Source organism: Candidatus Aalborgicola defluviihabitans, assembly GCF_016705985.1.
In the GTDB taxonomy this organism is placed as follows: domain Bacteria; phylum Pseudomonadota; class Gammaproteobacteria; order Burkholderiales; family Burkholderiaceae_C; genus Allorhodoferax; species Allorhodoferax defluviihabitans.
Genome location: NZ_JADJKN010000023.1, coordinates 111,708 through 338,889, shown reverse-complemented (window position 1 = coordinate 338,889; position 227,182 = coordinate 111,708). Strand labels below are relative to the sequence as shown.

212 protein-coding genes, 1 tRNA gene, 12 pseudogenes and 2 riboswitches (2 of these 227 only partly in view) are annotated in these 227,182 nt (G+C 59.3%); of the genes and pseudogenes, 97 read left to right on the top strand and 128 right to left on the bottom strand.

Annotation, left to right across the window (positions count from 1 at the left end; all coding sequences use genetic code 11):
• Positions 1-280 carry the 3' portion of a protocatechuate 4,5-dioxygenase subunit alpha gene (locus tag IPI80_RS17570; RefSeq protein WP_413862414.1) on the top strand. Its footprint begins 68 nt before the window's first position, so the window shows 280 of its 348 coding nt (coding positions 69-348); the start codon falls outside the window, past its left edge; it ends in the stop codon at positions 278-280.
• 13 nt (positions 281-293) lie between these two features.
• Positions 294-1,142, top strand: coding sequence for a class III extradiol dioxygenase family protein (locus tag IPI80_RS17565; RefSeq protein ID WP_413862413.1), 849 nt, complete (start codon positions 294-296; stop codon positions 1,140-1,142).
• Here the strand turns inward: IPI80_RS17565 and IPI80_RS17560 are convergent.
• From IPI80_RS17560 to ccmA, 13 genes and pseudogenes are all read right to left on the bottom strand, one after another.
• Positions 1,139-1,873: a hypothetical protein gene (locus IPI80_RS17560; RefSeq protein ID WP_413862412.1), complete on the bottom strand. Its 735-nt coding sequence runs from the start codon at positions 1,871-1,873 to the stop codon at positions 1,139-1,141. The genes IPI80_RS17565 and IPI80_RS17560 overlap by 4 nt on opposite strands.
• The gene (locus IPI80_RS17555; protein WP_413862411.1) at positions 1,870-2,565 is read right to left on the bottom strand and encodes a hypothetical protein; all 696 of its coding nucleotides are present in this window, start codon (positions 2,563-2,565) and stop codon (positions 1,870-1,872) included. Before IPI80_RS17555 ends, IPI80_RS17560 begins: the two co-directional genes overlap by 4 nt.
• A gap of 293 nt (positions 2,566-2,858) precedes the next feature.
• Positions 2,859-3,035: pseudogene (locus IPI80_RS17550) on the bottom strand (CreA family protein); the annotation flags it as partial.
• Positions 3,036-3,131: 96 nt separating this feature from the next.
• Positions 3,132-3,206: transfer RNA gene (locus IPI80_RS17545), tRNA-Arg, on the bottom strand.
• Between the two features lie 185 nt (positions 3,207-3,391).
• Positions 3,392-4,609 (bottom strand): c-type cytochrome biogenesis protein CcmI, encoded by a 1,218-nt coding sequence (gene ccmI, locus IPI80_RS17540; RefSeq protein WP_413862409.1) that lies wholly within the window; start codon positions 4,607-4,609, stop codon positions 3,392-3,394.
• Entirely contained in the window at positions 4,606-5,067 is a 462-nt protein-coding gene (locus tag IPI80_RS17535; protein WP_413862407.1) for a cytochrome c-type biogenesis protein, read from the bottom strand. Before IPI80_RS17535 ends, ccmI begins: the two co-directional genes overlap by 4 nt.
• Positions 5,064-5,594 (bottom strand): DsbE family thiol:disulfide interchange protein, encoded by a 531-nt coding sequence (locus tag IPI80_RS17530; RefSeq protein ID WP_413862405.1) that lies wholly within the window; start codon positions 5,592-5,594, stop codon positions 5,064-5,066. Before IPI80_RS17530 ends, IPI80_RS17535 begins: the two co-directional genes overlap by 4 nt.
• Positions 5,591-7,555, bottom strand: coding sequence for a heme lyase CcmF/NrfE family subunit (locus IPI80_RS17525; protein ID WP_413862403.1), 1,965 nt, complete (start codon positions 7,553-7,555; stop codon positions 5,591-5,593). The genes IPI80_RS17530 and IPI80_RS17525 overlap by 4 nt, the downstream gene beginning before the upstream one ends.
• On the bottom strand, positions 7,552-7,992 hold the full coding sequence (gene ccmE / locus IPI80_RS17520) for a cytochrome c maturation protein CcmE (RefSeq protein WP_413862401.1): 441 nt from the start codon (positions 7,990-7,992) through the stop codon (positions 7,552-7,554). Before ccmE ends, IPI80_RS17525 begins: the two co-directional genes overlap by 4 nt.
• Positions 7,989-8,177 (bottom strand): heme exporter protein CcmD, encoded by a 189-nt coding sequence (gene ccmD / locus IPI80_RS17515; protein WP_413862399.1) that lies wholly within the window; start codon positions 8,175-8,177, stop codon positions 7,989-7,991. Before ccmD ends, ccmE begins: the two co-directional genes overlap by 4 nt.
• Positions 8,174-8,908, bottom strand: a complete 735-nt coding sequence (gene ccmC, locus IPI80_RS17510) for a heme ABC transporter permease CcmC (RefSeq protein ID WP_413862397.1) — start codon at positions 8,906-8,908, stop codon at positions 8,174-8,176. The genes ccmD and ccmC overlap by 4 nt, the downstream gene beginning before the upstream one ends.
• 11 nt (positions 8,909-8,919) lie before the next feature.
• A complete protein-coding gene (gene ccmB, locus IPI80_RS17505; protein WP_413862395.1) occupies positions 8,920-9,585 on the bottom strand; it encodes a heme exporter protein CcmB in 666 nt (221 codons plus the stop codon).
• 61 nt (positions 9,586-9,646) lie between these two features.
• Positions 9,647-10,252: a cytochrome c biogenesis heme-transporting ATPase CcmA gene (gene ccmA, locus IPI80_RS17500; RefSeq protein ID WP_413862393.1), complete on the bottom strand. Its 606-nt coding sequence runs from the start codon at positions 10,250-10,252 to the stop codon at positions 9,647-9,649.
• A 202-nt stretch (positions 10,253-10,454) separates the two neighbouring features.
• On the opposite strand from ccmA, the gene IPI80_RS17495 reads away from it, so the two are divergent.
• Complete coding sequence (locus IPI80_RS17495) at positions 10,455-10,973, top strand: c-type cytochrome (RefSeq protein ID WP_413862392.1); 519 nt, start codon at positions 10,455-10,457, stop codon at positions 10,971-10,973.
• Between the two features lie 104 nt (positions 10,974-11,077).
• Here IPI80_RS17495 and IPI80_RS17490 read toward each other — a convergent pair whose 3' ends face one another.
• Genes IPI80_RS17490 through IPI80_RS17480 form a run of 3 tightly spaced genes read right to left on the bottom strand, consistent with a single transcriptional unit; the run spans position 11,078 to position 13,113 of the window.
• Positions 11,078-11,629, bottom strand: a complete 552-nt coding sequence (locus tag IPI80_RS17490) for a DUF2946 family protein (RefSeq protein ID WP_413862390.1) — start codon at positions 11,627-11,629, stop codon at positions 11,078-11,080.
• Complete coding sequence (locus IPI80_RS17485; protein ID WP_413862388.1) at positions 11,622-12,617, bottom strand: YheT family hydrolase; 996 nt, start codon at positions 12,615-12,617, stop codon at positions 11,622-11,624. The genes IPI80_RS17490 and IPI80_RS17485 overlap by 8 nt, the downstream gene beginning before the upstream one ends.
• A gap of 43 nt (positions 12,618-12,660) precedes the next feature.
• Positions 12,661-13,113 carry a YybH family protein gene (locus IPI80_RS17480; RefSeq protein WP_413862386.1) on the bottom strand — a complete coding sequence of 151 codons (453 nt, stop codon included), beginning with the start codon at positions 13,111-13,113 and terminating at the stop codon, positions 12,661-12,663.
• Positions 13,114-13,231: 118 nt separating this feature from the next.
• On the opposite strand from IPI80_RS17480, the gene IPI80_RS17475 reads away from it, so the two are divergent.
• Genes IPI80_RS17475 through IPI80_RS17465 form a run of 3 tightly spaced genes read left to right on the top strand, consistent with a single transcriptional unit; the run spans position 13,232 to position 15,249 of the window.
• Entirely contained in the window at positions 13,232-13,825 is a 594-nt protein-coding gene (locus IPI80_RS17475; protein WP_413862384.1) for a LemA family protein, read from the top strand.
• Between the two features lie 15 nt (positions 13,826-13,840).
• Positions 13,841-14,734 (top strand): TPM domain-containing protein, encoded by an 894-nt coding sequence (locus IPI80_RS17470; RefSeq protein WP_413862382.1) that lies wholly within the window; start codon positions 13,841-13,843, stop codon positions 14,732-14,734.
• On the top strand, positions 14,734-15,249 hold the full coding sequence (locus tag IPI80_RS17465) for a TPM domain-containing protein (protein WP_413862380.1): 516 nt from the start codon (positions 14,734-14,736) through the stop codon (positions 15,247-15,249). Before IPI80_RS17470 ends, IPI80_RS17465 begins: the two co-directional genes overlap by 1 nt.
• Positions 15,250-15,321: 72 nt before the next feature.
• Here IPI80_RS17465 and IPI80_RS17460 read toward each other — a convergent pair whose 3' ends face one another.
• From IPI80_RS17460 to IPI80_RS17420, 9 genes are read right to left on the bottom strand one after another with little or no spacing between them, the layout of a single operon-like run.
• Positions 15,322-15,738 (bottom strand): F0F1 ATP synthase subunit epsilon, encoded by a 417-nt coding sequence (locus IPI80_RS17460; protein ID WP_413862378.1) that lies wholly within the window; start codon positions 15,736-15,738, stop codon positions 15,322-15,324.
• Between the two features lie 51 nt (positions 15,739-15,789).
• On the bottom strand, positions 15,790-17,211 hold the full coding sequence (gene atpD, locus IPI80_RS17455; protein WP_413862376.1) for a F0F1 ATP synthase subunit beta: 1,422 nt from the start codon (positions 17,209-17,211) through the stop codon (positions 15,790-15,792).
• A gap of 51 nt (positions 17,212-17,262) precedes the next feature.
• Positions 17,263-18,141: a F0F1 ATP synthase subunit gamma gene (gene atpG, locus IPI80_RS17450; protein WP_413862374.1), complete on the bottom strand. Its 879-nt coding sequence runs from the start codon at positions 18,139-18,141 to the stop codon at positions 17,263-17,265.
• A gap of 56 nt (positions 18,142-18,197) precedes the next feature.
• A complete protein-coding gene (atpA, locus tag IPI80_RS17445) occupies positions 18,198-19,751 on the bottom strand; it encodes a F0F1 ATP synthase subunit alpha (RefSeq protein WP_413862372.1) in 1,554 nt (517 codons plus the stop codon).
• 50 nt (positions 19,752-19,801) lie between these two features.
• Positions 19,802-20,332 (bottom strand): F0F1 ATP synthase subunit delta, encoded by a 531-nt coding sequence (locus IPI80_RS17440; protein WP_413862370.1) that lies wholly within the window; start codon positions 20,330-20,332, stop codon positions 19,802-19,804.
• A gap of 9 nt (positions 20,333-20,341) precedes the next feature.
• Positions 20,342-20,812, bottom strand: a complete 471-nt coding sequence (locus tag IPI80_RS17435) for a F0F1 ATP synthase subunit B (protein ID WP_413862368.1) — start codon at positions 20,810-20,812, stop codon at positions 20,342-20,344.
• A gap of 35 nt (positions 20,813-20,847) precedes the next feature.
• Complete coding sequence (atpE, locus tag IPI80_RS17430; protein ID WP_413862366.1) at positions 20,848-21,126, bottom strand: F0F1 ATP synthase subunit C; 279 nt, start codon at positions 21,124-21,126, stop codon at positions 20,848-20,850.
• A 53-nt stretch (positions 21,127-21,179) separates the two neighbouring features.
• Positions 21,180-22,067: a F0F1 ATP synthase subunit A gene (gene atpB / locus IPI80_RS17425; protein WP_413862365.1), complete on the bottom strand. Its 888-nt coding sequence runs from the start codon at positions 22,065-22,067 to the stop codon at positions 21,180-21,182.
• A 21-nt stretch (positions 22,068-22,088) separates the two neighbouring features.
• The gene (locus IPI80_RS17420; RefSeq protein WP_413862363.1) at positions 22,089-22,571 is read right to left on the bottom strand and encodes an ATP synthase subunit I; all 483 of its coding nucleotides are present in this window, start codon (positions 22,569-22,571) and stop codon (positions 22,089-22,091) included.
• A 181-nt stretch (positions 22,572-22,752) separates the two neighbouring features.
• Here IPI80_RS17420 and IPI80_RS17415 point away from each other — a divergent pair, with 181 nt between their 5' ends.
• The 3 genes from IPI80_RS17415 to lipA all read left to right on the top strand — a co-directional run bounded on the left by IPI80_RS17415 (position 22,753) and on the right by lipA (position 24,806).
• On the top strand, positions 22,753-23,043 hold the full coding sequence (locus tag IPI80_RS17415; protein ID WP_413862361.1) for a YbeD family protein: 291 nt from the start codon (positions 22,753-22,755) through the stop codon (positions 23,041-23,043).
• Positions 23,044-23,115: 72 nt separating this feature from the next.
• Positions 23,116-23,757, top strand: coding sequence for a lipoyl(octanoyl) transferase LipB (gene lipB / locus IPI80_RS17410; protein WP_413862623.1), 642 nt, complete (start codon positions 23,116-23,118; stop codon positions 23,755-23,757).
• Positions 23,758-23,783: 26 nt separating this feature from the next.
• Complete coding sequence (gene lipA / locus IPI80_RS17405; RefSeq protein ID WP_413862359.1) at positions 23,784-24,806, top strand: lipoyl synthase; 1,023 nt, start codon at positions 23,784-23,786, stop codon at positions 24,804-24,806.
• A gap of 122 nt (positions 24,807-24,928) precedes the next feature.
• Here the strand turns inward: lipA and ptsP are convergent, their stop codons facing one another.
• The 5 genes from ptsP to IPI80_RS17380 form a co-directional block, all read right to left on the bottom strand.
• A complete protein-coding gene (gene ptsP / locus IPI80_RS17400; RefSeq protein WP_413862357.1) occupies positions 24,929-26,704 on the bottom strand; it encodes a phosphoenolpyruvate--protein phosphotransferase in 1,776 nt (591 codons plus the stop codon).
• A 9-nt stretch (positions 26,705-26,713) separates the two neighbouring features.
• Positions 26,714-26,983 carry an HPr family phosphocarrier protein gene (locus IPI80_RS17395; protein WP_413862355.1) on the bottom strand — a complete coding sequence of 90 codons (270 nt, stop codon included), beginning with the start codon at positions 26,981-26,983 and terminating at the stop codon, positions 26,714-26,716.
• Positions 26,952-27,398, bottom strand: a complete 447-nt coding sequence (locus IPI80_RS17390; RefSeq protein WP_413862353.1) for a PTS sugar transporter subunit IIA — start codon at positions 27,396-27,398, stop codon at positions 26,952-26,954. Before IPI80_RS17390 ends, IPI80_RS17395 begins: the two co-directional genes overlap by 32 nt.
• A gap of 26 nt (positions 27,399-27,424) precedes the next feature.
• The gene (locus tag IPI80_RS17385) at positions 27,425-27,808 is read right to left on the bottom strand and encodes a hypothetical protein (protein ID WP_413862351.1); all 384 of its coding nucleotides are present in this window, start codon (positions 27,806-27,808) and stop codon (positions 27,425-27,427) included.
• A gap of 170 nt (positions 27,809-27,978) precedes the next feature.
• Complete coding sequence (locus tag IPI80_RS17380) at positions 27,979-28,680, bottom strand: DUF4197 domain-containing protein (protein WP_413862349.1); 702 nt, start codon at positions 28,678-28,680, stop codon at positions 27,979-27,981.
• A gap of 175 nt (positions 28,681-28,855) precedes the next feature.
• Here IPI80_RS17380 and IPI80_RS17375 point away from each other — a divergent pair, with 175 nt between their 5' ends.
• Positions 28,856-29,344: a GNAT family N-acetyltransferase gene (locus IPI80_RS17375; protein ID WP_413862622.1), complete on the top strand. Its 489-nt coding sequence runs from the start codon at positions 28,856-28,858 to the stop codon at positions 29,342-29,344.
• 27 nt (positions 29,345-29,371) lie between these two features.
• Here the strand turns inward: IPI80_RS17375 and IPI80_RS17370 are convergent, their stop codons facing one another.
• The 21 genes and pseudogenes from IPI80_RS17370 to IPI80_RS17270 form a co-directional block, all read right to left on the bottom strand.
• Entirely contained in the window at positions 29,372-29,878 is a 507-nt protein-coding gene (locus IPI80_RS17370; RefSeq protein WP_413862347.1) for a peroxiredoxin, read from the bottom strand.
• 90 nt (positions 29,879-29,968) lie between these two features.
• On the bottom strand, positions 29,969-30,238 hold the full coding sequence (gene rpsQ, locus IPI80_RS17365; RefSeq protein ID WP_413862345.1) for a 30S ribosomal protein S17: 270 nt from the start codon (positions 30,236-30,238) through the stop codon (positions 29,969-29,971).
• Between the two features lie 10 nt (positions 30,239-30,248).
• Positions 30,249-30,455 (bottom strand): 50S ribosomal protein L29, encoded by a 207-nt coding sequence (gene rpmC / locus IPI80_RS17360; RefSeq protein WP_413862343.1) that lies wholly within the window; start codon positions 30,453-30,455, stop codon positions 30,249-30,251.
• Between the two features lie 15 nt (positions 30,456-30,470).
• The gene (gene rplP / locus IPI80_RS17355) at positions 30,471-30,887 is read right to left on the bottom strand and encodes a 50S ribosomal protein L16 (RefSeq protein ID WP_029708121.1); all 417 of its coding nucleotides are present in this window, start codon (positions 30,885-30,887) and stop codon (positions 30,471-30,473) included.
• Positions 30,888-30,889: 2 nt separating this feature from the next.
• Positions 30,890-31,790, bottom strand: a pseudogene (gene rpsC, locus IPI80_RS17350) (30S ribosomal protein S3).
• Between the two features lie 16 nt (positions 31,791-31,806).
• Positions 31,807-32,136: a 50S ribosomal protein L22 gene (gene rplV, locus IPI80_RS17345; protein WP_075585605.1), complete on the bottom strand. Its 330-nt coding sequence runs from the start codon at positions 32,134-32,136 to the stop codon at positions 31,807-31,809.
• An 8-nt stretch (positions 32,137-32,144) separates the two neighbouring features.
• Positions 32,145-32,423, bottom strand: a complete 279-nt coding sequence (gene rpsS, locus IPI80_RS17340; RefSeq protein WP_094476242.1) for a 30S ribosomal protein S19 — start codon at positions 32,421-32,423, stop codon at positions 32,145-32,147.
• Positions 32,424-32,435: 12 nt separating this feature from the next.
• Complete coding sequence (rplB, locus tag IPI80_RS17335) at positions 32,436-33,260, bottom strand: 50S ribosomal protein L2 (RefSeq protein ID WP_413862340.1); 825 nt, start codon at positions 33,258-33,260, stop codon at positions 32,436-32,438.
• Positions 33,261-33,262: 2 nt separating this feature from the next.
• Positions 33,263-33,586 (bottom strand): 50S ribosomal protein L23, encoded by a 324-nt coding sequence (rplW, locus tag IPI80_RS17330; RefSeq protein ID WP_152528836.1) that lies wholly within the window; start codon positions 33,584-33,586, stop codon positions 33,263-33,265.
• Positions 33,587-33,594: 8 nt separating this feature from the next.
• Positions 33,595-34,215, bottom strand: coding sequence for a 50S ribosomal protein L4 (gene rplD / locus IPI80_RS17325; RefSeq protein ID WP_413862338.1), 621 nt, complete (start codon positions 34,213-34,215; stop codon positions 33,595-33,597).
• Positions 34,215-34,895: a 50S ribosomal protein L3 gene (gene rplC / locus IPI80_RS17320; RefSeq protein ID WP_413862621.1), complete on the bottom strand. Its 681-nt coding sequence runs from the start codon at positions 34,893-34,895 to the stop codon at positions 34,215-34,217. The genes rplD and rplC overlap by 1 nt, the downstream gene beginning before the upstream one ends.
• A gap of 196 nt (positions 34,896-35,091) precedes the next feature.
• Complete coding sequence (rpsJ, locus tag IPI80_RS17315; protein ID WP_028250951.1) at positions 35,092-35,406, bottom strand: 30S ribosomal protein S10; 315 nt, start codon at positions 35,404-35,406, stop codon at positions 35,092-35,094.
• Between the two features lie 9 nt (positions 35,407-35,415).
• Positions 35,416-36,608: pseudogene (gene tuf, locus IPI80_RS17310) on the bottom strand (elongation factor Tu).
• Between the two features lie 152 nt (positions 36,609-36,760).
• On the bottom strand, positions 36,761-38,863 hold the full coding sequence (gene fusA / locus IPI80_RS17305) for an elongation factor G (protein WP_413862335.1): 2,103 nt from the start codon (positions 38,861-38,863) through the stop codon (positions 36,761-36,763).
• A gap of 171 nt (positions 38,864-39,034) precedes the next feature.
• A complete protein-coding gene (gene rpsG / locus IPI80_RS17300) occupies positions 39,035-39,508 on the bottom strand; it encodes a 30S ribosomal protein S7 (protein WP_209393191.1) in 474 nt (157 codons plus the stop codon).
• A gap of 176 nt (positions 39,509-39,684) precedes the next feature.
• Positions 39,685-40,062, bottom strand: a complete 378-nt coding sequence (gene rpsL, locus IPI80_RS17295) for a 30S ribosomal protein S12 (protein WP_117179888.1) — start codon at positions 40,060-40,062, stop codon at positions 39,685-39,687.
• Positions 40,063-40,218: 156 nt separating this feature from the next.
• The gene (locus IPI80_RS17290; RefSeq protein WP_413862332.1) at positions 40,219-41,403 is read right to left on the bottom strand and encodes a D-alanyl-D-alanine carboxypeptidase family protein; all 1,185 of its coding nucleotides are present in this window, start codon (positions 41,401-41,403) and stop codon (positions 40,219-40,221) included.
• Positions 41,400-42,062 (bottom strand): alpha/beta hydrolase, encoded by a 663-nt coding sequence (locus IPI80_RS17285; RefSeq protein ID WP_413862330.1) that lies wholly within the window; start codon positions 42,060-42,062, stop codon positions 41,400-41,402. The genes IPI80_RS17290 and IPI80_RS17285 overlap by 4 nt, the downstream gene beginning before the upstream one ends.
• A 3-nt stretch (positions 42,063-42,065) precedes the next feature.
• Positions 42,066-42,416, bottom strand: coding sequence for a (2Fe-2S) ferredoxin domain-containing protein (locus tag IPI80_RS17280; RefSeq protein WP_413862328.1), 351 nt, complete (start codon positions 42,414-42,416; stop codon positions 42,066-42,068).
• A gap of 9 nt (positions 42,417-42,425) precedes the next feature.
• Positions 42,426-43,520, bottom strand: a complete 1,095-nt coding sequence (locus IPI80_RS17275; protein ID WP_413862326.1) for a VanZ family protein — start codon at positions 43,518-43,520, stop codon at positions 42,426-42,428.
• Between the two features lie 8 nt (positions 43,521-43,528).
• Positions 43,529-43,963: a CopD family protein gene (locus IPI80_RS17270; protein ID WP_413862324.1), complete on the bottom strand. Its 435-nt coding sequence runs from the start codon at positions 43,961-43,963 to the stop codon at positions 43,529-43,531.
• A 356-nt stretch (positions 43,964-44,319) separates the two neighbouring features.
• Between IPI80_RS17270 and hemB the strand changes: the two genes are divergently transcribed.
• From hemB to IPI80_RS17240, 6 genes are all read left to right on the top strand, one after another.
• Positions 44,320-45,336 (top strand): porphobilinogen synthase, encoded by a 1,017-nt coding sequence (gene hemB, locus IPI80_RS17265; RefSeq protein WP_413862322.1) that lies wholly within the window; start codon positions 44,320-44,322, stop codon positions 45,334-45,336.
• A 64-nt stretch (positions 45,337-45,400) separates the two neighbouring features.
• Positions 45,401-46,522 carry a magnesium transporter CorA family protein gene (locus tag IPI80_RS17260; protein WP_413862320.1) on the top strand — a complete coding sequence of 374 codons (1,122 nt, stop codon included), beginning with the start codon at positions 45,401-45,403 and terminating at the stop codon, positions 46,520-46,522.
• 63 nt (positions 46,523-46,585) lie between these two features.
• A complete protein-coding gene (locus IPI80_RS17255) occupies positions 46,586-47,656 on the top strand; it encodes an acyltransferase family protein (RefSeq protein WP_413862319.1) in 1,071 nt (356 codons plus the stop codon).
• A gap of 145 nt (positions 47,657-47,801) precedes the next feature.
• Positions 47,802-48,383 carry a hypothetical protein gene (locus IPI80_RS17250; RefSeq protein ID WP_413862317.1) on the top strand — a complete coding sequence of 194 codons (582 nt, stop codon included), beginning with the start codon at positions 47,802-47,804 and terminating at the stop codon, positions 48,381-48,383.
• A 9-nt stretch (positions 48,384-48,392) separates the two neighbouring features.
• Positions 48,393-49,139: an SDR family oxidoreductase gene (locus IPI80_RS17245; RefSeq protein ID WP_413862315.1), complete on the top strand. Its 747-nt coding sequence runs from the start codon at positions 48,393-48,395 to the stop codon at positions 49,137-49,139.
• Between the two features lie 30 nt (positions 49,140-49,169).
• Positions 49,170-49,802, top strand: coding sequence for a MarC family protein (locus IPI80_RS17240; protein ID WP_413862313.1), 633 nt, complete (start codon positions 49,170-49,172; stop codon positions 49,800-49,802).
• A gap of 6 nt (positions 49,803-49,808) precedes the next feature.
• On the opposite strand, the gene IPI80_RS17235 is transcribed toward IPI80_RS17240, so the two are convergent.
• Genes IPI80_RS17235 through IPI80_RS17220 form a run of 4 tightly spaced genes read right to left on the bottom strand, consistent with a single transcriptional unit; the run spans position 49,809 to position 53,475 of the window.
• Entirely contained in the window at positions 49,809-50,471 is a 663-nt protein-coding gene (locus IPI80_RS17235) for an ABC-type transport auxiliary lipoprotein family protein (protein WP_413862311.1), read from the bottom strand.
• A gap of 44 nt (positions 50,472-50,515) precedes the next feature.
• On the bottom strand, positions 50,516-51,481 hold the full coding sequence (locus IPI80_RS17230; RefSeq protein WP_413862309.1) for an MlaD family protein: 966 nt from the start codon (positions 51,479-51,481) through the stop codon (positions 50,516-50,518).
• A 12-nt stretch (positions 51,482-51,493) separates the two neighbouring features.
• Positions 51,494-52,351 carry an ABC transporter ATP-binding protein gene (locus tag IPI80_RS17225; protein WP_413862307.1) on the bottom strand — a complete coding sequence of 286 codons (858 nt, stop codon included), beginning with the start codon at positions 52,349-52,351 and terminating at the stop codon, positions 51,494-51,496.
• Positions 52,348-53,475, bottom strand: coding sequence for an MlaE family ABC transporter permease (locus IPI80_RS17220; RefSeq protein WP_413862305.1), 1,128 nt, complete (start codon positions 53,473-53,475; stop codon positions 52,348-52,350). Before IPI80_RS17220 ends, IPI80_RS17225 begins: the two co-directional genes overlap by 4 nt.
• Before the next feature lie 149 nt (positions 53,476-53,624).
• Here IPI80_RS17220 and IPI80_RS17215 point away from each other — a divergent pair, with 149 nt between their 5' ends.
• The 4 genes from IPI80_RS17215 to IPI80_RS17200 all read left to right on the top strand — a co-directional run bounded on the left by IPI80_RS17215 (position 53,625) and on the right by IPI80_RS17200 (position 57,693).
• The gene (locus IPI80_RS17215; RefSeq protein ID WP_413862303.1) at positions 53,625-54,419 is read left to right on the top strand and encodes an enoyl-CoA hydratase/isomerase family protein; all 795 of its coding nucleotides are present in this window, start codon (positions 53,625-53,627) and stop codon (positions 54,417-54,419) included.
• A 54-nt stretch (positions 54,420-54,473) separates the two neighbouring features.
• Positions 54,474-56,195 (top strand): GMC family oxidoreductase, encoded by a 1,722-nt coding sequence (locus IPI80_RS17210; protein ID WP_413862301.1) that lies wholly within the window; start codon positions 54,474-54,476, stop codon positions 56,193-56,195.
• Positions 56,196-56,393: 198 nt separating this feature from the next.
• Positions 56,394-56,876 (top strand): hypothetical protein, encoded by a 483-nt coding sequence (locus IPI80_RS17205; RefSeq protein WP_413862299.1) that lies wholly within the window; start codon positions 56,394-56,396, stop codon positions 56,874-56,876.
• 58 nt (positions 56,877-56,934) lie between these two features.
• The gene (locus tag IPI80_RS17200) at positions 56,935-57,693 is read left to right on the top strand and encodes a TSUP family transporter (RefSeq protein ID WP_413862297.1); all 759 of its coding nucleotides are present in this window, start codon (positions 56,935-56,937) and stop codon (positions 57,691-57,693) included.
• A gap of 15 nt (positions 57,694-57,708) precedes the next feature.
• On the opposite strand, the gene mrdA is transcribed toward IPI80_RS17200, so the two are convergent.
• The 4 genes from mrdA to IPI80_RS17180 are packed head-to-tail and all read right to left on the bottom strand — an operon-like array spanning position 57,709 to position 62,280.
• A complete protein-coding gene (gene mrdA, locus IPI80_RS17195; protein WP_413862295.1) occupies positions 57,709-59,748 on the bottom strand; it encodes a penicillin-binding protein 2 in 2,040 nt (679 codons plus the stop codon).
• A 25-nt stretch (positions 59,749-59,773) separates the two neighbouring features.
• Positions 59,774-60,304 carry a rod shape-determining protein MreD gene (gene mreD / locus IPI80_RS17190; RefSeq protein ID WP_413862293.1) on the bottom strand — a complete coding sequence of 177 codons (531 nt, stop codon included), beginning with the start codon at positions 60,302-60,304 and terminating at the stop codon, positions 59,774-59,776.
• A complete protein-coding gene (mreC, locus tag IPI80_RS17185) occupies positions 60,301-61,221 on the bottom strand; it encodes a rod shape-determining protein MreC (RefSeq protein ID WP_413862291.1) in 921 nt (306 codons plus the stop codon). The genes mreD and mreC overlap by 4 nt, the downstream gene beginning before the upstream one ends.
• A gap of 15 nt (positions 61,222-61,236) precedes the next feature.
• The gene (locus tag IPI80_RS17180; protein ID WP_413862289.1) at positions 61,237-62,280 is read right to left on the bottom strand and encodes a rod shape-determining protein; all 1,044 of its coding nucleotides are present in this window, start codon (positions 62,278-62,280) and stop codon (positions 61,237-61,239) included.
• Between the two features lie 201 nt (positions 62,281-62,481).
• Between IPI80_RS17180 and gatC the strand changes: the two genes are divergently transcribed.
• The 3 genes from gatC to gatB are packed head-to-tail and all read left to right on the top strand — an operon-like array spanning position 62,482 to position 65,854.
• Positions 62,482-62,781 carry an Asp-tRNA(Asn)/Glu-tRNA(Gln) amidotransferase subunit GatC gene (gene gatC / locus IPI80_RS17175; protein ID WP_413862287.1) on the top strand — a complete coding sequence of 100 codons (300 nt, stop codon included), beginning with the start codon at positions 62,482-62,484 and terminating at the stop codon, positions 62,779-62,781.
• Between the two features lie 57 nt (positions 62,782-62,838).
• A complete protein-coding gene (gene gatA, locus IPI80_RS17170) occupies positions 62,839-64,344 on the top strand; it encodes an Asp-tRNA(Asn)/Glu-tRNA(Gln) amidotransferase subunit GatA (RefSeq protein ID WP_413862285.1) in 1,506 nt (501 codons plus the stop codon).
• 13 nt (positions 64,345-64,357) lie between these two features.
• Positions 64,358-65,854, top strand: a complete 1,497-nt coding sequence (gene gatB, locus IPI80_RS17165) for an Asp-tRNA(Asn)/Glu-tRNA(Gln) amidotransferase subunit GatB (protein ID WP_413862283.1) — start codon at positions 64,358-64,360, stop codon at positions 65,852-65,854.
• A 6-nt stretch (positions 65,855-65,860) separates the two neighbouring features.
• On the opposite strand, the gene IPI80_RS17160 is transcribed toward gatB, so the two are convergent.
• Together IPI80_RS17160 and pyrE are read right to left on the bottom strand one after the other, a co-directional pair.
• Entirely contained in the window at positions 65,861-66,523 is a 663-nt protein-coding gene (locus IPI80_RS17160) for a DUF4124 domain-containing protein (protein ID WP_413862281.1), read from the bottom strand.
• A 2-nt stretch (positions 66,524-66,525) separates the two neighbouring features.
• Positions 66,526-67,203, bottom strand: a complete 678-nt coding sequence (gene pyrE / locus IPI80_RS17155) for an orotate phosphoribosyltransferase (RefSeq protein ID WP_413862279.1) — start codon at positions 67,201-67,203, stop codon at positions 66,526-66,528.
• A gap of 10 nt (positions 67,204-67,213) precedes the next feature.
• Here pyrE and IPI80_RS17150 point away from each other — a divergent pair, with 10 nt between their 5' ends.
• The 3 genes from IPI80_RS17150 (at position 67,214) to ycaO (ending at position 71,361) form a co-directional block, all read left to right on the top strand.
• Positions 67,214-68,005, top strand: a complete 792-nt coding sequence (locus tag IPI80_RS17150; RefSeq protein ID WP_413862277.1) for an exodeoxyribonuclease III — start codon at positions 67,214-67,216, stop codon at positions 68,003-68,005.
• A 9-nt stretch (positions 68,006-68,014) separates the two neighbouring features.
• Entirely contained in the window at positions 68,015-69,556 is a 1,542-nt protein-coding gene (locus IPI80_RS17145) for a class I adenylate-forming enzyme family protein (RefSeq protein ID WP_413862275.1), read from the top strand.
• A 68-nt stretch (positions 69,557-69,624) separates the two neighbouring features.
• Positions 69,625-71,361: a 30S ribosomal protein S12 methylthiotransferase accessory factor YcaO gene (ycaO, locus tag IPI80_RS17140; RefSeq protein WP_413862273.1), complete on the top strand. Its 1,737-nt coding sequence runs from the start codon at positions 69,625-69,627 to the stop codon at positions 71,359-71,361.
• Positions 71,362-71,375: 14 nt separating this feature from the next.
• Here ycaO and IPI80_RS17135 read toward each other — a convergent pair whose 3' ends face one another.
• On the bottom strand, positions 71,376-72,161 hold the full coding sequence (locus tag IPI80_RS17135; protein ID WP_413862271.1) for a M48 family metallopeptidase: 786 nt from the start codon (positions 72,159-72,161) through the stop codon (positions 71,376-71,378).
• Between the two features lie 101 nt (positions 72,162-72,262).
• Here IPI80_RS17135 and IPI80_RS17130 point away from each other — a divergent pair, with 101 nt between their 5' ends.
• The 3 genes from IPI80_RS17130 (at position 72,263) to IPI80_RS17120 (ending at position 75,833) form a co-directional block, all read left to right on the top strand.
• Positions 72,263-73,609 carry an AmpG family muropeptide MFS transporter gene (locus IPI80_RS17130; RefSeq protein WP_413862269.1) on the top strand — a complete coding sequence of 449 codons (1,347 nt, stop codon included), beginning with the start codon at positions 72,263-72,265 and terminating at the stop codon, positions 73,607-73,609.
• Positions 73,610-73,763: 154 nt separating this feature from the next.
• Positions 73,764-74,480 (top strand): response regulator, encoded by a 717-nt coding sequence (locus tag IPI80_RS17125; RefSeq protein WP_413862267.1) that lies wholly within the window; start codon positions 73,764-73,766, stop codon positions 74,478-74,480.
• Between the two features lie 36 nt (positions 74,481-74,516).
• On the top strand, positions 74,517-75,833 hold the full coding sequence (locus IPI80_RS17120) for a sensor histidine kinase (RefSeq protein ID WP_413862265.1): 1,317 nt from the start codon (positions 74,517-74,519) through the stop codon (positions 75,831-75,833).
• Positions 75,834-76,066: 233 nt separating this feature from the next.
• Here IPI80_RS17120 and waaF read toward each other — a convergent pair whose 3' ends face one another.
• The 5 genes from waaF to alr form a co-directional block, all read right to left on the bottom strand.
• Entirely contained in the window at positions 76,067-77,068 is a 1,002-nt protein-coding gene (gene waaF / locus IPI80_RS17115) for a lipopolysaccharide heptosyltransferase II (RefSeq protein ID WP_413862264.1), read from the bottom strand.
• A 24-nt stretch (positions 77,069-77,092) separates the two neighbouring features.
• Complete coding sequence (locus IPI80_RS17110; RefSeq protein ID WP_413862262.1) at positions 77,093-77,299, bottom strand: zinc-finger domain-containing protein; 207 nt, start codon at positions 77,297-77,299, stop codon at positions 77,093-77,095.
• A gap of 4 nt (positions 77,300-77,303) precedes the next feature.
• A complete protein-coding gene (locus IPI80_RS17105; protein ID WP_413862260.1) occupies positions 77,304-78,254 on the bottom strand; it encodes a branched-chain amino acid transaminase in 951 nt (316 codons plus the stop codon).
• A 90-nt stretch (positions 78,255-78,344) separates the two neighbouring features.
• Complete coding sequence (radA, locus tag IPI80_RS17100; protein WP_413862258.1) at positions 78,345-79,736, bottom strand: DNA repair protein RadA; 1,392 nt, start codon at positions 79,734-79,736, stop codon at positions 78,345-78,347.
• Positions 79,737-79,811: 75 nt separating this feature from the next.
• Entirely contained in the window at positions 79,812-80,936 is a 1,125-nt protein-coding gene (gene alr, locus IPI80_RS17095) for an alanine racemase (RefSeq protein WP_413862256.1), read from the bottom strand.
• Between the two features lie 122 nt (positions 80,937-81,058).
• Between alr and lplT the strand changes: the two genes are divergently transcribed.
• The 4 genes from lplT to IPI80_RS17075 all read left to right on the top strand — a co-directional run bounded on the left by lplT (position 81,059) and on the right by IPI80_RS17075 (position 86,836).
• Entirely contained in the window at positions 81,059-82,345 is a 1,287-nt protein-coding gene (gene lplT / locus IPI80_RS17090) for a lysophospholipid transporter LplT (RefSeq protein WP_413862254.1), read from the top strand.
• Complete coding sequence (locus tag IPI80_RS17085; RefSeq protein WP_413862252.1) at positions 82,335-83,246, top strand: EamA family transporter; 912 nt, start codon at positions 82,335-82,337, stop codon at positions 83,244-83,246. The genes lplT and IPI80_RS17085 overlap by 11 nt, the downstream gene beginning before the upstream one ends.
• Before the next feature lie 90 nt (positions 83,247-83,336).
• Positions 83,337-83,822 (top strand): glutathione peroxidase, encoded by a 486-nt coding sequence (locus IPI80_RS17080; RefSeq protein ID WP_413862250.1) that lies wholly within the window; start codon positions 83,337-83,339, stop codon positions 83,820-83,822.
• A gap of 86 nt (positions 83,823-83,908) precedes the next feature.
• Entirely contained in the window at positions 83,909-86,836 is a 2,928-nt protein-coding gene (locus IPI80_RS17075) for an EAL domain-containing protein (protein WP_413862248.1), read from the top strand.
• A gap of 2 nt (positions 86,837-86,838) precedes the next feature.
• Here IPI80_RS17075 and glcF read toward each other — a convergent pair whose 3' ends face one another.
• From glcF to IPI80_RS17045, 6 genes are all read right to left on the bottom strand, one after another.
• The gene (glcF, locus tag IPI80_RS17070; protein WP_413862246.1) at positions 86,839-88,089 is read right to left on the bottom strand and encodes a glycolate oxidase subunit GlcF; all 1,251 of its coding nucleotides are present in this window, start codon (positions 88,087-88,089) and stop codon (positions 86,839-86,841) included.
• A 4-nt stretch (positions 88,090-88,093) separates the two neighbouring features.
• A complete protein-coding gene (gene glcE / locus IPI80_RS17065) occupies positions 88,094-89,320 on the bottom strand; it encodes a glycolate oxidase subunit GlcE (RefSeq protein ID WP_413862620.1) in 1,227 nt (408 codons plus the stop codon).
• A 90-nt stretch (positions 89,321-89,410) separates the two neighbouring features.
• Positions 89,411-90,409, bottom strand: coding sequence for an SMP-30/gluconolactonase/LRE family protein (locus IPI80_RS17060; protein ID WP_413862244.1), 999 nt, complete (start codon positions 90,407-90,409; stop codon positions 89,411-89,413).
• A gap of 101 nt (positions 90,410-90,510) precedes the next feature.
• Positions 90,511-91,941, bottom strand: coding sequence for an ammonium transporter (amt, locus tag IPI80_RS17055; protein WP_413862242.1), 1,431 nt, complete (start codon positions 91,939-91,941; stop codon positions 90,511-90,513).
• Between the two features lie 12 nt (positions 91,942-91,953).
• Positions 91,954-92,292, bottom strand: coding sequence for a P-II family nitrogen regulator (gene glnK / locus IPI80_RS17050; RefSeq protein WP_413862240.1), 339 nt, complete (start codon positions 92,290-92,292; stop codon positions 91,954-91,956).
• Between the two features lie 29 nt (positions 92,293-92,321).
• Entirely contained in the window at positions 92,322-93,089 is a 768-nt protein-coding gene (locus tag IPI80_RS17045; RefSeq protein ID WP_413862238.1) for a TorF family putative porin, read from the bottom strand.
• 203 nt (positions 93,090-93,292) lie between these two features.
• Between IPI80_RS17045 and IPI80_RS17040 the strand changes: the two genes are divergently transcribed.
• The 3 genes from IPI80_RS17040 (at position 93,293) to IPI80_RS17030 (ending at position 97,121) form a co-directional block, all read left to right on the top strand.
• Entirely contained in the window at positions 93,293-94,840 is a 1,548-nt protein-coding gene (locus IPI80_RS17040) for a YifB family Mg chelatase-like AAA ATPase (RefSeq protein WP_413862236.1), read from the top strand.
• 115 nt (positions 94,841-94,955) lie between these two features.
• Positions 94,956-95,870, top strand: coding sequence for an amino acid ABC transporter substrate-binding protein (locus IPI80_RS17035; RefSeq protein WP_413862234.1), 915 nt, complete (start codon positions 94,956-94,958; stop codon positions 95,868-95,870).
• Positions 95,871-95,930: 60 nt separating this feature from the next.
• A complete protein-coding gene (locus IPI80_RS17030; protein ID WP_413862619.1) occupies positions 95,931-97,121 on the top strand; it encodes an MFS transporter in 1,191 nt (396 codons plus the stop codon).
• 166 nt (positions 97,122-97,287) lie between these two features.
• Here the strand turns inward: IPI80_RS17030 and IPI80_RS17025 are convergent, their stop codons facing one another.
• Positions 97,288-98,010, bottom strand: coding sequence for a glycine zipper 2TM domain-containing protein (locus IPI80_RS17025; protein ID WP_413862232.1), 723 nt, complete (start codon positions 98,008-98,010; stop codon positions 97,288-97,290).
• Between the two features lie 19 nt (positions 98,011-98,029).
• Entirely contained in the window at positions 98,030-100,774 is a 2,745-nt protein-coding gene (metH, locus tag IPI80_RS17020; protein ID WP_413862230.1) for a methionine synthase, read from the bottom strand.
• Between the two features lie 23 nt (positions 100,775-100,797).
• A riboswitch (S-adenosyl-L-homocysteine riboswitch) is annotated at positions 100,798-100,871 on the bottom strand.
• 104 nt (positions 100,872-100,975) lie between these two features.
• On the opposite strand from metH, the gene IPI80_RS17015 reads away from it, so the two are divergent.
• The 4 genes from IPI80_RS17015 to IPI80_RS17000 all read left to right on the top strand — a co-directional run bounded on the left by IPI80_RS17015 (position 100,976) and on the right by IPI80_RS17000 (position 104,085).
• A complete protein-coding gene (locus tag IPI80_RS17015) occupies positions 100,976-101,548 on the top strand; it encodes a cyclic nucleotide-binding domain-containing protein (protein WP_413862228.1) in 573 nt (190 codons plus the stop codon).
• A gap of 79 nt (positions 101,549-101,627) precedes the next feature.
• Positions 101,628-102,248 carry a flavin reductase family protein gene (locus IPI80_RS17010; protein WP_413862226.1) on the top strand — a complete coding sequence of 207 codons (621 nt, stop codon included), beginning with the start codon at positions 101,628-101,630 and terminating at the stop codon, positions 102,246-102,248.
• 263 nt (positions 102,249-102,511) lie between these two features.
• On the top strand, positions 102,512-103,390 hold the full coding sequence (yghU, locus tag IPI80_RS17005) for a glutathione-dependent disulfide-bond oxidoreductase (protein ID WP_413862224.1): 879 nt from the start codon (positions 102,512-102,514) through the stop codon (positions 103,388-103,390).
• Positions 103,391-103,422: 32 nt separating this feature from the next.
• The gene (locus tag IPI80_RS17000; protein ID WP_413862618.1) at positions 103,423-104,085 is read left to right on the top strand and encodes a cupin domain-containing protein; all 663 of its coding nucleotides are present in this window, start codon (positions 103,423-103,425) and stop codon (positions 104,083-104,085) included.
• A 137-nt stretch (positions 104,086-104,222) separates the two neighbouring features.
• Here IPI80_RS17000 and IPI80_RS16995 read toward each other — a convergent pair whose 3' ends face one another.
• The 4 genes from IPI80_RS16995 to IPI80_RS16980 all read right to left on the bottom strand — a co-directional run bounded on the left by IPI80_RS16995 (position 104,223) and on the right by IPI80_RS16980 (position 108,154).
• The gene (locus IPI80_RS16995; RefSeq protein ID WP_413862222.1) at positions 104,223-104,915 is read right to left on the bottom strand and encodes an RNA ligase family protein; all 693 of its coding nucleotides are present in this window, start codon (positions 104,913-104,915) and stop codon (positions 104,223-104,225) included.
• Positions 104,912-105,439, bottom strand: a complete 528-nt coding sequence (locus IPI80_RS16990; protein WP_413862220.1) for a hypothetical protein — start codon at positions 105,437-105,439, stop codon at positions 104,912-104,914. Before IPI80_RS16990 ends, IPI80_RS16995 begins: the two co-directional genes overlap by 4 nt.
• Positions 105,436-106,827 carry a DUF3696 domain-containing protein gene (locus IPI80_RS16985; RefSeq protein WP_413862218.1) on the bottom strand — a complete coding sequence of 464 codons (1,392 nt, stop codon included), beginning with the start codon at positions 106,825-106,827 and terminating at the stop codon, positions 105,436-105,438. The genes IPI80_RS16990 and IPI80_RS16985 overlap by 4 nt, the downstream gene beginning before the upstream one ends.
• 250 nt (positions 106,828-107,077) lie before the next feature.
• A complete protein-coding gene (locus tag IPI80_RS16980; protein ID WP_413862216.1) occupies positions 107,078-108,154 on the bottom strand; it encodes a homocysteine S-methyltransferase family protein in 1,077 nt (358 codons plus the stop codon).
• Between the two features lie 23 nt (positions 108,155-108,177).
• A riboswitch (S-adenosyl-L-homocysteine riboswitch) is annotated at positions 108,178-108,267 on the bottom strand.
• Between the two features lie 172 nt (positions 108,268-108,439).
• Here IPI80_RS16980 and recQ point away from each other — a divergent pair.
• Positions 108,440-110,304, top strand: a pseudogene (recQ, locus tag IPI80_RS16975) (DNA helicase RecQ).
• An 85-nt stretch (positions 110,305-110,389) separates the two neighbouring features.
• On the opposite strand, the gene IPI80_RS16970 reads toward recQ, so the two are convergent.
• Together IPI80_RS16970 and IPI80_RS16965 are read right to left on the bottom strand one after the other, a co-directional pair.
• Positions 110,390-110,689: a hypothetical protein gene (locus IPI80_RS16970; RefSeq protein WP_413862214.1), complete on the bottom strand. Its 300-nt coding sequence runs from the start codon at positions 110,687-110,689 to the stop codon at positions 110,390-110,392.
• Positions 110,690-110,805: 116 nt separating this feature from the next.
• Positions 110,806-113,127: an ATP-binding protein gene (locus IPI80_RS16965; protein ID WP_413862212.1), complete on the bottom strand. Its 2,322-nt coding sequence runs from the start codon at positions 113,125-113,127 to the stop codon at positions 110,806-110,808.
• 107 nt (positions 113,128-113,234) lie between these two features.
• On the opposite strand from IPI80_RS16965, the gene IPI80_RS16960 reads away from it, so the two are divergent.
• The 3 genes from IPI80_RS16960 (at position 113,235) to IPI80_RS16950 (ending at position 116,854) form a co-directional block, all read left to right on the top strand.
• A complete protein-coding gene (locus IPI80_RS16960; RefSeq protein ID WP_413862210.1) occupies positions 113,235-114,434 on the top strand; it encodes a threonine ammonia-lyase in 1,200 nt (399 codons plus the stop codon).
• Positions 114,435-114,514: 80 nt separating this feature from the next.
• On the top strand, positions 114,515-114,655 hold the full coding sequence (locus tag IPI80_RS16955) for a hypothetical protein (protein ID WP_413862208.1): 141 nt from the start codon (positions 114,515-114,517) through the stop codon (positions 114,653-114,655).
• A gap of 312 nt (positions 114,656-114,967) precedes the next feature.
• On the top strand, positions 114,968-116,854 hold the full coding sequence (locus IPI80_RS16950; RefSeq protein WP_413862206.1) for a phosphoenolpyruvate carboxykinase (GTP): 1,887 nt from the start codon (positions 114,968-114,970) through the stop codon (positions 116,852-116,854).
• Positions 116,855-116,920: 66 nt separating this feature from the next.
• On the opposite strand, the gene IPI80_RS16945 is transcribed toward IPI80_RS16950, so the two are convergent.
• Positions 116,921-117,334, bottom strand: coding sequence for a hypothetical protein (locus IPI80_RS16945; protein WP_413862204.1), 414 nt, complete (start codon positions 117,332-117,334; stop codon positions 116,921-116,923).
• Positions 117,335-117,463: 129 nt separating this feature from the next.
• On the opposite strand from IPI80_RS16945, the gene IPI80_RS16940 reads away from it, so the two are divergent.
• The 3 genes and pseudogenes from IPI80_RS16940 (at position 117,464) to IPI80_RS16930 (ending at position 119,735) form a co-directional block, all read left to right on the top strand.
• Positions 117,464-118,423, top strand: coding sequence for a LysR family transcriptional regulator (locus IPI80_RS16940; RefSeq protein ID WP_413862202.1), 960 nt, complete (start codon positions 117,464-117,466; stop codon positions 118,421-118,423).
• Positions 118,420-119,227: pseudogene (locus IPI80_RS16935) on the top strand (metallophosphoesterase). The gene IPI80_RS16940 and the pseudogene IPI80_RS16935 overlap by 4 nt, the downstream one beginning before the upstream one ends.
• Positions 119,228-119,312: 85 nt before the next feature.
• Complete coding sequence (locus IPI80_RS16930) at positions 119,313-119,735, top strand: universal stress protein (RefSeq protein WP_413862200.1); 423 nt, start codon at positions 119,313-119,315, stop codon at positions 119,733-119,735.
• Between the two features lie 27 nt (positions 119,736-119,762).
• Here IPI80_RS16930 and IPI80_RS16925 read toward each other — a convergent pair whose 3' ends face one another.
• Complete coding sequence (locus IPI80_RS16925; RefSeq protein WP_413862198.1) at positions 119,763-120,677, bottom strand: LysR family transcriptional regulator ArgP; 915 nt, start codon at positions 120,675-120,677, stop codon at positions 119,763-119,765.
• Between the two features lie 132 nt (positions 120,678-120,809).
• On the opposite strand from IPI80_RS16925, the gene IPI80_RS16920 reads away from it, so the two are divergent.
• Together IPI80_RS16920 and IPI80_RS16915 are read left to right on the top strand one after the other, a co-directional pair.
• Positions 120,810-122,159, top strand: a complete 1,350-nt coding sequence (locus tag IPI80_RS16920; protein WP_413862194.1) for an FAD-dependent oxidoreductase — start codon at positions 120,810-120,812, stop codon at positions 122,157-122,159.
• Positions 122,160-122,191: 32 nt separating this feature from the next.
• Positions 122,192-122,362 (top strand): hypothetical protein, encoded by a 171-nt coding sequence (locus tag IPI80_RS16915; RefSeq protein ID WP_413862192.1) that lies wholly within the window; start codon positions 122,192-122,194, stop codon positions 122,360-122,362.
• 5 nt (positions 122,363-122,367) lie between these two features.
• Here the strand turns inward: IPI80_RS16915 and IPI80_RS16910 are convergent, their stop codons facing one another.
• Positions 122,368-123,297, bottom strand: coding sequence for a LysR family transcriptional regulator (locus IPI80_RS16910; RefSeq protein WP_413862190.1), 930 nt, complete (start codon positions 123,295-123,297; stop codon positions 122,368-122,370).
• A gap of 106 nt (positions 123,298-123,403) precedes the next feature.
• On the opposite strand from IPI80_RS16910, the gene IPI80_RS16905 reads away from it, so the two are divergent.
• Together IPI80_RS16905 and IPI80_RS16900 are read left to right on the top strand one after the other, a co-directional pair.
• On the top strand, positions 123,404-124,783 hold the full coding sequence (locus tag IPI80_RS16905) for an aspartate aminotransferase family protein (RefSeq protein WP_413862188.1): 1,380 nt from the start codon (positions 123,404-123,406) through the stop codon (positions 124,781-124,783).
• A gap of 139 nt (positions 124,784-124,922) precedes the next feature.
• A pseudogene (locus IPI80_RS16900) lies at positions 124,923-126,399 on the top strand (CoA-acylating methylmalonate-semialdehyde dehydrogenase).
• 82 nt (positions 126,400-126,481) lie between these two features.
• On the opposite strand, the gene IPI80_RS16895 reads toward IPI80_RS16900, so the two are convergent.
• Positions 126,482-127,129, bottom strand: coding sequence for a TetR/AcrR family transcriptional regulator (locus IPI80_RS16895; protein ID WP_413862186.1), 648 nt, complete (start codon positions 127,127-127,129; stop codon positions 126,482-126,484).
• An 82-nt stretch (positions 127,130-127,211) separates the two neighbouring features.
• Between IPI80_RS16895 and IPI80_RS16890 the strand changes: the two genes are divergently transcribed.
• The gene (locus IPI80_RS16890; RefSeq protein ID WP_413862184.1) at positions 127,212-129,467 is read left to right on the top strand and encodes an FAD-dependent oxidoreductase; all 2,256 of its coding nucleotides are present in this window, start codon (positions 127,212-127,214) and stop codon (positions 129,465-129,467) included.
• Positions 129,468-129,621: 154 nt separating this feature from the next.
• On the opposite strand, the gene IPI80_RS16885 is transcribed toward IPI80_RS16890, so the two are convergent.
• Positions 129,622-130,515, bottom strand: a complete 894-nt coding sequence (locus tag IPI80_RS16885; RefSeq protein WP_413862182.1) for an MOSC domain-containing protein — start codon at positions 130,513-130,515, stop codon at positions 129,622-129,624.
• Positions 130,516-131,219: 704 nt separating this feature from the next.
• Here IPI80_RS16885 and bilR point away from each other — a divergent pair.
• Positions 131,220-133,139: a bilirubin reductase, long form gene (gene bilR, locus IPI80_RS16880; RefSeq protein WP_413862180.1), complete on the top strand. Its 1,920-nt coding sequence runs from the start codon at positions 131,220-131,222 to the stop codon at positions 133,137-133,139.
• A gap of 454 nt (positions 133,140-133,593) precedes the next feature.
• On the opposite strand, the gene IPI80_RS16875 is transcribed toward bilR, so the two are convergent.
• From IPI80_RS16875 to IPI80_RS16860, 4 genes are all read right to left on the bottom strand, one after another.
• Entirely contained in the window at positions 133,594-133,851 is a 258-nt protein-coding gene (locus tag IPI80_RS16875; protein WP_413862178.1) for a hypothetical protein, read from the bottom strand.
• Between the two features lie 273 nt (positions 133,852-134,124).
• Positions 134,125-134,559 (bottom strand): hypothetical protein, encoded by a 435-nt coding sequence (locus tag IPI80_RS16870; protein ID WP_413862176.1) that lies wholly within the window; start codon positions 134,557-134,559, stop codon positions 134,125-134,127.
• A gap of 17 nt (positions 134,560-134,576) precedes the next feature.
• The gene (locus IPI80_RS16865) at positions 134,577-136,373 is read right to left on the bottom strand and encodes a radical SAM protein (RefSeq protein ID WP_413862174.1); all 1,797 of its coding nucleotides are present in this window, start codon (positions 136,371-136,373) and stop codon (positions 134,577-134,579) included.
• A complete protein-coding gene (locus tag IPI80_RS16860; RefSeq protein ID WP_413862172.1) occupies positions 136,374-136,841 on the bottom strand; it encodes a hypothetical protein in 468 nt (155 codons plus the stop codon). It abuts the gene before it with no gap.
• A 106-nt stretch (positions 136,842-136,947) separates the two neighbouring features.
• Here IPI80_RS16860 and IPI80_RS16855 point away from each other — a divergent pair, with 106 nt between their 5' ends.
• Complete coding sequence (locus IPI80_RS16855) at positions 136,948-137,211, top strand: hypothetical protein (RefSeq protein WP_413862170.1); 264 nt, start codon at positions 136,948-136,950, stop codon at positions 137,209-137,211.
• 31 nt (positions 137,212-137,242) lie between these two features.
• On the opposite strand, the gene IPI80_RS16850 is transcribed toward IPI80_RS16855, so the two are convergent.
• Entirely contained in the window at positions 137,243-137,569 is a 327-nt protein-coding gene (locus tag IPI80_RS16850) for a type II toxin-antitoxin system RelE/ParE family toxin (RefSeq protein ID WP_413862168.1), read from the bottom strand.
• Positions 137,570-137,934: 365 nt separating this feature from the next.
• On the opposite strand from IPI80_RS16850, the gene IPI80_RS16845 reads away from it, so the two are divergent.
• Complete coding sequence (locus tag IPI80_RS16845) at positions 137,935-139,110, top strand: GGDEF domain-containing protein (protein ID WP_413862166.1); 1,176 nt, start codon at positions 137,935-137,937, stop codon at positions 139,108-139,110.
• A gap of 106 nt (positions 139,111-139,216) precedes the next feature.
• Here the strand turns inward: IPI80_RS16845 and IPI80_RS16840 are convergent, their stop codons facing one another.
• Positions 139,217-140,134 (bottom strand): LysR family transcriptional regulator, encoded by a 918-nt coding sequence (locus IPI80_RS16840; protein ID WP_413862164.1) that lies wholly within the window; start codon positions 140,132-140,134, stop codon positions 139,217-139,219.
• A gap of 164 nt (positions 140,135-140,298) precedes the next feature.
• Between IPI80_RS16840 and IPI80_RS16835 the strand changes: the two genes are divergently transcribed.
• From IPI80_RS16835 to IPI80_RS16805, 7 genes are all read left to right on the top strand, one after another.
• Positions 140,299-141,189: a sterol desaturase family protein gene (locus IPI80_RS16835; RefSeq protein ID WP_413862162.1), complete on the top strand. Its 891-nt coding sequence runs from the start codon at positions 140,299-140,301 to the stop codon at positions 141,187-141,189.
• Positions 141,186-141,659 carry an SDR family NAD(P)-dependent oxidoreductase gene (locus tag IPI80_RS16830; RefSeq protein WP_413862160.1) on the top strand — a complete coding sequence of 158 codons (474 nt, stop codon included), beginning with the start codon at positions 141,186-141,188 and terminating at the stop codon, positions 141,657-141,659. The genes IPI80_RS16835 and IPI80_RS16830 overlap by 4 nt, the downstream gene beginning before the upstream one ends.
• A gap of 233 nt (positions 141,660-141,892) precedes the next feature.
• Positions 141,893-143,497, top strand: a complete 1,605-nt coding sequence (locus IPI80_RS16825; RefSeq protein WP_413862158.1) for a GMC family oxidoreductase — start codon at positions 141,893-141,895, stop codon at positions 143,495-143,497.
• A 23-nt stretch (positions 143,498-143,520) separates the two neighbouring features.
• Positions 143,521-145,491: an alkyl/aryl-sulfatase gene (locus IPI80_RS16820; protein WP_413862156.1), complete on the top strand. Its 1,971-nt coding sequence runs from the start codon at positions 143,521-143,523 to the stop codon at positions 145,489-145,491.
• A 19-nt stretch (positions 145,492-145,510) separates the two neighbouring features.
• Positions 145,511-146,962, top strand: coding sequence for a coniferyl aldehyde dehydrogenase (locus tag IPI80_RS16815; RefSeq protein WP_413862154.1), 1,452 nt, complete (start codon positions 145,511-145,513; stop codon positions 146,960-146,962).
• Between the two features lie 186 nt (positions 146,963-147,148).
• Positions 147,149-148,258: a GGDEF domain-containing protein gene (locus IPI80_RS16810; protein WP_413862152.1), complete on the top strand. Its 1,110-nt coding sequence runs from the start codon at positions 147,149-147,151 to the stop codon at positions 148,256-148,258.
• Positions 148,259-148,424: 166 nt separating this feature from the next.
• Complete coding sequence (locus tag IPI80_RS16805) at positions 148,425-150,116, top strand: SulP family inorganic anion transporter (RefSeq protein WP_413862150.1); 1,692 nt, start codon at positions 148,425-148,427, stop codon at positions 150,114-150,116.
• A gap of 42 nt (positions 150,117-150,158) precedes the next feature.
• On the opposite strand, the gene IPI80_RS16800 is transcribed toward IPI80_RS16805, so the two are convergent.
• Genes IPI80_RS16800 through IPI80_RS16790 form a run of 3 tightly spaced genes read right to left on the bottom strand, consistent with a single transcriptional unit; the run spans position 150,159 to position 152,489 of the window.
• Positions 150,159-150,806 (bottom strand): DUF47 domain-containing protein, encoded by a 648-nt coding sequence (locus IPI80_RS16800; protein WP_413862148.1) that lies wholly within the window; start codon positions 150,804-150,806, stop codon positions 150,159-150,161.
• A gap of 19 nt (positions 150,807-150,825) precedes the next feature.
• Positions 150,826-151,839, bottom strand: coding sequence for an anion permease (locus IPI80_RS16795; protein ID WP_413862146.1), 1,014 nt, complete (start codon positions 151,837-151,839; stop codon positions 150,826-150,828).
• 11 nt (positions 151,840-151,850) lie between these two features.
• Complete coding sequence (locus IPI80_RS16790) at positions 151,851-152,489, bottom strand: DUF47 domain-containing protein (protein WP_413862144.1); 639 nt, start codon at positions 152,487-152,489, stop codon at positions 151,851-151,853.
• Positions 152,490-152,581: 92 nt separating this feature from the next.
• Between IPI80_RS16790 and IPI80_RS16785 the strand changes: the two genes are divergently transcribed.
• Positions 152,582-154,534: an ATP-binding cassette domain-containing protein gene (locus IPI80_RS16785; protein ID WP_413862142.1), complete on the top strand. Its 1,953-nt coding sequence runs from the start codon at positions 152,582-152,584 to the stop codon at positions 154,532-154,534.
• 33 nt (positions 154,535-154,567) lie between these two features.
• Here the strand turns inward: IPI80_RS16785 and IPI80_RS16780 are convergent, their stop codons facing one another.
• The 10 genes and pseudogenes from IPI80_RS16780 to IPI80_RS16735 form a co-directional block, all read right to left on the bottom strand.
• On the bottom strand, positions 154,568-155,830 hold the full coding sequence (locus IPI80_RS16780) for a CaiB/BaiF CoA transferase family protein (RefSeq protein WP_413862617.1): 1,263 nt from the start codon (positions 155,828-155,830) through the stop codon (positions 154,568-154,570).
• A 363-nt stretch (positions 155,831-156,193) separates the two neighbouring features.
• A pseudogene (locus IPI80_RS16775) lies at positions 156,194-157,385 on the bottom strand (acyl-CoA dehydrogenase).
• A gap of 132 nt (positions 157,386-157,517) precedes the next feature.
• A complete protein-coding gene (locus IPI80_RS16770) occupies positions 157,518-158,702 on the bottom strand; it encodes a spherulation-specific family 4 protein (RefSeq protein ID WP_413862140.1) in 1,185 nt (394 codons plus the stop codon).
• A gap of 71 nt (positions 158,703-158,773) precedes the next feature.
• Complete coding sequence (gene pelG, locus IPI80_RS16765; protein ID WP_413862138.1) at positions 158,774-160,147, bottom strand: exopolysaccharide Pel transporter PelG; 1,374 nt, start codon at positions 160,145-160,147, stop codon at positions 158,774-158,776.
• Positions 160,147-161,678: pseudogene (gene pelF, locus IPI80_RS16760) on the bottom strand (GT4 family glycosyltransferase PelF). The gene pelG and the pseudogene pelF overlap by 1 nt, the downstream one beginning before the upstream one ends.
• Positions 161,675-162,685, bottom strand: coding sequence for a hypothetical protein (locus IPI80_RS16755; protein WP_413862136.1), 1,011 nt, complete (start codon positions 162,683-162,685; stop codon positions 161,675-161,677). The pseudogene pelF and the gene IPI80_RS16755 overlap by 4 nt, the downstream one beginning before the upstream one ends.
• Positions 162,678-164,063 (bottom strand): PelD GGDEF domain-containing protein, encoded by a 1,386-nt coding sequence (locus tag IPI80_RS16750; RefSeq protein WP_413862134.1) that lies wholly within the window; start codon positions 164,061-164,063, stop codon positions 162,678-162,680. Before IPI80_RS16750 ends, IPI80_RS16755 begins: the two co-directional genes overlap by 8 nt.
• Positions 164,064-164,081: 18 nt before the next feature.
• Positions 164,082-164,633 (bottom strand): penicillin-binding protein activator LpoB, encoded by a 552-nt coding sequence (locus tag IPI80_RS16745; RefSeq protein WP_413862132.1) that lies wholly within the window; start codon positions 164,631-164,633, stop codon positions 164,082-164,084.
• Positions 164,634-164,650: 17 nt separating this feature from the next.
• Positions 164,651-168,529, bottom strand: a complete 3,879-nt coding sequence (locus tag IPI80_RS16740; protein WP_413862130.1) for a tetratricopeptide repeat protein — start codon at positions 168,527-168,529, stop codon at positions 164,651-164,653.
• Positions 168,495-171,221, bottom strand: a complete 2,727-nt coding sequence (locus IPI80_RS16735) for a bifunctional glycoside hydrolase 114/ polysaccharide deacetylase family protein (protein WP_413862128.1) — start codon at positions 171,219-171,221, stop codon at positions 168,495-168,497. The genes IPI80_RS16740 and IPI80_RS16735 overlap by 35 nt, the downstream gene beginning before the upstream one ends.
• A 286-nt stretch (positions 171,222-171,507) precedes the next feature.
• Between IPI80_RS16735 and galE the strand changes: the two genes are divergently transcribed.
• From galE to IPI80_RS16705, 6 genes are all read left to right on the top strand, one after another.
• Positions 171,508-172,524, top strand: coding sequence for a UDP-glucose 4-epimerase GalE (gene galE / locus IPI80_RS16730; RefSeq protein ID WP_413862126.1), 1,017 nt, complete (start codon positions 171,508-171,510; stop codon positions 172,522-172,524).
• A gap of 47 nt (positions 172,525-172,571) precedes the next feature.
• The gene (locus IPI80_RS16725; protein ID WP_413862124.1) at positions 172,572-173,480 is read left to right on the top strand and encodes a LysR family transcriptional regulator; all 909 of its coding nucleotides are present in this window, start codon (positions 172,572-172,574) and stop codon (positions 173,478-173,480) included.
• A gap of 88 nt (positions 173,481-173,568) precedes the next feature.
• Positions 173,569-174,915: an NAD(P)-dependent oxidoreductase gene (locus IPI80_RS16720; RefSeq protein ID WP_413862122.1), complete on the top strand. Its 1,347-nt coding sequence runs from the start codon at positions 173,569-173,571 to the stop codon at positions 174,913-174,915.
• Between the two features lie 29 nt (positions 174,916-174,944).
• Positions 174,945-176,258 carry an NAD-dependent dihydropyrimidine dehydrogenase subunit PreA gene (gene preA / locus IPI80_RS16715; RefSeq protein ID WP_413862121.1) on the top strand — a complete coding sequence of 438 codons (1,314 nt, stop codon included), beginning with the start codon at positions 174,945-174,947 and terminating at the stop codon, positions 176,256-176,258.
• A 70-nt stretch (positions 176,259-176,328) separates the two neighbouring features.
• Complete coding sequence (hydA, locus tag IPI80_RS16710) at positions 176,329-177,774, top strand: dihydropyrimidinase (RefSeq protein ID WP_413862119.1); 1,446 nt, start codon at positions 176,329-176,331, stop codon at positions 177,772-177,774.
• 109 nt (positions 177,775-177,883) lie between these two features.
• Complete coding sequence (locus IPI80_RS16705; RefSeq protein WP_413862117.1) at positions 177,884-179,137, top strand: Zn-dependent hydrolase; 1,254 nt, start codon at positions 177,884-177,886, stop codon at positions 179,135-179,137.
• 97 nt (positions 179,138-179,234) lie between these two features.
• Here the strand turns inward: IPI80_RS16705 and IPI80_RS16700 are convergent, their stop codons facing one another.
• The 3 genes from IPI80_RS16700 to IPI80_RS16690 are packed head-to-tail and all read right to left on the bottom strand — an operon-like array spanning position 179,235 to position 182,359.
• A complete protein-coding gene (locus IPI80_RS16700; RefSeq protein WP_413862616.1) occupies positions 179,235-180,092 on the bottom strand; it encodes a lysophospholipid acyltransferase family protein in 858 nt (285 codons plus the stop codon).
• A 26-nt stretch (positions 180,093-180,118) separates the two neighbouring features.
• Positions 180,119-180,952: a LytR/AlgR family response regulator transcription factor gene (locus tag IPI80_RS16695; RefSeq protein WP_413862115.1), complete on the bottom strand. Its 834-nt coding sequence runs from the start codon at positions 180,950-180,952 to the stop codon at positions 180,119-180,121.
• Between the two features lie 39 nt (positions 180,953-180,991).
• Positions 180,992-182,359: a sensor histidine kinase gene (locus tag IPI80_RS16690; protein ID WP_413862113.1), complete on the bottom strand. Its 1,368-nt coding sequence runs from the start codon at positions 182,357-182,359 to the stop codon at positions 180,992-180,994.
• A gap of 192 nt (positions 182,360-182,551) precedes the next feature.
• On the opposite strand from IPI80_RS16690, the gene IPI80_RS16685 reads away from it, so the two are divergent.
• From IPI80_RS16685 to IPI80_RS16650, 8 genes are all read left to right on the top strand, one after another.
• Positions 182,552-183,118, top strand: a complete 567-nt coding sequence (locus tag IPI80_RS16685; RefSeq protein WP_413862111.1) for a hypothetical protein — start codon at positions 182,552-182,554, stop codon at positions 183,116-183,118.
• 215 nt (positions 183,119-183,333) lie between these two features.
• A complete protein-coding gene (locus tag IPI80_RS16680) occupies positions 183,334-183,597 on the top strand; it encodes a hypothetical protein (RefSeq protein WP_413862109.1) in 264 nt (87 codons plus the stop codon).
• Positions 183,598-183,676: 79 nt separating this feature from the next.
• Positions 183,677-185,479: a M24 family metallopeptidase gene (locus tag IPI80_RS16675; protein WP_413862107.1), complete on the top strand. Its 1,803-nt coding sequence runs from the start codon at positions 183,677-183,679 to the stop codon at positions 185,477-185,479.
• 117 nt (positions 185,480-185,596) lie between these two features.
• Entirely contained in the window at positions 185,597-186,418 is an 822-nt protein-coding gene (locus IPI80_RS16670; protein WP_413862105.1) for an ABC transporter ATP-binding protein, read from the top strand.
• Entirely contained in the window at positions 186,402-187,310 is a 909-nt protein-coding gene (locus tag IPI80_RS16665; RefSeq protein ID WP_413862103.1) for an ABC transporter permease, read from the top strand. The genes IPI80_RS16670 and IPI80_RS16665 overlap by 17 nt, the downstream gene beginning before the upstream one ends.
• On the top strand, positions 187,307-188,266 hold the full coding sequence (locus IPI80_RS16660) for an ABC transporter permease (RefSeq protein ID WP_413862101.1): 960 nt from the start codon (positions 187,307-187,309) through the stop codon (positions 188,264-188,266). Before IPI80_RS16665 ends, IPI80_RS16660 begins: the two co-directional genes overlap by 4 nt.
• Before the next feature lie 43 nt (positions 188,267-188,309).
• Complete coding sequence (locus IPI80_RS16655; protein WP_413862099.1) at positions 188,310-189,374, top strand: ABC transporter substrate-binding protein; 1,065 nt, start codon at positions 188,310-188,312, stop codon at positions 189,372-189,374.
• A gap of 23 nt (positions 189,375-189,397) precedes the next feature.
• Positions 189,398-190,027 (top strand): TetR/AcrR family transcriptional regulator, encoded by a 630-nt coding sequence (locus tag IPI80_RS16650; RefSeq protein ID WP_413862097.1) that lies wholly within the window; start codon positions 189,398-189,400, stop codon positions 190,025-190,027.
• A gap of 71 nt (positions 190,028-190,098) precedes the next feature.
• Here the strand turns inward: IPI80_RS16650 and IPI80_RS16645 are convergent, their stop codons facing one another.
• Positions 190,099-190,824 (bottom strand): hypothetical protein, encoded by a 726-nt coding sequence (locus IPI80_RS16645; protein ID WP_413862095.1) that lies wholly within the window; start codon positions 190,822-190,824, stop codon positions 190,099-190,101.
• 164 nt (positions 190,825-190,988) lie between these two features.
• Between IPI80_RS16645 and IPI80_RS16640 the strand changes: the two genes are divergently transcribed.
• From IPI80_RS16640 to IPI80_RS16615, 6 genes are all read left to right on the top strand, one after another.
• On the top strand, positions 190,989-191,252 hold the full coding sequence (locus IPI80_RS16640) for a DUF3297 family protein (RefSeq protein ID WP_413862093.1): 264 nt from the start codon (positions 190,989-190,991) through the stop codon (positions 191,250-191,252).
• Between the two features lie 88 nt (positions 191,253-191,340).
• Positions 191,341-192,207 (top strand): 1,4-dihydroxy-2-naphthoate octaprenyltransferase, encoded by an 867-nt coding sequence (menA, locus tag IPI80_RS16635; RefSeq protein ID WP_413862091.1) that lies wholly within the window; start codon positions 191,341-191,343, stop codon positions 192,205-192,207.
• Between the two features lie 132 nt (positions 192,208-192,339).
• Positions 192,340-192,663: a hypothetical protein gene (locus IPI80_RS16630; RefSeq protein ID WP_413862089.1), complete on the top strand. Its 324-nt coding sequence runs from the start codon at positions 192,340-192,342 to the stop codon at positions 192,661-192,663.
• A gap of 57 nt (positions 192,664-192,720) precedes the next feature.
• Entirely contained in the window at positions 192,721-193,086 is a 366-nt protein-coding gene (locus tag IPI80_RS16625) for a hypothetical protein (RefSeq protein WP_413862087.1), read from the top strand.
• Positions 193,087-193,208: 122 nt separating this feature from the next.
• On the top strand, positions 193,209-193,553 hold the full coding sequence (locus tag IPI80_RS16620; protein WP_413862085.1) for a hypothetical protein: 345 nt from the start codon (positions 193,209-193,211) through the stop codon (positions 193,551-193,553).
• Between the two features lie 18 nt (positions 193,554-193,571).
• Positions 193,572-193,961, top strand: coding sequence for a hypothetical protein (locus tag IPI80_RS16615; protein ID WP_413862083.1), 390 nt, complete (start codon positions 193,572-193,574; stop codon positions 193,959-193,961).
• Positions 193,962-194,080: 119 nt separating this feature from the next.
• Here IPI80_RS16615 and nhaR read toward each other — a convergent pair.
• A pseudogene (nhaR, locus tag IPI80_RS16610) lies at positions 194,081-194,972 on the bottom strand (transcriptional activator NhaR).
• A 119-nt stretch (positions 194,973-195,091) separates the two neighbouring features.
• On the opposite strand from nhaR, the gene IPI80_RS16605 reads away from it, so the two are divergent.
• Positions 195,092-195,628, top strand: coding sequence for an Rrf2 family transcriptional regulator (locus IPI80_RS16605; RefSeq protein WP_413862081.1), 537 nt, complete (start codon positions 195,092-195,094; stop codon positions 195,626-195,628).
• 61 nt (positions 195,629-195,689) lie between these two features.
• On the opposite strand, the gene IPI80_RS16600 is transcribed toward IPI80_RS16605, so the two are convergent.
• Positions 195,690-196,502 carry a helix-turn-helix domain-containing protein gene (locus IPI80_RS16600; RefSeq protein WP_413862079.1) on the bottom strand — a complete coding sequence of 271 codons (813 nt, stop codon included), beginning with the start codon at positions 196,500-196,502 and terminating at the stop codon, positions 195,690-195,692.
• Positions 196,503-196,605: 103 nt separating this feature from the next.
• Between IPI80_RS16600 and IPI80_RS16595 the strand changes: the two genes are divergently transcribed.
• The 3 genes and pseudogenes from IPI80_RS16595 to IPI80_RS16585 all read left to right on the top strand — a co-directional run bounded on the left by IPI80_RS16595 (position 196,606) and on the right by IPI80_RS16585 (position 198,576).
• Positions 196,606-197,553: a DMT family transporter gene (locus tag IPI80_RS16595; protein WP_413862077.1), complete on the top strand. Its 948-nt coding sequence runs from the start codon at positions 196,606-196,608 to the stop codon at positions 197,551-197,553.
• A 222-nt stretch (positions 197,554-197,775) separates the two neighbouring features.
• Positions 197,776-198,178, top strand: a pseudogene (locus IPI80_RS16590) (lytic transglycosylase domain-containing protein).
• A 155-nt stretch (positions 198,179-198,333) separates the two neighbouring features.
• Positions 198,334-198,576, top strand: coding sequence for a hypothetical protein (locus tag IPI80_RS16585; protein ID WP_413861644.1), 243 nt, complete (start codon positions 198,334-198,336; stop codon positions 198,574-198,576).
• 10 nt (positions 198,577-198,586) lie between these two features.
• On the opposite strand, the pseudogene IPI80_RS16580 reads toward IPI80_RS16585, so the two are convergent.
• A pseudogene (locus IPI80_RS16580) lies at positions 198,587-199,223 on the bottom strand (FMN-binding negative transcriptional regulator).
• A 109-nt stretch (positions 199,224-199,332) separates the two neighbouring features.
• Between IPI80_RS16580 and IPI80_RS16575 the strand changes: the two are divergent.
• A complete protein-coding gene (locus IPI80_RS16575; RefSeq protein ID WP_413862075.1) occupies positions 199,333-199,995 on the top strand; it encodes a DNA-3-methyladenine glycosylase I in 663 nt (220 codons plus the stop codon).
• Here the strand turns inward: IPI80_RS16575 and IPI80_RS16570 are convergent.
• The 4 genes and pseudogenes from IPI80_RS16570 to IPI80_RS16555 all read right to left on the bottom strand — a co-directional run.
• Positions 199,992-200,540, bottom strand: coding sequence for a c-type cytochrome (locus IPI80_RS16570; protein WP_413862073.1), 549 nt, complete (start codon positions 200,538-200,540; stop codon positions 199,992-199,994). The two genes, IPI80_RS16575 and IPI80_RS16570, sit on opposite strands and share 4 nt — an antisense overlap.
• The gene (locus IPI80_RS16565; protein WP_413862071.1) at positions 200,540-200,977 is read right to left on the bottom strand and encodes a diguanylate cyclase domain-containing protein; all 438 of its coding nucleotides are present in this window, start codon (positions 200,975-200,977) and stop codon (positions 200,540-200,542) included. The genes IPI80_RS16570 and IPI80_RS16565 overlap by 1 nt, the downstream gene beginning before the upstream one ends.
• 26 nt (positions 200,978-201,003) lie before the next feature.
• On the bottom strand, positions 201,004-201,138 hold the full coding sequence (locus IPI80_RS16560) for a hypothetical protein (RefSeq protein ID WP_413862069.1): 135 nt from the start codon (positions 201,136-201,138) through the stop codon (positions 201,004-201,006).
• 158 nt (positions 201,139-201,296) lie between these two features.
• Positions 201,297-201,874, bottom strand: a pseudogene (locus IPI80_RS16555) (tRNA-uridine aminocarboxypropyltransferase); the annotation flags it as partial.
• On the opposite strand from IPI80_RS16555, the gene IPI80_RS16550 reads away from it, so the two are divergent.
• Positions 201,777-202,535 (top strand): cytochrome b, encoded by a 759-nt coding sequence (locus IPI80_RS16550; protein WP_413862067.1) that lies wholly within the window; start codon positions 201,777-201,779, stop codon positions 202,533-202,535. The pseudogene IPI80_RS16555 and the gene IPI80_RS16550 sit on opposite strands and share 98 nt — an antisense overlap.
• 24 nt (positions 202,536-202,559) lie before the next feature.
• On the opposite strand, the gene IPI80_RS16545 is transcribed toward IPI80_RS16550, so the two are convergent.
• The 12 genes from IPI80_RS16545 to IPI80_RS16490 form a co-directional block, all read right to left on the bottom strand.
• The gene (locus IPI80_RS16545; RefSeq protein WP_413862065.1) at positions 202,560-203,819 is read right to left on the bottom strand and encodes a Zn-dependent hydrolase; all 1,260 of its coding nucleotides are present in this window, start codon (positions 203,817-203,819) and stop codon (positions 202,560-202,562) included.
• A gap of 34 nt (positions 203,820-203,853) precedes the next feature.
• On the bottom strand, positions 203,854-205,326 hold the full coding sequence (locus IPI80_RS16540; protein WP_413862063.1) for a M81 family metallopeptidase: 1,473 nt from the start codon (positions 205,324-205,326) through the stop codon (positions 203,854-203,856).
• Positions 205,327-205,355: 29 nt separating this feature from the next.
• Complete coding sequence (locus tag IPI80_RS16535; RefSeq protein WP_413862061.1) at positions 205,356-206,057, bottom strand: ABC transporter ATP-binding protein; 702 nt, start codon at positions 206,055-206,057, stop codon at positions 205,356-205,358.
• A complete protein-coding gene (locus IPI80_RS16530; RefSeq protein WP_413862059.1) occupies positions 206,054-206,824 on the bottom strand; it encodes an ABC transporter ATP-binding protein in 771 nt (256 codons plus the stop codon). Before IPI80_RS16530 ends, IPI80_RS16535 begins: the two co-directional genes overlap by 4 nt.
• Positions 206,817-207,776 (bottom strand): branched-chain amino acid ABC transporter permease, encoded by a 960-nt coding sequence (locus IPI80_RS16525; RefSeq protein WP_413862057.1) that lies wholly within the window; start codon positions 207,774-207,776, stop codon positions 206,817-206,819. Before IPI80_RS16525 ends, IPI80_RS16530 begins: the two co-directional genes overlap by 8 nt.
• A gap of 5 nt (positions 207,777-207,781) precedes the next feature.
• Entirely contained in the window at positions 207,782-208,642 is an 861-nt protein-coding gene (locus IPI80_RS16520) for a branched-chain amino acid ABC transporter permease (protein WP_413862055.1), read from the bottom strand.
• A gap of 13 nt (positions 208,643-208,655) precedes the next feature.
• A complete protein-coding gene (locus tag IPI80_RS16515) occupies positions 208,656-209,861 on the bottom strand; it encodes an ABC transporter substrate-binding protein (RefSeq protein WP_413862053.1) in 1,206 nt (401 codons plus the stop codon).
• A gap of 124 nt (positions 209,862-209,985) precedes the next feature.
• A complete protein-coding gene (locus tag IPI80_RS16510) occupies positions 209,986-210,723 on the bottom strand; it encodes a response regulator transcription factor (protein WP_413862051.1) in 738 nt (245 codons plus the stop codon).
• Between the two features lie 11 nt (positions 210,724-210,734).
• Complete coding sequence (locus IPI80_RS16505) at positions 210,735-212,744, bottom strand: ATP-binding protein (protein WP_413862049.1); 2,010 nt, start codon at positions 212,742-212,744, stop codon at positions 210,735-210,737.
• 192 nt (positions 212,745-212,936) lie between these two features.
• Positions 212,937-214,619 (bottom strand): ABC transporter ATP-binding protein, encoded by a 1,683-nt coding sequence (locus tag IPI80_RS16500; RefSeq protein WP_413862047.1) that lies wholly within the window; start codon positions 214,617-214,619, stop codon positions 212,937-212,939.
• A gap of 64 nt (positions 214,620-214,683) precedes the next feature.
• Positions 214,684-215,742, bottom strand: a complete 1,059-nt coding sequence (locus IPI80_RS16495; RefSeq protein WP_413862045.1) for an ABC transporter permease — start codon at positions 215,740-215,742, stop codon at positions 214,684-214,686.
• A complete protein-coding gene (locus IPI80_RS16490) occupies positions 215,739-216,677 on the bottom strand; it encodes an ABC transporter permease (RefSeq protein WP_413862043.1) in 939 nt (312 codons plus the stop codon). The genes IPI80_RS16495 and IPI80_RS16490 overlap by 4 nt, the downstream gene beginning before the upstream one ends.
• Before the next feature lie 100 nt (positions 216,678-216,777).
• Here IPI80_RS16490 and IPI80_RS16485 point away from each other — a divergent pair, with 100 nt between their 5' ends.
• The 8 genes from IPI80_RS16485 to IPI80_RS16450 form a co-directional block, all read left to right on the top strand.
• On the top strand, positions 216,778-218,589 hold the full coding sequence (locus IPI80_RS16485; RefSeq protein WP_413862042.1) for an ABC transporter substrate-binding protein: 1,812 nt from the start codon (positions 216,778-216,780) through the stop codon (positions 218,587-218,589).
• A 148-nt stretch (positions 218,590-218,737) separates the two neighbouring features.
• Entirely contained in the window at positions 218,738-220,348 is a 1,611-nt protein-coding gene (locus tag IPI80_RS16480) for a peptide ABC transporter substrate-binding protein (protein ID WP_413862040.1), read from the top strand.
• A 14-nt stretch (positions 220,349-220,362) separates the two neighbouring features.
• Positions 220,363-221,283, top strand: a complete 921-nt coding sequence (gene oppB / locus IPI80_RS16475) for an oligopeptide ABC transporter permease OppB (protein WP_413862038.1) — start codon at positions 220,363-220,365, stop codon at positions 221,281-221,283.
• 68 nt (positions 221,284-221,351) lie between these two features.
• Positions 221,352-222,239, top strand: a complete 888-nt coding sequence (locus tag IPI80_RS16470; protein ID WP_413862615.1) for an ABC transporter permease subunit — start codon at positions 221,352-221,354, stop codon at positions 222,237-222,239.
• Between the two features lie 18 nt (positions 222,240-222,257).
• Complete coding sequence (locus tag IPI80_RS16465) at positions 222,258-223,274, top strand: ABC transporter ATP-binding protein (RefSeq protein WP_413862614.1); 1,017 nt, start codon at positions 222,258-222,260, stop codon at positions 223,272-223,274.
• Positions 223,271-224,269 carry a murein tripeptide/oligopeptide ABC transporter ATP binding protein OppF gene (gene oppF / locus IPI80_RS16460; protein ID WP_413862036.1) on the top strand — a complete coding sequence of 333 codons (999 nt, stop codon included), beginning with the start codon at positions 223,271-223,273 and terminating at the stop codon, positions 224,267-224,269. The genes IPI80_RS16465 and oppF overlap by 4 nt, the downstream gene beginning before the upstream one ends.
• 85 nt (positions 224,270-224,354) lie before the next feature.
• Positions 224,355-224,570, top strand: coding sequence for a hypothetical protein (locus tag IPI80_RS16455; RefSeq protein WP_413862034.1), 216 nt, complete (start codon positions 224,355-224,357; stop codon positions 224,568-224,570).
• A gap of 29 nt (positions 224,571-224,599) precedes the next feature.
• Positions 224,600-227,182: the 5' portion of a TonB-dependent receptor gene (locus IPI80_RS16450; RefSeq protein WP_413862032.1), read on the top strand. 495 nt of this gene lie beyond the right edge of the window; only the first 2,583 of its 3,078 coding nucleotides appear in the window; its start codon is at positions 224,600-224,602; the stop codon falls past the right edge of the window.

The window sequence follows — 227,182 nt, the reverse complement described above, 5'->3', positions numbered from 1 at the left end:
CGCACTGAACAAAATGTGCTTTTCCTTCAACTCGGCAGAGAACCGCGCCGCGTTCAAGCAAGACGAAGAAGCCTATATGCGCCAGTACGGCCTGAACCAACAGCAGGCCGACGCCATTCGCGCCCGCAACGTGCTGCAACTCCTGGCCGCGGGTGGCAACGCCTACTACCTGGCCAAGTTTGCAGGCATATTCGGTCTGGACATGCAGGACATTGGCGCCCAGCAAACCGGCATGACCAAAGACGCATTCAAAGCCAAACTCGTGGCCGCAGGACACTAAAAAGGAATACACCATGGCACAACTCATTGGCGGCCTCGGCACGTCCCACATTCCCGCCATCGGCAGCGCTATCCACAAGGGCCTGCAACAAGACCCCTACTGGAAACCGTTCTTTGACGGCTTCCCTCCCATTCAGGCGTGGCTGAAGGAGAAGAAGCCCGATGTGCTCGTACTGTTTTACAACGACCACGGCCTGAACTTCTTTCTGGACAAAATGCCCACCTTTGCCGTGGGCGCTGCCCCCGAATACCACAACGCGGACGAAGGCTGGGGCATTCCCACCCTGCCACCCTTCAAGGGTGATCTGGACCTGTCCTGGCACATCATCAATACGCTGGTGGAGAAGGAATTCGACATCGTGACCTGCCAGGAAATGCTGGTGGACCACGCCTGCTCCCTGCCACTCAAGTTATTCTGGCCTGAGGGAGATTGCCCGGTAACCGTTGTGCCGATTTGCATCAACACCGTGCAGTTCCCATTGCCCAAGCCAGGGCGCGTTTACGCCATGGGCAAGGCCGTGGGTGAGGCTATCCAATCCTGGGACAGCAGCAAGAAAGTGGCCGTTCTGGCATCCGGCGGCCTGAGTCATCAGCTGGACGGTGAGCGCGCCGGCTTCATCAATAAAGCGTTTGACCTGCAGTTTCTGGACAGCCTGGAAAGCAACCCTGAATGGGCAACGCAATTCAGTGTGCACGAGTTGGTGGAGAAGACTGGAACCCAGGGTGTTGAGCTACTCATGTGGCTGGCCATGCGTGGCGCGCTGGCTTCTGGCGGCGGCTCCAAAGTGCGACGGGTGACCGGCAATTACCATATTCCAATCTCCAACACGGCCACTGCCGCTCTGGTGCTGGAAGTAGCTTAACGCTCCGCCTTGAGGAACACGGCAATACCGTCATGATCCCCCGTCCCCCGGGATGGTTGATTCAGGATTTCATTGCCCATCGCGACGAATGAAACGATGGAGTAGCCCGCTTGGGTGACCATGCCGTGGGCATATGCATCGCGGGAACGGTTCATAGACTCATAGGCGTGCTTGACCTTTGCGGTCGGCTCGACGACCTCGCGGCTAAACGCCCCGATGAATAACCAGCCTTCGGGGAGTTGATGGGGACCGAATATGCGGCCATGGTTGTTGGACAGCACAAAGGGTTCATCTGAAAAGGCATCGCCCAGCCCTACTGGCAATTCCGGATAGACCCAATCGTCGATGATCCCGCCATAGCCCGATGAGTGACCGCTGCGAACCAGAAAATGGGCTGCCGCACTGGCACGGATCAGGCGATCATGCGCTTCGATCGCGGTTTTGGCGATTGGGTCCAAAATAATGACATTGATCGGCTCAAAGACCTCTTTGCCGTCAACCGGCTGGCCCAACCAGTTGGCCACCCGCCCGGACGGCGCAATCATCCACTTGCTGATGGCTGGAACCAGGCCATGGGCAGTGGTGGTATCCAGCGCCAGCTCCACCGGCACGGGCAATGGGTACTCAGCCGCAACCGGTTGCGGCGCCTTGGTGCAGCCCACCAATCCAACGAGTGCGGTCACCAGTACCACACTGAGAACCAATCGGCTGATGGAGATTGCCACGGTCATGCTGCAGACTTTGCCAGCCGCTCAATCACCGCCATGGAATGCCCATAGTGGTAGGCGATTTGCGCATCGGTGTATCGGTCGCCTTCACCCACCGGACAGTTGTTGCGCGCCAGGCATCGGTCACGGCAGGCAGATTGGGGTTGCTGCCGGTAGCCAAGACAGGCGCTCAAATTGAAGCTGCCGCTCAATGCCCCCGCCGGGCAACTACTCACGCACGGACGCGCCACACATGACTCGCACGGTGAATGCCCCGTCAATAGCGGCGTGCAGGGCAAGTCCGCATCAAGCAATACCGCAGCACGGTAGGCGAACCAACTACCCCATTGCGCGTTAATGCCCACCATGAAGGGCGACGGGTGATGCCAGCCAGCCAGTGTGCCCAGCTGCTGCAGGCCAATGAACTGCGGACCAGGGTAAACAACATGAAATCGCGCCTTGGGCATGTGACGCCGAAGCCATGCAGTGATGTGTTTGCGAGAAAACGTGTCGATGGGGTCTTCACCCGCCATCTCTGCTGACTTCAATTGTTGCCACAACGCGCCGCCGTAATTTCCAACCAGCAAAAGCTGACGAAAGGGGGCGATTGAATCGACGGACAATGTGGCGCGCACATCCGCTGGCAAGTCCTGCACATCAAAAACAGCCTGAAGATTCAGGCCATGGGCATCCAGATCAGCAAAGGGTGTTGTCATAGCGATTTGAAGGGGCATCCTAACCCCCGTATCATTTGTCCACGTGCTACTCCGCGCAAATGTGGGCAGCCCACCGGTGCGCCGCGGCCCATACCAAGACACCAATTTCACCATGACACCTGCCCAACAGCGATTGCACAAAAGAATCAATTGGCTTCGGCCGTACACGCGGGCCGCAGCATCGTTTTCAATATCGACAGCAGGATGGCTGCCTGAAGGAATACGGAACTTGCCGCTGAAGGTGATCAAACGGATCATTGCACGGTACCAAAAGAATTTGAATTCCGGCTGAGCTACTTCAACGGAATCTTCTGATCGCGGCTGATGGGAACTGCTGTCCCACTGTTTTGTGGTGGTCCTTCAATAAGCCTGTCGGAGTAGGTCTGGTAGATCAACGCATTGCGCTTGGCGTCAACCATACGCCCAACCCGAAGCTTCTTGAAGAGGATGGACAGGCGATCGGAACACACTTGTGCTTCTTGTGGCAACGCAGCGCTGCCAGCAGGGCGAGTAAGTACGGAAAGTTATGAATGCAAAGGTCCTGTGGACCACCGTTTGGGTCCGACTGGTGCGACCGTCAGGAATCGAACCTGAAACGAAGGCTTCGGAGGCCTTAATGATATCCGTTTCACCACGGTCGCAGAGGTGGTCATTGTAATCTGCAATGCAGCCTGGACTAGGGACCGGTCTGCATATCCACGCCGAACATCTGTATCGTTTTGGAGCCAGAAGAACGCTTGAGCAAGGTTGCTCTATCGTCTGAAAAGCAATGTGTGCCAGCCAACCATCTAAAACAATTCGCAAAAGGTCGGCCCTGGCATTCGATTTACTGCCTAACAGCGTTGACTTGCAGGGCGATCCCACTGGCCCCCACCTTGACGGTCTGGACCGCCGACATTAAATCTCCCGGTTCGGGCTGGGCCATGCCAGATTTGGAGATGCGCGCTTCCACATCCACCTGGCTTGCCAAAGAGATTTTGGCCTGCGGACTCATGGACAGCGAATCATCCAGCGTGAATGTCAGCGGCAGGTCGGAAACGCGTGCGCGCACAACCGCAACTGGCATGCGGCTGCCAGGCGCCCGCGCGATGACCATCACGGTGTCGCCGGGGGCGGCCTTGTCCTTGAGTGCAGGATCCAGATCCACCTTGCCACTGACACTGGCACCGGTCGCAGCAGTCACTGGGGCCTTACTTGTCGGACTACCCTTGGGTGCCGTTTTGCCCAGTGCCGTATAGGCTGCATTAATCGACTCCTGCAGCATGTTGGAGTCTTCCGAGTCGGGTTCCAATTGTTTCGTCAATCGCTCCCAACTCCGGATAGCCGCCTCATACTGCTGACCCCGGAACGCAGCCGTCCCATCCAACCACAAGGCCATGCCATTGTCCGGGTCAGCCTTCAGGGCCTTTTGGATCAACTGGGAGGGCTTGCCGGCAAAGTTGCCATTGGCGTTGGTGGCTGCCAAATCGGCATAGACGGCCAGCAGTTGAGCGTCGTTGTCCAAAAAGGCACCAGCGCGATCGAAAGCCTGCTCGGCCTCTTTGTTGCGCCCCAACATTTTGTAGGAGCGCGCCAGCATGGACCATCCTTGCAAATTACCGGGATCCTGCTCCAGCTTGGCGGCCAACCCCTCCACCAGGCGCTCCATATCCTGGGCCGATACTTTGTGCTGCGGGCCACTGGGGGCCTGCATCGCCGCAGGGCTGCCCAACATCACGTACAGACCAATCGCGGCCACTGGCAAAAGCAACCCGAGCGCCACAATGGTTTTGCGGGGTGTGCGGTTGACCAAGGTGGCATCGCCTTCACGCGTATCCTCGATCACGCTACGCTGAAGCTCGTCGCGCGCTTGCGTATAGTCCGCCTCGGCCAGCATGTTCTCGGCGCGATCGCGCTCCAGCCGTGCCAACTGGTCACGGTAAATGGCCGTATTCAACTGGCGGCGTGATACGCCGGCACTTGATGTTTTCAACAGGAATGGCCTGAACAACAATGCCAGTACCAGCACTACCGCCAGTGCACCGGCAACCCAAAATCCCATCATTTTTCGCCTTCCTGGAGCAGCGCGGCCACGCGCTGGCGCTCTTCATCGGTCAATACTTCGGGTGCCATGGCCGCGCTGCGCCGGCGCAAGTACCTGAAAAGTGCAAATACGCCAATAACCATCAGACCAAACGGGCCCGCCCAAAGCAGCCACGTCGTGGGTTTGACCGGCGGCCGGTAGAGAACGAAGTCTCCGTAGCGGCTGACCATGAATTCCTTGATCTGGTCATCCGTCTTGCCCTGCTTGATTAGCTCCCGCAGTTCGCGCCGCAAATCCATGGCCAAGTCGGCACGGGAGCCAGCCAGCGATTCGTTCTGGCACACCAGGCATCGCATCTCTTCAGAAATTGCGATGAGACGTTGTTCAACCACAGGGTCGTCGGCCAACAAGGTAGCTTGCTTGGCCCACGCCCCACCGCTGGACAGCAGGACCAGTACCAATGCGTACAGGTATTTCACGATTTGTTCAGCTCTTTGATAAGGGGGATGATCGTCTTCTGCAAGGCCTCATCCGTGATGGGACCGGTGTGCTTGTACCGAATCATGCCGGCCTTGTCGATCAGGTAACTCTCAGGCACGCCATAGACGCCATAGTCGATGCCCACGCGGCCATCGCCATCAAACGCGATCAGGTCGTAGGGGTTGCCACTGCGCCGAATAACATTCATGGCATCTTTACGCTGATCCCGGTAATCCAACCCCACGATGGGAATCATCCGTGAACGGGAAAACTCCATCAGCACTGGGTGCTCCTCGCGGCAAGCCACACACCACGACGCCCATACGTTAAACAACCAGACCTTGCCTTTGAGGTCTTCGGGTGAAAACTGCAATTCGGGTTGCTCCAATTGGCTAATCTTGAACGCGGGTGCCGGCTTGTTGACCAGCGGAGATGGCACGTCACGCGGGTCCAACCCCAGCCCTACGGCCAGGAACATAACCAGAACCACAAACAGGCCCAAAGGGACCAGGAACTTGGCTTTCATGGTGTGGCGCCCTTCAGCCCGCCCGCCATGTCTGTAGCATTTGCCACCGTGGCTTTGACGCGCAGACGGTAACGCTTATCGGCAACTGCAAAGACACCGCCCAAGGCCATCAACAAGCAGCCGCCCCAAATCCAATCCACAAACGGTTTGAAATACACCCGCACCGCCCAGGCCTTGCCCTCCAGCGGCTCACCCAGGGAAACGTACACATCCCGCGTGAACCCAGCATCAATGGCTGCTTCGGTCATGGGCATGGTGGACGAGGCGTAATTGCGTTTCTCGGGCAGAAGGGTCTGGACCGCGCCACCCTTGGCCGATTGCACTTCAAACTCACCGCGTGCGGCGGTGTAGTTGGGCCCCGCCACATCCGTGACACCCAGCATCTTGAATTGGTAGCCACCCACCGTGACCGTGTCGCCCGGCTCCATACGCACGTCCTGTTCTTGCTGGTAGCCGCCGACCATCGTCACGCCAAACACAAACACCGCTATACCAAAGTGCCCCAGGTGCATGCCCCAGAAAGACGCTGGCGGAAGGCTGCTTTTGAGACGCCGTGCGATCTGAATCACCCCTGACGATGCAATCCACACCGACAGGAATACACCCAGGCCCGTCAGCACCGTCCAGCCACCCATCACAACCGGCACCAACGCACCCGCAATCACCGCCAATGCAGCGGGAATCCACATGCGCAGTGCAATTTCCTTGATGTCGGTGTTTTTCCAGCGCGCAAGCGGCACCGCCGCCATCAGGAACAACACCGGCGTCATGACGGGAACGAACACTGCGTTGAAATACGGTGGGCCGACGGAGATTTTGCCCAGCTTCAAGGCGTCAATGAGCAGCGGGTACAAAGTACCCAGCAGCACCGAGGCACAGGCCACCACCAGCAGCACATTGCCCGTTAGAAACAGGGATTCGCGGGAGATCAACGCAAACGAACCACCCAGTGCGACTTTGGGCGCACGCCAGGCAAACAGCAAAAGCGATGAGCCCACCACCAGCACCAACAGAATCAGGATAAAGATGCCGCGCCGTGGGTCAGTGGCAAAAGCATGCACCGAGGTCAACACCCCCGAGCGAACCAGGAAGGTGCCCAACAGCGAGAGCGAGAACGCCCCAATTGCCAGCAACACGGTCCAGCTCTTGAAGCTGCCGCGCTTCTCGGTCACCGCCAGGGAATGCAACAAGGCCGTACCCAGCAGCCATGGCATGAACGAGGCGTTCTCCACCGGGTCCCAGAACCACCAGCCGCCCCAGCCCAGTTCGTAATAGGCCCACCACGAGCCCAAGGCAATTCCCAGTGTGAGGAAAACCCAGGCTGCCGTGGTCCAGGGCCGCGACCAACGCGCCCAAGCGGCATCCAGGCGACCCGACAACAGCGCTGCAATGGCAAAGGCGAAGGCCACGGCGAAGCCCACATAGCCCATGTACAGCATGGGCGGATGAAACACCAGACCTGGGTCCTGCAATAGTGGGTTCAGGTCACGCCCATTTTCCGCAGCCGGCAACAAACGGTTGAAGGGGTTGGAGGTAAACAGAATGAAGAGCAACAGACCCGACATGACGAGCCCCAAAACACCCAGAACCCGCGCAACCATGGTCTCGTCCAAGGTACGGGAAAAGAAGGCTACCGCAACAGCCCAGGCGGAAAGCATGAAAACCCACAGCAACAGCGAGCCTTCATGGCCACCCCACACTGCACCAAAGCGGTAGACCGTAGGCAATTGCGAGTTGGAATGCTCGGCTACGTACAGCACCGAGAAGTCGTTGACATAAAAGCTCCAGGCCAGGGCAGCAAAAGATGCCGCCAACAGCAAGAAGGACGCTTGCGCGGCGGGGCGTGACAGTACGATCCATTCACGCCGTGCATACTGGGCGCCAAACAGCGGCAACGTGCCCTGAACCAGGGAAACGCACAGCGCCAGGATGAGGGCGAGATGTCCGAGTTCGGGAATCATGGTTTATTTGCCTCTTGGGATTTTTGGGCCTTGTCCAAAGCATCCTTTGCCTCGGGTGGCATGTAATTTTCGTCGTGCTTGGCAAGTACTTCAGTGGCCACGTACTCGCCCTCTGTCACCTGCTTGACCTGAACCACAGCGCCCTTGCCTTCCTTGAACAGGTCAGGCAGGATGCCAGTGTAGGCTACTGGAATGTCCTTCACCATGTCGGTCATGACAAAGTGCACGGTGAGGTTGTCACGGCGCAAAGAACCTTCTTTGACCAGTCCGCCGATGCGAAACGCTTGCAACTTGGGGGCCTTACCGGCAAACACATCGCTGGGTGTGACATACAGGGCGATATTGCTGTTGAGTGCATTCAGGACCAGTGCTGCGGCAATCCCCAGCGCCGCCAATCCGCCGCCAATAATGGCCGCGCGTTTTTTCCAGCGTTTCACTTGTTTTCCAATTCCAATTTTTCAGCCAGCACCTGGCGGCGCAAAGTTCGGACAATGTCCTTATGACGCCTGCCAATCAGGAAAGGTTCCGCGACAAAGGCCAATGCGCACACGCCAAAGCTGCCCCATACGTAAAGTGCATAACCACCCATGGCAAAAAATTCGCTGGCGGAATTCCAGTTCATGGCTTCACCTCGCTCAATTGCTTGACCCATTCGGTGTGAGATTCGCGCTCCAGGATGATGGCCCGCACACGGGTCAAGGCCATGACGATGGAATACATCCACAGGCACAGCGCCATCAGCAACATGCCCCAGAGCATGGTCATGGCCATGGAGGGGGACTTGTTGATGGATACAGACGCCCCTTGGTGCAGGGTGTTCCACCATTTGACCGAAAAATAAATGATAGGCACATTCACGACACCCACCAAGGCCACGATGGCACCGGCCTTGTCGGCGCGGCGGGGGTCATCAATCGACGCCTGTAGCGACATAAAACCCAGGTACAGGAAGAACAGGATCAACTCGGAGGTCAAACGTGCATCCCACACCCACCAGGTACCCCACATAGGTTTGCCCCAAAAGGCCCCGGTCCACAGCGACAAAAACGCCATCAGCGCACCAGTGGGTGCCAGCGCTTGGGCCATCATGCTCGAAAGGCGGGCATTGAGTGACAACCCCATCGCCGCCCAACCCGCCATGATGAGATAGATAAACATGGACATCCACGACGTGGGCACGTGGATGAAGATGATGCGGTAGCCTTCGCCCTGCGTGGCGTCGGTGGGAGCCACAAAAAAGCTCAGCCACAGACCCGCCGCGCCAAACAGAACCGTTAGTACCCAAAACAAGGGGATCAACTTGCCCGCCAGCGGGTAAAAGGTCGCCGGGCTGGCAAATTTGAACCAGTTCATCAGTCGGTTGCTCATTCCAATGCAATCCTCAAGGCGGCCGTGGCGGCCCACGGCGCAAAAAACAGGGCCAGCGTCAGTAAGGCCGCCAGCAGGGACAGGTGCCCGCCGGCGCCCAAGCCAGAAACATGTGACTCTACCGCACCGGCGCCAAAAATCAGCGCTGGCACATACAAAGGCAGTACCAGCAGGCTTAGTAATACACCACCACCGCGTACGCCCAGCGTCAGCGCCGCGCCAATGGCGCCAATCAGCGACAACAGGGGCGTGCCCAGCAGCAAGGCCAACACCAGCACGCCCAATGCACTGGCGTCCAGGTCAAACTGGATGCCCAGAACCGGCGCAATCAGCACCAGTGGTAGCCCACTGACCAGCCAGTGCGCTGCCACCTTGCCAAGCACCAGCACCACCAGCGGCGTGGGTGAAATAGCCATCTGCTCCAGTGTTCCGTCCGCGTAGTCCGCTGCAAACATACGCTGCAGACCCAACATCGTGGCCAGCAATGCACCCACCCACAGAACGCCGGGCGCAATCTTGCGCAGCAAGGCGGGCTCCGGCCCGATACCCAGCGGAAACAGGCTGCTGACAATGACAAAGAAGAAGAGTGCCGTGAGCACCTCGCTCTTGCGGCGCATGACCATCAACAGGTCACGTTGCATGATGGCAAGCAATGCGTTCATTGGGAAACCTCCGCGCTTCGCACTGTGGTGCGAGCTGGCTCGGGGCGGCCCGACACGGCGCTCATAGCTGAATCACCCGTCCGCCCGGGATGGGCATGGTCTGGTGGCTGGTCAGCACGGCCATACCGCCGCCGGCCACGTGGTCGGAGATCAGGTTGGCCAGCAGGTCCACAGCCTTCACGTCCAACGCAGTAAAGGGTTCGTCCAGCACCCACAGCTTGGCTTTGCGTATGGCCAAGCGCGCCAGCATGACGCGCCGTTTTTGACCGGCGGAAAGCACCCGCACGGGCAGCTCTTCCCGGCCCTTGAGCCCAAATTTGTACAGGGCTGCCAGCGCCTCACCATCCCGGTAGGCAATGCCGTCCATGGCGGCGGAAAAACCCAGATTTTCCATGGCGGTGAGGTCTTCCTTGAGCGCGCCGTGGTGGCCGAAGTACAGCAGGTTTTGACGATACGGAGAGTCTGAATCCCGGATGGATTGCCCGCACCAGCGAATCTCGCCTTCGGCCGGCTGGGACAGCCCCGCCAACAGCCGCAGCAAGCTGGTCTTGCCGGCACCGTTTTCGCCGCGCACATGCAACCACTCGCCCGCATCCACCGACAGATCCAGTTGGGCAAACAAGCGCCGATCACCGCGCACGCAGGTTAGACCATGTGCACTCAGCATGAAACGAAAAGGAAGGTCAATTGGGACAAAGCCGCTTCGGCCTGAGCCGATGCGCCCTTCTATAGGAGGCAAGTACCTTGATTGTAATCATGTGGGCGTGCGCGAAGCCCACCCGCCAGGGGGGTCTACGGCCCGTTTCAACAAGGCGGGTCGCTATAATCGCCGCACCTTTCGCGCCCGCACCCGACTATTTGAGGAAACCATGAGCGACATCAACACCTCCAGCCACGAAGAGGCACACACCGGCCCTATTAAAAATCCCAAGCAATTGCTGCAGGCTGTGGGGCTTTCCTTTGTGATTCCCATTTTTTTGATCATCGGTTTGGTGTACTTTGTCACTTCGGGCAACAAGCCCGAGGCTGGCGCCGTCAACCTGGAGCAGGCTGTGACCGCCCGCATCCAAAAGGTGGGCACCGTGGAAATTCGCAATGCCAACCGGGAAATGCGTACGGGCGAGCAAGTGTTTGGTGCCGTCTGCACCGCTTGCCACACGACCGGCGTGGCGGGTGCACCCAAGTTTGGTGATACCGCCGCTTGGGCACCCCGCATCAAGACCGGTTTTGATTCTTTGTTGAACTCTGCTCTCAAGGGCAAAAACGCCATGGCCCCCCAGGGCGGCGGCGAATACGACGACTTTGAAATTGCCCGTGCCGTGGTCTATATGGCAAACAAAGGTGGTGCCAAGTTCCCAGAACCGGTAAAGGCCGCACCTGCCAAGTAGACTGGTTTCCAGCAGAACCCCAAAGCCGGTTTCACAGCCGGCTTTTTTTGTCTAGCGCTTTGTATGGAATTGGGTTCTAGCCCTCGTGGAATAAGTCTGAGTAGCTATGATTTGTGTAGTGGTTGACTGCTTTGCGCCGGGCTGACGATGTAGCCGTAACGCGTGGGCAGTTCGGCCCGAAGCACATCCGACTGAGCCCACACGCCCAACTCCAGCGCCTTGGCCGCCAGCCCCATGTCCTGGGTGTGAACCAGCCCTAAGCCCAAGTGCGTTTCCAGAAACAACCAGCCCCGCTCGTCCACCAAAGCCTGAGTGCAAGGTGTGTCCAAACCGGTATGGGACTGCACCGACAGATCTTCCTGAACTCGCCAGATCCAGGGTGCGACCTCCAACTCCACATAAACCCGTTGCGGCCCGTTCTGGAAGAACCAGCGCCCCTGTGCGTCGGCCTGGTAGTTGCGCTGAATGAAGGCGATCAGCTTGTCGTGCACCAAACGTGAACCCTTGGCACCCGTTACCCCGCTGGCAAATGCGCCCAACGCCTGCACGCGGTCGTCCCGCATGTACCAATCGCCCCGTGCGTCGAGGCCCAGCCAGCCATAACAATCCGGCACGTTGGGCCACTTGGCCATGGCCTGCTTGACGATGTCATCCATAGCAATGCTCCCGTGAAGGGTGAGTGTGTTGCAACAGCCACCCACCCACTGCGTCGGGCACGGTGCGCAAGTGACCAGGCATGCGGCCCTGCGCAAAGCCGATATGCCCTCCGTGGGCGGGTTGCCACAGTGTGACATGACTGCCGACATCACTTTGGGTTGGCAGGCAGGCAGCCGGCACAAACGGGTCGTTTCGGGCATTCACCACCAGCGCCGGAACACGAATCTGGCGCAAATGCGGTTTGGCTGAGGCCCGTTGCCAGTAGTCGTCAGTATTGCGAAACCCATGCAGGGGAGCGGTGAACACGTTGTCAAACTCATACAAGTTGCGGGCCCGCAGCAGTGCGTCCCGGTCAAATAACCCCGGATGCTGGTCCAGCTTGCGCAGGGCCTTGGGTTTCATGGTGTTGAGGAACATGCGGGTGTAAACCAGCCGATTGAATCCCGCGCCAATGGCATGGCCACCGGCCGCCAGGTCAATCGGCGCACTGACCGCAGCCACGGCGGATACCACCTGTGCGGCGGCTGTGCCCAGCTCCTGCGCCCAACGCAACAAAGCGTTACCGCCCAGTGAGACACCCACCGCCACGATGGGGCCTGCGTGGCTTTGGCGAAACCGCTGCAGCACCCAACCGATTTCTGCGTGGTCGCCCGAGTGGTAGGCCCGTGGCGCCAAGTTAAGTTCACCGCTGCAGCCGCGAAAGTGCGGTACTGCGTAGGCCAATCCGTGTTCTCGGGCAAAGTCGGCAAAGGCCAGGGCATAGTGGCTGGCTGAAGAGCCTTCCAGGCCGTGGAACAAGACCAACAGGGGGCCCCCATTGGGGCCAGCATCGCCCAAATAGTCGACGTCGATAAAGTCCGAGTCGGGTGTGGTCCAGCGCTCACGCCGGTAGCGCGGGAGCGCGCCCTTTACCTTGCGGGCGTACAACGCGCTCCAGATAGTTTGCAGATTGCCCCCCGGCAGCCAGCGTGGTGCTACATATTTCATAGCTACTTACGTAATATTCACGAGGGCTAGCATGCGATTTTGTTCAATGCAGCACCTGGGGAGTCTGGTTGACTTCCTGAATCTCGTCTTGGGTGCCGGGGCTGGCGTGGTGGGCCACCAAGCGCCAACCATGCGACGTGTGGTGATAAACGTTGGTCGCCAGGACATAGGCTTTTGCCGGACCTTCACTGGTCAAAACCTCGATCCGTTCCAGTACATGGTGCACGGCGCTGGCCAAAGAGTCGACGCGGCGTATGGCCTCGGGGTGGACATGGATGGATCCCTCGTGGGCAAAGATGGCGTCAAAGGCAGCACGAATGGCGCCAGCGCCTACGATCCGCGGTCCACCAGGATGGATGCAGACGATGTCATCGTCCTCGGCCCAGCAGGACATTAATTTTTCGATGTCCGCCGATTGCAGCGCCTCGTAGAAAGAGGCTTCCACCTCATCGGGTGTACCGCCGAAGGCGGCCGCGTGCGCACGGGCTTTGGGCATGGATCTGCTGGGTTGGGGAGAAGCTGCCATTTTGCCGGGTTTTTTGGCGGCATGCCGTGAGGATGATTTCCCATGGAACCCTTCGCACTGTATGCTGTACCCCTGCAACTGTTTGGAGATGACTATGCGAGCTTGGGTAATGGCTTTATTGGCGACATTGGCGCTGTCGGGCTGCGGGTACAACGATTTTCAACGACTGGACGAACAGACCAAGTCGGCCTGGAGCGAAGTGCTCAACCAATACCAACGCCGAGCGGACCTGGTGCCCAACATTGTGGCCACCGTCAAGGGTGAAGCCAATTTTGAGCAGGAAACGCTGACCAAGGTGGTGGAGGCGCGTGCCAAAGCCACATCGATACAGGTGACGCCAGAGACACTGAACAACCCCGAGGCCTTCAAAAAATTCCAGGCGGCGCAAGGTGAGCTGGGTAGTGCACTCAGCCGCCTGATGGTGGTAAGTGAGCGCTACCCCGACCTCAAAGCCAACAAAGGTTTTAGCGACCTACGGGTCCAGCTGGAGGGTACCGAAAACCGCATCACGGTGGCCCGCAACCGCTACATCCAATCGGTTCAGGAGTACAACGTGCTGGCACGCAGTTTTCCCAGCAACTTGACCGCGATGGTCTTCAGCTACCAGCCCAAACCTGCGTTTGCCGTGCAAAACGAGGCAGCCATCAGCGCGCCCCCGGTCGTTGATTTCACCAAGAAGTAAGCCGGAACCTGCGCGATGCTGATTCGCTGGTTGTCCGCGTTGGTGCTGTGCCTCGCAGCCTGGGCCGCCGGCGCCCAGGGAGTGCTGCCGGTTCCCGCACTCAGCGGTCATGTGATCGACCAGACCGCCACGCTGGGAAGCGCACAGCAAACGCTGGAAACCAAGCTCGCAGCATTTGAAGCCTCCAACGGTGCGCAGGTGGTCGTGCTGGTGGTGCCCACCACACAGCCCGAAGACATTGCCAGCTACGCCAATCGTGTCAGCAACGTCTGGAAGATCGGGCGGCGGGGTATTGGTGACGGCGTGTTGCTAATCGTTGCAAAGGACGACCGCAAATTACGCATCGAAGTTGCCAAGTCACTGGAGGGCGCAATACCCGATCTGGCGGCCAAACAGATCATTGACGAGGCCCTGACGCCGCGCTTTAAACAAGGTGACTATGCCGCTGGTATCGACGCAGGTATCGACCAAATCCTGGCGCTAATCAAGGGCGAGGCATTGCCCCCGCCAACCGCGCGTGCGCAGTCCAGCAGTGTTTTTGGCGGTGACTTTCAATGGCAAAACGTGGCTGTTTTCGTATTCTTTGGGGTCATGCTGGGCGGTCGTATTGCGCGGGCTTTGCTGGGGAACAAATTGGGCTCCCTGCTGACCGGGGGTTTGGTGGGCTACTTGGTTAACTTTGCCACTGCCAGTGTCGTGTTTGGCGTCATCGCGGCATTGGTAGCCATGGTCTTCACCCTGATTACGGGGCTTGGTGGCAGCGGGCGGTTCGGGGGTGGTGGCTTTTCGTCCATAGGCTCTGGCGGGGGTGGCGGCTGGAGCTCAGGCTCAGGATCCAGTGATGGCGGCGGCTTCAGTTCTGGCGGTGGTGGTGATTTTGGGGGCGGTGGGGCCTCGGGAGACTGGTAATGTGGGACCGAATTAAACGTCTGTTGCGCTACCGCTGGATGGAAGACGCACATCGCCTGGTGAAGCCAGAGGTACTGCAACGTGTCAAAGATCGCGTGACGGCCAGTGAAAATTGGCACACCGGCGAAATCCGTATCTGCATTGAGGCTGCACTGCCCAATAGCTACCTGCTGCGCCCCGGCAATTTGCGCGCCATTACACGCCAACGCGCACTGTCCCAGTTTGGTAAATTGCGGGTGTGGGATACCGAACACAACAATGGTGTTTTGGTTTACCTGCTGTTAGCCGAGCGCAGTATCGAGTTGGTGGCCGATCGTGGGCTGAATGCCTTTGTGCCGCCACAAGGTTGGCACGTTATGGTGGAACGACTTGGCGAAGCCCTTCGGGAGGGGCGCTTTGAAGACGGCCTGGCAACCGCAATTGATGAAGTCTCTGCCGTGTTGGAGGCGCACTTTCCGCTTGCCCCCGATCAAGTTCGGCCCAACGAATTGCCCGATCAGCCCACTTTGCTCTGAGCGTTCTGCAAGTATCCAGAGTGCAAAAAACAAAACCACCCGAAGGTGGCTTTAGTCGCAGTGTAAATCGACTTATCTCTTCTGGCGGTACTTGCGCAGCGCGGCAATTTCGGCCGCAATGATGTACAACTCAGACGTAATCTTGGCCTGGTCAATCTCGCTCTTCGCGTTTTTGAGCGCCTGTTCCGCCGCTGCCTTGGCTGCATTGGCTTTTTCATCGTCCAGATCCTTGCCCCGTACAGCGGTATCAGACAGAACGGTGACACAGTTTGGCTGCACTTCCAGAATGCCGCCAGCAACAAAGACAAATTCTTCGCTGCCGTCAGCCTTTTCGATGCGAACCGAACCGGCCTTGATACGGGTGATCAAAGGTGTGTGGCGGGGGTAAATGCCGAGTTCACCAGCCTCACCGGGCAGGGCCACAAATTTGGCCTCGCCCGAGAAGATGGATTCTTCTGCACTGACAACATCAACGTGAATGGTGTTCATTTTTTCCCTAATCAGTTGGGGACAGAGCTAAAGATCGGTCCCGCAAAGTCATTAGATTTTTTTGGCTTTTTCGAACGCTTCGTCGATGGTGCCAACCATGTAGAACGCTTGCTCTGGCAGGTGATCACACTCGCCGTTCACAATCATCTTGAAGCCGCGAATGGTCTCAGCCAAGGTGACGTATTTGCCGGGGGAACCGGTAAACACTTCAGCAACGTGGAACGGCTGTGACAGGAAACGCTGAATTTTGCGGGCACGGGCCACGGCCAACTTGTCTTCAGGGGCCAAGTCGTCCATGCCCATGATGGCAATGATGTCGCGCAGTTCGCGGTAACGCTGCAACGTGCCTTGCACGGCGCGGGCGGTTTCGTAGTGATCCTGACCCACGACCAGCGGGTCGAGCTGGCGGCTGGTCGAGTCCAGCGGGTCCACGGCGGGGTAAATGCCGAGGGATGCGATGTCACGGGACAGCACCACGGTTGAGTCCAGGTGGGCGAAGGTAGTAGCAGGGCTTGGGTCGGTCAAGTCATCGGCTGGCACGTAGACGGCCTGGATGGACGTGATGGAACCGACTTTGGTCGAGGTAATACGCTCTTGCAGGCGGCCCATTTCTTCGGCCAGTGTAGGCTGGTAACCCACGGCGGAAGGCATACGACCCAAGAGCGCGGACACTTCGGTACCGGCCAATGTGTAACGGTAGATGTTGTCCACGAAGAACAGCACATCCTTGCCTTCATCACGGAAGGACTCAGCAATAGTCAGACCGGTCAGGGCCACGCGCAAACGGTTGCCTGGTGGCTCGTTCATCTGACCGTACACCATGGCCACTTTGGACTCTTCGAGATTGTCCAGGTTCACCACGCCGGAGTCAGCCATCTCGTGGTAGAAGTCGTTTCCTTCACGGGTACGCTCACCCACACCAGCAAACACGGACAAGCCGCTGTGTGCCTTGGCGATGTTGTTGATCAGTTCCATCATGTTCACGGTCTTGCCCACACCGGCACCGCCGAACAGACCGACCTTGCCGCCCTTGGCGAACGGGCAAACCAGGTCAATCACCTTGATACCGGTTTCCAGCAGCTCTTGCGAGGGGCTCAGTTCGTCGTACACAGGCGCCTTGCGGTGAATCGACATCGACAACTCGGCATTGACCGGGCCGCGCTCGTCAATAGGCGCACCCAGCACGTCCATGATGCGTCCCAGCGTGGCCTTGCCCACGGGAACCATAATGGATTCAGCCGTGTTTTTCACGATCATCCCGCGACGCAAACCGTCGGAGGAACCCAGCGCAATGGTGCGCACGATGCCGTCGCCGAGTTGCTGCTGGACTTCCAGCGTCAGCGCGGAGCCGTCCATCTTCAGTGCGTCATAAATCTTGGGCATTTGGTTGCGTGGAAATTCCACGTCGACCACGGCACCAATACATTGAACAATCTTTCCCTGAACGCCTGCGTTCACATTTGCCTGAGCCATTACGTTTGCTCCAAAAATAAATTCGTTAAACCGCTGCACGTGACCGTTAGGTCACACTGCTGCTGCGCCTGCCACAATTTCCGAAAGTTCTTTCGTAATTGCCGCCTGCCGCGTTTTGTTGTAGACCAGCTTGAGCTCGGCAATCACGTTGCCTGCATTGTCAGTTGCAGCCTTCATCGCGACCATACGCGCCGCATGCTCGGACGCCATGTTCTCTGCCACAGCCTGGAACACCATCGCCTCGGCATAACGCACCAACAACTCGTCGATGACCGTCTGGGCATCGGGTTCGTAGATGTAATCCCAGCCATGCTGCGCGCCACTTGCCTTGGTCTCTGCCTGCATCTTTTCCGCAGAAAGTGGTAGCAGCTGCTCGACCACGGGCTCCTGTTTCATCGTGCTGACGAACTTGTTGTAGCTGAGGTAAACCGCACTGACTTCGCCCTTGACATAGGCATCCAGCAACACCTTGACAGGCCCAATCAGCTTGTCCAGATGGGGCTTGTCGCCAAGGTGCGTCACGTGCGCCACCACCTTGGCGCCAATACGACCCAAGAAGCCCAGGCCCTTGCCGCCGATGGCCACCGTCAGAGGCGTATGCCCGGTAGACTGCGCATCACGCAGTTTGACCGTCACCGCCCGGAACAGGTTGGTATTGAGACCACCGCACAGACCTTTGTCGGTCGACACCACAATCAAACCCACCGACTTGGCGTCGTTGGGTTTCATGAACGCGTGAACGTACTCGGGATTGGCTTTGCCCAGATTGGAGGCGATTGCGCGAACCTTCTCGCTGTAAGGACGGGCAGCGCGCATGCGCTCCTGCGCCTTACGCATCTTGGACACGGAAATCATTTCCATGGCCTTGGTGATCTTCTTGGTGTTTTCCACCGATTTGATCTTGGTGCGTAGTTCCTTGCCTGATGCCATAGTTGCCCCTTTTGCTTAGTCGGTTTCGTAACGTTAAGTAGACTTACGTTTCCGAATCAAGCAAACGTCTTCTTGAAGGCACCTACAGCAGCCAACAATTCAGCTTCCGCTTCCTTGTCCAGTGCCTTGGAAGTCTCAATTTTGGCCAACAGGGCCGCATGCTTGTCCTTGAGGTAAGCGTGCAGACCATGTTCAAAGGCCAGAATATTCTTGACTTCGACATCGTCCATGAAACCCTTGTTCACGGCGAACAGCGACGCGCTCATCAGGCTGATGGACAGGGGGCTGTATTGCTTTTGCTTGAGCAGTTCGGTCACGCGGGCACCGCGGTCGAGCTGCTTGCGGGTGGCTTCGTCCAGATCAGAGGCAAACTGGGCAAACGCTGCCAGTTCACGGTACTGTGCCAAGTCGTTACGGATACCGCCCGACTGACCTTTGACCACCTTGGTTTGCGCGGCAGAACCCACACGCGACACCGAGATACCGGCGTTAATCGCGGGACGCACACCGGCGTTGAACAGCGAGGTTTCCAGGAAAATCTGGCCGTCGGTAATCGAAATCACATTGGTGGGCACGAAAGCTGACACGTCACCCGCCTGGGTTTCGATGATGGGAAGTGCGGTCAAAGAACCGGTTTTACCCTTGACTTCGCCCTTGGTGAAATCTTCCACGTATTTTTCGTTCACGCGGGCGGCGCGCTCCAGCAGACGGCTGTGGAGATAGAACACGTCGCCGGGGTACGCTTCACGGCCTGGTGGGCGGCGCAGCAACAACGAAACCTGGCGGTAGGCCACGGCCTGCTTGGACAGATCGTCATACACAATCAGCGCGTCCTGGCCGCGGTCACGGAAATATTCGCCCATGGTGCAGCCGGAGTAAGCTGACACATATTGCATGGCAGCCGATTCGGAAGCGGACGCAGCCACCACAATGGTGTATTCCATGGCGCCGGCTTGCTCCAGGGAGCGCACCACGTTCTTGATTGACGAGGCTTTTTGACCAATAGCTACGTAGATACAGGTCATGTTCTGACCCTTTTGGTTGATGATCGCGTCAATGGCCACGGCAGTTTTGCCGGTCTGACGGTCACCAATGATCAGTTCGCGCTGACCGCGACCGATTGGCACCATGGAGTCGATGGATTTCAGACCCGTCTGCATGGGCTGGTCCACCGATTTACGGGCGATCACACCAGGCGCGACTTTTTCGATCACGTCGGTCATCTTGGCATTGATAGGACCCTTGCCGTCAATCGGCTGACCCAAAGCGTTCACCACGCGGCCCAGCAGCTCGGGGCCAACGGGCACTTCCAGAATACGACCGGTGCATTTGACGGTGTCGCCTTCGGAGATGTGCTCGTATTCACCCAGAATCACGGAGCCGACAGAGTCACGCTCCAGATTCAGGGCCAGACCATAGGTGGGCAAACCATCGCTACCAGCGGGGAATTCGAGCATTTCGCCCTGCATCACATCGGACAGGCCGTGGATGCGGCAAATCCCGTCAGACACGGACACCACGGTACCCTGATTGCGGATATCGCTGCTCGCAGCCAAGCCTTCGATGCGGCTCTTGATCAGTTCAGAAATTTCTGCTGGATTGAGTTGCATGACTCTTTCCTTCTTTCGTTAAATTAGGCCAACTGCTACAGGCTTGCGCCTCAGGCAGTAAGGGCTACTTTCATTTGTTCCAAACGGGCTTTGACGGAGGTGTCGAGCACCTCGTCGCCGACCACCACACGAATGCCACCGATCAGCTCGGGTTGCAGGACAACAGATGCGTTGAGCTTGCGACCAAAACGTTTCTCCAGCATGACGGCTACTTCAGCCAGGGCGCTCTCGTCGATCGGGAACGCGCTGTACACCACCGCATCGGACGACCCACTTTGCGCATTTTTCAATGCGCGAAACTGGTGGGCAATCTCTGGCAAGACACTCAGACGCCCGTTTTCGATCACGGTCCGCAGGAAGTTCTTGGCCTGATTTGGCAAAGCCGTCTTGGCCACCGATGCAATCAGGTCAAACGTCTGATCCACGGTCACCTTGGGGCTGTCGGCAAACTGCTGCAATTGTGCGTTTTGCGCAATTACACCCAGCTCGTCAACCCAGACAGCAGCCGTCGACAGATCTGCAGCCGACGCCTTGAAAAGCGCTTCGGCGTACGGACGGGCAATAGTGGCAAGTTCAGCCATGGGGACCTCTTACAACTCAGTCTTCAGACGACCCAGCAAGTCGGCATGAACGCCAGCATTGACTTCCTTGCGGAGAATCTGCTCGGCGCCCTTGACCGCCAGTGCAGCAACCTGCTCACGCAGTGCCTCACGTGCCTTGATCGTCTGCTGATCCGCTTCCGCCTTGGCGGCCGCGATGATCTTGTTGCCTTCTTCGGTGGCTTTGGCCTTGGCCTCTTCCACCATCGCTTGACCACGACGCTCGGCATCTGCCAGGCGAGCCGCAGTTTCGGTACGCGACTTGGTCAGTTCATCCTCTACACGCTTGTTGGCAGACGAGAGCTCGGAGCGTGCTTTGTCAGCAGCAGCCAGTCCGTCGGCGATCTTGCCGGCACGTTCATCCAGTGCTGCCGCTATGGGCGGCCACACGAATTTCATCGTGAACAACACAAGCAATGCGAAGACGATGGCTTGCGCCACCAGTGTTCCATTAATGTTCACAGTAAATCTCCTAGTGCGAGGTTTGCAGCCAGGAATTACTTAGCAGCAGTAGCGGCAATAGCGCGGGCGATCTGGGCCAGGAACGGGTTGGCTGTAGCGAACCACAGGGCAATACCGGTACCGATAATGAAAGCCGCGTCGATCAGACCAGCCAACACAAACATCTTGGTTTGCAGTTCGCCCATCAGTTCAGGCTGGCGAGCAGCTGCTTCGAGGTACTTGCTACCCATGATACCGATACCGATACAAGCACCCAAAGCACCCAAACCAATGATCAGACCAGCAGCCAGAGCAGCAAAACTAATAACTTCCATGATTCACTCCTAATAAACTAATAAAACAAAACAAAACAAAACAAAACCGAAAATCAATGCGCGTCATGCGCCTGCCCGATGTAGACCAGGGTCAACATCATGAACACGAACGCCTGCAGGGTAATGATCAGGATGTGGAACACTGCCCACGCCCAACCCGCCACCACGTGCAGCAGCAGCAGCATCAAGCCTGCGGGCTCGAACGAAAACGCCCACGCGCCACCCAGCAGGGCAATCAGCATGAACACCAGCTCCCCTGCATACATGTTGCCAAACAACCGCATGCCATGCGACACCGTCTTGGCGACAAAAGAGATCAACTGTTCGGCGATATTCACGATGGCCAAAATGACGGCAAACACGGGATTCTTGCTGGTGCCGAATGGTGCAGATACCAACTCATGCGCCCAACCGCCAATACCCTTGATTTTGACGTTGTAGATCAGGCAGATCACCAAAACCGATACCGACAAGCCCATGGACACCGACAGGTCAGCGGTGGGGACGACGCGCAGATAGGCGTGACTCGGGTCATGCCCGGCAGCCCCATAAATCCATCCCCAGACCACGGGCAGGAAATCAACGGGCAGCAAATCCATGGCGTTGAGCAGGAAGATCCAGACAAACACGGTGAGCGCCAGGGGCGCAACCATTTTGCGGCTCGTGGCATTGTGAACAATCGCCTTGGCTTGTCCGTCCACCATTTCAATCAGGATTTCAACGGCAGCCTGGAAGCGCCCGGGTGTTCCGGATGTGGCGTTGCGGGCCGCCTTCCAGAGGAAGAAGCAACCCAATACGCCCACCAGAACCGAGAAGAAGATGGAATCGATATTGAAAACGGAGAAATCAACAATTTCCGTCTGTGGCTTGTTTTGCCAATGTGTCAGGTGGTGAACAATGTATTCACTGGCCGTGGGGGCTGCATGCGCTTCTGCGGACATAGTCAAAACTCTTTCAAACTCTCAAATCTGTTTAGGCTTGGGGCGCTTCAACAGCGCCAACCAATACATCTTCAAAGTTACAACCAGGCCGGCCAACAAGGCCAACCAGCTTAAATTCTCAATCAGTCGCGGCGCAGCAGCGATCATCGCAATGCTGACTGCCAACTTGACCGATTCCCATACAAAGAAGCCGAAACCTGCCGTTGCCGCATTCAGCGATGAAAACTGGCTCATCAGACCCCGGGCAAACAATGCCGCCGGAATGATGACTGCCAACGCCCCATACGCTGCCGACCAAGCTACCGAGGCCTTACCCGAGACACCCCAGGCAACCAAGGCCACTACCAACCCCACCACACACTGCAATCCAATCACCCACCAGGGCGACAATGCCGGCTCACGTTCACGCAAGGCCTGTGCCTCTTGCGAAGTCAGTCGCTTGAAATCCTGATCTTCGGACTCATCTGCATCAAAGCCATGCCTGCGAACAGGATCAAGCGCCATTATCGACATCTCAAATTACAGCCAGTTTACAGACCGGTTACACGCAGCAACTGCGACAAAGCCTTTGATTATACGTAGAAACCCGCAACGATCTGACAAAAAAACCTAAATCAGAGTATTCGTGCGTACGGGGCCGGGCATTTGCAGCCTTGTTTCAAAGCACCCCAGCGATAATTTGCCCATGCATACCACCCCAACACCTCCCGCACCGCGCCAGGAATCGCTGATCGAATACCCGTCCCAGTTCCCCATCAAGGTCATGGGTGAAAAAGTGGATGGTCTGGTGCATGCGATTACCCAAGTGGCCCACGCGTTTGACCCGACGTTTGACCCCAGCACCATTGAACTGCGCGAGAGCAAAGGCGGCAAGTATCTGGGCGTGACCATCACCATTACCGCCACCAGCCGCGAGCAGTTGGACGAGTTGTACCGTACGCTGTCCACCCATCCGATGGTCAAGGTGGTTCTGTAAGTGACTGAGCAGCCGGTCGCCATCGACATCCGCCAACTGGGCCGCGTGGACTACCTGCCCACCTACGCCGCCATGCAGTCGTTTACTGCTGAAAGAGACCTGCAGCCCTCGTCAAACATGCATGATCAGCTATGGATTTGTGAGCATCCACCAGTTTTTACCCAAGGCCTGGCGGGTAAGGCGGAACACATATTCATGGCCGGCGACATTCCGGTAGTGCAAACCAACCGAGGTGGCCAAGTCACTTTCCACGGCCCCGGCCAGGTGGTGGCCTACCCGCTGATCGACCTCAAGCGCGCTGGCTATTTCATCAAGGAATACGTTTTCCGCATCGAAGAAGCAGTCATCCGCACCCTGCTTTACTTTGGCGTCACTGGGCACCGGGTAGCAGGCGCGCCCGGCATTTACGTGCGCCTGGACGACCCAGCCGGCCACACCCCGCTGCCACAGCGCCCGCAGAAAGGGGCCAGCGCGACACCGGACTTCACCGGCCTGGGCAAGATCGCCCAGATTGGCATCAAAGTGAGCCGCAACTGTACTTACCACGGGGTATCCCTGAACGTAGCGATGGACCTGGAGCCCTTTTTGCGTATTAACCCGTGTGGGTATTCGGGGCTGCAGACGGTGGACCTTTCTACAATCGGCATCACTGTCGGCTGGACGGAAGCCGCCGAAGTTTTGAGCCACAAGCTCGCAACCTACCTGGCACCCTGACGCCATCTGGCGCAGACCACAACACCATGAGCCACACCACAACCGAGCCTGCTGCAGCAAGTGCCAGCAACCCCAACGTGCACGAAGCCCAGTCGCAAGCCGACTACAACCCCCTGGCCAAGCAAAAAGCGGCTGCCAAACTGTCTCGCATCCCGGTCAAGGTGGTGCAGGGTGATGTGCTCAAGAAGCCCGACTGGATTCGCGTGCGGGCCGGCTCACCGACCACCCGCTTCTACGAAATCAAAGACGTGCTGCGCGCCAACAAGTTGGTGACGGTGTGTGAAGAAGCCAGTTGCCCCAACATCGGCGAATGCTTTGGCAAGGGCACGGCCACTTTCATGATCATGGGCGACAAGTGCACACGGCGCTGCCCGTTTTGCGATGTGGGCCACGGCCGCCCCGACCCGCTGGACGTGAACGAACCCGAAAACCTGGCCAAGACCATTGCCCAGCTCAAACTGAAATACGTGGTGATTACCAGCGTGGACCGCGACGACCTGCGCGACGGCGGCGCCCAGCACTTTGCCGATTGCATTACCCGCATCCGCGAGCTGTCACCCGGCACGCAGATTGAAGTGCTGGTGCCCGACTTCCGGGGCCGCGACGACCGCGCGCTCAACATCTTGAACGCAGCCCCACCCGACGTGATGAACCACAACCTGGAAACCGCCCCACGCCTGTACAAAGAAGCGCGCCCTGGGTCGGACTACCAGTTCAGCCTGAACCTGCTCAAAAAGTTTAAGGCCTTGCACCCCGGTGTACCCACCAAAAGCGGCATCATGGTTGGCTTGGGCGAAACGGACGAAGAAGTGCTGCAGGTGATGCAGGACATGCGCGACCACGGTATCGACATGCTGACCATCGGCCAGTACCTGGCCCCCAGTTCCTCGCACCTCACCGTCAAGCGCTATGTGCACCCCGACACTTTCAAGATGTTCGAAGCCAAGGCCTATGAAATGGGCTTCAGCCACGCCGCTGTGGGCGCCATGGTGCGGTCCAGCTACCACGCAGACCAGCAAGCCAAGGATGTACTCGCACCAGGCGCTTGACCCACCCGACGCTCATCCTTGGTTGAATCGCGTGCACCACATCCATCGATCGTTTTAGGGATCTAGCCCTCGTCGATATTGCGCATAACGCTCCTGATTTAATAGCAATCAGGAGTATTGACTCAGGAATCTGCCAGTTCCCGTTCGGGGTCTTCGGCTTCCATCACGCGCCGCGCCCAAGGCGCCAGCTTGGTGGTGTCCGAGCGCAGGATTTCCTGCTTGACGGCCAAAATTTGCGCCGGGTGCATGGAGAAGCTGCGCAGGCCCAGACCCAACAGCAACCGAGTCAAGGTCACGTCCCCCGCCATTTCACCGCATACACTGACGCCCTTGCCCTGGGCGCGGCATTCGGCAATGGTGTCGGCCACCAAGCGCAACACGGCCGGGTGCAACGGGTCATACAGGTGGGCCACCGATTCGTCGGCTCGGTCAATAGCCAGGGTGTACTGGATCAGGTCGTTGGTACCGATCGACAAAAAGTCAAAGTGCTTAAGAAACAGCCGCAGGCTCAGGGCTGCTGCCGGAATCTCGATCATGGCACCGAGCTTGACCGCGCCGTACGCCACGCCCCGGTTATCCAGTTGCTTGCGTGCCTGGTCCAGATGGGCAAGGGTTTGGCGGATTTCACGCGCGTGCGCCAACATGGGCACCAGCAGGTGTACTTGCCCATGCGCAGCGGCACGCAAGATGGCCCTTAGTTGGGTCAGGAACATGGCGGGGTCCGCCAGGCTCCAGCGAATGGCACGCAGACCCAGAGCCGGGTTAAGGTGTGCATCGTCGCGCAGGGAGTCGTCCAGCGGCTTGTCGGCACCCACATCCACGGTGCGGATGGTGACGGGCAAGCCCTTCATCCCCTCCACGGCTCGCTTGTAGGCTTGGTACTGTTCTTCTTCTCCGGGCAGGCGGCCCTGGCGACCCATGAACAAAAATTCACTGCGAAAAAGACCCACACCCACCGCACCGGCGCTCAGCGCCACCGGAGCGTCCTCGGGCATTTCAATATTGGCCAGCAACTCGATCTTTTCGCCGTCCATGGTGACGGAGGGCGTGTGAAGCAGCCGCTGCAAGCGGCCACGCTCCAGTTCACGCTGGCGCTGCTTGAAACCATATTCCGCCAGGATGATGGGTGATGGATCGACGATAACCACGCCGGCATCCCCATCAATGATGACCCAATCGTCCTGACGTACCAACTGACTGGCCAGTCTGGCACCGACCACGGCCGGAATATCCATGCTGCGAGCCACGATGGCGGTGTGCGAGGTTTTACCCCCCACGTCGGTGACAAAACCCGCAAACACGCTTTGTTTGAACTGCAGCATGTCGGCCGGCGACAAGTCGTGTGCGATAAGGATCAGGGGCACATCCACCGTGTCGTCCAGCAACAGGTCTTGCTGAGATAATTTGCGCGCCACGCGCTGTGGTTGCACCACGACGGGAGAATGGGCACCTTTCATGGCGCGCAAAACCCGCTCGACGATCTGTTCCAGGTCGGCCTTGCGCTCGCGCAAGTACTCGTCTTCCATTTCGTCAAACTGGCGGGCAATGATTTCGAGCTGGGTCGTCAACGCCCATTCGGCGTTGTAAAGTCGATCTGCAATCCAGCGCTTGACGCCGCCCACCAATTCCTCGTCCTGCAGCAGCATCAGGTGGACATCCAGCAAGGCGCTCAGCTCCTGCGGCGTCTCCTTGGGGTCCATGTGGGTAATGCTGGCTTGCAGCCGGCGGATTTCATCGACGACAACGTTGCGTCCCGTGCGCAGTCGGGCGATCTCGGTCTCTACCTCGTGGGGTTGCACAAAGTAGTGGGCCACATCCACCCGGCTGGAGGCCACCAGTACAGCGCGCCCAATGGCAACACCCCGGGAAACATTGAGACCGTGGATGGCGAATGTCATTGAATTGCCTTATTCGCCTTCGCCAAATTTGTCCGCAATAAGGGCCAAGAGACCATCCATGGCTTCCTGGGCGCGGTCACCCTCGGTGTCAATGACCACTTCGCTGCCCATACCCGCTGCCAGCATCATGACGCCCATGATGCTCTTGGCATTGACGCGGCGCTCGCCCTTGGCGATCCACACCTCGCACGGAAAACTGCCAGCTAGTTTGGTCAGTTTGGCCGATGCGCGGGCGTGCAGGCCGAGCTTATTGGTGATGGTCGTTGTGGTCTTGATCATGCGGTTTTCTGGTCTGGTTTTGGGGTGCTGTCGCGACCACTTGCATGATGCATTGGGTACCTCCGATAAGCGCTCGGGCCACCAATACATCCAGCGACTCGTTGCGGTAATTGACCGTACGCAGCAACATGGGCAGGTTGACTCCAGCGACCAGCTTGGCATGCACGCCATCAACCACCATTTGCGCCACATTGCAAGGTGTGGCACCCAACACATCCGTCAGGACCAGTGTACCGGGAGCGGCCAGTTGATCCAGTAGCGCTAGCGCGGCCAGACGACTTTTTTCGGGAGATTCATTGGGCAATACATCCAGCGCCAGTACGCCAGCGGCTGACTCAGGATAGACATGCAACACACACTCCCGCAGTGCACTGGCCAGCGGGGCGTGGGCGATGATGAGGATGCCGGTGTTCATGGTTGTCTTAAACGTTGATTATGGCGTTATTGCAGGGATAGACCCGTGAACAACCTATCGACCGTTTCACCGCTTACCTGATTTGCATATACGGCCACGTGGTAAATATCATTGCCGCTGCCAATCCACAACAGCCGTGCAACTACAGGACTACCGTCCGGGCGCAAGCCCCGCGCGGATACGAGTTGGGGTAACACTGTCAGCGCCGCAGGCATTGCCGTCGCGGCCAGTTGGTCATTCGCCTTTGTCTTTAATTGAAAGGGAATATCCTGCACATCGGTGGCCCGAAGGGCAGTCAATGCCTGTTGGCGCCATTGTTCGCGAACAGTATTTAAATGTTTGTCATCTTTTACACGCACATGGCTGATGGCAAATAGGCCACCACCGGCCTCACAGCCCATCATTTCCATAGTTAGATCCTGATCAGCCAATTGAACGGGACGCTGCGCCTGATCAGGCTTGCAAGGCAGCAGGGCGGTAAGGCCCTGTAGTCGCACCTCCCGCCAGTTCAATGCAGGACTGCACGCCACCAGGGTAAGGGCACTGCAAAATATGAAGAGAAGGTGCGACCTGAGGTCCCTCACTTCAATGCGCCAAACACCTTGCTCAGGATAGAGCTGCCATAGCCCACCGGGTTTTGGCGAATTTTCTTTTCCTCTTCAGAGATCATGAAAAACAGGCCGTCAAGCGTCTTACCGGTTACGTACTGCTGAATATTGGCCTCTTCCTTCTTCATGAGACCCATTTCAGACGCCTTGCCCGCCACATCGTTGTACTTTTGTGCCAAGCCCACCTTCTCCGTGGCCTGACTGACGATCGGCAGAAATTTCACGGCTAAGGCCGGACGCGTTTTGTTGGCAAAGAACTGGGTGACGGCCGTGTCGCCGCCGCCCAGGATGCCCTTGGCGTCGGTCACACTCATGGTCTGTACCGCATTGACCAACAAGTCCTTGGCCATGGGAACCGCCGCCTCGGCGCCGCGGTTCATAGCGGTGATCAACTCATCCACGCGTCCACCCTGTCCCACGGTGCGCAGCAGTTGGACAGCATCCTGCAAAGAACCCGGCAACGAAATGCGAACGCTGTCATTGCCTAGGAAGCCGTCTTGCACACCCAAGAGTCCAATGGCTGATAGAGCGCCTTTTTCCAATGCGGTCTTCAGGCCCTTGGTCGCATCGGTATTGCTGATATCGTCCAACGTAAGAGCATACGCCTGCTGCAACGCGCTGGCGCTCAGCAGGCTTACTATTGATGTAGCGAGTGTGAACTGGCGTCGTTGCATGGGTTTCACCTTAACAATTGCCACCCGAAAGAGGGCATCCGTATTATGGTTTCTTTGGGTGAGCTTTGCTCGGCGTCAACTGTTCTAAAACGCCCTATTGCGCGCACGTGCTAAATTCAGGGACTGACTGAAAGGTAACAAGGAATTGCCAGAATCGTTTGAAGATGCGAGAGGTGTGACGCCGCCCAATACACAGCTAATCACACCTGTGTCGGCGGCTGAATTGGCGGGCGTTCGCACCCTCTTCCTGGATTATGCCGGCTCACTCTCGGTTGACCTTTGCTTTCAAAACTTCGAAGCGGAACTGAACGCATTGCCTGGGGAGTATGGCCCGCCACGCGGCGCTCTGGTATTGGCCACCGTGGATGGTGAACTTGCGGGGTGCTGTGCTATGCGTCCACTGGATACGGTGGATTATCCCAACGCATGTGAAATGAAGCGGTTGTACGTCCGCCCTAACTACCGAGGACTGCGTCTGGGCCGTTTACTGGCCGAAAACATCCTTGATGCTGGCAGACTATGCGGATACAACTGCATCCTGCTCGACACACTGGATGACATGGAATCAGCCCGCGCGTTGTACCAAGAGCTGGGATTTGTCGAAATTCCGCCCTACTACTACAACCCCATCGCAGGCGCCCACTACCTTAAGGCAATGCTGTAGTGCGGCCACGGAGATTGGGTATGCGTACTAGCCCTGGGCCTGGGCCAATAGTGTAGCGGCGTCGCTAACCTCGAATTTTCCCGGGCCTTCGATATTGAGGCTCACTACCTTGCCATCTTTAACCAGCATGGAGTAGCGGTTGCTGCGCAATCCCATCCCCTTGGATGTCAAGTCTAGTGTCAGTCCGGTCGCCTGCGCAAATGCCGCACTACCGTCAGCCAGCATACGAACTTTACCTTCGGTCTTCAGGTCGCGCGCCCAAGCGCCCATCACAAATGCATCATTGACACTGACACACCAGATCTCATCAACGCCAGCTGCATGCAAGGCTGCGGCGTTTTCAACGTAGCCCGGAACATGCTTGGCAGAACACGTGGGCGTGTAGGCACCAGGCAATCCAAACAGCGCAATGGTCTTGCCAGCAGTGGCCTTGGATACATCCACAGGATTGGGGCCGAGACTGCAGCCGTTACCTTCAACCTCCGAGTACTCCATCAGCACGGCTGCGGGAAGGGTGTCGCCTACTTGAATCATGTTCGCTCCTGAATAGTGTCTGCACAAATGAATACGGCCCACAATTGTGGGCCGTAATGGCTGCACCTGCAGGCTTAAGGGCTAAGCCCTTTAGACAGCGATGGCCTTTTGCACCAAGCGGGTCGCAACCCAGTTCTTGGTCTTGGAAATCGGACGGCTTTCCGTGATTTCGATCATGTCACCCATCTTGTACTCGCCCTTTTCGTCATGGGCGTGGTACTTGCTGGACTTGCCAACGATCTTGCCGTAGAGCTCGTGTTTAACACGGCGCTCAATCAGCACGGTCACTGTCTTGGCACGCTTGTCGCTGACCACCTTGCCAATCAAGGTGCGCTTGAGGGATTTTTTAGCTTCCGTCATTTATCGCTCCTTATTTGGCGGATTTGTCAGCGCTTTGCTTCTCGACAAGAATAGTCTTGGCGCGGGCAATGTCACGGCGCGCAGTGCGGATCGTGGCTGTGTTGGTGAGTTGTTGCGTGGCTTTTTGCATACGCAGGCCAAAGTGTGCTTTTTGCAGCGCTTTGACTTCCGACTTCAAACCATCAACGTCTTTTTTGCGCAGGTCAGTAGTTTTCATATCATTTGCTCCTGATTACTGGCCAATCATGCGGGCCACGAAAGTCGTACGCAAAGGCAGCTTGGCGGCAGCCAAACGGAACGCTTCACGTGCCAACTCTTCAGGCACACCGACGATTTCAAACACGATCTTACCGGGCTGAATTTCAGCCACGTAGTACTCGGGGTTACCTTTACCGTTACCCATACGCACTTCAGCAGGCTTTTGGGAAATTGGCTTGTCAGGGAACACACGAATCCAGATACGACCGCCACGCTTCACGTGACGCGAAATGGCACGGCGTGCCGCTTCGATCTGGCGAGCAGTCAAACGACCGCGATCCGTACATTTCAGACCGAAGTCACCGAAAGCGACCGAGCTGCCCCGGGTCGCGATGCCGGTGTTACGGCCCTTTTGCTCTTTGCGGTATTTCCGGCGAGCGGGTTGCAACATAGTTATTCTCCTTTACCGTCAGCTGCTGCAGCTGGCGCGGCGACTTTGCGAACGCGCTTAACGGTGGGTTTATCGGCGTCAGCACCGGAAGCCTCTACAGGCTTATCGCTGCCATCGGCTGGTGCCGCGTTGGTGCCCACCGGACGACGGGGGGCTGCCACGGGGGGCGGGACGATCTGAACCAGGGCGTGCACCGCCACGGTCATCACGGCGTGGGCCACGTGGACGACGCTCTTCTTCAGCACGGGGCTCAACGGCTGCCGGCAGGTCGTTACGACCCAGCGTGTCACCCTTGTAGACCCAGACCTTGACACCAATGATGCCGTAGGTGGTTTTGGCTTCGGAAGTACCGTAGTCAATGTCAGCGCGCAGTGTGTGAAGTGGCACGCGACCTTCGCGGTACCACTCGCAACGGGCGATTTCAATGCCGTTCAGACGACCGGACGACATGATCTTGATGCCCAAGGCACCCAGACGCATGGCGTTTTGCATGGCGCGCTTCATGGCACGGCGGAACATGATCCGCTTTTCCAATTGCTGCGTAATGCTGTCGGCGATCAGCTTGGCATCGATTTCGGGCTTGCGCACTTCTTCGATGTTCACTGCCACTGGCACGCCGAGCTGTTTGCCCAGTTCGCGCTTGAGGTTTTCGATGTCTTCGCCCTTCTTGCCGATCACCACGCCCGGACGAGCCGAGTAAATCGTGATGCGGGCGTTCTTGGCAGGACGCTCGATCAGCACGCGCGACACCGAAGCGTTCTTTAGCTTGGCCTTCAGGTATTCGCGAACCTTGATGTCTTCCGCCAGCATACCGGCGAAATCCTTGTTGCTGGCGTACCAACGCGAAGACCAGTTACGACTTACGCTCAGGCGAAAGCCGGTTGGATGGATTTTTTGTCCCATATCTTCCTGGCCTCTATTAGTTACCAACCGTCACGTACACATGGCACGTGGGTTTACGGATTTGATTGCCACGACCTTTAGCGCGGGCCGTGAAGCGACGCAGCGATGCGCCTTGTTCGACGTAGATGGTCTTGACCTTCAATTCATCGATGTCAGCACCGTCGTTGTGTTCGGCATTGGCGATAGCGGACTCCAGAACCTTCTTGATGATCACGGCAGCTTTTTTCTGCGTGAACTGCAAAATGTTCAGGGCTTGATCCACCTTTTTGCCGCGGATCAGGTCCGCGACCAGACGGCCTTTGTCCACAGACAAACGCACGCCACGGAGGGTTGCACGTGTTTCCATGGTCACTCCTATTTCTTCTGGACTTTTTTGTCCGCAGGGTGACCCTTGAAAGTACGTGTGAGCGCAAACTCACCCAACTTGTGGCCAACCATTTGATCGGTGATATAGACCGGAACGTGCTGCTTGCCGTTGTGCACGGCAATGGTCAAGCCGATGAAATCGGGCAGGATCATAGAGCGACGCGACCAGGTCTTGATCGGCTTTTTGTCTTTGGTAGCGACGGCCTTTTCAGTCTTGGCTACCAAATGGTGGTCAACAAACGGACCTTTTTTGAGAGAACGAGTCATTTAACCTTCCCCTTACTTCTTGCGACGCGACACGATCATGACCTGCGTGCGCTTGTTGTTACGGGTACGGTAACCCTTGGTCAGATTACCCCAAGGATCGACTGCGTGACGGCCTTCGCCGGTCTTGCCTTCGCCACCACCGTGCGGATGGTCGACCGGGTTCATCACCACACCGCGAACGGTTGGGCGAATACCCATCCAGCGCTTGACACCGGCTTTACCCAGTTGGCGCAGGCTGTGCTCTTCGTTGGCAACTTGGCCAATGGTTGCGCGGCAGTCGATGTGGATCTTGCGAACTTCACCGGAGCGAATGCGAACCTGGGCGTAAGTGCCTTCACGGGCCAACAGCGTGGCAGAAGTACCCGCAGAGCGGATGATCTGCGCGCCCTTGCCAACCTGCAACTCTACACAGTGGATGATGGAACCCACTGGGATGTTGCGGATGGGCAAAGTGTTGCCAACGCGGATGGGGGCTTCGGAGCCGCTCATGATAGAGGCGCCGACTTCCAGACCACGGGGAGCAATGATGTACTTGCGCTCGCCGTCTGCGTAGCACACCAGAGCGATGTGCGCGGAACGGTTAGGGTCGTACTCAATGCGCTCAACCTTGGCAGGAATAGCGTCCTTGTTGCGAACAAAGTCCACCACACGGTAGTGGTGCTTGTGTCCGCCGCCTTTGTGGCGAGTCGTAATGTGGCCGTTGTTGTTACGACCGGCTTGCTGGAATTGTGGTTCCAGCAAGGCAGCGTGGGGCGCACCTTTGTACAGGTGGTCACGCGAAATCTTCACCACGCCACGACGGCCTGGGGAAGTTGGTTTCATTTTGATAACAGCCATGATTACGCAGCCTCCCCGCCGAGGTTCAGCTCTTGGCCTGCTTTTAGCATCACATAGGCTTTGCGAACGTTGTCGCGACGACCATTGGATTTGCCAAAGCGCTTGGCCTTGCCTTTTGTGTTCACCACAGAAACGCCTTGCACTTCCACCTTGAACATCAATTCCACAGCGGCCTTGATTTCGGGCTTGGTAGCGTCTTGCAGCACCTTGAACGTCACAGCATTGGATTTTTCAGCCACCATGGTTGCCTTTTCAGACACGATGGGAGCAACCAGAACCTGCATCAAGCGACCTTCGTCGTACTTGACTTTTGACGTATTGTTCATACGGGCGCTCATGCGAACATCTCCTTGAGTTTGTCCATGGCAGCCTTGGTTACCAATACCTTGCGGTAATGAACCAGCGACAACGGATCAGCATAACGGGGTTCCACCACGAGGATGTTGACCAAATTCCGCGATGCCAAGTACAGGTTTTCGTCGACTTCGTCGGCAATCACCAGCACGGACTCGAGATTCATGGCCTTGAACTTGGCCGCCAGCGGCTTGGTCTTGGGAGAGTCAACCTTCAGCGAATCCACAACAGCCAAGCGACCTTCACGGGCCAATTGGGACAAGATGGAAGCCATACCGGCGCGGTACATCTTCTTGTTGATCTTTTGTGCGAAGTTTTCGTCAGGCATATTCGGGAATATGCGGCCGCCTCCGCGCCACAGTGGCGAGGAAGTCATACCGGCACGGGCGCGGCCCGTTCCCTTTTGCTTGAATGGCTTCTTGGTTGAGTGGTGAACCTGCTCGCGGTCCTTCTGGGCGCGTGTGCCTTGACGGGCATTGGCCTGGAAAGCAACCACGACCTGGTGCACCAGATCTTCGTTGTATGCGCGGCCAAACACTGTTTCAGGGGCTTCGTACTTCGAAGTAGCCTGGCCTTGGTCGTTTAGGAGTTCGAGCTGCATCAGTTCGCTCCCTTCGCAGTTTCAGATTTCGCTTTGACAGCGGGACGCACGGTGACAAAACCGCCGGCCGATCCAGGAATTGCACCCTTGATCAACAGCAACTGACGAGCTTCGTCAATGCGGAATATGTCGAGGTTTTGCGTAGTGACCAAATCATCACCCAGATGACCCGTCATGCGCTTACCTGGGAACACGCGGCCTGGATCCTGGGCCATACCAATGGAACCTGGAACGTTGTGCGAACGGCTATTACCGTGCGACGCGCGCTGCGATTTCATGTGGTGGCGCTTGATCGTGCCGGCGAAGCCTTTACCGATGGTCGTGCCCTGTACGTCCACCTTTTGGCCAACGGCAAATACGTCAGCAACCGGCACGGTAGCACCAGCTGCGTATTTAGCCGCTGAATCAGCGGATACACGGAATTCTTGAATAATTTCACCAGCTTCCACGCCTGCTTTCGCAAGGTGGCCAGCTGCTGGCTTGGTTACGCGCGAAGCTTTGCGCGAACCGAACGTTACCTGCAAGGCAACATAGCCATCGTTCTCCTGGGTTTTCACCTGTGTCACGCGGTTGTTGGACACGTCTACCACCGTAACAGGAACTGCATCCCCGTCGTCGGTAAATAGGCGCATCATGCCAACCTTGCGACCCAGCAACCCTAAGTGATTGCTAAGACTCATTGTTTTCTCCGTAATCCTCACCACCACAACTTCAATTGGCTGCGATGTTTTGACGTGAGGTACTGTTAATAAAACTTCATTGCACTGCTTGCGCAAAAGCAATGAAGCCTGCGAGTATAACGCGGCCATGCGTAATCCGCAAGGCCAGCTCAACACTCATTTTTGGCCCCGGTTTTCCACCGGAGCCCTCAGCCCATTACTGGAGCTTGATTTCTACGTCCACGCCGGCAGGCAGGTCGAGCTTCATCAGCGCGTCAACCGTCTTGTCGGTGGGATCCACGATGTCCATCAGACGCTGGTGCGTACGAATTTCGAACTGGTCACGGCTGGTCTTGTTCACGTGCGGTGAACGTAGAATGTCAAAACGCTTCATGCGGGTTGGCAAGGGCACTGGGCCTTTGACGATTGCACCAGTGCGCTTGGCGGTATCCACGATCTCGGCGGCGGATTGGTCGATCAGCTTGTAGTCAAATGCTTTTAGGCGGATGCGAATCTTTTGTTTGGTAGCCATGATGTCTCCTTACGCAATGATCTTGGCAACCACACCCGCACCCACGGTACGACCGCCTTCGCGGATCGCAAAGCGCAGGCCTTCTTCCATGGCGATCGGGTTGATCAGCTTCACGGTGATCGACACGTTGTCACCAGGCATGACCATTTCCTTGCCTTCTGGCAACTCGATCGCACCGGTCACGTCCGTTGTACGGAAGTAGAACTGGGGGCGGTAGTTGTTGAAGAAAGGTGTGTGGCGGCCGCCTTCGTCCTTGGACAAGACGTAGATCTCGCCCGTGAAGTGGGTGTGTGGCTTGATGGAGCCGGGCTTGCACAGCACTTGGCCGCGCTGCACGTCTTCACGCTTGGTGCCGCGCAACAGGATACCGACGTTGTCGCCAGCTTGACCTTGGTCCAGCAACTTGCGGAACATTTCGACGCCTGTGCAGGTTGTCTTTTGGGTGTCAGCAATACCGACGATTTCGATTTCTTCGCCGACTTTGACCATGCCACGCTCGATACGGCCGGTCACCACGGTGCCGCGACCAGAGATGGAGAACACGTCTTCCACGGGCATCAGGAACGCACCATCAACAGCACGCTCGGGCAGGGGGATGTAGCTGTCCAGAGCTTCGGCCAGCTTCATGATGGCTTCTTCACCCAAAGGACCTTTGTCGCCTTCCAGGGCCAGCTTGGCTGAACCGTGGATGATGGGGGGGTTGCGTCGCCTGGAAAATCGTACTTGTCCAGGAGTTCGCGCACTTCCATTTCAACCAGCTCCAACAACTCAGCATCGTCCACCATGTCGCACTTGTTCAGGAACACGATGATGTAAGGCACGCCCACCTGGCGAGCCAGCAGGATGTGCTCACGGGTCTGGGGCATGGGACCATCAGCTGCGGAGCAAACCAGAATAGCGCCGTCCATTTGCGCAGCACCGGTGATCATGTTCTTCACATAGTCGGCGTGTCCAGGGCAGTCCACGTGGGCGTAGTGGCGGTTGGCCGTTTCGTATTCGACGTGGGCGGTGTTGATCGTGATGCCGCGCGCTTTTTCTTCTGGCGCTGCGTCGATCTGGTCGTAGCCTTTGGCAGTTCCGCCATATTTGGCTGCCAGCACGGAGGTGATGGCAGCAGTCAGCGTGGTCTTGCCGTGGTCAACGTGGCCAATGGTGCCCACGTTCACGTGGGGCTTGGTACGCGTGAATTTTTCTTTTCCCATTTTTCAATTCTCCAAAAGAGCTATGCCCGTGTGTTGGTTTAATGTTTGCACAATGTTGCTGAATCACTCCGCACGGGCACGGACTGGCACACTGTCGCAGACAATCTTCAAATCAGTTGGGGACAGAGCTAAAGATCTGTCCCTCAAAGATATTACTTAGCCCGAGCCGCCATGATGGCTTCCGACACGTTGCGCGGGGCTTCCGCGTAGTGCTTGAATTCCATCGTGTACGTAGCACGACCTTGCGACATTGAGCGCAGGGTGGTGGAGTAACCAAACATTTCCGACAGAGGCACTTCGGCCTTGATAGCCTTACCGCCACCCATCATGTCTTCCATGCCTTGGACCATGCCGCGGCGCGAGGACAAATCGCCCATCACGTTGCCAGCGTAGTCTTCAGGTGTTTCCACTTCCACAGCCATCATGGGCTCCAGAATCACGGGGTTGGCCTTGCGGCAACCTTCCTTGAAACCGAAGATAGCGGCCATCTTGAACGCGTTTTCGTTCGAGTCCACGTCGTGGTACGAACCGAATGTCAGCGTAACCTTGACGTCTACCACAGGGTAGCCAGCCAGCACACCTTGATTCAAGGCTTCAATGACGCCCTTTTCCACCGCAGGGATGAATTCGCGAGGAACCACACCGCCCTTGATCGCGTCAACAAACTGGAAACCCTTGCCAGCTTCGTTCGGCTCAACCGTGAACACCACGTGACCGTATTGACCCTTACCACCGGACTGGCGCACGAACTTGCCTTCGACGTCGACCACTTGCTTGCGAATGGTTTCGCGGTAGGCAACCTGGGGTTTACCCACGTTGGCTTCCACGCCAAATTCGCGCTTCATGCGGTCCACAATGATTTCGAGGTGTAACTCGCCCTGGCCACCGATGATGGTCTGACCCGACTCTTCGTCGGTTTGCACGCGGAACGAAGGATCTTCAGCGGCCAAGCGGTTCAAAGCGATACCCATTTTTTCCTGGTCGGCCTTGGTCTTGGGTTCCACAGCTTGGCGAATCACCGAGTCCGGGAACACCATACGCTCTAACGTAATCACCGCATTGGGATCACACAGGGTCTCACCCGTGGTGACATCCTTCAAACCCACGCAGGCAGCAATGTCGCCGGCGCGGATTTCGTCCACTTCTTGCCGGTTATTTGCGTGCATTTGCACGATACGGCCGATACGCTCTTTCTTGCCACGCACGGCGTTATACACGGTGTCACCCTTCTTCAGAACGCCGGAGTACACGCGCACAAAGGTCAATTGACCCACAAACGGGTCGGTCATCAACTTGAAGGCCAAAGCGGCAAACTTCTCGCCATCGTCGGCCTTACGAAAGATTTCCTTTTCGTCTTCATCAAAGCCCTTGATGGCTTTAACGTCCAACGGAGAAGGCATCAGTTCAATGACAGCATCCAGCATGCGCTGAACACCCTTGTTCTTGAATGCGGTGCCGCACAGCATGGGCTGGATTTCGCTTGCGATAGTACGGGTACGCAGACCGAAGGTGATTTCTTCTTCGGTCAGGTCGCCTTCTTCCAGGTACTTGTTCATCAACTCTTCCGAGGCTTCGGCCGCAGCTTCCACCATCTTCTCGCGCCACTCTTTGGCAGTTTCCAACAGGTCAGCCGGGATTTCAGTTGTGGTGAACTTCATACCTTGAGAGGCTTCATCCCAAATGATGGCTTTCATCTGGCGTAGATCCACCACGCCCGTGAAATGCTCTTCAGCACCGATTGGAATCACGACGGGCACAGGATTCGCCTTCAGGCGCAGCTTCATCTGCTCCACGACCTTGAAAAAGTTGGCACCGGTACGGTCCATCTTGTTCACAAAAGCCAACCGGGGAACTTTGTATTTGTTCGCCTGACGCCACACAGTTTCCGACTGTGGCTGAACGCCGCCCACAGCGCAGTAGACCATGCAAGCACCGTCGAGCACGCGCATGGAACGCTCGACTTCAATCGTGAAGTCAACGTGCCCAGGGGTATCGATGATGTTGATGCGATGCTCAGGGAAAGACCCGTCCATTCCCTTCCAGAAGCAGGTGGTTGCAGCGGAAGTGATGGTAATACCACGTTCCTGCTCCTGCTCCATCCAGTCCATGGTGGCCGCACCGTCGTGCACTTCACCAATCTTGTGGTTCACGCCGGTATAAAAAAGAATACGCTCGGTGGTAGTGGTTTTACCAGCGTCGATGTGCGCGGAAATGCCAATGTTGCGATAGCGCTCAATGGGGGTAGTGCGAGCCATGATATGTTCCTGTTAAATATGTTCTGAACGCAAAAACCGCGCCACTCGGAATAACTCCAAGTGCAACGCGGCGTAGCGAGAAGGCTTTAGGCTAAGCGCATACCTGCAGACAGTGCAATTCGCACGGCAAGGGTTTGCAACGACGCATAAAGCCTTCGCAGTAGCCGCCTCTTAGAAACGGAAGTGGGAGAAGGCCTTGTTGGCCTCAGCCATGCGGTGAACTTCGTCACGCTTTTTCATGGCACCGCCGCGGCCTTCAGTAGCCTCCAGCAACTCGTTAGCCAGGCGCTGGGCCATGGACTTTTCACCGCGCTTGCGAGCGGCTTCCTTGATCCAGCGCATGGACAAAGCCAAGCGACGGACAGGGCGCACTTCAACCGGCACCTGGTAGTTGGCACCACCCACACGGCGGGATTTCACTTCAACCATGGGCTTGACGTTGTTGATGGCAACGGTGAAGGCTTCGACCGGGTCTTTATCGGGGTGCTTCTTCTCGATCAGTTCGAGCGCGCCATAAATGATGCGCTCTGCAACTGCTTTTTTGCCGCCTTCCATGATCACGTTCATGAATTTGGACAGCTCTACATTGCCGAACTTGGGATCCGGCAGGATTTCACGTTTAGGGACTTCGCGACGACGTGGCATTTTTTCACCTCTTTGCTTCAGTTGGCACCCTTGCGGACACCTTGAGAGTTAATCAATAAGACTCTCACTTACTCGACCCAAACAGCGGGTCACTACGTTTATTCACTGCGCCACGCAATAAACAAACACCTTTTATTTTTTCGATTCCAAGGCTTTCGCCGCGGGCTCAGGTCAATTTACTTGGCCTTTGGCTTCTTTGCACCGTACTTGGAGCGCGACTGCTTGCGGTCTTTCACGCCTTGCAAGTCGAGCGAACCACGAACGATGTGGTAACGCACACCAGGCAAGTCCTTGACGCGACCGCCACGAACCAGCACCACGCTGTGTTCCTGCAGGTTGTGGCCTTCGCCGCCGATGTAAGAGATAACCTCAAAACCGTTGGTCAGGCGCACTTTGGCAACCTTACGCAAAGCAGAGTTAGGCTTTTTGGGCGTGGTGGTGTACACACGGGTGCACACACCGCGACGCTGCGGAGAGTTCTGCATGGCAGGGCTCTTCGACTTGATGATCTCGACCTCACGGCCTTGACGCACGAGCTGATTGATGGTTGGCACTTAAGCCTCCTATGACTGAAACGTCCCTAAACGTTTGAATTGGTACGAAAACGTGAATCCCTTCGGAATTTCCGAAAAGCCTTCTACTGTATCAGAAGCAGGGTTTCCCCGCAAGAAAAACTCTGCGGATCTTCCAAATTGGGTGTTTTCGGGGTTTTAACGAATCCACAAGCGCACGGCATCCCACGCGCGGCCCAGGATGCCAGCCTGCTCCACCGCGTCCAGCGTAAGCAGGGGGACCTCAGCCACCAGTTGGTCACCAGACAGGACTTTCAGGGTGCCAACCGTCTGGCCCTTGGTCAGGGGCGCCACCAGTGGGTCAGTGCGCACCACCTGGGTTTTCAGCTTGGCTGCACTGCCGGCGGGGACCGCTACCACGATGGCCAGGGGGCGTCCGAGCTTGACACTGGATTGGGCGCCTTTCCAGACATTGGCCGTCACCACTGCTTGCTCGGCATCAAACAGCTTGACGCCTTCATAGGCGGTAAAGCCCCAGTTCAGCAGTTTTTGCGACTCGTTGGCCCGCGCATTCTCACTGGCAGCACCTAACACGATGGCCAGCAGGCGCCGGCTGCCCGTGGTTCCCGGCGTCCCTGCGGGAGTGCCTGGATTGCCCAGGCTGGCGAAATCGCGCTTCGCAGTTGCCACCATACAGTAGCCTGCAGCCTCGGTGTGACCGGTCTTCAGGCCGTCCACCGTGGGGTCACGAAACAACAGGACGTTGCGGTTGCTGTCGTTGGCTGCCGGTGTGCCGGGGTAGCGGTATTTCTTGATGGCCGAGTAACCAATGTAATCCGGAAAATCGCTCATCAGGCGGGTAGCCAGGATGCTTAGGTCGCGCGCGGTGGTCGTGTGGCCCGCCACGGTCAAACCTTCCGGGTTCTTGTAGCTGGTCGCGTTCATGCCCAGCACTTTGGCCTGGTCGTTCATCATTTGCACAAAGCGCTCGGCCGTGCCGCCCACGCCTTCTGCCAGCGCCATGGTGGCGTCATTGCCCGACTGCACGATCATTCCCTTGATCAGGTCTTCCACCGGCACCTGCATCTTCGGGTCGATGAACATACGCGACCCTGGCATCTTCCAGGCCCGCTCACTAACGCCAAAGGTCTGGGTCAGTGTGATTTTCTTGGACTTCAGGGCGTCAAAAACCAGGTACTCGGTCATCAACTTGGTCAATGATGCCGGTTCCACCGGACTGTCCATATCCTTGGAGGCCAATATCTGGTTGGCACTGACATCCAACACCAGGTAGGCGCGCGCAGCCACTTCGGGCGGTTGTGGCGTTTGGGCGCCCACGGATAAACACACGAAGGCCACAAGGGCTACAAAAAAAGATTTCATGGGAATGTTAGGGAGTCTACGGACAGATGGCGCGCAACCAGGTTGCGCAAAAGCGGCAATTGTCCATGAAAGAAATGGGAGACACCGGGGATTACGGTCACGGGCAAGGTTTGGGGACGCGCCCAGTTCATCACATCCGCCAGTGGCACGGTATCGTCTTGTTCACCGTGGATCACCAGGGTGCGCCGATGTAGCTCCTGCGGCACGGGTGCCACCTCGAACCGGGTCGCGGCCGTGCCTACCAGCACCAGTTGCTCTGGCGCGCGCTGCGGACCCAGCGCAGTCAGGGCGTGGCTGACCACAAAGCTGCCAAAGGAAAAACCCGCCAGCGCCAGCGGAACGGGCTCTGGCCCGGCCGTGGCATGGTCAATCACCGCCAGCAAATCCTGCAATTCGCCACGTCCGGCATCATGCACGCCTTCGGTAGCGCCGACGCCCCGAAAATTAAAACGCACGGCGCGCCAACCGCATTGCACAAAAGCCCGTGCCAGGGTCTGAACCACCTTGTTTTCCATGGTGCCGGCAAACAGCGGGTGGGGATGGGTAATAACGGCCACACCGCGCCACACGGCACCCGGCACCAGCATGGGCAGGTCTTCCAGCGCCTCAATGTTGCCTACTGGCCCCTGCAGGGTGAAACGGCGGGTTTGGGAGTTCAAGGCCTAGCGTCCCAAATGCGGCGGCGTTAGCAGGCGCTCGACCACCTGGCCATTTTTGAGGTGGGATTCCACAATTTCATCGATATCCTGCTCGTCCACATAGGTGTACCAGACACCTTCCGGGTACACCACGGCAATGGGGCCGGCAGCACAGCGGTCCAGGCAGCCCGACTTGTTGACCCGCACCTGGCCAGGGCCAGCCAAGCCGGCTTCCTTGACCAGCTTCTTGCAGCGATCAAACGCCTCTTGAGCACGGTGTTGGGCGCAGCATTCCTCACCGTTCTTGCGCTCATTGAGACAGAAAAAAATGTGCCGCGCGTAGTACGGTGGCGGGATGTTGGTGGACTGGGTCATGGGACGATTCTAATTTTTTGGATCGCGTGTCCACATCAAAGACAGTACATAGACCACCACAGCGTAAGGCCACAGCCAGCCCAGCCATTGGGCCAGGCCATGAAAGCGAATGAAGCGCCCCTGTTCCCAAGCCTGCAGGGTCTGGGCGAAATAGGCACTTGCAGGCGCCTCATTCAGAAGACTGAGGTAGATGCCCAGGGACAGCAGCAGCAGCGCGGCGCTGGTGCGCCAAGGCACAAAGGCCAGCCCCAACGACAACAGCACGGCCAACAGCATGCCCATCTGCGCCGGCAAACCCAGCCAGGCCCAGGCATGGGTTGGCCCCCAGCTCAACGCCGCCGACAGTGCCGACACCGCCAGCCCAGCCCCAATGACCATGAACACAATGGCCAGCCGACGCAACCTAGCACGTACCACGCAAAAGGCCAACAAGCAGGGGATCAGCAGACCCAACATCACGCAGACCATCTCGGCACTCGGGACCAGGGGCTGCAACTCAGTTTCTCGCAGGGGCAACCACTCCAGAAACGGAGTGTCCACCAGTTGCGCACCCAGAGCATCTTCCAGTCGTTCCAGCACCTGCCCCAGACCAAACGGTACAGCAGCCGGAAACAACAGCGACAGGGGCCACAGAGCCAACAGCACAATGCCGCCACGCGAATGGGGGACAAACCAGCGCGCGCGAATCTGGCTCCAGCGGTCAATAGCACCCAATTGGGCCAAGACAACGGTAGAAAGCGCACCAAAACAGGCCCCAAAGGTGTCCAGCAGCAGATCTTCACGCGAAGGCACGCGGGCGGGCAAGTAACTTTGCAACGCTTCCATGCAAAACGCCAACACAAAGGCTACCAACGTGGGCACCAAAATCGCATGGCGAACACGCCCCGAGCGCAGGGCGCCCAATGCCAGCAGGCCACCAAAAGGGGCGTAACCCGCCACATTGATGGCCACGTCAAAGCCGGTCCAGTAGCGTGGCAGTGGTGCCGTAAGAAAGGCCCAGGGGACGATACCTTGGTCGCGCCACTCGGCAAACGGGTACAGGCTGGCATAGACAATCAAGCCCACATACACCAAGGCCAGTGGCCAGGCAGCCGATTTGTGCATAGGTCGCTCTAAAACGGCTTAAGCACCACAAGAATGATTGTCGCCAACATCAACAACACTGGTGCCTCATTGAACCAGCGAAACCACACATGGCTGCGCGCCATAGTATCGGCCTCGAACTTCTTGAGAATGACGCCACAGCCATGGTGGTAACCGATGGTCAGCAACACCACGACCAGTTTGGCATGCATCCAGCCATTGCCCGGCCCCCATCCAATACGAAAGCCTATCCAAAGCCATAACCCTAAACCCACTGCAGGTACCGCAATGATGGTCATGAAGCGCAGCAGCTTGCGCGCCATCAGCACGAGGCGCTCGCGCTCCGCCTCCGAGCCCGGCGGCACCATGGCCAGGTTGACAAAAATGCGTGGCAAATAAAACAGCCCAGCGAACCAACTGGCAATAAAAAAGATGTGGAACGATTTGACGAGGAGGTAGGCCATTGGGGAAGTTTAGCGCCGCCAGGTCGCCCCCAATGCGTGTGCGCCCTCTTGGTGTGCAGCGAACCATGCGTAGCGAGGAGCTTGGAAACAAATTGAGAGCAAAAAAACCCCAGCACGTGGGCTGGGGTGGTAAGCCTATTTGCTGTCACACATCAAGGCCCCGCTCAGGGAGGAAAAGCGGGAGATAGCAAGCTACCCGGGATGCAATTTAGCAAAGTTGTTGCAGCTTTGCAAGTGGCTTTACGAAATACCCGCATCAACGGAACCCGTATTTTCCACAGCCCAGTGATCGGCAGCGAATGGTTCCGCCAGCGCACTGATCAGCGGGGGTTTCAGAATCAGGCACAATTTTCCCCATGACGCCCTATGCCCCCTACCCCCTTGGCCGCCCGCGCCGCCTGCGCCGCGATGTTTTTACCCGCAACCTGGTGCGCGAAAACACGCTCAGTGCGCATGACCTGATCTACCCGGTTTTCGTGGTGGACGGCCAAAAGCAGCGCGTCGCCATTCCCTCCATGCCCGGAGTGGAACGCCTGAGCCTGGACCTGCTGCTACCGGTGGCAGAGGAATGCGTGAAGTTGCAGATTCCGGTTATGGCGCTGTTCCCGGTGATCGACCAGTCGCTGAAAAATTACGAAGGCTCTGAGGCGCTGAACCCCGACGGCCTGATCCCACGTGTGGTGCGGGCCCTCAAGAAAGAGTTTCCGCAACTCGGGGTCATGACCGACGTGGCGCTGGACCCCTTCACCAGCCACGGCCAAGATGGCCTGCCTGACAAGCGCCCCGAGGCCGAGGGCTACATCCTGAACGACGAAACCGTGGCCATGCTGGTGCAGCAGGCCATGACCCAGGCCGACGCCGGCGTGGACATCGTCGCCCCCAGCGACATGATGGATGGGCGCATTGGCGCCATCCGCGCGGCGCTAGAGGCCAAGGGTCACATTCACACCCGCATCATGGCTTACAGCGCCAAATATGCGTCCGCGTTTTATGGACCCTTCCGCGATGCGGTGGGCTCCGCCAGCAACCTGGGCAAGAGCAACAAAAAGGTCTACCAGATGGACCCCGGCAATACAGACGAGGCCCTGCGCGAAGTGGCCATGGATATTGCCGAAGGTGCAGACATGGTAATGGTCAAGCCCGGCATGCCCTACCTGGACGTGGTGCGCCGCGTCAAAGATGAGTTCAAGATCCCGACCTTCGCCTACCAAGTATCAGGCGAATACGCCATGCTACAGGCCGCTGCGCAAAATGGCTGGCTGGACCGCGAGGCCGTGATGTTGGAAAGCCTCTTGGCCTTTAAGCGCGCCGGTGCTGATGGGGTTCTCACTTACTTTGCCGTTGAAGCCGCCAGAATACTACAAAAACAATAGCTACTAGCGTACATTCCACGAGGGCTAGAACCCTGTTTGATCCATACCTTTCCAGCAAAAACCGATGCGCATCTTTCACATTCAGGCCAGCGGAATTACCGAAAGTAATGATCTGGATGCGCTGACGGCGGCTGGTCGCCCAGCCCACGGCTTTGTCTGGGTGGCCTGCACACGGCACGAGTTCGAAGTGCAACAAGGCACCGTGCAGGCCATGCTGTTTGCCCTGTCTGGCCAGCAGCTGGTGGACCTTCACATCTCGGACCTGATGAACAACCATCTGCCGTCGCACTACGACTACACCTCGCAGTACGACGTGCTCGTATTTCGCCGCCTGGCGGCCGGCACGCACAACGCCGACCCGGAGCACCCGGGTGAAATACTGACCCGTGAACCCACTCGCGGTGGTCCGCCCATTTTGCGGCGTATCGACACCAGCCCCGTGGCCTTTGCCGTGTTCGACCATGTTCTGTTGACCGTGCACCCCACTGACTGCAGCGCACGCGACACTTACGTCATCAAACTGATACAGGCCGCCAGCAGCGAATCGCGTGCGGCCGGCGCCCGCTTGCCCACCAGCCCGGCGGACCTGATGCTGCGGGTGGTCAACCAGATGGTGGACGGTTTTCTGGAACTGCGCCGCGAACTGACCCACCAGTTGGACCATTGGCAAACCGAGTTGCTCAACCCCAAAACCCGCTTCAACAACTGGAACTCGCTGCTGGATGCGCGCCTGTCGCTGCACACGCTGGACGAAATCTGCGAAGACCAGCGCTCAGCGCTGCAAGACTGGATCGAGGCCGTCAAAACCTGGCCCGATGCCGACACGCCCACAGGACAGCGCGAGCGCGACTTGCTGCAGGTACGCAGCCGCGACGTGCTGGAGCACATCGAACGCGTGGTGCACCATGTACGCCGCCTGGAGCAAAGCGTGGAGACCGCCGTGCAGATGCACTTCAACGTGCAGGGCAGCCGCACCAACGACATCATGCGCACGCTCACTGTGCTGACCGCTATCTTTTTACCGCTCAACCTGATTACCGGTTTCTTTGGCATGAACTTTGACGGCCTTCCGCTCATTCACCGGCAAAGTGGCGCCTGGATGGCGGTTGGATTTATGGTCGTCATTTCTGTCGGTCTGGTGGTATTGTTCTGGCGCAAACGCTACTTGGCGCGCTCGGGAAGATAGCGTCGACCATGACTCATCAAACTTGCAACTTTCCAAAGAACTACTTTGATTTGCTCACTACCTATGGTTAATGCCGACAAGGCACAACCATCCGACAGCACAGTGATGCAATGGCCCATTGAACTGTTGCGCGGTATTGCTGCCTTGATGGTGGTTTTTGCCCATTACTGGGGACTAGCCGGCGTCAAGGCCGGTTTGTTTGTGTATTTTATTACTGGCGTCGACCTATTTTTTGTTATCAGCGGGTATGTCTTTGCACCTTATTTTTTTGGAAAAACGCTCCATCCTCAATCATTTTTTATAAAGCGATTTTTCAGAATCTACCCGCTATACGCCTGCTCATTGCTGATTTATGTTTTCTTGAAATTTTCTACCAGTCAGGAGGCGAAATACCTCGTCACGCATTTGTTTCTTCTTTATACGACGGAGTCTCGAGAAATAGCTTTCTATTACAACCAAGCCTATTGGAGCCTGCCCGTTGAGATCGAATTTTACCTATTCCTTCCCGCGTTGGCCTATATCGCACGATTAAAAGGAGGGCTCTTCGTGATGGTTGCGTTTGCTCTAGTTTTGCATTGTGTTATTGCGTTTTTTAGCCCAACAGACATGCGAATGGCAAATAACTTTCTTGCCTTTAGTGTCCATTTGCCAGGGTTACTTATCGAGTTTCTATTGGGCGTTATTGCATGGCAGATATCGCGAAACGAACTGACAGCCCGCGCGCGATTCTTGATGATCTTCGCAGGTGCTGCACTTTGGGTCATTGCCGCTTGGGTTTTCTCGTTTTACTTTGCCCGTGGTGGTGACAACGCCGTGATGGAAAACGACGTTCTTCGTGGAAACATCGGCCTTTTTGCAGCCCTAGCATTCATGCCTATTGTGGCTGCGCTAGGGCGATTTGGGCAGCGTGCACCCCCTTGGCTGAGAATCGTGTCCGTCTGGCTTGGAAACTTGAGTTTTGGGATCTATCTTTTTCACAATGCAGCCCCTCAAATCTTGAATCTCTGCGGAGTAATCGCACCGCCCGTGGTTTTCGCTGCTCTATGCATAATTCTTACTTTTTTGATAGCGCAGGTTTTGTATGTTTGGGTGGAAAATCCATCTAGAAACTACGGCCGCGCAGTAGCAAGTTGAATACACATAAGTCGATGTGCAATGGTCCAAGCATGCCCAACGATCCCACGTCAATGATGTAGAGGAACGTCCGATGCATCACTTGGCCACTGCTTACTGATTGGCTGCGACAACGCGCCGCATTTTGTCGTCAAGGGAACCATTTATGCACAGACTACTGATGCTCCTCGCTGCCACCGTCTCCGGCTTTGTTTTGTCGCTGCCAGCCCATGCTATCTACTCACGCACCATCAACGTGCCCATGTCGGCTAACGGCCAGAGCGCGATCGTGGACGGCAACGCCATCAAAGGCATTTACCTGGACCTGCTGATTCCGGCCAGCAAAATACCCAAGCGCGACGCGTACGGCTGCTTTGTTCCCCCGATCCGCAACCGCGCCATGCTGATAACCCTGAGTAGCGGGCACGCCCCCATCAAAAGCACGCAGGATTTGTTGGCGCAAACCGACCTCAAAATCGTCCTGGTGCGTGGCTTTGACGATGGCCCGGCTTACCAAGAACTGATCACCACGCTGACTCAGCAAGGGCGCTTGATTCTGGAGGTGGATGCACTATCGGTTGCGCGCCTGCTCAAAAGTGGCGCGGCCGACGCCACCATCATGGCCCCCAGCATTCTGGCCGGTGCATTACAAGACGACGAGCGCGCAGCCAAATCGGGCGTGGTGTGGAAGGGCTTTCAGCAATACTACGCGCCGGCTGTGCTCAACGGCAGCATCGCCCCACTATAGAACCCCAGCATGCAACCCATTGTCTTGATTACCGGTGGCTCGCGCGGCATTGGGGCGGCCACCGCTCTGCTGGCCGCCCGGAAGGGTTACGCCGTGGCGGTGAACTACACCAGCAACTCACTCGCCGCCGACGAGGTGGTACGACAGATCCGCGACGGTGGTGGCTCAGCCATCACGGTGCAGGCTGATGTGGCGGTCGAATCGCAAGTGCTGGCCATGTTTGACAAGATCGACGCCAAGCTCGGCCCCTTGAGCAGCCTGGTCAACAACGCCGGCGTGGTCGATGTCGCCTGCCGGGTGGACACCATGACGGTAGATCGCCTGCAACGCATGTTCAACACCAACATCATCGGCTCGTTTGTCTGCGCACGCGAAGCCGTAAAACGCATGAGCACGCGCCACGGGGGCAGTGGCGGCAGCATCGTCAATGTCTCCAGCGCAGCATCGCGAGTTGGGTCGCCCGGCCAGTATGTGGACTATGCTGCCAGCAAGGGGGCCATCGACACCTTCACCCTGGGTCTGGCCAAAGAGGTGGCTGCTGAGGGCATCCGCGTCAACGCAGTGCGCCCCGGCATCATAGCCACCGACATCCACGCCAGCGGTGGCGAGCCCGACCGGGCCCAGCGCCTGGCCACCCAGCTACCCATGCAGCGCCCCGGCACCGCACTGGAAGTGGCCCAGGCCATTGTTTGGCTGATGGGCGTTGACGCCAGCTACACCACAGGCGCCCTGCTGGATGTGAGCGGCGGGCGCTGAACGGTCCACATCAAACGGCATACTCGCACCATGGATTTCAAACCCCTCATCACCCTGCTGGCCATCGTCAACCCGCTGGCGATCGTGCCGTTTTTTATCCACTACACGCAGGGCTTCACGCGCGAACACCGCCGCCGTACCGTTGTCATTTCGTCGTTCAGTTGCTTTGTGGTGATTGCCACCAGCGCACTGGCTGGCCTGCAAATTTTGAATTTTTTCAGTATCTCGCTGGCCAGCTTTCAGGTGGGCGGCGGCATGTTGTTGTTGACGTCGGCGTTGAATATGCTGAACGCCCAGCCAGCCGAAATCAAGCCCAGCACGAATGAAATGGAAGACGGCGCAGCAAAAGCTGCGCGCGGCGCCAGCATTGCCGTGGTGCCGCTGACCATTCCGCTCTTAACCGGCCCAGCCACCATGTCCACCGTCGTCATTTATGCCGAAAAGGCCAAGACCTTTTGGCAACTGAGCACATTGGTGGGCTACGGCGTGGTCATCGCATTGGCCACCGCTTTTTGCTTTGCCTTGGCACAACCGATTGCCCGTGTGCTGGGCAAGACTGGCATCGACGTCATGACGCGGCTGATGGGCCTGATCCTGGCTGCGCTAGCGGTAGAAGTGATGTCGGATGGATTGGTAAAGTTGTTTCCGGCGCTAGGGCATTGAACCCCGTCATTGCGCCGACGCCTTCTCCACCTGCTCCAGCCACTCTGCAATCTCCGCCACCACCGCATCCACCGCCAACGTGAGCGCGCGCACGCCGCCTGCTGCGTCTTGCGTGGGTGCCGGGCGCTGCACCACGAAGCTGCGCTGGGCCACCAGGCGATCGGCGCCCGCGTTGGCCTGGCCGACGGTGGCACGCAGGCGGACCAGGCCCGTGCTGTGCTCGGCACTGTCAAACAACTGGCTGAACTCGTCCAACTCCAGGTGCATGGACATAGAAGCAGATTGAGAAATGGCCACCCCTTGGGCGGCATTGAGTACGGCGCGGCGCTGGCCCAGGTGCTCGCGCAAGCGCTGGCGCAGCAGTTGGGCGGGGGTCATGCTCCAGCGGGCCTGGGCGTAGGGGCGCAGTTGCTGGGCGTCGCTGTAGGCCAGACGGTAGAGCACGGCGGTGCTGTCCAGCGCGGCACTGGCGTCCACCTCTGCCAACACCAACGCTGGCAGGTTGGCCATGCGGTTGGCGGGGGCGTCGACCACGGGGCCTGGGCCAAAGTCGTACACCGTGGCGCGCGGGTGGGGCTGCATCTGTGCGCAGCCCGTCAAAGCCAAAATCATCAAGCCAAATAGGGCTCCAGCCCTCGTCGAATATACATAACCAGCTATTATTTTCATAGCAATCCTTGAATGATACTGTGCAAATCAGTGCGCCTTACGCTTTAGCGGGCGTTGGGCTGCGAAAAACCGGGCTCGCCCGGGCCGGGCAGCACGGTGCCGTTGCCCAATAGCAGGGCCTGCGGATTGTCATTGACCGTTTCCACCGCGCGGCCGATGTGGCGCACAGTGCGCGCGGTGTCGTCCACTGTGCGGTTGATGCGCGGCACCAGAGTGGTGTTGAGGGTTTTGCCGGTGGTCAGCAGTGTGTCGCTGCCCTGGGCGATGGCGTCCAGCGTGCCACCCGGGCCACTCATGCGCTCGGACATGCGCTTGAAGGCATCGGCCGAGGTGCCCACCGAATCCGACATCTCGCCCAGGCGGTCGGCGTTGGTTTTGAGGCTCTTGAACGCAACGCCAGCATCCTTCACCATACCGCCCAGGTTGGACTGGTCAACGGCGTGGGCCAACTGGCCAATGTTGGCAGCGGCTTGGCCCATGTGGTCAATGGCGTCCATCAGCTTCTTCTGGTTGCCGGCAGCCAACAACTGGTTGACGTGTTGGCTGGCTTCGTCCAGTTGGGTAAGCAAGCCGGCTCCTTGATCGGACAGGCGCGACAGAAGGCTGGCGTGCATGGGGATGCGGGGGGGCTGTTCATCATTGGTGGCCAGGGCTTGCGATGGCGCACCAGAGTCATCCAGCTGAATGAAGGCCAGCCCGGTCACACCCTGAAAACCCAGCGTGGCAAAAGTAGCGGTGGTCATGGGTGCCGTGCCGTCCACGGCAAAGCGCACCAACACGTTGCCGGCTTTCTCGCGGTCCAGCGCAATCGACTGTACGCGCCCCACAGTCACGCCCTTGTAGCGCACAGGGGCCTGTTCTTGCAGGCCAGTTACGCTTTCGTGGCTGGAGATTTCGAACAAGCGGTGCTCACCCGTGTCGCGCGTGAGCCAGGCAGCCAGCCCCACCAGCATGGCGACCACCGCCAGCACAAAAGCGCCAGCAGCCAAGGCGTGTGATTTGTTTTCCATAAGACTCCCTTTCTACACAGCGTAAGGGTGCAGACGCAACAACTCTTGCGCGCGCATGCCCCGGCCACCCAGAAAAAACTCCCGCACAAAGGGGTGGTCAAAGGCAATGACCTCCTTGGGCGGGGCATCAATGATCACGTGTTTGTCGGCCACCACGGCCACGCGGGTGCTGATTTCGTAAATGGTATCCAGGTCGTGCGTGACCATTACCACGGTCAGGCCCAGCTCCTGGTGCATGGAGCGCAGCAAATTGCAAAACGCGTCAGAGCGGTCCGGGTCCAGCCCGGCGGTGGGTTCGTCCAGCAACAGCAAAGGCGGGTCCATGATGAGGGCACGCGCCAGCGCCACGCGCTTGACCATGCCGCCCGACAGATCAGACGGCATTTTGTGCGCGTGAGCCGGTTCCAGACCCACCATCTGGAGCTTGACCATGACAGCATCACGCACCAGGTCTTCTGGCAGGGTGCCCAGTTCACGCAAGGGAAAGGCGATGTTCTCCAACACCGTAAAGGCCGAGTACAACGCCCCGTGCTGAAACAGCATGCCAACGCGGGCGGCAGCACCGGCGCGGGTAAGTTCGGCGGCCGTGTGCCCCAGCACGGTAATGCTGCCGCGTGCAGGTACCGTCAGCCCCAAAATCTGGCGCAGCAGTGTGGTCTTGCCGCTGCCCGAGCCGCCCACGATAGCGAGCAATTCGCCCCGGGCGATCGTCAAGTTCAGGTCCTTATGAATCACCGAATCCACACCGGCGGTACGGAACACGGTCCACAGGTTGCGAATTTCGATCACTGGCGCGGCGCTCGTACGACCTGCCGTTGGGACGCCAGCAGGCAGATCAGCCCCATGCCCTGGTAAATCCTGGGTGCTCATATCCCGACGTCCTTGAACACCACCGCAAACAACGCGTCCACCAAAACCACCATGGTGATGCTGGTCACCACCGATGTGGTGGTGCCCTCGCCCAGACTCTGCGTATTGGGCAGTACGCGCAGCCCATAGTGGCAACCAATGAGCGCAATCATCAACCCAAACACCGCCGACTTGGCCACCGCCAGCCACAGGTTCGACACCAGCACCGCCTTGGCCAGCGCAGTGACAAAGTAGGCCGGCGTTAGCCCCATGACCATATCGGCTGCCAGCATGCCGCCCAGCAGCGCGGCAAGGGTGGTCCACACCGCCAGCAGCGGCATCACCACCGTCATGGCCAGGGCGCGTGGCATTACCAGCCGGAAGCCTTTGGGAATGCCCATGACCTGCATGGCGTCCAGCTCTTCAGTGACACGCATCACGCCAATTTGCGCGGTGATGGCCGAGCCGGACCGCCCGGCAATCAAAATGGCCGCCAACACTGGCCCGAGCTCGCGTATGAGTGAAATGCCCAGAATGTTGACGATAAAAGCGTCCGCACCAAACTGGCGCAACTGCTGCGACATCAGGTAGGCCAGCACCACGCCAATCAAAAACCCCAAGAGCGCTGTAATCGGCAAGGCGGTGGCGCCAATGCGGTAAATATGACCCGAAATATCGCGCCACGGCGCCTGGCGCGGGTGGCGTACCAACTGCACCACATCCAACAATAGTTGGCCGATCAGACGCACCGCACCCAGCACGTGTTCTTCGCGGCCCATCACCCAGGCACCCAGGTGCAGAAAGTGGTCGGTGGCGCGGGAGATTCGACGTGGCGGCAGCTTCGAAGAGAACTTGGCCACCCGTTCCAGCATCGCGCGCTGGGCTGGACTGGCCTGCAGCGTGTCGGGCCACTGGCGGTGCCAGCTGTTCCACAACAGTTGGGCACCCGTGTGGTCGAAGCGTTGCAGGGCGCGCAGGTCCCAGTGCCAGATCTGCCAGTCAGCCGGTAGCGCTGCCAGATCAGCCTGCGCACTTTCCCAGTGCGCGATGGAGGACAGCGACTCGGCCGTCCAGCGCCCCTGCACGCGCACACTGCGGCCTTCGGGCGTTTGCTCGAATGCAATGCGGGGCTGGGATTCCTCCATGGTGATGCGTTCCAGTGACGTTGCGGGGTTGGGTGACAGCGAAGTACCGCATGGTACAACGCCCACAGCGTTTGCGGCAAAATAGCACACCAGCCCTCGCAAACATTGCTTAAGCAGCTAGCAAATCCATAGCAAAACCAGGAAACCCCATGACCACCACCAACAGCACCTACACCTCCACCCCCGAACTATCGGCCGAACTACGCGGCCCGGTGCTGTGGCTCACCATCACCCGCGAGGAGCGCCGTAACGCCATGAGCCACGGCGTGCTGGCCGCGATGGCGCAGGCGATGGGCGCGGCGCAGACGGATCGCAGCGTGCGCGCCATCGTCATCACCGGTGCGGGCAGCAAGGCCTTTTGCGCCGGTGCCGATCTGCAATCCGCCAACGCCTTCACCACCGACTATTCCGAACCCCACGGCCATCTGGCCCAGGTGCTGCGCGTGGCCAAGGCCAGCACCATCCCACTGATCGCCCGCGTGAATGGCGCGTGCATGGCCGGTGGCATGGGCCTGATGAGCATGTGCGATATGGCAGTGGCCGCCAGCCACGCGGTTTTTGGTTTGCCCGAGGTCAAAGTGGGCGTGTTCCCCGCCCAAGTGCTGAGCGTGCTGCAGCACCTGATCCCCCGGCGCAAGCTGGCCGAGATGTGCCTCACCGGCGAACCCATCACCTCGGCCCAGGCGCTGGAATACAACCTGGTGAATTACGTTGACGATGACGTGGACGCCAAGCTGCAATGGTTGCTGGACCGCATGCTGGACAAATCCCCCGCCGCCATTCGCCGGGGGCTGTACACCATGAAGAAGGCCGAGGCGATGTCGTTTGAAGAAAGCATGTCCTTCACCGAAAGCCAGATTGCTCTGTTTACGCTGACGGAGGATGCAAAGGAAGGGCAGCGGGCGTTTCAGGAGAAGCGCAAGCCGCTGTGGGCGGGGCAGTGATGCCCGCGCAGACTGCGTCAGCTTATCCACACGCTTCGTCGATTAGGATGGGCCATGAGCGACACCACTTTTGACTACATCATCATCGGCGCCGGCACGGCCGGCTGCCTGCTGGCCAACCGGCTCAGCGCCGACCCCTCCAAACGCGTGCTGCTGATTGAGGCCGGCCGCAAAGACGACTACCACTGGATCCACATCCCGGTGGGCTACCTGTACTGCATCGGCAACCCGCGCACCGACTGGCTCTACAACACCGAGCCCGATGCGGGCCTGAACGGCCGCTCGCTGCGCTACCCGCGCGGCAAAACGCTGGGCGGCTGCAGCAGCATCAACGGCATGATTTACATGCGCGGCCAGGCACGCGACTACGACCAGTGGGCCCAACTGCTGGGCGACGCTACCTGGGGCTGGAACCATTGCCTGCCCTACTTCATGCTGCACGAAGACCACCACAAGGGTGCCAACGCCCTGCACGGCGCACGTGGCACGGCCCCGGAACTGATGCACAAGAACGGCAACCTCTACCGCAAGCTGCTGCGCCACCACAACGCCGGTGGCGAATGGCGGGTCGAGAAGCAACGCCTGCGCTGGGACGTGCTCGATGCCTTTGCCAAGGCTGCTGTACAAAGCGGCATTCCCGCTACCAACGACTTCAATCGTGGCGACAACGAGGGTGTGGGCTACTTCGAAGTCAACCAGAAAGCCGGCTGGCGCTGGAACACAGCCAAAGCCTTTTTGCGCCCCACCTGCTATGCGCGCCCCAACTTTGAACTATGGAACAGCGCCCAGGCAAGCAAACTGTTGTTGGAGCCCGCCAGTGCCGGCGGTGGTCCGCTGCGCTGTACCGGCGTGCAGGTGTGGGATGGCAGCAGCATGGTTGAGGCATTAGCGCGCGCTGAAGTAATTTTGTGCGCGGGCTCCATTGGTTCGCCGCAGATTCTGCAACTCTCTGGGTTGGGACCAGCACAACGACTGCAATCGCTGGGTGTGCCAGTTGCAAAGGACATTCCCGGCGTGGGCGAGAACTTGCAGGACCATCTGCAGATTCGTGCCGTGTTCAAGGTGAAGAACACCACCACACTCAACACCCAGGCTGCCTCGTTGTTGGGCAAGGCCAAGATCGGGCTGGAGTTTGCACTCAAGCGCAGCGGCCCCATGAGCATGGCCCCCAGCCAGTTGGGCGCGTTCACCCGCAGCGATCCGGCTCAGCCCTACCCCAATCTGGAATACCACGTGCAGCCGCTGAGTCTGGAAGCGTTTGGCCAACCCCTGCACAGCTTCAATGCCATCACCGCCAGCGTGTGCAACCTCAACCCCACGAGCCGCGGCACGGTTCACATTCGTTCTGCGCGTTTTGAAGATGCACCCGCCATTGCACCCAACTACTTGAGCACTGATCTAGACCGCAAAATTGCTGCCGACTCCTTGCGCTTGACACGCACCATCATGGCTCAGGCCGCCATGCAGCCGTTTGCGCCGGAGGAATACAAGCCCGGTGTGCAGTTCCAATCCGACACCGAACTGGCCAAGTTGGCGGGTGACATTGCCACCACCATCTTCCACCCTGTCGGCACGACCAAAATGGGCCACGAGGACGACGCCATGGCGGTGGTAGACGGGCGCCTGAAGGTGCACGGCGTGCTGGGCCTGCGCGTGGTGGATGCAGGCGTCATGCCACTGATTACCAGCGGCAACACTAACTCGCCCACGCTGATGATTGCCGAGAAGGCGGCGCAGTGGATCATGGAGGACGCCTACGCGGAAATGAAGGGTTAATCCCAATGCGTCAACTGACGCTTGCCGTTACAGTCGCGTCACTCAAAGGTAAACGGCAACTGCAGCCAGATGGAAGAAAGCCGAGGAGACGGCAAGTAACAAGCAATAATTTCTGCACCCACCTTGAGGTGCAGCTCACAAAAGCACTGACCCAGTCAGTGCTTTTTTTTCGCCTGTCCAACCTTCAAGAAAGCCTCCATGCCCTCACGCACACTACTCCAATGCATAGGGTGCAGCCTCGTCGCCCTGCTGCTCACCGCCTGCGCCCTCGACCCCATCCTGCCAGGCATGACGCGTGAAGCGGTAGTGGCCCGCATGGGACCTCCAGGGCGCGTAGTGCCCTTGGCGTCCGGAACGCGCCTGCAATACTCTCGCCAGCCAGCCGGGCAGCAAGCCTTTATGGTCGACCTCGATGCCAGCGACCATGTCGCGCAGGTCCGCCAGGTTTTGGTGCAACAGGAGTTCGCCCGCATAACACCGGGCACATGGACGCGAGCCGATGTGGAGCGCGAGTTCGGACGACCCGCCTCAGTGGACCGTGTGGCGAATTGGCCCAGCGACATCCTGACTTACCGCTGGTATGAGGTGCAGGACATGTTCTATTGGGTCTACCTGGACGCAGCCAACGTAGTGCGGCGCACGGAACAGGGCATCGAATACCACCATGACGACATGAATTAGCAACTTGCTCTCTATTCGATAACACACCGCAATCTGGCGGCGATGCGAAAATGAATCCATGGAATTGATCGTTATTTCGCTGGCCTCGCTGCTGGCTGGTTTTGTTGACTCGATCGTGGGCGGCGGCGGCCTAATCCTGGTACCTGCCTTGTTCGCCGTCTTCCCCGCTGCGCACCCTGCCACCCTGTTTGGCACCAACAAGGGCGCCTCGGTCTGGGGCACCAGCATTGCCACCGTACAGTACAGCCGCCGCGTGCAGATGCGCTGGCACGCATTGGTGCCCGCAGCCGCCGTATGTTTTGCCGCATCACTGGGCGGCGCCTGGCTGGTGACTGTGGTGTCACCCGACTTTCTGCGCAAGGCCCTGCCGCTGGTGCTCCTGGTGGTGCTGGCTTACACCCTGGCAAAGAAGGAGCTGGGTCGTGAGCACGCACCGCGCTTTGCCGGCCAGCGTGAAGCCCTGGTGGCCTGCGGCATTGCTGCAGTCATCGGTTTTTATGACGGATTTTTTGGGCCCGGCACCGGCAGCTTCTTTGTGTTTTTGCTGGTGCGCTTGCTGGGCTACGATTTTTTGAACGCATCGGCCGGTGCCAAGCTGCTCAACACCGCGTCCAACCTGGCTGCCATCTTGTTGTTTGCACTCAAGGGCCATGTTTGGTGGCACTTTGTGCTGGCCATGGCCATCGCCAATGTGCTGGGCAGCCTGGCCGGCACACACCTGGCGCTCAAGCACGGCACTGGATTTGTACGCGGCGTTTTCATCTTCGTAGTGTCGGCGCTCATCCTCAAAACCAGTTACGACGCTTTCCTGCGCTGAGCGCAGACCGATGCGTTAGCGGGGAGCCGATGGAACAGCGGCAACTGGTGGGCTGGCAGGCGCACTTGCCGCAGATGCAGCAGCCTGGGGCGTGGCCGGGGCAGATGCGCTGCCACGGGGCCAGGGAACAGTGGATGCCAACACCGGTTTGCCCATTGGCACTGTGGCCTGCCCTTTGCTCACAGCGGCCAAATCTTGTTCGTTGGGGTACTGGCCCATCAACCAATAGTCGAACGCCCGCCTTGCAATGGGTGCAGCCGACGCTGCGCCGAAACCGGCGTTTTCAACAATGACAGCGATCACAATCTTGGGATCTTCCGCCGGCGCAAATGCAATGTAGAGCGAGTGGTCGCGCTTGTGCTCATCCATCTTGGATGCGTTGTATTTCTCATTGGCACCCAGACTCACCGCCTGCGCGGTACCAGTTTTGCCACCGCTGCTGTAGCCGGCTCCGGCAAACACGCGGGCCGAGGTGCCCTCTTGCGTGACCGCCGTCATGGCCTTGCGAACAATGGCCACGTTGTCGGGCTTGAATCCCAGGTCTTCAGCGGGTGCCGGCGCAACCGGTGTACGCTCGTGGGTGGTGGCGTCTTGTGTGGCAATTACCAGCTGTGGCTTGTGCTTGACGCCGTTGTTGGCAAGGGTGGCTACGGCCTGTGCAATCTGCAGCATGGTGAAGCTGTTGTAGCCCTGGCCAATGCCCAGCGAAATGGTCTCGCCGGCATACCATTTCTTTTGCTCGGGGCGTTTGTAGTATTTGCGCTTCCACTCTTGGCTGGGCAGCACGCCGCGCACCTCACCATTGATGTCAATGCCAGTAATCTGTCCAAAGCCCAGGGGCTTCATGAAGTCATGCATCCGGTCTACACCCATTTCATTGGCCAGTGAGTAGAAGTAGGCGTTACTGGAATAGATGATGGCGGAGCGCATGTCCATGATGCCAGTACGGTCCCCTGTTGCACTGCCAAAACGGTGCCCACCAAACATGTAGAAGCCGGGGTCGTTGACCAGCGTGGTCGCCGAACGTGTGCCGGTCTCCAGCGCGGCCAAGGCCATGAAGGGCTTGTAGGTGGAACCAGGTGGGTAGGTGCCGCGCAACGCCCGGTTGAGCAGCGGTTTGTCGATGGATTCGTTCAGCATCGCCCAGTTTTCCTGGTCGATGCCTTCTACGAACAGATTGGAGTCGAAGGTGGGCTTGCTCACAAACGCCAGCACTTCACCGCTCCTTGGGTCCAACGCCACCAAAGCGCCGCGGCGCTCGCCGTACATATCTTCAATCAGCTTTTGCAGCTTGATGTCGATGGACAACACAACCATGTTGCCCGGCGTAGATGGATTGCTGGCCAGCTTGCGCATGGCGCGTCCGCCGGCCGAAGTTTCGACCCGCTCAACACCCGTGGTCCCGTGCAACTGGCTCTCAAAGCTTTGTTCCACACCAAGCTTGCCGATGTATTCGGTGCCCCGATAGTTGGCCTGGTCGTCGTCATCCTCAATTTTTTCCTTCTCCGCCAGATTGATGCGCCCGATATAGCCAATCACATGGCTGGCCAGTTCACCATAAGGGTAGCTACGGAACAGACGGGCCTTGATATCCACGCCCGGAAAGCGAAAACGCTGGGCGGCAAAGCGCGCCACTTCGGTATCGGTCAGGCGAGTGCGGATCGGCAGGGACTCAAAACTTTTGGACTCTTCCAGCAGTTTTTTGAAGCGGCGCCGATCACGTGGGGCGATGTCAATAACGTCAGACAGCTCGTCCACCGTAGCTTCCCAACCCGCCAGAGTCTTGGACGGCGTGATCTCAAGCGTGTAGGCTGAGTAGTTGCTGGCCAGCACAATGCCGTTGCGGTCGGTAATCAGGCCACGATTGGGCACGATGGGAACAATGGACGTGCGGTTGCTCTCGGCCTGCGCCCGCAGGTCGTCGTGGCGCACTATCTGTAGGTATACGAGACGCGCGATCAGCAACGAAAAGCACACCAGCACCAGCACGCTGACCGCAAAGACGCGCGTGCGAAAGCGCGCCAGATCCATCTCGATATTGCGGATTTCGGTCATAGACTACGCACCGTGGGGGCCATACTTAAAGAGGCCGATTGGCATCCGGATTGGGCGCACGCAGTTGGGGTGCCAACAGGATAATGCTGGCTACCGGCCACAGCGCGGCCTCCACTACGGGTGCCAGCAGCATCAGCCAGCCGGGGAAACTACCACCCGTGACCATGCGCAATGCCAGCTCAACCGCATGGGCGGCAGCAAACAGCGGAAAGACCTGGGCCGCCTGCGAGGGCACCGAAAACCACAGCAACCGGCGGTGCATGGTGATGGCAAAAAAGCTCAGCACCGTATAGGCCAACGCATTCTGACCCAGCAAACCGCCTTGGTGCACATCCATCAGCAAACCAAATACAAAGGCGCCTCCGATGCTGATGCGCATTGGCTGGTGTACGGTCCAGAACACCAGTACCACAGCCAGCAAATCGGGCACCCAACCGGCACGCCCCCAGAAGCCCATGTTTTGCAACATATTGAGCAGCATGGCTGCAATCAGGCTACCCCAAATAAAAAATGGATTGGCGGGCAACAGCAATTGCTGCCCGGGGCGCATGATCATTTGCTACCTCCCTTGCGTGAGGTTATGGTGGGTGCTATTGGCTCCGGACGTGGTGACACCTGCGATAGCATCGGCTCCAGCACCATCACATGACCTGTTCCCGACACCAAAGACAAGGGGACGCAGTAGATGCGTGCAAATACCGCATCGACCCTGCGCTCCACCTTTTCCACGCGGGCCACGGGCAGACCCGGCGGGTAGACACCATCAACGCCGCTGGTTGTCAGCAGGTCACCTGCGGCCACGTCAGCATTGGCCGCCATGAAACGCAGTTCCATGGCATCCGCATGCAGGGAAGCATCACCATAGGCGACGCCACGCGCTCCGGTGCGGGTATTGAGCACAGGAATGGCTTGGTCGCGGTCGGTGATCAAGGTCACTTCACTGACCAGTGGGTAGACCCGCGTAACCTGACCCAACACACCCGACTCGTCCAGCACGGGCGAGCCCAAGCCAACCTTGTCGGTCATCCCCTTGTCGATGACGACTTTGCGGCTGTAGGGGTCGGCGGCATCGTAGATGACTTGCGCTGCCAGTGCCTTTGCATGCACACGCTCGCGCAGACCCAGCAGCTTGCGCAAACGCTCGTTTTCCAGCGACAACTGCTCAACCTGGTTGGCGCGCTGTGACTGCAAGATGTGCTTCTTGATGACCTCGTCCTGAGCCGCCTTGATTGAAGACAACGATGAAAAATATTGACTGACTTCCTGGTACGCGAGCACCGGACGCAGTGCCAGCCATTGGGCCGGGTAGAGAACCGTGGCTAATACCACGCGCAAGGGCTGCATGACCTTGAAACGGGCGTCGGCCACCATGAGTAGCAGAGCCAAGGCGCTGCACACGGCTAGTTTGGACAGGGCCGAAGGACCCTGCCGAAAAAAGGGCGGAGGATCCCGGTCCAGCGTACCCAGTGGCATCGCTGTACCTGGCGCTTATTCGCTGGTGAAAATGGAGCCCAGACGCTCCATCTGATCCAGCGCGATGCCGCAGCCGCGCACCACGCAGGTCAGCGGGTCTTCGGCCACGAGCACCGGCAGACCGGTTTCTTCGGCCAGGAGGCGGTCGAGGTCACGCAGCAGTGCACCACCGCCGGTCAGCATCATGCCGCGATCGGCGATGTCGGCACCAAGTTCGGGCGGAGTCTGTTCCAGCGCGTTCTTGACGGCGGAAACGATGTTGTTCAGCGGGTCGGTCAGCGCTTCCAGAATTTCGTTGCTGGAGATGGTGAAGCTGCGGGGCACACCTTCACTGAGGTTGCGGCCACGCACTTCCATTTCCTTGACTTCACTTCCGGGGAAGGCCGAGCCAATGTGTTTTTTGATGGATTCGGCGGTGGGCTCACCAATCAGCATGCCGTAGTTGCGGCGGATATAGTTGATGATGGCGTCGTCAAAGCGGTCACCACCCACTCGCACGCTACCTTTGTAGACCATGCCACCCAACGATATGACGCCGACTTCGGTAGTGCCACCCCCAATATCCACCACCATGGAACCCCGCGCTTCGGACACCGGCAGACCGGCGCCGATGGCTGCGGCCATGGGTTCTTCAATCAGGTATACGTCGCTGGCGCCAGCGCCCAGTGCCGATTCGCGAATGGCACGGCGCTCGACCTGGGTGGAACCGCAGGGTACGCAAATGATGATGCGCGGGCTGGGGCGAAAAATACCGCGCGGATGCACCATCTTGATGAACTGCTTGAGCATCTGCTCGGTGACGGTGAAGTCAGCGATCACCCCATCCTTCATGGGGCGGATGGCTTCAATATTGCCCGGGACCTTGCCCAGCATGGCCTTGGCTTCCTTGCCGACGGCCTGAATCGTTTTTTTACCTTGGGGGCCACCTTCGTGGCGGATGGCGACGACCGAAGGTTCGTCTAGAACAATCCCCTGGCCACGTACAAAAATCAGGGTGTTGGCCGTACCTAAGTCAATGGCCAGGTCGGTAGAAAAATACCGACGGAAAGATCCAAACATCAAACATCCTCTCGGGCACACAGGGCACTTCGGCTCTGCATCACCACTGTTTTTCGTTAAAAGTCGTAAGTTTGACGTCAAGCAAAGCAATTTTGCGGGACTTGCGCCAAAGGCAGGATAATAACCGATTGCCTGTGAACAACCCTCTCTAATCAAGCCGTTCGGGCCTTATTTACCTTTGGTTTCAACCCAATACGCACTATGTCACTGACATCTACCGACATCGCCCGCATTGCCAATCTGGCACGCCTAGAACTGCAACCTTCGGAAAGTGAGCGCATGCTCACGCAAATGAACGATTTTTTTGCCATCGTCGAGCAGATGCGCGCGGTAGACACCGCCGGCATCGAGCCGCTGGCACATCCAGCCGCCGTGTTGCAAGACGTGGCCCTGCGCCTGCGCGAGGATCGCGTGAGCGAACCCAACCAGCGCGAGGCCAACCAGAAAAGCGCGCCGGCGGTTGAAAACGGGCTCTTCCTGGTGCCCAAGGTGATTGAATAAATGAAAAAGTCTTTGTGGGTCAGACCACTCCGCGCGCCGCCCCCAACCGAGAAAACAATGACGACTTCCGTATCCTCTTCCTCTGCGCTGCACGACTTGGGTGTGCACGATCTGGCACACGCAGTGGCTGCCAAACACGTATCCGCCGTCGAGCTGGCCCAGCACTTTCTGGACCGCGCCGCCGCCCATACCGATTTGGGCGCTTTTGTTGCCGTGGACGCTGACACCACATTGGCCCAAGCCCGCGCGGCCGATAACCGTATTGCCAATGGCACAGCCGGCGCGCTCGAAGGCGTGCCCATGGCGCACAAAGATATTTTTGTGACCAAGGATTTCGTCACCACCGCGGGTTCGCGCATGCTGCAGCACTACCGCTCGCCGTTTGACGCCACGGTAGTGGCCAAGCTGGCGCAGGCGGGCGTAGTGACCCTGGGCAAGCTCAATTGCGATGAATTCGCCATGGGCTCAGCCAACGAAAACTCGGCTATTTGTGCCGTTGGCCACACCCAGGTTGCGCCTGTGCGCAACCCCTGGAACCGTGAGCGCATTCCCGGTGGCTCCTCCGGAGGTAGCGCTGCCGCTGTGGCTGCTCGCCTGGCACCCGCTGCCACCGGCACCGACACTGGCGGCTCAATTCGCCAACCGGCATCGTTCTGCGGCCTCACCGGCATCAAGCCAACTTATGGCCGCGCCTCGCGCTACGGCATGGTGGCATTTGCCTCCAGCCTGGACCAAGCGGGACCGATGGCGCGTTCGGCACAAGACTGTGCGTTGCTGTTGTCCGCCATGTGCGGTCCCGACCCGGACCGTGACTCCACCTCGCTGGACGTGCCTGCCGAAGACTTTTCGCTCAAGCTGAACGACTCGCTCAATGGCCTGCGCATTGGCATTCCCAAGGAGTTCTTTGGCGAGGGCCTGGCCGCCGACGTGCGCACCGCCATTGACGCCGCACTGAAGGAATACGAAAAATTGGGCGCCAAGCTGGTACCCATCAGCCTGCCGCGCACCGAGTTGTCCATTCCCGTGTACTACATCATTGCCCCGGCCGAGGCCAGCTCAAATCTCTCCCGCTTTGATGGTGTGAAGTTCGGCCACCGCGCCAAGAACTACACCGACCTGGCCGACATGTACCAAAAGACCCGCGCCGAAGGCTTTGGCGACGAGGTCAAGCGCCGCATCATGATCGGCACCTACGTGCTGAGCCACGGCTACTACGACGCCTACTACCTGCAAGCGCAAAAGATCCGCCGCATGATTGCCGATGATTTTCAGAACGCCTTCAAGAACTGCGACCTGATTGCGGGTCCGGTGGCTCCCACAGTCGCCTGGAAAATTGGCGCCCACAAAGACCCGCTGGCCGACTACCTGGCCGACATCTTCACCCTGCCCGGCTCATTGGCCGGCCTGCCCGGCATGAGCGTGCCCGTGGGTTTTGGCGAAGGCGGCATGCCAGTGGGTATGCAGTTGTTGGGCAACTACCTGCAGGAATCACGCCTGCTCAATGCCGCGCACCGCTTCCAGCAAGCCACCGACTGGCACGCACGCACGCCGAAGGGCTTCTGACATGAGCGAAACCATGAACACATTTGAAGCACAGCAACAGGGTCGCCCGACCGGCCCGCTGGTGCGTGGCTATGAAGTCATCATCGGCTTTGAGACGCATGCCCAGTTGTCCACCGCGAGCAAGATCTTCAGCCGCGCCTCCACCGCCTTTGGTGCCGAGCCCAACACCCAGGCCTGCGCCGTAGACCTGGCCTTGCCCGGCACACTGCCGGTGATGAACAAGGGCGCTGTGGAGCGCGCCATCGAATTTGGCCTGGCCGTAGGCTCGCACATTGCACAACGCAGCATTTTTGCCCGCAAAAACTACTTCTACCCCGATCTGCCCAAGGGCTACCAGATCAGCCAGTTTGAGATTCCCGTGGTGCAAGGCGGCGCAGTGGAATTTTTCATGCCCGAAGTGAAGGGCGTGGCCGAGAAAAAATCGGTGCGCCTGGTGCGCGCCCATCTGGAAGAAGATGCCGGCAAATCGCTGCACGAAGACTTCATTGGCCAGACCGGCATCGACCTGAACCGCGCCGGCACGCCACTGCTGGAAATCGTCACCGAACCCGACATGCGCTCCAGCACCGAGGCCGTGGCCTACGCCAAAGAGCTGCACAAAATCGTGACCTGGATCGGCATTTGCGACGGCAATATGCAAGAGGGCTCTTTCCGCTGCGATGCCAATGTCTCGGTGCGCAAGCCCGGCCAGCCCCTGGGCACGCGGCGCGAGATCAAGAACCTGAACAGCTTCAAGTTCATGCAGCAGGCCATCGACTACGAGGTGCGCTGGCAGATTGAGCAGATTGAAGACGGCCACGCGATTGAGCAGGCCACCGTGCTGTTCAACCCCGACACCGGCGAGACCCGCGCCATGCGCACCAAGGAAGATGCCGCAGATTACCGCTACTTCCCCGATCCCGATTTACCACCGCTATGTATTTCAGAGCAATGGATCGAGCAAGTACGAGGGCTGATGGCTGAATTACCTAGAGTAATGGCCCAACGCTTTGTGCGGGACTATGGGTTGCCAGAGTATGACGCCACCCAGCTTACGCAGAGCAAGGCGATGGCCTCTTACTTTGAGCAAACTGCCAAGGCTTGCGGTCAGGCCAAGCTGGCCAGCAACTGGATCATGGGTGAAGTGTCACGCCGCCTCAATACGGAAGACCGCACAATCGAATCTGCACCCGTACAACCAGCACAGCTTGCAGCCGTGATTGGGCGCATTGCCGACAACACCATTTCCAACAACGCCGCCAAGCAAGTCTTTGAAGTGCTTTGGAATGGTGAAGGCACCGACGTAGACGCGATCATCGAAGCCAAGGGCCTCAAGCAAATGAACGACACCGGCGCACTGGAAGCCATCGTCAATGAAGTGATCGCCACCAACGCCAAGAACGTGGCCGAGTTCAAGGCCGGCAACGACAAGGCGCTCAATGCGCTGGTGGGTCAGATCATGAAGGCCAGCAAAGGCAAGGCCAACCCGCAGCAAGTCAATGATTTGCTACGCAGCAAGCTAGCGGGTTAAAACGGGCTAACGCGCAGCCGGTGTCATGGTGGTCCAGAGCTGGCGCAGGCGCACCAGCTCGTCATCAAAGCGGGCGTTCACCCGTTTGATTTCGTTTTCCTGCTCGCCAATGAAGCGCCGCTGCACGACCTGACTGTTGGCGTTTTCTTCCTGCTGGCGGCGCACGTAGGCGGGAGCTTTGTTGGGGTCTTTCTTGTAAAACTCCATTTCCTCGTCAATCGCAATGCGCTGCTGGGCCAGTTCGTCCAAGCGGCGCTGAGCCGCCTGAATCACAACACCGATTTGGACCACCGCTTCCTGACGTTCCTGGTCGTGCACGGTTTTATTGGGGTAACGGATCAGCAGGGCGCGGTCGCGCCGCCGCTCGTCTACCGTGCGGCTACGTTCCTCAATTTCGCGCTTTTCCTTGACCTCCTGATCGGCTCGCTCCTGTGCTGTCAGGCTTGGCCCAACCTTGGTTTTGACCGTGCCACTGGGGTTCAATACCTTTTGCTCCCGATCTGTGCATTCGGGAATAGGGCGGTCGGCGGTGAGCTTGCGGCCTTTCCCGTCGATACAGGTATAGACACCAGAAACCGGCGTTGGCGGTGTTTGCGCCCAAGCGCCCGCCACGATGCTGGCAACCATGGTCACCCACACCCCCGTCCAAACCCGATTGCCCATTGTCATGTTCACCCTTCGTCTACGCCGTAGCGCTCCCGGTAGGCCTGTACCTGCAGATACTGCTCAGCCAAACCGGCGTCGCTGTGGCCTGCCAGATAGTGCATCAAATCCCCCAGCTTCGCAATCGCGCTTACCTGTAGCCCCAACTGGCGCTGCACAAATTGCACAGCGCTGTAGGGCACATCCTGGCCATTTTCAGTGGCTTTTTCCTGGCGGTCCAGTGCAATCAGCACTGCGTGCGGCGTGGCGCCTGCGGCCTGGATGATGGCAATCGACTCGCGCGTGGCGGTACCGGCGGACATCACGTCATCCACAATCAGCACCCGGCCCTTAAGCGGCGCGCCAACCAAAGTGCCGCCTTCGCCATGGTCTTTGGCCTCTTTGCGGTTGTAGGCAAATGGCACGTTGTGACCCCGTCGGGCCAATTCCACAGCCAGCGCGGCACCCAGGGGAATGCCCTTGTAGGCCGGGCCAAAAACCATGTCGAATTCGATGCCGCTGCTGAGCAGGCGCTGCGCATAAAATTCGGCCAAACGCCCCAGCTTGGCGCCATCGTCAAACAGGCCAGCGTTGAAAAAGTACGGGCTCATGCGAGCCGCTTTGGTTTTAAACGAGCCAAAGCGCAACACACCGCACTCCACAGCAAACTGCACAAAATCCTGTGCCAAAGGGTCGTGATCCGACATGGGGAATTCCTTGTTCAAATTAACCAGCCTCAACCTCAACGGCATCCGGTCCGCCACCAGCAAAGGCCTGGAAGCCTGGATTGCCCAAGCCCAGCTCGATTGTATTTGTGTACAAGAAGTCAAAGCCCAGGCACCCGACCTGGCGGAGAAGTTTGAAGAACTGGCCGGATTGAAGGGCTACTTCCACCTGGCCGAGAAAAAAGGCTATTCCGGCGTGGCCGCCTACACGCGCCTCGAACCGAGCGACGTCATCATGGGATTTGACGGCGGCGAATTCGACGCCGAGGGCCGGTATGTGGAATTACGTTTCGACACGCAACAGCGCAAGCACTCCATCATCAGCGCCTACTTTCCCAGTGGCTCGTCGGGCGAGGAACGCCAGAAGGCCAAGTTCCACTTCCTGGACAAGATGTACCCGCACCTGCAAGCCCTCAAGGCAGAGCGCGACTTCATCCTGTGCGGCGACATCAATATCGCCCATAAGGAAGCCGATCTGAAGAACTGGCGCAGCAACCAGAAGAACAGCGGGTTCCTGCCCGAAGAGCGCGCCTGGATGACGCGCCTGACCAGTGAAGGCGGCATTGTGGACGTCTACCGCCAGCTGGAGCCAGCCACTACCGACGCCTGCTATACGTGGTGGAGCAACCGCGGCCAAGCCTACGCCAACAACGTGGGTTGGCGGTTGGACTACCACCTGGCCACACCGGCACTGGCAGCGGGCGCCCGGTCGGTGGTCATCTACAAGGGTGAGAAATTTTCTGACCACGCACCCATCACCATCGCCTACGACTTCAACCGCTAGGAGACGGCTATGAACCTGGCCTGTCTGCTGGAACGCCACGCGCGTATGCAGCCACTGCGCGCGGCCATTTTCGAAGGATGGACCCTGCACGCCACCTACGGTCAGTGGGCGCGGCGCAGTGCTGCTTTGGCGCAACGCCTGCAACAAGCCGGCTTGGTACCGGGTGACAGGGTGGTGCTGTTCATGCGCAACCATCCGCGCTACCTGGAGCTGATGTGGGCTTGCTGGTGGGCGGGTCTGGTGATCGTGCCAGTGAACGCCAAGCTGCATGCGCGCGAGGTGGAATGGATCATCACCAACGCCCAGGCGCGCTGGGCCTTTGTCACCACAGACGTGGCGTCCCAACCGCTGCACGGCCTTGACCGCCAGGTGGATGTGGAGTCCGCCGAGGCGGATGGCTTGCTGCATGCCCAGGACACCGATGCCCTGCCACCACCGCTGCCACGCGGCCCGGACGACGTGGCCTGGCTGTTCTACACCAGCGGCACAACCGGGCGACCCAAGGGCGTGATGCTCACCCACCGCAACCTGCAAACCATGGGCCTGTGCTACTTTGTCGATGTGGACCCGGTGGCGGCAGATGACGCTATTGTCTATGGCGCCCCCATGTCGCACGGCGCCGGCATTTACGCCATTCCCCACCTCATGGCGGGCGCCCGCCACGTGGTGCCAGCGTCCGGCGGCGTGGACCCAGCCGAACTCTTTGCACTGGGCCGAACCCTGGGGCCGTTGTCTACCTTTGCGGCGCCCACCATTGTCAAACGCCTGGTGGACTACGCCGAAGAAGTCGGCCTGGGCCCGCAGGACGCGGGGCTCTCGTTCAAAACCATCGTCTATGGCGGTGCGCCCATGTACCGAGCCGACATCGAACGCGCACTCAACGTGATGGGGCCACGCTTTGTGCAGATCTACGGCCAGGGTGAAACACCCATGGTGGGCACCTCCCTCTCGCGCGCCCATCTGGCAGACACCGCACACCCGCGCTACCGAGACCGTATTGCCTCGGTAGGGGTGGCGCAAACACCCGTGCAAGTGCGCGTGGCCGACGCGGCCGGGCACGACCTGCCCACCGGCAGCGTGGGCGAGGTGCTGGTTCGTGGCGACAGCGTCATGGCGGGCTATTGGCGCGACCCCGAAGCCACAGCCGCCGCCCTGCGCGATGGCTGGCTTTTCACCGGCGACGTGGGTTGCCTGGATAACGACGGCTTTCTCACCCTGAAAGACCGCAGCAAGGACCTGATCATCAGCGGTGGCTCCAACATCTACCCGCGTGAAGTCGAAGAAGTGCTACTCACCGCACCCGGCGTTGCCGAAGTAGCCGTGGTGGGCGCAAGCGACCCTGAGTGGGGTGAAGTGGTGGTGGCCTTTGTCGTGGCACAGGCCGGTGTCGAACTGGACATCCAGAGTCTGGACCAACATTGCCTGGAATTGATAGCCCGCTTCAAGCGCCCCAAGCACTATCGGCTGGTAGACAGCCTACCCAAAAACAACTACGGCAAGGTACTCAAGACCGCTCTGCGCGAGCAACTCCAGCAAACCGATGCGGGATAATGTAGCGCTCCGCCGTCAACGGCGCGTCGCATTGCTGGGCCCGTCCACAGCACCTACCGGAACCAGCCATGTCATCAGCAGAAAGCTTCATCGTCGGCAAAGACGCCTCCCTTGAATTCACCATCAGCACCATGCAGGCCAAATTGGCCGCGTTGGGCTTTGACGTTGAAGAGCGTTCCTGGCTGAACCCGGTTGACGGCATCTGGTCAGTCCATGTGCGCAACCGCGACTGCCCGCCGATGTTTACCAATGGCAAGGGCGCCTCCCGTTTGGCGTGTCTAGCCAGCGCGCTCGGTGAGTTTTTCGAGCGCCTGTCTACCAACTACTTCTGGAACCACTACTACCTGGGCCGCGCGTTTGCCGAAGGCAATAGCCGCAGCTTTGTGCACTACCCGCAGGAGCGCTGGTTTGAGCCGGGCGAAGACGGTGCCTGGCCGCAGGATCTGCTCACACCCGAGCTGCAGTCGTTTTACAACCCACGCGGCAGCATCGACGCCCACACGCTGGTGGACTTCAATTCCGGCCACAGCGATCGCGGCATCTGCGCCATTCCCTATGTGCGTCAACGCGACAACGCTACGGTTTATTTTCCGGTGAACATCATTGGCAACCTGTATGTGAGCAACGGCATGTCCGCCGGCAACACCCCAGCCGAGGCGCGCACCCAGGCGCTGTCGGAAATTTTTGAGCGTTACGCCAAGTTCCGCATCATCAGTGAAGGGCTGTGCCTGCCTGATGTGCCACAAGCTGTCATCAACCGCTACCCGCGTATCGCCGCCGGCATTCAAGGGCTGCGCGACGCGGGGTTTGGCATTTTGGTGAAGGACGCATCGATGGGTGGCCAGTTTCCCGTGATGAATGTGACCCTGCTCAACCCGCAAGACCAGGGCTGTTTTGCCAGTTTTGGTGCCCACCCGCGCTTTGAAGTGGCGCTGGAACGGGCCCTGACCGAACTGCTGCAAGGCCGGGCACTCGATGCGCTGGGCGGTTTCCCGGCCCCAGGCTTTGATTTGGAAGAAGTGGCCAGTTCCCCCAACATCGAAATCCACTTTGTGGACTCCAGCGGCGCGATTCACTGGAATTTTTTGGGCGATCAACCCGATTTCCCCTTCCACGACTGGAATTTCAGTGGCACGACTGCTGAAGACTACCAGTGGTCGGTCAACGCCATCCAGGCCATGGGGCGCGATATTTATGTAGCGGATTTTCAGCACCTGGGGGTGTATGCCTGCCGCGTCCTCGTGCCCGGCATGTCCGAGATTTACCCGGTGGATGAGCTGGAGTGGGAGAACAACAGCATTGCCAACCCGATCCGCGAGGCGATCCTGAATCTGGGCGATCTGGACGACGACGAATGCAGCGACCTGCTGGACACCCTCAACGACAGCGGCCTGACCGATGACCGGCTGGTGGCCGCCTTGATTGGCCTGGTACCGGGCGACGACCCATTCTGGAAAGACCTGCGCGTGGGCGAACTCAAAACCCTGTTGGCACTGGCCACGGCTGACGCACAGGCGGTGGCCGAAGGGTGCGAATGGATACGCCACTTTGCTCATATCAACCCGGCGCGCGGCCAGGTTTATGCGTGCATAGAAATTTTGCAGCAGCTTGATGCCAGCACCGACAGCGCCCACTACGCCACGGCATTGAACAACCTGTTTAGCGCGCAGACCCTGCAGCAGGCGCGCGCACTGTTGGCGGGTGAACTGCGCTTCTTTGGGGTGCCTTCACCGGGCCTGGACCTGGTGGGTTGCGACATGCACCAGCGCCTGCTGGCGGCCTACGCCAAATTGCACCCGCAATAACCGCTAACCACGCATCAACGCGCGCGGGCCCGCTCGTAGAGCGGCATCACCTTGGGCAGGTTGGCCTGGATTTCGGCAATGCGGGTGGAACCCGACGGGTGGGTGGACAGCCACTGCGGCGGTGCACCCTTGCTGGCTGCTGCCATCTTCTGCCACAACGTCACGCCGCTTCTGGGGTCAAAACCCGCGCGCGCGGCCAGCTCCATGCCCACCAGATCGGCCTCGGATTCGTCATTGCGGCTGAACTGCAAAGTCAACAGGTTTGCACCGCCGCTGGCGATGGCATCGGTCAGACGCGCATCAATGCCAAAAAAGCTCGCCGCCAGCGCTCCGCCCAGCTTCGCCAGCCCTTGGGTGGCTGCGCCCTTGCCCATGCGCTCACGCGCGTGCTCGCGCAGGGCATGCGCAATTTCGTGGCCCATGACCATGGCCACTTCGTCATCGCTGAGCTTGAGCTGGTCCAGGATGCCGGTGTAAAACGCGATCTTGCCGCCGGGCATGCAAAACGCGTTGATCTGCTTGGAGCCGATCAGGTTGACCTCCCACTTCCAGCTGGCCGCCCGAGGATTCCAGTCCACGGCAAACGGGATGATGCGCTGGGCAATGGCGCGCAAGCGCTCCAGCTCCACGTTGTCCTTGGGCGCCAACGCCCGTTTGGATTGCGCCTCGGACAGCATTTGCGAATACTGCAACTGGGCGGATTGCTCCACCTGCTCGGCGGGCACCAGCTTGGCAAAAGCAGAGTTGCCCCCAACCTCCACACCGTCGCGCGCGTGCGCCGGCACCAGCGCCCCGCCCATTGTGAAGGCAAGCAACAACGCCCAACGCCGCAAAAATGGCCGCCGAAATTCACGGCCCGGTGTGCAATCAAAGTTCAAACGCATAACGCTATTATTCCCGCATGACCCAACCAACGCACAGCACCCCTCCTTCGGCAGACAAGCCATCATGGTTTGCACGCTTCAAAGTGCTGAATGCGCTCCGGCAGCCCAAGGTAGCGGTCATGCTGGCGTTGGGTTTTTCCTCGGGCCTGCCCTTTCTGTTAACTGCCAACACCTTTGGCTACTGGTTGCGGGACGACGGTACGAGCCTTGTCGCCATTGGGTTCATCTCCTGGGTGGGGTTCGCGTACGCCTTCAAGGTGTATTGGTCGCCACTGGTGGACCGCATCGACGTACCGCTGCTGGGGCGTTTGGGTCGGCGTCGCGGCTGGATGCTGTTGTGCCAGATTCTGGTTACTTTCGGTTTGCTGGGCATGGCCGCCGTCGGCACGGCGGGCGGGCTGGTGGCAATTGGCGCCTTTGCATTGTTGACAGCCTTTGCCTCGGCCACGCAGGACATTGCCATCGACGCCTGGCGCATTGAGGCAGCATCCAATGAAGACGAAGTGGGGCTGATGACCTCTGCGGCGCAACTGGGATACCGCATCGCCCTGCTGATTACCGACGCTTTAATCATCGCTGCGGCGGCACGCGTGGGGTGGGCCATGTCCTACGTGGGTATGGCAGTGCTAATGGCGCTGTGCACATTGGCAACCCTGTTCGCCACGGAGCCAACCCGCGCTGACGTGGTACTGCACCAAAAACCTCCGCTATGGACCTTGCGCGGCATTGGCGATGCCATCGTCGGCCCGTTTGTCGATTTCTTCGCCAAGCACAAGGGCGCCGGGCTCATCATCTTGCTGATGGTGGCCCTGTACCGCCTGCCCGACTTTGTGATGGGGCCAATGTACAACCCGTATTACCACGACCTCGGACTCTCCAAAGACACTGTCGCCTGGGTACGCGGGTCGTTTGGTCTGGTTGCCACATTTGTCGGCATCGCTGCGGCGGGCCTTAGCGCCGTGCGGGTGGGGTTTTTGCCGACGCTGGTCGCCGGGCTGGTGCTGGAAGGCGTTGGCACAGCGGCATTTGCCCTGCTCAGCATCCACCCCAGCACCGAGATGTTCGCCGCCGTGATGACCCTGGACGCGTTTGCCCAATCGTTCGCCGGTGTGGCCCTTGTGACCTATATGTCGAGTCTGACGAGCCTGGGCTACACCGCCACGCAGTACGCCATGCTGTCCTCAACCTACGCCTTGCTCGGCAAGTTTCTGAAAGGGTTTTCGGGCATTGGGGTTGAAACACTCACCCCCACCTACGGGCTCTTGGGCGCCTACGCCACAGCTTTCGTGGCCACGGGGCTGACAGCGATTCCACCCTTGCTGCTATTGCTGCTACTCTGGCGAATGCAGCGACTCAAGGTCTGATTCGTCTACAGGCATTATTCACGACAAAATAGGCCTCTAGCCCTCGTGGAATATACATAGGCCACTCCAATATTGATAGCGTGATTTACCAAACTTTACGGACACTTCAGCCGGCACTCACACGCCGGCAGGCGCACGGCGCTAGACTGACACCATGAGTCAACACCTGTTAATGATTGAGGACGATGCGCGCCTTGCCGCCATGGTGCGGCAGTATTTGGAACAGTCTGGTTTTACGGTGAGCGTGGCCGGTGATGGCCATGGCGGCTTGGCCCAACTGACCAATCCGGCCAAAGGCGAGCCCGTCGATCTGGTGATTCTGGACCTGATGCTGCCCGACATCGATGGTCTGGAAGTGTGCCGACGCATTCGCGCACTGCCCGGCCACCTATCCCAGATGCCGGTGCTAATGCTCACCGCCAAGGGCGATGCCATGGATCGCATCATCGGTCTCGAAATTGGTGCCGACGACTACCTGCCCAAGCCGTTCGAGCCGCGTGAATTGCTGGCCCGCATCCGCGCCGTATTGCGCCGCCGTGGCGAAAGCCCCACCGCTGAATCCACGAAGCTGCGCTTTGGCGCGCTGGAAATTGACCGGGACGCACGCAGCGTCAGCATTAATGATGCGCCCTGTGATTTGACCTCCTACCAGTTCGACCTGCTGGTGGCCTTGGCCGAGCGCGCCGGGCGCGTACTGACGCGCGACCAGATCATGGAAGCCGTGCGCGGCCGTGAGCTGGACGCCTTTGACCGCTCTATTGACGTGCATATGGGTCGCATCCGCGCGGCCATCGAGGCCGATCCCAAGACTCCCAAGCGCATTCTGACCGTGCGCGGCGTGGGCTACGTGTTCGCACGGCAACAGGATTAGTCCTTTCCTTCCAGGCCCACCACCATCTCCCCCACCATGAACCGGCTCTATATCCGCATCTGGCTGGCCGTGGTACTGGCAGTAGCCGTGCTGACCCTGCTGGTGGGCTGGGCCTGGCGCATGGCAGCCGACGCGCCATTGCGCGAGGTGGTGGCCCGCAACCAGGCCGGAGAAGTAATTGGTCGTGGTCAGGCCCGCCTGGGACGCGGTCCCAGCATGCCGGAATGGGGTAAACCATCGCGCGGACTCGATACACCCCGCCCGCCGCCACCTCCCAACAGTACGACGGAAGCTGAGGCTGATCGCCCCGACGTCAGCCCGGACGAAACACCGCGCGAAGGCCGGGGCCGCTACGGAGCTGGCCCGGAGTTTGATGTACGCATGTTCGACGGACGAACCATCCACATCCACCTGCCACGACCGCCCAAATCCAACTGGAGTGCGCCGTTCGGTTTTTTTTGGACGCTGGGTCTTGTCGGTGTGGCCGTGGCGCTGGCTACCTACCCCATCATTCGGCGCCTGACCCGCCGGCTTGAAGTCCTGCAGCTCAGCCTGAAACAGTGGGGTGACGGAAACCTCAGCGTGCGCGTGCCGGTAACCGGCGACGACGAAATCGGCTTTTTGGCCACCCGTTTCAACCATGCCGCGCAACAGATTGAAACCCTGGTCAAGGCACGCGATGCGCTGCTGGCGTCACAAAAGTCATTGTTGGCCAATGCATCGCACGAGTTGCGCTCGCCGTTGACCCGCATTCGCATGGGCCTGGAGTTCATAGCCCCGCCAACTGATGTCACCGCTGCCGGCGCCAAAGACGAGATTGCCCGCAATATTGCCGAACTGGACCAGTTGATTGACGAGATTCTGCTGGCCAGCCGCCTCGATGCCCGCCAGGCCGATCTGGGTACGGTGGAATCGGTGGACCTGATTGGCTTGACAGCGGAAGAATGCGCCCGCACTGATGCCACGCTGGACGTGCAGGTTACGGGTGGTGAGTTGTCGGTACCGGGGGTCAGCAAGTTACTGCGCCGCGCCGTGCGCAACCTGCTGGAGAATGCGCGCCGCCATGCCAACGGCAAGGCGACGACTTTGACGCTTGTTAAGGACGGAGGCATGGCATGCATCCGCGTCTGCGACCAAGGTCCTGGCGTACCCGAAGCGTTTCAGGACCGTATTTTCGAGCCGTTCTACCGCCTGCCAGGCGCCTCGGAACGCGATGGTGGCGTCGGTTTGGGGCTGTCGCTGGTCAAGTCAATTGCACTGCGCCACGGCGGCTCGGTCCACTGCAGCAACCAAATTGGCGGCGGTGCCTGTTTCGAGATCCGTCTGCCAACGACCGCGTCCAGCACCTCATAAATTTGACCAACTAGTCAAAAGTTGTCGGTTTTTTGCAATTTTCCCCTCAATCTCACACAAACAGGGGATACCGGATTGGGTGCATACCCTCTACAGTTCATCCAACTGCTGTCACAGTTGCAAGACACAAAAGAATTGAAGTCCAACCGCAATAACGGGTTGGCTTACAACGGTTCCAACGACGTCTCTTTCGGGAGACTTTTACAAAGCCACCCTCGGGTGGCTTTTTTTTGTTACAAATACCGCAGCACGTCATCCGGCTGGACGTCGACCAGGCAGCGGGTGTGCCCCAACGGGCACGTGCGCGCAAAACAGGGCGCGCAATCCAGCGGCGGCTGATACAGCGGATCTTTCTTGAGCCAAACCACATGGGCCAACGTATTCAAAGGCGGCGTGTGGAGCGGGCTGGATGACCCAAAAATAGCCACCTGCGGAATGCCAAAGGCCGCCGCCACGTGCATCAACCCGGAATCGTTGCTGACCATGGCCTTGGCCGCTGCAATAGTAGCCAGCGCTTGGTCCAGCGAGGTGCGCCCCGCCCAGTTCAAACAGTGCCCAGGTCGGATCGCATTGACCACGTGGGCGATCTCGCCACACAAAGCCGACTCTTTGGCAGAGCCGAGCAGCACCACTGGCAATGCCAACTGCTCGGACAGCACCGCGAAGTGGCTGGCCGGCCAGCGCTTGGCAGGGCCAAATTCGGCACCCGGCGCAAATACGTAATAGCCCTGGCGCGTCAGTTGCAGTTCGTGCAGCGCGGCATCCACCGTGGCAGCGGCCAGTTGTAGTTGAGGCCGATCTTGCTCCACACCAGAATCACCGCTGAGCGCGGAATAGAACGCCACCATGGGTGGCCGATCGCCAGGTGGCGGGTTGGGTAGACGCCGGTTCAGCACCCAGTAGCGCGACTCACCCTGGTAGCCCACGCGTTTGGGAATACCGGCCCACCAGGGCAGCAGGGCACTCTTGAGGGAATTGGGGCCAACGTAGGCCACGTCGAAGCGGCCCCGCATCTTTGCAGCCATGCTGCGCCGTGCGGCCCATTGCAGCCCGCCGTGGGCAAACGGCAAATCCACCACCTCGGCCACCTGCGCCATGGCGCGGTAAACCGGTGCCACCCAGGGCAATGCGCCTACGGTGATTACCTCGCCACGTGCGTGGAGGCGCCGCAGCAGGGGTTCGGTCATCACCGCGTCCCCGATCCACTGTGGCGCAATCACCAGGGCGCGGGTCATGGGATTATTGCGTCGTGCGGGTGGTTAATGACCACCGTCGAAATGCTCGCCCGCCTTGAGTCGGTACTCCGTGCCGCAGTAAGGGCACTTGGCCTCGCCGGTTTGGCCCACATCCAGGTACACCTTGGGGTGGGTGTTCCAGGTTTCCATTTTGGCCAAGGGGTTCGGGCAAAACACGCCGCCTTCGTCGGTAAGGTCTTTTACGAGCAGTTCAATCGTTGCGATGGTCATGGTGTCAGACTTTGGTGAGCCAGTGGGCATATTTGGGGTTGCGGCCATTGACGATGTCAAAGAACGCGCTTTGGATTTTTTCGGTGATGGGGCCGCGCGAACCCACATAGTCGTCTTTACCCAACTCGATGCGGTCAAGTTCACGGATGGGTGTCACTTCGGCAGCGGTGCCGGTGAAGAAGGCTTCGTCGGAAATGTAAACCTCGTCACGGGTGATACGCTTTTGCACCACTTCCAGCCCCAGGTCTTTGCAGATGTGGAACACGGTGTTGCGGGTGATGCCGTTCAAGGCACCGGCCGACAGGTCGGGGGTGTACACCACCCCGTCCTTGACGACGAACAGGTTCTCACCAGCGCCTTCGCTGACAAAGCCATTGGCGTCCAGAAGCATGGCCTCGTCGTAGCCATCATCAGTGGCTTCCATGTTGGCCAGAATGGAATTGGTGTAGTTGCTGACCGCCTTGGCCTGGGTCATGGTGATGTTGACGTGGTGGCGGGTGTAGCTGGAAATCTTGACGCGGATGCCGCGCTGCATGCCTTCTTCACCCAGGTAGGCGCCCCAGGGCCAGGCGGCGACCATCAGGTGGATGGTATTGCCTTTGGGGCTCACCCCCAGCTTCTTGTCACCAATCCAGGTCAGGGGGCGCAGGTAGCAGCTCTCCAGCTTGTTTTCGCGCACCACGGCCTTTTGCGCCTCGTTGACCTGATCTTTGGTAAAGGGAATGGCCATGCGCAAAATTTTGGCGCTGTTGAACAAACGATCAGTGTGCTCTTCCAGACGAAAAATGGCCGTGCCGTTAACTGTGTTGTAGGCCCGCACACCTTCAAAAGCGCCGCAACCGTAATGCAGGGTGTGGCTCAGGACATGGATCTTGGCATCGCGCCAATCGACCATCTGGCCATCCATCCATATTTTTCCATCGCGGTCGGACATTGAGGGTGGTAATGGGCTCATGGCGTGTTTCCTTGGAATCGTGGTCTTAGAAACCGCTGATTTTACGACCGCCGCTGCGCATGGCGCACACCCAGGACCATCGAGGCGCTCTCAGCCCAGCGAGCGCACCACCTCCATAGCCTGCTCCACCCGCTCCACCGCATGGATGGTCAATCCTTCATAGTCTTTGCCATTCAGGTTTTTGGGCATGTTGGCCTTGGGTACGACGGCCACGCTAAAGCCCAGCTTGGCAGCTTCCTTCAGGCGCTCCTGGCCGCGCGGCGCCGGGCGCACCTCACCGGCCAGCCCCACCTCGCCAAAGGCAAAGAAACCTTTGGGCAAAGCCTTGCCGCGCAGGCTGGACGTGATGGCTAGCAACACCGCCAGATCGGCGGCCGGCTCGCTGATGCGCACGCCCCCCACAGCATTGACGAACACATCCTGGTCCATACACGCCACGCCCGCATGGCGGTGCAGCACCGCCAGCAGCATGGCCAGGCGATCCCGGTCCAACCCAACGGAGAGGCGCCGGGGACTGGGGCCGCCACTGTCCACCAGTGCCTGGATTTCCACCAGCAGCGGGCGCGTACCTTCGAGCGTGACCATGACGCAACTACCCGGCACTGGCTCGGCATGCTGGCTCAAAAAGATGGCGCTGGGGTTGGAGACGCCCTTGAGGCCCTTCTCGGTCATGGCGAAGACGCCGATTTCGTTGACCGCGCCAAAGCGGTTTTTGATGGCACGCACCAGCCGGAAGCTGCTGTGCGTGTCGCCCTCAAAGTACAGCACCGTGTCGACCATGTGCTCCAGCACGCGCGGGCCGGCCAGAGCGCCTTCCTTGGTGACGTGCCCTACCAGCACAATGGCCGTGCCGCTGGACTTGGCACAACGCGTCAGGTGGGCCGCGCATTCGCGCACCTGGGCCACCGAACCCGGCGCGGAGCTGAGCTGGTCGGAGTACACGGTCTGGATGGAGTCGATCACGGCCACGTCGGGCTGCTCGGCATCAATCGTGGCCAGGATCTTGTCGAGCTGGATTTCGGCCAGCACCTTGACCTGGGAACCCGCAAGCCCGAGCCGACGCGAACGCAGCGCGACCTGGGCACCACTTTCTTCCCCGGTTACATACAGGGTGGACTGCCCGCTGCGCTGGAGCGAATCAAGTGCCTGCAACAGCAGCGTCGACTTGCCAATGCCAGGGTCGCCACCGATCAGAACGACAGCGCCTTCCACCATGCCGCCACCCAGCACCCGGTCCAGTTCGTCCTGGCCGGTGGGCGTGCGCTGCACGTCGGTGGCATCGATGTCGGCCAGTACGGTCACCACGGCCGTTTTGGCCAGCGACTGGAATTGCGATGCATACCGGTTCTTGCCCGGCGCCGCGGTGTCCACCACCGATTCGATCAAGGTGTTCCAGGCGGCGCAACTAGGGCATTTGCCCAGCCACTTGGAACTGGTGCCTCCGCATTCGGTACATGTGTAGATGGTTTTTTCTTTGGCCATACCACCATAATACTGTACAAAATTACAGATGTTTGATTTTTTCCCGCACCTTACGGACCTTATCCAGGCACCACTTCACGCGGCCACCTCCACCGGTACCCGCAGCGCCAGGCCACACATCAACTCGTAGCCCACGGTCTGGGCACAGACCGCCACATCGTCGATCGGCAGCACGGTGCCATTGGCGGCGCGCCCCCACAGCGTGGCGGTGCTGCCCACGCCGGCCTGGGGGACAGGTGTCAGGTCCACCGTAATCATGTCCATGCTGACCCGTCCCACGGTGCGCGTGGGCACGCCGTCCACCAGCACTGGCGTGCCAGTTGGGCAAATGCGCGGGTAGCCATCGGCATAGCCACAGGCCACAACGCCAATACGCATTGGCTTGTCAGCTACAAAACTTGAGCCATATCCGACGCTAGCCCTCGTATCCAATGCCTGAGTAGCTATGATTTTTGCAGCAAGTGTCATCGTGGGTTGCAACGCCCAATCGGCTGCGCTGTGCTCGGGATAGTCCGGCGCGCTGCCATACAGCACGATGCCCGGGCGTACCCAGTCCGACACCACCAAGGCCTCGGGGTGCAGTGCTGCCTGCGCCGGATCGACCGTGTGCCGAAGAATCGCGGCGCTGTTGCTCAAGGACCGCTCGCCAGGCAGATCCCGGCTGGCGGCGGCAAAGACTGCCATTTGCTGTGCCACGCCGCGCGGGCCATCGGCATCACTGAAGTGGCACATCAGGGAGATTTCGTCCACTTGGGGCAATGCATTGAGGCGGGTCCAGGCCGCGCGGTAGCGCTCGGGCATGAAGCCCAGGCGGTTCATACCCACATTCATTTTGAGGAATACGCGCTGTGGGACATTGGTCTTGTGCGTGGCCAACATGTCAATCTGCTCGTTGCAGTGCACGGTGTGCCACAGGTCCAGGCGGGAACACAATTCCAGGTCGCGCTGTTCAAACACCCCTTCCAGCAAAAGAATGGGGCCGCGCCAGCCCAGATCACGGACACGCTGGGCCTCGGCCAGGTCCAACAGGGCGAAACCATCGGCGCTGCGCATGCCATCGAACACGCGTTCTATACCATGGCCATAGGCATTGGCTTTGACCACGGCCCAGACACGGGCGTCGGGCGCAGCACGGCGAACCCGCTCCAGGTTGTGGCGAAAGGCGGCCGGGTGGATGGTGGCAAGAATCGGACGGGGCATGGCAATTACTCGGCTTGGGTCTGGGGAGATTTTGACACTGCCCGGCATGCTATAACCGCAACTCGTTTGGAGACTCACACATTATTTCGCACCGGCCACGCCGGCGCGCGCAACCCCCACGCATGAAACGCGGCTTCTATACCATCATGTCGGCGCAGTTTTTCAGCTCGCTGGCAGACAACGCCTTGTTCGTCGCGGCCGTGCAGTTGTTGCGCAGCAGTGGATCTGACGAATGGCAGCAGGCCGCACTGATTCCCATGTTTGCCCTGTTTTATGTGGTCCTTGCGCCCTTTGTGGGTGCCGTGGCCGATGCGCTGCCCAAAGGCCGGGTCATGCTGTATAGCAACGGGATCAAGATCGTTGGCTGCCTGATCATGCTGTTTGGCAACCATCCGCTGATCTCCTACGCCATTGTCGGACTGGGTGCTGCGGCCTATTCACCCGCCAAATACGGCATCCTGACCGAGCTGCTACCGGCTTCGCAACTGGTCAAGGCCAATGGCTGGATTGAAGGACTGACCATCGCGTCCATCATTCTGGGTGTTCTATTGGGCGGGCAGTTGGTGGGACATGCCGCATCCACCTACCTGCTGTCGTTTGACTTTCCGCTGATTGACACCGGCATCGATAGCCCATCCGAGGCGGCCATTAGCGTGCTGATCTTTGTCTACCTTCTGGCGGCCTGGTTCAATCTGCGTATCCCGCTCACTGGCGTCCCCATGCGCCCCCTGCCAAAGCACCTCATCTCTCTGCTTCCCGATTTCTGGCACTGCAATATGCGTTTGTGGCGCGACCGACTGGGCCAAATATCGTTGTCCACCACCACGTTGTTTTGGGGTGTCAGCAGCAACCTCAAATACATTGTGCTGGGATGGGCTTCCATCGCGCTGGGCTACAGCGTGACACAGGCCTCGGCGCTGGTGGGTGTGGTCGCCATCGGCACGGCGGTGGGCGCCGTGGCGGCATCGATGCGCATGCGACTGGACCAGGCCACCCATGTGCTGCCATTGGGCATTGCCATGGGGGTACTAATCCTTTTGTTGAACGTAATAACCAACGTCTGGGTCGCGGCGCCATTCCTGGTGCTGCTGGGCGGTCTCGGCGGATTCCTGGTGGTGCCCATGAATGCCCTGCTACAGCACCGTGGCCACAACCTGATGGGGTCCGGCCGATCCATTGCCGTGCAGAACTTCAATGAACAGGCCTGCACTCTGGCCCTGGGCGCCTTCTACAGCCTGTCCACTGGCATGGGGTTATCGATTTTTGGTGCCATTACCGTGTTTGGCATGGTGGTGGCTGGGTTCATGTGGCTGATCAAGCGCTGGCACGAAAGCAACTGCCGTAATCACGCCGCCGATGTCAATCACCTGCTGGAAATAGCCCGCCACGACACCCACCATGGCGGTTGAGCCGGGAGCACCCGGCAAAGTTCGGGCATTGGCCGCGTTGGCCCTGTTGCTCAATGCGTTTACCTGGGGCGTGTCCTGGTGGCCGTTTCGCCAATTGCAGGATCAAGGCGTCCACCCACTGTGGTCCACTGCACTGATCTACTGCTTCGCCCTGGTGTGCCTGCTGGCACTGCGCACGGGCGCATGGCGCGCGTTTGGCCAGCATGCGGGGTTGTGGGTGCTGCTGGTGGCCGCCGGGTTGACCAACGTCGGTTTCAACTGGGCCGTTACCGTGGGCGACGTGGTGCGTGTGGTGCTGCTTTTCTACCTGATGCCCGCCTGGGTGGTCTTGTTGGCTTGGCCCTTGCTTGGGGAGCGTCCCACGTCAGCATCACTCTTGCGCCTGGCGCTGGCGCTGGCAGGCGTGCTGGTGGTGCTCAAGACACCGGACTCCCCCTGGCCATGGCCGCATACCCTGGCCGATGGCCTTGCCGTGATGGGTGGCTTTGCCTTTGCCCTGACCAACATTTTGCTGCGACGTCTGCAGGGCGTGCCCACAACCGCCTGCATGCTGGCCATGTTTGGCGGGGGCGCGTTGATGGCGGCGCTGGCAGCACTGTTGGGCATGCAGTACGGGTTGGTGGGCAGCTTGCCTGCGCCAACCCAAAGCTGGCTGACCTGGGTAGGAGTCTTGAGTGTGTTCTTTCTGGTTGGCAATGTGGGGTTGCAGTACGGCGCAGCGCGCCTGAGCGCCAGCACCACCTCCATCATCATGTTGTCCGAAGTGGTGTTTGCCAGTACCTCGGCCGTGCTGCTGGGCGCCGGCGAACTCAATCTGCGTGTGGTGCTGGGCGGGTCGCTGATCTTTCTGGCGGCCATCCTGTCCACCGTGTCTTTCAGGGCAGCCACCTCAGGTACGTAGCGCGGAACCCTCACGCCAATATCACACCTCTGCAAGTGTTATTGCGCAGTGTTAAGGTGACCGCTTTGTTACCAACACCAAGGCCGCACCATGTCCTCCGCATACGATTTTGAAGCCCTTTCCATCACCGGCAAAAAGGTGGCGTTGAGCCAATACAAGGGACAGCCCATGCTGATCGTCAACACCGCCAGTGCCTGCGGGTTTACGCCGCAGTTCGCCGGTCTGGAAACGCTGCACGAAACCTATGGCAAGAAGGGACTGGTCGTACTGGGTTTCCCCTGCAACCAATTTGGAGCGCAGGACGCTGGCAACAACGGCGAGATTGCCGAGTTCTGCCAGCTCAACTACGGTGTGAGCTTTCCCATGATGTCCAAGATCGATGTCAACGGCAGCAACGCGCACCCGCTGTACCAGTGGATGGCCGCTGAAGCACCTGGCTTGTTGGGCTCCAAGGCGATCAAATGGAACTTCACCAAGTTCCTGATCGGACGCGACGGTCAGGTTCTCAAACGCTATGCCCCCACCGATACGCCGCAAAGCATGACCAAAGATATCGAGGCCGTGTTAGCACCCTAGGCAACTATCGGTGGGTGCACAACCGCCACTGAACTTGGTCGTAACCATTGTGGCTGTGGCAGGAAGCACATGGGATACTCCAAACCGTGAACGACGCACTGACATCACCCACTGACGAAGAAAACCCGTGGAAGCAGGCGCTGGAAGGCACCGGAGTAGGGGTGTGGGACTGGAATTTGGTCACCAATGCGCAAACACATTCCGCGCGCTGGGAAGAAATGCTGGGCTACCAGGCCGGCGAATTGACACAAGGCTATCGGGACTTTGTGGACCGTGTGCATCCGGACGATCTGCCACGCGTCCAGACTGACGCACGCAACTACATGGCAGGGCTGGTCCCAACCTATGCCCAGGACATCCGTATACGCTGCAAAGATGGCAGTTGGAAGTGGATTTTGGCGCGGGGCACGGTGGTCGAGCGGGACGCCAACGGCGCGCCCCTGCGCATGATTGGCACCCACACCGATATCACCGAACGCAAACGAGCCGAAAGCGATTTGCGAGCCCTCAACACCCAATTGCAGCAAAACACCCAGCTGCTGCAAACGACACTCAGCAGTATCAGCCAGGGCATCGTGCTGGTGGATGCAGATGGGCGCGTACGCCAGTTCAACCAGCGCGCCTGCGAGCTGCTGGACCTGCCGATGAGCATGCTCGCGCAGCACCCCCTGATGGAAGACATAATCCACTTTCTGCGGGAGCGGGGCGACTTTGGGACCGATGCACACCTGGTGGCCCCGGAAGCCCGCCAGCATCTGACGCAATCCACCCAATGGGCGACAAACAACTACCCCAGTCATTACCTGCGCGACACCCCCCAAGGGCGGACCCTGGAAGTGCGCACCCAGAACCTGCCCTCGGGCGGCTTGGTGCGCACTTTTGCTGATGTCACCGATTACGTGCAGTCGGAAGCCGCACGCCAACGCCTCAATACCTTGCTGGACGCCACCCAGACCGTGGCAGGCGTGGGCGCCTGGGAGCGCGACTTTGTCAACAACACGGTGTACTGGACAGATGGTGTCTACCGCATCCTGGAAGTCACCCCCGAGGACTACACGCCAGGTGACCTGGCCTCGACCCGACGTTTTTTTACGCCCCGGTCCCAGGAAATGATCCAGCTGATCCCGCCGACCCAGGCCGACGGGGAAATGACTGAACATGATATGGAACTGGAGATGATCACCGGTCAAGGCCGCCCCATCTGGGTCCGCATTAAGGGAAGGACCACCTGGAACGAGGGCAAGCCCCAAAGACGCACTTCGGTACTGCAGGACATCACCGAACGCAAACAGGCCGAGGCCGCTATTCGCGAAAGCGAGGAGCGCTGGAAACTGGCCCTGGACAGCACCGGCGACGGCGTGTGGGATTGGTACATTCAGACGGGCAAGGAGTTCTTTTCTCCACGTTTGCTGCAGATGTGCGGCTACGACGGCACAGACCTGGAAAACCTGTCCGAGGAGTTCGACAGCCGTACCCACCCGGACGACATGGATGCACTGCAACGCGCACGCGCCGACCACTTTGAACGCCGTACGCCGAGCTACACCATTGAGCGGCGTATTCGCTGCAAGGATGGCAGCTGGAAGTGGGTACTCAGCCGGGGCATGGTCATCAGCCGCGACGCCAAAGGCCTGCCGTTGCGCATGATCGGCACCTTTACCGACATCACCCACCGCAAAGAATCCGAGGCACTGATCCGCCAGCAGGCGTTTTACGACTCCCTGACCGGTCTGCCCAACCGGCGCATGCTGCGTGACCGGCTGGAGCAGGAGATCAAGCAATGCAACCGGGACCAGCAGCAACTGGCCCTGATTTTCATTGATCTGGACCACTTCAAGGAGGTTAACGATACCCTGGGCCATGACCAGGGCGACCTGCTGTTGGTGGAGGCCGGGCGGCGCATCCAGGCCTGCGTGCGGGAGTCGGACACCGTGGCACGGATGGGCGGTGACGAGTACACCGTTATCCTGGCCGAACTTACTGACAGGTTCCACCTGGAAGGCATCCTGCAAAAGATTTTGCAAACGCTGAGCCAGGTCTACCAACTTGGCACGGAACAGGTGTTTGTTTCGGCCAGCATCGGCATCGCTCTCTATCCATCGGACGCCGACCACATCGAGAACCTGCTGAAAAGCGCCGACCAGGCCCTGTACGTGGCCAAAGGCGCCGGGCGCAACCGCTTCAGTTTCTTTACGCCGGCGTTGCAGGAGGCCGCACAGACCCGGGTGCGCCTGGCCGGCGACTTGCGAACCGCCTTGCAAAACCACCAATTTCATGTGGTCTACCAACCCATTATCGAACTGGCCACCGGCGCCATCCACAAGGCCGAGGCCATGATCCGCTGGAACCATCCCACCCGGGGTCTGGTCAGTCCGACAACCTTCATCCCCATTGCCGAATCCAGTGGTCTGATTGTCGAGATTGGCGAATGGGTGTTTCAGCAAGCCGCCCTGCAGGTGCGGGCCTGGCGGCAAGATCTGGCACCCCATTTTCAGATCAGCGTGAACAAGTCTCCGGTGCAATTCCACCACGACGGCGCTGGCCGCACACCCTGGTCGGCGCAACTGACGGCGCAGGGCCTGCCCGGCGACAGCATTGCGGTGGAGATCACCGAGGGCCTGCTGCTCAACACCAGCAGGCAGGTGGTTGACACCCTGCTGGCGCTGCGTGATGCGGGCATCCGCGTGTCGCTGGATGATTTTGGTACAGGGTATTCGTCCTTGTCGTATCTGCAGAAGTTCGACATCGACTTCATCAAGATCGACCAGTCTTTTGTGTGCCATTTGATTGCCGAGTCCACCGAACTGGCGTTATGCAAGGCCATCATCGTGATGGCGCACGCCTTGGGCATCCAGGTGATTGCAGAGGGCGTAGAAACCGCCGAGCAGCGAGACTTGCTGGCCACAGTTGGCTGCGACTTTGTACAGGGCTACCTGTACGCCCGGCCCATGCGGGCGGCAGACTTTGACGCTTTCATGGCCGCCTACCAACCTCGACCACTCTGCAACCAGTAGCTTCAGGACAGTGACGCCAACGCCTCGTCCAGCACTTCCACCCAGTGGCGCACCTTTGTTGCCGTGCCGCTTTGCAGGTGGGTGATACAGCCGATATTGGCCGACACGATCACCTCTTGCTGCAGTTCGTTCAGGTGACCCAATTTGCGATCGCGCAACTGGTAGGCCAGCGCAGGGTTGAGCACGCTGTAGGTGCCAGCCGAGCCGCAGCACAGATGGCTTTCATTCAGGGGGGTGCGGATGTCGAAGCCCAATGCACCCAGGTGTTGCTCGACCCCGCCCTTGAGCTTTTGGCCGTGCTGCAACGTGCACGGCGGGTGAAAGGCCAGCTTGGGTGCCTGGGTGCGGATGCGTTCTGCCAGCGCCGGACGGGCAGCCTGCAAGGACTGCACGATCACCGGCAACAACTCGCTCAAGTCCCGGGTCAACCCACTGATGCGGGCCGCCTTTTCGGCATAGGCCGGGTCGTCTTGCAGGATATAGCCGTACTCCTTGACCGTGACACCACAACCCGAGGCATTCATCACAATCGCCTCTACCCCCTGTTGCACCTGGGGCCACCAGGCGCCAATATTGGCGCGCATCTCGGCTTTGCCGCCGTCCTGGTCGTTCAGGTGGAATTTGACAGCGCCGCAGCAGCCCGCATCGGGTGCCACGATGGTCTGGATGCCCACCGCATCCAGCACCCTGGCGGTGGATGCGTTGATGTTGGGGGCCATGGCGGGCTGGGCGCAGCCGGCCAGCATCAGAACCTTGCGCGTGTGGCTGCGTGTGGGCCACGTGCCAGCATCCTGCTTGGCGGGCACCTTGTTCTTCAGTGCAGCAGGCATCAACGGGCGCACCAGCTGGCCCAACGCCATGGCTGGGCCGAACAGGGGTGAAGGGATGCCCTCCTTCAATGCCCAGCGCACGGCGCGCTCCCCCATCGGGCGCGGCACCTTGGCGTCCACCAACTTGCGGCCAATGTCCAGCAGGTGGCCGTAGTCCACACCACTGGGGCATGTGGTCTCGCAATTGCGGCAGGTCAGGCAGCGGTCCAAATGCAACTGGGTTTTGCGGGTGGGCGTGTGGCCTTCCAGCACCTGCTTCATCAGGTAGATGCGGCCACGCGGGCCGTCCAGCTCATCGCCTAGCAACTGGTAGGTAGGGCAGGTGGCAGTGCAGAAGCCGCAGTGCACGCACTTGCGCAGGATGGCCTCGGCGGCCTGGCCGTCAGGGGTGTTCTGGTACTCGGGGGCCAGCGTGGTTTGCATAGGGTTACCAGGCGTCAAACAGCCGGTGGGGATTGAAGATGCCGTGGGGGTCCATGCTCTGCTTGAGGCGCTGCTGAATGGCCATCTGCGCCGAATTATTCAAGAGAAATGAGCCTCTAGCCCTCGTCGAATCTACGTAAGGCACTACAAAAAGAGTAGCATTTCCACCATGAGCGTGGGCCTGCGCCTGTAGCGCGGCGGCAGCGTGCAGCGGCGCCCACAGCCAACGCAGGCCGCCGTGCCACTCCACCAACGGGCTGGCAGGCAGGTCCAGCACCGGGGTGGTCTGCGGCACGCTCAGGCGCCACAGCGCTAGGCATGGGTCAGCCGGGCGGGCAAAAAAAGGCAGTTGCTGGTTGCGGCACAGTTCCCAGTCGCCTTGGGCTTGGGCGTTGTCCATGCGCTGGCCCGTCTGTTCGGCCAGCATCTTCTGGCAGGCCGCCTCCACCGCCGCCACGGCACCGCGCAGCCGCACAAACAGCAGGTCCTGGCCCGTATATCCTGTGGTTTCGCCAGCCGTGTCGTCGTGCACCCAGCAGCTGGCATTGAGCGGCAGGGGCTGGCCGCCCCAGCGGTGCAGGCATTCCAGAGCACTGGCCTGGTCCATGGCAAACACCAGAGTGGCCTCGGCGGGGGCCACCGGCAGCACCTTGAGCGAGACCTCGGTGATCAGCCCCAGCGTACCCATGCTGCCCACCATCATGCGGGAGACATCGTAGCCAGCCACGTTTTTCATGACCTGGCCACCAAAGACCAATTCCTCCCCCAGGCCGTTGACCAGATGCAGGCCCAGCACGTATTCACGCACCGCACCGGCACTGGCGCGGGCTGGACCACTCAGACCCGCAGCAACCATGCCACCGATGGTCGCTTTGCTCCCGTCGGCGGTGCCACAAGATGGAGCCCGCTCGCCCAAGGGCTCGGCGTGGGTGGCCGTGGCGGAGGATGACCAGGCAAAGTGCGGCGGCTCAAACGCCAGGCATTGACCATGCTCGGCCAGCAGGGCTTCCAGTTCGGCTAACGGAGTGCCGGCACCCACGGTGACCACCAGTTCCGTGGGCTCGTAGCTCAGAATGCCCGATAGTCCGCGGGTGTCCAGCAACTCGCCCTCGAGGTGGTTGCCATAAAAATCCTTGCTGCCGCCACCGCAGATGCGTAAGGCAGTGCCATTCGACGAAGCGGCGCGGATGTGGTCAGTAATATGGCGCAGGGCCGAATCCATGGTTTGCATGCCCGCCATGGTAGCGGCGGCATTGCCGGCTTAGCGTGAATTTTTTGAAACCACAGGCACCAAAAATTTGTTCCCATGGAGCACCGAAATTCAATCTTGGTACATATTGACCGCCAGGCCCGGTACATCAACACGGGTGGAAAAGACACAGCCCGAATCCGGAAACGCCGCGAGTTCGTCTGCGCTGCGCCCACGACGGGCGGATGTGAGGTACAAGGTTTTCAAGTCTTCGCCACCAAAGCAGGGCATGGTCGGGCATACGGCGGGGGTCGGGTACTGTGCTACCAGACGGCCATCAGGCGCAAAGCGACACAGGCGCTGCCCTTCGTATAGCGCCACCCAGTAGTGGCCTTGCACGTCCACGGCAGCGCCGTCAGGGCGGCCTCCGTACGGCACTGCATTGGACGCTGATGCAGGTGACCATGTCCACCCGGCGGGTTTGGGTGCAAATTGTTGGAACGTGCGCGGTGCGGTCAGGGTATTGGTTTGCAGGTCGCAGTCCCAGGCGCGGATGGCGTGACTGGCGGTATCTGTCCAGTAGGCCGTGCGTTCGTCCGGGCTCCACGCCAAACCGTTGCCTGTCAGGGCATCCCCCACATGACGCTGCACCTGTGGCACGCGGCCACTGCGCGCATCGACAGAGTACAGGGCGGCAGCATGCGCGGTCTTGGTTTCGTCCAGCGTACCCACCCAAAAGCGCCCACGCTGGTCGCACTTGCCGTCGTTGGCGCGCACGCTACCTGTGTCGTACGGCAACGTGGTGACTGGGTCGAGCCCACCACGCCATTCGCGCGCACGAAAAATACCATTGCGCAGCGCAATGACCAACCCACCGAGGGCCGCCGGTGCCAGACATCCAGGCTCGCTGGGCATCTCCCAAGTCTCCACCGTGCCCATATAGACATTGGCGCGCAAGATGGTCTTTGCCGCAATATCGACCCAATACAGCAACTGCTCCAACGGGTGCCAAAAGGGTGACTCCCCCAGCTGGTACGTCAACGGGTTGAGGGTTTGCCATTGCAATGTGTGCGTCTGCGACGGATCAACGGCTGGACCATCGCCAGGAAACGGGTTGGTTTGAGGGAGCATGGCGGACGCTTTCACAATGTGACTCAATGCCAAATTGTGCACCGAACCAGCACAAAAACCCCGGAGGAACACACGTTCGTCCGGGGTTTTGCGCAGCGTGCCTAGCGGCTGTAAGCCGTTTCTCCGTGCGAGGTGATGTCCAGGCCTTCGCGCTCGTCTTCTTCGCTGACGCGCAGACCGATGGTCTTGTCGACGATGAAGTAGGCAACAACCGATACGATGCCCGACCACAGCACAGTCACACCTACGGCCTTGGCCTGGATCCACACTTGCGCGGCAATGGAGTAGTCAGCCGGTGTGACCATGGTTGCCGTCACCCAGTCGCCCATGGCGCTCGGGCCTCCCAAGGAGGGTGATGCGAAGACACCGGTCAACAGGGCACCCAGAATGCCGCAGACACCGTGCACGCCGAACACGTCCAGCGAGTCGTCAGCGCCCAGCATCTTCTTCAGGCCGGTCACACCCCACAGACCGGCAAAACCAGCGATCAGGCCGATCGCCAGACCACCGCCGATGCCGACGTTGCCGGCTGCCGGCGTGATGGCCACCAAACCTGCCACTGCGCCAGACGCAGCACCCAACATGGAGGCTTTGCCCTTGTGCATGGCTTCACCGATAGACCAGGTCAGCACGGCCGCTGCCGTTGCACCCAGGGTGTTGATGAAGGCCAGGGCGGCAAAGCCATTGGCTTCCAATGCGGAGCCCGCGTTAAAGCCGAACCAGCCGACCCACAGCAAGGCAGCACCCACCATAGTCAATGTCAGGCTGTGGGGTGCCATGGCTTCCTTGCCGTAGCCAATACGCTTGCCGATAAAGAAGGCACCGACCAAACCGGCGACCGCAGCGTTGATGTGCACCACCGTACCGCCTGCGAAGTCCATCGCACCCCACTGCCACAGCATGCCAGCCGTGGCATTAACCTTGTCGACCACTTCCTTGCTGATGTAAGCGTCAGGGCCGGCCCAGAACCAGACCATGTGCGCCATAGGCAAGTAGCTGAAGGTGAACCACAGCACCATGAAGGCCAACACGGCAGCGAACTTGATGCGTTCAGCGAATGATCCGACGATCAGCGCGCAAGTGATGCCGGCAAACGTGGCCTGGAATGCGGCAAACACGATCTCAGGGATCACAACGCCCTTGCTGAATGTGGCGGCATTGGCAAAAGTACCCGCAGCGTTGTCCCAGATGCCCTTCATGAGCAACCGGTCAAACCCGCCGATGAACGGGTTGCCCTCGGTAAACGCCAGGCTGTAGCCGTAGATGAACCACAGCACCACAATCATCGAGAACGTGACCATGACCTGCATCAGCACAGACAGCATGTTCTTGCTGCGCACCAAACCACCGTAGAACAGCGCCAGGCCCGGCACAGTCATCAAGATGACCAGCATGGTGGAGACCATCATCCAGGCGGTGTCACCCTTGTTGGGGACCAGTGTTAGCGCGGGTGCCACAGTCTGCGCCAGCGCGACAGAACCCGCGGTTAACAGACTCCAACCCAGCGCAAGGGAAATGAATAATTTTTTCATGGTGTTTTCCAATCACAGGGCGTCGTTGCCGGTCTCGCCGGTGCGGATGCGCACGACCTGTTCCAGGTCGTACACAAAAATCTTGCCGTCGCCGATCTTGCCGGTGCGAGCGGCGCCTTCGATGGCCTCAATCACGCGTTCCACCAGCGCGTCGTCGACCGCCGCTTCTATCTTGACCTTGGGCAAAAAGTCGACCACGTACTCCGCGCCACGGTACAGCTCGGTGTGCCCTTTTTGACGCCCAAAGCCTTTGACTTCGGTGACGGTGATGCCCTGCACGCCCATGCCGGACAGGGCTTCGCGCACCTCGTCGAGCTTGAATGGTTTGATGATTGCCGTTACGAGTTTCATGGTGCTTCCTTGTGTGTTGATCGACGCCATCAGAACGTGTACTTGACGCCGACGGTCAGTGCGTTCTTGCCCAGGTTGTCAAAGCCTCCGACCTTGTAGAACGCGTCCTTGGCGTCAGTGGTCATGGCTGCTATGGAGGCCGTCAGGCCGGTACCGAAGTCCTTGGTCAGCGTCAGCGACCAATCGGTGTAATCCCCTGCATTGCCAGCCTGGTTGGGAATGCTCTGGCGGCCCACGTGCGGAGTCAGCGTGAAGCCATTGCCCAGATCCAATGCGGCAGCCAGTTCAAGGTAGTTCGCACCCTTGCTGTCGGGGTTGGCAATGAAGTTGCTGGTGGCCTGGCTGTACTTGGCGGTGACGATGCCGAAGGTCAGTGCACCATAGACTTCTGTGGTGTTGGCGTTGACCAGCACCTTGTCGGCTGTGTTGCCGGGGTATTGGTAGGTGATCACGCCCACGTCAAAGGTTAAATCTTTGGCGATTTCACCCTTGAAGCCGCCGTACAGATCGACTTCGGTGGAACCATCGGTGGCACCCACATAGTCCTTGATCCAATTGATGTTGGAACCCCAGATGCCAACGTAGGCACCACTCTTGTGGGCGTAGTCAGCCCCCAACTGGAGCGCGGGCTTGAACGACGTCTGTGCCACGCTGCGAAAGCGGTAGTCGCTCACAACGCCTACGTTGAAGCTCAGGGTGGACTGCGGCTCAGCAGCCGGGGCAGCCGTTTGTGCCAGAGCGGCCGTACTGGCCAGTGCACAGGCGAGGGCGAGAAGGGTCTTGGACTTGGTTGGCATTGAAGGCTCCGATCGGTTAAGGGGATAGTCCCACTTAGCACGATGCATGCCACATGCCATTCAAGGTCTGTATCGCGCTTGACCGTTGACGTTGGCGTACAGATATCGCTATCATGACTGTATATATTTACAGTTTGCACTAGTCTAGTGCATAACCTGGGCGCAAAGGTCTGGACAGTGCGCACTTTTTGGGAGCATGGGCTATGGGCTTGTCTTTGGTGCAAAGCCGTGCTTTGCGGGGCCTGGAGGCCGCACGGGTCACCGTGGAAGTGCATCTGGCCAATGGGCTACCCAGCTTTACCCTGGTTGGGCTGGCCGATGTGGAGGTCAAGGAAGCCCGCGAGCGGGTTCGCTGCGCCATTCAAAATGCTGGCTTGCAATTTCCGCACAACCAACGTATCACCGTCAATCTGGCGCCGGCTGACCTGCCCAAAGACTCCGGCCGACTCGACCTTCCCATTGCATTGGGCATTCTGGCCGCCAGTGGGCAGATTGACGGCAGCCGTTTGGCAGACTATGAGTTTGCCGGCGAGCTGTCGCTAACCGGAGCGTTGCAGCCTGTGCGGGGCGCATTGGCCATGGCGTTGGCCTTGCACAGCACCACTGCAGTTCCCAAGTTGGTATTGCCACCCGGCAATGCCGAAGAGGCGGCGCTGGTACCTGGCTCTCAGGTGTACCGGGCCCGCCACCTGCTGGACGTGGTTCGCCAGTTTGTCCCGCCTGGCAGCACTGCAGCGGCCCAGGACGACACGGAGCCCGTGCCCGATGACGGCTGGTGCCGTGTGGAGGCGGTTCTGCACACCCCGCATCGTACCGGCCCCGATATGGCCGACGTCAAAGGTCAGGCCGGTGCCAAGCGCGCCCTGGAAATTGCTGCCGCTGGAGGCCACAGTCTGCTCATGGTGGGGCCACCGGGTTCTGGCAAGTCCATGTTGGCGCAACGTTTTGCCGGACTGCTGCCGCCCATGTCATGTGAAGAGGCGCTGCAAAGCGCCGCCATCAGCAGCCTGCGCGGACGCTTTGCGATTGAAAACTGGGGTCAACGGCCCACCTGCTCGCCCCACCACTCGGCCAGCGCCGTGGCTCTGGTAGGCGGCGGATCACCACCGCGTCCCGGCGAAGTATCCCTTGCCCACCACGGCGTCCTGTTTCTGGACGAAATGCCAGAATTTCAGCGCACAGCACTGGAGGCGCTGCGTGAGCCCCTGGAGACTGGCGCCATCACCATCTCGCGGGCGGCGCAGCGCTGCGAATTTCCGGCGCGCTTTCAATTGGTGGGTGCCATGAACCCCTGCCCCTGCGGTTACCTGGGCAGTGCAAGCCACCGCTGCCGTTGCACGCCCGATCAGATCCGCCGCTACCAATCCAAATTGAGTGGGCCGCTGATGGACCGCATCGATCTGCACGTGGACGTACCCCAGGTGCCCCACTCCGATTTGCTGGGGGCACAGTTGGGTGAATCCAGCACCAGTATTCGCCAGCGTTGCGTGGCGGCTCGCCAGCGGGCCATGGATCGTCAGGGTAGCAGCAATATGGCCCTACAAGGCCAGGCCATTGACCAGCACGCCCTGCTGGCAGCGGATGCACTGCAGTTTTTGCACATGGCCGCAGCGCGCCTGGGCTGGTCGGCGCGCGGCACGCACCGCACACTCAAAGTGGCGCGTACCATAGCCGATCTGGCTGGTTCGCAGCACACGCAAATCGGCCACGTGGCCGAGGCCATGCAGTACCGCCGCACAGTGTCCCCCTAGGACCATCGCGTACTCCGATATGATTCTGCGCTAACTGGGTATCTAGCACACAATGCGCCATACCTTTTTTGGCGGGACAATCCATGCTTCCGTCGCACAACCAGAGTGTCCAACTATGCTGTTTCGCCACGCCACCGCCCTGCGCACACTGAATGCAACTATCCTGACCGCCCTGACCTTGGTTGCCACCTCGTGGTCCGCCAATGCCGGGCCCGTGCTGGAACGCATACGCCAGAGTGGCAAGATCACGCTTGCGCACCGCAGTACAGCCATCCCGTTTGCCTACCTGGACGCTGACAAACACGCCATTGGCTACACCATAGACCTGTGCCTCAAGGTAACTGAGGCGATCCGCAAGAACCTGGCGCTCAAAACATTAACCATTGCGTACCTGCCGGTCACCGAGTTCAACCAGATCAAGGCCATCGAGCAAAACAAGGCTGACCTGGAATGTGGCTCCACGGGCAACAATGCCGAACGCCGTGAAAAAGTGGCCTTCACCATCCCCCATTACATAACCGGCACCCGTTTCATGGTGCGTTCTGACAGCAAAATTACCGACCTGCGGGGTATGGAGGGGCTGACGCTGCTGTCGTCTTTTGGCACGCCTTCGCTGGCAGCTGTCACCCGTGCCAACACCGAGCGGCTGATGCGCATCAACATCATGAAGGTCAACGACCACAAGCAGGCCGCCGAGATGATCGAAAAAGGGCAGGCCGATGCCTTTGCCATGGATGACGTGCTGCTGCTCGGCCTGATCGCCAGTCGTCCCGACCCAACGAAGCTCAAGGTGGTTGGCAAGTACCTGACGCTGGAGCCTCTGTCCATCGTCATGTCCAAAAGCGACCCCGAACTCAAGGCCATAGTCGACGAGGAAATGAAGCGCCTGATCAGTTCCCGCGAGGCCTATACCATTTACGACCGCTGGTTCACCAAACCCATTCCCCCAAACAACACTTCGCTCAACATCCCCATGAATTACCTGTTGCGCGACCTGTGGAAGTACCCTTCCGATCAAGTTTCCGACTAAGCACACAGGCACCCAAAGCTGACACCACAAGCCAGCACACCCGCTTACAACCCGCGCTTGGTGGGCTGGTTGTCATTGGCCCAGCTCATCAGCTGGGGCAGCGTGTTTTATGCCTTCACCCTGATCATGGGGCCGTTGGAGCATGATCTGGGGTTGACCCGTGCACAGTCTTCCCTCGCGTTTAGCCTGGCTTTGCTGGCCGAGGGGCTGATGGCCTACCCTGTTGGGCGCTGGATTGATCGCGGGCACGAGCGCGCCGTCATGACAGCCGGGTCCGTGCTGGCCGGCCTATGCCTGCTGGCCCATGGCTGGGTGACCCATGTAGTGGGTCTGTATGCCGTTTGGGTCGGCTTGGGCCTAGCCATGGCAGCCATGCTGTACGCACCGGTGTTTGCCGTAGTCACCCGACGCTTTCCGCACGACTTTCGTCGCGCCATCATCACCATGACCTTTTTGGGCGGCCTGGCCAGTACCGTATTTATTCCTTTGACGGCGTGGTTGATAGCGCAGTTTGGCTGGCGCCACGCCATGATGGCGCTCGCAATGCTGCACCTGCTGGTGTGTGCACCCCTGCACGCCATCGTGCTGCGTGGCGCACCACGCCCGGCTCCCATCCAGCCGAAGGCGGCGGCAGAAAAAACGCCCGGGTTAATGCACCACCTGACCAGCACGCCGTTTCTGCTGATCGGTGCTTTTGTGGTGCTGATGATGTCTGTGACCGTGGCCCTGCCTGCCCACATGGTGAGCCTGCTGCGCGAGCATGGCCTGGCCGAGGCCTGGGTCATCGCCATTCCGGCCAGCATTGGGGTTGTCCAGGTGTTTGGACGGCTTTTGCTGTATTTTTTTGAACGACACCTTGACCTGCACTTCACCAACCGCCTGATTCCTTGCTTGATTCCTTTGGGGTTGCTGGCTTTGCTGGCAGCACCCTCCACCGCCGGGGCGCACTTTGCCCTGGTCTTGGCGTTTGTGGCGGTATGGGGCATGGGCAACGGCATGCTGACCATCGTCAATGGCACTGTCATTGCCGAATATGTGAACCGAGAGCATGTCGCCACGCTCAATGGTGCTTTGGGTATTCCGCTGGCTTTGGCCCGCGCAGCGGCTCCGTTGGGTCTGGGCTTGCTATGGAGTCCGCAGAATGGCTACACCCTGGGTCTGACGGCGCTGCTGTGCCTCAGTCTCCTGGGAATTGGAGCGTTGGCTATGGCCCAGAAGTTTTCCACAAAACGAAGAATCGCTATAAATTAAATAGCTGTATACGTATATTCCACGAGGGCTAGTGCACATTTTAGTCCACAGCTTCCTGTACAAAGTGCAACGGCATGCAGTGTAGGAGGTCGAACGGGTAGGTTGTAAAACACCCGGTGGGGTGCGCGGTAGCCCAACGTCTTGCCGGCGTCGGGCGGTTAGCACATTACTGGCTCAGAACGCCATCATGGATGTTGACATGCTGCCCTACCGACACCACGGATTGGGTTTCGACCCGCACACCAGCGCCATTGTCCATGCGCACGTCCACCAGGTAAACCGTAACTTTCTTCATCTTCTTTTCGACGCTATTGCCAGCCAAACCACCGCCGACTGCGCCGGCCACCGTAGCGAGGGTTTTGCCAGTGCCACCGCCTACCTGGTTACCCAGAAGACCGCCCAATACCGCGCCAGCGACCGCACCGGCACCACTGCCAGCGCCCTCACGCTCAACTGGCGTAACGGCCACCACCGTGCCGCAATGGGCACACACCGCAACGGGAGGCGGTGGTGGTGTCTGGGTCGCCATTGGCAACTCTGGTGCCGGCGTGGCCACTGGCGATGGGGGTGCAGCGGGTGCGCGTTTTGCTACCTTTTTAGTAGTTGTCTGCGCAGGTTTGACGAGGGCTGGTTCTGGTTTTTCTTCCAAAACGCTGGGTACAGCGAAAACCGGTTCGCTGGTTGCAAGCTGTGCGGTGCTAGCGACCGGTGCAGGGCTGACAACCACAGCTTCTGGCTGAGCGGCAGGCGCCACGGGAGCGGAGCGCATTTGCACCAGCGCCACGCCCATGGCCAGCGTGGCAGCACCCAGTGCGCCAACAGCGGCCCACAGCCAGCGGCTGGAGGTGTTTGGAGTCGGGGATACGGGTGGGGTCAGTTCGTTCGACATAGGTACAGTTTTCCTCTAGTTACAGATTCGGTGCCAACAGGCGCTTCAGGTCGGGCAAATTCATATTGCGTCGCTGAGCCAGGTTCTGCACCTGGTCGTCTCCCACGCGGCCCACGCTGAAATAGGTACTGTCCGGGTGGGCAATGTAGAAGCCGCTGACGCTGGAGGCCGGCGTCATGGCCAGGCTCTCGGTGACGGTCATGCCCACTTCGTCGCACTGCAGCAGGGCAAACATCTCTTTCTTGACACTGTGGTCCGGGCAGGCAGGGTAGCCCGGTGCAGGGCGAATGCCACGGTATTGTTCGGCAATCAGCGCGTCGTGGCCCAGGTCTTCTTGCACCGCATAGCCCCACAGGTCGGTTCGCACCTTCTTGTGCATCAGTTCCGCAAAAGCCTCGGCCAGGCGGTCAGCCAAGGACTTGAGCAGGATGGCGGAGTAGTCGTCGTGCACGGCCTCGAAGGCCTGGGCATGCTTGTCGGCGCCAATGCCGGCGGTCACGGCAAACAGGCCGGCATAGTCCGGGCCCTTGGGCGCCACAAAATCGGCCAGACAGCGGCTGGGCATCTGGATTCCATCGACCACCTGCTTTTCGGTCTGCTGGCGCAGGCCGTACCAGGTCAGGGCCCGCTCGGTGCGGGTCTCGTCGGTGTAAAAAGCAATGTCATCATCGTCCACGCTGTTGGCGGGGTACAGGGCTATCACGCCATTGGCGGTGAGCCAGCGGCCATCCACTATTTTCTTGAGCAATGCCTGCCCGTCGACAAAAACACGTGTGGCTTCTTCGCCCACCACGGCGTCTTTCAGAATGGCGGGGTACGGCCCGGCCAAGTCCCAGGTCTGAAAGAACGGACCCCAGTCGATGAATGGCACCAGCTCGCCCAGATCAAAGTTTTTAAACACGCGCCGGCCAATGAATTTGGGTTGCGGTGGCTGGTAGCCCGCCCACTCCACAGGCGTCTTGTTGGCCCGGGCTTTGGCCAGCGGCCACAGCGGCGTTTGCTTCTTGTTGGCGTGCTGGTGGCGCACCTTGGCGTAGTCGGCGCTCAGTTCCGCGAGGAAACTGGCAGCACCGTCGCCCAGCAGGCTTTGCGCCACGCCCACGCTGCGCGAGGCATCGGGCACATAGGCAACTGGGCCGTCGTAATGCGGAGCAATGCGCACGGCGGTGTGCACCCGGCTACAGGTTGCGCCACCGATGAGCAGCGGGATTTTCTTGATGCGAAAGTAGTCGTCCTTCTGCATCTCACCGGCCACGTACTGCATTTCTTCCAGGCTGGGGGTGATCAGGCCTGACAGGCCCACGATGTCCGCGCCTTCGACCTTGGCGCGCGCCAGAATCTCGTGGCAGGGCACCATGACGCCCATGTTGATCACTTCAAAGTTGTTGCACTGCAAGACCACGGTGACAATGTTCTTGCCGATGTCGTGCACGTCACCTTTGACGGTGGCAATCACGATCTTGCCCTTGGTTTTGACGTCGCGCCCAGCCGCTTCGTCCTGGCGTTTTTCTTCTTCAATATACGGAATCAAATGGGCCACGGCAGACTTCATCACCCGCGCGCTCTTGACCACCTGGGGCAGGAACATCTTGCCCTGACCAAACAGGTCACCCACGATGTTCATGCCAACCATCAGAGGGCCTTCAATCACATGCAGCGGGCGGCCACCCTGGGCCAACACCGCCTGGTAGGCTTCTTCGGTGTCTTGCACGATGAAGTCGGTAATGCCATGCACCATGGCGTGCGAGAGGCGCTGGCCGACCGTTGCCGGGTGCTCCGGCGTGCCACGCCATTCCAGCTTTTTGCTCTCGTCCTTGGCGCCGCTCTTGGCGGTCTCAGCAATCTCAACCAGGCGCTCGCCGGCGTCGGGTCGGCGATTGAGCACGACGTCTTCCACCCGCTCCCGCAGCACCGGCTCCAGGTCGTCATAAACGCCCACCATGCCGGCGTTGACGATGCCCATGTCCATGCCCGCCGCAATGGCGTGGTACAAAAACACAGTGTGAATGGCCTCGCGCACCGGGTCATTGCCCCGAAATGAAAAGCTCACGTTGGACACACCCCCGCTCACCTTGGCGCCGGGCAGGTTTTGCTTGATCCAGCGCGTGGCGTTGATGAAGTCCACCGCGTAGTTGTTGTGCTCTTCGATGCCGGTGGCAATGGCGAAGATGTTGGGGTCGAAGATGATGTCTTCAGGCGGAAAGTCCACCTCGTCCACCAGGATGCGGTAGGCACGCTCGCAGATCTCGATCTTGCGCTGGTAGGTATCAGCCTGACCCTGCTCGTCAAACGCCATCACCACGGCGGCGGCACCGTAGCGGCGCACCAGCTTGGCCTGCTGCTTGAAGGCTTCAACGCCTTCCTTCATGCTGATGGAGTTGACAATGCCTTTGCCCTGCACGCAGCGCAGGCCGGCCTCAATGACGCTCCATTTGCTAGAATCAATCATCACCGGCACACTCGAGATATCGGGCTCAGAGGCGATCAGGTTCAAAAAACGCACCATGGCAGCCTGGCTGTCGAGCATGGCCTCGTCCATGTTGATATCGATGATTTGCGCGCCGTTTTCCACCTGCTGGCGCGCCACGGATAGTGCCTGGTCGAAGTCTCCATTCAAAATCATGCGGGCGAAGGCCTTGGAACCGGTGACGTTGGTGCGCTCGCCAATATTGACAAACAGCGACTGGGCGTTTACGGTAACTGGCTCCAGGCCGGACAGCATCATGGGGGCAACAGCAACAGAATCAGCGGGGGAAGAGGACATACAACTCACCTGTATAAACAGCAGCCAGGTGAGCGTCGTTGGGACATCCAAGCCTGACGGTAGCACTGATGGCTCCGCTGCAACGCTCCTTGGATGCCCCCATTTTACGGGAGAACCTATGTCCTGCCTTGCCGGGGTGGTTTACCATCGCCCCTAATCCCTGCGGCGGCGCCTATCCGTCGCATTTCCGCCGCCTTCACCGTGGGCACACTGTTCATGAGCTCAGACGACCATTCACCTGACACGCAACCGACCGGCGCATTTGAGACCGCGGCCGAGCTGCTGACCGCGCCCAGCGCGCTCATACACCTGAGCCTGGACGAGGCCCGTGTGGTGGTGGGCTACATGACGCCGCGCTACATTCCCACCGACACCACCTTCATCCGCGAAGGGGACGCCGCCGACGAAGGCTTTATGGCCCTGCTACTCGAAGGCGAAGTAGTGGTGGAAAGCGTCACCGTGAGCCGCACCGAGCCAGTCACCATCCGCGTGCTGGGCCCCGGCAGCTTGGTGGGCGAGGTGGGGCTGGTGGACCGGGAGCCCCGCTCCGCCTCCTGCACCACCAGCGCAGATTCGCTGTGCGCCATCCTCACCCGCGACGCCCTTGAGGCCTTGATTAACGAAGAACCCCGCATCGGCTCCAAACTGCTGCTGGCCATTGCTGCCCGCCTGGCCGAGCGGCTGCGCGACAACGCCCGCAAGCTACGGCTCTACGCCAAGCTGGCCAAGGCCATGCAGATGGAAATTGACCGGTTGGTACTGCCACGGGCCTAAAGGCTATTGGCGCCGTAGAGTTACAGGCCACCAGAGCGAATTGACACAAAATGCCGCTAACAAGAGCGCGAACGAAAAGATGCATGAATCCACTCATTCCTACGTGCCCGAACGAGGCCATGGGCTAAAACACGACCCGTTCAACGCCATCGTGGGGCCCAGGCCCATTGGCTGGATTTCGACACGCAATGCATCAGGCCATTTGAACCTCGCCCCCTACAGTTTTTTCAATGCTTTCAACTACACACCGCCCATCATTGGGTTTTCCAGCATTGGGTACAAAGATACCGTTCGCAACATCGAAGAGACTGGCGAGTTTGTTTGGAACTTGGTGACGCGTCCCTTGGCCGAGGCGATGAACCAGACCTGTGCCGCAGTGGGTCCGGAGGTCAACGAGTTTGAGTTGGCCGGCCTCACACCGTTAACGTCGCAGGTCGTTACAGTACCGCGCGTTTTGGAAAGCCCCGTTACCTTTGAGTGCAGGTGTACGCAAGTACTGCAATTGCAGGGTGCCAGTGGCGAGAAGGTTCCTTCGTGGCTCGTGTTGGGTGAGGTAGTTGCTGTGCACATTGCGCAGCGTTTGCTCAAAGACGGGGTGTTTGACACTGCGGGCGCCGAAATTGTGCTTCGGGCAGGTGGTCCGGCGGACTATTTCACCGTCGGGCGCGAGCAGCTTTTTCACATGTTCCGTCCAACCTAGCGCCCACGCGTGCCGCCCCAGCGTTTCTTACCGACAAGACCAATCAAAGCCGATGGACCTTTATGGCCGTCGCCCTCTTTCAGCTCGGTCTCGTACTCTTGCAGTACCTGAACATGCAAAACGCAAAATGTATCGGCGTGCAATGGCGAAATGCATATTTAAACCTTTTGTGGGGCAGCCCGAGAAAGACCTCCAATCCCCCTGACACGCTACTGATTTCACACGCCACGCAATAATTGCGGTTTGGCTATTTGACGATCCTCATGAGCAACACCTCCGAATACACATCACCCAAAGTCTGGACCTGGGACCAGGAAAGCGGCGGCAAGTTCGCCAGCATCAACAGACCTATCGCGGGTCCCACGCACAACCAAGATTTACCTGTGGGGCGCCACCCACTGCAGTTGTACTCACTGGCAACGCCCAATGGCGTCAAGGTCACGGTGATGCTCGAGGAACTGCTGGCCGCCGGCCACCGGGGTGCCGAATACGACGCCTGGCTTATCCGGATCCACGATGGTGACCAGTTCGGCAGTGGGTTTGTGCAAGCCAACCCCAACTCCAAAATTCCGGCGCTGATGGACCACAGCGGCAACACACCGGTGCGGGTGTTTGAATCGGGAGCGATCCTGCAATACCTGGCTGAAAAGTTTGGCGCCTTCCTGCCCGCCGGTGGCGCAGCGCGGGCGGAATGTTTGTCATGGCTGTTCTGGCAAATGGGCAGTGCACCCTTTCTGGGTGGTGGGTTTGGCCACTTTTACGCCTACGCGCCGGCCAAATTTGAGTACCCCATTAACCGCTACGCCATGGAAGTCAAACGGCAGTTGGATGTGTTGGACCGTCATCTTGCAGACCACCGCTTCCTGGCAGGAGACGACTACACCATCGCCGATATGGCGGTCTGGCCCTGGTATGGCACGCTGGTCAAAGGCCAGCTGTACGAAGCGGGTGAATTTCTGAGTGTGCATGAGTACCAACACGTGCTGCGCTGGACCGATGAAATTGCACTACGGCCTGCGGTACAGCGCGGGCGCAAGGTCAACCGCACCTGGGGTGAGCCATCCAGCCAATTGCATGAACGCCACGAGGCTGCCGATTTTGATACTAAAACCCAAGACAGACTGGACACCTCTGCCACCTAGGCAAAGGGCCTGGCGCTAGAGGAATCGATGTGATGGAATTGAATGCTGACTACAGCCAGCGGGTGGTACTGAACCACCATGACCTGGATTGGATTGGAAGCCCACAAACCGGTGTGGAGCGCCGCATGCTTGACCGTATCGGCGACGAGGTTGCCAAGGCGACTTCGATCGTTCGGTACGCGCCGGGCGCCAAGTTTGATTCACACCTGCACGAGTTTGGCGAAGAAATTCTGGTGCTCGAAGGCGTTTTCAGTGACGAGAACGGCGACTACCCGGCGGGCACCTACATGATGAATCCACCGGGGTCTTCACACGCGCCGCACAGTGAATCGGGATGTGTTCTCTTTGTCAAACTCCGGCATCTGGGCGCTGACCAGCAGCACACCGAGGTCATCAACACAACCACGGCGGAGTGGTACCAGGGCATGGTGCCGGGCCTGACAGTGATGCCGCTGATGCGGCAAGGCTCCGGCTCTACCCTGGTGCGCTGGGCACCAGACACCTACTTCAACCCGCACCGGCATTTTGGAGGTGAAGAGATATTTGTTGTGGACGGCGTGTTTGAAGATGAGCACGGGCGCTACCCTGCAGGCTCCTGGATTCGCAGCCCCCACTTGAGTGTGCACAAGCCTTTCAGCAAAGAGGGCTGCACCATCTTTGTCAAAACTGGGCACTTGTTGACGGACGCAGCGTAGACCGAGTTGGCTCAGGCCACCTCGCCAACCAACGCTTGCGCCAGCAGCGCCTGCCGGGCGCGGGCGGGAATGAGAACGCTTGTGCACAAGAGGCAGCTGCACAGTATTCTGACGAGTCCATAAACCGATGTCGCACTTCAGGAAGCTAACGGAATCGCCACGCGATTCCACTGCAGTGCGCGACTGCGCCAGTGGCTTTCAATTGCCTGGGTAAAGTCAGCCCGGACCAGCTTGGCGCGCTGCTCCAGCCAATCGCCTCTTTCACGCCGAATGACCAATCCCTCTAACGGGCCCTGGCGAAATTGGCTGTGCTTGGCATGCACCCAGTCCCTCAACTGGTGCATATCGACATGCCCGGCGTGCAACCGGGGCACCGTTGTCAGCCCCAGCTCTGCCGCCCAGGCATTGCGCCGCGCCGTGCTCCAGAACTGGCCTGTGTCGCGGTCATAAACGTCAAACACCAACCACCAGTCTGGCAGCGCCGCGTAGTCCAGCGAGTGTCGCGCGGCGCACCATTCGCCATACGCAATCAAGTTGCTTCCCAAGGCATCAAACAGCCGGTCTTCATGGGTTGCGAGCCAATCGCCAAGGCGGGCAAACTGCCCGTGAAACGGCTGCACCAAATATTGACCGCGGTTTTGCGCGCGCACCACCCCATCGGGCGACACCGACAGGCCAAGATTCGCCCCATCCAGTTTTTCCTCAATCACGACGTCACCAGCCAACAACTCGGCTGCTTCGTCAGGCGACAAAACCTTGTCGTCACGGGGTGCGCCCGAGGCCAGCCACGCAATATGTGGGGTATGGGGGAACCGAAAGAAATCAGTCATGGCAAAACAGGCATTGGTTTTTGGGGAAATTTCTTCTTGTAAAACTGGCAAACATCGTCGCTACAAAGAAACGTGACGTCCACCCCGTGGGCTTTCAGTTCAGGCCACCAATCCAGCCATTTGCAATCGGCCGCCTGCCAAATCGGTGGCTTGGCGGGGTGCGCGTTTGCCACGGCGGCAAATTTGCGGTCTGACCGATCAAAAACCGCTTCCAACGGGCCGGCAGGAAACTCTGCAAATTGATCGTCATCCCACTCATTGAGTGGCACCTGCTGCACGCGCTGCGCGTTGCCCATGTTGGCCAACACCCACTTGACGAACAGATCGCCAACGCCGTTGCCGTTGCCGGGGCTTGTCTTGTTCAGGTATTCGCCCAGTATGCGGTACGCATCGTCAATCGCAATCGAGCCACTTTCCATCACCTGGCTCAAGCGCTGTACACATTCAAGCACACACTCTGGCGACACCTCGGCATGGGCGTCATTCGCCACCAAAATCACATTGGTATCGACAACGACCGTCATGGTGCAGGTTTGGTGCGTTCGGCCATTTTGGTCTTCATGGCCGCCGTGGTACGTGCCACCGCATCTGCCATCACATCCCCAAAAAAATGGGCGGGCCAATTTTGAATATTGCCGTACTGGTCCAGCTCCAAGGGCTCCAGCTCCGCCGTCTTGCCCGACCGCTTGGCGAAATAGATGGCAATGTCTTGGGGCGCAATGAGCCCTTCCGCCACACGCCGCTGCAAACGGTTGAGGAAGTGCTCTGAATGGCTTTCAACGATCAGTTGCACATTGCGGGGCTGCCCGCCCTCCCAACTTTGCACCGCGCAAATGAAAGCATCCGCCAGGTGCGCTTGCACCTGTGGGTGCAGATGAATCTCTGGCTGCTCCATCCAAACCGTAGAGTTTTTGGGGGCATAAAACGCCTCTACCAAGGCGGGCAACACCTGCGACACGCCAAAGCCCACATCGGTGAGCCTGACCTCGGGCGAACCCAAGTGCGTTTTCAACAAAACCTCGTACTCTTTGCGCCCTGCAGCCAATGGCTCCACCTTGAAGCTGTGGATCACGCCCATGGTCTTGAGCCAGTCGGCCAAAAACTTGGCAAAACTTTCTGGCTTGCGCCCTTTGCCACGGCTCAACTTGCGCGCTTCTGCCTCAGCCGCCAAAACGGCGGCGACCGCAAGCTCGCCTTGCATACCCACGTCGGGCGGCGTCTCGCCAGACCACGCATAGATTCGCTTGGGATGGCTCCGCAGCGGGCCAAGGTAATAAATGGAACTGAGCGCACGCTCGGTCTCCAGCGCAAAGTCAGACAAAAAACCGGCGTTCTGAAAAAGCGCCAGGGTCGCGTCGGAGAACCGATAGAACTTCTCTGGCGCGTCCAATGGCCAAACCCGCCCAGTCACCTTGACGAGATTCATAGGCTTGGCCTTCAAGGCGACTTTTGAATCCTGGTGGGTGTGCGCAATTTGCAAGCTGGCAGAGTCGCCGTCTATCAATGCATAAGCCAAACGCTCAACCTCGGGTTGATCGGCCTTGCCCGCCTTGATGGTGACGTTGAGCGCAATCTCATTGCCCAAGTATTTTTCTGTAGGGTCTAAGGAGTTGACAACGCTTAAAGGCACGTGGGTGCGCCACTGCAGAGCAAACTCCATCTTGCGGTGGGTGTCTTGGCCGTAAAGACAGTCTTGAAAAGTGCCCAAATCAATCAGCGATGAGGGGTCACCCACATGCAATGCACGCTTACGGTCAGACAACGCCGCCGTCTGCTTCAAGGCCAGCAACAGGTGTCCCAAGCTGCTTTTGCCGGCGCTGTTGCCACCAAAGATTACTGTCAAGGGTGCCAACCGAATGTCGCCCGTATCCCGCCAGGCTTTGAAGTTTTTGATACGGGCCTTGGTCAACATATGGGTTCCATTGTTTTTGCCAACATGGTCTTAGCTGGCATTTGCTACCAGCACCTGCGCCAGCAGCGCCTGCTGGCGCAGACGCTGGTGAGGCGCTGGCGCAGGTCAATGCACTGGGTGGGAAGGGAGGTTATCGCTTTCAGACAGTTGTCGCTTGTCCAAACCCGCCTCCCGCCCCGTGTAGTTGTTTTACGCCGGGGGTAAGTGTGCCACGGGCGGTTGGTGCGCTCTATAGGGCGCTATAGGGCGCTCAAGCCGCTTCTTTGTAGAAATAACTGCGCTGCAAGGCGCGCCCAGGCAAGGGCGCCACCGCATGCGCGATGGCCCCAATATGGTCCGGCGTGGTGCCGCAGCAGCCCCCCACAATGTTCACCAGCCCCTCGGCGGCAAACTCACGCACCAGGCGGCTGGTCACGTCCGGCGTTTCATCAAAGCCGGTGTCGCTCATGGGGTTTGGCAGGCCGGCGTTGGGGTAGCAGCTGATGAAGGTGTCGGGCGCCACTTTGTTCAGCTCCTGGATGTAGGGGCGCATCAGCGCCGCGCCCAGTGCGCAGTTCAGGCCAACCGCCAGAGGCTGGGCGTGGCGCACGCTGTGCCAAAACGCAGTGACAGTCTGGCCGCTCAGAATGCGGCCGGAGGCATCGGTCACCGTGCCGCTGATGATGATGGGCAGGCGTTCGCCGCTGGCTTCAAAGTATTCGTCTACCGCAAACAGGGCGGCCTTGGCGTTGAGGGTGTCAAAAATCGTCTCCACCAGAATCACATCGGCGCCACCTTCGACCAGCGCCTTAGTCTGGTCGTAGTAGGCTTTGCGCAGTTCTTCAAAGGTCACATTGCGCGCACCGGGGTCGTTCACATCGGGGCTGATGCTGGCAGTCTTGGGCGTGGGGCCCAAAGCGCCGCAAACAAAGCGGGGTTTGTCAGGCGTGCTGAATTTGTCGCAGGCGGCACGGGCCAGGCGGGCCGAGGCCAGGTTCATCTCCACCGCCAGGTCTTCCATGCCGTAGTCGGCCTGGGCCACGCTGGTGGCGCCAAAGGTGTTGGTCTCGATCAGGTCGGCACCGGCGGCCAGGTAGCGTTCGTGGATGTCACGGATGACGTCGGGGCGGGTAATGCTGAGCAACTCGTTGTTGCCTTTGACGTCATGTGAGAAGTCCTTGAAGCGGTCACCCTGGCTGCCGGGGCCGGTATAGCCTTCACCCCGGTACTGGGCTTCACCGAGCTTGAAGCGCTGGATCATGGTTCCCATGGCACCGTCCAAAATGGCAATGCGTTGGGCCAGAATACCCGGTAAGGCCTGGGCGCGGGTGTAATTGGAAGGTTTCATGGGTAGCGGCTCACCTTGTGATGGACAAGTGAGCGCCGTTGACAAACCCAAGCCTGGCGACCGTTTGGGCCCGTTACGTACAGGCCCGGATCGCTGCAGCGCTCCTTGGGATGGACGCGATTTTAGTTCACTCTGGCTCTGGCTCGCTGCCCAGTTGCTGCAGCACTTGCCCGACAATAAGGGCAATGCCAGCACCCTTTCCCAAATCATTTAGAGTGTTTTAGGCATCTAGCCCTCGTCAACATTACGTAAGCAGCTACTATTTTGATAGCGACTGATTCCTCTATTTCCAGCCAGACCTGCCAAAGCATCCTGCAAGAGGTGTTTGGCTACGCCCAATTCAGTGGGCCGCAGCAGGCCATTGTGGAGCAGGTGGCCAACGGTGCAGACGCATTGGTGCTGATGCCCACGGGCGGCGGCAAATCGCTTTGTTACCAGATTCCGGCGATTGCCCGACAACGTGCCGGCCACGGGGTAGCGCTGGTGGTGTCGCCCCTGATTGCGCTGATGCACGACCAGGTGGGCGCCCTGCATGAGGCCGGCGTGGACGCCGCGTTTTTGAACTCTACCCTGAGCAGCGAAGAGGCCCACCAGGTTGAGCAGCGCTTGCTGCGCGGCGAGATCACCTTGCTGTACGCGGCGCCGGAGCGGGTGACCAACCTGCGCTTTCTGGCGTTGCTGGATTCGTTGTTTGAACGCGGCTTGCTCAGCCTGTTTGCCATTGACGAGGCACACTGCGTGAGCCAGTGGGGCCACGACTTCCGCCCCGAATACCGGGGGCTGACCGTGTTGCATGAGCGCTTTCCTGGTGTGCCGCGCATGGCGCTGACCGCCACCGCAGATGCCCTGACCCGCGCCGACATCCTGGAGCGCCTGCAACTGGAAGACGCGCAGCAATTTGTCAGCAGTTTTGACCGCCCCAACATCCGCTACACGATTGTGGAAAAACGTGAAGCCGTGCAACAACTGCAACGCTTTATTGAGCGCGAGCACGAGGGGGATGCAGGCATCGTCTACTGCCAGTCGCGCAAACGGGTGGAAGACGTGGCTGAAACCCTGGCGCAGGCGGGTGTGTATGCCCTGCCTTACCACGCCGGGCTGGATAGCCGCATGCGCCAGGACCACCAGAACCGGTTTCTGCGGGAAGAAGGCGTGGTCATGGTGGCCACCATTGCGTTTGGCATGGGCATTGACAAACCGGATGTGCGCTTTGTGGCTCACCTGGATATGCCCAAAAACATCGAAGGCTACTACCAGGAAACCGGCCGCGCCGGCCGCGATGGCCTGCCCGCCTACGCCTGGATGGCCTATGGCCTGCAAGACGTGGTGAACCAGCGCCGCATGATCGATGAGAGCCCGGCGGGCGAAGAATTCAAGCAGGTCATGCGCGGCAAGCTCGACGCCCTGTTGGGCCTGGCCGAGTCTACGGACTGCCGCCGAACCCGGTTGTTGGCGTATTTTGGGGAGCAACTGGGTAGTAGCCCCCAATACCGATGTGGCAATTGCGACAACTGCCTGAACCCACCCGAGGTTTGGGACGGCACCGACGCGGCGCGCAAGCTGCTCAGCACCATTTACCGCATTCAGCAGTCCAGCGGTATGTCGTTCGGGGCTGGGCAGGTGATGGATATTGTGCGGGGCAAAACCACCGAAAAGGTCACCCAGCACGGCCACACGCCCTTAGCACCTTCGGAGTAGGCGCTAACTTTAGTGAGATTCAGTTGCGGGGCGTGCTGCGCCAGTTGATTGCCATGGGCGCGGTCGCGGTGGATTCCCAAGCCTTCAACACGCTGCAGCTCACCGAGCAATCACGCGCGGTGCTGAAGGGCGATGTGCAAGTGCTGCTGCGGGAATCAGTGTCGGCACCGGCCAGCCGCAAGCGCACCGGTGCCGGATCGGCCGCAATCAAGGCGCCGATTGCGCTGGATGGAGAAGGATTGGTGCGCTATGCGGCGCTAAAAGCCTGGCGGGCCGAGGTGGCGAAGGAGCACAACCTGCCCGCCTATGTGATTTTTCACGATGCCACGCTGGCAGCGGTGGCCAAGCGTGCGCCGCAAACCCTGGATGACCTCCAAGGCATCAGCGGCATGGGCGTCAAGAAGCTGGAAGCCTACGCGCAGGCGGTGCTGCGCGTGGTGGGTCTAAAGTAATGGGTTTCGCCGCCGGGCCGCCCCAAGGCGAAACGCGGCCCCCTTGGGGGGCAGGGAGCCACACGCAGTGAGCGACCGTGGGGGCCTAAGCTATGTGGCGGCGGAAACAAGTCTCGTACGACATGGCTGCGCCGGACATGGTATTTTGAAGACGGGCAATGGCGCGGCTATGGCGCGTGCCGCCTTTGGCGTCGCAGACGTGCTGGCTGTGGTGCTGAATCAGGGCCTGGAGCTTGTTGCGGCAGGCGTCGAGCACGCCAGCGAAATTGAGCGCGATATAGGCGGAGTGATCGGCATTGGTATGGCGAAACTCGTCTGACCAGTAGTCAAACAACTGCCATTGGTAGGTACCTTTCTCAGGAACCTTGATCGTCTCTTTGTTCATACAAACTAGTCAGCTTAGGTTGGAATGGACATTGAAATATGTCCGCTTGGAGATATGACGCTTGACCCCGTCAAGCGGTTGACACGCCCACAAAAAATTGAAGACAAGCCCCGCAATTACTGCAGAAATCCCATGCCCCGCGCGTCGCGCACCTCGGGTTTGATGCGGTGCTCGGCCTCCAGCTGTTCCAAAAACTCGGCTGGGTCCATCTGTACATCCAGAATGGTGGCCTGGCGTTTAACCGCGGCAAAGTCGCCTACGCAGAGCTGGTCCAGGTTGGCCAGGCGTGACTCCAGCTCGGGCAGCAGTCGGGTCGCGTCCCCGGCGCAGGCCTCGGTCACAAACAGCGTCAGGCGTTGCGCCCGGGTCAACGGCAGGAACTGGATCTTGAAGGTAAAGCGGCGCAGGGCGGCTTGGTCGATCCGCTCCATCAGGTTGGTGGTGCAAATGAAAATGCCGCGATAGCGCTCCATGCCCTGCAGCATTTCGTTGACCTCCGTCACCTCGTAGCTGCGTTGGGCGCTGCGGCGGTCCTGAAGAAAGCTGTCGGCCTCGTCCAGCAACAAAATAGCGTTTTCGGTCTCGGCCTCGCGGAACATGGCGGCCATGTTTTGCTCGGTCTCACCGACGTATTTACTCATCAGATCACTGGCCTGGCGCACATGCAGGGGCTGCGCCAAGGAGCTGGCTATGTGCCTAGCCAATGCGGTCTTGCCTGTGCCGGGCGGGCCGTAAAAACACAGGGTTCCGTGGCCACGGGCCTGCAAGGCCTGCACCACGCGCGCGATGTCGAAGCGGCTTTTGACATTCAGCAAGGTCAAATCGTAGGCACTACCGGCCATGTCACGGGCCGTGTAATGCACCCGGTTGCCCAGCGCCTGATCGGCATTGCGCAATTGGCGCTCAATCAGGGCTTCCATACCGGCAGTTGTGCCTGAGCTGGCCTGCGCCAACGCGGCAAACCGGGAAGCGGTGCGGATTTGTGCCGGGGTCAGGCCCTTGCGTTGGGTGAGCCGGGCGACAAAGTCGTCCGTCACGGCCACACCAGCCAGGGTCTTGCGCACCAGTTCTTCGCGTGCGCCCGGCGGCGGGGATTTGAGCTCCAGGTGGTAGGCAAAACGGCGGCGAAAGGCGGGGTCAATCTGTTCGATGCGGTTGGTGACCCAGATGGTGGGCACCACGTTGGACTCCAGTACCTGGTTAACCCACGCCTTGCCGCTGACGCTGCTGTTGGGCGGCGTGGCGGCAGCATCAACCCGGGCCATCCACTGCGCCGCTTCGTGCGAAATGGGTGGAAACACATCTTCCACCTCGTCAAACAGCAGGGCTGCCTTGGCGCTGCCTTTCAAAAACACCTGGGCAATTTGCAGTGAACGGTAGCGGTCGCGCCCACTTAAGCTATTGCCGTCGCGGTCGGCGTACTCCACCTCGAACAGTTCCAGTCCAGCCGACTGCGCTACCACCTTGGCCAGTTCGGTCTTGCCCGTGCCCGGCGGCCCATACAACAACACATTGATGCCGATTTCCTGGCGGTTGACCGCATTGGCCAGCAGCGTGCAAAGTACCTGGGCGTCTTCGGCGACAAAGGCAAAATCGTCCATCGCCAAGGTACTTTTGCTGGAGAGGCGGGTGAATACGGCCATCAGCTCGGCCTGATCGCGGTACTGGCGCATGAGCACCGGGGGCAGCTTTTCGCTAACCTTCATCAAATCCGCCAGATCGGTGATGTTGTGCTCGGAGATCAGGTTTTCCACCAGGCCAATGCGCTCCAGTCGCGAGCCTGCGCGCAGAGCCTCAGCCACCTGTTCGGGATTGACGTGTGCTACTTCGGCAATGGCTGCGTAGGCTTCTGGCGCGTTGTTGACCTTGAACTCCACCAGGATGCTGCGCATGTCGCGCTGGTAGCGGGCTAGCGTGCCGTACAGCAGCAAGGCACGCTCAGCCTTGTTGAGTTGCAGCAGGCCGGCCAGGGCGTTGATGTTTTTTTCAACCAACGTGGATTGGCGTTTGAGGGTGTGGCTCAGCCATTCACCCGTGACGCTCAGCACGGCGATCAGGTCGCGCGGCTGGTCTTTGGCGTATTCGTCGAGAAAAAAGTACAGCGTAGCCTCGTCATAGGCGCCACGCCAGACACCGTGGCGCGCCAGAAACTCGGTTGCGTCCAGCGCCTCATGGCCACGCCACAGCTCGTTGCTGACACAGCGCCGGGCCAAATAGTCCCGCAACCGGGCCAGTACCGTGACAGGCCAAACCAGGTGACGGCCAGCCAACCCCACGATGCCATTGAAGTCACGGCGCACATTCAGGCTGGAACCCTGGCGGGCTGCCAAGGTGAGGACAAAGTGGGAGCACATCAAATCCAGCACCGGCGCCTCCAAGAGGCCCGGTGAGGGAATCAGGTGCCCGTCGGGGGGCTGGGACAGTGAACGCTTGGCCATCAAACGCCTCCACCACAGTTGTGTACGAGGTCACCATACAGCAGTCTGAAACAAGATGGAAGTCCAAGGACATGGGCGCGGCTCCAAAAATTGCGCACAATCGGGGGATGATTGAATACAACGACATCCTGGCGGCCGCACAACGGCTTAAAGGCCATGTGCTGCGCACACCCTGCGTGGCCTCGCAAACCCTGTCCGACATCACTGGTGCACAGGTGTTTTTAAAGTTTGAAAACCTGCAGTTCACGGCCTCGTTCAAGGAGCGAGGGGCCTGCAACAGGCTGGCACAGTTGACGCCCGAGCAACGGACAAGCGGCGTCATCGCCATGAGCGCCGGTAACCATGCCCAAGGTGTGGCTTATCATGCCCAGCGCCTGGGTTTGCACGCCGTCATCGTCATGCCCCGCTTTACGCCAGGCGTCAAAGTGGAGCGCACCCGTGGCTTTGGCGCTGAGGTGATTTTGCACGGCGACACGCTGGAAGAATCCCGCAGCCACGCCGCCGCCCTGGCCGAGCAGCGCCAACTGACGTTTGTGCACCCCTATGACGATGAGGCCATTGCCGCCGGTCAGGGAACTGTCGCGCTGGAAATGCTGGAAGACGTGCCCGATCTGGACACGCTCATTGTTGCCGTGGGTGGAGGTGGTCTGATTTCTGGCATGGCCACGGTCGCCAAGGCACTGCGACCGACGATGGAAGTGGTGGGGGTGCAGACCGTGCGTTTCCCGGCGATGTTCAACGCCATCCAGGGTACGCAACACCCGCAAGGCACCAGCACCATTGCCGAGGGCATTGCCGTGGGCACGCCGGGGCGCATTACCTTGGACATCATCCGGGCGCGCGTGGACGATCTGTTGCTGGTGGACGAAGGCGATATCGAGCAGGCGCTGGTGATGCTGCTGGAGGTGGAAAAGACTCTGGTTGAAGGGGCCGGCGCTGTCGGTCTGGCTGCCCTGCTGAAATACCCCGAGCGTTTCAAAGGCAAGCGCGTGGGCTTGGTGCTGTGCGGCGGCAATATTGATCCGCTGCTGCTGGCCGCCATCATCGAGCGCGGCATGGTGCGTGCCGGGCGCCTGGCGCGCATTCGCGTCGGCGCGCGTGACGTGCCTGGCTCCCTGGCCCAGATCACGGCCATGGTGGCTGATGTGGGTGCCAATATAGAAGAGGTGCACCACCAGCGCGCCTTCACCATACTCTCCGCGCAGAATGTTGAGATCGAACTGGTGGTGCAAGCCCGAGGCCACGCCCATGTTACCCAGGTGCTGGAAGTCCTTCGCCAAGCCGGATTTGATGCCCAGCTGGGCTAGGCAGCCGACCAGATCCAGCACGCTTGATCGCTTATCGCTAGAATCACCCGCAATTTCCATCCTGTATTGAAAGACCCTCCATGTCCGCTCCTGCCGCCCAAACCCCTGGCCAACCCGTTGATCCGGTTGAAGCCATTGTTCCGATGATTCCCTTTGTTGTGCCGGTTGTGGGCGCCATCATGATCTTCTTGCTGGCTTTTATCGCCGTTTCCATGGCCTGAGGCTACACCCCTTAAGGGTAAAAAACGTCCGCCAAGAGCGGGGAACCGATAACGCCGTGCAGGCATCCTGCGCGGCGTTTTTGTTTCTGGCACATCCAGATTTTTATGCATAACCCTATGTTATTTTTGCATGATCTTTAACGTGAGTTGCCCTGTAACCCCGGTACCCGTTCATAAAATGGCAGACCCTGCCCAAGTTGTCCGCATGAAATATCTGGGTGCAGGTTTTTGCAGTTTCCTGGAAGCCGTTTTCTCAAAATCAAAGCAACGCTTTCATTTTGAAAAGACGATTTTCAAACTAGGAGCTACCCTATGAACGCACCCGCGATGCAAGGCCTGAACCTTAATGCACCCAGCTACGTAAAAAATCCCAAGCTGATTGCCTGGGTGGCCGACATGGCCGCACTGACCAAACCCGCCGCCATCCATTGGTGCGATGGGTCCGAAGAGGAATACCAGCGACTGTGTCAGCAGCTCGTTGATGCCGGTACCTTCACAAAGCTCAACCCCGCCAAGCGCCCCAATAGTTTCCTGGCCTGCTCCGACCCGTCCGACGTGGCCCGCGTGGAAGACCGCACCTACATCTGCTCCGAGAAGAAAGAAAACGCCGGCCCCACCAACAACTGGATGGCACCTGCCGAGATGCGCACCCTGTTGCAAACCGGCAAGGATGGCCAAAAGGCCCTGTTTGACGGCTGCATGAAAGGCCGCACCATGTATGTGGTGCCATTCTCCATGGGGCCATTGGGCTCGCACATTGCCCACATCGGCATTGAACTGTCCGACAGCGCCTACGTGGCGGTGAACCAGCGCATCATGACCCGCATGGGCAAGGCCGTGTACGACGTGCTGGGTGTGGATGGTGCTTTTGTGCCCTGCATGCACACCGTGGGCGCCCCGCTGGAAGCCGGCCAGGCTGACGTGAAGTGGCCCTGCAACAAGACCAAGTACATCGTTCACTACCCCGAGACCCGTGAGATCTGGTCCTACGGTTCTGGCTACGGCGGCAACGCTCTCTTGGGCAAAAAGTGCTTTGCGCTGCGCATTGCGTCCAACATGGGCCGTGACCAGGGCTGGCTGGCCGAGCACATGCTGATTCTGGGTGTGACCAACCCCCAAGGCAAAAAGTACCACGTGGCAGCGGCCTTTCCCAGCGCCTGCGGCAAGACCAACTTCTCCATGCTGGTGCCGCCCGAAGCCGGTTTTGCTGGCTGGAAGGTCACCACCATTGGTGACGACATCGCCTGGATCAAACCCCATGCCGACGGCAAGATGTACGCCATCAACCCCGAAGCCGGCTACTTTGGCGTGGCCCCCGGCACCAACATGCACACCAACCCCAACTGCATGCTGTCGCTGAACAAAGACGTCATCTTCACCAACGTGGCCCTGACCGATGACGGTGATGTGTGGTGGGAAGGCATGGAGAAAGACGGCGGTGGTATCCCCGCGCACCTGATTGACTGGCAAGGCAAAGACTGGACACCGGCCATCGCCAAGGAAACCGGAGCCAAGGCGGCTCACCCCAACTCGCGCTTTACCGTGGCTGCACAGAACAATCCCGCACTCGACCCCCAGTGGGACGACGCCAACGGTGTGGCGATTGACGCCTTCATCTTCGGTGGCCGCCGCTCCACCACTGTGCCATTGGTAACCGAAGCCCGCACCTGGATGGAAGGCGTGTACATGGCCGCCACCATGGGTTCTGAGACAACAGCCGCTGCCGTGGGTCAAATGGGCGTGGTGCGCCGCGACCCGTTCGCCATGCTGCCCTTCTGCGGCTACAACATGAGCGACTACTTCCAGCACTGGCTGGACATGGAGCACAAGCTCGAAGACAGCGGCCACACCCTGCCCAAGATTTTCTGCGTCAACTGGTTCCGCAAGGGTGACGACGGCAAGTTCGTCTGGCCCGGCTACGGCGACAACATGCGCGTGCTCAAGTGGATGATCGACCGCCTGGAAGGCACGGCCAAGGGCTCTGAAAATGGCTTCGGCATCAGCCCCACGTATTCCGAGATCAACTGGACGGGTCTGGACTTCAGCCAAGCCCAGTTTGACAGCGTGACCAGCCTGGACAAGGACGCCTGGAAGGCCGAGTTTGCCCTGCACAATGACCTGTTCACCCAACTGGCTTACCACCTGCCCAAAGAGCTGGTAGAAACCAAGGCCCAACTGGAACAGCGTTTAACCACCTGACCCGAGCCCCAAATAGCAAAAAGCCACCGCGTCGCGGTGGCTTTTTTATTGGGTAGGCCGGAAAAATCAGGCGCCGCTGTGTTCGTTAACCAGGCTCGCTACGTACAGGTCTTGCATCAAACGATGGTCCTGTTGGGCAGCTTTCCACATGACGGCATCGGCGCGACGCGCTGAACCGGCGGCTACCCAGCGTGTCAGTGCTTGAGCTGTTACGTCGGCCAATTGACGCAAGGGGGGTGCCAACAAGGCCAGCACTGCAAATGCCACCGACCACAACACGACCCAGCCCACCAGCAGGTGGCCGTCTACCCAGGTGTTGACCACCTGATCAGCCACCACCAACAAGGCTGCAATCACGGCGGCCAAGAGCATGCCGGCAAGCATGCGGGAATGTTCGCGCGAAACGGGTGTGCGACGTGCGGCTCCCGAAAAGGTCGAGGCACTCGAAGAAGCGAAAATGGGGTGGTCAGTACGTGTCATGGAAATCTCCCGGTTAGGGTTAAAAGCAGTCGGGCTCAATATCATCTTGATGTGAATACTAGGGTTAAACCTAGTGTTAGTCCACTTTATGTTTGTGATGTTTAGTATTCACAGGACTTATGATCGGATATGCACACTGTCAATTTGCGCACCCTGGATCTGAACCTGCTTAAGGTGCTGGACGTGGTCATGGCCGAACGCAGCCTGACCCGCGCAGCCCACCTGTTGGCCCTGACGCAGCCCGCCGTGAGCAACGCCCTGCGTCGCCTGCGCCTGGCACTGGACGATGATCTGCTGGTGCGCAAGGGCCACGGTCTGGAGCCCACACCCCGTGCCCTGGAAATATGGCCCGCCGTTCGCGATGCCCTGCAGCGCCTGCAAACGGCACTGGCACCCAACGTGTTTGAACCCGCCTCTGCTACGACCACCTTTGTACTGACCATGGCCGACGCTACCGCCGCCGAGCTGATGCCCGCGCTGGTGGAGCGGTTGGCGATTCTGGCACCGGATGTTTCGCTGCGGGTTGTGCCCCTGACAACGCACGACCCGCGCCGCTTGTTGAACGATGGCCAGGCCGACCTGGCCATTGGTCACTTTCCAGCCGTCATCACGGATCTGACCGCCCGCGCGCAGTCGGGTGAGAACGTGTCGTATATCCACAACCGCTTGTTTCAGGGCGACCTGGTTTGCGTCATGCGCTGCGGTCACGCCCTGGCGCAGGGTCCCTTCACACTGGACGACTTTTGTGAAGCACGCCACATGCTGGTGAGCTTTTCAGGGCGAGCCTTTGGTTTTATCGATGAGGCCCTGGGCGCGCTGGGTCGTACCCGTCGGGTGGTGCTGACGGTTAACCAGTTTTTCACCGCTGGCAAGGTCGTTACCCGCTCCGATTTGCTGACCGTCATGCCGCGCCATTTTGTCAACGTCACCGGCTTTGCCGACCAGTTCGTTTTGCGCGAACTGCCTTTTCCTGCACCCGTCATTCTGGTCGATGCCCTGTGGCATCAACGTCAGGCCGGCTCCAGTGCGCACGCCTGGTTGCGGGCCCAAGTGGCCGATCTGGCGCAACTGGCCTTTGGCTCGCCATGAAGCTGCAACTGCTGTCCGATCTGCACCTGGAAGCCCATCCGCACTGGCAACCACAGCCTGCGCCGGGGGCCGAAGTGCTGGTACTGGCCGGCGACATTGGGTCGTACCAGACCCACTCGCAGCTCATCGACTCCGACTTCGGTTTGGGCCGCTTTTCACCTCTGCACGGCTGGCCGACGCCGGTACTTTTTGTACCCGGCAACCACGAATACGATGGACTGGACTTTGACATCGCTCACGCGCGTTTGCGCGCTACCTGCGAGCGCCTGGGCCTGATCTGGCTGGAGCGCGAGACGGTGGTTTTGGGTGGTGTGCGTTTTATTGGCACCACCCTGTGGGAGCGACTTTGACGCCCTGGCGGAGGGCAGCCCGCCGTCCCAGCAACTCAAGGCGCGTGACAAGGCGTTTCGCGCCGCCAACTTTTACCTGCGCAAGACCCTGACTACCCGTAAAGGAGAAGCCTGGCTGGCCGAAGGCATGCGTGAACAGGCTCTGGTATGCCAGCAATGGCTGCGCCATGCCTTGGCCCAGCCGTTTGATGGCCCCACGGTGGTGGTTACCCACTTTGCCCCCAGCCTGCACAGCGCCGACCCCCGCTATGGCATGACTCCCGGCACCGCCGGGTTTTGCAATGCACTGGACGACCTGCTGCCCAGTGCGCGAGTCTGGCTGCACGGTCATCTGCACGCACCCAGCGATTACGTTCACCGGGGCTGCCGGGTGGTGGCCAACCCGTTGGGGTATGCACGCAAAAATGAGCAGGCCGCGTTTCTACCAAACTGTTTGATAGAAATAGGCCTCTAGCCCTCGTCAATGCTACATATACAGCTATCGTAATAATAGCATTTTCGAATGGTTACACTGAACGCATCGCAGCAAGGAGTGGAGCATGAAGATCCTTTTGGCCGTGGACGGCAGCCCCTACAGCAAGAAGATGCTGGCCTACCTGGGAACCCACGAAACCCTGTTGAGCAGCTTCAACAACTACACCGTGTTTCACGCCCAACCCGCCCTGCCACCCCGTGCCCGCGCCGCAGTGGGAAAGGCAATCGTAGACGGCTACTACACCGAGGAAAGCGAAAAGGTGTTGGCCCCCGTAGCCAAGTTCCTGTTGCGCCACAACATTGATGCCAAGTCGGTCTGGAAGGTGGGCCCGGCTGGTGCCACCATTGCCAAAATGGCCAGTGATGGCAAATTCGATCTGGTGGTAATGGGTTCGCACGGCCACGGCGTTGTGGTGAACCTGGTCATGGGCTCGGTAGCCACCCAAGTGCTGGCGCATTGCAAGGTGCCGGTGCTACTGGTGCGCTAAGGCACCCACCGTAAGGCGCCCGTTGTTTTAGCCTGGCACTTTCAGGGCCTGGGTCGCAGCAGTGGTCAACGCCGCAGTCAACCGGTCAATCACCACAGAGTCCAGGTTCCAGCAATGCCAATACAGGTTCACAGGCAGGGTGACATCGGGTGCCAGGTTCACCAGTTCCCCACTGTCGAGTCGACTTTGCACTTGCAGGGTGGGCAATACGCTGGCGCCCCAGCCGGCCAATACGGCACGCACTTGGCCCTCCACGCTGGGTACAAAGCGCTGGATAAGCGCTACCCGGCGCAAGCCGCAGGCGCGGCTGACAAATTCGGTCTGCAAGTCGTCCTTGCGGTTAAAGGCTATGAATGGAATTTGGCGGAAATTGTGCGTGGTCAGCCCTTTGGGGCAGTTTTCAGCCGCGTACGCGGGGCTGGCCACGGCTACATAGTGCATGGCACCCAGCGGCATAACCTTGCACCCGCGCAGGGCCTGCTTGAGGGTGGTAACACAACCCAGAACCTGGCCTTCGCGCAGCCACTCATGGGTGAAATCCTGATCATCCGTGATGATTTCCAGGGGCAAGCCCTCACTTACCAATGCCCCCAAAGCGGGCAACGCCCAGGTGGCGATGCTATCCGCATTGATGGCGATGGAGATCCGGTCTTCCTCGCGCAACGCGCCAGCACCGGGGGTCAGGTCTTGCAGGTCGGTTTCCAGATCGGCGCGCAACAGGCGCATCTGCATAGCGTGTTTGATCAGCAGGCGACCGGCAGAGGTGGGCTTGACCGGGCGGCTGCGCACCAGCAAGACGGTGCCAACTTGGGCTTCCAGCGCACGCAGGCGCTGCGACACGGCCGACTGTGTGACCGACAGGCGCACGGCCGCGCGCTCAAAACCACCTTCTTCCACAATGGCGGCCAGGCATTCCAGAGCATCCGTATCAAAGGTTCGCATGGGGGTTTTTATGTTTTAACAGTGCATCCAACCGCATTGCGGCTGCGCTCTATTTTATTAGACAAACTAATGAAGATGCAATTTTATTCACATTAACTGTTAATGTGCTTCCATTTGTTGGACACTTCGGCGATGAAAATTATCGTCCTAGGCGCCGGCATCATCGGCATCAGCACCGCATGGCATCTGGCCCAGCGCGGCCATAGTGTCACCGTGATTGACCGCCAGCCTGATGCTGCGCTGGAGACCACATTCTCCAACGCCGGCCAAATCTCCGTGAGCTACTGCGAACCCTGGGCCAACCGGGAAGCCCCGCTCAAAGCCTTGAAATGGATGTTCAGCAAGGAAGCGCCCCTGCTGTTTCGCCCCCGCCTGCCGTTTGGCGAAGGCTGGCAGCAATGGCGCTGGGGCCTGCAGTTCCTGGCCAACTGTAACGACAAAGCGTTCGAGCGCAACGTGCAGCAGCTCGTCGCCCTGGGTGCCTACAGCCACGTGGCTCTGAAAGACATCGTGGCCAGCACCGGCATCGACTACCAGCGCCTGGAGCGCGGCATTGCCCATTTCTACATTGACCAGAAGTCCTTCGACAGCGCCGGCGAAGCCGCCGACCTGATGCGCCGCTATGGCGTAGCTCGACAGGTGGTGAGCAAAGAAGAACTGCTGCGCATCGAGCCCGCGTTCACCGCCTACGGCAAGCAAATTGTGGGTGGCACCTACACCCCGAGCGACGAGTCAGGCGACGCCAAGGTGTTCACACAGGCACTGGCCAAACACTGTGTCGAACTGGGTGTGGAGTTTCTCTACAGCCATTCGGTTACCGACCTGAAGGTCGAACAAGGCGCTATCAAGTCTATTGCCGTGCGGGCAGTTTCCACAGGAGCTGATGACATCAATAGCCAGCAGCCCGTGCGCCACATGAGCGCCGACCAGTTTGTTGTGGCCTGCGGCTCCTACTCTGCGCCGTTGCTGCGCACCGTGGGAATCGACCTGCCCATTTACCCTGGCAAGGGCTACAGCGCCACCTTCAAGATTTTGCGTCCCGAACTGGCACCTTCGGTCTCCAGCATTGACGACAGCAAGAAGATTGCCATCAGCCGCCTGGGCGACGAACTGCGCGTGGCCGGCACCATCGAGGTGGGCGACTACAACCTGTCGCTGGACACCCCCGTGGCCAGCGCCCGCTGCCGCATGCTGGCGCGTCGCATCGAGGAGGTGTTTCCTGGCATGTGCGACACCCGCGAGGAAGCCGACGGCGGCAGCCCCAACTACTGGACGGGTCTGCGCCCAGCCACGCCCACCAACATCCCCTACATTGGCCAGACCCAGGTGCGGGACTATGGGTCAATGCTGGCCACGGTACCCTGGGCTGGACCCATGGCGCAGGCTCAGGCAAAGCACTGGCCGAACTCATCAGCGGCAAGGTGCCCGATCTGGCTTTTGGGTTTACCGGCAGGGCCTGAGGGCCAGCGCCTCTTACAATAGACCCTTTCACCAAAAAACTCACAGGATAGAACATGGGCAAACAGATCGTTACTGAAGCAGACCGCAAAGCCACTCCCCGCCCTGTCACCCCACCCGGCGTGACCCTCCCCACCGGCGGCCGCGGCCAGCGCGTGAGCCTGGAACGTGGCGTTGCCACCCGCAGCAAGAAGAACCCCGGCAAGCGCTCCAAAAAGGGCGGCTGATCACGCTATTGGTTTCGGTGTGCCTGCATAAGGCACTCCAGAAACGCCTGCGTTGCCCGCGCCGCCTGTGGTGAGCGCCGGGCAATCGCAAAAAACTGGCAGGTGTAGCGAAACACCGCTGCATCCACTGCCCGCATCTGCCCCGCACGCACAAAACTCTGGGCGTAGTGGTCTGGCAAAAATCCCAAAAATGCACCCGACAAAATCAGCGTGGCAATCGCCTCTTGGTCATAACCCGTGGCCTTGCGCGCCAGGCGCAGCTGCTGGCTGATTTCCATGTTGGGTGAGTGGTAGCCCAGCCCGGCAAACGGGTAGGCCTGCAGTGCATCCCAATCCGGTGGCGGCGCATGGGCTGCAAACAGGGGGTGGGCGGGGCTGCAATACAACAGCATGGTCTCGTCAAACAGCTCCGCGTATTCCAGCGTGTCCGAATTGCGGTGGCCGGGGATGATGCCGATCTGGTACTGCCCATCCAGCACACCTCGCTCGATGGCGTTGAGGGTGCCCACGTGCAAGTTCAGGGCTACGTCCGGAGCTTGCCGGGTGAACAGCGCAATCGCCTGCGCAATGTGCGCCTGGGGGTTGCTGACGGTCTTGTCGAACATGGCCACATGCAGCGCACCGCCCATGCGCTGGTGGATGGCGTCCACCCCACTGCGAAACGCATCCGTGGCTGCCAGCAAAGCGGTGGTCTGGTCATAGATTTTGTGCCCCTCAGGCGTCAGTGCAAAACCGGCCCGGCCCCGGCGGCACAGGGTCAGCCCCAGACGGGTTTCCAGGTCTTTGACGTGGCGGCTCACGGTGGAGGTGCCAATGTTCAACTCCAACTCCGCCGCCGCCATGCCGCCGCAGTCCACCACCGTGCGGAACACGCGCAGCAGGCGCAAATCCATGTCGCTGATCTGGCCCAGGACCGCACGATTTTTTAGTTGCATATTTTGATAACTAAATAGTGATATTAGTAACTTTATAAGAGTAACAGAGACCACCACAATGCGCCATCTGCTCCACACAACCCCTTGGACAACCGAAAGGCCGATCATGAAACTCAACGACCCCACCGCCACAACCGCAGTCACCAGCACCAGTGCCTTCCCCACGGACGCCAACTGGCTCGAAGCCCACTGGATGCCCTTTAGCGCCAACCGCAACTTCAAGACCAGCGGTGCCCAGAACGGGCGCATGATCGTCAGTGCCCAGGGCGCCTACTACACCGACAACCACGGCAAGAAGATTTTTGATGGCCTCTCAGGCCTGTGGTGCTGCGGCTTGGGACATGGTCGTGCCGAAATCACCCAAGCCGTTGCCGCCCAAGTCGGCACGCTGGACTACGCGCCGGCCTTTCAGTTCGGCCACCCGCTTTCGTTCGAGCTGGCCAACAAGATCACCGAACTCATGCCATCCGGGCTGGACCATGTATTCTTCACGGGTTCGGGCTCCGAGTCAGCCGACACCTCACTGAAGATGGCCCGCGCCTACTGGCGCGCCAAGGGCCAGGGCACCAAGACGCGCCTGATTGGCCGCGAAAAGGGCTACCACGGCGTGAACTTTGGCGGCATCTCGGTGGGCGGCATCGCGGGCAACCGCAAGACCTTTGGTCAGGGCATTGAAGCCGACCACCTGCCCCACACCCAGCCACCAGCCGGCACGTTTCAAAAGGGCATGCCGCCCACCGGCGCCGAGCTGGCCGACGAGTTGCTGAGCCTGATTACGCTGCACGATGCCAGCAACATTGCGGCGGTGATTGTGGAACCCTTCTCTGGCTCGGCGGGCGTGGTGATTCCGCCGTTGGGCTATTTGCAACGCCTGCGCGAGATTTGCACCGCCAACAACATCCTGCTGATTTTTGATGAGGTCATTACCGGCTTTGGCCGCATGGGCGCCTACACCGGTGCTGCCGCCTTTGGCGTGACGCCCGACATCCTCAACATCGCCAAGCAGGTCACCAACGGTGCCCAGCCTTTGGGTGCGGTGGTGGCCAAGAAGGAAATTTACGACACCTTTATGGCCCAGGGCGGGCCTGACTACATGCTGGAGTTTGCCCACGGCTACACCTATTCCGCCCACCCGGTGGCCTGCGCCGCTGGCATTGCCGCGCTGGATTTGCTGGTGAAAGAAAACGCAGTCGAGCGGGTGTCTGCCTTGGCACCGCATTTTGAGCGCGCCGTGCACAGCCTGCGCAGTGCCAAACACGTGGCCGACATCCGCAACTACGGCCTGGCCGCGGGCTTCACCATTGCCGCCCTGCCCGGTGAGCCGGCCAAGCGCCCGTACGAGATTGCCATGCGCTGCCTGGAAAAAGGCTTTTATGTGCGCTACGGTGGCGACACCATCCAGCTGGCACCGCCCTTCATCAGCACCGAGGCCGAGATCGACAGCCTGATCAACGCCTTGGGCGAGTCGCTGAACGCGACGGCCTGAGCCTAACCCACCCTCGCGATGCGGACGTAATCGCTTTTTTGATAGCTGCTTGCGCTGTATTCGACGAGGGCTACGGCCCCATTTTTCATCCAGATTTTCACCAGGAAACCCATGTCCCAGCTCCCCACCATCCCGCCACCTGATTGACGGCCAGCCTGCCCAGGGCCGGCACGCGCCGCAGGACGTCTTCAACCCCGCCACCGGCCAGGCCGAAAAACGCGTGCTGCTGGCCGACAAGGCCACGGTTGAACAGGCCATTGCCAGCCCAGGCCGCCTTCCCCGCCTGGCGCAACACGCCGCCGCTCAAGCGGGCCCGGGTGATGGGCAAGCTGAAGGTGCTGCTGGAGCAGCACGCCGACGAACTCTGCGCCCTGATCACTGCTGAACACGGCAAGGTGCTGCCGGACGCGCTGGGCGAGCTGCAGCGCGGCATCGAAAACGTGGAGTACGCCAGCTACGCCCCCGAGCTGCTCAAGGGCGAGCACAGCAAAAACGTCGGCCCGGCCATTGACAGCTGGAGCGAATTCCAGGCGTTAGGTGTGTGTGCGGGCATCACGCCATTCAACTTTCCGGCCATGGTGCCGCTGTGGATGTGGCCCATGGCGGTGGCCTGCGGCAATACCTTTGTGCTGAAGCCTTCCGAGCGCGACCCCAGCAGCACGTTGCGTATTGCAGAGCTCGCTTTGGAAGCCGGCCTGCCACCCGGTGTGCTCAACGTGGTGCATGGCGACAAGGAGGCGGTAGACACGCTCCTGACCGACCCACGCGTCAAGGCCGTGAGCTTTGTCGGCTCCACCCCGATTGCCGAATACATCTATTCCGAAGGCTGCAAACACGGCAAGCGCGTGCAGGCCCTGGGCGGCGCCAAGAACCACGCCGTGGTGATGCCCGACGCCGACATTGGCAACGCCGTCAGCGCCCTGATGGGCGCGGCCTACGGCTCGTGCGGCGAGCGCTGCATGGCCATTCCGCTGGTGGTGGCGGTGGGCGATGCCACCGCCGACGCGGTCGTGGCTGGCCTGAAGGTCGAAATTGCCAAGATGAAGGTCGGCCCCGGCACCGCCGCCGGCATGGACATGGGCCCGCTGGTCACCAAAGCCCACTTCGACAAGGTCCGCGGCTACGTGGACCAAGGCGTCAAAGAAGGCGCCACGCTGGTGGTCGATGGCCGTGGCCTCAAAGTGGCCGGCCATGCAGACGGCTACTTCCTCGGCCCGTGCCTGTTTGACCACGTGAAACCCGGCATGGTGATCTACCAGGAAGAAATCTTCGGCCCGGTGCTGGGCGTGGTGCGCGTCAAAACGCTGCAAGAAGCCATGGACCTGATCGACGCCCACGAATACGGCAACGGCACCTGCATCTTCACCCGCGATGGCGAAGCGGCCCGCTACTTCACCGACCATATCCAGGTTGGCATGGTCGGCGTGAACGTGCCCCTGCCGGTGCCGGTGGCTTACCACTCGTTTGGCGGCTGGAAGCGCAGCCTGTTTGGCGACCTGCACGCCTATGGGCCTGACGCCGTGCGCTTCTACACCAAGCGCAAGACCATTACACAGCGCTGGCCCAGCGCGGGTGTGCGCGAAGGGGCAGTGTTTAGTTTTCCGAGCAGCCGCTAGACAACTGAGTGAAAACAAAAGGGCATTGAAAAATGCCCTTTTGTGTCATAGCGGCTGAAATTCAGGCGTCGGGGGACCGAAGTTATTGAACCAGTGACAGCATGGCTTTCGCGAACTGGTTTCCCACGGCCTGCAGATGTGCGTCGCGTTGCGCTTCATCTGTCATTTGCAATGAAAGCGGCCCGTCAATCATCAGACAGGCCAGACCGTGGGCGTGCGCCCAGTAGATGCTCGTCAGCGCAGCGTCGGCCGTCGGCCCGTGGATTGCGTGCACCAGACGCTCCAGCTCATGGTGTGCCCGCGCACCGGCGTGTCGCACCTCGGGAAAGCGAATCGGGTTGCAAATCTCACGGCGAAACATGACGCCAAAGACACCCGGATTGGCCAGGGCAAAGCCCACGTAGGCATTTGCCGCAGCCAGCATCATGGCGCGCCCTCCACCCGCCGCGCTACGCGCCAGGGCGGTTTGCATCCGTGTGGCCAGTTCGTCAAATCCCTGCACCAGCACCGCAGCCAAAATGGATTCCCGATCACCAAAGTGGTGGTAGGGCGCCTGGTGCGTAACCCCGGCGCGACGCGCCACTTCGCGCATGCTGAGTCCGGTCACTCCCTGTTCGTCCAGCAGGGCGCGGGCGGTCGCAAGCACGATTTGACGCAGGTCACGCGGCGCATCGGCCGCTGACTCAGCGGGGATTTCGGCTGGTGGAGGTGGTGGCAAGCAGGCGTTCATGCCGCCATTATGCGTGCTGCACTTGACACTGTCTGGTTGAGTCTTTACCATCGACTAGACACTGTCTAATTGAAGGAACACCATGTATGACGTGATCGTGATCGGTTCGGGCATCGGCGGCATGAGCGCAGCGGGACTGCTGGCCGGTGTGGCCGACAAAAAAGTGCTGGTGCTTGAAAAACACACCGAGCCTGGCGGGCAGACACATGTGTTTCGTCGCGATGGCGCATCGTGGGACGTGGGCTTGCACTACATCGGTCGCGTGGGAGAAAAATCACGCTCGCGGGCTTTTTTTGATTACCTCTCCGGCGGGGAATTGAAATGGAACCGCGTCACCGATGACTTTGAGCGCTTTGTCTACCCGGGGATCGATTTCGCCGTACCTTCGGACCCCAAAGTCTATGCGCAGCGACTCATCGACCGCTACCCCGACGAGGAAGCCGCCATCCGCCGCTACTTCGAGGACATCCGTGAAGTCGAGAAATGGACGGTGCGCGGCGCCGCGCGAGGCATGGTGCCGAACGTGGTTGACCTCTTGCTGCGCGCCCTGCAGCGCGTGACAGGCCGCAAGGCCAAACAGACCACCAAGGCCTACCTGGATAGCCACTTTCGATCACCCGAATTGCGCGCGTTGTTGGCCAGCCAGTGGGGCGACTACGGCCTGCCGCCTGCGGAGAGTGCCTTTGCCGTGCACGCGCTGATCGTCTCGCACTACCTGTATGGTGCCTGGTTCCCTGAAGGCGGCAGCGGTCGCATCGCACGGACCTTTGAAAAAGGCATTGAACGCGCCGGTGGTGCCATCCGGGTCGGCCAGGAAGTGACCGAAATCCTGCTGGAAGGCGGCCGTGCCGTTGGCGTGAAGGTCATTGACCATCGCGGTCCGACGCCGCGCACCGTCATCCACCGCGCACCCGTGGTGATTTCGAACGTGGGAGCCCCGCTCACTTACACCCGCCTGCTACCCACCAACGGTCCCATCGGAGCCAAAACCGCACCGATCCGCGCGCTGATGGAACGCCTGGGAACGGGCACCTCGGCGGTCACCCTCTACCTGCGCCTCAAAACCACGGCCGCATCGATTGGCGTGAAGGGCGAAAACTACTGGATATTCACCAGTACCAACCACGACCAGACGGACGTTGGCAGCCAGCGCCTGTTTCAGGGCCAACCCCGCATGGTGTATGTGTCTTTTCCGTCCCTGAAATCGGGCGAGACGCGTTTTCATACGGCCGAGATCATCAGCTTTGCCGATGAAAGCGCCTTTGCCGCATGGCGTGATCAACCTATGGGCAATCGGGGCGCGGACTATTCTGCACTGAAGCAACGCATCGGCGACGGCCTTCTGAAACTCGCCGAGACCGCCATCCCCGGTCTCACGGATTTGGTCGAATACAGCGAACTGTCCACACCGCTGACGATAGAGCACTACACATCCCATCCCGGGGGTCACTTTTACGGACTGGCCGCATCGCCCGAACGTTTCAAAAGCAACCTGCCGGGCACCCGCACGCCCATCGAAGGCCTCTACCTGTCGGGCTCCGACGCGGCCAGTCTGGGTGTTGTGGGGGCCATGATGGGTGGCGTCGGTGCGGCGTGCCAAGTGCTGGGGTCGAACGGGCTTTCGATGATCAAGACAGCCATGCGAGCCGGTGTCAAAACCGCATCAAACGGGGTGCGCCCGTCAGAGAAGAAGAGCGCGGTGCTGCGTTACAAAGAGCAACTCACCGAGACTATCTGGCGACTCGATTTCGAGTTGAATCAGCCAGTAGACGACTACGCACCCGGCCAGTTCGCCCGCCTGCGTGTGGGCGACGGGGAATGGCGTGACTACTCCATTGCCGGCGTGGACGGCCGCTCTGTGCGCTTTTTGATCAGCACACGCACCGGCGGCATCGGATCGCAATTTGTGGCTACGGCGACCGTATCCGCAGCCACCGAGTTGGAACTGCCATTGGGGCAGTTCACCTTGCTGGACAACGCACGCCGTAAAGTGTTCGTCGCCACCGGCACCGGCCTGGCACCCTTTCTTCCGATGTTCGGGGCACTCCAAGCGATGGGCAAGCTCGATCAGGCAGAGCTGCTGTTCGGCTGCCGCGTAAACGCCGATAACATCACCCGCCAACTCACACCCATGCCCGCCCGCGTGACGCCCTGTGTCAGTCGCGAAGACCCGCCCCGGGGTGGCATGCAAGGCCGTGTGACCGACGCATTGGCGCGCCTGGAATTTGACTCGAACGAGACCGATTTTTACCTTTGCGGATCTGCAGCCATGGTCGCCGACGCCCGTGCGCTGCTGGAGCGGCGTGGTGCAAAGAACATTCTGGTTGAAGTCTACTGAGGCGCTTGGGGGTTGAGCTACCTGCGCAAGATGCTGGACGTGGTGCTGTTCCCAGAGTTATGGTCGCTAAGAACAGAGTTGTAAGAAAAATGCGCCTCTAGCCCTCGTCGAATATACGTAAGCAGCTATCTATTTAATAGTAGATAACTCTAAACTACTCAAACCCGTAGTCCAGTTCCAGCGGCTGGCCTACGCGCAACGTAGTGCCCAGGCCCGCCAAAATGATGGCGTTCATGCCGAAGCTCACGGCGCCATTCACCCGCGCATCTTGCCGGTAAGTGCCCAGGCAGTCGATCACGTGCGGCGTGCTGTGCGCGGTGCTGGGGTCGATGTTGGGGATCGGGCAGCGCGGGCAGGGCTTGACCATGCGCAGGCGGATCGTTTCACCATCGCCACCCGCGTCGGGCAACAGCAGCAGTTCGGCAACCAGGTCTTCTTCATGCTCCGGCACACCGTCGATGACGATGTTGGGGCGAAAGCGCTGTAGCTGCGCCGCTGGCAAACCCTGGGCCAACAAGCGGCGGTTCAGGCCATCCAACGCAGCTTGGCTGAGCACCAGCAGCGGGAATCCATCGCTGAACAAATTCAAGGCGGTCTCGTCGCCCGTCCATTGGGTGTCAGACGCACGCCGGTGCGTGGGGTCGAAGCGAACCAGGCGAAGCCCGGCTTGCCCTAAAAAGCGACTGAACCACGCCGCAGCCTGTGCACCCACATCCAGTGCGGGCATGTTGTGCGCCCACAGTTGCACGGGCAGCACGGTGGCCGCCTCGTCGGCAGGCGCATCAAAGGGCAGCACCAGATCAGCCATGCCCGGCGCGCGCACCCGCAGTTGCGCGCCCTCGATCTCGGGGCGGATCAGCGCCATGCGGGCCAGCTCGCGCTGGCTCACAAAGCGCCCCTGCGCATCGACCAGCATGAACCAGCGGTCGTGCAGCAAGCCGGTTTCGGTCAAGCGGGCCTGTGGCAGCTCGATGCCCGCGCACGACTTGATCGGGTAGATGAACAGGCGGGCGATGTGGGGTTGGGTGGGGGTTGGGGTGGTGCTCATAGGAGGATGGGCAGTTGGTATATGAAAAATAGGCCGCTAGCCCTCGTGGAATATACGTATGCCACTATCTATTTAGTAGCAATCAGCGGAAATAGCGCGTCGTACATCACAACCCTATCCGGCAGGCGGCAAGTCTACTGCGGCCATGTGGACGAAGGCAAGGCGACCAGCGTGCCAAACGTGTTTGCCTGTTGCGACGCCACGCGCGCGGTGGGGAATCTGACGTTGGCGGTGGCGGGATTGTCGGCGCATCGGGGCGATGGTTTGAGGTGTGTACTAGCAACTGTTCCCCGGGCAGGTGCATGGGTGAGCATTGAGACGGTTATGGGCCAGTCGCTGACGCCCGCGAATGAGAGCTAACCGGCGTGCATTTTGGTAGCGATTGGCGCAGTTGACCGTCCCTGATAGGCAGCAAACAGCTGCTCGGACCGAAGTGATCAGTACCCACATCACGCTAGGAACTAGCATTAGCGTGCTCGCTCGAAAGTCGCTGTTGTGGGCAACTCGTCCGTGGTAAAGGATCTGGCCACGTTGTAGCGGAGCATCGAACAGGAGCGGCAGACAACCTCACCTTCGCTTTGCTAAGGTGAGGTTGTCTGCAAATTGAATTAGATCTCGCCCGGGCGAAAATTTCAGAAATTGAAAGTAAGTGTCGCCACAATCTAGGTTCTGTTCTTTTCAAGCTAACCACCTAATAAATCGCAATGAAATTATTGGAATCGATCAGCATCGGCGGTGTCACCTTTAAGAACCGCGTCATGTTCCCTCCGCTCACTACAGGGTACGAAGCCAAGGACGGCAGTATCAGCGCGCAGAGCCGAGCGTTTTACACGCGTCTTGCCAAGGGCGGCACGGGTTACATCGTTTTGGGCGATGTCGCACCGATCCGCAGCTTTGCCCCTACCCCCAAGCTGTTTGACGATAGCCAAATTGAAAGCTTCCGCTTACTCGCTGACAGCGTGCATGCGTATGGATCAAAGCTCGGTGTGCAAATTTTTTACCCCGAATATGACGTTGATGCCCTTAACGCGCTGTTTGATAACGGCGAAATGGACAACGTGCGCACCCAACTGCACCACGACATGCAGCATTTCGTGAATGACGTGACCGAAGCCACCCTGATGCAAATCATCGACAAGATGTGTGCCTGTGCGGTGCGCGCGCAGAAAGCGGGTGTGGACGTGGTCCAAGTGCATGGCGACAGGCTGGTGGGTGCGCTGTGCAGCACGAAGATGAACCGGCGGACAGACAGATACGGCGGCTCTCTCGAGAACCGCACGCGTTTTGCCTTGCAGCTGGTGCGTGCGCTAAAAAGTGCCGTGCCGAGCATGATCATTGACTACAAATTATCCGTCGTCACGCCAGAGCGCGGCAAAGGCGGCATTGATGAGCTCGACGCGCCGCAGTTCGCGAAATGGCTTGAGGACGCAGGCGTGGATATGCTGCATGTGGGGCAGGCAAACCACACGGGCAACATGGCAGATACGATTCCGCCGATGGGCGTTCAGCCCTACTGTTTTTTTGCGGATATCACAAGCACGGTGAAACAGGCTGTGTCCATTCCAGTTAGCACCTCGGGGCGCATCATCGACCCCGAAATGGGAGAGGGGGTGCTGCAATCCGGCAAGGCGGACATGATTGGGATTGGCCGTGCGCTGTTGGCCGACCCAGACTGGACAAACAAGGCCGCGGCGGGAAAGGCCAGCGACATCGTTCGGTGCATTTCGTGCAATGAGGGCTGCGTCGACGCTATTCTGAACCGAGGATTTATCGCCTGCGTCGTCAATCCCGAGAACGGCTTTGAGGCAACCCGCATCATCACACCCGCCAAGGTAGCGAAGAACGTGGTGGTCATTGGCGGTGGCCCCGCAGGGCTTCAAGCTGCACGTGTCGCGGCAAAAAAAGGCCACAACGTGACGCTGTTCGAGAAAGAAGCCCGGCTGGGCGGGCAGTTGAACATCGCCGACGTACCGCCGAGAAAGTTAGAAATCAGCCGCGCCACAGAAGATCTTGTTCACGCGGTACGCTGCGCTGGCGTGGAACTGCGCATGGGCGAAACAGCCAGCCCTGAAGGCGTACTGGCTTTGGCGCCCGACGCTGTGATCGTGGCGGTCGGGGCATCAAGCTTTACGCCGCCGATCCCTGGTGTCGACGGGCCAAACGTGCGTGATGCTTGGAAGGTGCTGGCGGGGGTACAAAACGTATCCGGTCGCGTGGCAATAATCGGCGGCGGTGTCGTTGGTTGCGAGACTGCGGAACACCTTGGTGCCCAAGGTTACAAGGTATCGATAGTGGAAATGCAGGGAAAGATTGCAAGCGGCCTAAGCTCCACCGTCTTACCCACAATGCTCGAGAACTACAGGAAATTTGGAGTAGAACAATACACCGGACACAAGGTTTTGGAAATTGCTTTGGGCCATTTGATCTGCACTGACAAGGACGGCAGAGTTGTGAAGATACCCTGCGACAACGTCGTAATCGCCAGCGGCGCCCGACCAGTCGCATTCGAGAGTGAGGGGCTGATTAACCGAGGCATCGAGGTCGTCATGGTCGGCGACTGCCGCAACGTGGCCGATATTTCACACGCAACCAAAACCGCATATGACGCGGCGAATGCGCTTTGAAAAGTTCGTCTAGGCCGTAAAAAATGTCTCTTGTGGTTCAAGTCTTGCGCAACGGACGTGCCGTTGGAGTTCAAGCCAACTCGAATTTCCGACATTAGCAATCTATGCGGTCCTCGTCCAACTGCCGCTTTCTCCGATGCTAGGAGGCCACTATGGGTCGAAAGCGTATACCAACGCGGCGCCACAATGACTCCCACATTTCGCCACCCACCAAATCATTCCCCCACATTCACCCTCGAAACTCGTCTGCATCACACCCCATAGGTGACGCTGATGGGGCGCAAGCACCTGGCGGGCTTGATGCAGTCGGAGAATAATCTCTCAGCAAAATCGGCCTCTAGCCCTCGTGAAATAAGCGTATGCCACTATTAATTCAATAGTAATCAACGGAAACGCTGCAGCGTTTCCCCACTGCGTTAATGCCACCAGCCATAACGCGGCTGCAGACAAGCGCTCAATTCGCCTTCAACTTTTCAGCCAGCCACTGGCTCATGGGGGTGGCGCTGACTTCCAGGCCGTGGATCACGCTGAAATGGTCGGCCCCCGGCACGGCGCGCAGTTCCACCGGGTTGCCCAGTGCTGTGGCTGCGGCGTGGTAGCTGGCCGCTTGGCGGGCAAACTCGGTGGTCTCGGCACCGCCCCAGGTGACCCAGGTGGGTGTGGGGCAGGTGCGCCTTGAGGCTGCTGCGCGCCTTCTGCGCGGCGGCCACAAAGTGCTTGCCGGGTGCGGAGGCGTCGGCTAGTGCTAGCGAGGGGTTGTACTGCGCGTCGATCTGCGCCTGGGTGGTGAATTCGCGGTAGAGCTTGGGCAGGGTGGTAATGGCTTAAGTGGGTCTGTTGCCAGTCTAGAGCCAGCCAGGGCAGGGCAAATGACTGAGGATGCTTTTTGACAATTGAATTTTGCAGGCTTCACTAAGGGTTTTCCGCTGGTAGCCCTCGTAAAATATACGTATGCCACTATCAAAACAATAGTGAATCTGCCTCGCTACCCGTTGTTGTTGTTGTTATTGTTGTTGTTGTTATTGTTGTTATTGCTGCTGCGTTGTCGGTCTTTGGGGTTCTGGGCGGGCACGAGGCCGGGCATCGCCAGCAGCAAACCGCCGGTGCCCAGCATGACCAGTTTGGCGTTGCTACTAAAGGCCGTACCGTCGATGGCCGAGAGCTTGGCCGCGTTGCACCACAGGGTTTGTTTCTGGCGGGCCTGCGGCAGGGCAAAGCTTTGGGTAACCCGGTTTTGGCTGTAGCAAGACACGGTGCCGTCCTGGTAGATCAGGTGGTCGTCCTTCTGGCGGGCGTCGTCGCTCAGCCAGTGCACCAGGGCTTCTTCCACCTCGGTGCGGTCCAGGCCATCTTCCAGGCGCAGGGCGTTTAAAAAGCACTCCACGGTGTAGGCGGTGCGTTGCAAGTCTTGGGGCTTCATGGTAGGTGGCTCCAGGCTCAGGGCAGGTAGTGAAACTCGACGTTCTGAAACGGCAGGTTGGCCGTTTGCACATGGTAGAAGGCGTTGGCCTTTTGCTTTTGGTAGTGGTATTCGCGCAGAAACAGCGTCGTTACAAAAAGATTGTTGAGTACACCCCGCTGAAAATGCGCGCGGTGCAAGGCCAGCAGGCCGGTCAGGTCGCACTGCAGGTAATCATCGCCCAAACGCGTGCTGGGCTCCAGACAGTTGGCATAGAGCTGGTAGGTGAAGATGTGTTCCTGCTTGGTGCGTTGCTCATCGCCATAGACCACCGGGGTGTCGCGCAGCAGTTGCAGGTACAAGGTGTTGCGGATGGCCTCGGGGCAGTTGGCCTGCAGCACATCGCGGCGCAAATGCAACACCACGCGGTCACCGTCTACCAGGGTGTGCTGGGTGCGTTGTTGCTTGAAGAGTTGCGAGTCCAGCGCCAGTGATTCACCCGCCAGTTCCAGAATGAACGCCTTGTCGCTGAACAGCACCTGTAGCACCGGGTCGGCGGCAATCAGGGCGCTCAATGCGTTTTTGCTGTCAATCAGGTCGTTGGGCAACATCAAGCCTTCGGGTTTGGGCCGTGGTGCCGCCAGTGCAAAAGCCAGGCTGGGGTGGGTGGTGTGCTGGTAGTGCCGGGCGTAGTCGCGCTGCGCGTCGGCATCGTCTGCGGGGTAGGACAGGGGGTTGTCCTGGTAGAGGGTTTTTTGCAGACTGCAGGTGTAAGACTTGCCACTTTGGTTCTGGTATTTGACGACCGCGCAGCCGGTGTTGCAGGTGCTCAGGTGGTTGCAGCTTTGGCAGGATGCGTCAAAGCCCTGGGCTTGGTGGACCGCGCGTATCTTGCGCGCGCCGTTGTCCAGAATATCCAGAATGGGGTCTTCAAACACATTGCCGTAACGAAAGGCTTCAATGCCCTGGCCGCGCACACACGAGTACACAGCACCGTCGCTTTGCAGCAGGTAAAACCGTTCGCCGCAGTTGGCGGCGTTGGTGCAGTAGCTGGGCTTGAATTCGTCAAACCAGTTGCGCTTGAGGCCTTCTTCCAGTTCGGTGCCGGTGAACTCGGCCTTGAGCGCCGCATAAAGCGCCTGTTGCTGGGCCGGCGTGGCGGGGGTGAGCACGGCTTCGCCCTTGGCGGCGCGGTTGAGCTCGGAGCCAAAGGCAAACATCAGGTTGAACTGGTTCATGTCAAAGCCCAGCTCACGGTGGATGAACCAGATGTCGTGCACCAGCGCCGGAATGTCCGCCAGGTGTTCCGCGCTTAACGTGGCCGAAATCTTCTTGGCATGCGGGTAGCGCGCCAGCAGGCGGATGTTGTCCAGCGTGCGGGGCAACCAGTCGGTGCCGCCGCGTGTGGTGCGGTGTCGCGCGTGCAGGGCCAGCGGCAGGTCGATGCTGGCGCTGATGGAGACTTTGTGCCGGTCGAACAAGTCGTAAAACGGTGCGAACTTGAACAGGTTGGTCTTGATGTGTGGTGCTGACTTCTTGTGCCCCAAGGCATTGAGCGCGTCAAAGTGTTCCAGGTAGTGCGCGCGGATCATCCCAAACAGTTCGTTCAGCACTGGGGCAGGCAGGGTGGTGACCTCGCCGCCGTGCAGTGACACATTGAAGGCCAGTACGCCTGCTGCCTTGAGTGCGTCCAGTGTGTGGCGCAGTGTTTGCACGGCGCGCTGGGCGTCTTTTTTCAGGGCGGCTTCGGTGGTCTGCTTGCCCAGGTAGCAATAGCTACAGCTCAGGTTGCAGCACAGCGTGGGTACGTACAGCAGGTGAATGGCGCGGTCCATTCAGGTGCCAATCATGTCCACTCTCGGGGCGGCCTTTTTCACCTTTTCGATGATCTTGCTGGATACCTTGTCAAACTTGGCGGCCTTGTTCTTCTTGATTTTGTCGGCCTTGCGTGCACCGGTGGGAAACTTGTCGCGCTCCAGCACAAAGCTCTTGCCGTTTTGGGACTGTAGGCGCAGCGTGCCGTTGGCGCCAGAGAGTGTCAGGCGATTGACGTTGGCGTAGTAGACGATGCTGTTGCCGCACAGCAGGTAGCGCGGCCCCAGTTGCAGTTGCCGACTGCGCGCTGCAAGGGCCACCACGGGAAACAGCAACAGTGCCAGGCTGCCAGGGAATGCCACCCAGCCTGTCAAGATGACCAGCAGCGCCAGCGCCAGGCTGATGCCAATGAACCAGCGCCGCTTGGGGCTCAGGCTGGCCGGGTCCGTGTGCTGGTACTTGAAGGATGCAAACTCGGTGGGCGTCATGGTGGTTGCAAAGTTTACAGCGGCCCACGCGCAATGGGTGACTAGATTCGCTCAAGCACCAGCGCAGTGCCCGGGCCCATGCCCATGCCCATGATGGGTGGCGTCGGTGCGGCGTTACAAAGAGCAGCTCACCGAGACTGTCTGGCGACTCGATTTTGAACTGGATCAGCCAGTAGACGACTACGCACCCGGCCAGTTCGCCCGCTTGCGTGTGGGTGACGGGGAATGGCGTGACTACTCCATTGCCGGCGTGGACGGCCGTGTGACCGACGCATTGGCGCGTCTCGAATTTGACTCGAACGAGACCGATTTTTACCTCTGCGGATCTGCAGCACCGGCAAAAGCCGGTTTGGTTCCAGAATTCCTATAACGGTTCCATGCCATCGGGAATGCGGTAAACCTCACAGGTCCACAGGATGGTATCCCGATTCGCGTTGATGTCGAATGGCCAAAACTTCGACAATCTGGTCCTGTGCATCCACCCGGTACAAGGCCAAGTAACCGCTTCTGCCGCGCTGAATCACCAGCTCGCGCATATTGGCTTCGCTACTCGCGACACCGCTATCCTCTACCCGCCTACCTATTCGAGGGTGGTGCGGCAACAGTCCCAGCGCCCCGACAATCAGATCCGTGGTCGCTAAAGCCGCAGCAGGGTCCTGCTCCGCGAGAAAATCAACCAATAGCTTCAAATCGAGCCGCGCCCTCTCGCCAACGAGAACGCGCGTCATGTGGTTTTGCGACGTTTGCCTGCAACGGTAGGGCGGTCTTTTAACGGTTGAGGGTCTTTGACTTTTGCGCCGGTACTCCGTGCCGCAATGCGTGCCTTGAGCCACTGGTGCACGTCAGCCAAATCGTAAACCGGTCCGCCCCCATCAATGTCGTCTGCTGCGGCTTGCGCCGTTTGACCTCACTCTCCAATGTTTGCAACATGAAGGCGTGGGTTGACGTACCGCATTCGGCTGCAAAGTGTTGAATGCTCTGCTTTAGGGCCTCTGGGGTAACAAGGCACTTGTCGCCCAGAGTGAAAGGGCATTGAACCGGCATTCACTGTATGCTCCGGGCAGAACTTTGCCTATGACTGTTCTGCTCGCCCATGAAAATCCGGATCCACGATTTTTTGAACCTGTTGGCACGCTGGCGTGGCGAACACGCGCGCGTGCAGGATCAAGCCGCCAGCGCGAACCTGAGCCGCTTACGTGTCGTCGCGCCCCTGGTGGCCGCGCTCAACGCGGTGCATGTGCTGATTTTTGCTCTGCAACTGGTGCGTGCGCCAGTTGACAGCAACCGCTACCGCTGGGCCGTGGGCCTGTTGATCACACACCTGACCATGGGCCTGACCATGCTGGCGGTCGCGGGTCTGGTGCGTCATCTGCAACGAACACACCAGACCCGCTGGTCCCAGGCACTGACCATTGGCGTCGCGTTGACCACCTTGGTTTTTTCCGTCGCCGTGGCCAGCATAGACCAGTGGGTCACGCCCGCCATCACACCCTTTTTGATCACCTGCATGGCGGGCGGGGTGATCTTGTATCTGGCCCCCAGGGTGGCCGCCGGCATGTATCTGGCGGCTTACATGCTTTTCTATGTCGCCATGGGGATCACCCAACACGACCCCGAGCAACTGCTGTCGAACCGGCTCAACGGCGTAACGGCCTGCCTGCTGGGCTTATTGCTTTCGGTACTGCTGTGGCGCAAGTTCACCACTATCACGCTGCAACAGTCCGAGCTGGAGAAGGTTAATGCCGAGTTGTATGCCCGCCACCGTGAACTGGAACAGCTGACCCGCCAAGACGGACTCACCGGTCTGTTCAATCGCACTACATTTGCTGACCTGTCCCGCCGCGAACTCGACAGGGGGCAGCGCCAAGGAAGCGCAACGTCCATCTTGCTGCTGGACCTGGACCACTTCAAACGCATCAACGACACCTGGGGTCACCCTGCGGGCGACGCCGTGCTGCGCCACATCGCCACAGTGATCAGTACGGCGGTGCGCAGCTCTGACCTGGTGGGGCGCTTGGGCGGCGAGGAATTCACCGTCCTGCTTCCCAACACATCGGTACAGGCCGCGCGCGACTTGGCCGAGAAGTTGCGTCAACGCATCGCTGACGCCCCATTGCCCTGGCAAGACGTCACAACGATCACCATTACCGCCAGCATCGGTGTGGGTGCCACCACGGCGCAGGAAAAGCGCGACTTCGACAGTCTCTACTCCCTGGCCGACAAAGCCCTGTACAAAGCCAAGCAACTGGGGCGCAACCGGGTGGCCTAGTTGTCCAACGCCCATGCTACGCACACATTACGCCAGCGGACGCGTGCGAACTGTGCAAGGGCGAGCACAGCAAAAAGAAAGTCGGCCCCGGCTTTGGTCCGCGCCATCACGTCACCGGCTGGATCAATTCTTGTGCCTGGCGGCGCATAGAGTCCACCGCGAATTGCGCCATGAGGGAGTAGCTTCGGCCTTTGAGTGACACGATGGCAATATCGGCAAACTGCGTGGGAACGTCAACCACCGCAAGACGAACCAGTTGACCCTGTGCAACATCCAAGGCGGTGCCAGCATCAACGCAGCCGATGACGGTGTCGGTGCTGATGGCCAGAGACTTCAATAAGCTCAGATCGTCGCACTCCACGACCAAGGGCAAGCGCTTGCCCTCTCCCAGGCCCATGCGTGCGCCCAAGCCCAGTAGCACTGACTCGGGAACCCGAACGCTGGCAATTCCGAAGGGCAGCAGCATGGCTGCAGTAATGTTTGGGTTCTCCCGCAGCGGGTGCCCAGAGCGAACGTAGAACCCTGCGGGTAGACGGGCAATCCGTGCGACGTCGAGGTCTGCGGCCGCTACGACGTTGCGCAAGTCTGCCATGTAGAAATCCAATTCCTCGGCACGCAAGTGCGCCGCCAGGTAGTCGGCATTGTTGACTTCCACCCGCACATTCACCCCGGGATGCTGCGAGCGAATTTCGGTCAACAACGGTGGCACCATGGTGGCGGCCGGATAGGGACCAACCCCAAATGCCAGGTCGCCAATCAGGCGCTCGCGGTACAGGCTCACATCACGCTGCAGGCAGCGGCTCTCAAACAGCAGTTTGCGTGCGCGCTCGACCACGAATTCCCCTGCGTCGGTGCACCTTGCCTCGACCGTTCCCCGGTCAAACAGTTGCAAACCCATTTCTTCCTCGGCGGCTTGAATACTGCGGCTAAAGGCCGATTGGGTCAGATGGCACTGCACGGCGGCGCGACCGAAATTGCGCGTGTCTGCAAGGGCTACCAGGTGATTGAGGCGTTTGAGGTCCATTTCGATTCGGAGCGAGTGTGCATCAATTATGCATCCAGTGCATTGATATTTTGTAATAAATGCATTAGACAGATTGACATTGGAATTTCACAATACCGCCAAGGACCCAGCATCCGCACGCCGGGCTCTAAAAAAAAGCGGAAGACAAACCCAGGAGCAAGACCATGGAACCCCAGAAGCTGCAAAACATATTGATCGTATGTCTCATATTTGGCTACGCACTCATGGAGTGGGTGTCACGGCGTTACAAAGATACCGTGACCGCCAACGGCAACGACACCAAGCTGGAGTTGCTCATGTTCCTCAGTCTGCTTGCCATCGCGCAACCCATCGCACTTTTGGTGACCGGAAAATTATGCGCCTGGCTGATTCCCGACATGCGCGGAGCATGGGCAAATTGGCCGGTTTGGGCCATGCTAGGGCTGCTGCTGGTAGGGGACGATTTGACCCAATACCTGTGGCACCGCGCATCGCACACGCCACTGCTGTGGCCGCTGCACCGGGCGCACCACTCCGCAGAGTACATGAGCATCCGCGTCACCTACCGCAACAACTTTTTGTACTACATGCTGATGCCGGGGCTATGGATTGCAGGTGTTTTTGTGTATCTCGGGTTTGGGATGACCTATGCGGCCTACATCGTCGTCAAAATTGCCGTCATTTTGGGAGCCCATTGCGCGTGGCGCTGGGACGAGCCCTTGTACAAAATTCGCGCCTTGCGTCCCTTGATGTGGGTGCTGGAGCGGACCATCTCCACACCGGCCACCCATTGGGCCCACCATGCCATCACCAATGACGACGGCATTGGCCATTACAAGGGCAATTTTGGCAATCTGATGTTCATCTGGGATATCTTGCTGGGCACAGCCCATATCACCCGCAAATTTCCCGCCAAGGTGGGGCTGATCGACGACCGACTCTTCGGACAAGAGCGCTGGTACCACCAGATGTTTTACCCCTTCTTTCAATCGCGTCGTGAACATACAGCGCTGAAATTCGGTGGCCGCCCCTACGACGACTCGCAAGCACCCACGTCGACTGTGACATCGACATGATGAATTTACACGGTCAAAACATTCTCATCACCGGCGCCCAGGCGGTGTCAGCCCTGGTTGCAGCGTTGCCCCCCATCCATGCATTGCTCAATATCGCCGGTGGTTTTGCCGTGGGGGTTATGGGCCATGACCCCGACGATGCGCAATGGGATGCCATGTTTCAGCGCAACGTTGCCACCCTATGCAGCGTCATCAAAGCCGTAGTGCCGGGCATGAAGGCGCGCAAAATAGGTTGCATCGTCAACGTCGGAGCCCTGTCGGCACTGCATGGCAGTGCCAGCATGAGCGCTTACACCGCGTCCAAATCAGTAGTGATGAACCTGACAGAAAGCCTGGCTACCGAACTGGGCCCTGAAGGTATCCGCGTCAATGCGGTGTTGCCATCCATCATCGATACACCCGCCAACCGGCAAGCCATGCCCTTGCTAACCCAGGTGACTGGGTTCGACCCGACGACATCGCCAACGTAATGTGTTTTCTGATGAGCAAGCAAAGTCGTGCAATACAAGGGGCATTGATTCCCGTGACGGGTGGGCGATGAACGGCGCGTGCCACATCCACGCTCCCTGGATCAAAAAGTATGGACTCGGACCTTACCCATTCGGCATTGCCGAAATAAAAGCATTAGACAAATGCCTACTGAAATTTCACATTCCACCGAGGTGCCTAACGACGGTATCGATAGTTATTTGAAGGTTATGCGATGACAGAAATGAAATTCGACTATGTGATCGTTGGCGCGGGTTCAGCGGGCTGTGTATTGGCGGCTCGCTTGAGTGAAGACCCGTCGGTGAGCGTGTGCCTGCTGGAGGCCGGTGGACCGGACAGCAGCGTGCTGATCCACGCCCCCGCTGGCGTGGTGGCCATGGTGCCCACCAAGATCAACAACTACGCTTATGAGACAGTACCCCAGCCCGGGCTGAACGGCCGCCGTGGCTACCAGCCGCGTGGCAAAACGCTGGGTGGCTCCAGCTCCATCAACGCCATGCTCTACGTGCGCGGTAACCGCTGGGACTACGACCACTGGGCATCGCTGGGCAACCCTGGCTGGGGTTACGACGAGGTGCTCCCACTGTTTAAGCGTTCGGAAAACAACGAACAGTTCCAGAACGCCTTCCACGGCCAGGGTGGTCCGCTGAATGTGACCTATCCGCGCTTTGACAGTCCCCTCAGCCAGATGTTTCTGGATGCTGCCGCGCAAAACGGCGTCCCCCTGAACCCCGACTACAACGGCGCGCAGCAAGAGGGCTCTTTCCTGTACCAGGTGACACACAAAAATGGCGAGCGATGCAGCGCGGCCAAAGGCTACCTCACCCCCAACCTGAACCGCCCCAACCTCAAGGTTATCACCCACGCGGTAAGCGCCAAGATCAACCTGGAAGGACGCCGCGCCACCGGTGTGCAGTTCTACCAGGGCAACCAGTTGCAAACCGTGCGCGCATGCCGCGAAGTGGTGCTCAGCGCTGGCGCCTTCGGGTCGCCCCAGTTGTTGCAACTCTCAGGTATCGGTGACGCGTCAGATCTGGCACCGCATGCCATTGCCGTTGCCCACAACCTGCCTGGCGTGGGCAAGAACCTGCAGGACCACATTGACTACGTGCAAAGCTGGTACGTGCCCAGCAACACCGCCACCTTTGGCGCCATGCCACGCGGCATGTTCAAGACCTTCGCCGCCATGTGGGAGTGGCGCCGCCACCGAACCGGCATGATCACCAGCGCCATTGCCTCGGCCGGTGCATTTTTCAAGTCCCACCCGGACGTCGCCATTCCCGATCTGCAATTGGTGTTCGTGCTGGCCCTGGTGGATGACCATGCGCGCAAGATGCATATCAGCCATGGAATTTCGTGCCACGTGGATGTGCTGCGCCCTTTCAGCCGCGGTACCGTAGGCCTCCAAAGTACCGACCCACGCGTGTCGCCTGTCATCGATCCGCGCTTCCTGTCAGACGAACGCGACACCCAATTGCTGGTCAAAGGCGGCCAGATGCAGCAACGCATCATGGAATCCAGTGCCTTTGCATCCGTGCGCCGCAAGATGTTGTATCCGGTGCGGGTGGACGATGCCAAGGCCATGGAGCAGGACATTCGCAACCGCGCTGATACCCAATATCACCCCGTGGGCAGCTGCAAGATGGGCCCCGATAGCGACCCGATGGCCGTGGTCGATGCGCAATTACGCGTCAAAGGAGTCGATGGCCTGCGTGTTGCCGACGCATCCATCATGCCCACACTGACTGGTGGCAACACCAACGCCGCCAGCATCATGATTGGCGAAAAGGCGGCCGACCTGATCCGTGCCAGCAAATAGAACAAACCTTTAGTAGCCATTCTATGAAAGCAAAAAACATACTCAATTTAGCGTTGCTGACAGCGCTCATCAGCATGACCGGCTGCACCAAGAACAGCGGCGTCGGTGGCACAGCAAGCGATGCGACGTCCACAACCCTGGCCGCCAATGCCCAGTTCGCCAAGGATCTGAAGCTCGATGACCCACAGGACTTTGAAGATGCCAAGCGCGGCTTTGTCGCCAAGCCCACAGGCAAATTATTGGCTGCAGACGGCAGTGTGCTGTATGACTATGACGCCTATCAGTTTATAAAGGGCCAGTCGCCAGATACCGTCAATCCCAGCCTGTGGCGTCACGCCCGCCTGAATGCCGAGATCGGTCTCTTCAAGGTCACTGACGGCATCTACCAGCTGCGCGGTTTTGACGTCGCCAACATCACGTTGATTGAAGGTAAAACGGGCTGGATCGTGGTGGATGCCCTGACCACTCGCGAAAGCTCCGCCGCTGCCATGGCTTTTGCGCGCCAACATCTGGGTGACAAGCCCGTCACCGCTTTGGTGTTCTCCCATAGTCACATCGACCACTTTGGTGGTGCGCTGGGCGTGCTGACGCCCCAGGAGGTCAGCGAACGCAAAGTGCCGGTGATTGCACCCACAGGATTTATGGAAGAAGCCACCAGCGAAAACGTGATGGTTGGCACGGCCATGGGCCGCCGCTCTATATACCAGTTTGGGCGCGACCTGGAACTCTCGGCCAAGGGCAATGTGGACACCGGCCTGGGTAAGAACGTGGTCTATGGCACCTTCGGCATCTTGCCGCCTACCCAACTCATTACCAAACCCACCGAAGAGCTGACGCTGGATGGCGTGCACTTTGTGTTCCACAACGTTCCCGGTGCAGAAGCCCCTGCCGAATTGACCTTCTTCATTCCAGAGAAAAAGGCCTACGGCGGTGCCGAAAATCTGACACAAACCATGCACAACCTGCTACCCATACGCGGCGCCAAGGTGCGCGACGCCCTGCGCTGGTCCGAGTACATGGAACAGGCGCTGGAGCAAACGGCGGGCACCGAGGTGTATTTCGGTCAACACAACTGGCCCATTTGGGGCAATGCGCATATCCAAGACTTCATCAAAGCGCACCGCGATGTCTATAAGTACACCCACGACCAGACCGTGCGCCTGATCAACGCGGGTTACACCCGCAATGAAATTGCCGACAAGATCAAACTACCCAAGTCGTTGGAAGATCACTTTGGCGCACGCGGTTACTACGGCGACCTGCGCCACAACGTGCGGGCGGTCTACCAGTTTTACCTGGGCGCCTATGACGGCAACCCGGCCACCCTGAATCCGCTGCCTCCGCAGGAGGCTGCCAAACACTATCTGGAGCTTTTGGGTGGTGCCGATAAGGCGGTAGCGGCAGCGCAGACCGCCTATGACAAAGGCGAATATCGCTGGGCGGCAGAACTGCTGAACCAAGCCGTATTTGGCGATCCTTCCAGCAAAGCGGCCAAGGAATTGCTGGCCAAGACGTATGACCAAATGGGTTATATGTCCGAATCTGCGACCTGGCGCAACAGCTACCTGACGGGAGCCGCCGAATTGCGCAACGGCCCTCCTGCGAAGGGTGTCAGCCGCGCAGGCTTTGTTGAAATGCTGATGCAAACCCCGGTGGAGCGCTTCCTGGAGGCGATGGCGGCAGGCCTGGACGGTCCCGCAGCCGATGGCAAAAATCTGAAGGTCAACCTGGTCCTCAGCGATATCAAGGAATCGTATGTGCTCTGGATTGAAAATGCCGTGCTGCATTACAAGAAAGCCGCGCCTGACACAGATGCCAATGCCACCCTGACACTGACCAAATCCATCTTCATCAAGATGATGGCAGGTACTGCCGGCGTGAAAGATACTTTGCTCAGCGATGACCTGAAGATAGATGGCAGCAAGATCGACTTGGTACGCTTTCTTGGCCTGATCGACAAGGCACCTGGCAACTTTGCCATCGTGACCAAGTAATGATCAACAAGGAGTCACCGTGAACGCCCCCACCACACCCTACCTCGACTTGCCGCAAATCCCCGCTGAGTTCCAACAATGTTTTGACTCCCAACGCGCGGCCTACCTGGAGCACCCCGAGCCCACGCTGGCCGAGCGCCGCCAGGATTTGCTGAACCTCTCGCGCATGCTCAAAGAAAATCGGGAGGCACTGGTGGCGGCCATTAACGCGGACTATGGCAGTCGCTCCGAGTTTGAAACCCTGTTTGCCGAATTCTTTGTGGTGCTGGAAACCATCAAGGATTCGTCCAAAAATCTCAAGAAGTGGATGAAACCCCAGCGCCGCCACATCGACATGTTGACTTACCCTGGCGCGTCCAACCGAGTCATCCCGCAGCCGCTGGGCGTGGTGGGCATCATCGTGCCCTGGAACTTCCCGCTGAACCTGACCTTCTCCCCGCTGGCGGCCATCTTTGCTGCGGGCAACCGGGCCATGGTGAAGATGTCCGAGAACTCGCGCCACTTGGCGCTGTTGCTTGCGCAAATCAGCCCCATGTATTTCCCGGAAGACAAGCTCAAGTTCTTTGAAGACGGCGGTGGCCGCGGACCAGCGTTCTCCAGCATTCCGTTCGACCACCTGCTGTTCACAGGCTCTGGCACTACAGGCCGCGCGGTCATGGCCAATGCGGCACGCAATCTGACACCCGTCACACTGGAGTTAGGTGGCAAAGCTCCCGCCATCGTCGGGCCTGACTTCTCCATCAAGACCGCCGCCGAACGCATCATGTGGGTCAAGATGTTGAACGCCGGCCAGATCTGCACCAACATCGACTACGTGTTCATCCCCGAAGGCAAGGTGGATGAGTTTGCAACGCACTGCAAGCGCCTGTTTGCCGAGCGCTTTCCGGATATCAACGCCAACGACTACACGTCCATCATCGACCAACGTTCGTATGAGCGACTGCAAGGTACTCTTGAGGATGCACGCGCCAAGGGCGCTACGCTGGTCAACCTGTCAGAAGGGCAAACACCCAACGCGCAAGCCCGCAAATTCCCACCGCACCTGGTGCTGAACCCCACGGCCGACATGATTCTGTCGCAGCGTGAGATCTTCGGCCCCATCCTGCCGGTGCGCACGTACAAAGGCCAAATGGAAGTGGCCCGCTACATCAACAGCCATGACCGCCCGCTGGCGATCTATCCGTTAACCAACGACAAGGAACTACAGCGTTTCTATATCTCGCGCGTGATGTCGGGCGGTGTGTCCGTCAACGAAGCCCTGTTGCATGTAGGCCAGCACGACCTGCCCTTTGGCGGCGTCGGCCCCAGCGGTATGGGCCACTACCATGCGATTGAAGGTTTCAACACCTTCTCCAAATTGCGCCCGGTGTTCTACCAGGGCCCGTTCTCTGCCATTCAGATGCTGTTCCAGCCACCCTATGCGGGCCGGGCCATGAAAATTCTGAACTTGATGATCCGGTGGAAGACCTGATTACCGAGAGTACCCATGCGTTGATGAGAGTCGCACCATATCCATCAACTTTCGAAAATTGCAAACACTGCTCTGTTTCGCTGCCGCTGTGCACAACGGTGCCGACGCGGGAAAAGTTTTGGCATACGGCCCCACAACCATGCGGGGAATGCAATAGACTCGTTCCAGCGCTTAAAGAGGGGCCCCATGGAATCGTTTCGTTGGGATACGTGTTTCGTCACCGGCATACCCACCGTTGATGAACAGCATCACCGCTTGGTGGACATCATCAACGCATTTGGCGACCTCTTGTTGCGACCCGAAGGCAGCACCGGCGAAGAAATGGAACGCGTGTTTGCGGAATTGGCAGACTACGCCGCCTACCATTTCAGCGAAGAAGAGCTCCTGATGCAAGAGCATGCCATTGACTCGCGCCACTTTGCGCACCAGAAAAAGGAGCACGCCCAGTTTCTGGTGGATGTTGCCTTCATGCGAACCGGCGCGGCCAGCAACCAGCGTGGCAAGGCCAGCGAACTGCTGCAGTACCTGTGCAACTGGCTGGCTTACCATATTCTGGGCTCTGACCAGTTACTGGCACGGCTGGTGGAGGCCACCCAACTCGGCATGTCACAAGAAGCCGCCTTTGCAGCCCACCGCAAGGAACACGACCCGGCCACAGCCACGCTGTTGCAGGCCATGAACCGGCTGTTTGAACAGGTCTCCGAACGCAACCGCGAGTTGGCAGAGCTGAACCAGACACTAGAGGCGCGGGTTGTTGAGCGCACCCACGCGCTATCAGACGCCAATCTGCGCCTGGAGAATATGGCTATGACCGACGTACTGACCGGCCTGCCCAACCGACGCCATGCCTTGCTTGCACTGGAGCGAGAGTGGCGCAGAGCCGACGACCATGGCGCACCACTGGCGTGCATGTTGTTGGACGCCGATGGCTTCAAACACATCAACGACACGCAGGGCCACGATGCGGGAGACGAGGTCTTATGCCGCCTGGCGGTGCAACTGAGCCATGCGGTGCGCAACGATGATCTGGTATGCCGCCTCGGTGGCGATGAATTTTTGATCGTTTGCATCGACACCCCACTGGACGGCATGCTGCAACTGGCCGAGAAAGTGCGCCGAGAAGTTGCTGCACTGTACGTGCCTGCTGGCGATGGAGGCTGGCAAGGCAGCATCAGCGTGGGCGTAGCCGTACGCAGCGCCAACATGCGCAGTCTGGAAGACCTGCTCAAGGCAGCCGACATGGGGGTTTACCAAGCCAAACACCTGGGCCGTAACTGCGTAGCGACAGGCGGATGATTAGAGGACGGCTGTAGTCAGAGTGTCTGCCGACAGCAGACTGGCAAACCAGAACGTTCCAAAGCACCGCGTGCGCAAGAGCCGTAGGGACTGGTTCTACGCATGACCCGGCATGCCCGCATGACACCAGCCCTCGCAAGGACCCATTGGATAATGGAACAACACCATGCACGACGAACGCAACGCCACCCACCTGCACTGGCTGCCTCTGCTCGCAGTGCTCAAGCAGTATCCGCGTGCCTGGTTTCGCCACGACCTGGTGGCAGGTCTTTCGACTTGCGTGGTGATGATTCCCTCGGTCATGGCCTACGCCGAGCTGGTGCACTTGCCGCCAGTTACCGGCCTGTATGCGGCGCTGGCGGCCTGTATTGGGTATGCACTGTTTTCCAGTTCCCGCCAGGTCATTGCCGGGCCCGACGCCGCTATCGGTCTGCTGGCAGGCTCGGTGATTTTGCCGCTGGCTGCCGGTGACGCTGGCCGCGTGGCCTTGCTGGCCGCCGAGTTGGCCTTGCTATCAGGCGCACTGCTGCTGTTGGCAGCCCAATTGCGGTTGGGCAATGTGGCCGACCTGCTGTCACGCCCTGTTTTGGTGGGCTACCTGAACGGTGCATCCCTGTTGCTGCTGGCGACCCAGTTGGGCAAGCTGTTTGGGATCACGACCGTGGGTGATGCCTTCATCCCGCATATCCAGTCCCTGCTGTCCCAAATCCACGCCGTTCATGCACCCACAATGATGCTGGGCCTGGGTCTGATCACTCTGCTGTGGGGGCTGGCGCGCTGGTTGCCCAAGGTACCGGGCGCCCTGGTGGCCTGCACCGTGGCAGTGGTGCTCACCGAGGTGTTGGACCTGCAGCGCTACGGCATCACCGTGGCGGGCGCCGTGCCACGCGGTCTGCCGCAACCGGCCACGTTTGCAATGTCGTGGAGCGACATCAACGCGCTGGCGCCCGCAGCATTGGCGCTGGCCTTTTTGACGTTTTCAGATGGCATTCTGTTGGCGCAAACCTTTGCCGCCAAACACCAGGACGAAGTCAACCCCAACCAGGAGTTGGTGGCGCTGGGCGTGGCCAACGTGTTGTCTGCGTTATGCCAAGGTTTTGCCGTATCTGCCAGCCAGTCGCGTACAGCAGTGGCCGATGGTACGGGTGCGCGGTCCCAGGTGGCTCAGCTGGTGGCAGCTGCGGGCTTGTTACTTTTTTTGCTGTTTCTGACAAGTGCCATCGACCAACTGCCCACCGTGGCCTTGGCTGCCATTCTGCTGGTGACGGCGGCTCGTATGCTGGAGTTGGCTCCACTGCACCACTTGCTGCGCATTGACCGGGTGGAATTTGGCATTGCCATGGGGGTAACCGGGGCTATTTTGGTGGCCGGCGTAGTGCCCGGCATCATCCTGGGGATTTTGGTGTCGCTGATCGCGGTGTTGGTGGAAATTTCACGGCCCGGTGGAGCCGTGCTGCGGCGCTTGGCGGTTGACGGCAAGTTTCATGACTGCAAGAACGACGACGAAGGCGAATACATCCCCGGCCTGCTGGTGTACCGCCCCTATGCACCGCTGATTTTTGCCAATGCCCGCCATGTGTTGGACCACATTGAAACCCTGGCAGAACAAGCCGGGCCCACGCTCCGGTGGCTGGTGATTGATGCCCAGGCCATCACCGATATCGACATCACAGCCGGCGAAAAGCTGGCCCAATTGCAACGCGAATTATTGGCCCAAGGTGTGGAGCTGAAGTTTGCCGACTGCCCGCGCCCCTTGCGCGAGCAGTTGCAACGTCTAAACGCACGGGGACTTTTGGAGCCACAGGAATTTTTTGTGTCGGTGGGCAAGGCCGCGCAGGCCTTTGAGCAGCGTTCCTGAATGCGCAGTGGGCCGTGCCCTTGCCCACACGCGCGCAACCGCTCAGGCGTTTTCCAGCAGGATCTCTTCCATGGTGTGGGCGGCGCGCTTGCAACCATGCAGAACCGCTACCTGCGTGAAATAGAAGCGGCGCATTTTCATGGCGTGCCAGGCGGCCTGCTCGTCGCCCTCTTCACGAAACAGTTTGGTGATGGCCTCGCGCATCAGGTCGCTGGCCTGGGACTCCAGCGCATCAATCTGCGGGCACAGCACGGCAAGGCGCGGGGCCTGCTCGCGATCAGACAATGCAATCACCGCACGGTTCAGTAGCAGGCAGGCGTCCGAGGCCAGTGAGGCCAGCGCCCGCGCCTCGGGCGTGGAGTTGCCAATGTTGTACATGTTGACCGCATTGGCCACACTTTGCAGGGTGTTGAGCACGCGGTCCAGGTCCAGAATCAGGGTATGCAACTGGTCGCGGTTGATGGGCGTGGTGAAAGACTCGTACAACAGCCGGATGAAATCGGCCTTGATGGCATCGGCGCTGGTTTCATTGAGGTTCACTTCCTCAATCAAGAGGGCGGTTTGGTGACCCTCGTTGCCCAGGCCGGTGATCAGACGCAAGGTAGCACTGGCGCCTGCCACCAGCCGATCGGTATGGGCCGCCAGAAGAATGAAAAAGGTGCTGCGCTGCGAAATGACATTGTTGAGCATGGTGGTCTCTTGGAACGGATCAGAGGAAGCTGCGGCCCACGTACCAAAACGCTGCCGAGATCAGACCCGAGGCCGGAATGGTGAGCACCCAGGCAATCACCAGGTTGAAGGTCAGCCCCCAGCGCACCGCCCTTACATCCTGCGCGGTTCCCACGCCCACAATGGCTCCGGTGATGGTGTGGGTGGTAGACACGGGAATGCCGGCCAGTGTGGCCAGCCCCAAGCTGATGGCCCCACCCATGGAAGCACAGGAGCCGCTCACCGCATTGAGCTTGGTGATCTTGCTGCCCATGGTTTTGACGATGCGCCAGCCCCCCAGGTAGGTGCCCCAGGCTATGGCGCCGTAGCAGCCATACACCACCCAGTTGGGCAGGCTGGCAACGTCTGGCGTGGCAATCCCGGCAGTGATCATCAACAACCAGATGATGCCGATGGTCTTTTGCGCATCGTTGCCACCATGGCCCAAACTGTAGGCACCAGCAGCAAACAATTGCCCGTAACGAAACCAGTTGCTGACCTGGTGCGGCGACTTCTTGCGAAATGTCCACGCCACCAGCACCATCAGCATGCCGCCCAGAAAAAACCCAATCAGCGGCGACACGATGATGAACAACAAAATCTTGCCAAAACCGCTCCACACAATGGGTGCCAGCCCGCCGGCTTTGACCACGGTGGAGCCCACCAACCCGCCGACCAGGGCGTGCGAGGATGAGGACGGAATGCCGTAGTACCAGGTAATGATGTTCCACGACAACGCACCCATGAGGGCGCCAAAAATCACGAAATGGTCCACATAAGCCGGGTCCACCGTGCCCTTGCCGATGGTGGCGGCCACATGGAGCTGGAACACCCACAGGGCGATAAAGTTGAAGGCGGCGGCAAACAGCACGGCCTGCTTGGGCGTGAGTGCCCCGGTGGCCACAATGGTCGAGATGGAGTTGGCGCCGTCATGAAAGCCATTCATGAAGTCGAAGGCAAACGCAACGGCAATCAGCAGGACCAGCGACCACATGCTGATATTTAGATGTTCCATGGGGCGATCTCTCAGGAATTCTCGATCAGGATTTCTTCAATGGTCTTGGCTGCATCTTCACAGCAGTCCAAAACCTCTTCCTGCAGGGCATAGAACTCCCGCATCTTGAGTGCCGTCCAGACCGAGCCGCCATCGCGGAACAACTGGGTAATCGCCTTGCGCTGCACCCGGTCGGCGCGGGACTCGATGGCGTCAATCTCCTTGCACAGCTCCGTCGTCTCGGAGTTGCGTTTTTTGTCCGGCAGGGCAATCACGGCGCGGTTCAGGCGCATGCAGGCGTCAGCGCCCAGGGAGGCCATTTCGCGCGACTCGACGGTGGACTCCAGAATGTTGTACATCCCCACCGCATTGGCCACGGCCTGCAAGGCGTTCAGCACGGCATCCAGCTCGATGGTGAGGGTGTGGATCTGGTCGCGGTTGATGGGGGTGGTGAAGGACCGGTGCAATAGCGCAATCACCTGCGCCTTGATTTTGTCGGCGCTTTGTTCGTTCATGTTGACCTCGGCCACCAGAACGGGAATGTCTTCGGTGCCCACACCCAGCCCATTCATGAGTCTCAGGGTTGCGTTGGCACCAGCCACCACGCGGTCCGAGTGTGCCGCGAGCAACTCAAAAAATTCTGCGCGCTGCGGCATCAGGCTACTAAACATGGAAACTCCTAGTGGGAATGCGGGCGCTACGGTGTGCCCGCGCCAGGAAGCCTCTAATGGTAACCCCTGAGCGCGGCGATAATCCTGACCACATGGCACTGATTACCTTACTTGACGCCCAACTCGCTTTTGGGCACGTTCCCCTGCTGGACCACGCAGGCTTTTCACTCGAAACCGGCGAGCGCGTGGGTCTGATCGGACGCAACGGCGCTGGCAAATCCTCCCTCCTCAAAATCCTGGGCGGCATGGAAAAGCCCGACGACGGCAGCCTGCAGGTGCAAAACAACACCCGGATTGCGTTTGTGGCGCAGGAACCGCAGCTCGATGCGAATGCTACTATTTTTGAAGCAGTTAGCGTAGGTTTGGCGAGGGCTAGAGCCCTTATTGAAGAATACTCTCTGGGCCACGGCGACCTGGATGCCATGCAAAGCGAGATCGAATCTCTGGATGGCTGGACCTGGGAGCAGCGCGTGGAAGAGACCCTGCACCGCCTGCACCTGGACCCTCAGGCGCTGGTGCGCAACCTCTCCGGCGGTACCAAAAAGCGCGTGGCCCTGGCCCAGGCCCTGGTGTCGGCGCCGGACGTGCTGTTGCTGGACGAGCCCACCAACCACCTGGATCTGGACTCCATCGAATGGCTGGAAGACCTGCTGGTGGAGTTCAAAGGCAGCATCATCACCATCACCCACGACCGCACCTTTCTGGACAAGGTGGCCACCCGCATTGTCGAACTGGACCGTGGGCAACTACTGTCTTACCCCGGCAACTTTGGTGCCTTTGTGACCCAAAAGGCCGAGCAACTGGCACAGGAAGCCGTCATCACCGCCAAGGCCGACAAACTGCTGGCCCAGGAAGAGGTCTGGATCCGCAAGGGGGTGGAGGCGCGTCGTACCCGGGCCCAGGCCCGCATCGACCGCTTGAAGACCCTGCGCGCCGAGCACGCCACGCGGCGCAACGCCCAAGGCAGCGTGAAGATGGATGTGGCCAGCGGCGCGGCCAGCGGCAAGCTGGTGTCCGAGATGACCCACGTCACCAAATCCTTTGGTGAAAAATGCATCGTGCGCGACTTCTCTGCCACCATTCTGCGCGGCGACAAGATTGGCCTGCTGGGCCCCAACGGCGCCGGCAAGACCACCCTGCTCAAGCTCATTCTGGGCGAACTGCAACCCGACCCGGCCCCCGCCAACGCCCCCAAGCCCGAACCCGGCCACAGCCCCTGGGGCACGGTGCGCCTGGGCGCCAATGTGACGGTGGCCTACTTCGACCAGATGCGCAACGCGCTGGACCTGGACGCCACGCTGGAAGATTTCATCAGCCCCGGCTCGGAATGGATCGAAATCGGCAACCAGAAGAAGCACGTCAAGAGCTACCTGGGCGACTTTTTGTTCTCACCAGCCCGCGCCAACTCGCCGGTGCGCAGTCTCTCGGGCGGCGAACGCAACCGCTTGCTGCTGGCGCGCCTGTTTGCCCGCCCTGCCAACGTGCTGGTGCTGGACGAACCCACCAACGACCTGGACATTGACACGCTGGAACTGCTGGAAGACCTGCTGCAGAACTACGACGGCACGGTGTTTTTGGTCAGCCATGACCGCAGCTTCATGGACAACGTGGTCACCAGCACCATTGCGTTTGAGGGCGATGGGCGCTGGCGCGAGTACGAGGGCAGCGTGGAAGACTGGCTGATCCAGAGCCGGCGCGCCAGCGAGATCAAGGGTCAAAAAGGCAGCAAGCCCTCGCAAAGTCTACGTAGTCAGCTATTGAAAAATGAGCAAATTGCAGCGCCAACGCCTCCGCTGGCGCCCGCAGCCCCTGCACTTAAAACGCGCAAGCTCAGCTTCAAGGAGCAGCGCGAATTAGACGGTCTGCCCGATCAAATTGCTGCGTTGGAAGCCGAACAAAAAATTGCCGCTGAGACCTTGGCTGATGGCAGTCTCTATGCCATCGACAACGTGCGTGCCATGAAGCTAGCCAGCCGTAGCGCCGAGATCGACGAGCTGCTGATGGCAACGCTGGAGCGCTGGGAAGAACTGGGCAAGCCCGCCTGAGTTCAACCCCGGCTGGCGCGCGATACCCGCCAGCTACACCACGCCCTGGTGATGCAACGCGGCAATGGCAGCCGCATCCAGCCCCAAGCCGGCCAGCACCGCATCGGTGTGCTCGCCCAACGCTGGGGGTGGGCGCTGCACCACCGGGGGCGTATCCACCAGACGCAAAGGGCTGGCCACCGTTGCTATTGATTGAATAGCTTTATTCGTAGTATTGACGAGGGCTAGAGGCTGATTAATCACCAAACCTCTGGCCTGAACCTGGGCATCGGCAAAAGCCTGCCCAATCGTATTGATGGGGCCGCACGGTACCGCCTTGTCTTCGAGCAGCGCAATCCACTGGGCAGTGGTACGCGTGCGCGTGACGGCTTGCATGGCCGCAATCAAGGTCTCGCGGTGGGTTACGCGCAGCGTGTTGCTGGCGTAGCGGGCGTCTTGCGCCCATTGCGGTTGGCCTGCGGCTTCGCAAAAGCGCGCGAACTGGCCGTCGTTGCCAATGGCCAGCAGCATGGAGCCATCCGCCGTGGGAAAGTCCTGGTAAGGCGCCAGGCTGGGGTGGCTGTTGCCCTGGCGCTGCGGCACCTTGCCGGTGTTCAAAAATCCTGCCGCCTGGTTGGCCAGCGTGGCCATGCCCACGTCCAGCAACGCCATGTCGATATGCTGCCCCACGCCGGTGCGGTGGCGCACTTCCAGCGCGGCCAGGATAGCGCTGCAGGCGTAAACGCCCGTGAACAGGTCGGTCAGCGCCACACCCACCCGCTGCGGGCCGCCGCCCGGTGTGCCGTCGGCACGGCCGGTGATGTCCATCATGCCGCTCATGGCCTGGATCATCAGGTCGTAACCGGCGCGTTCGGCATAGGGGCCGGTCTGGCCAAAGCCGGTGATGGAACAGTAGATGAGGCGCGGGTTGAGTGCCTTCAGGCTTGCATAGTCCAGCCCATATTTGGCCAGGCCACCCACCTTGAAGTTTTCCACCAGCACATCGCTTTGCAACGCCATCTGGCGGATCAGCGCCTGGCCTTCGGGGTGGGCCATGTCGATGGTGACCGAGCGCTTGTTGCGGTTGCAGGCGGTGAAGTAGGTGGCGTGCTGGGTGGCGTTGCCGTCAGCATCCTGCAGGAAGGGAGGGCCCCAGTGGCGGGTGTCATCGCCTTCGCCGGGTTTTTCTACCTTGACCACGTCGGCACCCAGGTCGGCCAGCATTTGGGTGCACCACGGGCCGGCCAACACTCGGGAGAGGTCCAGGACCTTGATGTGGGGTAGGGCACCTTGGGTTGTTTGGTCTGCTTCGGTCATCATGTCTTTTACCTGTTGTGGCTTGTTTGTGGGTTTGCCTTGCAGGGGTCTTCCTCACTTCCCCCACTCTCCCCCCGCCCTCTCGCCCCGCCGGGCGAGAGGGGGCCTTAACAGCCATATTTGGCCGCGTCTTGAAACAAGGGGCGTACACACTCAATTGCCAACGCTACAAACTGTGCCGCGCGCCGGTTTAGTCACTGCGCACCCAAAAGAGCCCCCATCACCAGGTTGTACGTGCCCCCTTAAAACACGCGGCCAAATATGGCTGTTCGGCTCCCCTTTCCGCCCTGGCGAGGGTGGAAAGGGGCGGGGGGGATAGGGGGTGTGTTCAGAAAGCCTCCTGCAAGGCAAAGCAAGAAAGAACTAAAACGCGGCAATCCCCGTCTGCGCCCGACCCAATATCAGCGCATGAATATCGTGCGTGCCCTCATAGGTATTAACGACTTCAAGGTTGACCAAATGCCGCGCCACCCCAAACTCATCGGAGATGCCATTGCCACCCATCATGTCGCGCGCCAACCGCGCAATGTCCAGCGACTTGCCGCAGGAATTGCGTTTCAAAATCGACGTGATCTCGACCGAGTCGGTGCCTTCATCCTTCATGCGTCCCAAACGCAAACAGCCCTGCAAGCCCAGCGCAATTTCGGTCTGCATGTCGGCCAGCTTTTTCTGGATCAACTGGTTGGCCGCCAGGGGTTTGCCAAACTGTTTGCGGTCCATGGTGTATTGGCGGGCGCGCAGCCAGCAGTCTTCGGCCGCACCCAGGGCACCCCAGGCAATGCCGTAGCGGGCACTGTTCAGGCAGGTGAAGGGACCCTTCAAGCCTTGCACTTCGGGGAAAGCGTTTTCCTCGGGGCAAAACACACCGTCCATGACGATTTCGCCGGTAATGCTGGCGCGCAAACCCACCTTGCCGTGGATAGCAGGGGCGCTCAACCCCGGCATACCTTTTTCCAGCACAAAGCCACGAATCGGGCCAACTTGGCCGCCTTCTGAAACTTCCTTGGCCCAGACCACAAACACATCGGCAATGGGGCTGTTGCTGATCCACATCTTGCTGCCAGATAGTTTGTAGCCGCCGGCCACTTTGTGCGCGCGGGTCGCCATGGAGCCGGGGTCGGAGCCGTGGTCCGGCTCGGTCAGGCCAAAGCAGCCAATCCACTCACCCGTGGCCAGCTTGGGCAAATACTTCTGGCGCTGTGCTTCAGTGCCAAATTCAAAAATTGGCACCATCACCAAGACTACTTTGTACGCTCATCATGGAGCGGTAGCCGCTGTCTACACGCTCTACCTCGCGGGCAATCAGGCCGTAAGCCACGTAGTTGAGGCCGGGGCCGCCATACTGCTCGGGGATGGTGGGGCCCAGCAGGCCCAATTCGCCCATCTCGCGGAAGATGGCGGGGTCCGTCGTGCCATCGCGAAAGGCCTGCGTGACGCGGGGCAACAATTTGTCTTGGCAATAGGCGGCTGCAGCGTCGAGCACCATGCGTTCGTCGTCACTGAGCTGGCTGTCCAGTAAAAAAGGGTCTTGCCAATTGAATGTTGCGTGGGCCATGGGCGCGAACCTTTCCAGTGTTTGTCAGTTGATAAGACGAAATGATGGCAAATGGTAGTGCTGAACTGTGTCGGGCACAAACGATTGTTCTGCACTCAGCTATGCGTTCATCGCATACCTTGTGCGGTGGCGCTAGCAGCGGGGCAATGTGGCACCGCGATTGATGGCGTCCACGGTGCTGACCATAGTTTCCCAATAAGCAGGGAGTCCGGACCAAGGGTTACCCACGTCGGTGGCGAAGTTGTATTCGCGGTCAGTGGCGTACACCAGCCCTGCGTTGTTGCGCGCGGTAGCGGCTGCTTGCATAGCAGTTTGCATGGCAGCGCAGCTGGCGGTGTTGTGCGCGAGCATGGCCTGCGTTTGGTTTGCATAGCTATACAGCCATGCGTTTTGCGGGCGGGGGTCGAACTTTTGGTAGTCGGATGCTGTACTCTCGAAGACCACCAGGGTATCCGCCACGCTGGCATATTGCGCAGCCGGAACCATGCCCGGGTTGCCTACCACCCGCAGGCTGGGGTCTAAGCTCTTGATGTAACTGTAGATTTCCCGGTAGAAGTCGAGCCGTTGGGGCTCGCTGGCCATCTCATCCAGAAAAATGCCGCTGATGCGCTCACGGCCATACAGCTGCAGGTAGCGGTCGATGTTGAGCTTGATGTCGGCAATGGAGCGCCCGCCTTTGCCATAGCCGGTGTAGACATACCCCAGCACTTTGCCACCGGCCGCGACAAACTGCGTGGTTGCGCGCGTGAAGTTGGCATCCGCGCTTGTGAAAATGCCATCGTTGGGGTTCATGATCGCCAAGATGGTCACCAACGGGTTTGCGGCGGCGCTCGTGGTGAGCGTGTTCCACGCAGAGCGCGTGGATGGGTAAAAATAGGCCGGCACCAGGATCTCCATGCGCGCAGGCGTCGGGCGCTGGTAGATGGTTTGCGTAGCCGTGCCGGCGCGATCGGTCTCAGCAACCGTTGCATTGATCTGCAGTGGGCCCGTTGCGCTGCTGGTCAGCGTGGTTGAAGCCACGCCTGTGCGGCTGCCCGGTGCGACTGGTGAAAAAGTGCCCGATGGCGTGGAAAAGCGCACCACCGTGCCATCGGCCACCGCAACACCGTTGACCGCAGCGCTGGCGCGCACCGCAACTGGTGTGCCAGCCGTGAAAACGTTGTCAAGCGCGCCAGGAGCCGTGATTTGGACGGTGACCGCCACCACCGGTGGCGGTGGCAGTGGCGTAACGTTGCCCGAATCTCCGCCACCGCAGGAGGCCAGCAGTGCGGCAAAGAAGAAAGCGCACAAGCGCAGACTGGGTTTGGTTGGGAGCATGGCAAACAAAGAGTGAATGGGTTGCCCGCCATTGTGCAGGGCAAAGTGGATGGTGATGCACCGCACGCGGCTTACTGCAGCATGAAGGTGCGGTATTCCAGCTGGTTGAGGCTGCGGGTCAGCAAAGCCAGGCCGGTGGACAGCGTAATCAGGGTGGACAGTGCAAAACCGTAGCCGTAAAACGCTGCGCCAAAGTACATGGTCAGGCCCGTCAACACCACGTTTAGCAGCACAAACTCCATGCACAGCAACAACACGATGCGGCGCTGGTCCAGGTAAAAGAACACGTTCAAAATCGCCATGAGACCCACCTGCAATCCGGCCCCAATAACCTGCACATGCAGCAGCGGCAAATACAAGCGCGAGATACCCAGGCCGTCTAGCAGTGCGGGCCCGGCAACAAAGGTCACAAGGACCGCAAGCGTCTGGATTTTGGCAATTTCGCCCAAGCCCTGCTGAATGGAGTAGACCATCTCATCGCGCATGGTTTCAATGTATCCCAGCGATCCACCGCTGCGCACGGCATCGTAAAACTTGTCGTAGTACTCCACAAAGTCAGTTTCAATACGGACTAAAAAAACCGCCATGCCCGGAATAATCGACAGGTACGATAGAAACACTGGCAGGTCGTATATCAACGAAGCCCGCAACCCTCCAATGATGGCCTGCGAGGTCGGCGGGAAGTACCAGAACATGAACTTGTCAGCCCAGATACCCAAGTTGTAGAGCAGACCGATCGCCATCAGCGACGGATAGAGCATGTTGCGGCGCAGAAAGTCAAAGGCTATATAGCTGCCCGTGGGGTTGAATTCGCGCACCACCAGCAGCCACATACCGGCCAGCAAGACGTAGTTGCCCAGTACAAAACCACCCAGCAAGCCTTCAAGCCCCCAACGGCGCATGAACAGAGCACCCGCCACAATAAGCAAATAAGACAGCCCGAACAGCACCACGATCGCTTTGTAGCGCTTCATGCCAGACAGCAAAACCGTCAGTATCCAGACCCCACACATCAGCGTAAAACCAGCCAACATGAGCAGGCGGTACAGCAGCCCTTGACCGGGAAGCACCACGAACAGTGCCACACTGCCCAAAACACCCGAGACCAACATCACGATCAGCAGCAGGCCGTGCAGGTTGGCAAGTACCAGTTCCTGTTGCTTTTCGAAGAGACGGTCAGAGATAAAGCGGGTGAAGGCCAATTGCACCAGCCCTGTCAAAATCAGACTGCTGGCAACCAGGTAGGTGACCGATGTCTGAAACTGCGTGACCAAATAGCCTGGAACCACCACGCTGGCGCTGAAGATACCAATCAACAGAATGCCAACAATGGAAAACACCCAGGGCCCAGATCCGATCACACCCGCATAGGCGTAGGCCTGCACGACGCTGAGGAGTGTGTTTTTGCGCAGCATGTGGCGCAATTCAAATCCGATGCCTGCCATCAGTGAACCCCAGCGGCCTGTTGAAAGGCCTTTTCGTAGACCGCGCGGTAGCGGTCGAACATCATGGTATCGGTGTAGTAACGCTCAACGCGCGCGATGGCGGCCAGACTGGCGGCCTGCCAGGCAACAGGATCGGTTAAGAGCGACAGTGCGGCGTCGGCCAGCTGCTGCGGGTCCGCAATGGGCACAATTTTCCCCGAATGTCCCAGCGCCTGGTCTTCAGCGTCAACCCTTCTACCAGTTGGCGGCAGGAGCCCACATCAGTGGACACGGCAGGCACACCGGCGGCGTATCCCTCTAATAGGACCAGCGGAAGCGCTTCACTGATCGACGAGAGCACCACCAGGCCAATGCGTGGCATCAAATCTTCGACCTTTTGGAAGCCCAGAAAATGAATGTTTTCTTCCAGGCCCAGGCTACGCACCAGACTCTGGCATTCTTCTGCGTAGGACGGGTCTTCCTCGGCAGGCCCGGCAATCCAGCCCTGGGCACCCGGAAGTTCATTGGCCACACGCCGCATGGCGCGCACAAAGGTTTTGATGTCTTTGATGGGGACGACCCGACCGATCAGGCACAGCACGGGTGGTGGCGTGGCCGGGCGCTGCGCACGCAGGGGCGCAAAACGCGCAAGCTGTATGCCGTTGGGAATATTGAAGGTGCGCTCGGGCATGGCGCCATCAGCCACTTGGCGCAGGCGATTGGCTTCGTACAAGGCAATGATCGGGTTGGCAGATGCGTAGCAGTAGCGCCCCATCCACTCAAAAAGTTGTATCCACATTTGGCGGAAGTACGACAGTTCTGTGGGGTCGCGTTGAAAGACATTGCGGTTGTCACGAATCCACTCACTTTTGAATAGATCGATTTTGCGTTCTTTGGTGTAAATGCCGTGCTCGGACAGAATCAGCGGCGTGCCCCGCGTTTGCTCCAGCAACGCACCGAGAAAGCCCGCGTAGCCCGTAGAGGCGCAGTGCGTCACACGTACAGGAATCAGCTCGGTGGCCACACGTGCCAGTAACCACAGCGGCTGAAACATGATGCGTACCGTCCAGAAGAAATCGACAAATGAGGGATCGCTGCAATGGTCCCGGTAGGCTGTGCAAATAATCTCCCACGCGCGTTGGCTGTACAGAAAATCTTCTAGTTTGAGCTTGCCGCCAGGGCGCATCTCCAGCACCAGTTGGCGAAGAATGTGCATGGTCTGAACGTTGTCGGCGCCGTGACCCAGGGCATCCAACAGTTGGTTGACCAAATCGAACGCTTCGGGGTCGCCACTGCGCATGGCGGGCTGGTGGTGCGCGTTGAGGTCTTCGTAGAGGTAATGTTCTTCAAAATGCACCACGTTGTCAGGTAGCGCATATTTGAACGCCTTGTAGTCTGCGCGGCGGCTCCCCAAAAATACGATGGCAAAACGTATTTCGGGGTATGCACGAATGATCTGGTTGATCCAGCTGGAGACACCGCCGCTCACGTAGGGAAAGGTGCCCTCCAGCACCAGCGCCACGTCTGCACTTTCGGCCTTGGGCGTGGTCATGGCGCACTCCAGTAGTCCACCACCGGGTGCAGGCGCGGCAGTGCACTCCATTGCCCCAGTTCTTGCATCAATGTGCGCGCCTGTCCAAAGTCCTTCTGCTCAAAACACAATTCGGCCTGGTAGGGCAGCACACGGCTGGCGGGCAAACCCAGTTCGCGGGCCCGCGTATAAGCAAGCGCGGCTTCGTCAGTGCGTTTTTGCTCGTGCAGCAGGCGACCACGTCGTAGGCACATCTGTGCATTGTGGGGGTGTTCCGCCAGCACCCACTCGCAGTACCGCAGGGATTCCTTGGCCGCGTGCTTGCGCAAGTCTCCCTGCACAAGGTCTTGGTAGATCAATTCCCAATACAAATCGGACAGGCGTTGCGCTGATTCCAGCGTGCGTGCGCCCGTTTGGCCATCTTCCTCCTGGGCAGCATGCAGAGCTGTCATTTCGACGTCAATGCTGCTGTTAATGCGCTTTTCAAGTGTATCGAGCATGCCGTAAGCGAGCAGTCGCAAGTCTTCGCTTGGATCGCTCAACACTGTGCGCAGCAGTGGCGATGCGGTGCGCCCCGAGACATACTGCAATGCCACCATAGCGCGCAAACGCGCATCCAGTGGCGCATGGATATTGCCCAAGAAAGAACGTAAACCTGCATGGCGGGAATGGCCTTGGCGACGTTGGTGCTGGTCAAATTCCGGCATTTGCAATGAGTCGAAATCCGCATGCGTGGCAGGTGTACGGTACAGACGCAAAACGATAGCTGCTGCCAGCATGCCGAAGAAGCCCGCAATGGGAATGCCATAGCTGCATGCCACCATTAGCAACAAAATGGGAAGCCGCGCCTGTGGTCGCTGGTTCAATAAAAGCGGAAACAGGAAAACCGACAGCAGCACGCAGGCGATTGCATGCACCACCAAATAGCTGGCCAATGCACTGTCAGCCTGGCCGTTCAACAGCGCAGGACCGCTCCAGGCACCGAGCTCCAGCAAAACCGCCGCGATGCCGAGTTTGAAGTTAACCATGCGCCAGATCGTGGATGCGTTGCAGCAACGCCAATGGGTTGTCGGCGTTCAGCGGCATGACATGCGCAAACACGCCAGCGGCGGCCAAGGGTTGGGCACCATTTTGCTGCGACCACGCTTCCAGCCGTTGGATGTATCCCTCGGCAGTGGCGGCATTCCCCAAGGGCATCAACATGGCCAGTATTTGCCGCTGCGGGGTGGCGATGAGCCAGTATTCGTCCAGTTCGCGTTTGAGGCGCTGGAGTTGCTGCGGCAAACCACGCGCAATGGCGCGGGGCAAGAACTCCAGCGCTACGATGATGCTGGGAACCCCCGTGGTGGATCGGATATGCGATAGACGCTGCGCTTCAAAGGCAAATTGTGCAGAGCAATCTGGCAAGGCCTGCAGGACGGGCTGTGCCAATGCTTGCATGGATAGCCCGTCGGTGTAATAGCCCAGCAGCAGGTTGATGGTCTGCAGGTTTTCTGCCTGCAGTGAGAAAAATGGCATTTCTTCGATTAGCAGCAGGCCGTACAGCTCACCGCCCAAGTCCAGCAGGGGTGCGGCAACCAGGTAGCGGCTTTGCTGCTGTGTTGCCAGCGCCTGGCTGATGTGGCAAAGCCTGCGCGACTCGATGGCCTGTTGCACCAGAGGATCGCTTTGCAGCGCCGGCTGCACCGCGCCCAGGCTGGCCAGTGGCGTCAAATGCACGCGATCGTCGACGGCCGCGTACAGCCCGGCAGTTTCCAGTTGGCAGTACTGTGCGAGGAGCCGCAACAGTGCTTCGGGACCCTGTGTAGTGCTGCCCACTTCTTGCAAGGTGGACAGCGCATCGCGCATGGACATGGGGCGGCCAATGAGCTCCTGCTCCAGACGGTCATGCGATAGACGCAGCAGGTAATACTGACGCACCAAATGCTCAAGCCGTTGGTCCAGATACAGTTGCAAGGTTTCAGCGCGGCGGGTGCGTGCTTGCCACAAGCTGGAAAACTCGCCCACCAACATCACCAGAATCAACCCCCCCAGAAAGTAGATCTGGGGGAAGTCGTCGTAGTGACCCACATTGAAACCAAGCCAACCGAGCAGCAGGACGCCAGAACCGCCCAAGCCTGCCAAGGGGCCATACCGAAGCGCCAGAATGACAGGAGTCAGCCATGGCCAGGGGAATGCACCTTGACTCCAGAGTGGATCGGTTGGATTCCAGAGGTACCCAAGTGCTATAGCGATCAGAGGCAGCAGGAACGTCTCTGCTGCCATAGCCCAGGGCCGAATGTCTGCGGTCGTTAGTTTGCCCAGCAGCGTGGATGGCCAGTGCGCGGGCCTGCTCGCCGGCGCCGCAGACGCCTCATTACCAGCCATCTGGCGGCGCGGCGCGGGGTTCTCGACAGGACTGCTCATGGGCTGCGGTATCAAGCTTTAGCGCGCGCCAGACAGGCCAAAGCGCAACAGGTCGCGAATGAGCTTCTGGGCTACTGCCGAAAGTGCTTCACGGCTCCAGCCGCTCTTGCCACCGGTACCACTCCACAGAATGTCGCCGGACGCCACATCGATGATCTGCAGGGTAACGCCAGCAGCAGGCTCACCATCCACGCCGACCTTGTAGCGCCACTCGTCCACAGCACCCGCCAGGGCATAACGTGCCTTGCGCTCGCGGGCCCATTCCAATGCATCTTGCTGGCGCTTGCTGTCAGCCGTATCAAACAGGGCCTCTTGCTGCGCGGTGGACTCATATCGCTGCACCTTGCCAACCCCTTGCGCGTGCAGCAATGCCAGTGCGATGGCTTCTGCACGGTTGCCCGCCAATGGCGTTTCAGTGTGATTGGCAAAAGGGAGCACCACCCAGCTGGCTTGTCGCTCAAGTGTTGGGGCTGCGCCCCGGTCCAAAGTGGAGCATGCGCCAAGCAGCAACATGCCACTGGCAAGGCAGAGGATGCGTAGGCGTCGCAAAATGGTGGTGTGGTGTTGCATGTTGATCCTCAAGGTGCTCAAAAGTGAAAACGGTAGGTAAATTGCAGGTCCCGGGTTAGGCCCTGTGTCTGGATACCTGATAGCGATTGTCCCAAGCTCAGACTCAAGTGGTCAGTGCCCCACACGCTACCCGCCAAGCCCAAGCGTACGCCATAACCAGGGCCGAGCAGGCTGTGCCAGGTGCTGCTGATGCTGGCAAAGGGGCGCAGTGCGCGGCTGTAGTCCTGTGCGTAGCGTGTGTTGGTGGCTAACTCTATGCCATAAAAGTCGAAGTTGTCCGGCAAAAAGTAGTCTGGTCCGAGTTCAGTTGTATCTGCAGGCAGCAGATTCTGCAACCTAAAAGTGCTGGGGGGTAGGCCCGCAACCGCACTGCGCTGGTAGGCATGCGTGGACCAGAATGCGCCCCATTCCAAGGATGGCGCGTCTTGGCGGTAGGTATGGATGTACTGCAAGGTGCTGTGCTGACCATTGCCAACCCGCTCGCCGGTCTGGAGTTGGTAGCTTTCGTCCGCGTATGTGAGTGAGAACTGGTCCTGACGTGTGGCTTGGTAGCGCAGACTGGTGGCTGCACGGTCTTTCATACCGGCCACGCGCAGTGCCAGGCTTTCTTCGCTCGGCAGTCTCACACCGGCAGAGGCTTGCAAGCTCAGGCGGTTATCTAGACGCTGCTCATGCGTTACTTGTAACGGTGTTGTGGTCAAAAACCCTTGTCGATTGGCGGCATACAGCACGGTCTCGCCATCCAAATGCTTCCAGTGCAACCTTGCCTCTAGCCACTTTTCGCTCGGCGGTGAGACGATGGTTAGGGGGTCTGTGGACTGTCGCTGGATGCTGCCCAGGTTCATGTCCAGCGACAGTCTCGGGCGAAAGGCGAGGTGCAAGACCGCATCTGTGCGCTGTTCATCCATTCCCCCCAACTGCGCGGCAGTGGTTTGGGTGCCAGCATGCTCGCTAAAGGCCAACAGGTTATCTACCAACTGCAAGTGCAATGGCGCGTCGCCGTGCTGATCAGCTTGCGCGTCGAATGCGGCACTTTGCGCCAAGCGGATGTCTTGTGCCGCTACAGCTGCGTTGATTCGGTCGTAACGGGGCAGGCGCTCGTCAAAGGTCTCCAGTAGCTGGCCACTCGCAGACTTGTCGTTTTCGGCCAAGGCAACAGTAATCTCGGCCCATAGCGGGCGGTTGGCGCGCAGGCTGAGGCTGCGGGCGTATTGGTGCCACAAAAATCCCCGTTCGGCCGTGTATTCACCAGCATCCTGTAGCCAGCCAATCGCGGTTTCTGCAGCGGCGTTGGAGAAATTTCCGCGCGCATCACGGTCCAAACGCAGCAGCTCACGCAGTACATCGATGGCTGCATCACCTGGGCGCTGCGTGATCATCAGGCGTGTGCGGGCAATGCGCTGTGTTTGGTCCAGACCCGCATCGGTTAACCAGAGTTGGCGTGCCTGCTCGCGTGTCAGGCGCGCACCGCTTGCACTGGTGCGTGCCGCCTGCCACTCGCGTGAAAGCAAATGGCGCCGCAGGCGCCAGGCGCGGTCGCCTTGCTGGTTTTGGTCTAGGGCATCGGCATAGTTCATCATCCACAGAAAATCGTTCTCGTGGGCTTTAAAACGTGGTGTCAGGTAGCGATCCAGTGCGGTCTGGGGCAGCGACAGCGCTTGATAAGAAGAGGCGAGTGCATCGTGTAGTTCTGCAGACTGACCCCACTGCCGTTCACGTGTCGCCAACAGTGCACGCAGCGACACGGTGTCATTGCCGTCAATGAAAAGCCACAGCAGCGCCTGTTGCATGTCAGTTGAATTGGGGCTGGCGCGCAGGCCCGCTTCAAAAAGTCTGCGCGCCTCGGCCATGCGGCCCTGGTTCTGGTGCCAGGTGCCAACCAGACGTAAAAACTCAGGACTCTTCCACAGTGCGGTCAGCGCGTCGCGGTTGGCCTGTGTTCCGGATCCGAGTGGCTGTATGAGCTTTGCAAAAGCATCCCACTGCGTGCGCCCAGAATAGACAGTCAGCGCTTGCAATAAGTGACGCGGTTGACGGTAGCGCTCCCACGCGTGCGCAGAAACCTGCGCTGCCTCTAACGGGTAATCCAGTAGCAGCAGACGAATCAAATCGTCGAAGTCGCTCACCTGTGAATCTTTGGATTGCAGCAGCGCACGGTAAGCGGCAACAGCCAGAGGCACGCGTTGGCGGCTCTCCGCCAGCTGGCCCGTCAGACGCCAATAGTCGCTGGCAATTTCTGCCGTTGGCGGCAGCCGTTGCGAGGTCTCCAGCCAACTGAGGCCTTCGTCTGCTTGGCCATGGGTGAGCGCCAATACGGCCGCGCGCATGGCGCGTTCTGGCGTGGCCTGATCCGGTTTACTCAACAGACGGCGCCAAGCCTGCAACGCCATGTCGGGCTTGCCCGCACGTTCGGCCAACTGGGCCAGAATTTCCAGCGTGGCAGCAGTCTTGGCGTGCTGCTGCAGATAGTTCAACGCAGGCTCTGGTTCACCCAGTCGCTCGTACGCCTGTACCAGGGCCGTGATGAGCGGTAAATCGTCGGGCTGGCTGGCCAGCTGGTGGCGTATGGCCTGCACCAGTGCGGCATCGTCGAACTGGCCGGGCGCTAACCGCAACACGGCCTGCCAGGCCTCTTCTTTTTGGGTTTGACGGGCAACTACCAACCAATTTTCAAGTGCCACATCGAGGGGCAGGGTCCACTCCGAAAGGTGGGCCAGGCGCTGACGCCATTCAAGGCTGGTCGGGTTTTGTTGAACCGCTGCGCGGGCCCCCGCCCAGGCGTCTTCGGGCTTGCGGTTTTCCAGGAAAACCTGGTATCCCAAGGAGTATATTTTTTCGTCAAACGGCAAACCAGGTATTGGGCCTGGTTGAGAAAAGCTTTTGCGCGTTCCGTCGATTCGGATCGGTGCATCACTCGTTTGCATGCTCACCCTGGTGCCTGCCGAGGCCAGGAGGGAAGCCCCGTCGTCAAATACCTGTGTGGGCTTGGAGTCTTGTGCAAATTGGTCTTGCAACTGACGCAGGAGTGCCATGTGCAACAGGCGGCGCGCGTAGCGGTCTGCTACGTCAGGCTTGCCGGCTGCGCGTGCCAGTTCAATGAGAAAAAACAGGATTTCTGTATCATTTTCTAATGTGCCTAATTCTTGCTCGGCCATTTGTAGCGCGGACACAGGTTGATTCCCTGATTGCAACGCACGTACGGCTGCCAGATAAAAATGTTTGGCTTGCTGCGGATCGGTAGTCACCTTGCGGGCGGTGAGGTACAGCGCAGCGCTTGTTGCATAGTCTGACGCCGCTAACGCATCGCGTGCCGCACGTTCGTAAAACGAGGAGGCTTCTTGTGGATCGTTCTGCTCGGAGGCCAGCGTACGGTTGATGGCAATGCTTAATGCGGGTTCGTTGAACTGCGCGGCCATGGCAGCCAAACTTCGTTGCCGCGCCAATGGCCACGTCTCGCGTGCCAGCGCGTGGAGTTGATCACGCAGCGTTTGGCGCAAGGCATCGCGGCGCGCACTTTCTTTTTCTGGCGTACGCTGAAATTCGGCGTACGTCAGCTCCCATAACGTCCATAACGCATCGCGATGAATATCAGGTTGCTTGGAGTCGAGTGCGGGTTGAAGCGTCTCGCGTGCATCCGTGGTGTCTCCATGTGCGATCTGGCGCTGCGCCAGCAGCAGGCGCAAACGGGGGTTTTCAGGGTCGCTGCGCAGAAGGTTGTTGAGATAGGTGATCGAAAGGGCAGACTCGGTCGTTTCGGACAAGCGCCGTTCCAAGTCTTGCCGCGGAAACAGCATCCACAAGGCGGCGCAAACCATTGCAGCCAATAGTGCAATCAGCCAGCCGGGTGCCAGCGCTGGACGCTCAGTGAGCAGGGCAGTTGAGCTGGATTTGAGCATGGGTTTCCTGAAGACGGAAATACTGAATACCTGGCAAAGCCAGTGGCCCGCCTGGCGTGGGCGTGAGCGTACGCTGTTTCGTTTTTACCTGACATTGGCTAGCGCCAGCTAATGCAAACTCCAGCGGCACATGGGCTTGCAGCTCCAGTTCCAGGCGCGGCTCGCGGTCAGACCGGGTCCAACCCGTCAAGCGTCCGTTGGCTTCGAAAAGATAAGGCGTTTGGCCCGATGCTTTCGTGCTTGCGTCTTGCACTTGTAATGTGGCTTGATTACCGGAGAGCAACACATATAGCCCCTCCTGCCCAGGACGGTAGCCGGCGACGCCGTTACTGGTTAGCAAGTCGGGTGTCCCTAACGCAGGTGGTAAGCGCAGTGTGCGCAGGTGTCCATCGCTGCGGACCCGCCAGCCCGCGCCGTCTCGGGCGATGGCAACGCTATCAAAATCCTGTACCTTGAGTATGAATTCCGAAGTGAAAACCGGGTACAGCGGATGTGCAAGTGCCCAGCCATACACCTTGTGCAGTGCTTTTAAACCGGCTTGTTTGCTCGCCGAATACACATGGTAATAAATGCCCACAGGCTTGATGCGCCTCGGCTTGTCTGTCATATCGAAGGTTTCTATGGCGCGCTCAAAACCATAAAACGGACCGCGCCACAGGTTGGTGTAGATGTTTTCGTTCGTTATCGGTGCGTAAACCTGCAGGTATCCATTCTTGCGGATGCCCAAGGCGCCTACGGCAGTCAGTGAGGGATTGGCCAGCGTGATGGAGGTGTCGCCGCCATTGATGTTGAGCAGACCGGCGCGTTCCGTAATCTCCAATGCTTTCGCATCGGGAGCGGTGTCCCCTGACCATTGCAGAATCTTGACCGCCTTGCCTTTGGGTGCGAGGCGCTCGCGGATGTAGGTGGTGGAGCCGACGATTTCACGCGTCAGGTCCATGGTGTACCCAGGTATGTTGAGGTTGTAGGCGGCTTCCTCGTTGTCTTTGAATAAACCGTGGAGAGTGCTGCGGTCCCACAAAAACGGGTGGGAATAGGTGTGGTTGCCGATTTCGATGTGCGCCAGCTTGAACATTTGCTGCGCAATGCTTTCCAGTCGGGGACTCAAGTCGGGGTGCAGGCCGTGCGGCGCGATCTCTGCTTCAATGACCGACATCGTTTGGGGGAATCTGTATTTTTCAAATACGTCCTTGAGCAGAACTTGTGCCGCCGGTGGACTGCCCGGTAACTCCGCGAGTGACGCAAAGCCATCGCCATCTACATGCGCGAGTAATAGGCGACGTCCGCTTTCCGTGGTGGTGTCAGGAATTGGAATGACCGGCAAACGCAGTGCATGGGTTAGAAAGGCAAAAGGGTCTATCACCCAGCGAGAAAATTCAGTGCCAGGAATTTCGATCACAGCATAGGGGTCGAGAATGAAGCCGCCCCACGGAGTGAGCGCGCCACCAACGAACGCGCGTTGGCGACTGTCGCGAAACTCCACCAGCGCTTGTGCGCGTGCCGCCATGGCGGGGGTCAACTCTACAGGCTCGAAACTTCGTGTGACCAGGGGCATTGCTGTCTCGAACGCCAGCATTGGGTTCTGCGCCGTCATGCGCAGCGCGCCGTTGGGCTCTACCGTGCCGGTCTGTACCCCGAGTTTGTTTGCCCATTGAATGTCCGGGGATTGACCAAGGTCGCCCACGATGGCCAGCGGCATGCCTTCGTCCATGTGATTTTGTAGCCATTGGCTGACGGCTTTGCGGCGGCCTTCAGGTAAGAATCCTGAGAACCACGTGGCAACCCCCGCATAACGATCCCGCAGTACGCCTTCTGGTAAGGGCTGAAGTGCGTCTGCATAGTCTGCGATGTAACCCATGTGGTTGATCGGCATCTGTAGATAGCGGTGTGCGTTGGAGTAATTCAGGGACGCTGCCTCCGCGCTGCTGTACAAGATGAGAATACGCCGCGGCACTGTTTCAATGCTGCCAATGCCCATGGTCTGCAGCGCGCTATCTGTAACCCAGGGAATGAAACCTTCGGCCTGAATACGGGCCGCTGTGGCACGGGTTAGGGCGCGATCTTGCGGCGCCACGTAATCGATGACGAGTACCGGGAGTCGCTCTTGGTCGCGAATAGCGCGAAGCTGTCCGAGCAGCCAGTTTCGGTCGGTCTCGCTGACTTCTTCGTATCGCTGGCTATTTGCGTTCCAGGCTTGATACAGCGATTCAGCTGCCACCATTTGAATCTTATCGCGCACTTGTGGCACGATCTCAAAACCCCGGTTAAGCACCAGTTTGATGCCGGGAAAGCGCTGGTGAAGGGTTTCGATAACGCGCACCAAACCCTGCTGCTGGGCCTTCTCGTCAAAGTTGATGGCCAGGCGGTAGGAGTCGAGTGTGTCCAGGAAGAACCCACGGTAACCGCGCTCCCATAAAGGCGCAATGACGCGGCGGGCAAAAAAATCGGCCCACTCGGGCGGCGTCTGGTCGATAACGTCTGACTTCCAGGCACCGTTGCGTGCCAGTTTCCATTGCGCCGGAATGTCCGCATAGTAGGGGCGTGATGCCTGGACCTCGGCGACCGAGACATAGGCGTACTGGTCCGTTCCGGGGAGTTGTTGCAAAGCCTGGTTGTGATCAGGTTCAACCACCACCATGTCAAACGCACGAAATTCTTTGATTGGCGTGCTCTGCCCGTAGTACAGCGCCACGGCCGGCGCTGCCGACGATGCTACTGGCCAAACAATGGTGGCAATGCATAACACGCACCAACTAGCCCATTGGGTGAGAGTAAATAGTGGTGTTGATCGTGTAAGACCGAGAATCAAAGTATTCGGGTTAATGGTGAATTCTCGGGCTTGCAGCCAGGGTGGATTGCGGGATCGACCTGCAGTTGTAATGAAATGTTTCGCTACATTATAGAAATTTTTGATTCTTCACATCCAAAATGTCGTTTGTCGCACACACGTTTTGTAAGTCGATTCGGGGAGACCTTGCATGATTTTGGTAACCGGCGGTGCCGGATATATTGGTTCGCACACTTGTGTGGCCTTGGCTGCAGCAGGCGAGCCCTTTGTGGTGCTCGACAACTTCAGCAATAGTCGCCACTCGGTACTGGAGCGCGTTGCGCGCATCACGGGCGCAACGCCCCATTATGTCGAGGGGGACGTTCGTGACCCCGTCCTGCTGGAAAAGGTATTTGCACAGCACCGCATAACCGCTGTGGTGCACTTCGCGGCGTTGAAAGCCGTGGGTGAGTCGGTGCGCGAGCCGCTGCGTTATTACGACAACAATGTCTCAGGCACATTGACTCTGTTGCGCGCCATGCAAGCCGCTCAGGTACGCAGCTTGGTATTTTCGTCATCTGCCACCGTATACGGAGACCCCGCCAGCTTGCCGATTCGCGAAGATTTCCCGTTATCGGCGACCAACCCCTATGGCTGGAGCAAGCTCATGATGGAGCAAATGCTGGCCGATGTTGACGCGGCCGATCCCGGTCAATGGCGCATCGCGCGGCTACGGTATTTCAACCCGGTGGGCGCGCATGCGAGCGGCCTGATTGGCGAAGACCCTCAAGGGGTGCCCAACAACCTGCTTCCCTACGTAGCGCAGGTTGCTGCGGGCCAACGCGCATGTCTGAGCGTCTATGGTGACGACTACCCCACGTCAGACGGCACCGGGGTCCGTGACTACATCCACGTCTGTGACCTTGCAGATGGCCATGTGGCGGCGCTGCGCTACCTGCGCCAGCATGCCGGCTTGCTAACCGTGAACCTAGGGACCGGAAGGCCCGTGTCCGTATTGGAAATGGTGCGAGGCTTCGAGCAGGCCAGCGGCCGTGCAGTGCCCTACGAAGTAGTGGCCCGACGCCCTGGCGACGTTGCCGCATGCTGGGCTGATCCATCACTTGCCGAGCGCCTGCTGGGTTGGAAAGCGCGCTATGGCTTGGAGCATATGTGCCAGGACGCTTGGCGATGGCAAGATGGCGTCGCCCGCACCCTGGGCCCAGCCTAGGCATGGCGCAATTGGGCAGGCATGCCTCATCACTACACTGACGCGCCATGCGCCGCAAGATACCCGCCACCCACACGCTGCTGTGCTTTGAGGCCGCTGCGCGCCACGAAAGCTACACCCGCGCCGCGCAGGAATTGGCACTGACGCAAAGCGCCGTGTCGCGCCAGGTGGCGGCGCTGGAAGCGTATTTGGGCCAAGCCTTGTTTACCCGCACACGCCACGGCGTGGCGCTGACACCGCGCGGCCGTGAATACGCCGCCCAGGTGGCAGAGCGGCTGCTGGCGCTAGAGCGCGACACGCTCAACGCCATGTCCACCCAGGGCACGCAGGGCGCTGTGCATTTGGCGGCAGTACCCACTTTTGCAACCCGTTGGCTGATACCACGCTTGCCCCAACTGGCTGCGCAGCATCCAGACATCGTGGTGCACATCGAAACCCGCACCCGGCCATTTATGTTTGCTGAAACCGGGTTTGATGCCGCTCTGTATGCCGGCACGCCCGAACAGGTGGCAAATTGGGCCGGAACGCAAGCGACCCTACTGGTGCACGAAGAGGTGTTGCCGGTGTGCGCACCTGCGTTACTGACCGATTCCACGCCATTGAGCCCGCAGGGTGTGGCTCAAATGCCTTTGCTGCAACAAAGCACCCGCCCGTTTGGCTGGAGCCAGTGGTTTGACGCCATGGACGTCGTCGCCCCGCATGCACTATCGGGCCCGCGCTACGAACTGTTCTCCATGACCGCAACGGCCGCTATCCACGGTTTGGGTGTTGCGCTGGTGCCGCGGCTCCTAGTGGAGACCGAATTGGCGCGCGGTGATCTGGTCGTAGCCTGCGAGCAACCTCTGCGCGCGGTGCGAGCCTACTACTTGGTGACACCTCTGCGAGACCAGGAGCCCGCGGCTTTGGTGCTGTTCAGGCAGTGGTTGGCGACCGCTGCGCAGCCGTTCCACGGATAAACCCCTAGATACAAACCGGCATCGCGCTTGCTAGCATCCGACAAAGAAGCTGACTAAACGGTCAGATTTTTATAACAGGAGTGCTAGCGTGTCTGACTCATACCAATCTGATGTTCGCCCCGCGCGGCTGGTCGCCAGCGAATACGCGCAACGCTTTGCCGATGCCACACCGCGTTTAACCCGCACCCAGGCGTTATTGGAGGCAGAGCGTTGCCTCTATTGCTATGACGCGCCCTGTGCCACTGCTTGTCCCACCAGCATCGACGTACCGTCATTCATCAAGCGTATAGCTGACGACAACCTGCGTGGTTCGGCGCGCACCATTTTGGAATCCAATCCACTGGGTGGCATGTGCGCCCGGGTCTGCCCGACCGAGAATTTGTGCGAGGCCGTTTGTGTGCGCAACACGCAAGAAGACCGCCCAGTGGCCATCGGGCGCCTGCAGCGGTTTGCCGTTGACGCACTGATGGAAAGTGCAAAACCGCAAATCTTCACACGTGAGGCACCCACCGGCAAAAAAATTGCTGTTGTCGGCGCTGGCCCTGCGGGTTTAGCCTGTGCTTATGTGCTGGCGCGCAAAGGGCACGACGTGGTGGTGTTCGACGCCAACGCTAAGGCCGGTGGCCTGAATGAATATGGGCTGGCCAGCTATAAAACGCCCGACAACTTTGCCCAGCGCGAAGTGCAATGGCTATTGGACATTGGCGGCATCACCATCCAGAACAACTGGAAGCTGGAAACCACGACCCAGCTCGCTGGGCTACGTAAAGACCACGACGCAGTCTTTCTGGGTATGGGTCTGGCCACCACGCACCCACTGGGTGTGCCGGGTGAAGATTTGAACGGTGTGCAGGACGCGGTCGACTTCATCGCCACACTGCGCCAGGCCGAAGACCTGTCTACCTTGCCCGTGGGCCGTCGCGTAGTGGTCATCGGTGGCGGTATGACTGCGGTAGACGCCGCCGTGCAAAGCAAGCTGTTGGGCGCCAAGGTGGCACACATGGTGTACCGGCGCGGGCCAGAGACCATGTCTGCCTCCACGCAAGAGCAGGAATGGGCGCAGACCAATGGTGTAGTGCTGCACCAATGGCTGGCGCCTGTCGAGATTCTGGGTCGCGATGGCTTTGTGGCGGGTGTGCGCTTTGCCGAGCAAGCCATGGTGGACGGCAAGCTGCAAGCCACTGGGCGGGAGATCGCATTTGAGGCAGATACCGTCCTTAGGGCCATTGGCCAGAAACTGGGTAACCCCGTGCTGGCTGCAGCAGGCTTGACTCTGGACGGTGGCCGCATTGCCACGGATGCCGAAGGCACAACCAACCTGCCTGGCGTCTGGGCAGGTGGTGACTGCCGTGCCGGTGGGCTGGACCTGACGGTGGAAGCTGTGGAGCATGGCAAACAATCGGCCCATGCCATACACGCATTCCTCACAACCTGATCGCCGCACACGACATCTGGAGAAAAACTATGGCCAATCTCGCAACCACATTCGCCGGCATCAAAACACCTAACCCTTTTTGGCTCGCATCTGCGCCACCTACCGACAAAGCCTACAACGTCAACCGGGCGTTTGAAGCCGGTTGGGGCGGTGTAGTCTGGAAGACTCTGGGTGAGGCCGGTCCACCGGTCGTGAACGTCAACGGTCCGCGCTACGGCGCATTGCTAACGCCCGACCGTCGCCTGATGGGCTTCAACAACATCGAGCTCATTACCGATCGGGATTTGGAGCTCAACCTTAAAGAGATCCGCGAGGTCAAACGCAACTGGCCCGACCGCGCCATGGTCGTTTCGCTGATGGTGCCGTGTGAAGAGCAATCCTGGAAAAACATCTTGGCCCGCTTGGTCGACACCGGGGCCGACGGCATTGAACTCAACTTTGGCTGCCCACACGGCATGAGCGAGCGCGGCATGGGAGCCGCTGTGGGCCAAGTGCCGGAATACATCGAGATGGTCACCGCCTGGTGCAAGCAGTACAGCAAGCTGCCCGTCATCGTCAAACTCACGCCCAACATCACCGACGTGCGCCTGCCCGCGCGCGCCGCCAAAAAGGGCGGTGCCGACGCGGTGTCGCTGATCAACACCATCAACTCCATCATGGGTGTGGACCCCTACACGTTGACCATGTCACCCAGCACAGGCGGCATGGGATCGCATGGCGGCTACTGCGGCCCGGCTGTCAAACCCATCGCGCTGAACATGGTCGCCGAGATCGCGCGTGACCCGCAAACTGCAGGCCTGCCCATCAGCGGCATTGGCGGCATTGGCAACTGGCGGGACGCACTGGACTTCATCGCGTTGGGCTCGGGCACGGTGCAGGTCTGCACCGCCGCCATGGTCTACGGCTTCAAGATCGTGCAGGAGATGACCGATGGCCTGTCCAACTACATGGACGAGATGGGCTTCACCAGTGTGGACCAGATCGTTGGCAAAGCCATACCCACCGTCACCAACTGGCAATACCTGAACCTGAACCACATCAGCAAGGCCGTCATCGACCAGGACAGCTGCATCCAATGCGGGCGCTGCCACATTGCGTGCGAAGACACCAGCCACCAGGCCATCACCAACATGAAGGATGGCAAACGCTTCTTCGAGATCAAAGAAGACGAGTGCGTGGGCTGCAACTTGTGCGTGACCGTGTGCCCCGTGCCTGAGTGCATCACACTGCGTGATCTGAAACCGGGCGAAAAGGACTTGCGCACGGGGCTGGTTGTGAGCGACAAACATGCTAACTGGACCACGCACATCAACAACCCCATGCGAACCACCACATCGGTTTAGGTGGTTTAAGCGATTTAGGCCTCTAGCCCTCGTGCGATATAACTAATGCGCTACTAATACAGGAGCATTCATGACAAGTATTCTGATCAAAGGCGGCACCGTGGTGAACGCCGACCGCGCCTTCAAGGCGGATGTGTTGACCCAAGACGGCAAGATTGAGGCCGTGGGCGAGAACCTCACCGCGCCTGCGGGCGCGACCATCGTAGACGCCGGCGGCCAGTACGTCATGCCCGGCGGCATTGACCCGCACACCCACATGCAGCTGCCGTTCATGGGCACCACCACCATGGACGACTTTTACACCGGCACGGCGGCCGGCCTGGCCGGTGGCACCACCACCATCATCGACTTCGTCATCCCCGACCCGCAAGAAAACATTCTGGACGCCTACAAAAAGTGGCGCGGCTGGGCCGAGAAGTCGGCGTCGGACTATTCCTTTCACGTCGCCATCACCTGGTGGAGCGAGCAGGTGCGCCAAGACATGGGCACGCTAGTCAAGGAAGAGGGCATCAACAGCTTCAAGCACTTCATGGCCTACAAAAACGCCATCATGTGCGACGACGAAACGCTGGTGAACAGCTTCAAGCGTTCGCTCGAGCTGGGCGCCATGCCCACCGTGCACGCCGAGAACGGCGAGCTGGTCTACCTGTTGCAAAAGACGGTGTCCGACATGGGCATCAAAGGCCCCGAAGGCCACCCACTGTCGCGCCCGCCCATGGTCGAAGCCGAAGCCGCCAACCGCGCCATCGCCATTGCCGATGTGCTCAACGTGCCGATCTACGTGGTGCACGTGAGCTGCATTGAATCGCTAGAGGCCATCGCCCGCGCCCGCGCCCGCGGCCAGCGTGTGTATGGCGAAGTGTTGGCCGGCCACCTGGTGCTGGACGACAGCGTCTACCGCCACCCCGACTTTGCCACCGCCGCCGCCCACGTGATGAGCCCGCCGTTCCGCCCCAAGGGCAACCAGGAATTTTTGTGGCGCGGCCTGCAAAGCGGCAACCTGCACACCACCGCCACCGACCACTGCACCTTCTGCGCCGCGCAAAAGGCGGCGGGCAAAGACGACTTCTCCAAGATCCCCAACGGCTGCGGCGGCGTGGAAGAGCGCTTGGCCGTGATTTGGGACGCGGGCGTCAATACCGGGCGCCTGACGCCATCCGAATTTGTGGCGGTGACGTCTGCCAACACCGCCAAGCTGTTCAATATCTACCCGCAAAAGGGCAGTGTGTCGGTCGGCGCCGACGCCGATTTGGTGGTGTGGGACCCGGCGGGCACCAAGACGCTGTCGGCCAAGACGCAGCACAGCAAGGGCGACTTCAACATCTTCGAAGGCCGCACCGTCAAGGGCATCCCCAGCCACACCATCAGCCAGGGCGAGCTGGTGTTTGTGCAGGGCGACCTGCGGGCGGTGAAGGGCAAGGGCCGCTACATCAAACGCCCCGCGTTCAGTTCCAACTTTGCGGCGAACAAGTTGCGGGCTGAGACGCTGGCACCAACAGCCGTAAAACGTAAATGATCGTGCCCGCCGCCGCTCATCGCCAACGCCCCGGCCCCGCCCCCCCAAGCCCCCGGCCGGCGCCGGCCTTTCGCCGGCTGGCTCGCCCCACAACACCCAGGAGTTCACCATGACCACCACAACCAACACCGAAACCCTCCGCATCAACGGCGACCGCCTCTGGGCCTCCCTCATGGAGCTGGCCAAAATCGGCGCCACCCCCAAAGGCGGCGTGTGCCGATTGACCCTGACCGACCTGGACAAGCAGGGCCGTGATCTGGTCACCCGCTGGGCGCGCGAGGCCGGCATGACCGTCACCATCGACAAAATCGGCAACGGCTTCATGCGCCGTGCCGGGCGCAACAACAGCCTGCCCCCCATCATGACCGGCAGCCACATCGACACCCAGCCCACCGGCGGCAAGTTTGACGGCAACTACGGTGTGCTGGCCGGCATTGAAGTCGTGCGCACCCTGAACGATCTGGGCATTGAAACCGAAGCGCCGATTGAAGTTGCCTTCTGGACCAACGAAGAAGGCTCGCGCTTTGTGCCGGTGATGATGGGCTCGGGCGTATTCGCCAAAGCCTTCACGCTGGAACATGCCTACGCCGCCACCGACACCGAAGGCAAGAGCGTGGGTGAAGAACTGGAGCGCATTGGCTACATCGGTGACCAAGAGCCAGGCGACCACCCCATTGGTGCCTACTTTGAGACCCACATCGAGCAAGGCCCGGTGCTGGAAGATGCCGACGTGACCATTGGCGTGGTGCAAGGCGTGCTGGGTATCCGCTGGTTTGACTGCACCGTAACCGGCATGGAAGCCCACGCCGGCCCCACGCCCATGGCGCTGCGCAAAGACGCCATGCAGGTCTCCAGCCGCATCATGCAAGAGGTGGTGGCTTGTGCGATGCGCCACCAGCCCCATGGCCGTGGCACGGTGGGCATGGTGCAGGTGTTCCCCAACAGCCGCAACGTGATTCCGGGGCGGGTCAAGTTCAGCATCGACCTGCGCAACGCCACCGACGCGTTGGTGGACCAGATGGCCGACGAGGTCAAAGCCTATGCCGCCAAGGTAGCCCAAGACAGCGGACTGGATGTGAAGATTGAAATGGTATCCAGCTACCCGGCGCAGGTCTTCCACAGTGACTGCGTCGATGCCGTGGGCCGTGCCGCCAAAAAGCTGGGCTACAGCAACATGCCTGCCGTCTCAGGCGCCGGCCACGACGCCGTCTACATGGCCCGCCTGGCACCCAGCGGCATGATCTTCATCCCTTGCAAGGACGGCATCAGCCACAACGAGATTGAGGACGCCAAGCCCGAACACATCACGGCCGGATGCAATGTGTTGTTGCATGCAATGCTGGAGCGGGCGGGGGTGGCTTGAACGCCAGCTTTCTTTAGAAGAAATAGGTCGTTAGCCCTCGTGAGATCTAAGTGATACGCTATTCAATATGTAGCATTTCGCTTGAATTGAAGCGAACTCAGATGTCTTGTGCTGGCTGCTTGTAGCGCGCATACGACCACAGGTACTGCCCTGGTGCCTGGCGGATCAGCCGCTCCATGCCCGCATTAACCGCCGTGGCGGCGGCTTCGGGGCTGGCGCTGGCGTCATGCAGCTCGGGCGCGTCCATAGGCTCGAAATGCATCACGTAGCCTTTGCCGATGCCCACGCGCTCGCACCAGCACAACAACACCGTGGCGCCGCTTTGTTGGGCCAGGCGTGGCAGCAAAGTCATGGTGTAAGCGGGTCGGCCAAAGAACGGCGCCCATGCCCCTTGCCCCAGCGGTGGCACCTGGTCCGGCAGGATGGCGGTGTAGCCGCCGCCGCGCAGCACGCGAATCAAACTGCGCACGCCGGCCACGCTGGTGGGCACAGCCTTGAGGCCGGGCCGGTCGCGTGAACTGGCCACCAGTGGCGCCAACCAGGCTTTGCGAGCCGGTCGGTACAAGGCCACCAGCGGACCGCGCGTGGGGCCATAGCGTTCGGCCAGTGATTGGCCAATCATCTCCCAGCAGCCCAAATGTGGCAGCGCCAGAATCACGCCCTTGCCGGCGTCCAGCGCGGCTTCGAACCGTTCGGCACCGTCCCACTGCACCCGGTCCAGCACGCCTTGCTGGCGGGGGCGCAACCACAGCCAGGGCAGCTCTGCCACCATCATGCCGATGGCGGCCACGGCGGGTCGGTATTGTGGGGGGTTGAAGCCGGCGGCACGGGCCTGGCTTTCCAGGCGCAAGCGGTAGGCGGGAGATAACAACCACACCAACCACCCCAGCAGTGCCCCCACGCCCTGCATGAATGACAGCGGCAAATGGCCCAGCAGGCGAAACAGACGAACCATGAACATGCGGGAATTGTCGCCCAGGCTCACATGGCTTTGAACAGACCGGCGTAGCTGCGGCTCACTTCCAGTTTTTCGGTACTGCCGCGCACGCTCACCAGTTGGCGGCCGCGCTCGTCGCGGCTCACCCCAGTGATGGCTTTGACGTTGACAAGGGTCGAGCGGTGGATTTGCCAAAAGAGTTGCATATCCAGCTCCTCAATCAGCTCCTTGATCGGTTTGCGGATCAGCGCCTCTACCGTTGCGGTCTGCACGCGGGTGTATTTTTCGTCGGATATGAAGAACAGCACATCTTCCACCGCAATCATTTGAATGCTCTGGCGCACCGTGGCCTGTATCCACTGGAGCTTGGCCGGTGCCTGCGGATTGAGCTGGCTGGAAAGGCGTTGCAGCAGGCGCTGCATGTCGGGCGTGTGGGTGGCCAACAGTGGCGTGTCGGTCGATTCGTCCGAGGCGTGGCTGGCCCGCTCGGTCATGCGCTGGCGGATGCGCTGCACGGTGAGCAGCAGGCGCTCGCGCTCGGCCGGTTTAAGCACATAGTCCACCACGCCCTGCTCAAAGGCCTGTACCGCATACTGGTCGTAGGCGGTGATGAACACAATCTCGCAGCCGGGCCAACCGTCAGCATCTTCGTAGGTGGGTAGCTGCGCAATCTGGCGCGCCGCATCGACACCGGTGAGGCCGGGCATGCGAATATCCAAAAAGACGATGTCAGGGTGATGCTGTTCGGTTAGCGCCACGGCCTCCAGTCCGTTTTTGGCTTCCGCCACGATTTCCAGCTCGGGCCACACCTCGGTCAGGCGGGCACGCAGCTGTTCACGCAACAGGCGTTCGTCATCGGCAATCAGGGCACGGGGCATGCGCACACTCCATCTCGGGGGTCGGGTTGCAGGAAGCGCCTATTCTGGCTGATCCGGAGCTTTGGCGACATAGGGCACCGTGATGGTGGCCGAAGTTCCGCCGCCGGGCGTTTCGGCCACACTGAGGCTGGCCTTGTTGCCGTATAGCAGGGCCAAGCGCTCGCGAATGTTGGTCAGGCCGATGCCAGTACCGGCTGTGGCGGCCTTGCCAAAGCCCAGGCCGGTGTCGGCTACTGTGACGGCCAGTTTGCCGTGCACAATTTCGGCGCTCACGGTTAGGCTGCCGCCCTCGGCCTTGGGTTCCAGTCCGTGCTTGATGGCGTTTTCCACCAGGCTTTGCAGCATCATCGGCGGGAACTCGGCGGACAGTAGGCCGTCGCTCACCCGCACGTCGGTCTGCAGTCGTTCTTCCATACGCACCTTGAGGATTTCCAGGTAGGGTCGAATCACCGCCAGCTCGCGTCCCAGGTCCCTTGTGCTTTGGGCATTGGCCTCGCGCATGGTGGGCATGCTGGCACGCAGCAAGGCAATCAGGTTCTTTTGCATGATGCTGGCACGCGGCGGATCAGTCTCGATCAGGTGGTCAATGCTGGCCAACGTGTTGAACAGAAAGTGCGGCTCCACCTGGGCTTGCATGGCGGCCATCCGGGCCTCTACCACCTGGCGTTTCAGGGACTCGGATTCTGCCACCTCGGTGGCCTGTGCGGCCTTGGCCTCGGCCTGCACCGTGCCCTTGTAGGTGATTTTGAGGATCATCGACAGCAGGACGAACCACATGGTCAGCGGCATCAGCGGCTCGCCAATCTTGTGCGTGCGCAGGTGCGGAGTCCAGCCGTCAGCGGCCTCATCGGCGGAATCCATGGCATCCTGGCGTAGTTCCTCCAGCGCCGATTTGAAGTCTTGGCGGGCTTCCTCAATGGCCTTGCGTACTTCCTCGGTGTTGGCCCCCGGAGGCAGCCGGATGTGGACCTCAGGGCCGGATGTTGCGTCGGAATTTTGGGTTACTTCGGCCGGTGCGGCAGAGGCAGCAGATTCTGGCGGTGTCGGAACGGCTGGGACTGCTGGCATCGCAGGGCGCGTACGAATGCGCACCCCTTTCTCATCAACCGAGATGTCAAGTCCCTCATTACTGCTTGATTTGCTTGGCTTGTTGGTCTTGCTCTTGGCAGGTTCGTGTGGCACGCGTGGTGGTGCGTCGGAGTGGACCACCTCGGTGTATGTGAAACTGAACGGCGGGATGTCGTGCAGGATGGCCATGCTGATGATCAACGCGAATGCCAACAGGAAAAACCGCTTCCAGGTAAGGCTGACCAGCCATTGGGCATAGGCATGGAATCCAGTCACACAGGTCGTGGAAAAGCGAGCCCATTGGCTGGGCTGAGTGGCTGGGGCAGATGTTGGATTCATGATGGGTGCTACCAAAGGCGACGATCGAAGCCCAGACTGTACTCACCCGCCACGGGGTCTCGCCAGCCCCAGGCGACGCAGTGCCCAAATGACGGACAAACTGCAGGGCTGAGCGACAAACCGGAGCCCGCTACACCGGTATAGCGGCGATCGGCCATCGGTGCTTGCACAAGGCAGGTTTATCATCAGCATATGACCAGCGCCTCCGATCTGGCGCAAATCCGCTTTGACAATGCCTTGGCCTTGTTTGACGAATTTGTGCGAAACACCATCAAACACCCTGACGCCGCCACCCTGCGAGGCCTGGAAGGCCGTTTTGCCGAGAAGGTGCAAATCCAGCCCAGCTACTGGAGCCAGATCAAGAGCCGTTCCCGCCAAATTGGCGAGCGCTTGGCGCGCCAGTTTGAGCTGTTGTGCCGCAAGCCAAACGGGTGGATGGACCAGGTGCACACGCCCGGAACCGGCACCACCAAGGGCAACCCGGCGCCTTCGTCAGCCGATGACAGCCATGCTCCCCGCGATGACGATGAGCGTTTCATCGTCGGTCTGGTGCTCACCTACTACCGACGCCACCCACAACGCGCCCGCACCCGGCTGCTGGACCTGCTGGGTGAGGTGCTGACCCCAGCCGCAAGCGAAACCAGGGCCGCTCCTGCCCCGGCGCCCCAGTCGGTGACCACCGCAGCCCCTGCTGGTGATGCCCATGCTCTGTGGCTGCGCTCCCAGTCCGGTGTGGCGCCGCTACGACAAAAAAAGTAGGTATTCATACTTTAAGATAAACATTACTTTCTCAAGATAATATTTAATTTATCATTTGAGTAAGTTTGTAGAGATAGACGTTGTTTCCTGCACATACAGGCAATAAGCGCCGGCTTTCCAGACTCACCTTGACCGATCCGATTGGATCGTTCTTCGGGCCCCGTTCGGGGCTTTGTTATTTCCACCCCAGGAGAGATGACCCAGGAGAGAGCATCATGATAGGAAGTTTGCCCACCAGAACCTTGCCGCTTTACACCCACCGCGGCCCCAGCATCCGCAACTGGCTGGCCGCCATGCTGCGCAGTGCGAGCCGCATACTGGCCCGTGTTGCACGCCAGCTGAAGGTCGCCGAGCGCAATCGTGGGTATGCCCATGGCGAGCAGGTCTTTGAGTTCTATGCAGAGGCCGGTGCGCCAGAAGGCGCGCTGTATGTGGATGGCCAATTGGTCGGCTATTTGCCAGGCGTCACGCGGCTCTAATCGTAGGGTTGGGCGGCGTCCTACAATCGCCGCTTTGCGCCGCACCCTGGCGCTGCCACCCTTCCCAAAAGGAACCGTTATGACCGCCACGCCCAACGTTTTTGCCCAACGCATTGCTGCTGCCCAAAATGCCATGGCAGCATTGGGGCTGGAGGCGTGCCTGGTGCCTTCCAGTGACCCCCATCTGTCGGAATACCTGCCGGCGCGCTGGCAAGGGCGGCAATGGTTGTCGGGCTTTACCGGTTCCATGGCTACCTTGGCGATTACCCGCAATCGTGCTGCCCTGTTTGCCGACAGCCGTTACTGGACCCAGGCCGAGTCCGAACTCGCTGGTAGCGGAATTGAATTGGTCAAAATCGACAGCGGTGCTGCCACCCACCATGTGCAGTGGCTGGCGCAGGCTGTGCAACCAGGGCAATCCGTGGGTGTGGATGGTGCGGTGCTGGGGCTGGCCGCCGCCGCACAGTTGCGCGAGGCATTGAACCAAGTGGGGGCAAGCCTGCGCACCGATGTGGATCTGCTGGCCACCATTTGGCCCGACCGTGCCGATCTGCCCCAAGCTCCCGTTTACGAGCACGATGCCGCCTACGTGAGTGCGCCACGCAGTGCCAAACTGGCCCAGGTGCGCGCCGCTATGCTCCAAGCCGGCGCCAGCCACCATTTCATTTCCACCGTGGACGATATTGCCTGGCTGTTCAACTTGCGCGGCTCGGACGTGTCCTTCAACCCCATCTTTCTGGCCCATGCGCTGATCGATGGCACCGGTGCCACGTTGTTTGTGTCGCAGGGCAAGGTCCCTGCCGAGTTGGCCGCGCGCCTGCAGGCCGACAGCGTGCAGTTGCAGGATTACGCCCAGGCTGGCGCAGCATTAGCCGCCTTGCCGGCAAATGCTGTGTTGCTGCTGGACCCCCGTCGCGTGACCCTGGGCCTGCGCGAAAGTGCACCACCGAGCGTGAAGGTGGTGGAGGCCGTCAACCCCAGCGTGTTGCTCAAGAGCCGTAAAAATGCGCATGAAGCCGCCCACGTTCGTAAAGCCATGGAACAAGACGGCGCCGCCATGTGCGCGTTCTATGCCTGGTTCGAAAAGGCTCTGGGCACCGAGCGCATCACCGAACTCACCATCGACGAGCGCCTGACCGCCGAGCGTGCCAAGCGCCCCGGTTTTATGGGCTTGTCGTTCAACACCATTGCTGGTTTCAACGCCAATGGCGCCATGCCGCACTACCGCGCCACGCCCGAAAGCCATGCCGTCATCGAAGGCAATGGCCTGCTGTTGATTGATTCGGGTGGTCAGTACCCTGGCGGCACCACCGACATCACCCGCGTCTGGCCCATTGGCGCACCCAGCGATGCGCAAAAGCGCGACTACACCCTGGTGCTCAAAGGCACCATTGGCCTGTCGTGCGCCCGCTTTCCCCTGGGTACGCTGTCACCCATGCTCGACGCCCTCGCCCGTGCGCCCCTGTGGGCTCATGGCATGGACTATGGCCATGGCACCGGCCATGGCGTCGGGTACTTTCTGGCGGTGCACGAAGGCCCGCAAAGCATTTCCAAGGCCATTCCCGATGCCAACATGGCCATGCAGCCGGGCATGATTACCTCGATCGAACCCGGTTTGTACCGGTCTGGTAAATGGGGCGTGCGCATTGAAAACCTGGTGCTCAATGTGAGTGCACCCACCCATGAACCGTTTGGCGAGTTTCTGGAGTTTGAGACACTGACGCTGTGCCCTATCGATACCCGTTGCATTGACCGGACGTTGTTGCGCACCGACGAGATTGACTGGCTCAACACCTACCATGCCACGGTCCGTGCGCGTTTGAGTCCGTTGTTGGAAGGCGCTGCGCTGGCCTGGCTGGTGCAACGCACTGAACCTATCTGAGGTCGTGCGCACCCGGGTAAATCCCGGTTAGGGTATATCCGGATCGGGGGTTCAATTGCGGTATGTAACTTGTAAGCAGCCCTACAATAACTTGACCAATCGGTTAGCTTTTACCCCATGAATCCAGAACCAGCGTCCGCCGCACCTTCAACTTCCTCACCAACCGCCCGTCCGGTGGTTGAGGTGCGCAACGCCAGTGTGGTTTACCAAACGGGTGACACGCCAGTCAAGGCCCTGAGCGATATCGATCTGCGTATTGCTGAAGGCGAATTCGTCTCCTTGATTGGCCCATCGGGTTGTGGCAAAACCACGCTCTTGCGCGTGATTGCCGATCTGGAGCAGATCAGCGCCGGCACGGTGCTGGTCAATGGCGTGAGCCCACACGACGCACGCATGGCCCGTGCCTATGGGTATGTGTTCCAGGCGCCCGCCTTGTTCCCTTGGCGCACTGTTTTGGGTAACGTCATGCTGCCGCTGCAAATTCAGGGTGGCAAAACGGCCGACAGTCGGGCCATTGCCATGGCGCATCTGGAGCGCGTGGGTCTTAACGGGTTTGAAGGCAAGTACCCCTGGCAACTTTCGGGCGGCATGCAGCAGCGGGTGTCGATCGCCCGTGCGCTGGCTTTTGAGCCGAAGATTTTGATGATGGACGAGCCCTTTGGTGCGCTGGATGAAATCACCCGTGACCGTCTCAACGAACAGCTGCAGCAGCTCTGGCAACGCGAGCGCCGCACCGTGGTGTTTGTGACCCACTCCATTGCCGAAGCGGTGTACCTGTCCACCAAAATTGTGGTCATGTCGCCGCGCCCGGGGCGCATCATCAAGATCATTGACTCGCCCCTGCCCGACGACCGGAATTTGACCCTGCGCGACACGCAGGCCTTTATGGATGTGGCGCACGCGGTGCGCGAAGCCTTAGCCGATGGCCACCTCGAATAAACCACCTGCCCCGCCGCTGGCGCGTCGCCTGTGGGATACGGGGTTTCCGGTAACCGTGGTGTTGCTGGTGTTGCTGGTGGTTTGGTACGGCGCCGCCTGGGGCATGAATGCCAACGCGGCCATAGAGCGTGTGTTGGAACCCACTGGCAACCCCTGGACCTGGCAAGCCCTGATGACCACCACCTGGAATATGGAGCGCCCGGTGATGCCCGCACCGCACCAGATTGCGCTCGATTTTTGGTCCAGCTTGATGGACTGGCCGTTGGACTCTCCCCGCAACCTGATGTTCCATGTGGCCGTCACCGGCGAGACCACGTTGGTAGGGTTTGTGCTCGGCACCCTGTTGGGCTTGGTGTTGGCAGTGGCCATCGTGCATTCACGCACGCTCGACCGTGCCCTGCTGCCCTGGATCGTGGCCTCGCAAACCGTACCGGTGCTGGCCATTGCGCCGATCGTGCTGGTCATTTTGGGCAGCCTGGGCATGGAAGGTCTGGCACCCAAGGCGGTGATCTCCATGTACCTGAGCTTCTTCCCCGTCACCGTGGCCATGGTGCAGGGCCTGCGCTCGCCCCAGGTGATCGAGACTGAGATGATGCACACCTACGCTGCCTCTCGGTGGCAGGCGCTGTGGCTGTTGCGCCTGCCAGCCGCGTTGCCCTTTTTGTTTCCTGCGCTGCGCGTGGGCATTGCCGCCAGTCTGGTGGGTGCCATGGTGGCCGAGCTGCCCACCGGCGCTGTAGCGGGCTTGGGCGCACGCCTGCTTACCGGCTCCTACTACGGCAACACGCTGTCCATTTGGTCAGCGCTGGTTATGTCATCCTTGCTGGGTGTGCTGCTCACCACCGTGGTGGCCGTGACCGAACATTTGGCCTTGCGCCACCGCAGAATATGAATTCTGCATCGGCGCCATCCAATCGCACCACTGCCATGGCGGTGGTGGCTACGCTGGTCGTCGCCAGCCTGCTGTACATGCACCCGGCTGCCCAAGGAACCCGTCCGCCGGATGCCCTGTTCTGGCTCTTGATTGCTGCGCTGGGCGTTGCGGCCTTGTGGACCATTCGCCGCGTGGCAGCCATCCAGGGCACCCGTTTTGACGGCGTGCTGACCGCTGCCCTGTTTGGCTTGTGGGTGCTGTACTTCTGGCAGGTTTTGGTGGTGGCCTTTGAGGTGCCGCGCGTTCTGCTGCCCGCACCCACCTTGATCACCCAGTCCCTGCTGGATAACAGCGACAAGCTGTGGGGCGATTTTGAGCAAACCGTGCTAAAGGCCGTGGGCGTGGGTTGGTTACTGGGTTGCGGCCTGGGATTTTCTGTGGCCGTGGCCATTGACCGCATGCCGTTTTTGCAGCGCGGCCTCCTTCCCCTGGCTTCGCTCACCAGCACCATCCCGCTGGTGGCCGTGGCGCCGATTGCCGTGATGTGGTTTGGTTTTGAGTGGCCTTCCAAGGCTGCGGTGGTGGTGTTGATGACCTTCTTTCCCATGCTGGTGTCCACCTTGGCCGGGCTCAAGGCATCGGGCAAGCTGGAGCGCGAACTGATGCACAGCTACGGCGCCAGCTACGGGCGCACGCTGTGGTCGCTGCGCCTTCCATCGGCAACGCCCTTTCTGATGGGCGCACTCAAGATCAATGCTACTTTGGCGCTGATTGGCGCCATCGTTGCCGAGTTTTTTGGCTCACCCACGGTGGGCCTGGGGTTTCGGATTTCGACCGAAGCCTCGCGCATGAACATGCCTTTGGTGTGGGGCGCGATCGTGGTGGCTGCGGTCACCGGTTCGCTGGTCTATGCCTTGCTTGTGCAGCTGGAGCGCCGGGTGGCGTTTTGGCATCCGTCGGTGCGGGGCAAATAATGCCCTGCTGCTTTGTTATCTACCCAACCCCAAGGAGTGATTCATGACCGGTTCGTTCATTTTTAATCAGTTGAGGACAGAGCTAGCGCACGGTGTGTCGCTGCGGTCTGTCCCGCAAGGTCTCACTAAAGGCCTACTAGCCGCAGTGGTGGCGGTGTGCGGCATGACCGCACAGGCTGCCGAGAAGGTGACCATCCAGCTCAAGTGGCTGCCGCAGGCGCAGTTTGCGGGCTACTACTTGGCACAGGCCAAGGGCTACTACAAGGCCGAGGGGCTGGACGTAACCATCAAACCCGGCGGCCCAGACATTGGCCCTGCACAGGTCATGGCAGGCAACGGTGCCGACGTGATGGTGGACTGGATGCCTTCGGCCCTAGCCTCGCGCGAAGCCGGTGTGCCGCTGGTCAATATTGCCCAGGTGTACAACCAGTCTGGCCTGATGCTGACCTGCAAAAAGTCCAGCGGTGTGAACAGCCCCAAAGACCTCAAAGGCAAGACCTTGGGCGTTTGGTACGGTGGCAATGAATACCCGTTCCTCAACTGGATGAACAAGCTGGGCTACAAACCGGACACCGATATCAAGGTCCTCAAACAGGGCTTCAACGTAGACCCGTTGCTGCAAAACCAGGCCGCCTGTATCTCGACCATGATCTACAACGAGTACTGGCAGTTGGTGGATGCTGGCATCAAGGAAAAAGACCTGGTCACCTTCTTCTATGAAAAAGAAGGCGTGGCCACGCTGGAAGACGGTCTGTACGTGATGGAAGCCAAGCTCAAAGACCCGGCCTTTGTGGCCCGCATGGCCAAGTTCCTTAAAGCTTCCTTCAAGGGTTGGAATGAGGCAGTGAAGAACCCCGCCGAAGCTGCCAAGGCGGTGGTGGCGGCTGACGCATCTGGCAGCGCGACAATGAAAGTGCAGCAGCGCCAGATGGAAAACGTAGCCAAGCTGATCACCAATGCCGGCACGCCCAAGATCGGTTACCTGGACCCTGCTGCGTATGAGCGTACCGTCAAGGTGCTGTTGGCCGGTGGCAGCTCGCCTGTCATCAAGAAAGACCCGGGCAAGGCAGCTTACTCGCACGTGATTTGGGACGCTGCGCAGAAGTAAAAGGTAAAAGAAGGCGCACTCTCGTGGCACCCGTTGCGCACGACAGCGCCAAGGGCCTCATTCGGCAAACGAATGAGGCCCTGATTCTCTCAGCAGCCGAGCGCGTGTTCGCCCGCGCCGGCTTTGGCGGCGCCACCATGGCCGCCATCGCCACCGAAAGCGGCCTGCCCAAGGCCAACTTGCACTATTACTTTGGTTCCAAAGACGTGCTGTACCGCGCCGTACTGGCGCGCATTCTCAATGACTGGCTGGTACCCACGCATGGCATCCGCGCCGAAGCCGACCCGCGCACCGCCCTGGAGCAGTACATTCGTGCCAAGATGGCCCTGTCGGCCCAGCGGCCTGATGGTTCCAAGGTGTTTGCCAACGAAATGCTACACGGTGCACCGATTGTCAAAACCATTTTGAGCAGCGAATTGCGCCCCATGGTGCAGGAGAAGGCAGCAGTGGTGCAGGGCTGGGTGGACGCGGGCCGCATGGCCCCGGTGGACGCGGTGCACCTGTTCTTTACCATCTGGGCCGCCACCCAGACCTATGCCGACTTTGACGTGCAGGTCTGCGCCGTGCTGGGTTGCAAGCGCCTGAGCATCAAGGACCACGCCCGCGCCACCGAGCACGTGGTGTCCCTGCTGTTGCGGGGCTGTGGTTTGTAGTTAAATAGGTCTCTAGCCCTCGTCGAATATACATGAGCAGCTCTTAATACAGTAGCGCTTCTGTATAGACCTTACCGTTTCAGCAGCGCCCGGATAGCCGCCAATCCACTGGTGACCAGATCGACCGGATTGTCATCCAGCGAGGACCACTGACCGGTTTTTGCCAACGTCAGTTGGGCTCCCCATTTCTGACGCGCGTGGTCCAGCAACATGTCTGCGACGATGTTCGGGTCCAATGGCTTTGGTGGCTTGGCACCTTCCACCAGCTGGCCCAGTGCCTTCTCGACGGCGTTGGGGTCCAGGATGGTGATGGGAGCGTGGCAGTAGCCACATGCCGACTGCGTGCGAATGTCCACCGGTGCCCCACAACTGCTGCATCGCACCACCTGCACCTGCTTCGCCAGGGCCTCAATTTCTTGAACGGTGAGCTGTCGTACAAAGCCTTTTTCCACCATGAGGGCTGAAAAAGCGGTGAAACGACCGTGTTGTTGGGTGCAGCGGTAGTAGGTGAACTTGCCATTCTTGCAAAGGTCGAAGCTCTGTACCAGGCGGTCTTCGCAGCGCGGGCACTTTAACGTCGAGCCCCAAACGTGGCGGGGCGTGGTGTTGTGTTCATGAATCAGCCGGAACAGTTCCAGAATGCCGGATGGTGCCATCTGCAGGCTTTCAAACTGGTCAAACCAAATGGACTGGCAGCCAAAGCACAGATCCAGCGTGATCTCGCCATCCACCTTATTCTGGCAGCGAAACGTGTGCATGGGCGTGGTGCAACACGCGCAATTGATTGGTGTGTTCATGGAAAGTAACCTATCGCAAAATTGTAGCTGCCACTCCAGAGTCATCGGCTGATGCCTTACCATCACTCCCTATGAAAACAACGTACAGTTTTGGTGCCATCCTGGCCCGTTTGCTGGGCTGATGCCATCGGCCAACCCACCCACTACCCATTTTGAGATTGCCCATGAACGACAACACCGCAACCACCGCTTCTGAGCGCCCCCCACTGCCCGACCACCTGTCGGTGGACCCACGCAGCCCCCACCACGTTGCCGCCGTGTTCGAGCACGAAATCGGCATCCGCCTCAACGACAAGGAGCGCGCTGATGTGGAGGAATACTGTGTCAGCGAAGGCTGGGTCAAGGTGCCTGCCGGCAAGACCGTGGACCGCAAGGGCAAGCCCCTGCTGATCAAGATCAAAGGCAAGGTTGAGGCCTATTACCGCTGAACCTTGAACATTTACCCTGATCTTTTACCTGGCATTGCAACCTCCAACTGTTAGCACGCCGTCCGTCCTGCACGCTTGGGCGGCAGCCGTGCGCCCGCCCAGTTTGTTAATTGGGTTGGGGCCCGTATGTGTCGGAGCGAGCATGGGCTATTGGCAATCTGGCGCATTGGACTGGGGCCTCGCGGCCCTGGCATTGGCCGCAGCGGTGCTGATGCAGCTCATCACCAACTTGCAAAATGACGTGGGCTTCACCACGCGGGGTGCTCAGCATGTTGGCTCACACACCGGCCTGCCACGTGCCACCGCTATGGGCTGGCTGAGTACGCACCAGGTGCGCGTCGCCATCCTCATCCTGAGCGTGCTGGCCAGCGGCTTGGGGTTTTCACTGGTGGCGCTACGGGGCTGGCCCGTTCTGGCCATGGGCGCTGCGTCTTTGTTCGCGGCGCTGGCCTATATGGGTGGGCCGCGCCCCATTGCCTATACCGCCTTTGGGGAGCTGACGGTTTTTGTATTCTTTGGATTGGTGGCTGTGCTGGGTACGCAGTGGTTGCTCACGGGCGGTATCAGCATCGGAGGCTTGATGGCGGCGGTAGCTGTAGGCGCGCTGGCAGCGGCAGCACTGGTGGTTAATAACCACCGCGATATTGCACACGATCGACTGGCCGGACGGCGCACCTTTGCAGTTACTTGGGGCCAGACGGCATCGTGGCGTCTGTACCGCATCCTGTTGAGTGCAAGCTGGGTTATGCCTGTGATGATGGCACTGGTACTGCGCCAGCCCTGGATGCTCTTGCCTTTGGTAGTGGTACCGCACACATGGGCCATGCAACGGGCCTTAACGCCCGGTACCACTGGAGTTGATTGCAATGCCATCCTGATCCGGACCTTTCGGCTGGGAATGTGGTTTGCCCTGTTGTTGTCAGCTGCCGCCGTGTTGGCACATTTGGCCGGTTAGGTACACCGCAAGCAAGCAAACAGCTGTCAGCCAAATCTTCTATTCAGCACCCAAAACAGTACGATCGCGACGACTTAGTGGGGGTGCGACATGCGACATTTTGTTTGCTGGTTTTGTGCACCGATGGTCCCTTTGGGCGCATTGGCCCAGGTATTTGGTACCGTTGATGCAGTCGGCGGAGCTGTTTCGATCATTCATGAGGACGGCATCCAATCACCACCAGTCTTGGGGCAAAAATTGCTGGTTGGGCAAACCGTACAAACCGAACAAACGGGTGAACTGAACGTGGTGACCGAGGACGGCGGCCTCTTGGCGGTGCGCCCCAACACACGCTTCAAAGTTTTGCAGTTCCAGGCTACTCAGGACCATAAGGCGATGATTGATATGTCTCTGGTGCGCGGGGCATTGCGCTCCATCACCGGATGGATCGGCAAGATCAACCCGTCAGGATATTGACTGGCAACACCGACGGCGGCAATCGGTATTCGCGGAACGGGCCATGAAACAACCGTGGTGGGACCGGAAATTTCCCGTGACCATCCAGGAACCTATGACTCTGTAGTGGATGGCACAACCGTCATTCGCAGTCCCACCGGCGAATTGCAGGTAAATGCCGGACAGTATGTATTCGCAGCAAGGGACTTGGCTCTGCGCTTGCTTGCTGATCGCCCCGAGTTCCTGGCGTCGCGCACACTGCATTTGGAGGGGCGCATCCAAGAGCGCAAAGAAATGCTAAGGCAGCGAGTCCGCGATGTCATGCGAATTCTTCCAGACGCCATACGGACGTTCCGCGAAAAAGCGGATGACCTCGACGATGAGCAGCGCCAGGCTTTGCGTAAACGGCTAAAGCGAAGGGACCAAAAGCGCCAGGACAACTAGTACACAGTGTGCCTTTCAACGTCCGACAATCACCGGTAAAAGTCAGTGCATGACGTTTCGTTCGAAATTTGGTCTTATCCTGCGGTGTATTGTCTCTGCCGCAAAGGCCTCTGGTGCCGGCAATGGTTATTGGCACTGCACACGCTCAGGGCGGTGGCGCGATGCAGGGCGACGTGTCCTACACACGCGGCAGCGGAAGCGGGGGCTATTGGTCCAACAATCTGGCCGCAACGGTTGGGCCGTCTGGACTACCGGTTGTCATTGGTCTGGATCTTTCCCAGAGCCTTCTGGAGAACGTGGAAACTTCGATGCAGCTCGGAGCGACCCTGGGTTGGCGAGCGTCGCCGCTTTGGATGGTGACTGGCCACCTGACGGTTTCAAGTGACGAGTTCATCCATGTGAACGGGCATGGCGTTTCGGTGGCGTGGAATGTGAACAAACTTTGGCTAGGGGGCAACTCGACCTGACTCGAACTGGCCCGTGATTTGTATGACTACTCTTCCCAAGCTGGTGTGTCGACCCTCAATGGTCACATTCCACAGCAGGGCCGGACGCGCGTAGATGTGCATCAAGGGTTGGGAGATAACACGCTGGATGTCTACATGACCGTGGACAACCATGACTACAGCGTGGACCCAATCGATCTGGCACGCGCTCTGTTGAACCGCAAGGTCCGGCGCGTGGTGCTGGCGGGGAAAGTGGGTAATTTGCTGGATCGCAGTCAGACTCTTGGCGTTAACTGGAGTATGTCTGAAGACTGGAGCATGGACTTTTCCCTGAACCAAAGCAAAACGGTCGTTGGCCAAAACCAGCGACAGAACAGTGTTTCGATTACTCACATGTTTCGCGCCTGGTCTGCAACCCTGACCTTTTAAGACTGCAACGCCGATGCTCTGACTGGCCCTGCTGGTGTGGCGGTGCTGCCACAGGAACGTGATTCAACAGTGGAAATAGGAGCTAAGTGGCTGTTCTGAGAGCTGTGCACCGCCAGGGATTATCCAAATAGCCGCCCCCGCGCCGCATCCGTAATTGCCACCACGCAAGGGTGGGTAATGCGCCTCTCCACCGTTACGGCATAGAACTCGTCTACCAGCTCGTCAGTGCGTCCGATTAACTCAACGCCAAACTGCTCGATCGTGTCGTGTTCCATCACCGTAGGGGCCATGAATACCCCGCGTCCTTGACGGCCAAAAGCGCTCATCAAGGCGGCGTCATCAAATTCACCAATGATGCGTGGCAGGATCTCGTGGCGGGTGAGCCAACCTTCGAGCTGCTGGCGCACGGAGGCCTGAGCACTGGGAATCAACAGGGGAAAGTTGCTCAAACATTGGGGAAAGACACCCTTAAGCTGGGGCCGCAGTTGGGGTGCACAAAAAAAGCTCATGGTGGTGCGACCCAGCGGATGGTTGAAGGCCTTGACGCTGATGCGCTTGGACATGGGTTCGTCGGCCAACACCAAATCGAGCCGATTCAGCGCCAGTTGCGCCAAAAGATCAGGAAAGTTGCCCTCGCTGCACACTAGGCGTACGGGTTCAGCCACAGACAAGGCGGGCTCCAGCAGCCGGTAGGCGATGGATTTGGTGACCGAATCTGCCACGCCGACCTTGAAGTCCAGCACGCGCTGGCCGTCACGGGCCTGGCGCACGGCAGCCTCAATTCGGCACCCAGCGTGAATATCTGGTCAGCATAGCCCAGGCCAAATGCCCGTCTTCGGTGAGTTCAAGGTTGCGTCCGCTCTTGCGAAACAACTTGCGTCCCAGCCAATCTTCCAGTAATTTTATCTGGGCCGACAGGGTTTGTGGTGTTGTGTGTAACTGCTCACCTGCGCGCATAATGCCGCCAGCTTTGGCAGTAACCCAGAAGTAGTGGAGATGTTTGAAGTTCATGTCGACTATTTAGTTCGTATAAATCGAAGTGAATTAGTTAGAAATACGAATTTACACGAAGCATTATCTACCTTACATTCAAACCAACCAACCCCATGTGTGTTGGAAGGAGTGATTCCATGCGTTTGAGTACCCGCGGCCGTTTTGCCATTACCGCCATGATTGACCTGGCCTCACGCCAGACACCAGCGCCCGTTCCCCTACAAGATTTGGCCGTGCGCCACCGTATTTCCATGTCCTACCTGGAGCAGATGTTTGCCAAGTTGCGCCAGCATGGGCTGGTGGAAAGCACACGTGGGCCAGGCGGTGGTTACACCTTGGCGCACAACGCGGACGCCATCACGGTGGCCGACATTATTGGTGCCATTGAAGACAGCGCTGACACCCGGCCCAAGGAAGCCTTGCGCGAAACGTCAGCCAGCGCCCAGGAAATGACCCAGGATTTGTGGGATGCCCTGCAGTCCACCGTGGTGGCCTACCTGCGCACGGTTACGCTGCACAGCCTGGCGGCTGAACAAATGGCCAAGGGGTTTCAGGCGGACGAACGCAAAGTTGTGCAAAAAGGGGTGTTCCAGAAGCCACGCCCTCCGGTGGCCCGCCCGGGTACACCCAACTCGGTGTTTGCACTGGCGCAGGCCTGGGGTAGCAAGGCCTGACTAGATTGACATCCACGCGCACCACAAAGGAGCATGCCACGGCATGCTCTTGGCGTTGTTTTCAGAGCTGCGGCTGAACTGATCTTCCGGCCGCGCCTTTGCGAAACTCATCCGGCGTGGCTCCCACCAGACGTTTGAACATGGTGATGAAAGACGATGCGCTGCCATAGCCCAGGTCCAGTGCAATGGTCTCTACCGTCTGTCCGGCTTCCAGCAGTGGCATGGCTTTGACCACCCTCAGGCGCTGGCGCCAATCGGCCAGCGACATGCCCAGATCACGTTGGCAGCGGCGCATCAGTGTTCGCTCAGTGGTGTGAGCCGCCTGGGCCAGTTCGGGCAGCGAGCGGTTGTCGCCCGGCTGTTCTTCCAGCATGCGCAGCACTGCCCCCAGTTGCGGGTCGTCCGAAGTGGGCAAGTAGCTGCCAGCGCTGGGCGCGTTGACCAATTGGTCCACCAATACTTGTAGCAGGCGCTCTTGCGCTGCATTGCAGGGATGGTGCGCACCCATTTGCTGCAGGTGTTCCAGCAAGGCACGCACAAGGGGGCTGACAGTCAACGCGCAAGGCTGGCGGGGCAATGCCGCGCACGCAGCCGGTGAGAGGTAGAGCGAGCAGTGGTGAGCCTCATAGCGGTTCAGGCCCACATGCTCCACGTCTGGTGGCAGCCAAATGCCGTATTGCGGTGGCGCCAGGTAGTGGTGGCCGGCCACCTTGACCTCCATGACGCCGCTGAAGGCGTAGACAAACTCGCCCCAGGCGTGCTGGTGCTCGGGGTACAGACCAGCGGCCGGCACATACGCGCTGCGAAACATGATGGGCGCCGGCAGCTCCCGGGCCGACAAGGGGATTTCGAGCTTGGGTTGCAGGATGGGCATGGTTTGGCGGCTCTGCCGTATGGCTTGTCAGTTATTCACTATATTAACGAAAGCAGCCAACTCCATAATCGAACCACCGCAATCACCCCAGGAAAATTTTCCCATGGACACGCGCAGGGCACTCGATTCCACAGCCATCGGCTCGATGATGGTGATTTGCCTCCTGTGGGGCTTGCAACAGGTGGTGCTCAAGGCCACGGCGCACGACATTGCGCCCATTTTGCAGATTGGCCTGCGCTCGGGCGTGGCCGCACTGCTGGTGTGGATGACCATGGCACTGCGCGGCGAGCGCATGCGCATCACCGACGGCACGTTAGGCCCTGGCCTGGTGGTAGGTGGGTTATTTGCCCTGGAATTTTTACTCGTGGGTGAAGGCTTGCGCCACACCAATGCCTCACACATGGCGGTGTTCCTCTACACAGCCCCGATCTTTGCCGCACTGGGTCTGCATTGGAAATTGCCATCGGAACGCCTGGGCGCGGTGCAGTGGCTGGGCATTGCGCTGGCGTTTGGCGGCATTGCCATGACTTTTTTGGGCCGAAGCCAGGGCACTGGCTCTAGCAAGGATATGGCCGACATGCTGTGGGGTGATTTTCTGGGCCTGCTGGCTGGCGTGGCCTGGGCAGCCACCACACTGGTGGTGCGCACCACCACACTGGCGCGGGCACCGGCCACGCAAACCCTGATGTACCAGTTGGTGGCAGCTGCTGTACTGCTACTGATGGCGTCTCTGGTTACCGGCCAGACGCACTTCAACCCCACGCCGCAGGTCTGGCTCAGTCTGGCCTTTCATTCACTGGTGGTGTCGTTTGCCAGTTTTCTGGCCTGGTTTTGGCTGCTCACACGCTACCAGGCCTCACGACTGGGCGTTTTCTCGTTTATGACGCCCATGTTCGGCATAGTTTTTGGCGCATGGCTGCTGAGCGAACCAATCGAACCCAACTTTCTGATCGGCGCGATTCCGGTGCTGCTGGGCATTGTGCTGGTCAGTGGTGGGCGTTGGTTGGACAATGTGGTGTGCGCATTTCAACGTCTCTACTCTCGCCCCTGAAAAACCGTTGCCTTCCCTTGGTGCTGGGTGCCGTGCTGCTGTGCGCGCCCTTGTTGGCCACTTCTGAAGTATCTGGCAAAGGGCCGCGCATTTTTAAGTCGCTGCAGGGTGGCACGCCCACCTTCTCCGACGTTCCGCCTGCCAAGGGTGCCTATGTGGTGTACCGCCCGTCGTGTTACGCCTGCGGTGTGAGTTCAAACATCAACTGGAATACCACCCAAGTTGAACTTGGACGCATATGCAGACGAGATTGGCCAGGCGGCACGCCAGTTCGATCTGGACCCGGCGCTGCTACGGGCCGTCATCCACGCCGAATCCAATTTCAACGCCAGTGCCCGCTCACAAAGGAGCGAGGGGTTTGATGCAGTTGATGCCTGGCACCGCGCGCATGCTGGGTGTGGCGCATGCCAGTGACCCGGCCCACAATATTCGCGGTGGGGCCCAGTACCTGGCCGGTTTGCTCGCGCGCTTCAAGAACGACGTCACGCTGGCCGCTGCCGCCTACAACGCCGGCCCCGAAGCGGTACAAAAATACGCCGGTGTGCCGCCTTATGCTGAGACCCAGGTTTATGTACAGCGGGTCAAAATACTGTTCCAGCGCTACCGGAACTCCCTGCGGGGATAGTGGTTGCTATTTATTTAGTAGCAGTTTGTTTATATTCGACGAGGGCTAGAGGCTATTTTTACTTATGGATTTGTGGGTGGCGTGTTGGTGTATTGAATTTACCGGCGGGGTGGCCTAAATTGGCACCCTGGTTAGTTTTTTATAAGGAGTTGTCCATGTCTGCCTATCCCCTACTTGAACACGAAGGGCGCTGCGCATCGATTTCAACCCAGCGGGAACCGACCGGCCGTTGGATTGCATGGGTCAGCTTCGAACGTGACCCGGACTTTGCACGGTTGAAGGCCCATGCGGGGAACCCCCACCGTGTTCACAATGACTACCCCAGTGAAGAAAAAGCGGTTACGGCCGCGTATGACTTTGCGCGCGAACTGATTGCCCAGGAGTCAGCCTCGAACTAGGGTGTAGAGCTTACCGGGGCTCTAGCGTAGTGGCAATGGCCTCGGCCAATGCGTGGTTTCTGTGGGCATGCAGGGCGTCAACCGCGCCTTGGCGGTCACGTGCTTCTTTGTTTTGGCTGAATTTGCATTTGGCTGCAAGCCGCGCAATGGTAATTTCCACCCCCACTATGGATTGGATCATGCTGGTGATGTAGGCTGGGTCGGAGTCCGCCATGGTCCAGGGTTTGGCGTCTCCCGTACGGCGCTCGTGCTCGCGAGTCAGCCGGCCGACCAGACCACGCACGTATTTCTCGTCATCGCGAATCTGGATGTGCCCATGCGCATGCACGACCCGGTAGTTCCAGGTAGGCACCTGGCGGTGGGTTTCGTGTTTGCTGGGGTACCAATTGGGTGAAATATAACCATCTTCAGCCCGGAAAATCACCAGCACCGGGTCGCCGTTGCACATCTGTTGCCATACCGGGTTGGCACGGGCCACGTGGGCGTGCAGGGTGCCGTTTGGCCCGGTTTCGGCATTCAGCTCAAACGGGATGTGGTTGGCGTCCAACCCGTCGGGGCCCATTACAACCAGCGCCCCAGGGGTTGTGCGCAATCAGGTGGTGCAGTGCTTCGGGGCGTTCTTCGGCAAAGTGCGGCGGCAGGTACATAGTGCTTCCTTTTTTGGCTCGACTGCTGGCAATATACTGTACACATTATCAGTTAGTGTGATTGTTCGTGCGGTGGTCTTTGCGCCCCACACCCTCCAGAAAATTTGCCATGACCGACGACAAACTTGTGCCCACCGGCACCTTTACCGATGACCACGATGTCACCCGCTGCGTGTGGTGCCGTTCAACATCCGCCTACCAGCACTACCATGACCACGAATGGGGCTTTCCCGTCAACGACGATAGACGTTTGTTCGAGAAAGTCTGCCTGGAAGGCTTTCAGGCGGGTTTGAGCTGGCTCACCATTCTCAACAAACGCGAGGCCTTTCGGCTGGCCTTTGCCGGGTTCGATATGAACCAGGTCGCCACTTTTGGCGAGGCCGAATCCAAGCGCTTGGTACTGGACGCCGGTATTGTGCGCCACAGTGGCAAGATAGCATCCACCATCAACAACGCCCAGCGAGCTCAGGCGCTGCGCAGCGAGTTTGGTTCGCTGGCAGCCTACTTTTGGCAATTTGAACCGCAGCCAACCACCCGGCCAGAGCGGCTAACCTACCAAAGCCTGAGCGGACTCACCACGTCGGCGGAATCGATAGCCTTGTCCAAAGATTTACGCAAGCGTGGCTGGAGCTTTGTTGGCCCCACCACCATGTACGCCTTCATGCAGGCCATGGGCTTGGTGAACGACCACCTGGAAGGCTGCACAGCACGTCAGCGGGCATTGCAGGCGCGCACGGACTTCTCTTCGCCCGCGCGCGACTCCAACGCTTAAGGCGCGGGGCGACCCGGCCCTTGCGTGCCCTGTGCGCGAGCGGAAAGGTAGGCATACAGATCGGTGATGTGCGCCGTCACGCGGGGTTCGCCCTCCCAGGCGGGCATGGTCAATGAACCTTGCTTGTTTTGCATAACATCGTCCACCATGGTGTCCCAGGTTACGCCGGCATGGTTGGCCTGCATGGAGCCCAGACCCCAGTCGTACCGCTTGAGCACCAGATCGACAAACTGGCGCGGACCCACATCGCGCATGCGCACCACCAGGTTGGGCGCGTTCCCCATGCCGGTAGCGGCCGGCCCGTGGCAACCCGCACATTTGTCCTGAAACACCCGCCAGCCGTTGTAGGCCGTACCGGGCACACGCGTTTCTGCTTTGAGCTCCTTGGCGGCCTGTGTTTTTTGTACCTCTACAGAGGTGCAAGCGGCAGTGACAGTGCCACGGTCAGTGCGGTTGTGGTGATCAGGATGATTCTGGAAAGCATGTTCATGGTGAGCCAGTCGTGCAATGGAATTGGGTTCATTGTGGCACGATGCGCCCCGCATCAAAGTGCCATCAACCCCGATGTCTTGCAGAAGTACATGGCCTCGTCCGCCACTTCCAGAATATCCTTCAAGGAATCGCCGTCAGAGGGATACCAGGCAAAGCCAACGCTGCCACCCAGACTGACCGCTTCACCGGAATCCAGCAGGATCTCTTCTGCGAGCAAGTCAATCAGCTTCTGGCCCAACGTTCCAATTTGTTCGCGTTCAGTGAGCGACTCAATAATCAAAACAAATTCGTCACCGCCCAGGCGGGCCACCGTATCGGTCGAACGCACCAGTGACACCATCCGCTGGGCAATGGTGACCAGCACCTTGTCGCCGGCGGCATGGCCATAGGTGTCGTTGATCGCCTTGAACTTGTTCAGGTCCACCATCAGCACCGCAAATTGGGTGCGGCTGCGCTTGGCGTGTTGAATGGCCCTCTGGAAGCGGTCCATCAGCAACAAGCGGTTGGGCAGTCCGGTTAGAGGATCAAAAAAAGCATGTTTTTGAGTGTCCGCTCTGCGTTTTGCAGTTTGGACACGTAGCGCTGGAGTTGGCGTGTGTCGCGGCGCGCACGCTGCAACTGGATGGTCAAAACCAATGTCGCGATGCCCATTAGGACCGCAATGGATGCGAGGATATAGACAAGCACAGTGTACCCCCCCAATCTGCACGCATTCTCCCCCCATCCCGGCTGCAGCGCCACCGTTGGCACATTCTCTTACAAAGTCGGCACACCACGGGGCGAGAGAAATGAATGGGTTGTGCGGCCAAGGCCATCTGTTGCGCCACAAACCCGCTGAACGCAAGCAACAGCGGCGCAAACCTCTGAGGCGCGCCCTCTAGCTGTGCCAGTGCTGCACAGGTCGCCTCCAACGTGGATAGTTGTCCAGGCTTGTGCGCCTTGCGAATCACGTACCCAGACGCTGGCACCTCTTGTAGCGATAGTCGCGGCAGCCCTTGCAACAGCGGGCTCAGGTGCAACATTTTCGGCTCTTGCGCCAGGTGGCGTCCAGCACTACCAGTCGCAACTTGCTGGGGTCTGCCAGCTGGACAGCGTCCAGTGATGCGGGCGCGGCGTGGCCTTTGTGTGCAGTGGCTGGGTACAGCAGCACGGTGGCTTTGGGCTCGGCAATCAACGCGTGTAGCACAGCATCGTCAAACCTCTCGCCTACCACAAGCCGACTGTGCGCAAGGCCCGGGTGCAGCAGGCGAGCCGTATTCTTCGCTTCGTGCACTTCCAGCGGATGCTGCATGATCAGCACCTCGGTGGCATGCGCCGTGGGGGTGACGAAGCAGCATATACAAGTGCTTTGCGGTCGTTGGCAGCGAGGGCAGATGGGGCGGGGCATGGCGACATTCTCCACACCGGACGGATGCATCGTGTATCCGGATCAATACTGCTTTAACACGCAAGGTTCAGAATACGATCAACTATCAGGGACAACAATGAATCTGCCATCCTCACCCCGTTACGATTTTCTCAGCCGCGCATTCCATTGGGTCACGGCCATCGTCGTGACCATCGCATTCATCCTCGGGCCAGAGGGCTTTGGCCGGCTTATGCGCCAGGGGGTCGACCCCGCCACGCGAAGCGATATCGTCTGGCACGAATCCTTGGGCCTATTGGTTCTGCTGTTGACCTTGTTGCGCCTGATATGGGTGGCATTTCGCCCGGCGGCGCCACAGTTTCAAATGGCCAGCTGGATGCAGATGATGGCCAAGCTTGTGCAACTGGCGCTGTGGGCACTGATGTTTGCGCTGCCTGCAACAGCGCTCCTGTCGCTGGGCAGTGAAGGGCACCCCCTGACGTTGTTGGGGGACATTCGGATTGATCACATGCCTCTGATTGCGCAAGCCGGCATTGGCAAATGGGCCGATTGGGGCGATGTACATAAATTCCTGGGCGACACCATTATGGTGCTCGCCGGGCTGCACGCCGCTGCCGCCATCTTTCACCATCTGGTGCTCAAGGACGGTGTACTTTCTTCCATGTTGCCATGGGGACGGTGAAGTCAAGAGATCCGAAAGGGAGTGTCAAACCACCCCCGCCCGCTCCAGCATTGCATGCAACAGCACATTGCACCCTGCGGTAATGTGCTCGGGCTTGGCATCTTCGATCTCGTTGTGGCTGATGCCGTCCTTGCAGGGGATGAAGATCATGCCGCTGGGCGCCAGGCGGGCCATGTAGACGGCGTCGTGGCCGGCACCTGAGACGGCAGGCATGTTGCTGTAGCCCAGCTTCTTGGCGGCACGGCCCACGGCATCGACGCAGTCACTGTGGAAGACCTGCGCCGGGTAGCTGGATACCATTTCAATCTTCACATCCAGTCCGCTGTCTTTGGCCGCCTTCATGGCATAGGCTTTGACCTCGTCGGCCATCTGGTCCACCAACGCGTCGGTGGCGTTGCGTAGGTCGATGCTGAACTTGACCCGGCCCGGAATCACGTTGCGGCTATTGGGAAACACCTGCACCATGCCCACCGTGCCACGGCCATGGGGCTGGTGGCGCATGGCGCAGGCCACCACCTCTTGCATGATGCGGGTGGATATTTGCAGGGCGTCTTTGCGCAGTGCCATGGGCGTGGGGCCGGCGTGGGCTTCCATGCCGGTTACGGTGCAGTCAAACCAGCGGATACCCAGCACGCCTTGTACCACGCCAATGGTGACGTCAGCATCTTCCAGCACCGGGCCTTGTTCGATGTGGGTCTCAAAGTAGGCACCAATGGGGTGGTCGCCCGGTTCTTGGGGGCCGATGTAGCCAATGCGCTCCAGCTCACCCTTGACGCTCTTGCCTTCGGTGTCAAGGGCGGCGTAGGCATGTTCCAGCGTGAAGGCTTTGGCGAATACGCCCGAGCCCATCATCACCGGCACAAAGCGCGAGCCTTCTTCGTTGGTCCAGAAGGCAACTTCGATGGGGGCTTCGGTTTCAATGCCCAGATCGTTCAGGGTGCGCACGACTTCAATGCCGGCCAGCACGCCGTAGTTGCCGTCGAACTTGCCGCCGGTGGGCTGGGTGTCGATGTGGCTGCCGGTCATGATGGGGGGCAGGCTGTTGTTGCGCCCGGCGCGGCGCATGAAGCCGTTGCCGATTTTGTCGATGGTGACGGTCATGCCGGCCTCGCGGGCCCAGCCGGTGACCAGGTCGCGGCCTTGCTTGTCCAGGTCGGTGAGGGTCAATCGGCACACACCGCCTTTTGGGGTGGCGCCGATTTTGGCCAGCTCCATGAGGGAGGCCCACAGGCGGTCGCCGTTGATGCGTGCGGTAGTGGTGTCTGTTGCAACTTGGGTATTCATGCTGTAAGCCTATTGAGCAACGGGAAAGTGGAGATTACATGGAGTCCAAGGGGTATACCGGTCGTTGGACCTGGGTAAACGGGAACAAGCCATAGTCCGAGCTGGTGACACCTGGACTGTCACACTCGATCAAATCCTGTGTAATGGGCACAAACACCGGTCTGCAATACATGCGTGACTTCAGCAGTAGAAAACGGTGCTTGGTAGGATCCACTTTTACACAATGAAATACACCCAGATCCCATGGCTCATGGGTCTGCTCCGTGATAACAATCAGCACTTGACCAATATCCAACAAGACGGTCCTTCCCATGCAACAGCGTTGCCCGGTGTAGATGGGGCCGCTGACGGTGTATTCACCATCGCTGACGGCAAGCACGATGCCAGTGACTTGCATGGGCTGCTTGGTGATGCCGAGTTGCGAAAGGGGCACCTTGTTGCCAAGTGAGATGTTGACGCTGGCGCCCACACCAGCCTGCACCAGGCTTGCAACAGCCTGCGGATCGCATAGCGGCCCTGTAACAATGTCTTGAAGTCCGTGCGCAAGCGCGGTCTGAAGAACATCCATGGTGTCGCAGGTGCCGCCAGACATGCAGTTGTCACCATGGTCCAACAGCAACACTGGCCGTGTAGCGTTCTTGGACAAGGTCTTTGCGCGCTCCAATGATTGCTCAAGTGGTTCGCTGTGGTAGACGAACTGTGCGCGGTCAGCCCAGATTTGGTTTGCGATTTGATCCACAGCGGCCTGAGCTACGGCCCTTCCTTGTGGCGAGTCGATGGCTGTGGACACGATGCTGACGCATGGTGCAGGAATATCTGCCAGAGAGAATCCGGCAAATATGGAAACCGCTGGCAATCCGACTTCTTCTGCGGACCGGGCTGCCTGGACTGCGCGCTGCATCGCCCCGTGCAATGTTGTACTACAGAGGGTGTGACTCATCAGCGGCAACTGTCGCCAGCATACGCTGTAGCGCTGTTCGCCCTGCAACATGGCCAGCAGCAAACGCCCGGTATGCTGGCCGGTCTCGTACATGTCAATATGGGGGTAGGTCTTGAAACCAACCACCACATCGGCATTGTCGACAATGGCCTGCGTGATGTTGCCATGCAAGTCCAACGCCACCCCGACCGGAACCCCGGGTGCAGCAGCGCGTACACGAGCCAGTAGATCGCCCTCACCATCGGACGAGTTTTCAGCCACCATGGCACCGTGCAAATCCAGCAGGATGGCGTCACAGCCTGGGGCTGCCGCCACGATGCGTTCTGTCAACGCATCGTAAGCCTGCGCCTGCACCGGGCCGCTGGGGTTGGCAATGGCGGATACCGGAGTCACGATGGCGGCGCCTAAGGCCTCTGCCAGATCGATGAACGCAGCCATGGCGGTGCGCATTCCCAGATTCGCCCGGTAGGCTGCTTCACCATAGGTGGGAGCAAATGCCTCCATCGGTGTAGGAACGGGCGAAAACGTGTTGGTTTCGTGGTTGAGCCGTGCAATCAGAATCTTCATAGGAAAGTATCTTTTTTTTGTAGCGCGGACTAGACTAACCCGACACCCAGATAGCGGTCCTTGACTTCGGTATCCGCCAAAAACGTGGCGTTGTCTGCGCAATAGACAATGCTGCCCTGCTCCAGGATGTAGTGGCGACTGGCCAGTTGGGTGCAAACCTCCAGGTTTTGTTCGACGAGCAGAATAGCCACGCCAGCCGCCTTGATGGTGTGGAGTTGGGCCACGATCTCTTCAACGATAACTGGTGCCAAACCCTCCACGGGCTCGTCAAGCATTAACAACTTGGGGTCGTTCATCAGGGCACGTCCAATGGACAGCATTTGCTGTTCTCCACCTGAAAGTTGTCCTCCGCCGTTTTTGCGCCGTTCCTGTAATCGCGGAAAAATGCGGTAAACATCAGCCAACTGCCATGGTGAGCGCTTACGCTGGCCTAGCAGCAGGTTCTCTTCCACCGTCAGTAGTTTGAAAATTCCCCGGTGCTCTGGTACCAAGCAAATGCCGCGCTTGGCAATGAGGTGGGCAGGCTGACCGTTGATGGCATTCTTGCAAAAGTTGACGTTGCCCTGCGTGGGGGGCACAACGCCGACGATGGTTTTGAGCGTAGTGGTCTTGCCCGCGCCGTTGCGTCCCAGCAGAGTCACCAGTTCGCCATCATTGACCCGCAACGATACGCCCTGCAGGACATGACTCTTGCCGTAGTGGGCATGTACGTTCTCGAGCTCCAGAATCATCCCTTGCCTCCTGTGATCATGTTGCCCAGATAGGCGGCGCGTACCCGGTCATCATTGCGAATTGCATGGGGTAGACCTTCTGCGAGAACACGCCCCTGCTGCATGACGGTAACGGTGTCTGATATGTCCATTACGATGTCCATATTGTGTTCAATCAACACCACGGTATGCTCGTCGCGCAAGCTCTTGATCAAGCGTTTCATGTCGTCCAAATCATCAATTCCCATGCCCGATGTCGGTTCATCCAGGAAGATGGCCTTGGGGTGCGCGGCCAGTGCCATACCCAATTCCAGACGACGCTGTTGGCCATGGGACAAGTTTCCTGCCGGTGCAAGAGCGAAACTCTCGAGCCCCAGTTTTTCAAGAACACGTTCAACCGTATCAACGCAGGAGCGCGGACCAATTGGTTCATGCCAGCAGTTCAGCGCCTTGGTCGGAGCAATTCCCTGGGCAGCCAGACGCAGGTTTTCGCGAACGGGCAGACTGAGAAACAGGCTGGTCACCTGAAATGACCGGGCCATACCGCGTTGCACGCGGCGGTGGTCTGGCTCATGGGTTACGTCATGTCCATCAAAAACGATCCGGCCACCGCTGACCTTTTTGGTACCGGTCAGCATGTGAAAGAGGGTCGTTTTCCCGGCCCCATTGGGACCAATAACCGAGTGCACGGTATTGGCGCGCACCTTCAGATCAACGCCACCGAGAGCGGCGAACTTGTCGTAGTACTTCTCTACACCAATCGCTTCCAGCAGGATGGGATTAGTCATGATGAGCCTCCAGCTTGCCGCGCAGACGACGCCAGGCGCTGTCACCCAGTCCCCAGAGCCCGCGTTGCATCCACAGGCTCACAGCCATTAAGACCAACCCCAGCAGCAGCAGCCAGCGGGGCCACAAGGTAGACAGCCAATCGGCCATCAGCACATAGAAAGCAGAACCCAGCACGGACGCAAACAGATTGCCTGTACCACCAATAACGGTCATGACCAAAATCATTTCACTGGTGTGGTACTCGGCACTGGACAATGGGGCGATACCGGTCATCATTGAATGTAAGGCACCTGCCAGTCCAGTCACCGCGCCGGATATCACAAAGGCCTGCAGCTTTAGCAGCCGCAGGTTGTAGCCAATGGCACCGGCGCGCTCCTCGTTGTCACGTACCGCAAGCAGAGTGCGCCCGAAGGTGGAGCGCGACACCTTCTGTAGCAACCAGAAGGCTGTCAAAAACACCACTGCGACAAAACTATAGAACTGCCAGGGTGATGTCAGGTTCCACAGCGTGGTCCCCATGACCGATAGATTGGGGCGCGGGATGTCAAGCAGACCATTGTCGCCACCGGTGATGCCCGTTGCGGTGTATGCAATGAAATAGAACATCTGGGCGAAGGCCAGCGTCAGCATGACGAAATAGGTTCCCTTCTGGCGTATCGCCACCCAACCCACAACCGCAGCCCCCAAAGCTCCCATGGCCATAGCCAACAGTAGTGCCAGCGGCATGGGCAAAGGCCAGCGCGTAAGGGTCAGCGCTACGGTGTAACTACCCAGACCAAAGAAAACGCCCTGCCCAAAAGACAGCAGGCCTGTAAAACCGAGCAGCAGGTTGCAACCCATGGCTGCCAGCCCAAAAATCAGAACCTCGCTGGCTAGCGACCCGGATTGCATGAGCAGAGGCATCAGGACCACAACGAACAGTGCCAGCAAGAAGTGCAGGTTTTTCTTCATGGCATCTATTCCTTACGCCCGAGCAGTCCATGGGGACGCAGTAACAACACGGCGGCCATGGCGATGTAAATCATCAGCCTTGCCCCTTCCGGCCACAGCGTACTCATGACGCTCTGCACTACACCTATCAAGAGCCCCCCCAATAAGGCACCGCCGAAACTTCCCAAGCCGCCAACAACGACAACAACAAATGCCACACCCAGTGCTTCAGCTCCCATGAAAGGCTCAGCGCCCCGAATGGGGGCAGCCAATACACCCGCCAGTGCTGCAGTACCTGCACCAAGTGCAAAAACCAGACTGAATATGCGGAAAACGTTGATGCCCAACAGTGAAACCATCTCGGTGGACTCACTGCCCGCACGCACTGCGCTACCCAAACGGGTGCCTTCCAATACCCACCACAGCAACAAGGCCAGCACAGAGGTAAAGCCGATCACGAATAGACGGTACTTTGGGTAGATGAAGCTGCCCCACATGACAACGCCTTGCAGAGCATCCGGTACGGACACACTTGTTCCCAGTGCACCCCACTGCAGAATGACAAGCTCCTGCACTGCCAAAGCCAACCCTACCGTTATGACAATGTGGAACTCGTGAGCCTTGTCGTACACGTGGCGCAACATCAACTTTTCAGTCAACCAGCCAATACCGCCCACTGCGATCGGCACCAGCGCCAGGGCCAACCAGAAACTGGTGCCCCACTGCATCATCTGGTAGCAGAAATAGGCGCCCAACAAGTAAAAGGCACCATGGGCGAAATTGACGAAGCGCAACAGCCCGAAAACGATCGATAGTCCGACCGCCAACAAGAAGTACAGCATGCCAATGCCGATCCCGTTGACAGCCTGTAGCAGATAGATGTTCATCTACGCGGTCGTATCAGGCCTTCTTGCAGCCGGTTTGATCAATTGGCAGGAATGACTTGCCGAAGTTGAGGACATCCACATAGTCATCCTTGTTTTTCATTTTGGCCTTGGCCTTGGCCTTGAGCAGGTAGTAATTCTTCAGCACCTGGTGGTCCGCCTTGCGTACCTCTTCTTCGCCAGTCAGCCCCTGGTACTTCATGCCTTCCAGCGCTGCGATAACCGCTTTTTGGTCCACCGAGCCGGCCTTGATGATGCCGTCGATCAGCAGCTTGGTGCAGATATAGGAGCCGGCCAAGCTGTAGTTGGGGTTCATCTGCAGCTTGTCGTTGGTACGTTTGACCAGATCACGGTTCAACGGAGAGTCCACGGTATGCCAATACTGGGCGCCAAAATAGATGCCTTCGCAAAGATCCGCACCCAGCGACTCAAACTGTTCGAGACCGGAGGCCCAAGCGACCAGAATCGTCATGTTCTTGTTCAGGCCAAAGCTCACTGCCTGACGCAATGTGTCGGCGCATTGACCGCCAAAATTCAACAACAGCAAGACATCGGGTTTGGCGGCAATGGCATTGGTGATGTAGCCACTGAATTCTTTCTCGGCCAGCGAGTGGTAGCTGTTTCCAACGTGCTCTATGCCTTTTTCCTTGAAGATGTTTTTGGCTGCCGACAGCAAGCCGTCACCAAACACATATTGCGGGGTAATCGTGTACCAACGTTTGGCCTTGGGCATCAAATCGACCAATGGGCGCACCGTCTGCTCGATTGCGCCAAAAGTTGGGACCGACCAGCGGAAGGTCGCTGCATTGCAGTCCGCTCCGGTAATCTCATCAGCACCCGCCGTAGTGATAAAAATACCACCCGCTTTCTCTGCTTCCTTGCCCATCGCCAAGGCCTCGGACGACAAGATGCCACCCGCAAAGAAGCGTGCACCTTGCTGCTGCGCAGATTCCTGCACCTTGCGCACAGCAGTGGCCGGTTTGCCTTCGGTGTCAAGCAACGTGTAGGCCAGGGGGCGCTTGAGGGCGGTACCGTACTGCTCAATGGCCAGCTTCATACCCAGGTCGGCATACTTGCCGTTGGCTGCAAATGCGCCCGACATGGGCACCGGACAGCCAAACTGGATGGCACCCGTTGCTTGGGCAAAGGCAGACTGGAACAGCCCCAGTGAAGCGGGTAGGGTACCCAGCGCGGAAAGTTGAAGCAGTTGACGACGTTGCATGGTGGATTCCTCGTGTGTGCAAAAGAGCACCCCGAGTTTTTCGCAAAACCCCCATTCACGCAGCGTCAATTTCTTTCATTTGATTTCATTTTTTCTACGGGATTTCCCGTACACCAAATTGTCCCTATGCAGAATTCGATTCCTGCGATAGGCGGGCATGCGCAGTGAATACATAGCCCAGTTGGTGTGCAGTTTTCAAGGGCAATGGTTCGGTCAGCGTGTCGCTGGCTTTTTTTCGCAGGCGGGCCACCAGCAGGTTCAGACGCTCATTGCCATTCTGTGCGCGAGGCCCCTGGAGTTGTGTGATGAGTTCCTGTTTTGACACGACCTTGCCTTGCGCGCGGATGAGGCAATTTAACAGTGCAAATTCGTGTGTTGTCAGGTGCAACACCGTGCCTTGTGGTGATTGCAGTTGCCAGTCCTGCGTTGCCAGGGTCCAGAGGCCCTGCGGGGCCTCGGTCAGGCGTTTGGGCGTGTCATCCGGATGCAGCGCCAGCCGCTTCCCCACAGCATCAATGTTGGCTGCCAGTTCAAGCAGGCTGACCGGCTTGATCAGATATCGGTCTGCACCAGAACGCAGACCCAACAGTCGGTCGCCCAGAGAATCCCGCGCACTCAGAATAATGACTGCCACCTGCGGCTTGTCTTTCAACAACTCCGCTACGGCCAAACCACTCTCACCCGGCAGACCGATGTCCAGAATAACCACATCCACCGGGCTGGCCATGAACTGCCGGTAGAAGGCCTCTGCACTGCCTGCGCCCCACACCGGATAGCCGCCGTCCAGCAAGAACTCTTCGATGGAGTGCAACTGATCGGCATCATCCTCAACAATGGCAATGCGGGGTTTGGGGGTATTCATGGGTCGCCAGTTTAGGCCGTTGGCGGGGAATGCAGGGGAATGCTCAGTACGAAGCGGCTCCCTGCCGGCTCGCGCCGTGACACGCGTACGCTGCCTCCGTGCAGGGTAGCAATACGCTCCACCAGGGCCAGGCCCAAGCCAGCCCCAGGTTTGCCTTCGGCGGCACGTCCACGCCGGTATTTGTGGAATATCAATGCCCTCTCCTCGTCCGGAATCCCGACGCCACCATCATCCACTGCAAAATGGCAATCATCGTCGTCACACCATACGTGCAGTTCCACCGTTGTGCCCTCGGGTGAATACTTGAATGCGTTGGAAATCAGATTGGTCAATGCAATGCGCAACAGAACTTCATCACCGTGTAACGTGGACACATCAGCCGACACATCAACATCGATGCGTTGGCTGTTGGATAACTGGGCGCAACTTTCCAGGACCCACGACACCATGCGCCCGATATCAATGGGCGCCGCCTGCACTACAAAATTCTGGCTGTCGATACGATCCTGGGTCAGACAGTTATCGAAAAAATTGCTGAGTCGCGTGGATCCCCGCCGGATGCGCTCCGCCACGGCGAGTTGTGCCGGATCATCCTTCAGCCGAAAAGACAGCAACTGCGCTGCCGTGTCAATCACGGCCAACGGCGATCGCACTTCATGTGACAGCATGGCGATAAACTGGCGCTCATCTGTCAGTGCCTGCTCAATGACGGTCATGGCATCCTCCAGCTCCCTCGTGCGCTGAGCCACTTCGTGTTCCAGACTTTCTGCATGTTGTTTCAGGTGCCCGGCCATGACGCCCATGGCGCCGGATAGGCCCGTCAATTCCCGAATCGGACTGGATTTAGGCGCAGCGGCATTCCAGTCGCCTTGGGTCAGGCGGGCAGCCCAGGCGCTCAGTGACGCCAAGGGTTGCACCACACGGTCAGTGACGAAGAACGCGAACAGAACGGATGCCAACAACACAGCCAGTGTCAGCGAGACCACATTGCGCAATACGCCATGCAGCGGCGTATTGAACTGGCTCTCTGGCAAGACGACGCCCATGGTCAGTTCGGGGCCATTGGGCAGTTGATATGTCCACCAGCGGGCCAGTTGGCGAGTGCCATTGACGGTTATGAAATGGTTCCCGACGGCAGCAGCGGTGCCTCGAATGCGTTCCCCCACCGCACGCAGGATCGGATTGCTGCTCTCGGCTGTTTTGACCCGATAGTCGTTGCGACTGGCATCCAGATGAAAGCTGGGCTCGGCAGTGGAAGTGGCCAGCAGTTCACCGCCGGAATCAGCCAGGAAGGCGATGCTGCCCGATTCGCTGGCAACCCGCTTCAAAAAGTCACTGACCTGCGACAAGGCAACATCGGCGGTGGCAACGCCAACCATGGTCCCATTCTGCGAAAACACGGGTGCCGACACCCCCATGCCCATGGCCAAATAGGCCCCTTGCACATCATCAATCATGTACCGGTAGGGCGCATACCAAGCCATACCGCCATTCCACATGGCAGACTTGTACCAGGGTCGGATCCGTGCGTCGAAATGGATGTCGCTGTGCGATATGCGTTCGCCACGTGTATTTGCTTCGTTGACGCGAAAGACCTCCATGGCGCGGTTGTCAACGATGCGGGCTCGCAACATGCGCAGATCCTTGTCGATACCAAACGGAGGACGACTGCCTGCGTAGTATTGACCATCAGGCATCCCCATGGACACAAACGTCAACTGCGGCTGTTGGCGAATTTGCAGCAAGAACTGGCGCATCAGCTCGTCAGGCTCGGCATAGTTCAAATACCCGGCCTTGGCCTGTTCAACATTGAAGGTCACCACGCGCAAGGGAATGTCGAAGAATGCAACGACCTTCTCGCGCACACGACCTGACACCTCATCTGCGATTTGCTGCGCAAACTGCTCGGTTACGTTCAGAGCGGAACGGTAGAAGTACCAGCCGCTGGCAATCACGACAGGCAACAACACCACCAGCAAGGCACTGATCAGAAAGGTTCTAAGGGCAATTTGACGGGGCATACCCGGCTATTCTCAAGGCAAAGACGCACTTCGTACTCCACCGCAATCAATGCCGATGCCGGTCAGGGTTGAATCGGCAAAGCGCTTCCCTGAGTTGCAATTCAGATATTACTATGATATTAATAGCTTAATACGACCATTCCACGAGGGCTAGCGGTCGATTTGACCACTAACCATTTCAGAATAACAATCCTACGCCGCTGCCCGAGCGACCAGCCCACGGGGAATGGCCTGCAACAGCTGCTGGGTGTAGGGGTGCTGGGGATTGCGGTAGATGTCTTCGGCCAGGCCGCGCTCCACAATCTCGCCCTGGCTCATGACCAGCATGTCGTCGGCCATGTACTTGACCACCGCCAGGTCGTGGCTGATGAACACGTAGGACAGGCCAAACTCTTCCTGCAAATCCAGCAACAGGTTCAGCACCGTGGCCTGCACGCTCACATCCAGGGCGCTGACGCTTTCGTCGCACACGATGATCTCAGGCTTCATGGACAGGCAGCGTGCAATGGCGATGCGCTGGCGCTGGCCACCCGAAAATTCATGCGGATATTTGCCAAAAGCATCGCGCGGCAGGCCCACTTTTTCCAGCAGGGTCAGTGTCATGCGGGCACGTTCATCTTCGTCCTTGCCAATGCCGTGGATGCGCATGGGCTCCATCAGAATCTGCGCAATGGTGAAGCGCGGATTCAGGCTGGCATAGGGGTTCTGGAAGATAATTTGAATGCGGCTACGGTAGGGACGCATCTGGTCGGCGTTCAAGTGTGTCAGGTCTTTGCCTTCGAACAGAATGCTGCCCGTGGTGGGTTCCGTCAGGCGAGTGAGCATCATGCCGATGGTCGTCTTGCCCGAGCCCGATTCACCCACCACGCCCAGGGTACGGCCTTTGTACAGGGTGAAGTCGGCCAGTTTGACGGCTGGGAAGATGGTGTGGCCGAATAAACCCTTCTTGAGCCGGTAATCTTTGCGCAAACCCTTCACGTTCACCAGCGGCTCGCCACTGGCAGTGGTACTGACGCGCTGGACTGTTTCAATGGGACGATTGTTGACGAAATCGTCAATTACCGGCAGGCGCCGGGGCCGGTTGTCCAGGTTGGGGCGGCAGGCGATCAGGGCACGGGTGTAGCTGTCCTTGGGCGCATTGAAGATGGTCTCCACATCGCCGGTTTCGCGCACTTGGCCGTGGCGCATGACGATGACCTGGTTGGAGATTTCACCCACCAGACCCAGGTCATGGCTGATGAACAGTACGCTCATTTTTTTGCGTTGTTGCAAGCGGGCAATCAGGTCGGTGATCTGGCGTTGCACGGTTACGTCCAGCGCGGTGGTGGGCTCGTCCGCAATCAAAAGCTTGGGCTCGCAGGCGACGGCAATGGCAATCATCACGCGCTGTTGCTGGCCGCCAGAGAGCTCGTGCGGATAGGACTTGAGCCGCTCCTTGGGGTTGGGAATGCCGACCTCGGTCATCAACTCCAGCGCACGGTCCAGCGCCTGGCGGGGGTTGAGTTTCATGTGGATGCGCAGCACTTCGGCGATCTGCTCGCCCACGGTGAACACCGGGTTGAGTGAGCTCATGGGCTCCTGGAACACCACCGAAATATCACGCCCGCGCATGGCGCGCATGTTTTCCACAGACGAGGTCAACAGGTCGCGACCTTCGTACAGAATTTTGCTGCCGGCACCGATGATGGCGTTTTCGGGCAACAGGCGCACGATACTCATGGCGGTCACGCTCTTGCCGCTACCCGACTCGCCCACCAGGGCGACGGTAGAGTTTGCGGGAATGTCAAAGCTCACATCCTTGACGGCCTGTGCCGTCACGGTTTTGCTCATGCGGAATGCAACTTGCAGGTTTTGAACGCTGATCAGATTATTCATGTCTTACCTAGTCAGTCGGGGGTCAGATCACTTGCGAAGCAATGTGCTCTGACCCCCATAGAAGTTAACGCAATTTGGGGTCCAGCGCATCGCGCAGGGCGTCGGTCAGCAGCGCAAAAGCTGTGACAAAGGTGGCCATGAACAGGGTCGCGGTTGCTAGTTGCCACCACTTGCCCTGCACCAGTTCGGTTTGTGCCTCAGCCAACATGGTGCCCCAGCTGACCATGTCAATGGGCACACCCAGACCCAGGTAGGACAGGATGACCTCGGCCTTGATGAAGCTCACCACATGCAGGCTCAACTGCACCAGCACCACGTGGCTGATGTTGGGCAAGATATGGGTAAACATGCGCGAGGCATGGCTGGCACCAATGGCTTCAGCCGCGCGCACGTACTCGCGCGAGCGGTGCTTCATGTACTCGGCGCGCACCAGCCGGTAGATGCCCGTCCAGCCAACAAGACTGAGAATGATGACCACGGTCCAGACACCACTACCCAGAGTGCTTGCCAGTGGCCCGGACTTGAGCACTGCCGCCAGCGCGAACACCAGCAAGATATAGGGAATCGCGGTGAATACGTTGTAAACCCACTCCAGAAAATCGCCTATGGGTCCCCCGAAATAGCCGCCAATGGCCCCGAGAACGGTCCCGATGAGCGTCGCAAACAAGGCGGCCGTCAGCCCAACCGTAATGGACACCTGCGCGCCTTTGACCACCTTGCTGAACACGTCGCGACCCTGCTGGTCAGCGCCAAAGGGCAGCGTGTCGGCCTTCACCGTCACCGTAGTCTTGAATTGGGCAGCGCGCTCGTCCCACTCCTTGTAGCGCGGTGCCAGGGGGTCCACGTCGCTGATGTCCACATTCGGTCCGGCAACGGTTTCCACGATGGCGGTCTGGGTGCCATCGGCAATTTTGCCCACCAGGGTTGGCGCGGCAAAGGGCACGGCCACCTCTTTCTGCCAGTCTTTGGCCACCAGACCCAACTGCGCAGCCAGCACCAGTACGATAAACAGCAAGGTGATGTAAAGCGACACCATGCCGACCCGGTCCGTCTTCAGGCGTAACCACGCCTGCTTCCAGACGCCGGGTGACTGGGGCAGCGATTGCAAAATATCGGTACTCATTTCAGCGTCACCCTTGGATCAACAAACTTGTACAACACATCGGTGATCAGGTTGATCACCATCGTCAGCGCGGCCAGATACACCGTGGCAGCCTGAATCACGGGGTAATCGCTGCGGTTGACCGCCACCAGAATCTCGCGCCCCAGCCCGGGGATGGAGAAGAACACTTCGATCAGGAAGGAGCCAATGAACACACCCGGCAAGCCGGTGGCCACGTTCGTCAAAATGGGGATCATTGCGTTGCGCAGCACATGCTTGAACAGAATGGCGTTCTCCGATACCCCCTTTGCGCGCGCGGTGCGTACATAGTCTTGGCCAATCTCATCCAGAAAGAAGCTGCGGTACAGACGCGTCTGCGGCGCCAGGCTGACCAGCACTGCCAAAAATACGGGCAAAGGCGCATAGGTCACCAGGTTCGTCCAGACGCTGTTGCTCCAACCCTGCACCGGGAACCAGCCCAGCACAAAGCCAAACAGGTACTGACCGACGATGATGTAGACCAAAAAGCTGATTGACAGTGCCACAGTGGTGACAATCATGATGGCACGGTCGGTCAGGCTGCCACGCACATAGGCCACGGCGAGACCTGCGCCAATGGCCAGCACCACCTCCAGCAGCAGGATCGGAATCATGATCGTCAGCGTTGCAGGAAGGCGGGTGGCAAAAATATCTGAGATGGCCTCGTTCGTGGTCCAGCTCTTGCCCCAGTTGAAGGTGAACACCTGCTGCACAAACACCCAAAGCTGCTCGGGGACTGATTTGTCCAGACCCAGTTGCGCCCGCAGTGAAGCCAGTCGTTCGGGCGAGGCCTTCAATCCGGCCATGATTTCGACTGGATCGCCCCCGAACAGTTTGAACAGGAAGAAGATGAGCAGAATCACCCCCAGCAGGGTGGGAAGCATTTGCCAGATGCGTCGCAGGATGTAGGAAAGCATATATTGAGAAGACTAAGGTTAAACGCTGATGCAGCGGAACAAGGCGCGGATTATGCTTCCATGTTTTGCTTTAGGCATTGGTGTTTGTATGAGGGTGACTATGGGTTTAGGAAAAATAGGCGTGGTCTTGGCAGTGCTGTGCTGGGGTTTTGGCGCCAGTGGGGAGACTCCGAGCAAGCCACAAGCTGCGAAGGTCTTGCGTTATGCATTTGAAATTGCCGAGACCGGATTCGACCCGGCGCAGATTTCAGACTACTACTCGCGCACGGCCACCGAGAACATGTTTGACGCGCTGTACCGCTACGACTACCTAGCGCGGCCCGCCAAGGTGATTCCCAATGTAGCGGACGGCATGCCAGTCATCACTGATGACTTCAGGAACTACACCATCAAGGTCAAGCCTGGCATCTACTTTGCCGATGACCCCGCTTTTGGCGGCAAGAAGCGTGAGTTGACCGCACAGGATTTTGTTTACACATTCAAACGAATTTTTGATCCCAAGACCAAGGCCCAGATCTATCCCGATCTGGAAGAGGTCAAGCTGCTGGGCATGGATGCCCTGCGCCGTGCGGCCGAAAAACCGGGTGCCAGCTTCAACTATGACACCGATGTTGAAGGGCTGCGCGCACTGGATCGCTACACCATCCAGTTCAAGATGCTGGAATCCAAACCTCGCTTCATCTACCTGCTGACGGAGTCCAGCGTCCTAGGCGTGGTGGCGCGTGAGGTGGTTGAAAAGTATGGCGACAAGATCATGGAGCACCCGGTGGGTACCGGGCCTTTCAAGCTGGACCAGTGGACGCGCTCGTCCAAGATCACATTTGTGAAAAACCCGAATTTCCGCGAAGAGTATTACGAAGCGGAGCCACCTGCCGACGACGAACTGTCTCAGGAAATCTACCGACAGATGAAGGGCAAACGCATTCCTGTCGTGGACAAGGTGGAAATTTCCATCATTGACGAAGTGCAGCCGCGCTGGCTCTCGTTCCTGGGCAATGAACATGACTTTTTGATGTACTTGCCCGCTCAATTTGCCAACCAGGTCATCCCCAACAACAAACTGGCTCCCAATCTGGTTAAAAAAGGCATACGCATAGAACGCTATGCTGCACCTGAAGTGACCTTCTCCTACTTCAACATGGAAAATCCCACGGTTGGGGGCAACACTGTCGACAAAGTAGCATTGCGCCGAGCGATTGCGCTGGCCTACAACACGGAGGAAGAAATTCGCGTGCCCCGGCGCAACCAGGCCATAGCGGCCCAGGGTGTCGTTCCGCCGAACACCTGGGGCTACGATCCCAAGTTCAAGTCCGAAATGAGCGACTACAACCCAGCACGCGCCAAGGCGCTATTGGACATGTTTGGTTATGTGGACAAAGACGGCGATGGCTGGCGCGACATGCCTGACGGCAGTCCACTGGTGCTGGAATACGCCACATCACCTTCTGCGGCCGATCGCGAGCTCAACGAAGTGTGGAAGAAGAGCATGACAGCAGTGGGCATCCAGGTCGTGTTCAAGACTGCCAAATGGCCCGAAAACCTGAAGGCGGCCCGTGCTGGCAAGGTCATGATGTGGGGGCTTGGCAACTCAGCCTCTTCGCCAGACGGAGGTAGTTTTCTGGATTTTGGTTACGGCCCGCAAAAGTTTGAAGGCAATCTGGCAGCTTTCCAAAACGACGAGTACGACAAACTCTACCGCCAGCAAGTGGTGATGCCCGATGGCCCTGACCGTCTGGCCATCATGCAGAAGATGGTCAAAATCCTGGTCGCCTACATGCCTTACAAGTTCAACACCCACCGCATCCGCACCGATGTAATGCAGCCTTGGCTAATCGGTTACCGCCGCCATCCAACATCGCGCGCGTTCTGGCGCTACGTTGACATTGATCTGAGTAAGCTACCCAAGCCATAGAGGGTTTACCCGCCCATTCCCACATCAGCGAAAGTGGGGCCAGCCTCTACAATCCTGCACTTTCGTCCAATGCTTATCTTGCAACCCGGCGGGACAGACTGACGTTCGCACAACGAACCCCGGCAGTCCTCACACGATTAGGAATACCATGCAATCGCGCATCAATCTGACGGCCGTAGCGGCCCTGACCCTTGCCATAGCTGGCCCCACTCTGGCTGCCATCATTCCGCCCGGTACCGTACTGAATCCCACGCAAACTTTTATCCGCTCCAACGGCTCCGAGCCTGAGAGCATGGACCCTGCCGTGGCTGAGACCGTTCCGGCCAACCAAATCTTGCGCGATTTGTTCGAGGGGCTGACGGCCACCGACACCGCAGGCAAAACTGTCCCCGGTGTGGCCGAGAGCTGGAAGCAGACCAACCCCACCACCTGGGTCTTCAAGCTGCGCACCAACGCCAAGTTCTCCAATGGCGACCCCGTCACGGCAGACGATTTTGTCTATGGCATTCGCCGCTTTGTAGACCCCAAGACGGCCTCGCCCTATGCGACCACGTTTGGTGTCTTTTTGCTCAACGGCCTGGAAATCGCGCAAGGTAAAAAACCCACCAGCGAATTGGGCGTGAAGGCGTTGGACAAACATACGCTGGAGATCAAGACCCTGGACCCGGTCGCTTTCCTGCCGGAACTGGTGTCTAACACCCAATTGGGCCCGGTTCATAAGGCCACAATTGAGAAATGGGGCAAAGACTGGGTCAAGCCAGGGCATTCGGTGGGTAATGGCGCGTTTGTGCTCAAGGACTGGCAGGTGAATAACCGCATTGTGGTCGAAAAGAACCCGCAATACTGGGATGCCGCCAACGTGCAACTTACCAAGGTAACCTACTTGCCCATCGAAGACCAGTTTGCCGATATCAAACTGTGGGAGTCGGGAGAAACCGATTACGTCTACCAGATGCCTCCAGGCGTGTTCGAGAAATACAAGGCGCAATACCCCAAGGAACTGCGAAACCAGGCCATCATCGGGTTGCGCTACTACGACTTTCAAACCAAAGACCCCGCGTTCAAAGATGTGCGGGTGCGCAAGGCGCTCTCCATGGTTATTGACCGCGAAATACTGTCCAAACGCGTTACCGCCGATGGCCAGGCACCTGCCTATAGCCTGATTGTTGCCGGCGTTGTGGGGGCCGACCCCACCCCCTACGAATGGTCGACCTGGCCCATGGCCAAGCGCGTGGCCGAGGCCAAGAAGCTGCTGGCCGAAGCGGGCGTAAAGCCTGGCACCAAATACACGTTCTCGTACAACACCAGCGATTACCACAAAAAAATGGCCATTTTTGCTGCTTCCGAGTGGAAGACCAAACTGGGGATCATCCTGGAAACCGAGGCCATGGAGTTCAAGGTACTGGCCAAGAAGCGCCATGATGGCGCATACCAAATTGGCCGCCAAGGCTGGCTGGCCGACTACAACGATGCGACCACGTTCCTTGCGTTGGTGCGTTGCGATTCGGACCAGAACACCAACTTCTATTGCGATCGCGACGCCGAAGCCCTGATTCAAAAGGGAACGCAGTCCGCTGACCCGGTCAAGCGCAAGGCGCTTCTGACCGAAGCATCCAAGAAGATCATGGATGGCTATCCCATCATTCCCCTGTTGCAGTATTCCTTGCCACGTCTGATCAAACCCTATGTGGGTGGCTACTCGGAATTGAATCCACAGGATCATTACCGTAGCAAAGACTTCTACATCATCAAGCACTAGGTCAGGTCGCTCCCATGTGGACTTACACCTTGCGTCGCGTTCTGGCGACGATTCCGACGCTGCTGGCAGTTATCTCGGTTTGCTATTTTTTATTGCATGCCACACCCGGTGGCCCGTTTGATTCGGATCGTCAGGTGTCCGCTGCCGTGCTGGCCAACCTGCAGGCCAAATACCATCTGGATTTACCACTGTGGCAGCAGTACCTGCTGTACCTCAAAGGCCTGCTGGGTGGCGATCTGGGTGCATCGTTTCGCTACGCCGACTGGACCGTGAACGAACTGGTTGGCAAGGCATTACCTATTTCCTTGGCTATCGGCGGCACAGCCATGGTGCTGTCGTTGCTGATTGGCACGGCAGCCGGCATTTGGGCTGCACTGCGACAAAACAGCATGGTCGACCACGTGGTCATGTTGATCAGCAACGTGGGTAGCGTCTTTCCGTCCTTTGTGATGGGTCCGGTGTTGATACTGGTGTTTGCCATTGGCCTGGGCTGGCTACCCGCCGGCGGGTGGAATAATTTTTCCATTCGGTTCATGGTGCTGCCGGTGGCGTTGTTGACCTTCATCAATGTGGCCACCATCGGCCGCGTGATGCGTGGCAGCCTGATCGAAGTGATGCACAGCAACTTCATCCGTACCGCAAGGGCCAAGGGCCTGCCAGAACGGGTGGTCGTCTTGCGCCATGCACTGAAACCCGCTTTGCTGCCGGTGGTGTCAACCCTGGGACCATTGGCTATCAGCTCAATCACGTCTGCACTGGTAACCGAGACTGTTTTCTCGCTACCCGGTCTGGGCAAGCTCATTGTCAATGGTGCGGGTAATCGCGACTACACCCTGGTGTTGGGTCTGGTGGTGCTGGTAACGGTGCTGGCGGTAACCATGAATTTGCTGGTCGATTTGGCCTACGCCTTGCTGGATCCCAAGATCCGCTATTGATCGGTCCGCGCCGATTCGTGAACATTGGACCCAACGTGAATCCCCTGATACCCGCAAAACACGATGGCATGGTGAACAGCCTGAGCCAGTTGCCCGAACCGGGCAACCCACCGCGCAATCTTTGGGCGGATGCCCGCAGGCGCTTTTTTCGCAACAAGGCCGCCACAATCAGTCTGATCGTGCTGACACTAATCATCCTGGCCTGCATCATTGGTCCGTGGGTGCTGCCCTTTGACTTTGACGCCGCCGATTGGGACGCCATGAGTGCGGCTCCGTCTATCACCAATGGCCATTACTGGGGCACCGATGATTCAGGCCGTGACCTGCTGGTGCGCAGCTTGATGGGTGGGCGCATTTCCTTGATGGTGGGTGTATTGGCTACCGTTGCATCGGTCACCGTGGGTATCGCTTGGGGCGCCGTGGCGGGGTTCATGGGCGGCAAGGTGGACGGATTCATGATGCGTATTGTGGACATGATGTATGCCATTCCCTACCTGCTGATTGCAATTCTGCTGGTAACCATTTTGGGGCGTGAGTTCTACCTGGTGGTGATCACCATCACGGCGTTTTCGTGGATGGACATGGCGCGCATCGTGCGCGGACAAACGCTGTCGCTGCGTTCACGCGAGTATGTGGAAGCGGCCCGCTCCATTGGCGTGCCCACCCTGCGCATCATCAGCAGCCACATCGTGCCCAACCTGCTGGGTATCGTGGTGATTTACACCACGGTTACCGTACCGGGAGTGATATTGACCGAGTCGGTACTGTCGTTCCTGGGGCTGGGCATTCAAGAGCCCATGACCAGTTGGGGCGTGCTGATTGCAGACGGCACCAAGGTGATGGATGTGTCGCCCTGGATCCTGCTGTTCCCGGGTGCCCTGCTTTCAATCACCCTTTACTGTTTTAACTTCATTGGCGACGGCATGCGCGATGCACTCGACCCCAAGGACCGCTGAAGTATGGCAACCGCACCCATGCATTTAATGGAAGTCAAACAACTGGGGGTCAAGTTCAAGACTCCGGACGGTTTGGTCAGTGCCGTCAACGGAATCAGCTTTACCCTGGACCGGGGCGAGACACTGGGCATCGTCGGCGAAAGTGGCTCCGGCAAGAGCCAATCCGTGCTGGCCATGATGGGCTTGCTTGCCACCAACGGCCAAGCCACCGGCCAGGTGCTTTACCTGGGGCAGGACTTGATCAGCATGCCCAAAGCGGATTTGAACCGCATCCGAGGCAACCGGGTTGCGATGATTTTCCAGGACCCCATGACCTCCCTGAACCCCTACCTCACGGTCGAGCGGCAAATGACCGAAGTGCTGGAGTTCCACAAAGGCATGAGCCGCAAGGATGCACGCGTCAAGGCAGTGCAGGCGCTAGACGCCGTGAAGATGCCGGAAGCAGCACGGCGCATCGGCATGTACCCGCATGAATTTTCTGGTGGCATGCGCCAGCGGGTCATGATTGCGATGGCCTTGCTGTGTGAGCCCGACGTGTTGATTGCCGACGAGCCCACGACCGCGTTGGATGTCACCGTGCAGGCCCAAATCCTGATTCTGATGCGTGAACTGCAGCGGGACTTTGGCACCGCCATTGTCATGATCACCCATGACCTGGGCGTAGTGGCCGGACTGTGTGATGAAGTCATGGTGTTGTATGGTGGCCAGGTCATGGAACAAGCCAATGCCGACGCCATCTTTTACCGGCCATCCCACCCCTATACCGCGGGTCTTTTGGCCGCCGTACCGCGGCTCGAAGGTGGCGATGCCCCCATGCTGGCGATTCCCGGCGCACCTCCCAATATGGCCAAACTACCGGCGGGTTGCCCTTTTACAGAGCGCTGCGCCATGGCATTGCCAAAATGCGGCACTGAACGACCGCCTTTTGCACCTGCAGCGCACGATGCCCAGGTGCTGCGTGCCTGCCACCTGGGTATTGACGACGTGACACGCAATCTGGAACGCCTGAAAATGGAACAAGGAGCCCGTGCATGACCGATGCACTGACCCCCAACCAGCCATTACTGGCGGTCAAGGACCTGCGGGTTCATTTTCCGATTCGTGGCGACAACGCGTGGCCCTGGACGCCTACCCGGTTTCTCAAGGCCGTGGACGGTGTGTCCTTTGAGCTGCGCGCCGGAGAGACCTTGGGTATTGTGGGCGAGTCCGGTTGTGGCAAGTCGACCCTGGCCCGGGCTTTGCTGAATCTGGTCCCCATCACAGACGGTAGCGTGGTCTGGAACGGCGACGAAATGCGTGGCGCCAGTGCGCAAGCGTGGCAAGCCAAACGCAAAGCCGTTCAAATGATCTTCCAGGACCCACTGGCGTCGCTGGACCCACGCATGACCGTGGCGCAGATCATTGGCGAACCGCTGCGCACCCACGTTCCTGGTTTGAGCAACGCAGAGCACAACGAACGCGTGCTGGCCATGATGCTGCGGGTCGGACTGACTGCGCAGCAGATCAACCGCTACCCGCATGAATTTTCGGGTGGCCAATGCCAACGCATCGGCATTGCCCGGGCGCTGATTTTGAAGCCAAAGGTCGTGATTTGCGACGAACCGGTGTCGGCTCTGGACGTTTCCATTCAAGCGCAAATCATCAACCTGCTCAAGGAGTTGCAGGCAGAAATGGGCCTGGCGCTGATCTTTATCGCGCACGACCTTGCCGTGGTTAAACACATCAGCCAACGGGTGATGGTTATGTACCTGGGCCGGGCCATGGAACTGGCACAAAAGCATGCGCTGTATGACTCCCCGAGTCACCCGTACACGCAGGCATTGTTGTCTGCCATCCCCGTTCCGGACCCACGCGTGGAACGCGGCAAATCGCTGCAATTACTGCAAGGTGACTTACCTTCACCCATCAATCCACCCTCCGGCTGCGTGTTCCGTACGCGTTGCCCCAAGGCCATTGCCGAATGTGCACTGGCAGTGCCGGCCCTGCGCGTGATCACAACCGAAACTCAATCTGCCTGTATTTTGAGTTGAGTGGGCGTCCCTTCACCTCGGTTGGGATGACGGTCAAACAGTATTTGTATCTATTCGTTGTACTTATGTAACAGTATGGAAACTTTTGCTGAAACTCCTTATTTACAAAACACTGACGGCCTTTTTAACATGGCGTACGGAAGTTATTTTTCTGCCGGGTCCGTTTTTTGCTGAAACGGGTCCTCAGTCACAAATAGCTGATGAAACTGTAAGTGGGTCCGCACTTTCTTGGATTGGTGGTTTTACAAAAACCCCCATACGAGGGCGTGTTGGCCGTCAAACCATTGACAGGGAGGAATGAGACTCCCGAAACTTTTTGGAGATATCTCTATGGGTCGAAAAACTTTCAAGCGGACCGTGTTCGCACATGCCGTATTGCTGGCAATTGCAGCAACGGTATCCACCGGGGCCATGGCACAGTCCAATGCAACCGGTAGCCTGTCTGGCACCGTAGACATGACTCCTGGCGTGACCGTGGTCCTGACCAACAAGGACACGGGCGCTCGCCGAGTACTGACACCAGATGCTAACGGTCGCTTTAGTGCGCCTTCCATGGCAACCGGTAACTACAAGGCCGAAGCGTTGGTCAATGGCAAAGTTGTTAATAGCAACGACAACATTGAAGTTCGCGTCGGTCTCGGTACCGATGTCAGCCTGGGCACCTCATTGAAGACCGTCACGGTTGTCGGTAGTGCCAAGAAGATCGAAATGGCATCGATGGGCTCCACCACGGTGTTCACTGCCAACGATTTGGCTAAAGTGCCAGTGGCGGCCAACGTCGGCGCGGTTATTCAGCTCGCACCCAATACGACCCGTGGTGACTCCCGCTTTGGTGGCGGTAACGCTCCCAGCTTTGGTGGTTCCAGCGCCTCTGAAAACGCTTATTACATCAATGGTTTCCCCGTCACAACCCTGCTGACCCAGGTTGGATTCTCCCAACTGCCATTCAACTCCATCTCCCAGGCCCAGGTTCTGACCGGCGGCTACGGCGCTGAATTCGGTCGTTCCACCGGCGGTGTGGTCAACATCGTGACCAAGAGCGGTACCAACGACTGGATGGCGGGTGCTTCGTACTCCATTTCGCCCAACAACCTGCGTGCTTCTCAGAAAAACATCTATTACGAGCGCAATGGCACTCCTCTGGACGGCAAACTGCGCTTCTATAACGAAGCCAACGAACAGACTGACCAGACCGTTTCCGGCTATATCGGTGGTCCGCTGATTCAGGACAAATTGTTCATGTTCTTCTCGGGCGAATATGCCCGCAGCACCTTTAGCAACAACCGTCTGGCCAACACGGCAGCTGCCGGTAGCGTCTCGACAGCCTCGTGGCAAGACCGTGTGGTACAGACCCCTCGCTACTTGCTGAAGTTGGACTGGAACGTAACCGACGCAAACCATCTGGAGTACACCCGTATTTCCGACAAGGTTCAGGACAATCGTACCTATTCCGGTTTTAACTTCGGGACCCTGCAGCGCACCAATGCGCCTGGTGGCGGCGCTGACTACCTGAACTGGGGCCCTACACCTGTTGCATCGCAACAAGGCGCTGAAGTCGACATCCTGAAGTACACGGGCTATCTGACCGACGACCTGACCTTGACAGCCGTTTTGGGACGCACCCGCACTCCCCACGAGCAGACCCCGGCTGGCTACAACCCCACCATTGCGCAAGTTTCCGCTCCCAGTGGAAATACCCCTCCGTCGCTCGGCGTAGTTCCTATCCTGCAAGGTACCACCGGCAATATTCTGACTCCTGGTGCGTTTGACACCAACAAAGGCGCTCGCCTGGATGTGGAATGGAAGGCAAACAGCAACCACACCCTGCGCGTTGGTATTGAGAAGAACACCATCGATTCCCTGGCAGGTGCAAGCACTGCCGGTGGCAATCTGTGGGTGTACCTGAAGACCGATCCGCTGACCCAGCCAGACATACATACCCAACCCACCAGCAGCGTTGTCGGTAACCCCCTGGCGCAGCAAGGTTACTATGTACAGCGCGTTGTGAGTGCGACCAAGTCAACACCAACCGTTGACCAGACCGCGCAGTACATCGAAGACCGCTGGCAAATCACTCCCACTGTGTTGTTGTCCCTGGGCCTGCGTAACGAAGGTTTTGACAACAAAAACGGCGATGGCAAGTCCTACGTCAGCATGCCTACCCAGATTGCCCCCCGTTTCGGAGCAACTTGGGATGCCAAAGGTGACCAGTCTCTGAAGGTCTTCGGTAACCTGGGCCGCTACCACGTGCCACTGCCAACCAACGTGGCAGTCCGCGGAGCCGGTTCTTCGTTGAATGCACAGACCGACTACGTGTACACCGGCATCGATGCCAATGGTATGCCTACCGGCCTCACAGCCATCAGCCCGTTTTACTCGGCTAACAACGAGTTGGGCCAGGCCAAGGATCCGCGTGAAGTGGCCGCCCAGGACATGAAGGGCAACTACCAGGACGAATTGGCATTCGGCTTTGAGCAGGCTGTTTCCAAGAACCTGAATATTGGTGCCAAGTTCACTTACCGTACCCTGCGCACGGCCATTGATGACCATTGTGATGACCGTCCTTTCTATGCATGGGCTGCTCGCAATGGCGTCGATGCAAGTAACTGGGCGGGTTACAACTGCGCACTGTTCAATCCGGGTGAGGACAACACATTCAATCTCGATCTGAACGGCGACGGCAAGCTGGAAAGCATCCATTTGACGGCTGCCGACCTCGGCTTCCCACCAGTGGATCGCAAGTACATCGCTTTGGACCTGTTTGCAGAGCATCCGTTTGATGGCAAGTGGTATGGCAAGGCAACCTACACGTTCTCCCGCAACGAAGGTAACTTTGAAGGCCAGCTGCTGTCCGACATCGGCCAGGCTGATGTATCTACATCACAAGCCTTTGACTTCCCTGAATTCAGCGTG

What these genes read in the sequence shown, in the direction of transcription:
- IPI80_RS17565 (WP_413862413.1), top strand. Translation starts at nt 294, where the DNA reads ATGGCACAACTCATTGGCGGCCTCGGCACGTCCCACATTCCCGCCATC.
- IPI80_RS17560 (WP_413862412.1), bottom strand. Translation starts at nt 1,873, where the DNA reads ATGACCGTGGCAATCTCCATCAGCCGATTGGTTCTCAGTGTGGTACTG.
- IPI80_RS17555 (WP_413862411.1), bottom strand. Translation starts at nt 2,565, where the DNA reads ATGACAACACCCTTTGCTGATCTGGATGCCCATGGCCTGAATCTTCAG.
- ccmI (WP_413862409.1), bottom strand. Translation starts at nt 4,609, where the DNA reads ATGATGGGATTTTGGGTTGCCGGTGCACTGGCGGTAGTGCTGGTACTG.
- IPI80_RS17530 (WP_413862405.1), bottom strand. Translation starts at nt 5,594, where the DNA reads ATGAAAGCCAAGTTCCTGGTCCCTTTGGGCCTGTTTGTGGTTCTGGTT.
- IPI80_RS17525 (WP_413862403.1), bottom strand. Translation starts at nt 7,555, where the DNA reads ATGATTCCCGAACTCGGACATCTCGCCCTCATCCTGGCGCTGTGCGTT.
- ccmD (WP_413862399.1), bottom strand. Translation starts at nt 8,177, where the DNA reads ATGAACTGGAATTCCGCCAGCGAATTTTTTGCCATGGGTGGTTATGCA.
- ccmC (WP_413862397.1), bottom strand. Translation starts at nt 8,908, where the DNA reads ATGAACTGGTTCAAATTTGCCAGCCCGGCGACCTTTTACCCGCTGGCG.
- ccmB (WP_413862395.1), bottom strand. Translation starts at nt 9,585, where the DNA reads ATGAACGCATTGCTTGCCATCATGCAACGTGACCTGTTGATGGTCATG.
- ccmA (WP_413862393.1), bottom strand. Translation starts at nt 10,252, where the DNA reads ATGCTGAGTGCACATGGTCTAACCTGCGTGCGCGGTGATCGGCGCTTG.
- IPI80_RS17495 (WP_413862392.1), top strand. Translation starts at nt 10,455, where the DNA reads ATGAGCGACATCAACACCTCCAGCCACGAAGAGGCACACACCGGCCCT.
- IPI80_RS17490 (WP_413862390.1), bottom strand. Translation starts at nt 11,629, where the DNA reads ATGGATGACATCGTCAAGCAGGCCATGGCCAAGTGGCCCAACGTGCCG.
- IPI80_RS17485 (WP_413862388.1), bottom strand. Translation starts at nt 12,617, where the DNA reads ATGAAATATGTAGCACCACGCTGGCTGCCGGGGGGCAATCTGCAAACT.
- IPI80_RS17480 (WP_413862386.1), bottom strand. Translation starts at nt 13,113, where the DNA reads ATGCCCAAAGCCCGTGCGCACGCGGCCGCCTTCGGCGGTACACCCGAT.
- IPI80_RS17475 (WP_413862384.1), top strand. Translation starts at nt 13,232, where the DNA reads ATGACTATGCGAGCTTGGGTAATGGCTTTATTGGCGACATTGGCGCTG.
- IPI80_RS17470 (WP_413862382.1), top strand. Translation starts at nt 13,841, where the DNA reads ATGCTGATTCGCTGGTTGTCCGCGTTGGTGCTGTGCCTCGCAGCCTGG.
- IPI80_RS17465 (WP_413862380.1), top strand. Translation starts at nt 14,734, where the DNA reads ATGTGGGACCGAATTAAACGTCTGTTGCGCTACCGCTGGATGGAAGAC.
- IPI80_RS17460 (WP_413862378.1), bottom strand. Translation starts at nt 15,738, where the DNA reads ATGAACACCATTCACGTTGATGTTGTCAGTGCAGAAGAATCCATCTTC.
- atpD (WP_413862376.1), bottom strand. Translation starts at nt 17,211, where the DNA reads ATGGCTCAGGCAAATGTGAACGCAGGCGTTCAGGGAAAGATTGTTCAA.
- atpG (WP_413862374.1), bottom strand. Translation starts at nt 18,141, where the DNA reads ATGGCATCAGGCAAGGAACTACGCACCAAGATCAAATCGGTGGAAAAC.
- atpA (WP_413862372.1), bottom strand. Translation starts at nt 19,751, where the DNA reads ATGCAACTCAATCCAGCAGAAATTTCTGAACTGATCAAGAGCCGCATC.
- IPI80_RS17440 (WP_413862370.1), bottom strand. Translation starts at nt 20,332, where the DNA reads ATGGCTGAACTTGCCACTATTGCCCGTCCGTACGCCGAAGCGCTTTTC.
- atpE (WP_413862366.1), bottom strand. Translation starts at nt 21,126, where the DNA reads ATGGAAGTTATTAGTTTTGCTGCTCTGGCTGCTGGTCTGATCATTGGT.
- atpB (WP_413862365.1), bottom strand. Translation starts at nt 22,067, where the DNA reads ATGTCCGCAGAAGCGCATGCAGCCCCCACGGCCAGTGAATACATTGTT.
- IPI80_RS17420 (WP_413862363.1), bottom strand. Translation starts at nt 22,571, where the DNA reads ATGGCGCTTGATCCTGTTCGCAGGCATGGCTTTGATGCAGATGAGTCC.
- IPI80_RS17415 (WP_413862361.1), top strand. Translation starts at nt 22,753, where the DNA reads ATGCATACCACCCCAACACCTCCCGCACCGCGCCAGGAATCGCTGATC.
- lipB (WP_413862623.1), top strand. Translation starts at nt 23,116, where the DNA reads ATGCAGTCGTTTACTGCTGAAAGAGACCTGCAGCCCTCGTCAAACATG.
- lipA (WP_413862359.1), top strand. Translation starts at nt 23,784, where the DNA reads ATGAGCCACACCACAACCGAGCCTGCTGCAGCAAGTGCCAGCAACCCC.
- ptsP (WP_413862357.1), bottom strand. Translation starts at nt 26,704, where the DNA reads ATGACATTCGCCATCCACGGTCTCAATGTTTCCCGGGGTGTTGCCATT.
- IPI80_RS17395 (WP_413862355.1), bottom strand. Translation starts at nt 26,983, where the DNA reads ATGATCAAGACCACAACGACCATCACCAATAAGCTCGGCCTGCACGCC.
- IPI80_RS17390 (WP_413862353.1), bottom strand. Translation starts at nt 27,398, where the DNA reads ATGAACACCGGCATCCTCATCATCGCCCACGCCCCGCTGGCCAGTGCA.
- IPI80_RS17385 (WP_413862351.1), bottom strand. Translation starts at nt 27,808, where the DNA reads ATGGAAATGATGGGCTGTGAGGCCGGTGGTGGCCTATTTGCCATCAGC.
- IPI80_RS17380 (WP_413862349.1), bottom strand. Translation starts at nt 28,680, where the DNA reads ATGCAACGACGCCAGTTCACACTCGCTACATCAATAGTAAGCCTGCTG.
- IPI80_RS17370 (WP_413862347.1), bottom strand. Translation starts at nt 29,878, where the DNA reads ATGATTCAAGTAGGCGACACCCTTCCCGCAGCCGTGCTGATGGAGTAC.
- rpsQ (WP_413862345.1), bottom strand. Translation starts at nt 30,238, where the DNA reads ATGACGGAAGCTAAAAAATCCCTCAAGCGCACCTTGATTGGCAAGGTG.
- rpmC (WP_413862343.1), bottom strand. Translation starts at nt 30,455, where the DNA reads ATGAAAACTACTGACCTGCGCAAAAAAGACGTTGATGGTTTGAAGTCG.
- rplP (WP_029708121.1), bottom strand. Translation starts at nt 30,887, where the DNA reads ATGTTGCAACCCGCTCGCCGGAAATACCGCAAAGAGCAAAAGGGCCGT.
- rplV (WP_075585605.1), bottom strand. Translation starts at nt 32,136, where the DNA reads ATGGAAACACGTGCAACCCTCCGTGGCGTGCGTTTGTCTGTGGACAAA.
- rpsS (WP_094476242.1), bottom strand. Translation starts at nt 32,423, where the DNA reads ATGACTCGTTCTCTCAAAAAAGGTCCGTTTGTTGACCACCATTTGGTA.
- rplB (WP_413862340.1), bottom strand. Translation starts at nt 33,260, where the DNA reads ATGGCTGTTATCAAAATGAAACCAACTTCCCCAGGCCGTCGTGGCGTG.
- rplW (WP_152528836.1), bottom strand. Translation starts at nt 33,586, where the DNA reads ATGAACAATACGTCAAAAGTCAAGTACGACGAAGGTCGCTTGATGCAG.
- rplD (WP_413862338.1), bottom strand. Translation starts at nt 34,215, where the DNA reads ATGCAGCTCGAACTCCTAAACGACCAAGGCCAGGCTACTTCGAAGTAC.
- rplC (WP_413862621.1), bottom strand. Translation starts at nt 34,895, where the DNA reads ATGAGTCTTAGCAATCACTTAGGGTTGCTGGGTCGCAAGGTTGGCATG.
- rpsJ (WP_028250951.1), bottom strand. Translation starts at nt 35,406, where the DNA reads ATGGCTACCAAACAAAAGATTCGCATCCGCCTAAAAGCATTTGACTAC.
- fusA (WP_413862335.1), bottom strand. Translation starts at nt 38,863, where the DNA reads ATGGCTCGCACTACCCCCATTGAGCGCTATCGCAACATTGGCATTTCC.
- rpsG (WP_209393191.1), bottom strand. Translation starts at nt 39,508, where the DNA reads ATGCCACGTCGTCGCGAAGTCCCTAAACGTGAAATCCTGCCGGATCCC.
- IPI80_RS17290 (WP_413862332.1), bottom strand. Translation starts at nt 41,403, where the DNA reads ATGAAATCTTTTTTTGTAGCCCTTGTGGCCTTCGTGTGTTTATCCGTG.
- IPI80_RS17280 (WP_413862328.1), bottom strand. Translation starts at nt 42,416, where the DNA reads ATGACCCAGTCCACCAACATCCCGCCACCGTACTACGCGCGGCACATT.
- IPI80_RS17275 (WP_413862326.1), bottom strand. Translation starts at nt 43,520, where the DNA reads ATGCACAAATCGGCTGCCTGGCCACTGGCCTTGGTGTATGTGGGCTTG.
- IPI80_RS17270 (WP_413862324.1), bottom strand. Translation starts at nt 43,963, where the DNA reads ATGGCCTACCTCCTCGTCAAATCGTTCCACATCTTTTTTATTGCCAGT.
- hemB (WP_413862322.1), top strand. Translation starts at nt 44,320, where the DNA reads ATGACGCCCTATGCCCCCTACCCCCTTGGCCGCCCGCGCCGCCTGCGC.
- IPI80_RS17260 (WP_413862320.1), top strand. Translation starts at nt 45,401, where the DNA reads ATGCGCATCTTTCACATTCAGGCCAGCGGAATTACCGAAAGTAATGAT.
- IPI80_RS17255 (WP_413862319.1), top strand. Translation starts at nt 46,586, where the DNA reads ATGGTTAATGCCGACAAGGCACAACCATCCGACAGCACAGTGATGCAA.
- IPI80_RS17250 (WP_413862317.1), top strand. Translation starts at nt 47,802, where the DNA reads ATGCACAGACTACTGATGCTCCTCGCTGCCACCGTCTCCGGCTTTGTT.
- IPI80_RS17245 (WP_413862315.1), top strand. Translation starts at nt 48,393, where the DNA reads ATGCAACCCATTGTCTTGATTACCGGTGGCTCGCGCGGCATTGGGGCG.
- IPI80_RS17240 (WP_413862313.1), top strand. Translation starts at nt 49,170, where the DNA reads ATGGATTTCAAACCCCTCATCACCCTGCTGGCCATCGTCAACCCGCTG.
- IPI80_RS17235 (WP_413862311.1), bottom strand. Translation starts at nt 50,471, where the DNA reads ATGAAAATAATAGCTGGTTATGTATATTCGACGAGGGCTGGAGCCCTA.
- IPI80_RS17230 (WP_413862309.1), bottom strand. Translation starts at nt 51,481, where the DNA reads ATGGAAAACAAATCACACGCCTTGGCTGCTGGCGCTTTTGTGCTGGCG.
- IPI80_RS17225 (WP_413862307.1), bottom strand. Translation starts at nt 52,351, where the DNA reads ATGAGCACCCAGGATTTACCAGGGCATGGGGCTGATCTGCCTGCTGGC.
- IPI80_RS17220 (WP_413862305.1), bottom strand. Translation starts at nt 53,475, where the DNA reads ATGGAGGAATCCCAGCCCCGCATTGCATTCGAGCAAACGCCCGAAGGC.
- IPI80_RS17215 (WP_413862303.1), top strand. Translation starts at nt 53,625, where the DNA reads ATGACCACCACCAACAGCACCTACACCTCCACCCCCGAACTATCGGCC.
- IPI80_RS17210 (WP_413862301.1), top strand. Translation starts at nt 54,474, where the DNA reads ATGAGCGACACCACTTTTGACTACATCATCATCGGCGCCGGCACGGCC.
- IPI80_RS17205 (WP_413862299.1), top strand. Translation starts at nt 56,394, where the DNA reads ATGCCCTCACGCACACTACTCCAATGCATAGGGTGCAGCCTCGTCGCC.
- IPI80_RS17200 (WP_413862297.1), top strand. Translation starts at nt 56,935, where the DNA reads ATGGAATTGATCGTTATTTCGCTGGCCTCGCTGCTGGCTGGTTTTGTT.
- mrdA (WP_413862295.1), bottom strand. Translation starts at nt 59,748, where the DNA reads ATGACCGAAATCCGCAATATCGAGATGGATCTGGCGCGCTTTCGCACG.
- mreD (WP_413862293.1), bottom strand. Translation starts at nt 60,304, where the DNA reads ATGATCATGCGCCCCGGGCAGCAATTGCTGTTGCCCGCCAATCCATTT.
- mreC (WP_413862291.1), bottom strand. Translation starts at nt 61,221, where the DNA reads ATGCCACTGGGTACGCTGGACCGGGATCCTCCGCCCTTTTTTCGGCAG.
- IPI80_RS17180 (WP_413862289.1), bottom strand. Translation starts at nt 62,280, where the DNA reads ATGTTTGGATCTTTCCGTCGGTATTTTTCTACCGACCTGGCCATTGAC.
- gatC (WP_413862287.1), top strand. Translation starts at nt 62,482, where the DNA reads ATGTCACTGACATCTACCGACATCGCCCGCATTGCCAATCTGGCACGC.
- gatA (WP_413862285.1), top strand. Translation starts at nt 62,839, where the DNA reads ATGACGACTTCCGTATCCTCTTCCTCTGCGCTGCACGACTTGGGTGTG.
- gatB (WP_413862283.1), top strand. Translation starts at nt 64,358, where the DNA reads ATGAACACATTTGAAGCACAGCAACAGGGTCGCCCGACCGGCCCGCTG.
- IPI80_RS17160 (WP_413862281.1), bottom strand. Translation starts at nt 66,523, where the DNA reads ATGACAATGGGCAATCGGGTTTGGACGGGGGTGTGGGTGACCATGGTT.
- pyrE (WP_413862279.1), bottom strand. Translation starts at nt 67,203, where the DNA reads ATGTCGGATCACGACCCTTTGGCACAGGATTTTGTGCAGTTTGCTGTG.
- IPI80_RS17145 (WP_413862275.1), top strand. Translation starts at nt 68,015, where the DNA reads ATGAACCTGGCCTGTCTGCTGGAACGCCACGCGCGTATGCAGCCACTG.
- ycaO (WP_413862273.1), top strand. Translation starts at nt 69,625, where the DNA reads ATGTCATCAGCAGAAAGCTTCATCGTCGGCAAAGACGCCTCCCTTGAA.
- IPI80_RS17135 (WP_413862271.1), bottom strand. Translation starts at nt 72,161, where the DNA reads ATGGGCGGGGCGCTGGTGCCGGCGCACGCGCGCGACGGTGTGGAGGTT.
- IPI80_RS17130 (WP_413862269.1), top strand. Translation starts at nt 72,263, where the DNA reads ATGACCCAACCAACGCACAGCACCCCTCCTTCGGCAGACAAGCCATCA.
- IPI80_RS17125 (WP_413862267.1), top strand. Translation starts at nt 73,764, where the DNA reads ATGAGTCAACACCTGTTAATGATTGAGGACGATGCGCGCCTTGCCGCC.
- IPI80_RS17120 (WP_413862265.1), top strand. Translation starts at nt 74,517, where the DNA reads ATGAACCGGCTCTATATCCGCATCTGGCTGGCCGTGGTACTGGCAGTA.
- waaF (WP_413862264.1), bottom strand. Translation starts at nt 77,068, where the DNA reads ATGACCCGCGCCCTGGTGATTGCGCCACAGTGGATCGGGGACGCGGTG.
- IPI80_RS17110 (WP_413862262.1), bottom strand. Translation starts at nt 77,299, where the DNA reads ATGACCATCGCAACGATTGAACTGCTCGTAAAAGACCTTACCGACGAA.
- IPI80_RS17105 (WP_413862260.1), bottom strand. Translation starts at nt 78,254, where the DNA reads ATGAGCCCATTACCACCCTCAATGTCCGACCGCGATGGAAAAATATGG.
- radA (WP_413862258.1), bottom strand. Translation starts at nt 79,736, where the DNA reads ATGGCCAAAGAAAAAACCATCTACACATGTACCGAATGCGGAGGCACC.
- alr (WP_413862256.1), bottom strand. Translation starts at nt 80,936, where the DNA reads ATGCCCCGTCCGATTCTTGCCACCATCCACCCGGCCGCCTTTCGCCAC.
- lplT (WP_413862254.1), top strand. Translation starts at nt 81,059, where the DNA reads ATGAAACGCGGCTTCTATACCATCATGTCGGCGCAGTTTTTCAGCTCG.
- IPI80_RS17085 (WP_413862252.1), top strand. Translation starts at nt 82,335, where the DNA reads ATGGCGGTTGAGCCGGGAGCACCCGGCAAAGTTCGGGCATTGGCCGCG.
- IPI80_RS17080 (WP_413862250.1), top strand. Translation starts at nt 83,337, where the DNA reads ATGTCCTCCGCATACGATTTTGAAGCCCTTTCCATCACCGGCAAAAAG.
- glcF (WP_413862246.1), bottom strand. Translation starts at nt 88,089, where the DNA reads ATGCAAACCACGCTGGCCCCCGAGTACCAGAACACCCCTGACGGCCAG.
- glcE (WP_413862620.1), bottom strand. Translation starts at nt 89,320, where the DNA reads ATGCAAACCATGGATTCGGCCCTGCGCCATATTACTGACCACATCCGC.
- IPI80_RS17060 (WP_413862244.1), bottom strand. Translation starts at nt 90,409, where the DNA reads ATGCTCCCTCAAACCAACCCGTTTCCTGGCGATGGTCCAGCCGTTGAT.
- amt (WP_413862242.1), bottom strand. Translation starts at nt 91,941, where the DNA reads ATGAAAAAATTATTCATTTCCCTTGCGCTGGGTTGGAGTCTGTTAACC.
- glnK (WP_413862240.1), bottom strand. Translation starts at nt 92,292, where the DNA reads ATGAAACTCGTAACGGCAATCATCAAACCATTCAAGCTCGACGAGGTG.
- IPI80_RS17045 (WP_413862238.1), bottom strand. Translation starts at nt 93,089, where the DNA reads ATGCCAACCAAGTCCAAGACCCTTCTCGCCCTCGCCTGTGCACTGGCC.
- IPI80_RS17040 (WP_413862236.1), top strand. Translation starts at nt 93,293, where the DNA reads ATGGGCTTGTCTTTGGTGCAAAGCCGTGCTTTGCGGGGCCTGGAGGCC.
- IPI80_RS17035 (WP_413862234.1), top strand. Translation starts at nt 94,956, where the DNA reads ATGCTGTTTCGCCACGCCACCGCCCTGCGCACACTGAATGCAACTATC.
- IPI80_RS17025 (WP_413862232.1), bottom strand. Translation starts at nt 98,010, where the DNA reads ATGTCGAACGAACTGACCCCACCCGTATCCCCGACTCCAAACACCTCC.
- metH (WP_413862230.1), bottom strand. Translation starts at nt 100,774, where the DNA reads ATGTCCTCTTCCCCCGCTGATTCTGTTGCTGTTGCCCCCATGATGCTG.
- IPI80_RS17010 (WP_413862226.1), top strand. Translation starts at nt 101,628, where the DNA reads ATGCATGAATCCACTCATTCCTACGTGCCCGAACGAGGCCATGGGCTA.
- yghU (WP_413862224.1), top strand. Translation starts at nt 102,512, where the DNA reads ATGAGCAACACCTCCGAATACACATCACCCAAAGTCTGGACCTGGGAC.
- IPI80_RS17000 (WP_413862618.1), top strand. Translation starts at nt 103,423, where the DNA reads ATGGAATTGAATGCTGACTACAGCCAGCGGGTGGTACTGAACCACCAT.
- IPI80_RS16995 (WP_413862222.1), bottom strand. Translation starts at nt 104,915, where the DNA reads ATGACTGATTTCTTTCGGTTCCCCCATACCCCACATATTGCGTGGCTG.
- IPI80_RS16990 (WP_413862220.1), bottom strand. Translation starts at nt 105,439, where the DNA reads ATGACGGTCGTTGTCGATACCAATGTGATTTTGGTGGCGAATGACGCC.
- IPI80_RS16985 (WP_413862218.1), bottom strand. Translation starts at nt 106,827, where the DNA reads ATGTTGACCAAGGCCCGTATCAAAAACTTCAAAGCCTGGCGGGATACG.
- IPI80_RS16980 (WP_413862216.1), bottom strand. Translation starts at nt 108,154, where the DNA reads ATGAAACCTTCCAATTACACCCGCGCCCAGGCCTTACCGGGTATTCTG.
- IPI80_RS16970 (WP_413862214.1), bottom strand. Translation starts at nt 110,689, where the DNA reads ATGAACAAAGAGACGATCAAGGTTCCTGAGAAAGGTACCTACCAATGG.
- IPI80_RS16965 (WP_413862212.1), bottom strand. Translation starts at nt 113,127, where the DNA reads ATGGCCAAGCGTTCACTGTCCCAGCCCCCCGACGGGCACCTGATTCCC.
- IPI80_RS16960 (WP_413862210.1), top strand. Translation starts at nt 113,235, where the DNA reads ATGATTGAATACAACGACATCCTGGCGGCCGCACAACGGCTTAAAGGC.
- IPI80_RS16955 (WP_413862208.1), top strand. Translation starts at nt 114,515, where the DNA reads ATGTCCGCTCCTGCCGCCCAAACCCCTGGCCAACCCGTTGATCCGGTT.
- IPI80_RS16950 (WP_413862206.1), top strand. Translation starts at nt 114,968, where the DNA reads ATGAACGCACCCGCGATGCAAGGCCTGAACCTTAATGCACCCAGCTAC.
- IPI80_RS16945 (WP_413862204.1), bottom strand. Translation starts at nt 117,334, where the DNA reads ATGACACGTACTGACCACCCCATTTTCGCTTCTTCGAGTGCCTCGACC.
- IPI80_RS16940 (WP_413862202.1), top strand. Translation starts at nt 117,464, where the DNA reads ATGCACACTGTCAATTTGCGCACCCTGGATCTGAACCTGCTTAAGGTG.
- IPI80_RS16930 (WP_413862200.1), top strand. Translation starts at nt 119,313, where the DNA reads ATGAAGATCCTTTTGGCCGTGGACGGCAGCCCCTACAGCAAGAAGATG.
- IPI80_RS16925 (WP_413862198.1), bottom strand. Translation starts at nt 120,677, where the DNA reads ATGCGAACCTTTGATACGGATGCTCTGGAATGCCTGGCCGCCATTGTG.
- IPI80_RS16920 (WP_413862194.1), top strand. Translation starts at nt 120,810, where the DNA reads ATGAAAATTATCGTCCTAGGCGCCGGCATCATCGGCATCAGCACCGCA.
- IPI80_RS16915 (WP_413862192.1), top strand. Translation starts at nt 122,192, where the DNA reads ATGGGCAAACAGATCGTTACTGAAGCAGACCGCAAAGCCACTCCCCGC.
- IPI80_RS16910 (WP_413862190.1), bottom strand. Translation starts at nt 123,297, where the DNA reads ATGCAACTAAAAAATCGTGCGGTCCTGGGCCAGATCAGCGACATGGAT.
- IPI80_RS16905 (WP_413862188.1), top strand. Translation starts at nt 123,404, where the DNA reads ATGAAACTCAACGACCCCACCGCCACAACCGCAGTCACCAGCACCAGT.
- IPI80_RS16895 (WP_413862186.1), bottom strand. Translation starts at nt 127,129, where the DNA reads ATGAACGCCTGCTTGCCACCACCTCCACCAGCCGAAATCCCCGCTGAG.
- IPI80_RS16890 (WP_413862184.1), top strand. Translation starts at nt 127,212, where the DNA reads ATGTATGACGTGATCGTGATCGGTTCGGGCATCGGCGGCATGAGCGCA.
- IPI80_RS16885 (WP_413862182.1), bottom strand. Translation starts at nt 130,515, where the DNA reads ATGAGCACCACCCCAACCCCCACCCAACCCCACATCGCCCGCCTGTTC.
- bilR (WP_413862180.1), top strand. Translation starts at nt 131,220, where the DNA reads ATGAAATTATTGGAATCGATCAGCATCGGCGGTGTCACCTTTAAGAAC.
- IPI80_RS16870 (WP_413862176.1), bottom strand. Translation starts at nt 134,559, where the DNA reads ATGAAGCCCCAAGACTTGCAACGCACCGCCTACACCGTGGAGTGCTTT.
- IPI80_RS16865 (WP_413862174.1), bottom strand. Translation starts at nt 136,373, where the DNA reads ATGGACCGCGCCATTCACCTGCTGTACGTACCCACGCTGTGCTGCAAC.
- IPI80_RS16860 (WP_413862172.1), bottom strand. Translation starts at nt 136,841, where the DNA reads ATGACGCCCACCGAGTTTGCATCCTTCAAGTACCAGCACACGGACCCG.
- IPI80_RS16850 (WP_413862168.1), bottom strand. Translation starts at nt 137,569, where the DNA reads ATGACGCGCGTTCTCGTTGGCGAGAGGGCGCGGCTCGATTTGAAGCTA.
- IPI80_RS16845 (WP_413862166.1), top strand. Translation starts at nt 137,935, where the DNA reads ATGAAAATCCGGATCCACGATTTTTTGAACCTGTTGGCACGCTGGCGT.
- IPI80_RS16840 (WP_413862164.1), bottom strand. Translation starts at nt 140,134, where the DNA reads ATGGACCTCAAACGCCTCAATCACCTGGTAGCCCTTGCAGACACGCGC.
- IPI80_RS16835 (WP_413862162.1), top strand. Translation starts at nt 140,299, where the DNA reads ATGGAACCCCAGAAGCTGCAAAACATATTGATCGTATGTCTCATATTT.
- IPI80_RS16830 (WP_413862160.1), top strand. Translation starts at nt 141,186, where the DNA reads ATGATGAATTTACACGGTCAAAACATTCTCATCACCGGCGCCCAGGCG.
- IPI80_RS16825 (WP_413862158.1), top strand. Translation starts at nt 141,893, where the DNA reads ATGACAGAAATGAAATTCGACTATGTGATCGTTGGCGCGGGTTCAGCG.
- IPI80_RS16820 (WP_413862156.1), top strand. Translation starts at nt 143,521, where the DNA reads ATGAAAGCAAAAAACATACTCAATTTAGCGTTGCTGACAGCGCTCATC.
- IPI80_RS16810 (WP_413862152.1), top strand. Translation starts at nt 147,149, where the DNA reads ATGGAATCGTTTCGTTGGGATACGTGTTTCGTCACCGGCATACCCACC.
- IPI80_RS16805 (WP_413862150.1), top strand. Translation starts at nt 148,425, where the DNA reads ATGCACGACGAACGCAACGCCACCCACCTGCACTGGCTGCCTCTGCTC.
- IPI80_RS16800 (WP_413862148.1), bottom strand. Translation starts at nt 150,806, where the DNA reads ATGCTCAACAATGTCATTTCGCAGCGCAGCACCTTTTTCATTCTTCTG.
- IPI80_RS16795 (WP_413862146.1), bottom strand. Translation starts at nt 151,839, where the DNA reads ATGGAACATCTAAATATCAGCATGTGGTCGCTGGTCCTGCTGATTGCC.
- IPI80_RS16790 (WP_413862144.1), bottom strand. Translation starts at nt 152,489, where the DNA reads ATGTTTAGTAGCCTGATGCCGCAGCGCGCAGAATTTTTTGAGTTGCTC.
- IPI80_RS16785 (WP_413862142.1), top strand. Translation starts at nt 152,582, where the DNA reads ATGGCACTGATTACCTTACTTGACGCCCAACTCGCTTTTGGGCACGTT.
- IPI80_RS16780 (WP_413862617.1), bottom strand. Translation starts at nt 155,830, where the DNA reads ATGACCGAAGCAGACCAAACAACCCAAGGTGCCCTACCCCACATCAAG.
- IPI80_RS16770 (WP_413862140.1), bottom strand. Translation starts at nt 158,702, where the DNA reads ATGCTCCCAACCAAACCCAGTCTGCGCTTGTGCGCTTTCTTCTTTGCC.
- pelG (WP_413862138.1), bottom strand. Translation starts at nt 160,147, where the DNA reads ATGGCAGGCATCGGATTTGAATTGCGCCACATGCTGCGCAAAAACACA.
- IPI80_RS16755 (WP_413862136.1), bottom strand. Translation starts at nt 162,685, where the DNA reads ATGGTTAACTTCAAACTCGGCATCGCGGCGGTTTTGCTGGAGCTCGGT.
- IPI80_RS16750 (WP_413862134.1), bottom strand. Translation starts at nt 164,063, where the DNA reads ATGAGCAGTCCTGTCGAGAACCCCGCGCCGCGCCGCCAGATGGCTGGT.
- IPI80_RS16745 (WP_413862132.1), bottom strand. Translation starts at nt 164,633, where the DNA reads ATGCAACACCACACCACCATTTTGCGACGCCTACGCATCCTCTGCCTT.
- IPI80_RS16740 (WP_413862130.1), bottom strand. Translation starts at nt 168,529, where the DNA reads ATGCTCAAATCCAGCTCAACTGCCCTGCTCACTGAGCGTCCAGCGCTG.
- galE (WP_413862126.1), top strand. Translation starts at nt 171,508, where the DNA reads ATGATTTTGGTAACCGGCGGTGCCGGATATATTGGTTCGCACACTTGT.
- IPI80_RS16725 (WP_413862124.1), top strand. Translation starts at nt 172,572, where the DNA reads ATGCGCCGCAAGATACCCGCCACCCACACGCTGCTGTGCTTTGAGGCC.
- preA (WP_413862121.1), top strand. Translation starts at nt 174,945, where the DNA reads ATGGCCAATCTCGCAACCACATTCGCCGGCATCAAAACACCTAACCCT.
- hydA (WP_413862119.1), top strand. Translation starts at nt 176,329, where the DNA reads ATGACAAGTATTCTGATCAAAGGCGGCACCGTGGTGAACGCCGACCGC.
- IPI80_RS16705 (WP_413862117.1), top strand. Translation starts at nt 177,884, where the DNA reads ATGACCACCACAACCAACACCGAAACCCTCCGCATCAACGGCGACCGC.
- IPI80_RS16700 (WP_413862616.1), bottom strand. Translation starts at nt 180,092, where the DNA reads ATGGTTCGTCTGTTTCGCCTGCTGGGCCATTTGCCGCTGTCATTCATG.
- IPI80_RS16695 (WP_413862115.1), bottom strand. Translation starts at nt 180,952, where the DNA reads ATGCCCCGTGCCCTGATTGCCGATGACGAACGCCTGTTGCGTGAACAG.
- IPI80_RS16690 (WP_413862113.1), bottom strand. Translation starts at nt 182,359, where the DNA reads ATGAATCCAACATCTGCCCCAGCCACTCAGCCCAGCCAATGGGCTCGC.
- IPI80_RS16685 (WP_413862111.1), top strand. Translation starts at nt 182,552, where the DNA reads ATGACCAGCGCCTCCGATCTGGCGCAAATCCGCTTTGACAATGCCTTG.
- IPI80_RS16680 (WP_413862109.1), top strand. Translation starts at nt 183,334, where the DNA reads ATGATAGGAAGTTTGCCCACCAGAACCTTGCCGCTTTACACCCACCGC.
- IPI80_RS16675 (WP_413862107.1), top strand. Translation starts at nt 183,677, where the DNA reads ATGACCGCCACGCCCAACGTTTTTGCCCAACGCATTGCTGCTGCCCAA.
- IPI80_RS16670 (WP_413862105.1), top strand. Translation starts at nt 185,597, where the DNA reads ATGAATCCAGAACCAGCGTCCGCCGCACCTTCAACTTCCTCACCAACC.
- IPI80_RS16665 (WP_413862103.1), top strand. Translation starts at nt 186,402, where the DNA reads ATGGCCACCTCGAATAAACCACCTGCCCCGCCGCTGGCGCGTCGCCTG.
- IPI80_RS16660 (WP_413862101.1), top strand. Translation starts at nt 187,307, where the DNA reads ATGAATTCTGCATCGGCGCCATCCAATCGCACCACTGCCATGGCGGTG.
- IPI80_RS16655 (WP_413862099.1), top strand. Translation starts at nt 188,310, where the DNA reads ATGACCGGTTCGTTCATTTTTAATCAGTTGAGGACAGAGCTAGCGCAC.
- IPI80_RS16645 (WP_413862095.1), bottom strand. Translation starts at nt 190,824, where the DNA reads ATGAACACACCAATCAATTGCGCGTGTTGCACCACGCCCATGCACACG.
- IPI80_RS16640 (WP_413862093.1), top strand. Translation starts at nt 190,989, where the DNA reads ATGAACGACAACACCGCAACCACCGCTTCTGAGCGCCCCCCACTGCCC.
- IPI80_RS16620 (WP_413862085.1), top strand. Translation starts at nt 193,209, where the DNA reads ATGGTTATTGGCACTGCACACGCTCAGGGCGGTGGCGCGATGCAGGGC.
- IPI80_RS16605 (WP_413862081.1), top strand. Translation starts at nt 195,092, where the DNA reads ATGCGTTTGAGTACCCGCGGCCGTTTTGCCATTACCGCCATGATTGAC.
- IPI80_RS16600 (WP_413862079.1), bottom strand. Translation starts at nt 196,502, where the DNA reads ATGCCCATCCTGCAACCCAAGCTCGAAATCCCCTTGTCGGCCCGGGAG.
- IPI80_RS16595 (WP_413862077.1), top strand. Translation starts at nt 196,606, where the DNA reads ATGGACACGCGCAGGGCACTCGATTCCACAGCCATCGGCTCGATGATG.
- IPI80_RS16585 (WP_413861644.1), top strand. Translation starts at nt 198,334, where the DNA reads ATGTCTGCCTATCCCCTACTTGAACACGAAGGGCGCTGCGCATCGATT.
- IPI80_RS16575 (WP_413862075.1), top strand. Translation starts at nt 199,333, where the DNA reads ATGACCGACGACAAACTTGTGCCCACCGGCACCTTTACCGATGACCAC.
- IPI80_RS16570 (WP_413862073.1), bottom strand. Translation starts at nt 200,540, where the DNA reads ATGCGGGGCGCATCGTGCCACAATGAACCCAATTCCATTGCACGACTG.
- IPI80_RS16565 (WP_413862071.1), bottom strand. Translation starts at nt 200,977, where the DNA reads ATGGACCGCTTCCAGAGGGCCATTCAACACGCCAAGCGCAGCCGCACC.
- IPI80_RS16560 (WP_413862069.1), bottom strand. Translation starts at nt 201,138, where the DNA reads ATGGGCATCGCGACATTGGTTTTGACCATCCAGTTGCAGCGTGCGCGC.
- IPI80_RS16550 (WP_413862067.1), top strand. Translation starts at nt 201,777, where the DNA reads ATGATCAGCACCTCGGTGGCATGCGCCGTGGGGGTGACGAAGCAGCAT.
- IPI80_RS16545 (WP_413862065.1), bottom strand. Translation starts at nt 203,819, where the DNA reads ATGAATACCCAAGTTGCAACAGACACCACTACCGCACGCATCAACGGC.
- IPI80_RS16540 (WP_413862063.1), bottom strand. Translation starts at nt 205,326, where the DNA reads ATGAAGATTCTGATTGCACGGCTCAACCACGAAACCAACACGTTTTCG.
- IPI80_RS16535 (WP_413862061.1), bottom strand. Translation starts at nt 206,057, where the DNA reads ATGATTCTGGAGCTCGAGAACGTACATGCCCACTACGGCAAGAGTCAT.
- IPI80_RS16530 (WP_413862059.1), bottom strand. Translation starts at nt 206,824, where the DNA reads ATGACTAATCCCATCCTGCTGGAAGCGATTGGTGTAGAGAAGTACTAC.
- IPI80_RS16525 (WP_413862057.1), bottom strand. Translation starts at nt 207,776, where the DNA reads ATGAAGAAAAACCTGCACTTCTTGCTGGCACTGTTCGTTGTGGTCCTG.
- IPI80_RS16520 (WP_413862055.1), bottom strand. Translation starts at nt 208,642, where the DNA reads ATGAACATCTATCTGCTACAGGCTGTCAACGGGATCGGCATTGGCATG.
- IPI80_RS16515 (WP_413862053.1), bottom strand. Translation starts at nt 209,861, where the DNA reads ATGCAACGTCGTCAACTGCTTCAACTTTCCGCGCTGGGTACCCTACCC.
- IPI80_RS16510 (WP_413862051.1), bottom strand. Translation starts at nt 210,723, where the DNA reads ATGAATACCCCCAAACCCCGCATTGCCATTGTTGAGGATGATGCCGAT.
- IPI80_RS16505 (WP_413862049.1), bottom strand. Translation starts at nt 212,744, where the DNA reads ATGCCCCGTCAAATTGCCCTTAGAACCTTTCTGATCAGTGCCTTGCTG.
- IPI80_RS16500 (WP_413862047.1), bottom strand. Translation starts at nt 214,619, where the DNA reads ATGAATAATCTGATCAGCGTTCAAAACCTGCAAGTTGCATTCCGCATG.
- IPI80_RS16495 (WP_413862045.1), bottom strand. Translation starts at nt 215,742, where the DNA reads ATGAGTACCGATATTTTGCAATCGCTGCCCCAGTCACCCGGCGTCTGG.
- IPI80_RS16490 (WP_413862043.1), bottom strand. Translation starts at nt 216,677, where the DNA reads ATGCTTTCCTACATCCTGCGACGCATCTGGCAAATGCTTCCCACCCTG.
- IPI80_RS16485 (WP_413862042.1), top strand. Translation starts at nt 216,778, where the DNA reads ATGGGTTTAGGAAAAATAGGCGTGGTCTTGGCAGTGCTGTGCTGGGGT.
- IPI80_RS16480 (WP_413862040.1), top strand. Translation starts at nt 218,738, where the DNA reads ATGCAATCGCGCATCAATCTGACGGCCGTAGCGGCCCTGACCCTTGCC.
- oppB (WP_413862038.1), top strand. Translation starts at nt 220,363, where the DNA reads ATGTGGACTTACACCTTGCGTCGCGTTCTGGCGACGATTCCGACGCTG.
- IPI80_RS16470 (WP_413862615.1), top strand. Translation starts at nt 221,352, where the DNA reads ATGGTGAACAGCCTGAGCCAGTTGCCCGAACCGGGCAACCCACCGCGC.
- IPI80_RS16465 (WP_413862614.1), top strand. Translation starts at nt 222,258, where the DNA reads ATGCATTTAATGGAAGTCAAACAACTGGGGGTCAAGTTCAAGACTCCG.
- oppF (WP_413862036.1), top strand. Translation starts at nt 223,271, where the DNA reads ATGACCGATGCACTGACCCCCAACCAGCCATTACTGGCGGTCAAGGAC.